This is a genomic window from Amycolatopsis regifaucium (assembly GCF_001613935.1).
GTDB classification, from domain to species: Bacteria; Actinomycetota; Actinomycetes; order Mycobacteriales; family Pseudonocardiaceae; genus Amycolatopsis; species Amycolatopsis regifaucium.
The window spans coordinates 112,071-302,967 of sequence record NZ_LQCI01000018.1 but is presented as its reverse complement, the minus strand read 5'-3'; the positions used below and the strand labels follow the sequence as shown (position 1 = coordinate 302,967).

Here is a 190,897-nt window from a genome sequence, read left to right as displayed (position 1 = left end):
ACTGTCCTAAATAGAGCATGTTGCGACGACCGCATGAATCCGCCGCCCCTTCGCTACCTTCAGGGTAGGCAAGGAGGCCTTCACGGGCCCGACGAGCGACCCCACGTAGGGCCGTACACAGAGAAATCAATCGGACGCGCGATCGCCAGAAGATGTCTCTTGTGGACGCTGAAACCGTCCAGCGGTTTTTGTCGGTGCTCCGGTGCACAGTGTCGATCACCGAAATTCGACGACTGGAGGAGTGCCGATGTGCTGGCATTGCGACAACCCCGGCAAGACACGCGATGACTACCTCACCGAGGAGGTCCGTCCGCTGATCCGGAAGTACGGCTGGATGGTGCAGACCGTCGAGCGCGGCTACGCCCAACCCGGCTTCGGGTACACGGTCGGGCTCACCGACGCCGGGATTCCGGAACTCGTCGTCACGGGGCTGAGAGAGCGAAGATCCGGACAGCTGCTGAACTATTTCGCTCAGCGGATGGTCCGGTCGGGCCCGCCGGAACCCGGTGAGGTGCTGCCGGCGGAGGTCGGCTGGCCGGCGTTCGAGGTCGTCTCGCTCAGTTCGCCGTCGGCGCACCTGCTCACCGCCGTCCTCCTGTACGGCCCCGATTTCCGTGCTCTGCAACTGGTGTACGAGGACGAGCACGGAAACTGGCCGTGGGACCGGGAATTCCGCGGTGGGACAGGCGGGCAGCCGGTGCTGGGAGCGCGCGGCCGTGGCTGAATCCCTAGGGCACCGCGGGAGCTTCGCCTTCCCGCAGGCTGGTCCCCGGCGCCAGCCGCTGGACGGCGTCCTCCATATGGGCTTCCAGCAGCGAAAGCGCGGTCTCCTCGTCACCGGCTCGCAGGGCCTCGATGATCCGGGTGTGTTCGGTGACCCGTTCTTCGACCCGCTGATAGGTCCCCTGCAGCGCGGTGAGGCACATCCGCGTCTCGATCAGCAGGGTGCGCGCCATCCGCGCGAGCCGCTTGCTGCCGGAGGCCGCGATCAGTGCTTCGTGGAAGCGGAGGTCGGCCCAGGAGAGCGCGGTCGGGTCGTCGTCGCCGGCGGCGACGGCCATGGCGCTCACGGCCTGTTCGAGTTCGGCGGCGACCTTCTCCCGGTCGCCGCGCAGCGCCCGCAGCATCGCGGCGCGTTCGATGGCCGAGCGCGCCGAGTAGATGTCGTAGACGTCGCCGGGTTCGAGGTCGATCACGAACAGGCCGCGGTGGCGTTCGCTGCGCAGGAGCCCTTCGGAGACGAGATGCTGCATCGCCTCCCTCAACGGCCCTCGCGAGACCTGGAAACGGGAGGCCAGCTCGGTCTCGCCGAGCTGGGTGCCGGGCGGGAGAGCGCCGGTCATGATCGCGTCCCGCAACTGGCGCGCGATGATCCCGGCGGTCGATTCCCGGCTGACCGGCTCGATATCCGGCAAGGACATGGTTCAGTTGCCTCTCTGCCCGAACAGCGCGCCCAGCGTGCGGACGAGCGGGGATTTCCCGGTGAGCCGCAGGCCCTCCCAGACGGTGACCTGATTGGCGGTCAGCACCGGCTTGCCGAGGCGCGTTTCGAGCGTGTTGATCTCACCAAGGGTGCGCATGGCGGTGTCGGGGACGAGCAGGGCGTCCGCGTCCGGGTGGTCGCGGCTCACCGCGAGTTCGACCACGGCCTCCGGGCTGAGTCCGCCGACTTCGGCGGCGGTGTCGATGTCCGCGCTGCCCATCGAGATCACTTCGATCCCGCCGGCGTCGAGGAAGTCGACGAACAAGCGGGCGATGTCGTCCGGGTAGCTGGCGGCGACCGCGACCCGCCGGACGCCGAGCGCTTGAGCGGCGTGGACGAAGGCGAAGGAGGTGCTCGACGCCGGGACACCCGCGACGGCGGCCAGTCGGTCGGCCTGGTCCCTGGCGCCTTCCCAGCCGTAGACGAAGCTGCCGCTGGTGCACGCCCACACCACCGCGTCCGGTTCGTGCTTGGCCAATAGCGCGGCACCATCGGCGAGACGGCTTTCGCTGCCCAGGTCCAGGAGTTCTGGCACGGCGTGCAGATCGGTCCCGTAGATGTGCTCGACCGGCAGCTTGATCCCGGCCATGTCCCCGCCGAGGAGCTGTTCCGCGAGTGGGTAGTCGTCTTCGGCGGCGTGATCGGGATAGATGAACCCGATCGTGGTCGTCTCGGACGGTGGCTCGGGTGGGGTGAGCGGCGTGATGGGCACGGGACCTCCGGAGGCAGATTGTCGACAATCGTAGGGGAAGAGGTCAATCGACCTCGCGGAGCCACTTGCCGGGCCCGACGATCGGCAGGTTCATCCGCCGGAGACAGGCCCACATCGTGAGCTGGTTCGCGGTGAGGACGGGTTTGCCGAGCGCGCTTTCGAGCGGCTCGATCAGATCGTAGGTGGGGAGGTTGGTGCAGCTGACGAAAATGGCGTCCGCGTCGGCGTGGTCGGCGGCGAGGATGCGTTCGGCGATGGTGCGGTAGCTGACCTTCCAGATGCCGCCCCCCAGGCCGAGGTGATCGCTCGAGACGGTGTGCACATCGAGTTCGTCCAGGAAGTCGTGCAGCTTCCCGGTCAGGTCGCCGTCATAGGGCGTCAGTACTGAGACCCGGTGGAGGTCGAGCTGGTGCAGGACCTCGGCCAGTGCTCCGGAGGTGGTGACGGCGTCCGGAGCGCCCGCGTCGCAGATCGCCTTGGTCAGGGACCGTTCGTAGTCCACACCGTTGACGAAACTGCCGGAGGTGCACAGATACGCGACGACTTCGGGCTCGACGTGGAGTACGTCCCTCGTGGCGGCGGCGAGGTGTCTGCTGTCGCTGACGAGCTGGGCCATCTCCATGCTGACGGGCACGGGCTCATAGGGCGTCCGTGCCAGATGGAGGGAGACCTCCATGGGCACCCAGCGCCACAGCTCGCGTTCCAGGGCCAGGTCGAAGGGAGCGATCACGCCGATGCCGCGTTGCGCCAAGGGCCCTTCGAACTCCAGTAAGTCGAAATCCAAGTCTCAGCCTCCGGAAACTTCTGCAGTCACAGTCCGGCGCTCCGGGGGTCGCTCCTCGGATTGTTGACAATCATACGAGCCACTTTTACGGTGTCAACGTGATCGCCTCGGAGACCCCAGTGCTGGCGGTGCTCTGCGGAGACGCGCGCCCACCGGACATGCGCGCTATCGAAGCCGGAGCGGTGGTTCGTTACACCGACGAGGCCGGGTTGGCTGATGCGTTATCCGGAGCGGACGCGCTCTTCGTCTACGACTTCCTTTCGACGGCGGTTCCCGGAGCGTGGCATGCGGCCGACAGGCTGCGCTGGCTGCACATCGCCAGTGCGGGCGTCGACCCTGTGCTCTTCCCCGGGCTGCAGGAGAGCGACGTCGTGCTCACCAATTCGCGTGGTGTGTTCGACGGAGCGATCGCCGAGTACGTCCTCGGCGTCATCCTCGGTTTCGCCAAGGATTTCGTCCGGTCGTGGGAGCTGCAGCGGCGGAAGGAGTGGCGGCACCGGGAGACTGAACGGATCGACGGCCGCCGGGTGCTGGTGGTCGGTACCGGGCCCATCGGCCGGTCGATCGCCCGGCTGTTGCGGGCGGCCGGGATGTCGGTGGCCGGCGTCGGACGCCGTGCTCGTGCGGGTGATCCCGACTTCGGGGACGTGTACGCGTCCTCGGAGCTGACGCGCCACCTTCCCGAGGCGGACTACGTCGTCGCGGTCGCGCCCCTGACCGAGCAGACGAAAGGCATGTTCGAAGCCGAAACCTTCGCCGCGATGAAGCCCGGCGCACGGTTCGTCAACGTCGGCCGCGGTGAACTGGTCGTCACCGCCGACCTGGTCGGCGCGCTGCGGGACGGGCCGCTCGGCGGTGCGGCGCTCGACGTCTTCGACACCGAGCCGCTGCCTCCTGAAAGTCCTTTGTGGACCATGGAGAACGTGCTGATCTCGCCGCATATGTCGGGCGACTTCGTCGGCTGGCGTAATACTCTGGTAGAGGTGTTCGCGGACAACTTCCGTCGCTGGCGCGCGGGGGAGCCACTGCGCAACGTCGTGGACAAGCGGCTCGGATACGTGCCGTCGGAGACGCTTCGCCAAGGTTAGGGGCCGGATGAACGACACCAAGTCGACCGCGAGCGAGCTGGTCGCCGCGTATGCCACCGGAGAACTGTCGCCGGTCGAGGCCACGCAGAACGCGTTGCGCGCCATCGAAGAACGTGACGGCGATACCAACGCCTTCTGCCTGGTCGACGCCGATCGCGCACTCGAACAGGCGAAAGCGTCCGAGGTCCGCTGGCGCGACGGCAATCCGATCGGCTGGCTCGACGGTGTCCCGGCTTCGATCAAGGACATGTTCCTGACGCAGGGCTGGCCGACGCTGCGCGGGTCGCGGTGCATCGACCCCGACCAGCCGTGGGACGTCGACAGCCCGGTCACCGCGCGCCTGCGCGAGAACGGCCTGGTACTGCTGGGAAAGACCACGACACCGGAACTCGCGTGGAAAGGCGTCACCGACAACACGCTGACCGGGATCACCCGCAATCCGGTCGACCTGTCGAAGACGGCGGGCGGATCCAGTGGCGGGAGCGCCGCGGCCGTCGCGGCGGGCATGGGTGACCTCTCCGTCGGCACCGACGGCGGTGGCTCGATCCGGATTCCGGCGTCGTTCTGCGGAATCGTCGGCCTCAAACCGACACACGGCCGGATTCCGCTGTTCCCGGCGAGCCCGTTCGGCCCGCTGTCACACGCCGGTCCGATGGCGCGTTCGGTGGACGACACCGCGCTGCTGCTCGACGTCCTCTCGATGCCCGACTACCGCGACCCGGCCGCGCTCGCTCCGCCCGTCTCGACTTTCCGCGAAGCCGTCCGCCGGGACGTGCGCGGGCTGATCGCCGCCTATTCGCCGACGCTCGGTTTCGTCGACGTCGACCCGGAGGTCGCGGAGATCGTCAAGTCGGCGGTCCAGTCGCTGGGCGACGCGGGCCTGCACATCGAAGAGGCCGATCCCGGCTTCAGCGACCCGAAACCCGCCTTCGACATCCTGTGGTCGACCGGCGCGGCCAAATGGCTGGACACCTTCCCCGCCGGTTCGGAGACCAAGGTCGACCCGGGGTTGCGGAAGGTGTGGGAGTTGGGCAAGACCTTCTCGGCGAGCGACTACCTCGGTGCCAACGCCGAGCGGGCCGCACTGGGCATCCTGATGGGCGAGTTCCACACGCGTTACGACGTGCTGATCACGCCGACCGTCCCGATCCCCGCCTTCGAGGCCGGACACGAGGTGCCGCCGGGCAGTGGACTGAGCGGCTGGCCGGACTGGACGCCGTTCACCTACCCGTTCAACATGACCCAGCAGCCCGCCATCAGCGTTCCGGCGGGCCGTACCTCCAGCGGTCTCCCGGTCGGCCTGCAGATCGTCGGTCCCCGGCACTCCGACGACCTGGTGCTCGCGGTCGCGAAGCTTCTCGAGGAGGTCCGTCCCTGGCCGTGACCTGTGGAAAGGGAGCAAGGGACCTTTGCTATCGCTCGCGAGGGCGTGCGGTCAGGGCCGGGCCACGTGGGTCTTGCGGACCAGGCCCCGCACCTGCCCGCTGCACAGGGCGAGGCAGGTGGCGGCCACGACCAGCGCGGCGCACGCGAGCAACGTCGTGCCGATCCCGAAGTGCTGCGCCGCCGGTCCCGCCGCCATCTGCCCCAGCGGCAGGGCGATGAAGGAACCGAGCATGTCGTAGGAGTAGACGCGCGCGAGTTTGTCCTCGGGCACGTTCTCCTGCAGCGAGACGTCCCACGCCACCACGAACTGCTCGATCGCCAGGCCGGAAACGAACATGGCCGCCAGCAGCAGCGGCAGCAAGGGCGCCTGGCCGAGCAGGATCAAGGGCGGAGCCTCGAAAAGGATCACCGCGACTCCGACGAACAACGCGCGCCGGGGTTGCCAGCGGGCGACGAGGACGCCGCCGACCAGCGAGCCGATCGTCTGTGCCGCGAGGGCGAATCCCCAGCCGGAGCGGCCGAAGGTGTTGTCGGCGACGACGGGGCCCAGCACCGCGATCCCGCCGGCAATGACGGCGTTCACCACCATGAACTGGACGACCACGACCCATACCCAGGTCCGTGACCGGAACTCGCGCCAGCCTTCGGCGAGTTCCGCCAGTGGGCGGCTGCCGGGGATCCGTTCCCGGCGGTTGAGCCGGATCCGCCGGTAGGACAGGGCCGAGCCCAGGAACAACAGCGCGTTCCCGCCGAGTGCCCAGCCGGGGCCGACCGCGGTGACCAGGAGGCCACCGAGTCCGGCGCCGGCGATCCGGCCGGAGTTCGAGAGCAGCCTGCCCAGCGCGTTGGCCGGTGCCAGTAGTTCGACGGGCACCGTCAACGGCGTGAGTGACGCCGACGCGGGCGCGGAGATCGCGGCCACCGCGCCGTTGACCACGCTCAGCGCGACCAGCAACGGGACGGAAGCGAATCCACAAAGGACACTCGCCGCGATGGTCGCCTGGGTCAGCGTCGCGGCGAGTTCGGTGCCCTGCAGGATCACCGATCGCGGTAGCCTGTCCGCCAGTACCCCGCCGAACAGCAGCAACAGCACGCTCGCCACCGACCGCGCGCCGACGACGATGCCGATGTCGACGGCCGAACCGGTCAGGTCGATCACCGCGAACGCCAGTGCGAGCGGGGCGACGGCGTTGCCGAACTCGCCGAACGTACGGCCGCCGATCAGCCAGCGGAAGTTGTGGTGGCGCAGGGGCTCGCGCAGTGAGGTCACGATGGCGTCATCTCGAACATCGCGACCGTCACGCTGACCGGGATCGTGCCGCGAGTCCGGGGCGGCCGTGTGGCCGTGTGCAGGAGCCTGCTGGAGTTCACGCGCGTGCCCGAGCGCTTTTTCCCAGGCTTCGCGGTCGGCCCACATTTCCGCGTCGGTCGTCGAACCGCGTGCCGGACTCCGGATCGTGCCGGTAGCGTTTCGCGAGCCCTCCCCGGATCCGGACCTCCTCGGCGACGTCCAGCAGTCCGGCCTCGTGCAGTCGCCGCAAGTGGTAGCTGACGTTCGCCTGTGTCTCGCCGAGTTCGCGGGCGGCTTCGGCCGCGCTCATCGCGGCACCGGTCAAAAGCGACAGAATGCGCAGCCGTACGGGATGGGCGAGGACGCGAAGTCCTTCGAGGGTCGGCGAATCCGGCATGGGGACGAGTATCAACCGTCGGGACATCCACCGGCAAACAGTTGGTTGGGGGTTTCGTTGGCCGGGAGATCCGGTGCGGTGCACCGACGTCTGTGCTGTGCTGGAAACATGCGTACGACGACATTGGGCAGGAGCGGTCTCGAGGTGTCGAGGATCGCCTTCGGCACCTGGCAGCTGGGCGGGGACTGGGGTTCGTTCGACGAGGACGCGGCGATCGCCGCCATCCGCCACGCCCGCGAACTCGGGGTCGACTTCTTCGACACCGCCCAGGCCTACGGTTTCGGGAAATCCGAGGCGCTGCTCGGGAAGGCGTTGCGTGAGGAACTCAAACGCGACCGCGACAACATCGTCATCGCCACGAAGGGCGGTATCAAGCCGCGATCCGAACGGCCACGCGACTCCCGGCGCGAGTGGCTGACGCGGGGAATCGAGGACAGCCTCCGCTTCCTCGCCGTCGACCACATCGACCTCTACCAGATCCATTGGCCCGATTCCGACGCGCCCGCCGAGGAGACCGCGGGGATCCTCCAGGAGTTCGTCGACGCGGGGAAGATCCGGCACATCGGCGTTTCGAACCACGACGCCGAGCAGCTCGCCGCCTTCGGCAAGACCCGTCCGGTGGAAACCCTGCAGCCGCCGTACCACCTGTTCCGCCGTGACATCGAGACCGATCCGCTGCCCTACGCGCGGGAGAACGACATCGGCGTGCTCGTCTACAGCCCGCTGGGCAGTGGCCTGCTCACCGGCTCCTTCACCCCGGAGACGACGTTCGAGAAGACCGACTGGCGTTCGCGCTCCTCGGCGTTCACCGGAGAGAACTTCCGGCGTAATCTCGCCGTCGTCGACAGGCTCAAGGAATTCGCCGCGGACAACGGGATCTCGGTCAGTCAGCTCGCGATCGCGTGGGCACTCGCCCAGCCGGGTGTGCACGTCGCGATCGTGGGCGCGCGCAAGGCGGCCAACATCGAAGCCAGTCTCGCCGCGGCCGATGTCGACCTGACCGCGGACGACCTCGCGGAGATCGACCGGCTCACCGCCGACGCCGTCCCCGTGTCGGGCGCGAGTCCGGAAGGCATCTCCTAGAGCTTGAACTCCGTACCGTCCAAGGGAAGCGAGGCGCCGCCGTCCAGTACGGCGGCGTGCTCCGGTGAGGACGGGTCGACGACGGGGTTCGTGTTGTTCAGATGCGTATAGGCCCAGCGCGGTCCGGGCCGGAGTTTCGCGAGACTGCCGGTGATCGGCAGATGCCCCATCGCCAGTTGCGCGCCGTCCCCGACCTTGGCCTCGGTGGCCCCTGACATCTCGTCCGGCGCGTAGAAGGTGCCGTCCAGCAGTACCAGCCCCGCGTCGCGAGTGAAGTCGTCGAACCCTTCCGGCCAGCTCTTCAGGCATGGCGCGTACACGAAGACACCGCCGGTCCGGACGTCCTCGACCCGGTACGCCACCACCCATGGACCGTCCTCTGTGGACAACCGTGCGTACTTCGGTCGTTTGTCACTCACCGGAAGCACGCTCACCCGGAGCCCGTCGATGGCGATCCCCGACGTCGGCAGCCAGTCCCAGCCGCCGTAGCCGTCGATGATCGACCGCGCGGGGAATTGCTCGGAGAGTGCGCGAAGTGCCGCGTCCGGTGCCCACACCGGAAGTCCGCCGGCTTCCCGCAACATGAGCAGGCCGAGCGAATGATCGAGTTCGGCGTCGGTGAGCAGCGCCCCGCGCAGTGGGATCTCCCGCGGCCCCGGCCCGGCACGGAGCGGCGGCGTGGCGAGGATCTGGGCGCGAATGTCCGGAGACGCGTTGAGCAGGTACCAGGCCTTGCCGTCCGCGCTCACCGCGACACAGTCCTGCGTCCGGTGCGGTGCGTCCGAAGTGCACAGTGCGCAGGCGCAGTTCCATTGCGGGAAACCGCCACCCGCCGCGGTGCCGAGCAGGATCACTCTCATCGGGGCGCCCGCATGACCAGTTCGTCCGTGCGAGGCGGCGTGGCGAGGATGAGATCGACGACGTCGCGATGCGGCGAACGAGAGCACACCGGGTCCGTCGCGGCGGCGTCACCGGTGAGCTGGAACGCCTGGCACCGGCAGCCGCCGAAGTCGATCGAGCGCCGTTCGCAGGTCCCGCAGGTCTCCGGCATCCAGTCCTCGCCGCGGTAAGCGTTGAAGGAACTGGATTCGTACCAGATCCGGGCCAGCGGCATGGTCCGCACGTTGTCGAGTTCCAGTGTCTCGATCGCGGTCGACGCCGGACACGGCAGCACGTTCCCGTCGGGCGCCACAGTCAGCTGCCGCGCGCCCCAGCCGTACATGCAAGGCTTCGGGTACTGCTCGTAGTAGTCGGCGACGACGTAGATGATCTCCATGCTGCCGCGCAGCCGTTCGGTGGCCGCGCGCACGATCGGTTCGGCATCGTCGAGCTGGCGCCTGGTCGGCATCAGGGCGTCGCGGTTTCGCAGTGCCCAGCCGTAGTACTGCGTGTTGGCCAGTTCGAGCCGGTCCGCGCCCATTTTCTCGGCCAGTTCGATGATCCCGGCCAGCTGGTCGTGGTTCTGCCGGTGCAGGACGACGTTCACCGAAAGCGGCAGACCCGCCTTCTTGATCAGTTCGGCGACGACCAGTTTCCGGTCGTGGGCCCGCGCCCCGGCGAGCCGGTTCGCGCGCTCGGCTGTCGCGCCTTGGACGGACAGCTGGATGTGCGCGATACCGCGTTCGACGAGATCGTCCAATCTGGACTCGGTGAGCCCGAGGCCGGACGTCACCAGGTTGACGTAACAACCCAGTTTCGTGGCGTGCTCGACCAGGATGGGCAAGTCCGGCCGGGCGAGTGGCTCGCCGCCGGACATGTGCACCTGGAGTACGCCGAGCTCCCGGGCCTGCGTGAGCACGGACAGCCATTCCTCTGTGGACAGTTCGTCTTCGCGGGCGAGCAGTTCGACCGGATTCGAGCAGTACGGGCAATGCAGCGGGCAGCGATGGGTCAGTTCAGCCAGCATCCCCAGCGGCGGCGCGGCGGTGGCGGTGTTCAGGTCCATTCGACGATCCGCCGATCTCCCAGCCGGGACAGGACGTCCAGGATCTCTTCCTCACGGACACCGGAATAGCGCTCGCGCAGCGCGGCCGCGATCGCGGCGACGTCCGCCTCGCCGTCGCAAAGCCCGAGCACGGCGGCCGCCGTCGGATTCGGGACGAGCACACCTTCAGGGAAGAGCAGAACGTGCGTTTCCCTGGTCTGGTCGTAGCTCAGCCGGACCCCGCGCCGCAGCCGCGGCACGGAGCCGGTCGTGATGGTGGTCATCGCTACTCCTTGGCCGCGGCGCGCTCGATGGCGTCGAGCATGGACCAGAGTACGTCGGTCTTGAACGACAGCGCGGCGATCGCCTTCTCCTGTTGCTCACGGGTGACCGCATGCCGCACGACGATGTCGAGCGTGCCTTTGCCTTCGCCGGAGACCTTGTCGATGCGATTGGTGAAGTAGGCGAGGTCTTCCTTGGCGATCCACGGGTAGTTCGCCAGCATGTCGGCGACCCGCCGTTGCATGAGATGGCCGGCGAACATTTCGGTCAGCCCGGAAGCGACCGCTTCGAGCCAAGGTTTCGTGCGCGCGAAAGTCACGTAGGCGTCGACGGCGAAGCGCACGCCCGGTACGACGTGTCGCTGATCGAGAACCTCTTCGCGGTCGAGTCCCACAGCGGTGCACAACCGGAGCCATCGCTCGGTTCCGCCTTCTCCGGTTCTCGCCCCGTCGTGATAGACGATGCGGTCCAGCCATTCGCGGCGGATTTCCGGCAGCGGGCAGTTGCTGATGATCGCCGCGTCCTTCTGCGGGAGGACGCACTGGTAATACCAGCGGTTCGCGGCCCAGATCTTCAGTTCGTCCTCAGACAGGTCGCCGCGGTGCATCCGCTCGTGGAACGGGTGCGTGCCCCAATAACGGTGCGAAAGCCCGCGCAAGGCCGCGATGAAATCCGACGACGACATGAGGGACACCGTGCTGCCTCCAACGGCCGGCTGATCGGGACGGCGGCGCGGTGGTGGGGGGCGGCCCCCACCACCGGATGCGAAATCAGTCCTCCATGCGGGCCGCGTAAGCGGTGACCTCCATGGGGGTTTCGTACTCGACGAAGTCGGGCGTGGTCCATACCTCGATGGTTTCGATCATTTCCGCTCCTAACGTCCACATGGGATCGAACAGGGCCGAGCCCCGTCACCTTAGAAGCGGGCCGCCGATTCTGACCAGACGTAAGAGCCAAGTTCCGGGCGGGTTTTGTAAAGTTGCCTACCTATGGGGGATGGAGTTGTCCCGCCGGTCACGCTCGGCGCACACAACGGTTAACGGAAAGCGCTTGCCTTAGCCCGTCCAGTGGTGTCCGTTTCATCCTGTGGTGTGTTTGTATCCAACTCGACGGGGGCACCCGACCCTCCGTCATCCGCCGCCATCCGGGCTCCAGGGGTGTAGCTGAAGGAGGCGTCCCATGTCCTCATGTCGTACTCTCGCCGCCACGTTCGCCGCCATGACGGCCGCCGCGGTCGTCGCCGTTCCGGCCGCGACGGCGGCCGAAGCGCCGTCCGTCCAGGCGATCAGACAGCTCGCGAGCGGGCTCAACCAGGCCTGGTCGATCGATTTCCTGCCTGACGGCACCGGCCTCTTCACCCAGAAGGACGCCAAGACGATCAGCAAGATCGACAAGGCGGGCAAGGTCACCACGGTACAGACCATTCCCGGGGTGAGCGTCACGGCGGAGGCCGGCCTGCTCGGCATCGCGGTCTCGCCTCAGTACGCCACCGACCAGACGGTCTTCATCTATTACACGACCAGTTCCGACAACCGCATCGCCAAGCTGAAGCTGGGGCAGACGCCGACACCGATCGTCACCGGCATCCCGCGCGGTTCGCAGTACCACCACGGCGGCCGGATCCGGTTCGGTCCGGACGGGTACCTCTACGCGGGCACCGGCGACGGTCAGAACGGCGCCAACGCGCAGAACAAGAACTCCCTCGGCGGCAAGGTCCTGCGGGTGACCACCGACGGCGCGCCCGCGCCGGGCAACCCGTTCAACAGCCGCGTCTACTCCTACGGCCACCGCAACGTCCAGGGGCTGACCTGGGTGAACGGCCAGCTGTACAACTCCGACATCGGCGCGAACAAGCTCGACGAGCTGAACAAGATCGAGCCCGGCAAGAACTACGGCTGGCCCACCTGCGAAGGCCCGTGCAACACGGCGGGGATGACCAACCCGGTCAAGGCCTGGCCGACGTCCTCGGCGACGCCGAGCGGGCTCGCGGCCTACAAGGGCTCGCTGTACCTGGCCTCGCTCAAGGGCGGTACCTACAAGCTCGACCTCAACGGCAACGGCGGCAAGCTCTGGACCAACCTCGGCCGCACGCGTGACGAGGTCGCGGGTCCCGACGGCCAGCTGTACACGATCACGCCGAGCGCCATCTACGTCTCCGACGGCAGCTAGCCCCTGGGCATTTCGTCCTCTGAATGCGGTAGTTCAGTGTCGAACTACCGCATTCAGAGGACTAAACGCGGGGTACGGCGACCGCGTGTTCCAGCTCGGCGAGCGCGGTGTCGAGATGGGTCAGGATGCGCTGCAGATGCGGGACGCTCCGGCGGCAGCCGGTGATGCCGAAGTCGAGGTCGTCCCCGTTGCTGGTCAGCGTGATGTTCAGCGCCTGCCCGTCGAGCAGTACCGACGCCGGGTAGATGCCGTCGAGTGAGGCGCCGTTCCAGTACATCTGCTTGCGCGGCCCCGGCACGTTGGAGATCACCAGGTTGAACGGCGGTTTCGTGTTGTTCACGAAACCCGGGATCGGGGACACGCCGAGCTGGGCGACGTTGAGCCCCGACAGCAGCAGCGTCTGCAGCGGCGTCAGTTCCGAGAAGAGCTTCTTCCCGTTGCGCATCGACGCGTTGATCGCCGCGAGCCGTGCGGCCGGATCGGTCAGATGGGTGGCGAGGTTGCACAGCAACGCGCCGATGTTGTTGCCCGCCGCGTCGCCACTGTCCTTACGCCGCAAGGACACCGGGACCATCGCGGTCAGCGGCGCGTCGGGAAGCGCGTTCTGTTCGATCAGGTAGTCGCGCAGCGCGCCCGAGCACATCGCGAGGACGACGTCGTTGCGCGACACCCCGGCCGCGGTGGCGATCTTGCGCACCCTGTCCAGCGACCACGACTGCGCCGCGAACCGCCGGGCACCGCCGATCGGGACGTTGAACATCGTCTTCGGCGCCTGCGACGGCAGCGTCAGGGTGTGCTCCTGGAACGCCTCGCGCGCCACCTTCACCGCGGCGGGCGCGATGCCGGCGAGCTGGTTGAACGTCTTGCCGACGGTCCGGAACATCGAGGGGGACGCCTTGCCGTTGCGGCTCCCGCCGGGTTTGGGCCGGGACCCCCACGGCGGCGGGCAGTCGAGGTCGAACGGGTCGTCCGACAGCGTGCCCTGCAGATGCCGCAGTGCCGAAACACCGTCCATCAGCGCGTGGTGGATCTTGCTGTAGATCGCGAACCGGCCGTCTTGCAGACCCTCCACCAGGTGGATCTCCCAGAGCGGGCGGTGCCGGTCGAGCAGGGTGCTGTGCCAGCGCCCGGTCAGCTCCAGCAGTTCGCGGATCCGGCCGGGCTGGGGCAGTGCCGAATGGCGGAAGTGGTAATCGAGCTCGAGATCGGTGTCGGTCGACCAGGCGAGGTGACCCGCGGTGTTGACCGGCCGGGCGGGACGGCGCCGGAACACCGGGCGCATGTTGTCGGAATCGAGCAGTTTCCGCCGGATGTCACGGAGATAGTCGTCCCCGGCGTCCTCGGGTTTCTTGAACAGTTGCAGTCCGCCGACGTGCATCGGATGTTCGCGCGTCTCCACAAGAAGGAACATCGAGTCGGTCACGGGCATCAACGGCATCGTGGGACCACCTTCCGCGCGGCGGCGTGCGGGCACGCCGGGTGCGAGAGTCTACGCACACCGCAACCACCATCTCACGCTTTAGGGTGGCTTACATGACGATCCCGACCGATCCGGAGACGGGCGAGTTCCGCCGATCCGCCAACCATTTCGACGCGCGCATCACCGCCGACGGCCGCGACGGCTGGCCGGTCGAGGCGGGAAGATACCGCTTGGTGGTGAGCCGGGCGTGCCCCTGGGCGAGCCGCGGGCTGGTCGTCCGGCGGCTCCTCGGCCTCGAATCCGCGCTGAGTGTGGCCGTCGCCGACCCGATCCAGGACGACAAGAGCTGGCGGTTCACCCTTGATCCCGGTGGCCGGGACCCGGTACTGGGCATCAAATACCTGGCTGAGGCCTATCACGCCGCCGACCCGCACTACCTGGACGGGATCAGCGTTCCGGCCATTGTGGACATTCCGAGTGGACGGCTGGTGACGAACGACTATCCGCGGATCACCTTGGATCTTTCCACCGAATGGACCAGTCTGCACCGCTCCGGCGCGCCGGAGTTGTATCCCGAGCGGCTGCGCGACGAGATCGACGCCGTCAACGCGGGCGTCTACGCCGATGTCAACGCCGCCGTCTATCAGGCCGGTTTCGCGACCAGGCAATCCGCGTACGAAGACGCGTACCATCGCCTCTTCACCATGCTGGACGTGCTTTCCGAACGACTCGAAAGGCAGCGTTACCTCGTCGGCGACACGATCACCGAAGCGGACATCCGGCTGTTCACCACGCTCGTCCGGTTCGATCCGGTCTATCACGGGCATTTCAAGTGCAACCGGAACAAACTGGCCGAAATGCCGGTGTTGTGGGCCTACGCCCGCGACCTCTTCCAAACGCCGGGCTTCGGTGACACCGTCGACTTCGACCACATCAAGCGGCACTACTACGCGGTGCACGAGCAGGTGAACCCGACGCGGATCGTCCCACTGGGACCGGAGCTGTCCGGCTGGACGACCCCGCATCACCGGGAGCAGCTGGGCGGGCGCCCGTTCGGCGACGGCACGCCGCCCGGACCGCCGCCCGAGGACGAACGGATCGAGGCCAAGGATGGAGCCACTTCCTGAACGCACCGACGTCGTCGTGATCGGCGGCGGCATCATCGGGGTCGCCTGCGCGTACCGGCTCGCCGCCGCCGGGGTCTCGGTGCTCGTGCTCGAACGCGACAGCCTGGGCGCGGGTTCCACGGCGAAGGCGGCGGGCGGGATCCGGTCGTCGTTCACGACCAGGGTCAACATCGAGATCGGGCTACGCGGCTTGGCCGAGTACGCCTCCTTCGCCGAGACGTACGGGACCGAGATCGACTTCCGCCGCGACGGTTACCTGTACCTGATCACCGATCCCGCGGACCTGCCCGGATTCGAGCGCTGTGTCGGCCTGCAGAATTCCTACGGCGTCCGCAGCAGGCTCGTCGAACCGGCCGAAGCGCGGCGGTTCTCCCCGCTGATCGACACCGAAGGCGTGGTCGCGGCGCTGTGGTCGCCTGAGGACGCGAAGGCCACGCCAGACTCCGCGGTCCAGGGGTACGCGCGGGCGGCCCGCGGCCACGGTGCCGTACTCAGGACCGGCGTGGAGGTGGTCGGGATCGAACGCGACGGCGACGAGATCACCGGGGTCCGGACCAGTGACGGTCTCGTGCGGACGAACGCCGTGGTCTGCGCGGCGGGCGCCTGGTCGGGGCGGGTGGGCGAGTTCGCCGGCGTCGAGCTTCCGGTCCGGCCGTTCCGGCGGCAGGTCGTGTTCACCGGACCGGTCATGGACCTGCCCGAGTCCGTACCGCTGACCATCGAGATGCCGTCGGCGTTCTACTTCCACCGCGAGGGCCTCGGCCTGGCGATGTCCTTCTGCGACGGTGACGGCGACCCCGGCTTCGACACCCGGTACCAGCCGGGTGACTGGCTGCCGAAGCTCGCCGAGATCGCCGCGCGCCGGGTGCCCGGCGTCGTCGACGCGGGGATCCGCAGCGGCTGGGCGGGCCTGTACGAAGTCACGCCTGACCGCAACCAGATCGTGGGTGAAAGCGTCCAGGTGTCGCGGTTCTTCTACGCGACGGGGTTTTCGGGGCACGGTTTCCAGATGGGCCCGGCCGTGGGGGAGCTCGTACGGGACCTCTACCTGGGGAGGGCCCCGAGTATCGACATCACCGAGCTCGACGTCCGGCGCTTCGCCGACGACCGGGCCGTGACGAGGGAGCACAACATTGTCTGAGGGAATCGTCGAGGTCACCACCGAGGCGGAGCTGCGCGAGATCCTGCCGCCGCCGCTGGAGCGGACCGCGGACAAGGCGCGGCCGAAGCTGCACGAGATGGACCGGCGATGGCTGGCGGAGTCGCCGTTCGTGCTGATCGCGACGTCGGCGGCGGACGGCACGTGCGACGTCTCGCCGAAGGGCGACCCGGCCGGGTTCACGCTGGTACTGGACGACACGCGGATCGCGATCCCGGAGCGCCCCGGCAACCGCCGCGCCGACGGCTTCCGCAACGTGCTGTCGAATCCGCACGTCGGGCTGATCTACCTCATCCCCGGCCGAGGGGACACGCTGCGGATCAACGGTCGCGCGCGGCTCGTGCGCGAGGCGCCGTTCTTCGATGACCTGATCGTGCAGGGCAATCGACCGAAGCTCGCGCTGGTCGTCGACATCGACGAGATTTTCCACCACTGTCAGAAGGCCTTCATGCGGTCGAAGCTGTGGGAGCCCGAGACGTGGACGCCGGACGCGATGCCGTCCCGTGCGGCCATCTCGAAGACGTTCGAGCGCCCGGAGGACAGTATCGCCGAGCTGGAGGCCTATTACGCTCCCGCCGCCTACTCGTCCGGTTTGTACTGACGCCGGATGTCCGCGAAGGACTCCTTCCCTACCCTCAGAGCAGGAAAGGAGTCCTTCACTACGTCGTTGGCGTGACCTCGGCGAGGCAGCGCGCGCTACGGCATGGCCCACGCGCCCGAGGTTCACTTCGTGCGGCCACCTAGATGGTTGCTGGATCGTTGAACGATCTGGCACTATCGGCGAGGTGCCTTCACCCACCGGAGCCCAGCATCTCGCCGACGCGCTGACCGCTCTGGGGACCGAAGTCGTCTTCGGTCTCCCCGGGGTGCACAACCTGCCGTTATGGGAGGCGCTGGCCGACACGGACATCCGGCTCGTCGGGGTCCGGCACGAGCAGACGGCCGGGTACGCGGCCGACGGTTACGCCCGCGCGACCGGGAAACTCGGCGTCGCGCTGGTGACCACCGGGCCCGGCGCGGCGAACACGCTCGCCGCCGTCGGCGAGGCGATGGCCTCCGCGGCGCCGATCCTGGTCATCGCGACCGACATCCCGTCCACGCTGCGGCGTCCCGGCGTGGTCCGCGGCGTCCTGCACGAGACGTCGGATCAGCAGGCGATGTTCGCGCCGGTCACGAAGGCGGGGTTCACCGTCCAGAGCGCCGACCAGGTCGCCGCCACCCTCCACCGCGCGGCCCGGCTCGCGCTTCAGCCGCAGAGCGGGCCGGTCTACGTCGGCATCCCGACCGACTTCCTGTCGCAGCGGACACCGGCCCGCCGCCCGCCGCGATCGCACGCGCGACCGCCCGAGATCCCGGATCTCACCGAAGCGGAGGCGTTGCTGGCCACCGCGGAGCGGCCGCTGATCTGGGCGGGCGGCGGCGCGTTGCGGGCCGAGGCCGGTGAGGTGATCGGCAAACTCGCCGAACGGCTGGCCGCGCCGGTGCTCACGACGTTCGGCGCTCGCGGGCTCCTGTCGGTCGATCATCCCTGTCTCGCCCCGAACCCGGTGCACGCGCCCGAGGTCGGCGCCCTGTGGGACGAGGCGGACGTCGTCCTCGCGATCGGCACCGATTTCGACGGGCTGATGACGCAGAACTGGGCGATGCCGAAGCCGAAGAAGCTCATCGCGATCAACGTCGACCCCGACGACGCGGCCAAGAACTACCAGCCGGACATCACGTTGGTCGGCGACGCCCGCGCGCTCACCGAGGCGCTGAAAGTCGAGGAACGGCCCGGTATCGCGGCCCTCGTCGGCAGGCTCGCGAAAGTCTCCGCGCGGATCCGGCGGCGGATCAAGGAAGAGGAGCCGCAGGCCGCGGATCTTCTGTCCACTTTGGACGAGGTGTTGCCGCAGGATGCCGTCGTGGTCGCGGACATGTGCGTGGCCGGATACTGGATCGGCGGGTTCCACCGCGTCCGTGCTCCACGCAAGCTCGCCTATCCGATGGGCTGGGGCACGCTCGGCTACGGTTTCCCGGCCGCGCTCGGTGCCGGGGTGGCGGGTGCCGGGCGCGCCATCTGTGTCAGCGGGGACGGCGGTTTCCTGTTCGCCTGTGGTGATCTCGCCACGCTGGCGCAGGAACAGTTGCCGGTCACCGTGATCATCGTCGACGACGGTGGCTACGGGATGCTCCGCTACGACCAGGACAGGGCCGGGCTGCCGCGACGCGGCGTCGACTGGGACAGCCCCGATTTCGTCGGTCTCGCCCGGTCGTTCGGGGTCCACGCGGACCGCGTCTCCGGGTTCGGGCGCGCGTTCCGGCGGCTGCTCGGTGAGTTCGTCGAGTCCGACGAGCCGAACGTGCTGGTCGTCCGGGCGAAGATGGCGCCGCCGCTCAACACGTCTCCTCGCTGGTATCGCAAGGAATCTTCGTGACCGGGCTCCGTGTCGGCGTGGACATCGGCGGGACGTTCACCGATCTCTGCGTGCTCGACGAGTCCGGTGTCATCGCCGTCGGCAAGGTGCTGACGACGCACGACGAACCCGCCCGTGCGGTCGAAGAGGGACTGAAGAAGACACTCGCCGACGCCGGGCTGGACGCGGTCGGCGTCGAACAGCTCGTGCACGGCACCACACTCGTCACGAACGCGCTGATCGAACGCAAGGGATCGCGTACCGCGCTGCTGGCGACCGCCGGTTTCCGTGACGTGCTGGAGATGCGGCGCGAACATCGGTACGAGCTGTACGACCTGCTCATCGAACTCCCCGCCCCGCTGGTCCCGCGACACCTGCGGTTCGACGTCCCCGAGCGGATCCTCGCCGACGGAACCGTCCACACTGGACTCGATGAGGAGCGTGTCGCCCGCCTCGGCCGCGAACTCGACGCCCGCGGGATCGACGCGGTGGCGATCTGCTTCCTGCACGCCTTCACCAACCCCGCGCACGAACGACGCGCGGCCGAGGTGCTCCACGACGTCGCACCGCGATTGCGGATCGCGCTGTCCAGCGAGGTCGTCCCGGAGATCCGCGAGTTCGAACGCGCGTCCACCACGGTCGCGAACGTCTACGTCCAGGATCTCACCGAGCGCTATCTTCGCGACCTGGAACGGCGTCTGCACGACGCGGGGGTGCGGCCGTCACCGCACATCATGCTGTCCAACGGCGGGATCGCGACCGTCGACACCGCCGCGCGCTACCCGATCCGCATCCTGGAATCCGGTCCCGCCGGCGGTGCGCTCGCCGCGTCCGCCATCGGTGCGGCGGCCGGTGTCGAGGATCTGCTGGCCTTCGACATGGGTGGCACGACGGCGAAGTTGTGCCTGATCTCCGGCGGCGCGCCGCTGGTGACGCACGAGTTCGAAGTGGACCGGAAGTACCGGTTGCTGCCGGGTTCCGGGCTGCCGGTCAAGGTCCCGGTCACCGACATGATCGAGATCGGTGTCGGCGGCGGCTCGATCGCCCGGATCGACGCGCTCGGCCTGCTCACTGTCGGCCCGGATTCGGCAGGCTCCGAACCCGGCCCGGTCTGCTACGGGCGAGGCGGCACAAAGCCCACCGTGACCGACGCCGACCTCGTGCTCGGCTACCTGGATCCCGCGTATTTCCTCGGCGGCGGGATGACTCTGGACGCCGAGGCCGCGCGCGAAGCCATCCGGTCGAAGATCGCCGGACCGCTCGGCGTCAGCGTCGAAGAAGCCGCCTGGGGTATTCACGCCAGCGTCAACGAGGACATGGCGAACGCGGCTCGCGTGCACGCCGTCGAACGAGGCAAGGATCCGGCGAAACTGCCGATGTTCACGTTCGGTGGTGCCGGACCGGTGCACGGCGTCGGCGTGGCGCGAGCGCTCGGTGCGCCGGAAGTCGTCGCGCCACCGGCGGCCGGAGTGCTGAGCGCGGCGGGTTTCCTCACCGCGCCACTGGCTTTCGATTTCGTACGCACGGCGCGTGCGGCGGTCCTCGATCTCTCTTGGGAACAAGTGGAAGCACTGTTCGCCGAGATGGAGGCCGAGGGCGCGGAACTGCTGGAGAAGTCCGGTGTGGACGGTGCGAAGGTGACGCATCGACGGGTCGCCGAGATGCGGTATTCCGGGCAGGGCTATGAAATCCGCGTACCGGTCGAGGACGGGGACTGGCCGGAGTCCCTGATCGACGCGTTCACCGAGACCTACCGGAAGCTGTATCGGCGGACCGGCCCGGACGTCGCGATCGAGGTGCTCAGCTGGCGGGTCGTCTCCACCGGCCCGGCACCCGAAGTCACCTTGAAACTCGCGGGCACGGTGGCCGAAGGCAATGCGCGCAAAGGCAGTCGTCCGGCATACTTTCCCACCAACGGCGGCTTTGTCGACACGGCGGTGTTCGACCGGTACCGGCTCAAGCCCGGTGACAGCGTGGAGGGGCCGGCCATCGTCGAAGAGCGAGAGTCCACTGTGGTCGTTCCGCCCGGTGCTCGATGCGTGGTGGGCGAGGACGCCAGTCTGGTGGTGACGGTATGAGCGTCGACCCGATTCTCGTGGGGGTGCTGGGAAACCGGCTGCATTCGATCCTGGCCGAACAGCAGAACGCGCTCGTCAACACGGCGTTCTCCTCGGTGGTGCGGGAGTCACTCGACCTCGCCTGCGCGGTGTTCGACTCACGCGGCGAGATGATCGGACAGTCCGTGGGCGGGACCCCCGGACACACCAACGCGATGGCGACCGGGATGCACCACTTCGTCGCCGCCTGCCCACCGGGGACGCTGGAGCCGGGCGACGTCCTGCTCACCAACGATCCATGGCAGACCGCCGGGCAGCTCAACGACATCACCGTGGCCACGCCGGTGTTCCTGCGTGGACGGCTGGTCGCCTGGTTCGCTTCCTGTTGCCACGCCCCGGATATCGGCGGGCGGCTGGTGTCGGCCGAGGCCAACGAGGTCTTCGAAGAGGGCCTGCGTCTGCCGATCATGAAATTCCTCCGCGCGGGCGAGGTCAACGCGGATCTCGAAGCGGTGATCCGGGCGAACGTGCGTACCCCGGAGGAGACCATCGGCGACCTGTACGCGCAGATCACCGGGAACGAGGTCGGCGCCGCGAGTTTGGTGCGGCTGCTGGAGGAATTCGCTCTCGATTCGCTCGACGACGTCGCCGCGGAGATCATGAACCGCTCCGAGCGGGCACTGCGCGACGCGCTGGCGAAATTGCCGGATGGGACGTATACCAGCGAACTGGTGACCGACGGCTTCGACGACGAAGAGATCGTCCTCAAGGTCACCGTGACCATCGACGGCGAAGACATCCACCTCGACTTCGGTGGATCGTCGCCACAGAGCCGTCGCGGGATCAACGTCGTCCTCAACTACACCCGGGCGTACGCCTCGTTCGCGGTCAAGGCGGCGATTTCCCCGGAAGTGCCGCACAACGCGGGTTCGTTCCGGCCGGTGCACGTCACCGCGCCGGCGGGGTCGGTGCTCAACTGCGCTCCGCCCGCTCCGGTGGCGTCCCGGCATCTGCTCGGGCATTTCCTGCCGTCCCTGCTGATCACCGCACTGCACGAAGCGTTGCCCGGTAACGCCTTGGCGCACAGCGCGGACGCGGTGTGGATGACCATCTGGCGCGGCGCCGACTCGTCGGGCGAAGAGTTCATGCTCAACGTCTTCCAGACCGGCGGCATCGGCGCACGGGCCACCAAGGACGGACTGAACACCACCGGTTTCCCGAGCGGCCTGCGGTCCACGCCGACGGAGATCATCGAGACGATGGCACCGCTGATCCAGCGTGAACGCGTGCTGCGCCCCGACTCCGGCGGCGCCGGACGGTGGCGCGGCGGCCTCGGCCAGTGCACGTCGATGGCCGCCCGCGGTGACCTCTCCTGGAGTGTCAACGGAAACGTCGACCGGGTGCTTCGACCGGCGTCCGGAGTGGACTCGGGACAGGATGGGGCCGCGGGCCGGTTCGGGCTCTCCGGTGGAGCCGACCTGCCGTCGAAGAGCCGGGTGAACTTGCGGCCGGACGACGCCGTGGACGTGATCCTGCCCGGCGGCGGTGGGTACGGCGACCCACTCGAACGGGAGCCGGAGGCCGTGCTCGCCGACGTCGTCGACGGTTACGTCTCCGTGGAAGCCGCGCGCGAACTGTACGGCGTCGAAGTCACCTATCACGGAGATCCCGAGGCGCTCGTGCGCCTTCCGGAGGACTACACAGCGGTTTCGTCGAGAGGGAGGAAATGAGCATGGGCCGGCTGGCAGGCAAGGTCGCGGTCGTCTTCGGCGGGGCGAGGGGAATCGGCCTCGCCACCGTGAAGGAGTTCGTCGCCGAAGGCGCGACCGTGTTCTCCAGCGACCTTCGCGAACTCGCCGAGCCCGTCGAAGGCGTCCGGCATTCCCTTGTGGACGCCACCGACGAGGAACAGGTCGACGAATTCGTCCGCGGCGTGCTCGCCGAGGCGGGCCGGATCGACGTGCTGTTCAACAACGTCGGCAGCCATCTCGGGAAGTCCCTGACCGACACCACGCTCGCCGAATTCGACAACATCTTCGCGGTGAACGTCCGCGCCGCGTTCCTCGGCACGCGAGCGGTGCTGCCGCGGATGATCGAGCAGAAGGCGGGCAGCATCATCACGACGTCCTCCAACGGCGGTGTGATGGGCCGCCCCGGCGACCCGGTGTACAACGCCACCAAACACGCGCTGGTCGGCATGATGAAATCGATCGCCGTCGCGCACGCGCATCAGGGGATCCGCGCGAACACGATCAACCCGGGCGCCATCGACACCGACATGCTGCGCGGAACCCTTGCCTCGCCGGAGGATTTCGAGGCGAAACAACACCAGTTGACCGCGAGTACCCCGGCCGCGCGGGTCGGCGAGGCGTGGGAGGTCGCGAAGGCCGTGGTCTTCCTGGCGAGCGACGAGTCCCGGTTCATCAACGGTGTCGCGCTCCCGATCGACGGCGCCAAGGCCGCCGGGGCCATGCCCGGCAACCGGTACAGCCTCGACTTCGAACTCGGTGTCAGGTAACGCCATGCCCACTCCTGCCGCCGAGGAGGCGCTGGCTCGCGACCGGCCCCTGCTCGAACGGAGCGGGACGGCGGAACGGGTCGCCGAGATCCTGCGCCAGCGGATCACCGAAGGTGTCTTCCCGCCGGGGTCGAGGCTTTCCGAGCCGTCGATCAGCGCCGCGCTCGGCATCTCGCGCAACACTTTGCGCGAGTCGTTCCAGCTGCTGGCCCACGAACGGCTCGCGGTGCACGAACTCAACCGCGGCGTGTTCGTGCGGGAGTTGAGCGCGCAGGACATCTCCGATCTCTACGTCATGCGACGGGTCACTGAATGCGGTGCGCTGCGCCGCGCGGCCGAACTGTCCACTGTGGATCTTTCCGGCGTCGTGGACGCGGTACGGCAAGGCCGTGCCGCGGCGGCCGAAGGTGATTGGCAGGCCGTCGGGACCGCGAGCATCGCGTTCCATCAGGCGCTCGGGGATCTGGCCGGTAGCGAGCGGATCAGCACGACGATGCGTCAGGTGCTCGCGGAGACGCGGCTGTTCTTCGTGCTGGCGGAGAACACGCGGGCGTTCTTCGAGCCTTTCCTGGATCGGCACGAGCGGATCGTGCGTGATCTGGAAAGGGGCCGGTTCGGGCCGGCCGAGACGGCGCTGGAGAAGTATCTGCGGGACGCGGAGAAGCAGCTGCTGGCCGCTTACGACCGCCGGTGACAGACCGGACAGGTTCGCGGCGCGAAGTGTGCACGATGGAGTGTTCGCGTCCCGGCCGGATCCGGGTGAGGATGGGAGCACGAACACAAGGAGGAAGACATGGTGGCGTCGGCAGCCGCGCACAATCCGCTGTGGCACCCTTTCGCGGACATGGGAGCGGTCGACGGCGACCGGCTGGTCATCACCCGCGGTGAGGGTTCCTACGTCTGGGACGACGAGGGGAAGCGGTACTTCGACGCGACCGCGTCGCTCTGGTACGCGAACTTCGGGCACGGCCGCGAGGAGATCGCCCGCGCCGTCGCGGACCAGTTGCGGACGCTCGATTCGTACAACCTGTTCGGCTACAACGCCAACGAACCAGCGCTGAAACTCGCCGAACGGGTTTCCGCGCTGGCGCCGGAACCGGGGTCGAAGGTGTTCTTCGGTTCGGGAGGCGGCGACGTCATCGACACCGCGGTCAAGATCGCCCGGTCGTCTTTCGCGCACACCGGGCGGCCGGAGAAGGTGCACGTCATCGGGCGGACGCAGGGGTACCACGGCACCCACGGTTTCGGCACGGCCGTCGGCGGTATCGCCGCCAACGCGGCGGGCTTCGGGCCACTGCCGGGTGACATCTCGCACGTGCCGTACGACAGCGCCGAAGCACTCGAAGCCGAGATCCAGCGGGTCGGTCCGGAGCGGGTCGCGGCCTTCTTCTGCGAACCGGTGATCGGCGCGGGCGGGGTCCTGCTGCCGCCGGAGGGGTACATCGAGTCGGTCGCCGGAATCTGCCGCAAGCACGGCGTGCTGTTCGTCGCGGACTGCGTGATCGCCGCTTTCGGGCGGCTGGGGACCTGGTTCGGGATCGACCGGTGGGCCGTGAAACCGGACATGATCACGACCGCCAAGGGCATCACCGGCGGGACGATCCCGCTGGGCGCGCTGATCGTCGCGCCGTGGGTGGCGGAGCCGTTCTTCACCGGCAAGCCGGGCGCGCCGGTGCTGCGGCACGGTGCGACGTATGCGGGGCATCCGGTCGCCTGCGCCGCTGGGAACGCGACGCTGGACATCTACGAGCGTGACGGGCTCATCCCACGCGGCCGGGAACTGGAGAAACCGCTGGCGGACGCGCTGTCCGGACTGGCGTCGCATCCGCTGGTGGCGGAGGTGCGGGCCGGGCTGGGTTTCCTCGCCGCGGTGGAACTGAAAAGTGACTTCCTCTCCTCCGACGCCGGTGCGCCGAACCGGCTGCAGCGGACGGCGCGGGAGGAGGGTGTCCTCGTGCGGAACCTGGCGAAGGGGATCGCGGTGTCGCCGCCGTTGATCGCGGGGGAGGCCGAACTGGACCTGCTCGCGTCGGCTCTGCCGAGGGCTTTGGACCGGCTGGTTTAGCCTCGGCCGAGACGCAATGAAGGGGCCTTTCATCGCAAATTTTGCAATGAAAGGCCCCTTCATGTCACGTCCGCCCCGGCCCGCTCAGGTCCTTGCGTGTGCAAGTACCGCAACCAGAGGACGAAACGCGGAGGCGCGATGGTACGGCCTCACCTGGAGGTCATCCGCCACACCGGCACATTGACGACCCGCCCCGACAGTTCGGGGAACTCGTGCGCGCCGACCACGGTGAACCGCCACTTGTCGACCCCGCCACCGATGATCTCGGCATAGCGCCGGGCGCCGTCCGCGTTCGCGAAGCGGACCTGCTGACCATTGGTGAGATGGGTGATTTTGACCGCCATCCGTGCCTCCTCTGCTCCGGTGCCGGCCCACGGAGCTTCCCCCTCCGGGGCCGGCGCGCACAGTAGAACACACGTTCGATGAATGCGGCCAATCGAGTCCCCCGCCCGGGGTAGCCACGGGTCGGCGCCCGGCCGCCCCTCCCGGCCGTTCGCCAGGTCGAACAAGTGGGTCCGTCATCGCCGCATGGTCACCCTCGGCCAAGCGTTCAGCCCACGGGCGATTTCCTGGGCGCGGATGGCTCGCAGCCCCTCGGTGAGGTCCTGTTCGCCGAGTGTCACGAAGCCGAGGCGGGAGTAGTACGGCGCGTTCCATGGCACCTCGGCGTACGTCGTCAGCGTCAGTCCCGCCAGGCCTTTCCGTGCCGCCCAGTCCGCGGCGTGTTCGATTAGCCGCCGTCCGAGGCCCTGCCGCGCATGGTCCGGATGGACGGACACCTGCTCGATATGGCCGTGGCCATCGACGACCTCGGCGAGGAGATACGCCACCGGACCGCCGCCGTCGTCGCAGACCCAGGCCCGGCCGTCGTTCTGGTAGGCCGCGAGATCCGCGAGCGAAGGCGGGTCGTCGTCGGCGATCGCGGCCATGCCGAGCGCGCGGAACGGTTCGCCCGCGGCCCGTTCGATGTCCTGGAGCACGGGCAGGTCTTCGACGACGGCGAGTCGGATCACGGATCGAGTTCTACCCCGCCGCCGGCATCGGGCGCGCGCGAATTACCGCCGCGTCAGAGGGAAAACGACGCGACGGCCTGATGGATCCTGCCCGCGTACGACTGGAGCGCGACGATGGCGGCGCGTTTCGCGTCGTCGCCGATCCGGGTGGCCGGGGCGGCGAGGCTCAGCACCGCGGGCCGGTGCCCGGCGCTCGGGATCGGCACCGAACACGACCAGACGCCGTCGTCCAGCTCCCCCCAGCTGACCGCGTACCGGTGGACGCCGGCGCGTTTGACCTCTTCCCGCACCCTCGGACCGCGCCGCTCAGTGATCGCTGAAAGCCGCCTCTCCCGTTCGCCTTCCGGCAACATGGCGAGCAACATCTTGCCCGACGCGCCCGCGCCGAGCGGAACGGAATGACCGGGCTGGAAGGTGAACCGCATCGCGCGTTCGCATTCGACCCGGTCCGCGCAGACCGCCGAATCGCCGAAATGCTGGAACAGCAGGACCGTCTCGCCCAGTTCGCGCGCCGCCTCTTCCATCACCGGCCGCGCCAGCCGCGCGAGGTCGTTGGCGAGCTGTGCGGCGCGGGCGAGCGGCATCACCTGGCTCGTCACGTGATAGCGCCCGGTCTTGCCCTCCTCCAGAAGCTGGAGTTCCTTCAGCAGCGCGACATAGCGGTACGTCGTCGCGACCGGGGTGCCGATCCTCGCGGCGAGTTCGGCGACGCTCGCGTCACAGCGGCGTTCGGAGAACGAAAGCAACAGTTGCAGGACCTTGCGTGAACTGCTGGCGCCGGGAGTGCGTTTCGGGGGAGTGGTGGCGTCCAGGGATCGTGCGGCAGTCGTCATCTCGACCTCTCGCCGGGGCAATCACGAAGAGTCAAGAAAGTAGCACATTGTGTGAATTGCGGACCAGGGTCTTTGGTCCATGAACAAGCGGACTTCTTGCTAGGTTCGCACCATGGAAAAACCATTGGACGGCAAGATCGCCTTGGTCGCCGGCGCGACGCGCGGGGCGGGGCGGGGAATAGCGGTCCGATTGGGGGAGGCCGGTGCGACCGTTTACGTGACCGGTCGCAGTACCGCTTCCCGGAGATCGGAAATGAACCGGCCGGAGACGATCGAGGAGACCGCGGCGCTCGTGGACGAAGCGGGCGGGCGTGGGATCGCGGTCGGGGTGGACCATTTGGCGGCGGCCGAAGTCCGTGAGCTGGTGGCCAGGATCGAGGCCGAGCAGGGCGCGCTGCACATCCTGGTCAACGACATCTACGGCGCACCCATCGAATGGAACAAAACGGTCTGGGAGTCCACTTTGGACACTGGACTGCGGACCTTGCGGCTCGCCATCGACACCCACGCCATCACCAGTCATTTCGCGCTTCCGCTCATGATCAGGGAACCGGGCGCGCTGGTCGTCGAGGTCAACGACGGGACCACCGAGTACAACTCGGCTAACTACCGGGTTTCGTTCTTCTACGACCTCGCCAAAACCGCGGTGAACCGGATGGCGTTCGCGCTCGGCCACGAAGTGGAACCGTACGGCGGTACCGCGGTGGCGGTCACGCCTGGTTGGTTGCGTTCCGAGGCGATGCTCGACGCTTATCAGGTCACCGAAGAGAATTGGCGGGACGCCACGAAGGTGCAACCGCATTTCGCCATTTCTGAAAGCCCGGCGTTCGTCGGCCGGGCGGTCGCGGCGCTGGCCGGTGACCCGGAGGTGGCCCGCTGGAACGGGAAATCGGTCTCCAGCGGCGAATTGGCGAAGGAATACGGATTCACCGACCTCGACGGCAGCCGTCCCGACTGCTGGCGCTATCTCGTCGAGGTCCAGGATCCGGGCAAGCCGGCGGACGTCACCGGCTATCGCTAGCCGTGCGCCGCAGGAACGGCGTGAGCAAGCCTGGTGCCGCCTGCTCCGCCATCGCCAGTCCGGCCGATTCGCCGACGTCGACCACCTGATAGCCGCCGCTGCCCGCCGCGATCGGGGCGGTCACGGTGATCAACCCGCCGCGGCGTTGGAAGAACGAGCGGCTGACGACGATCCCCGTGACTCCTTCACGCCGGATCGCCACCGTCGCCCGCGCCAGTGAACCGGAGCGGCTGACCAGATACCGCCCGACGATCGCGTGGCCGAGATTGCGGTAGCGGTCCCAGCCGACGAGCGCGGCGAACGGGACAAGGCCGAGCGCGACCTGCCACATCCAGTCCGGCAGGAAATCGATCCACGCCAGGCCGGCCAGCGCCGCCGCGAGGATCAGCACGCCGCCGACGGCCCGGGTGAGCCGCCGGGTCAGGGCGCGCCGCGGATGCCGGTTCAGCGGCACGGTCGCCGGGTCGAAGTTCTCCCGCAGCACCTCCGCCGCGACCTCGTGGACCCGTCCGACCGGCGCGGGCGGCAGCAGGAGACCGCCGCCCTTGTCCTCGCCCTTGCCCTCGCGCAGCCCGCCCGCGATCGCGGTGAGCCGCGCCCCGCCCGCGATCCGCAGCGGCAACGGTTCCTTCACCTCGACGCCGCGAAGACGGTCCTCTTCGATGGACACCGAACGCGTGGTGATCAGCCCGCGCCGGACGTGCAGGGTGCCCTCCGGCTCCCGGGTGAGCTTGAAGTTCCAGAACGAGAGGACGTAGCCACCCACGGACAGCAGCGAGACGACGACCAGCAGGACGACCGCCGCGATGACGACGATCAGCCAGACCGCGGTGTCGGCCAGCCCGTCCAGGAGGTTCCGCAGCGGGCCGACGTTCTCCGGGGCGATGTTCAGCTGATGCGCGAAATGCCAGACCGTGGCGAACACCGCGCCCACCACGGCCAGCCCGGACAGGGTGAACGGCGCGTACCGAAGCCATTTCCGGTCCACCTCCGCCACGACCTGCTCCGGCGGTGGCGCGGACTCGGATTCGGTGACGACTTCCTTGCGGTGCAGGAGGACCGTGCGCAGCCGGTGCGCTTCGGTCGCGCTGACGGCATCGAGCACCAGTTGGTCACCGCCCGCGCCCTGACCGGGCGAATGCCGCCCGGTGCCGATCCGTACGGCACTGAGGGAGAACAGGCGGTGCTTCGGTTCCGAGGTGACGTCCACCGTGCGCACGCGGTCCAGCGGGATCGCGCGATGTTTGCGCAGCAGCAGGCCCGTCGTCCATTCCACCTGGCCGTCGGCCACGCGATACCGCGACGTGAGGACGTGCGAGATCCCGACCAGCACGGTCACCGCGGTGATGCCGAGGCCGATCCACTCCCAGCCGTTGCCCCGGCCGAGCAGCACCGTCCCGATCAGCACCGGCAGCGATTTGACGACGTCGAGCACCGGCCGGATCAACAGCATCCGGCGGTCGAGACGATGCCACTGCTCCAGCTCGGCTTCCGGGGCCACGTCGACGGTCATGTCGCGTCACCAGGGGTGGCTTGAGTGGTCTTCGTGAGCTCGGCGGCCAACGCCAGCGCTTCGGTGTGGTCGAGACCGGCGATCTTCACCGGACCCGCGGCCGACGCCGTGGTCACGGTGATCTTCGCCAGCCGGAACAGCTGCTCGACCGGGTCGCGTTCGATGTCGACGGTCTGGATCCGCGAGATCGGCGCGATCCGCCAGTCCTGTTTGAGCCAGCCTTCCTGGGTGTACACGGCCTCGCCGGTGACCTCCCAGCGGTGGATCCGGTACCGCCACTGCGGCATGACCAGCAGATGCAGCGGGGCGAGCACGCACGAGATCGCCCAGGTCACCGTGAGCCACGTCGGCGGGTCGTCACTCGTGAGCACGAACACCGCTTGGACGCCGATGAGCACCGCCCAGCCGACCGCGGCCCACACGGTCCAGTACCCGATGGCGCGACGGCTGACCCGGTTCGCGGGCGGGCGCAGGGTGAGCCGTTCGGGCGGTGCCGTCTCCTCTGTCACCACTCCAGCCTGCACCACCGCCGTGTGGTCCGCCCACGACAACTGTCACGCCCGGATAGGATCTCGGCCACCAACGGCGGAATGGATGCCCCCTATCGGGGCGTTGCCACCCATAGACGGTTGTAACCACGAAAGCTGGAGGATCTGGTGGCGCTGGACCCGGAAGACCTGTACGAGGTGGACTCGGACGTCCCTGACCTCGGCGGGGCCGTGCTCCTGCACTACTTCGACGGTTTCATGGACGCGGGTTCGGCCGGCAAGCTCGTCGCCGAGCACCTCCTGAACTCCTCCGAGCACCGCGTGATCGCGCGCTTCGACGTCGATCGCCTCATCGACTACCGCTCGCGGCGCCCGCTGATGACCTACGCCATCGACCGCTGGGAGGCCTACGACGCCCCCGAACTGGTCGTCCACCTGCTGCACGACGCCGACGGAGTGCCGTTCCTGCTGCTCACCGGCCCGGAACCGGACCACGACTGGGAGCGGTTCTGCGCGGCGGTGCGCGGGCTGGTGGAGCGCTGGGACGTCCGGCTCACCACCGGTTTCCACGGCATCCCGATGGGCGCGCCGCACACCCGCCCGCTCGGGGTGACCGCGCACGCGACCCGCGACGAACTGGTCGGCGAGCACCGTCCGCTGCCCAACCGGATGCAGGTGCCGGGCAGCGTCGCCGCGTTGCTGGAGTTCCGCTTCGGCGAGTGGGGGCACGACGCCGCCGGGTTCGCCGCGCACGTGCCGCACTACCTGGCGGAGTCGACGTACCCGAGCGCGGCGCTGCACCTGCTCGAAGCGGTCGCCCGGGCGACCGGGCTGAACCTGCCGGACGAGGCCCTGCGGGAGGCCTCGCGCGAGGCGGACGCCGAGATCGACCGCCAGGTCGCCGAGTCGGAGAAGGTCGCCGACGTGGTGCGGGCGCTGGAGCGGCAGTACGACACCTTCATGGAGGCGTCCGGCAAGGAGAGCCTGCTCGCGGAGTCGGTCGAGCACATGCCGACCGCGGAGGAGCTGGGCACCCAGTTCGAACGCTTCCTCGCCGAGCAGCAGAACGGTGGCGACACGCCCGAGCGGTAGCGCGTCAGGTCAGTGGTCGATGGCGACCATCGCCCGCGAGTGTGCCGGCCGTTCGATCTCGTCGATCAGCGCGACCGCGAGATCCGCGTAGGAAAACGGCCCCGCGTCCTCCGCGCGCGGCAGCACCCGGTGGTCCCCGGTGCGGTATTCGCCCGTGCGATCGGCGTGTTCGTCGATCATCGCGGGCGGCGGCGCGATGACCACCCAGTCCAGTCCGTCGCCGGACGTACGGAGGACCTCCAGTTCCGCCGTGTGCCCGAGGGAGAACTCGCGGTGCGCGGCCGGCCAGTCCGGCTGGTCGTGGAACGCGACACCCGGGGCGATCTCCAGCGCCGATCCGACGCCGACGACGACCAGTCTCGCGACCCCCGCCCGGCCGAGGCCGTCGATCAGCGCGTGCGCGGCGGCCGGGTAGTACACCTGGGACGGGAGATCCGCGCGGTAGATGGAACTGATCGCGGCGTCGTGCCCGGCGGCGGCCTTGGCGACGTCGTCCGCGACCGTGACGTCGGCGGCGACCAGGGTGACGTTGTCCCCGGCGAGATCCGCGTGGCGGCGGGGCTCCCGGACGGCGGCGGTCACCTGGTGCCCGCGGCTCACGGCTTCGGCGACGGCACGGCGTCCTCCACGTCCGCCTGCCCCGAAGATGACGATCCTGCTCATGGTGCTCCTTTTCCGCGCCGGACCTCGAACACCGGCGGCGAACGCGATGGTAGGGGCGGACCCCTCGGTTACCGCAACGAAACCGGCTCCGGTGGCGCTGAAGTCGTCGTCGATTTCCTGCCTGTGGACGGCGATCTGTACAGCTCGGCGAAGACCGTGCTCGACCTGGCCGGTCCGCGACCGCGACCGGGCGGCATCGTGCATTTCCTAGCCGGCAGCGTCACGAATACAAGGCATGACTGGACTACGTCGTACCTACGCCGACAACCAGGTCACCTACGCCGAGCGGGTGAGACTTGCGGGCCACTTGGGGGGAGGCGGCGGTAACGAATGTCCGTTCCTGGGCGACTGATCGTTGTCCGCACCGATCGGCGCGACGCCCCCGACCGGAATAGTGAGAACCGATGAAGCTTCGAAAAGCCTCACTGCTGTCTCTGGTGGCCGCTGTGGCCGCGATCATGCTCGTTGCGCCGTCCTCCGCCCTCGCGGCCCCGCCGACCAGCGCGGTGGAGGTCTCCCCGACCACTGTCCAACGTGGACAGACATTCACCGTTTCGCAGACCGTCTACAACGCCGACGCGACGTCGACCATCGAAGGTGGCAAGGCGACGCTCTACGGCAAGGAATCCCCGCTGCCCGGAATCGTCGACCTGGTGTCCTGCCCCGGGGCGTTCGCCTGCGACATGCTCGGCGGGAGTATCCGCGGCGGGGTCGGCACCGTGACGCCCGGTCAGAGCAAGACCGTGCTGTTCACCTTCCGGGTCAAGGAGGACGCGCCGCTGGGCGGCGTCACCCTGCAGCACCAGTTCGTCGGTGACAACTACAGTTTCGAGATCCTCGACGGTCCCGTGCTGACCATCACCGACGTCCCGAGCACCGCGAACCTCGGGGTCACGCTGACCGCGTCCCCGCGCGGAATACTGACATCGTCGGTCGAGTTCACGGTCAAGGTCACGAACGCGGGCCCGGCGACGGCGTCCGGGATCCGGGTGGCTTCGACCCTCGGCAACGGGTTGCGCTTCACCGGCTCGTCCACCTGCTCGAACCCGGGTGGCACGAAGGTCGTCAATTGCGACTTCTCTTCGCTCGCGGTCGGAGCCGGTGCTACGGCGAAGTTCACGGTGGCGGCCGGGCTGCTGACCCTCGGGCCGGTCAAGACGACCGCGAAGATCGTGCAGAGTTCCGTCACCGACCCGAACACGGCCGACAACACCGCGTCGGCGACCTGCACCGCGGTCACCGGGCTTCTGCTCAGCTGCTAGACCGGTCGTGAGTGGCGATTCGGGTCACCTGCGGTCTTGCTCGCGTGCAGTACATGATGGCCCCCTTCCTTGCGCTAGGCGCAGTGAAGGGGGCCTTCATGTACTGGGGAAGGTGTGGAGGTCGAGTTTCCCGCCCCGCCGTGGTGACTGGTGGTGCTGCTGAGGCCGGCATTGGCTTTCGCGGGCCTGCCCGAGCGTGGTGGTTCCGCGCGCATCATCGCCTGGTCTCACACCTTGATCAACGGAAGATCCGGGACACTCAACGTCCCGAATCCTCCGTTGATCAAGCTCGTGCCGATCACGCACTACCCTCAAGGAGGCTTCACGGCCAGGCGGCCGAATCGCCACTCACGACTCGCGCAGTCGGGCGGCGCGGCCGTGGAGGTACCGCTGGTGCGGCAGGCCGGTCGCCCGTCGCGCGGCCTCCACATAGGACTCGACGGCCTCGGCGCCCTCACCGGCCATTTCCAGCAGATGCGCTCTCGCGGCGTGGAACCGGTGGTCGCCGGAGATCCGGTCGTCGAGCTTTTCCAGCGCGGCCAGCCCTTCTCGCGCACCTCGGGCCATCCCGACGGCGACGGCGTGGTTCAACGACACCACGGGATTGTCGGACAGCCGCAGCAGAAGCTCGTACAGGGCCTCGATCTGCGGCCAATCAGTCTCCTCGGCACGCGGTGCCTCGTCGTGCAGCGCGGCGATCGCCGCCTGGATCTGGAACTGCCCGGTCGGCCCGTGCGGCAGCGCTTCTGACAACAGCGCGACCCCCTCGGCGATGTACTCGCTGTTCCAGCGGCTTCGGTCCTGTTCGGACATCGGGACCGGCGTTCCGTCCGGAGCCGTCCTCGCCGGACGGCGGGCGTCGGTGAGCAGCATCAGCGCGAGCAGTCCGGTGACCTCGCTGTCGTCGGGCAAGAGCCGGTGGACGATCCTGGCCAGCCTGATGGCTTCGGCGGAAAGCTCGCTTCGCACCAGGTCCGGGCCCGATGTGCTGGCATAGCCCTCATTGAAGATGAGGTACAGCACGTGGAGCACCGCGTCGAGCCGCGCCGCGCGGTCGGCCTCCGGCGGCATGCCGAACGGGACACCGCTGGTCTTGATGCCGGTCTTCGCACGGCTGATCCGCCGGGTCATCGTCGACTCCGGGACCAGGAACGCCCGCGCGATCTCCGCCGTGGTGAGGCCTCCGACCGCCCGCAGGGTCAGCGCGATCTGCGACGCCGGGGACAGCGACGGGTGGCAGCACAGGAACAGCAGGATGAGCGTGTCGTCGCTGTCGGCCGCCAGTCGGTCCGCGGCGGGGGCGAGATGTTCTTCCGGTAACGTCCACTGGACGACGGTGTCTTCGCGACGGCGCCGCGCCTGCTCGGCGCGGAGGAGATCCGTCAGCCGTCGCGAGGCGACGGTGATGAGCCATGCCCGCGGATTGTCCGGCAGCCCTTCGCCCGGCCATTGCGCCGCGGCCGCGAGCAGCGCTTCCTGCGTCGCGTCCTCTGCCAGGTCGAAGTGCCCGTAGCGGCGGACGAGGGCGCCGAGGACCTGCGGCGACAGCTCACGCAGCAGGCCCTCGAGGCCACTGTCCGGCACTAGAGCTCCAGTTCTTCGAAGCTGTCGGCGCACGGCCGGATGTCGACGTACCAGTCGCGGCCGAGGTCGGTGCCTTCCGGATACGGGGTTTTCGCCAGCTTGGCCGCGATCTCGGTCGCGCGGTCGTAGCTCGCGCAGTCGACGGTCGTGTAGCCGACGAGGACCTCCTGCGTCTCGGCATACGGTCCGTCGGTCACCACGGGCGCGCCGTCGCGCAGGGAGATCCGGCGGGCGTGCGCCGGCTGGGAGAGGCCCTGCGCGTCGACGAACTCGCCGGACTCGACCAGGTCGTTGTTCCAGTTGCCCATGAACTCGTGCAGGGCCGTGATGTCGTCGGCGCTCCAGCTGCCGCTGATGCTGTTCAGGTCCTTCTGCGACCCCATCATCATGATCATGTACTTCATGGCTTGCTCCTCTCGGCGGACACCGCCTCGGTGCCCTTCTGCCGGAGACGTCGGAGCCGCCGGACCGGACCGGACATCGGTCCGCGACTTTTCCGGGAGCATTCTCCCTCAGCCACGGTCAGCCGGCCGGGGCCGCTTCCGCCACCTCGGTCGCCCGCGTCGCCAACCGTCGCGCCGCCGGTGAGAACACCGCCAGCAGCAACGCACCGGCCGCGGCACCGGCGGCGGCGAAGATCGGCACCGCCGGGTCGGTCTCGTAGAGCGCGGTGCCCAGCAGCGGTCCCACGATGAACGTCGCCCCGGTCGTGGCGTTGACCAGGCCGGCGACCGAACCCTGCTGTTCCGGCCCGACCATCAGCGTCGGCGCGGCGGCGAAACCGGGCAGCGCCAGGCCGAGGCCGAGCGAGAGGACGGCGAACGCGGCGGTGATCGACCACAGCTGACCGGCGAGCGCGAGCAGGACGAACCCGGCGACGGCGATCGGCGCGCCGGCCCGCATCAGCCGGACGGCAGGCCAGGCGAGCTTCGGGACCACGGCGCCCTGCACGGCCACGAGGACCAGACCCGCCGCGAACAGCGCGACACCGACCGAGCCCGCGGTCTCCTCCGCCGCGAGACGCAGCCGGTCCGCGATGAGGAAGCCGGTGATCACCTGGACCAGCCCCAGCGACAGGTAGAGCAGGAAACCGATCGCGAAGAACGGCCAGAGCCGGGCCTCCCACGGCTTCACCCCGGCCGCGCGTGGCCCGGCGGGGCGCACGTGCGGCGTACGGCTGGCCGTCGCGAACACCCAGATCGCGAGCAACGCGGTCAGCGCCGGGGCCAGATAGAGCGGCAGGGTCAGCGAAACGACGGCGAGCGCGCCGCCCAAGGCCGGTCCGAGGACGAGCGAGATCCCTTGTACCGCGCCGACGAGGCCGACGGCCTTGGTCCGATCGGCCTCGTCGGACGTCGCCGCGCTGGCCGCGGCGAGTGCCGCGACCGGAAGCGCCGCGATCCCCGCGCCGAACAACAGGCTGCGGGTCGCCAGCATCACGGCGAGCACCGAGGACGACGACAGGACCTCCGCGAGGCCGAGTGCCGAAGCCACGGCGAAACCGGTCAGCCCGAGGGTGGCCAGCACCAGCCCGGCGAGCAGCACCTTCCGGACGCCGACGCGGTCCAGCGCCCGTCCCCAGAGCGTGCTGGCGATGGTCAGCGCGATCGCCGCCGTGGTGATGACCAGCCCCAGCTGGCTTTCCGTGAGCTCCAACCGCCGCGAGAGCGGCGCCAGGATCGGTGTGATCAGTTGCTGTGCCGAAAAAACCACCAACACCGCAAGCAGCAGTGGCGCCATGGTCTTGCGCACGGACTCCCCCTTAACTAATCGCGTCGCAGATCACTGACGCACCTCACTCATTCGACTATGAAAACCGTTATCGTTACTCTAACGTGGGATGGGGTTGAGGGGAAGCGGTCACCGCGGGTATGGGAGGAGCACGATGTCTGGGGGAGTGGACGCGAGAACGGGTGATGTCTGGCTGCACCGGTGGAGACCGCGGCCGCGGGCCGGAGCGCGGTTGGTGTGCTTCCCGCACGCCGGCGGTTCCGCCGCGTTCTTCGCGCCGTGGAGCACGAAGCTCCCGGCGGAGATCGACGTCGCCGCGGTGCGGTATCCGGGCCGTGCGGACAGGTTCGCCGAACCGCCGCTGACGTCGATGCCGGCGATGGTCACCGAGATCGCCGGCGCGCTCGAACCATTGGCCGATCGGCCCACTGTCCTTTTCGGACACAGTCTCGGCGCGATCGTCGCCTACGAGGTGGCCAGGGAACTCACCCGTCGTGACGTGCCGCCCGCGCGGCTGGTCGTCTCCGGACGCCGTGCGCCCGCCGACGAGCCCGGTGGCACGAAACATCTTTTGCCCGATGACGAGCTGGTCGGTGAACTGCTTCGCCTCGGCGGAACGGAACCCGGACTGCTGGCGAGCGAGGACGCCCGTTCGGTGTTCCTGCCCGCCATCCGCGCCGACTTCCGGCTCGCCGAGAACTACCGGCGGCTCCCCGGACGCGAGCCGTCCTGTCCGCTCACCGTGATCGTCGGCGACGAGGACACGGAGGTCGACGTCCGCCGCGCCGGACGCTGGGCCGAGCACGCCGTCGCCGGGTTCTCCGCGCATGTCCTGCCCGGCGGCCACTTCTACCTGATACCGCAGGAGAAGGCCGTGCTCGCCCTCCTGGTCGAGGCCTGCACCACTCCCGCGGCCGCCTGACCTTCGTTCTCTGACAAGGAGTTCCCGTGTTGTCGCGATACCGCTATGCCGAGCGGCGGATCCCGCTCGCCGCCGACGCCGCCACCACGCTCGCCGCGCTGGCGCGTGACCGGTCCGGCGACCAGGTCGGCTATGAGAACCGAGGGACGGTTTCCTGGGCCGAGGACCCGTGGGCGAGGGTCGAACTGCACGTCGGAGGGGCCCGGCTGATCGCCGATGACCGCGAAACCGAGTTCGCCGGAAAGCCGCTCGACGTCGTGGGCGAGGCGCTCGCCGCGGCCGGGATCGCGGACTGGCGGGCCTATGGCTGGGCGGGTTTCGAACTCGCGCACGCCCTGCACGACACCGCTTCGGCCGCAGGGCCGTTGGCCTGCCTCATGATCCCGCGCAAGGAAATCCGGCTCGACGGCAAGAGCGCGTTGCTCCGGGCGGCCACCGAGTCCGAAGTGGACGAACTCGCGGAGCGGCTGGCCGTCGCCACCGTTCCCGAACCGGCGGAGGACGATCGGGTCGTGGTCGATCTCGACCATGACGCGGCCGCGTATCGCGCCATGGTCGCCGCCGCGGTGGGCGACATCCGCGCGGGAAAACTCGACAAGGTGATCCTGTCCCGGGTGGTCCCGGTCGACGGCGAACTCGACCTCGCGGCCACGTATTCCGCGGGACGACGTGGCAACGATCCCGCGCGGTCTTACCTGCTGCGGCTCGGCGGGTGGGAGGCGGCGGGCTTCAGTCCGGAGATCGTCGCGCACGTGACCGCGGACGGCCGGGCGAGGACCCAGCCGCTGGCCGGGACCAGGGCGCTCGACGGCGACGCGCTCGACGTCGCCCGTCGTGCGGAGCTGTACCGCGATTCCAAGGAAGTCTTCGAGCACGCCATCTCGGTGCGGTTGGCCTCGGCCGAACTGGCCGAGGTGTGCGATCCGGATTCGGTGCGGGTCAGCGAATTCATGTCGGTCCGCGAACGCGGCAGTGTTCAGCATCTCGGCTCGGACGTGGTGGGTGAGCTGGCTTCGGGCAAGACGGCCTGGGACGCGCTGACCGCGTTGTTCCCGGCGGTCACCGCCTCCGGGATCCCGAAGGCGGCGGCGTGCGAAGTCATCGGCCGTCTCGAATCCGGACCGCGCGGGCTCTACAGCGGCGCTGTCCTGACCGCCGACGCCGACGGTTCGCTCGACGCGGCTCTGGTACTGCGCAGCGTCTTCCGGTACGAGGGTCGCACCTGGTTGCGGGCGGGTGCGGGCATCGTCGCACAGTCCACTCCGGACAGGGAACTCGAAGAAACCCTCGAGAAACTGCGCAGTGTCTCCCGGTTCCTGGTGCCAGCGCTCGCCACGGCGGCACTCGCGTGACCCGCCGCAAGGTCGTGGTGGCGGGTACCGCGTTCGGGCGGATCTATCTCGACGCCGTCCGAGCGGATCCGGAATCCTTCGAGCTGGAGGGCATTCTCGCGAGCGGGAGCGCTTACTCCGCCGAATGCGCGCGCCGGTACGGGGTGCCGCTGTACACCTCGGCGGACGAGGTGCCGGACGTCGACATCGTCTGCGTCGTCGTCCGCTCCGGAGCGCTGGGCGGCGACGGCTCCGAGCTGGCGCAGACCTTTCTGCGCCGGGGAATCCCGGTGTTGCAGGAACATCCGGTGCACGCCGGGGAGATCGCCGACTGTCTGCGCGCCGCCCGTGCCGGTGACGTCGCGTACTCGGTCAACACCCTGTACCCACGGCTGCGTCCGGTGCGGCGGTTCCTGGCCGCGGCGCGGGCGCTGCGCGAGCGGCAGGAGATCGCCTTCATCGACGCCGCCTGCAACAGCCAGGTCGCCTACCCGCTGCTCGACGTGCTCGGCCGCATCGCGGGCGGGCTGCGGCCATGGGCCTTCGGCGCGGTCCAGCCGTTCCCGTTCGCCGATCTCGCCGCGCCGCAACCCTTCCAGGCACTGCACGCCGTCGTCGGGGGAATCCCGGTGACCCTGCGCGTGCAGAACCAGGTCGACCCGGAAGACGCGGACAACCACTCCTTCCTGCTGCACCGGATTTCGCTCGGTGCCGAAGGCGGCGTGCTCACCCTCGCCGACACCCATGGACCCGTCCTGTGGAATCCGAGGTTGCACGCCGGACGCGACGAGACCGGACGACTGGTGATGGCCGGGCCCGGGACCGAACGTCTCGGCGTCACGACCACGGTGCCGCTGGGCGACGAGGAACCCGGCACCTACCACGACGTCTTCGCCGATCTCTGGCCGGACGCGGTCGCCGAAAGCCTGCGGGAGTTGTGCCGGGACATCGACGAACCGTCGCGCCGCGCCGCGGCCGGGCAATGGGCACTCGGTGTCTCGACCGCCTGGCGCGATCTCACCGCGGCGATCGGGTTGCCCGAGTTGATCGACCCCGGTGTCCCGGCCGAGATCGCCCTGGCTGATTTGTCCACAAAGGAGTGTTGATGGCCCGCTGCAGTCATGTGCTGTTGAAGGTCGACGACCTGCACCAGGCCGTTCGCGATTTCCGTGACCTGGGGTTCGTCGTCGACTACGCCAGCGCGGAGGAAAAGGCCAAGCACGCGCACATCTGGTTCGAAGACGGGCCGATCATCGAACTGCTGACCACACCGCCGGGCGCGCACCGGCTGAAGTGGCCGATCGAGTTCGCCTTCGGCCGCGGCTCGGGGGTACGGATGACCCGCTGGGCACTCGCGAACGAAGGGTTCTGCGACGTCGCCGTGCTGATCGACGAGCCGGATCTCGCCGGTCCGCTGAAGACGTTGCGGGCGGAGGGGATCCAGACGGGCCGGGCGGTGCGCTGGACCCGCACGAAGCCGGACGGCGAACAGACCAGGTTCCAGTTCGCCTACCCCCGGGCACCTCGGCTGCCGTTCCTGGTGAGTCCCTACGACCCGCCGCAGTATCCGCCGAAGGTCGAGCATCCGAACGGCGCGAAGAGCCTGCGCACCGTCGTGATCGACGTCGCCGCGGCCGACCGCCCGGCTTTCGACCGGATCACCGGCGGCGATCCGGCGTTCGCCGTCACCGAAGGCGTCGTCACGCGGGTCCGCGCGGTCGAACTCGAAGGGCTGTCCGGTCCGCTCGATCCCGCTTTGCTGCACGGCGCCGAAATCCACTGATCCACCCCCCCAGAACACCAGGAGTACGACCATGCCCTTCACCCGCCGCGACCTTTTCCGGACGGCCGGAGTCGCCGGAGCCGGATTTCTGCTGGCCGCCTGTGGCGCCTCCGGCCCGGTGAGTGCTCCCATCGCCGGGGCAGGTACCTCGGCCGCCCGGCGTGGCGGAGTGCTGAAGGCCGTGTTCACCGGTGGTGGCGCGGGGGAGAGCCTCGACCCCTATACCGGCGGATCACCGATCGACTTCGTCCGCCACGACATCCTCTTCGACTCACTGTTCACTTTGGACAAGGCCGAGGTCGTGCCGGGGCTCGCGTTGGCGGCCGAGCCCACGGCGGACGGCCGTGCGTTCGTGCTGCGGCTGCGGGCGGGAGTCCGCTGGCACGACGGGTCGGCGTTCACCGCGCAGGACGTCGCCTACAGCTTCCGGTACATGTCCGCGCCGGAGCGGGCCTATCCGAGCCAGTTGGCGTCCTTTGTGGACTCGGCGGCGGTACGGGTACGGGATCCGCTGACCCTGGAAGTGCCCACCAAGCAGGCACTCGGTGACCCGGCGCTGTTCCTCGCCGCCTTCCCGGCGAAGATCGTCAAGGACGGCGCGACGTCGTTCACCGCGGCCACCGCCGTCGGCACCGGCGCCTATCGCGTGACGGCGTTCGAGGCAGGCCGGGAAGCGCGTCTCGCCAGGTTCGACGGCTACTGGGGCGGTGCCGCACCGGCGGACGAACTGGTGCTGCTGAGCCTCACCGATCCGCAGGCCAAGGTGAACACCGTCGTCACCGGCCAGGCCGACTTCGCCGGGGACATTCCGTTCACCACGGCCAAAGCCGGAGTCGCGAGCGCCGATCTCGAGATCCGCACGGCCGGGGACGACCACCGCACCGCGTTCGGGTTCGTGCTCAACCCCACGCTCGAACCGTTCGACGATCCCCGCGTCCGTAAGGCGGTCCGGCTGGCGATCGACCGGCAGGCGCTGGTCGACACCATCCTGCTCGGCTACGGGACGGTGGGCAACGACCTGCTCTGCGCGGGCGCCAAGTACTTCGCCGCCAAGGAACCGCTCGCCCGCGACCTCGACAAGGCACGCGCGCTTGTCCGCGAGGCCGGGGCGGAGGGCGCGGAAGTGACCATCCGGACGGCGGAGTACGAGATCGGTTACAACGCCTCAACCCAGCTGCTCGCCGAGCAACTGAAGGCGATCGGGCTCGTGGTGAAGCCGCAGATCGTCGGCCCGGCCGAGTTCTTCCGGCCCGAGGCGGTGGCCGCCGCGCACGGTGTCTCGTTCTCCAGTGGCGCCGTCCCGCTCGCGGTGATGTACGGCAGGCTCGCCGGGTTCCCCGGCCTCGCGTTCCCCGACGAGCGGTTCAAGGCGGCGTTCGGCACGGGAATCGCCAGTACGGACGAGGGCACACGCGCCAAGGCGTGGGCCGAGGTCCAGGACGTGATGTACGACCGCGGCAACACGGTCATCTGGGGACAGGCGGATGTGCTGAGCCTCGCGCGCGAATCCGTCGCCGGGATCACCGTGCGGGACCAGGCCAAGTACCCGTACCTGGGGAAGGCCGGTATGGCGTGAGCAGGTTCGCGCGCGAACTCCTGACCCGGCTCGGCATGCTGGCGGCGTTGTCGATCCTGGTGTTCGCCGGGGTGGATCTCCTGCCCGGTGACCCGGTCACGAGCAGGCTCGGGATTTCCGCGACCCCGGAACGAGCCGCGGCGTTACGCGCCCAGCTCGGCCTCGACCGCCCGCTGCCGGCCCGGTACGCCGAGTGGGTTTCCGGCCTGTTCAGCGGAAATCTCGGGCTGTCGACGACCGGCAGGCCGGTGACAGAGCTGCTTTCGGACCGCGTCGGCAACTCCGCGTTGCTCGCCGGGCTGGCCGTCCTGCTGCTGGCGCCGCTGTCGCTGGGACTCGGGTTGTGGGCGGCTTGGCGACGCGGCCGGGTCGCGGACAAGACGATCTCGACGGGGTCGCTGCTGATGGTGTCCGTTCCGGAGTTCGTCGTGGCGGGTGGGCTGGTGCTGCTGTTCGCGGTGACGCTGCGGTGGTTCCCAGCGGTGTCCCTGCTGCCCGCCGGCGCGAGCCCGCTCGCGTACCCCGAAGTGCTCGTGCTCCCGGTGGCGAGCCTGGTGCTGGTCGGCTCCGCCTACGCGGTCCGCGTGATCCGCGGTGCCGCGGCGCAAACGCTTGCGGGTCCGCAGGCGGAATTCCTGCGGCTCAACGGGGTGCGCTGGCCGGTGCTGGCCCGGCGGCTCGTCGTCCCGGCGGTACTGCCGGTCGCGGTCCAGGTCTGGCTCGTCACCGGCGTCGCGCTCGTCGGCGGGGCCGTGCTGGTGGAGAAGGTGTTCGGGTACCCGGGAATCGGTGAACTGCTCGTGTCCTCGGTGCAGACCGGTGACCTGCCGGTGGTGCAGGCCGTCGTCCTCGTCCTGGGCGCGCTGATGCTGCTGGCGCTGCTGCTCGCCGACCTCGCCGTCGTCCTGCTGACGCCCCGCCTGCGGACAGGAGGAGCGCGATGATCCGTCGTGTTCTCCTCGCGGCGGGGATCCTGCTGCTCGGGATCGTCCTTTTCGGACCGGAGCTGACCCCGCATTCCGCGACCGCGCCGGTCGCCCCGCCCTACTCGCCGCCGGGCACCGGTGGGCTCTTCGGCACCGACCACCTCGGCCGTGACGTGCTGTCCCGCGTGCTCCACGGCGGCAGGCCACTCCTGCTGACGAGCTTCGTGTCCGCGCTCGCGGGCGCGGGTCTGGGTGCCGCGATCGGCCTGTCCACCGCGCCGGCCCGCCGCCGCTGGGTGGAGCCGGTGCTCATGCGGTCGCTCGACACGCTCGCCGCCGTCCCGCCGATCCTGCTGTCGCTGCTGGTACTGACCGCCGTGCCGAACCGCGCCGGGCTGATCCTCGCGGTCGCGCTGGTGAGCATCCCGCTGTCGGCCAGGGTCGCGCGGGCGGCCGCCGAACAGGTCCGCGGCCGGGCACACGTCGAAGCCGCGATCGCCAGGGGCGAGCGGTGGACCTGGTTGCTGGGCCGCGAAATCCTGCCGCTGGTGGCGGGTCCGCTGGCCGCCGACCTTGGCGTCCGGTTCGTCACCGCCGTCTACCTCGTCGCGGCGGCGGGGTTCCTCGGCCTCAGCACCTCCGATTCGGATTGGGGATTGCTCATCGTGGAGGCCCTGCCGGGCGCCGCGCTGCAACCGTGGGCGCTGCTCGTCCCGGTCGCCGGGATCGCGATCCTGGCCGTGGCCGCCAACCGGACCGCGGAGCGACTGACATGAGCCTGGTACACATCTCCGGTCTCCGGTTGTCCGCGGGGGACACCGAGATCCTCGCCGGTGTCGACCTGACGATCGCCGAGGGCGAGGCCGTCGCGCTGGCCGGACCATCGGGCGCGGGCAAGACGTCGTTGGCGCTGGCGGTGCTCGGGCACCAGCGGCCCGGTGTCCGGCGGACCGCCGGAACGGTCGAGGTCACCGGCCCGGTCGGCTACCTGGGGCAAGACCCGGGTTCGCTGCTGAACCCGTACGCGCGGGTCGCGTCGATCCTGCGGACCGCCGCCGGGCGCCGGGTGCCGCGCGCATTCGCCGACACCCTGCTGGACCGGGTCGCGCTGCCCGCGAGCCTCGCGCGCCGCTACCCGCACCAGCTTTCCGGCGGGCAGCAGCAACGGGTCGCGCTGGCCGTCGCGCTGGCGCGTTCGCCCCGGCTGCTGGTGCTGGACGAACCGACGACGGCGCTGGACCTGTTGGCCAAGGCGGAGGTGCTCGCCGAGATCGGACGGCTGCGGGCGGAGGGTGTCTCGCTGCTGTGGATCACGCACGACCTGGCGACGGTGCGGGAACTGGTGGACCGGGTCCTGGTGCTCGACGAGGGTCGGGTTTCGGGTCCGGAGAGTGCAATGAAAGGCCCCTTCATAGCAAATTTCGCAATGAAAGCGTCCTTCATCTCACGCGGGGAGGGGGCCAGCGCCGAGAAAGCACTCAGGGCCGACAAGCTCACCGCAGGATACCGCGGAACCCCCGTCCTCACCGGCGTCGACCTCACCGTCGCCCGAGGCGAGTGCCTGGCCGTCCTCGGCGTCTCCGGAGCGGGAAAAAGCACCCTCGCCCGCTGCCTCGCCGGACTTCACCGCCCCGGCACCGGAACCGTCACTCTCCACGAAGACCCCCTCAAGCCCGACGTCCGCGACCGCACGACCAAGGAAAGGGCCGCGATCGCCCTCGTGGCCCAAAACCCGGCCGAGGCGCTGCACCCGCGCCAGGACGTCCGCACCGCCCTCGTCCGCCCGATGCGGCTGCTGCGCGGAGTCAAGTCCCGCGAGGAGCAGGACGCCAAGGTCGCCGAACTGCTCGAAGCGGTCGGCCTCGACTCCACGATGGACAAAAGGTTGCCCGGTGAACTCTCCGGTGGGCAACGGCAGCGTGTCGCGCTGGCCAGAGCGTTGGCCGCGGAACCGGAAGTCCTCATCTGCGACGAGGTCACCTCCGCGCTCGACGCCGAGACCCAAGCGGAAGTCCTCACCTTGCTGAACGAACTCCGCGCCCGGCTCGGCCTCGCGGTCGTCCTGATCACGCACGACGCCGGTGTCGCGGTGTCCACTTCGGACCGTTTGCTGGTGTTGCACGCGGGCCGTTCCGTGCTCACCGCCCCGACCGCCGGACTGGTGCCCGAAGGAGCTGATCCGGACCGCGTGATCACCCGCCTGCTGACCGACCCGTCCCGAACCGAACAAGGAGCTTCGCTGGTATGACCGAGCAGATCATCGACGAGCTGCGCGCATTGGGCGTCCGGTTGTGGGCCGAGGCCGGGCAGCTGAAGTTCCGCGCCCCGCGCGGTGTCCTGAGCGACGCGCACAAGGCGGCCCTCAAAGCGAACAAGGCCACGATCCTCGCCCTTCTCCAAACCGACGAGAAGGCCATCACCCACGACGCGGAAGCCCGCCACGAGCCGTTCCCGCTCACCGACGTCCAGACCGCGTACCTCCTCGGCAGGCAGGATTCCTTCGGTTACGGCGGGGTCGCGTGCCACGGCTACCTCGAAGTCGCTTACCCCGCACTGGATCACCAGCGGGTCGAGGACGCGTGGAACGTCCTCATCGCCCGGCACGACATGCTCCGGGCGGTCGTCGAACCCGACGGCTACCAGCACGTCCTGCCCGAGGTCCCGCGGTTCCGCGTCGAGTACTCGGAGGATCCGCTCGCGGTCCGCGCGGAACTGGGCCACCGCGTCTACGAGACCACTCGCTGGCCGCTTTTCGATCTGCACGTCACCCCCGGCACGCTGCACATCTCCATGGATTCGCTGATCGCGGACTGGGCGAGCGCCGGGATCCTGCTCGGCGAACTCGACACGCTCCTCGCCGACCCGCACGCGGAGCTGCCGCCGCTCGAAGTCACCTTCCGCGACCATTTGCTGGCGGAGCGGGCCTTGCGTGACACCGACCGGTACCGCCGCGACCGCGACTACTGGCAGGCCCGCGTCGACGATCTGCCCGCCTCGCCCGACCTCCCGAGGAAACCGGGAGAGAGCGCCGGTCCGGTCCGGTTCGACCGGCACCACACCCGGCTCGACGCCTTGACCTGGACGACATTGTGCGAACGGGCGAAGCAGTACGGTCTCACGCCGTCGAACGTCGTCCTCGCCGCCTACACCGACGTGCTCCGCCGCTGGTCACGCCGTCCTCGGTTCGGCCTCAACCTGACCCTGCTCAACCGGCGGCCGTCGCATCCGCAGGTCGGGATGCTCGTCGGCGACTTCACCTCGGTGACCCTGCTCGCGGTGGAAAACATGGCGGGGCAGGCTTTTCACGAACGCGCCCGCGGACTCGCCGAGCAGCTGTTCACCGATCTGGACCACCGGCTGTTCTCCGGGGTCGAGGTGGTGCGGGAGATCGCCCGCCGCCGCGGTCGCGAGGCCGCGCTGATGCCGGTCGTGTTCACCAGCGGCATCGGGCTCGGTTCGAGTGACCGGCCCGCCGGATACGGCATCACCCAGACGCCGCAGGTGTTCCTCGACTGCCAGGTGACCGACGACGCCGGCGGGATCGCGATCAGCTGGGACGTCCGGCAGGGGATCTTCCCGGACGGTCTGGTCGCCGACATGTTCGCCGCGTTCGAAACCCTCCTGCGCGACCTCGCCGCGACCGGCGACGGCTGGGAAGGCACTGGTCCGGTCCCGCTGCCGCAATGGCAGGTCGCCGAGCGCGCGGTGGTGAACGACACCGCGGCACCGCTGCCCGAGGCGTTGCTGCACGCGGAGTTCTTCGCCCGGGCCGCCCGCGAGCCCGGGGCGACCGCGATCACCGGCCCGGCCGGGACCCTGACCTACGGAGAACTCGCCCGCCAGGCGGGTGCGGTCGCGGCGGCGTTGCGCGGCAAGGAACTGGACCGTGTCGCCGTGGTGATGGACAAGGGACCGGAGCAGCTCGCCGCCGTACTCGGCATCCTGCTGGCGGGCGGTGCCTACCTGCCGGTGGACACCACACAACCCGCGCTGCGCCGGGAAAAGGTCCTTGCGTCAGCCGGTGTCCGCGTGGTGCTCGGTCAATCGTGGGTCGCCCGTCCGGAGGGCGTCGAGGTCATCGACGTCGACACACTCGTGCCCGCCGACGAGATCCCCGTCGCGCCCCCGGGTGATCCGGACACGCTGGCGTACGTGATCTACACCTCCGGTTCGACCGGCGAGCCGAAGGGCGTGATGATCACGCACCGCGCGGCGCTGAACACCATCGAGGACATCAACCGCCGCTTCGGGATCACCGGCGAGGACCGCGTGCTCGGACTCGCGCACCTCGGGTTCGACCTCTCGGTGTATGACATCTTCGGCACGCTGTCGGTCGGCGCGAGCCTCGTCCTGCCGGAGGCGGGACGACCCGGTGACCCGTCGCATTGGGCGCGGCTGGTCGCGGACCACGGCGTCACGGTGTGGAATTCGGTGCCCGCCCAGCTGCAGATGCTGGCCGGCTATCTCGAATCCGAGCCGCTGGCGATCCCGAGCCTGCGCCTGGCGCTGTCGTCCGGTGACTGGATCCCGGTCACGCTGCCCGCGCAGCTGGCGAAGCTGGCGAACGCCGAACTGGTCAGCCTTGGCGGCGCGACCGAAGCGGCGATCTGGTCCATCTTCCACCCCATCGATCGGGTCGATCCGCGGTGGGCGAGCATTCCGTACGGAAGGCCGCTGGCCAATCAGGGCTTCCGCATTCTCGGCAAGTCCTATCAGGACTGTCCCGTGTGGACCGCTGGTGACCTGTACATCACCGGGGCCGGTCTCGCGCTCGGCTACTTCGGGGACGAAGAACTGACCGCTTCGAGGTTCTTCACGCACGAGGGGATTCGCCTCTATCGCACCGGCGACCTCGGCCGGTACCTGCCCGGTGGCGAGATCGAATTCCTGGGCCGCGAAGACGATCAGGTCAAGCTGCGTGGACATCGGATCGAACTCGGCGAGGTCGAGGCCGCGCTGCTTTCCCACGAGGACGTCGGCGCCGCCGCCGTCGTGCTCACCGGCGAGCGGCACGGTGAACGCGCGCTGCTCGGTTTCGCCGAACCGGCCCGACGGTCCGAAATGGATGAGATCCCGCCCCGGCTGGCCGAAACGGTGCGCAAGTTCGCCGACCGTCAGGTGGTCGGAATCGGTGAAGATCACATCACCGAGCACGTCGCGAAGCTGCACGAGGCCGCGCTGCTGTCCATGCTCGGCGCGCTGACCGAACGCGGCGCGTTCGAGAACCCGCAAGACGCCGACGGCGTACTGGAAACGGCGAGGATCCACGAACAGCACCACTGGCTGGTCCGCCGCTGGCTCACTCTCCTCGCCGACGCGGGGAAACTCGCCTTCGACGGTCGCTACACCCGGGTCGCCGACGCCGGTTCCGAGCTGGTCGCCGAAGCCTGGCGCCAGGTCGAACAGGGGTTGGCGACGCCGGAGTTCGTGCGCTACCACGAACTCCACGTCGAGCATGTCCACGCCCTGCTGGACGGCGACCAGAACCCGTTCGAGCTGCTGTTCCCCGAGGGAAGGCTGGACACCGCACGGGCGATCTACCGCGACGACACGATCACCCGCTACCTCAACCACGGCGCCGCCGCGCTGCTGAACCGGCTCGCGGCGGCGAGCGACCGGCCGCTGCGGATCCTGGAAGCGGGCGCGGGTACCGGCGCGACGACGTCGGCGGTTCTGCCGATGCTCGAAGGCTTCGACGTCGATTACCTCTTCACCGACCTCACCCCGTTCTTCCTCACCCCGGCCCGCGAGGAGTTCCCCCGTGCCCGGTTCGGTCTTTTCGACCTCGACCAGGAATTCCGGGCGCAGGGCTACGCGCCGAACTCGTTCGACGTCGTCCTCTGCGCGGGAGTCCTGAACAGCACCCGCGACCCGGCCTCCGCGATCGCCGCGGCGACCGAACTCCTCGCGCCGGGCGGCTGGCTCGTGTTCACCGAACCGACGGCGGAACACCCGCATATCCTGCTGACCCAGGGGTTCATGATGGAACCCGCCGGGGGCGATCACCGCACGGGTGCGACCCCGCTCCTGTCCACTGAGGACTGGCTGGGGCTGGTCGACGCCGACGTCGTCCTCCCCGCCGACGGTCATCCGCAAGCCGCGCAGGGGATGCGGTTGTTCGCGACCCGCGTCAAGACCGACCGGCGGCACGTCACCGCCGACGACCTCACCGCGTTCCTCGCCGAACGCCTCCCCGCGCATATGGTGCCCGCGCACGTCCAGGTGATCGACGAACTGCCGCTCACCGGCAACGGCAAGGTGGATCGCAGGACACTCGCCGGATGGAGGCCGATCCTGGCCGACGACGACCTCGCCGCCGAGGACGGGCCGCCGGACGAACTCGAGGGCAGGCTCACCGCGTTGTGGGCGACGGCGCTCGGCCTGCCGCGGATCGGCCGCGACGACAACTTCTACGACCGAGGTGCCGATTCACTCGTGCTCGCCAGGGTCGCCGGGCGGCTGCGCGAGGAGATCCCGGAGGCGGGGCCGTTCACCTACGACACGCTGCTGCGCCAGATGCTCAACGAGCCGACGGTGTCCGCGCTGGCCAGAGCCCTGCGTACACAGCCGTTGTCCACACCTGTGGAAGATTCCGACAGGTCGGGTAACGCGCTCCTGATCTCCTTCGGTGGCGGGGAAGAGGGGCCGGCGCGGGTGCTGTTCCACGCGGCGCTCGGCACACTCGACTACTTCCAGTCGCTCGGGAAGGCCTTGGCGGCGCAGGAACTCGGGCCGGTGATCGGCGTGGCCGTCGCCGATCAGGAGGCCTACTGCGAGATCGACCCGAAACAGCTGATCGGCCGGGTCGCCGACGACTACGCCGACCGCCTTCTCGCGGCGGGGCACACACGGTTCCAGCTGATCGGCTACTGCCTCGGCGGCCTGCTGGCCACCGAGGTCGCCCGCAGGCTGCTGGAACGCGGCGTGCCCGTCGACGACCTGACCCTCGTCGACAGCATCCCGATGTTCCTGGAAACCGGGGAAGAACTGGCGTTCGAGGCGATCTTCGTCCCGAACCTCGACCTCGATCCGGTCACCGCCGTCTTCGGGTCCGATGTGGACAGTGCGGACGTCTACCGGGCGATCGAGAAGCTCATGACCGACCACGACCGGAACGTCCCCGCCGGGGCGATGGGCGCGCTCACCGGCGACCCCGGCCTGGAAGCGGTCGCGGCGGCCGTCCGGCGGCGGCACGAGCTGGACCAGGAGACCCGGCTGGCGCAATACGCCGAAGCGGCGTCGAAACAGGCCGGGATCCCGGTCGACCCCGAACTGGTTCCCGCGCTGTTCCGCGTCTGCCGCCACAGCATGCGCGCGGCCAGGTACGACCCCGAGCCGTACGTCGGCGACATGACCTTCCTGCGGGCGACCGAACAGCAGTCGTTCGGCGTCACCGCCGGGGTCGGACATCTCGCGGCGCCGTTCTGGGAGAAGACCTGTCTCGGCGAGTTCACCGTGCTCGACGTGCCAGGCAACCACTTCAGCGTCATCGAACCGCCGAACGTCGACGTCGTCGTCGCGCATCTCGGTGCCGCCATCACCTCGGGAGTGACCGCGTGAGCCCACTGAAGGAACTGCGGAAGCCCGTCGCCGGGTTGACCCGGCTCGGGGTGATCGTCGGTGCCGTCGGTTCGCTGACCACGCTCGTCCCGTTCGCCGGGCTTGCCGAATTCGGGCGGATCCTCCTGGAAGAGGCCCCGGCCGACACCGGGCGGCTCACCACGGTCGCGGTCGTCATCGTGGCGGCGCTGATCACCGGAGCGCTGCTGAACATGCTCGCGCTGGGGCTGACCCACGTCGCCGACGCGCGGCTGCAGGCACTCCTGCGGCGTCGCATGGTGGACCGGCTCGGCGCGGTCCCGCTCGGCTGGTACACCGACGTCACCTCCGGGCAGGTGCGCAAGGCCGCGCAGGACGACGTCGAGGAGCTGCACCATCTCGTGGCGCACCACGACGTCGAGATGACCGGCGCGATCGTGCTGCCGCTCGGCGGGGTCGCCTACCTGTGCTGGCTGGACTGGCGGCTCGCGCTGCTCGCGATCGTCACGCTGCCCGTCTACCTGTTCGCCTACGCCTCGATGATGCGCGGGTTCGCCGACAAGATGCGGCAGCTCGACTCGGGTTTCGCGAAGGTGAGCGCGGCGATCGTCGAGTTCGTGCACGGCATCACCGTGGTCAAGGCGTTCGGCCAGGCGGGGCGCGCACATCGCGGCTACCGGCGGGCCGTCGTCGACTACGGCGAGCGTTACGCCGGCTGGGTCCGCCCGATCCTCAAACTCGAAGCGCTGACGTCGCTGGCGCTTTCGGCGCCGGTGATCGCGTTGGTGAGCCTGGCGGGCGGGACCTGGTTCGTCTCCGAGGGTTGGGTGAGCCCGGTCGACGTCCTCGCCGAGGTGCTGGTGGCGATGATCATCCCGTCCACTTTGCTCACGCTCAACAGCGGGTTCACCGCCCAGCGCAAGGCGGAGGCGGCCGCGGAACGGATCACTACCCTGCTGGACACCCCGGTGTTGCCGGTCGAGGAGAAACCCGAGGAGCCGGAGGGACATCTGGTCGAGTTCGACCACGTTTCGTTCGGCTACAACGAAGGCGAGACAGTGCTGGCGGACGTCAGCCTGATCTGCCACCCCGGCACGGTGACCGCGCTGGTCGGCAGCTCGGGCGCGGGGAAGTCGACGCTCGCGAAACTGGTTCCCCGGTTCTACGACGTCACCGGCGGAGCGGTGCGGCTGGGCGGGGTCGACGTCCGGAAGATCGCGCCGGAAGTGCTGTACCGCAAGGTCGGGTTCGTCCTGCAGGACGTCCAGCTGCTGCATGGCAGCGTCGCCGACAACGTGCGGCTCGGCCGTCCACAAGCGACGGACGCCGAAGTCGAAGCCGCCGCCGAAGCGGCCCGGATCCACGACAGGATCCTCGCGCTGCCCCGGGGTTACGACTCGGTGGTCGGGGAGGACGCGGTGTTCTCCGGCGGTGAGGCACAGCGGATCTCGATCGCGCGGGCCTTGCTCGCCGACACCCCGGTGCTCGTGCTCGACGAGGCGACCGCCTACGCCGACGCGGAATCCGAGGCGCGGATCCAGCAGGCGTTGTCCACCCTCGCCCGCGGCCGCACGGTGCTGGTGATCGCGCACCGGCTGGCCACCATCGCCGGAGCCGACCGGATCGCCGTGCTCGACGGCGGGAAGATCGCCGAATCCGGCACCCACGAAGAACTACTGACCGCCGACGGGCGCTACGCCCGGATGTGGCACGCGCACGCCGGTGCCGAGGAGGGCGTCCGATGATCAGGGACCTGCAGGCGATCATGGGGCCGGAGCATCGCCGCTCGCTGCGCGTCTACTTCGCGTGGCTGGCCGGGTATGCCGTGCTGCAAGGGCTCGCGATGGCCTCGCTCGTGCCGGTGCTCCAGGCGCTGCTGGGCGGTACCCCCGCCGACGCGTGGAGCAGGCTGCTGGTGACAGCGGTGATCGTCGTCTTCGCCTGTGTCGCGCACTACCAGCAGGCGATGAAGGGGTTCGCCCTGTCGCTGGTCACGCTGACCAGCCTGCACACCAGGCTCGGCGATCACGTCGCGAGCCTGCCGCTCGGCTGGTTCTCCTCGGAGAAGGTCGGCAGGCTTTCCCGCAGTGCCACCGGCGGCACGCTGATGGTCACCAGTGTCACCGCGCATCTGCTGACGCCGGTCGCCACCGGGATCGTGACTCCGGCGACCGTCGCGGTCGCGATGTTCTTCTTCGACTGGCGACTCGCCGTGGCCACGATCCTGTGCGCGCCGGTGTTGTACGTCGTCCACCGCTGGGCGGCGTCCTCGGTCGGCCGGTCCGAGGAGCGGACCGACGCGGCGAGCAGCGTGGCCAGCAGCCGGGTCGTGGAGTTCGCCCGAACGCAACAGGCGTTGCGTGCCTTCGGCCGGACGGCCAACGGCTACGCCCCGCTCGACGACGCCATCGAAACGCAGCGCAAGGAGTGGGGCGGCATGCTCGCCAGGACCGCGCCCCGGCTGCTCGCGAGCGGCCTCGCCGCGCAACTGGCGTTCGCCGCACTGATCGCGGTCGGGGTGTCGCTCGCCGCGACCGGATCCATCGATCCGGTGGTGCTGGTGGCGTTGCTCGCGCTGGCGGCCCGCTTCACCGGTCCGCTCGGCGAACTCGCCGGGCAGAGCGGGATGCTGCGCATGGCCGCCAACGATCTGCGCCGTCTTGCCGCGATCTTCGACGAGAAACCGTTGGCGGAACCGGCGGAATCCCGGCCGGGCGCCGTACCCGGCGAGGTCGCGCTGCGGGGGGTGACCTTCGGCTACCGGCCGGGTGAGCCGGTCTTGCGTGACGTCTCGTTGCGCATCCCGCCGGGCACGATGACCGCGATCGTCGGCGCCTCCGGTTCGGGCAAGACCACCATCACGCGGCTGGTCATGCGGTTCTTCGACGTCGACGAAGGCGTGGTCTCGGTCGGCGGCGCGGACGTCCGTGACCTGTCCACTGTGGATCTGATGGCGCAGCTGTCCGTGGTGATGCAGGACGTCTACCTTTTCGACGACACCCTGGAGGCGAACATCCGGCTCGGCAGGCCGGACGCCTCCGACGAGGACGTGCGCGAAGCGGCGACACTCGCCGGGGTCGACGAGATCGTCGAACGACTGCCCCGTGGCTGGCAGAGCAAGGTCGGTGAAGGCGGTACTTCGCTGTCCGGTGGTGAACGTCAGCGGGTCTCGATCGCCAGGGCCCTGCTCAAGAACGCGCCGATCGTGCTGCTCGACGAGGCGACCGCGGCGCTCGACCCGGAGAACGAGCGGTTCGTCCAGAACGCGCTGCGTTCGTTGAAGGACCGGTCGACGTCGCTGGTCATCGCGCACAAGCTGCCCACGGTGATGGCGGCCGACCAGATCGTCGTGCTCGACGGCGGGAGGATCGCCGAAGCCGGGACACACGAAGAACTCCTGGCGGCGAACGGCCGGTACACGAGCTTCTGGCGGGAACGCCGGGACGCGCAGGGCTGGCGTCTGGTGGGCGGCGCGTGATCGGGGTACTGGGCGCGACCGGCGACGTCGGCCGGCACGCGGCCGGCTTCCTGGAGCGGCTCGGGATCGGCCCGGTGCGCTCTGGTGGATCCGCCGCGGCGGACTTCCGGGACCCGGTGTCGCTGGACCGCTTCGCCTCCGGATGCGAGGTGCTGGTCAACTGCGCCGGGCCGGCGCACGCCATCGGTGACAGCGTCGCCGAGGCGGCCCGCCGGGCAGGTGCGCACTACGTCGGCGCGTCCGGGGACAACCCAGTGCGAGTCCACGATGGACGTACGGCGTTGTTGTCCGCCGGCCTCCAGCCGGGGCTCACCGCGGTGCTACCCCGCTGGCTGGCCCGTGACGCCGAAGTCCACACCCTCAAGGTCTGGCTCGGCGTGTCCGACCTGTTCAGCCGGTCGGCCGCCGAGGACTACCTGCACGCGGCCGCCGCCGGTCACGGCGAGGCCTTGGCGGCCTGGCGTGGGGAACGGCGGTCGAAGGCGCTGACCCGGGAAACCGGGGTCACGCTGCCGTTCTTCCCGGAGCCGGTGGCCCTGTTGCCCTACCTCGCGCCCGAGTCCGAACGGCTCGCGCGAGCGCTCCGGGTCACCCATGGCGACTGGTACACGGTGCTGTCCGGCGAGCACGTCGGCCGGGCCTTCGACCGGGTCCACGGCCTCGGCCGTGAGGAAGCGGTGGCGGCCTTGTGCCGGGCGAGCCGTCTCGACCTTGCCGGACGTGAGCCGCGTGTGGTGCTGATCGCCGAAGCCGACGGCCGCACCGCCGTACTCCAGGCGAAGGGGAACGGCGCGGTGACCGGTGCCGTCGTCGCGCTGGCCGTGTCCGCACTCGAACGCGGCGAAGTGCCACCCGGCTCCTATTTCGCGGGTGAGGTCTTGAATCCGAAGTCCCTTGTGGACGGTCTGGCAGGGCTGGGCGTCGCGGGCAGCCGCGTCTTCGACCTCCCGCTGAGCCGTCTCGTGCTGGAAGAAGAGGGCGCGCTGTGAACGGCGAAGACATCCCCAAGGCCTTGCGGGTGCTCGAGGAGAGCAGCCTGCGGGCGATGGCCGCGGCGCTGCCCGTGTGCGTTCCGGCTCCCCGGCACGAATGGCTGGCCGAACGCTGGCGTGCGGCACTGGCGGCCGAAGCCACGTCGACCGAAGCCGTCGAGCCCGGCCCCGAATTCGAAGAGGCCTATGCCGCGCTGGGTTTCCCGCCCGCGATGGCCGCGCTGCACCGGGTGACGCTGGACAGGCTGCCGGATCTGGTGGCCGACCGGGTGACGCTGCCCGGCCTGTTCGACGTCGCCGCACTGGCGGCCTACCAGGACAACGTGTTCACCCGGTATCTCAACGGGGTCGCCGCGGACGTGCTCAGCGGCAGCCGCGACGTTCTCGAACTCGGCGGCGGGGAAGGCTTCGCCACCGCGGCGCTTCTTCCGGTCGTGAAGGGGAAGTACCTGTTCACCGACGTGTCCCGCGTGTTCACCGTCGCCGCGGCCGAGCGGTACCGCGGCCGCGCCGGGTTCACCACGGCGGTACTCGACATGGACCAGGACTTCGGCGCGCAGGGCGTCACGGCGGCGACCGCGGTGTTCGCGGGGAACGCGTTGCACAACGCGGCGCACCTCGGCCGGACCCTGCGCCGGATCCGCGGGGTGCTCGAACCCGGCGGCAAGCTGGTGTTCACCGAGTCGAGCCACGAAAATCACGCGCTCCTGACGTCCATGGCGTTCCTGCTGTCCGCCCCGGGGGGAAAGCTCAGGCCGGGGACGGCCGATCGCCGTGGTGGTGCGCCGTTCCTCGACGAATCCGGCTGGCGGGCCGAACTCGCGGCGGCCGGGTTCACCTTGGAAACGGTCTTGCCGGAACCGGATTCCCCGCTCGCCGTAGCCGGGCAACGCCTGTTCGTCGCTGTGGCCACCGACGAGATCCCGCCCGACTGGAGTCCCGCGAAGGTACTCGCGCACCTCGAACGCACGGGTGCCGAGCACGCCGTACTGCCCGCGTCCACGCTTCGGGAGCTGCCGGATCATCCAGCCGCGCTGCTCGCGGACCTGCCGCGACTACGCCGGATCGAGAGCACCGGCTGGCTCACCGACACGGAAGCCGATGCCGTGCGGGAGACGTTCGGCGTCGAGGTCGTCCGGCATACGGCACCAGAAGTGCGGGTCGACGTCGCCGCGGCCGGTGCCGCCGCCGATCGGGCGTTGGCGCATATCGATCTTCCCGCGGCCGTCGACGCCGTCCAGGATTTCGGCCGGACGGCGCTGCTGTCGATGCTCAACGTGCTCCGCCCGGTCCTGGGGCGGCCGGAAGACGAGATCCTGGCCGGCACCACCGGTCATCGACGACTGCTCAAACGCTGGCTCGACGTCCTGAAGGCCGAGGGCCTGCTGACCGAGGACCACCAGCCGGTGCCGGATCCGGCCGAATACTCGGATGAGGCGCTGGAAAGCGCCTGGCAGCGGGCTCGTCGGGCGTGGCTGGACACCGTCGGCTCGGCGGGCACCGTCGACTACGCCATGGCCAACGCGCGGAAGCTGCCCGAGCTGCTTGCCGGGCGTGAACAGGCGGTCAACCTCCTGTTCCCCGAGGGCCGGACAGATCTCGCCGCGGCGCTTTACCGCGAGAACGTGACCGGCCGCTACCAGCACCACGCGGTCAGCGCGCTGGCCGCCGGGATCGCCGCCGGACGGCGGGTGCGGATCCTCGAGGTCGGCGCGGGCACCGGTGCCACCACCGACCACGTGCTCCCGGCGCTGGACGACGTCGAGTACGTGTACACCGACGTCTCGGCCTACTTCCTGGACCAGGCGAAAGAGCGGCTGGGCGGTGACCCGCGTGTCCACTTCGGACGGTTTGACATCGACGCGCCGATCGCGGAGCAGGGCTTCTCGCCGGAGTCGTTCGACGTCGTCATCGGCGGCGGTGTGCTCAACGCCGCCCAGGACACCGACGCCTCCGTCGCCCGGCTTACCGAACTCCTCGTGCCGGGTGGCTGGCTGCTGCTCACCGAACCGACCGTCGAAGAGTTCTGGGTCCTGACGTCGCAAGCGTTCCTGATGACCGACGCCGCCGACGACCGCGCGGAGAACCGCGCCAGCTTCCTCACCCTGGCGCAATGGAACGCCGTGCTCGACCGCGCCGGGCTCGTCCGCGCGGAGGGTCTGCCCGCTGCCGGACATCCGCTCGAAGTGCTGGGTCACCGCGTATTCGCCGCGCGCAAGCCACGACTCCCCGCCTGAAAGGAACCCACCATGGAAGGTTTCACCGGCTGGCCCGCCGAATTCGCCGACCGCTACCGAGCGAAGGGGTACTGGCAAGGCCGTCTGCTCGGCTCGATCCTCACCGACGGCGCCGCGAAGTGGCCGGACCGCGTCGCACTCGTCGACGGTGATCGCAAGTGGACTTATCGACAATTGGCCGCGTGGGCGGGGCAAGTGGCGAGCGGGCTCCACACCAGGGGAATCGGCCGGGGTGACCGGGTCCTGGTCCACCTGCCGAACTTCGCCGAATTCGTGGCGCTGGTCTTCGGCCTGTTCCGCGTCGGCGCCGTTCCCGTGCTGGCCCTTCCCCCACACCGGGAGAACGAGATCACGCATCTGGCGGACCTCTCCGAAGCGGTCGCCTATGTCGCGCCGGACGTCCACGGCGGCTTCGACCATCGCCCGCTCGCGCGGAAGCTGACCGGCGTCGAGCACGTGTTCATCGTCGGAGAGCCGCAGGAGTTCACGGCGTTTCAGGAGCTGGCTCTGGAGGCCACTGTGGACACTCCGGAACCGGAACCCGGGGATGTCGCGGTCCTCCTGCTGTCGGGTGGAACCACCGGGCTGCCCAAGCTGATCCCGCGCACCCACGACGACTACCACTACAACCTGCGCGCCAGTGCCGAAGCGGCCGGATTCGATGGCGAGACCCGGTATTTGGCCGCGTTGCCCGCCGCACACAACTTCGCCTTCGCCTGCCCCGGCGTCCTCGGCACACTCTGGTCGGGCGGCACGGTGGTACTGACCGCGACGGCCGATCCCGAGACGTCGTTCGGGTTGATCGAGCGCGAGAAGATCACCGCTACCGCGCTCGTACCGCCACTGGTGCTGGTCTGGCTGGACACGGTGGAGGAAAGCCACGCGGAGCTGAGCAGTCTGCGGCTGGTGCAGGCGGGCGGGGCGCGGCTCAAGGACGAGGCCGCGCGCCGGGTCCGCACTGGCCTGGGTTGTGTGCTCCAGCAGGTGTACGGGATGGCCGAGGGCCTGCTCAACTACACCGGTCTCGACGATCCCGAAGAGCTGATCACCGGCACCCAGGGTCGTCCGCTCAGCCCGGACGACGAGGTCCGCGTGGTCGATCGCGACGGGAACCCGGTCGCCGACGGCGAGGCCGGGGAGCTGCTGGTCCGCGGCCCGTACACGATCCGCGGCTACTACCGGGCCGCCGAGCACAACGAGAAGTCGTTCACCGAGGACGGTTTCTACCGGTCCGGCGACCTCGTCCGGCGGCTGCCCGGCGGCGAACTCGTCGTCGAGGGGCGCGTGAAGGACGTGATCAACCGCGGCGGCGACAAGGTCCCGGTCGAGGAGGTCGAGAACCTGCTGCTGACCCACCCCGGTGTGCACGACGTCGCGATCGTCGGCGTCCCCGACGACGTGATGGGCGAACGCACGTGCGCCTTCGTCATCCCCAAGGGCACACCGCCCACCAGGCGCGACCTTGTCGCACATCTGACCGGACTCGGCGTGGCCGCGTTCAAGATCCCCGACAAGGTCCGTGTCGTGGAGTCCTTCCCCCGCACCGGCCTCGGCAAGGTCGATCGCGGCGCGCTCGGGCAGGAGATCCGCTCATGACGGCGTACGACTATCCCTTCAACTCCTTCATCGGCCTCGAACTCGCGGACGGTTACGCCGACGCCCGCGAACGGCCGGGACTGACCAGGGTGAAACCGCCACTCGGCGAACCCGCTTGGCTGGTGACCCGGTACGAGGAGGCCAAGCAGGTCCTCGCCGACCGTCGCTTCAGCCGGGCGGAGGCGCATCGGCGTGACGCGCCGCGCGCGTTGTCCCGTGTTCCCGGCGGGATCGTGACCATGGACCCGCCGGAGCTGACGAGGATTCGCGGGCTGGCGGTGAAGACGTTCACCCCGCAGCGCGTCGAACGGTTGCGGCCGCACGTCCGGCGGCTGGCGCACGAACTGATCGACCTGATGGTGGACGTCGGCGCGCCCGCGGATCTGGTCAGGGACTTCTCCCTGCCCATCCCGATCGCGGTGATCTGCGAACTGCTCGGGGTACCGGCGTGCGAGCACGAACGGTTCCGGTTGTGGAACGACGCCCTGCTCGCCACCGATCTCCCGCCGGCGGAGGCGCGACGCAATCTCGATGAGCTGGCGGGCTACTTCACGCGGCTCATCGTGCGGCGCCGGGAAGAACCGGCCGAGGATCTGATCTCGGCGCTGGTCGAGGCGTGCGACGCCGACGACGAACTGTCCGAAAAGGACCTCATCCTGCTCTGTGTCGCGTTGCTCGTCGCCGGATACGAGGCGACGGCGTCGCAGATCCCGAACTTCCTCCATGTCCTGTTTCGGAACCCGGAGCAGCTCGCGCGGCTGCGCGCCGATCCGGAGCTGATCCCGAACGCGGTGGAGGAGCTGCTCAGGTTCGTCCCGCTGGCGTCGAGCGCGATGTTCGCGCACTACCCGTCCGAGGACGTCGAAGTGGGGGGAACGGTGGTCCGCCAGGGAGAACCGGTGCTCGTGTCGATCGGCGCGGCCAATCGGGACGCCGCGCGCTTCGCCGGACCGGAAGAACTCGACCTGGACCGGAACGCCCAAGGACATCTGGCCTTCGGCTACGGGATCCACCACTGCGTCGGCGCGCCACTCGGCCGGATCGAACTGCAGGAAGCCTTGCACGCCTTGCTGACCCGCCTGCCCGGGCTCCGGCAGGCCGGCAAGATCGAATGGAAGACCGCGACGTTCTTCCGCGGGCCGCTGACCATGCCCGTCACCTGGTGAGAAAGGACTTTTCCTTGGCTGTCGAAGAGCTGCGCGGGCAGGTCGCCGAACTGCTCGAACTGGACGAGATCGGCGCCGATGACAACCTGATCGAGCTGGGAATGGACTCGATCACGATGATGCGGCTGGCCGGGGGCTGGCGGAAGGCCGGAAGGAACGTCAAGTTCGCCGACCTGGTGACCACGCCGACCCTCTCGGCGTGGGAAAAACTCCTCGCCGACGAGACTCCCGAACCCGAATCCGCGCAGAAGTCCATTGTGGATGAGTCGGGTACTTTCCCGCTGGCGCTGATGCAGCACGCCTACTGGGTCGGCCGGGAGCCGGGGCAGCGACTCGGCGGGGTCGCGGCGCACTTCTACCACGAGTTCGACGGTGTCGGCGTCGAGCCGGGCAGGCTGGAACCGGCGGTACGCGCCGTGCTCGCGCGGCACGGGATGCTGCGGGTGGTGATCAACGACGACGGCACCCAGCGCATCGCCGAACCGGGTGGCTGGCCGGGCCTGCGAGTCCACGACTTCCGCGAGGCCACCGACCTCTCCGGGCTGGACGATCTTCGCGATCGGCTGTCGCACCGGCGGCTGGACATCGGCTCGGGCGAGGTCTTCGACGTCCAGTTGTCGCTGCTGCCGGAAGGCCGCACACGTACGCACGTCAACCTCGACATGGTCGCGGCCGACGCGCTGAGCCTGCGGGTTCTGCTCGCCGACCTGGCCCGTGCCTACCGGGGCGAGCCGTTGCCGCCGCTGGAGTACAGCTACCCGCGTTACCTGGCCGAACGCCGCCGGGCGGGCGCCGGAGCGGGGTACTGGCAGGACCGGCTGCCGACCATGCCCGGCGCCCCGCAGTTGCCGGTCGCCGGACAGCTCGGGGAGACCGCCCGGGTGACCCGTCACCACCGGAAGCTCACCGCGGACGACGTCCGGACGCTGGAGAACGGCGCCCGGCGGCACGGGCTGACCACCGCAATGGCGCTGGCCGCGGTGTTCGCCGAGACCTTGACGGCGTGGAGCGCCGAGCCGCGGTTCCTGCTCAACCTGCCGCTGTTCGACCGCGATCCGCTGCACCCGGACGTCGACGCGCTCGTCGGCGACTTCACCTCGTCGGTCCTGCTGGAATGGGACGGCAGCGTGCCGGGCACCTTCGCCGAACGCGCGCGCCGGTTGCAGGACCGGTTCCACACCGACGTCGCCTACACCGGGTACTCCGGCGTCGAGGTGTTGCGCGATCTTTCACGTGCGCACGGGGAACAGGTGCTCGCGCCAGTGGTCTACACGAGCGCGCTCGGGCTGGGCGAGTTGTTCTCCCGTGAAGTCCGAGAGTGTTTCGGTGACGCCGTCTGGATCATCTCGCAGGGCCCGCAGGTGTGGCTCGACGCGCAGGTCACCGAACTCGACGGCGGTCTGCTGGTGAACTGGGACGTCCGCGAGGACGCGTTCGTCCCCGGGGTGCCGCAGGCGATGTTCGACGCCTACGGCCGGTTGCTCGACCGGCTGCTCGCCGGGTCCGAGGCCTGGTCGGCGCTGGTTCCGTCGTTGCTGCCATCGTCGCAGACCGAGGTGCGCGCGGTCGCCAACGACACCACGGTCGAGCGGCCGGCGCATACGCTGCACGAACCTTTCTTCGCCTTGGCGGCCGAACGTCCCGACGCACCGGCGTTGCTGTGGGAGACCGACGGAGCAATGAGCTATGGCGAGCTTTCCGCGCGGGCGCTGGAGGTCGCGGGGTCTCTGCGTTCGTGCGGAGTCGAGGCAGGTGACCTCGTGGCGGTGTCGTTGCCGAAGGGGCCGGAGCAGGTCGTCGCGGTGCTCGGCGTACTCGCCGCGGGTTGCGCGTATGCGCCGATCGGTGTCGACCAGCCGCCCGCGCGCCGGAAACGCATTCTCTCCTCGGCGGGCGTCCGGTTCGTGCTCGATTCGCTCCCGTCGGCCAGGGCACCTTTCGCGAGACCGGAGTCCGGGACCGGACTCGCGTACGTCATCTACACCTCCGGCTCGACCGGGGAGCCGAAGGGGGTCGAGATCTCGCATCGCGCCGCGGTGAACACCATCGACGACCTCAACGCCCGCTTCGAAATCGGCGCGGAGGATCGCACGCTGGCGTTGTCCGCGCTGGAATTCGACCTCTCCGTGTACGACATCTTCGGTCCGCTGTCGGTGGGTGGCGCGGTGATCTGCCCGCGCGACACCGGCCGCCGGGACGCGACCGTCTGGGCCGAGCTGGCCCGGCGGCATCGCGCGACGGTGCTCAACTGCGTTCCCGCGCTACTGGACATGCTGATGCTGGTGAGCGACGAGTTGCCGCTGCGAGTGGTGCTGCTCGGCGGAGACCGCGTCACCACGGATCTTCCCGGCAGGCTCGCCGCCCGCGCCCCGGGCTGCCGGTTCGCCGGCCTCGGCGGGACGACGGAGACCGCGATCCACTCGACGGTGCTCGAAGTCGAGGCCGTCGATCCACAGTGGACTTGCGTGCCGTACGGGACACCGCTGGACAACGTCGTCTGCCGGGTGGTGGACGGTCTCGGCCGGGACAGGCCGGACTGGGTCCCCGGCGAGTTGTGGATCGGCGGCGCCGGTGTCGCACTCGGCTACCGGGGTGATCCGGACCGCACGGCGGATCGCTTCGTCGAGGTCGACGGCACACGCTGGTATCGCACGGGCGACCTCGCCCGGTACCTGCCGGACGGCACGCTGGACTTCCTCGGCCGCGCCGATCATCAGGTCAAGCTTCGCGGCCACCGGATCGAGTTGGGCGAGATCGAAGCCGCGGTGACCGAACACCCCGAAGCGTCCCAAGCCGTCGCCGTCGTGACCGAGGACGGGCGGCTGGCCGTCGCGGTGGTCGGCGCGACGGAAGGGCTCACGGACTTCCTCCCGCGACGGCTGCCCATGCCGATGCTGCCGGACGTCGTCGTCGCGCTCGACGCCTTTCCGCTGACCGCCAACGGAAAGATCGACCGCACGGCATTGCGGCGGATGCTGGCCGAGCACCGTGACGAGCGTTCGGTCACGGCGCCGGAAGGCGAGATCGAACGACTGGTCGCCGCCGCGTGGGCCGAAATCCTGCCCGTGTCCGAGATCGGCCGTGAGCACGATTTCTTTGTGCTGGGCGGGGATTCGCTACTGGCCACGCGGTTGATCGGCAGACTTCGGTCCGAAGGGCTGACCGGAGTCTCGCTGAGCGCGTTGTTCGCCGCCCCGGTCCTCGCGGACTTCGCGGCGTCCCTTCAACTCGACAAGTCTGTTGTGGACAGAGGGGTGCTGGTCGCGGACCCGGAGAACCGGCACGAACCGTTCCCGCCGACGCCGGTGCAGCGCGCCTACTGGCTCGGCCGGGACAGCGGGTTCACCCTCGGCGGAATCGGCTGTCACTTCTATCGTGAGTACGACGTCGACGATCTCGACGTTTCGCGGCTGGAGATCGCGCTCGACAAGCTGATCCGGCGGCACGAGATGCTCCGCGCGGTCTTCGACGAGCGCGGCGACCAGCGGATCCTGGCGGAAGTGCCGTGGCTGCCGGTGGAAGTGACCGACGAGCCGCCCGAGGCACTGCGGGAGTCGTTGTCGCACCAGGTGTTCGACCCGTCTTCCTGGCCGCTGTTCACGGTTCGCGGGGTGCGGCGAGGTGCCCGGACCAGGCTCGCGATCGGCATGGACAACCTGGTGCTCGACGCGTTGAGCATTCTGACCTTCTACGCCGAACTCTCCGCCCTGTACGAGAATCCGGACGTCGAGCTCCCGCCTGTCGACATGTCGTTCCGCGACTACGTTCTCTCCACACCGCCGCCGTCCGAGGCCGCGGAACGGTATTGGAGCGAGCGGCTGCCGACCCTGCCGCCCGCGCCGCGGCTGCCGCTGGCCAAGGAACCGGCCGAGGTCGGCGTTCCGCGCTTCAGCCGTCGCGCCGCCGTCATCGAGGCAGGCCGGTGGACGAGGATCACCGACCTGGCGCGGGAGCACGGCGTGACGCCGTCCGCGGTACTGCTGAGCGCGTTCTCCGAGGTGGTCGGCCGCTGGAGCGCCCGCGCCGACCTCACCCTGAACCTCACGCTGTTCGACCGCCGCGCGGTGCATCCGGACATCGGCCGGGTGATGGGCGACTTCACGTCGCTGCTGCTCGTCGGCTACCGGCCCGAACGCGGCGACGGCTGGCTGGATCGCGTCCGGCGGGTGCAGGAGGAACTGTGGGCGGCGCTGGACCACCGCGACGTCTCGGCCGTGCACCTGCGGCGGGAACTCGCGCGGACCACGGGGGAACCCGAGGTCGTCATGCCGGTGGTGTTCACGAGCGCGCTCGGCTTCGCCACCGCCGATGCCGACGGGTTGTTCGCCGACCAGGTCTGGGGTGTCTCACAGACGCCACAGGTGTGGCTCGACCATCAGGTCACCGAGGTCGACGGCGGAATCGCGATCAACTGGGACGCCGTCGACGAACTGTTCCCGCCGGGGCTGCTCGACGCGATGTTCGAGGCCTACCTGAAGCTCATCGACCTGCTGGTGACCGAGGACTGGCGTGCCCCGGTGGCGGATCTGCTGCCCGCCGCGCAGGCGTCGGTGCGGGAGGCGGTCAACGCCACGGAAGGTCCGCTGCCGGCTCGCGCGCTGCACGCGGACTTCTTCCGGCTCGCGGCTTCGGACCCCGGCCGGGTGGCGCTGGTGGGGAGCCTGACGTACGGCGAACTCGCCGACCGCGCCCTGCGGATGGCGTCCGCGCTGATGTCTCAGGGGGCGAAACCCGGCGACCGGATCGCGGTCGTCCTGCCGAAGGGCCCGGAGCAGGTCGTCGCCGTTCTCGGCGTGCTCGCCGCGGGCTGCGCGTACGTGCCGGTCGGCGTCGACCAGCCGCCCGCGAGGCGCAACCGCATCCTGAAACTGGCGGGCGCGCGGCTGGCGATCACCGACGACACCTCCCGGGCGGGCACGGCCGTCGCCGTCGTGCCGGCGGCCGCGATGTCCTTCGCGCCGCTCACCACCCCGGCGATCCCCGATCCGGACGAGCTGGCCTATGTGATCTTCACGTCGGGCTCGACCGGTGAGCCGAAGGGGGTCGAGATCACCCATCGGGCGGCATTGAACACCATCGACGACATCAACGCGCGCTTCGACGTCGGCCGGGACGATCGGGTGCTCGCGGTGTCCGCGCTGGACTTCGATCTGTCGGTGTACGACGTTTTCGGCCTGCTTTCGGCGGGTGGCGCCCTTGTCACGATCGATGAGGACGCTCGCCGCGACGCGCGGCGCTGGCACGAGCTGGTGACCGAGCACGGGGTGACGATCTGGAACACCGTGCCCGCGCTACTGGACATGTTGCTGGTCGTGGCGCCTTCGGTCCCTTCGCTGCGGCTCGTGCTGGTCTCCGGTGACTGGGTCGGTCTCGATCTGCCCGGCCGGGCGGGCCACCTCCGGTTCGTCGCGTTGGGCGGGGCGACCGAGGCGTCGATCTGGTCGAACTTCACCGAGGTGACCGAGGTCGATCCGGACTGGCGGTCCATCCCGTACGGGAAGCCGTTGCGCAACCAGGCTTTCCGCGTGGTCGACGACCTCGGCCGCGACTGCCCGGACTGGGTACCCGGCGAACTGTGGATCGGCGGCGCCGGAGTCGCCCGCGGCTACCGCGGCGCCCCGGACCTGACCGCCGACCGGTTCGTCGAGGTCGGCGGCGCGCGCTGGTACCGGACCGGCGACCTCGGCCGATACTGGCCAGACGGCACCCTGGAGTTCCTGGGACGGCGGGATCAGCAGGTGAAGATCCGCGGCTACCGCATCGAACTGGGCGAGGTCGAGGCCGCGCTGCTCGAAGTCCCCGGCGTCACGCAGGCCGTCGCCGCCGTCCATGGCACGGGCGCGGACCGGCGACTGGTCGCGGCGATCACCGGCGAGTCCGGCGTGGACGGTGCGCTCGCCGACGCAGCCACCCGGCTGCCCGCGCACATGGTCCCGGACCGGCTCGTGGTGGTGGACCGGATCCCGTTGAGTGCCAACGGGAAACTCGACCGGGCGGCAGTCGCTTCGCTGGCGGCACCGGCTCCTGTCGAGGCCACGGAGGGGCCGAGAGGGGAGTGGGAGCTGACCGTGGCGGCGCTGTGGCGGGAACTGCTGGACGTGGAGACCGTCGGACGGCGGCAGAACTTCTTCACGCTCGGCGGGGACAGCCTGCGCGCGACCCGGATGCTGGAGACGCTGCGGCAGCGCTACGACGTCGTGCTGCCGCTGCGTTCGCTGTTCGCGGCGCCGACGGTGGAGGGCGTCGCTCGGGAGCTGGCGGCTCTGGTGCCGGAGGAGTCCGAGGAGGGGAGCCTCTGACTCTTCCGGCACCTGTCTGACGATTCTCCTTGTTCAGTTCTTCTTCACCTCCTCGGCGAGCATCACGAGAATGCCGCTGGGACCGCGGAGGTAAGTGAGCTTGTAGATGTCCTCATAGTTGGCGACGCCGCGAAGCGGATGGCATCCGTGTTTCGCGGCTACCTCAAGGGCCTTGTCGATGTCGTCGACCGAGAAAGCGACGCGGTGCATGCCGATCTCGTGGGGGCGAGTGGGCTCCGTGTCGATCGCTTGGGGGTGGATGTACTCGAAGAGCTCCAGGCGGCCGTGCCCGTCCGGCGTCTGGAGCATCGCGATTTTGGCGTGGTTGCCGTCAAGGCCGACGGCGGTGTCGGTCCACTCGCCACTGACCGTGTCGCGGCCGATGACCGTGAGACCGAGGTCGGTGAAGAAGGAGATGGCTGCTTCGAGGTCGTGAACGGTGACGCCGACGTTCTCGAGTTTGATGGGCATGGGTGGCATGTTAGCGAGCCGGTCCGACAATTTCCGGTGGCGAGCCGCGCGATCGGGAGCCACGGCCGGGCCGCCCTGCCAGTAGGCAGGTCGGTCGCGGCGCAGAGGCGATTAAGTGTCCACAAAGGACTCCCGGTCGGCTTGCCGCGTGAAGGTCCCCTTCACACCTTTGCCAGTACATGATGGCCCCCTTCCTTGCGTTAGGCGCAAGGAAGGGGGCCATCATGTACTTCATGCGAGGGGTCGGTTCTAGGCCGAATCGTCACCCTCGGCAAAGGCATCGCCGTGGCGAAACCAGGCCCGCCGACAGTCGTGCACGCAGCGTGGCGAACCACCCTCCCGTGATCACTCCACGAGAAAGGTCGAGACACCGGGAACCGAGGACCACCTCTCGACGACTTGTGGGGCTGAATCATGCGGCCGGGCGAGCGGAGAGAGATGCACTGGTACGAGGACGACGACCTGTGGGTCGGCTTCGCGGACGTGATGTTCCCGGCCAGCCGGGCGGAAGAGGCCGAGCGCCTGACGGCCACGTCGCCGCTGCTCAAGGTCACCGGCGGCACGAAGGTGCTCGATCTGGCCTGCGGTCCGGCGATCCACGTCGTACCGCTGGCGAGGAAGGGCGCCGACGTGACCGGTGTCGACCTCAGCCCGGCCATGCTCGAACGCGCGCGCGAGGCCTGCGAAGCCGCGGGAGTCGCCGCGAAGCTGATCCAGGCCGACATGCGCGAGTACGTCGAGCCGGGCGCGTACGACCTGATCATCAACATGTACACGTCGTTCGGCTACTTCACCGAACCCGGCGACAACCTCACGGTGCTGCGCAACGCCTTCACCAGTCTCGCGCCCGGCGGCAGGCTCTTGATCGACGTGCTCGGCAAGGAGGTGCTGGCCGGTTGGGTCGGGCGCCCCCAAGCGGTGGACATCGACGGCGGGACGGTGTTCATGCGCGACACGATTCTCGACGACTGGACCCGCCTCAGGACCGACTGGACGCTGGTCCGCGGCGGCGAAGCCAAGCAGGCGTCGATCCTGTCCTTCCTCTACAGCGCCGCGGAACTGAAAGCGCTGTTCGAGGCGGCGGGTTTCACCGGCGTCGAGTGCTTCGGTGACTTCGACGGCTCGCCGTACGACGACCGCGCGCGCCGCCTGATCGTGCGTGGTGAACGTGCCGGCTGAGCCTCTTCGCCTCTTCGCGGAGCCCGACGACGTGACCGTCCGTCCGCTCCGGCTCACGGGTCCGGTGATCCTGCTGTCGGCGGCGCTCCTGCTTTCCCTGATCGCGGGCATCGCGCTCGGCCCGACCACCGTCGCCCTCCCGGATGTGCTGCGCTTCCTGGGGAAGGCGATCGCCGGCGGCACCATTTCCGGTGACGAGGTCACCGGGTACTCGATCGTCTGGCAGGTCCGCACCCCGCGCGTGCTGCTCGCGGCCGTGGTCGGCGCGGGACTCGCGGTGGTCGGGGTCGCGGTACAGGCGCTGGTGCGCAACGCCCTCGCCGACCCGTTCGTCCTCGGGATCTCCTCCGGCGCTTCGGTCGGTGCCGCCGCGGTCGTGGTGTTCGGCCTGTTCGCCGGGCTCGGCGTGCTGGCGCTGTCGACGGCGGCGTTCCTCGGAGCACTGGGCGCGACCGCGCTGGTCTACCTCGCCGCGCGCGGCAAATTCGGCCTGACGCCGTTGCGTCTCGTGCTCACCGGGGTCGCGCTCACCTACGCCTTCCAGGCGGTGATGAGCGTGCTCGTCTACCTTTCGCCGAACGGTCAGGCCGCGCAAACCGTGCTGTTCTGGCTGCTCGGCAGCCTCGGCGCGGCGACCTGGGCGTCCTTGCCGCTGGCCGCGCTGGGGGTGGCCGTCGCGATCGTGGTCCTGCTGCGTTACGGCACCGCGCTCGACGTCCTGTCCATGGGTGACGAGACCGCGATGAGCCTCGGCACCGACGCGGCCGCGGTGCGCCGATGGCTCTTCCTGCTCACCGCGATCGTCACCGGGTTGCTGGTGGCGGTGAGCGGATCGATCGGGTTCGTCGGCCTGGTCCTGCCGCATGTGGTGCGGATGGTCGCCGGTTCGGGGCACCGCCGCGTGCTCGCGCTCGCGCCGCTGGTGGGCGCGGTCTTCCTGGTGTGGGTCGATCTGCTGGCCCGCACCCTCGTCGCGCCGGAGGAACTGCCGCTCGGCGTGATCACCGCGCTGATCGGCGTCCCGGTCTTCCTCGTGGTGATGCGGCGCCGCGGCTACGCGTTCGGGGGCCGCTGATGTTGTCGCTGCGTAGCCTGTCGGTCGAGGTCGCCGGGTCGACGTTGATCCGCGCGCTGAACCTGGACGTCGGCGCGGGCGAGGTCGTGGGCCTGCTCGGACCCAACGGCAGCGGCAAGTCGACCGTGTTGCGCTGTGTCTACCGGGCCTTGACGCCGTCCGGCGGCGCGGTCCTGCTCGACGGAGCCGACCTCGCGGAGCAGGGCCTGCGCGACACCGCCCGCCGGATCGCCGCGCTCACCCAGGACAGCCGCGCGGACCTGGACTTCACCGTCGAGGAGGTCGTCGCGCTCGGCCGGTCGCCGCATCAGCGCGGCAATCTGCGGCTCTCGGCCCGCGAACGCGCGTTGTGCCGGGAAGCGTTGCGGCGCCTGGACATCACCCACCTCGCCCAGCGCAGCGTGCTGACGCTTTCGGGCGGCGAGCGTCAGCGAACCCTGGTGGCGAGGGCGCTCGTGCAGGAACCCGAGATGCTGGTCCTCGACGAGCCGACCAACCATCTCGACGTCCGCCACCAGGTGGAACTGCTGAAGTTCCTGCGCGATTGCGGGCTCACCGTGCTCGTCGCGCTGCACGACCTGAACCTCGCCGCCGCCGTCTGTCACCGGATCGCGTTATTGCATGACGGCTCCCTCGCCGCCTGCGGTACCCCGGCCGAAGTGCTCACGCCCGAAACGGTCCGCGCGGTGTTCGGCGTCGAGGTCACCCAGGTGACCCATCCCGTGACCGGTGCGCTCCAGCTGCTTTACGACCTTCCCGCCGAAGAAACCGAGGGGATCTCACGATGAAGCCGTCCAGGGTGACCGCGCTCTTCGCCGCGGCACTGCTTTTGACCGCCTGCGGTGCCCAGGTCGAGGCCGGGCCGGCCGCGGCCGCGCAGGCCGCGGTGACCAACTGCGGCGCGCAGGTCACCTTCCCGGCGCCGCAGCGTCCGGTGGCCTACGACGTCTCCGGTGCCGAGAAGATGTTCGCGCTCGGGCTCGCCGGCCGGATGCGGGGTTACGTCATGAACTCGCTCGGCGACCCGTCGATCGCCGGATCGCCGTGGAAGGACGACTACGGGCGGGTCGAACGGCTCGGCACCTCGCGGATCACACGCGAGATCCTCGTCAACGCCAAGGCGGACTGGGTGATCGCGGGCTGGAATTCGGGGTTCAGCGAAGAACGCGGGATCACCCCGAAGCTGCTCGACCAGGTCGGGATCCGCAGCTATCTGCACACCGAGAGCTGTTGGGAATACCCGGCCGCGAGGGCCGAGGTGACCCCGCTCGAAGCGCTCTACACCGATCTGCGCAACCTCGGCGACATCTTCGGCGTACGGCAGCGGGCCGACGAACTGGTAGCGGAACTCAAGGGCCGCTTCGACAAGGTCCGCGCCGGAGCGCCGAAGACGCCGCCCGCCAAGGTGTTCGTTTATGACTCCGGCACTGACCAGCCTTTCACCTCCGGGAAACACGCCGCTCCCAACGACATCATCGACGCGGCGGGCGGCACGAACGTCTTCCGCGAACTCGCGGACGGGTGGGGCAGCGTCGGCTGGGAAGCGGTGGTGAAGGCCGAGCCCGAGGTGATCGTCGTGGTGGACTACGCCGATCAGCCGGCCCAGGACAAGATCGCCTTCATCAAATCCGCGCCCCAGTTGAAGAACACGCCGGCAGTGCGGGACAACCGGTTCCACGTCATCTCCTACGGCGACCTCGTGAGCGGCCCGCGCAACGCGCGAGGCGCCGAGTCGCTGGCCGCCTATCTGCGGTCGATCGGCCGGTGAACGTGATGCCCGTCGAGACGGCACCGCTGATCCACGAGCACGTCACGGACGCGATCAAGACCCCGGCACTGATCCGGCTCACACCCAACCTCGTACTTCTCCGGTTCGAAACCCTCAAGGTCTACGCGGCCCTCGGCGCGGTCCGCTCGCTGCTCGCCGACGGAACCGTCCGAAAAGGACAGACGCTGATCGACAGTTCCAGCGGGATCTACGCGCTCGCGCTGGCGATGGCCTGTCACCGCCACGGTCTGCGCTGCCATATCGTCGCGTCCACCACCGTCGATCTCACCATGCGTGCCCAGCTGGAGATCCTGGGCGCGACCGTGGACCAGATGCCGCCGTCGGAGGATCTCCGGCTCGACCAGCGCCGCCGCGTCGCGCGCGTGCACGAACTGCTGGAGCGCCATCCGGACATGCATTGGATGCGTCAGTACCACGATCCCGTGCATTACCTGGGTTACGGCGAGGTCGCCGGACTCGTCGCCCGCGCGTTGCCGTCCGGGCCGCTGGCCGTCGTCGGCAGCGTCGGCACCGGCGCCTCGACCGGCGGGATCGCGCGGTCGCTGCGGGAACGCGATCCGGACGTCCGCCTGACCGGGGTCCAGCCGTTCGGCAGCGTCACCTTCGGCAGCGAACGGTTCACCGATCCGGACGCGATCATCGCCGGTATCGGTTCGGCCATCCCGTTCGACAACGTCGATCACGAACTGTACGACCGGATCCATTGGCTGGACTTCGTGCACGCGATGGCCGCGACCATCGGCCTGATGCGGGAACACGCCGTATTCGCCGGGCTCTCCACCGGTGCGGCGTATCTCGTCGCGGGCTGGGAGGCCGCCCGGGAGCCGGGCCGCACGCATGTCGTGATCGGCGCCGACACCGGACATCGTTACACGGCAAGGGTCTTCGCCCGGCATCGCGAGGCACTCGACCCAGCGGGGCTCGCGCCGCGCGAAATCGCGTCACTGGACGACCTGGCACCTCCGTGGTCGGCGATGGACTGGTGCCGCCGCCGATTCGGCATCCCCACACAGCCGCTCTACGGGAAGGAGCGGGCGTCATGAGTGTCGTCCTGTTGGAAGCCCTCACCTTCGGCCTCGGCAGGCTGGCCGACGCGGCGGCGGAAGCCGGGCGGAAGCTGGTGCTGTTCACCGGAAACCGGGACATCTACCGCTACGAACTCGGCACGCTCGCGCCGGGCAGGGTCGAGGTCGTCGACATCGACACCACCGACATCGCCGCCTGCGAGGCCGCGTTGCGTGCCATCCCGGATCTCGCCGGGATCATCAACTCGACCGACACCTGGGCACTGCCGGGCGCGGAACTCACCGCCCGGCTCGGCCTGCCCGGTCCCGACGCGGCGGCCGTCCGCGTGCTGCGGGACAAGGGCGCGGTGCGCGATCTGCTGTACGAGCACGGTCTCACCCGCGGCCGTCCGGTGCCGGTCATGGTCGCGGAAGAACTCGGATTTCCCTTGGTGGTCAAGGATTCGTCGGGGACGTCGTCACGCGGAGTGTGGCTCGTCCGCGACGCGGACGAACTCGCGCTAGCCAGGCTGGAAGCGAAGGACACACCGCTCAAGGGGCATCTGATCGCCGAGCCCTATTTCGCCGGACCGCTGTACAGCGCGGAAACCGTCACGTGGCAAGGACGGACCAGGCTGCTCGGGATCCTGTCCCGTCAGTTGTCGCCGGAACCCGTGCGCCGCGAGGAGGCCGCCGCGTTCCCGGTGGCCTTCCCGCACGCCGAGCAGGCCGGACTGGCCGACTGGATCGGCCAGGTGCTCAAGGCCGCCGGACACGGGCAGGGTTTCGCGCACACCGAATTCGTCCTCACCGCCGACGGGCCGGAGGTCGTCGAGATCAACATCCGGATCGGCGGGGCGATGCTCGGTGAGGCGTTGTGCCGGTCCCTGGGCACCAACGTCTATTCCGCGATGATCTCCATGGCGCTGGGTGAGGAACCCGCGTTGCTCACCCAAAACTTCGGCGACGGACCGGGTATCGGGTTCGTTCTGGCGTACCCGGCGTCGGAAGGCGTGCTGAAGGGCTGGGCCGGGCTCGACCGATTGTCAAGCCTGCCCGGCGCGCCGGAGTGGTATCCGACGGCGAGCCCCGGCGACGAGATCCGGCACCTCACGGATCAGCGATCCTGCACCGGGATCGTGCTGGCCGAGGGGCCGACGGCGGAACTCGCGCTGCATCGCGCACTCGCCGCGGCCGGCGGGATCACGCCGGTGATCGAGCCCTTCCCCGGTTCTTGAGAGAAGCATTCGAGGTATAAGGCGAAGGTGTCGGGCGTGGTGTGCGGTCAGCTCGCTTTCACTACCGTCTGAGCTGACCACACACCCTTCACGCCGCCACTGACGTTGCGAAAGCTTCTTTCGCAACCCGCCACGTTCGCTTTCCCCCATAGAACTATCCATCTGGAGGGACTATGGGCGCCGCGGCGGCCGGTGGAGATCCGGCGAACGCCGGGCGGCCGATGGTGATGCCGCCCGGGTTCACCCCGCCCGGCTGAGTTCAGGCGGGAACGCACTTCTTGGCGGCCGCGGCGGCCGCCGCCAGTCCCGGCGTCTCGAGCTTGAGCGTGGGCAGCAGGTCCAGGCTTTCCGAGAGCGGCTTCTGGGTAGCGTTCATCGCCTGGATCGCCGCGTCCATGGCCGCTTGGTTCCCGGACTTCTCCAGTCGCTGCTTCCCGGCGGCCGCCGCGTCCCTCGCCGCGGTGAATCGGTCCACAAGGGACTTTCTCACCGCGTCGCCGTCGGGAATCGGTGACGGCGGCAGCGCGATCAGCTCGTCGACGGCCTTGCCCGCGAATCCGGCGCGGATCCCGAGCTCTTCCTTCAGCGAGGCGCGGGTCACCTCGGTGCCCGACCGCTGTTCGGTCGCGTAGTCGTTGCTGGTCTTCAGGTAGCCGTACACCGCGCCGCACACCCCGTCGAGCCACGCGACGGTCTTGGTGTCCGGCGCGGCGAGCGACGCCGGTCCCGAGACCGCAGCCGAGGACGGTGGCATGACGGTGACCGTGGCCGGTGCCGGTGGCGGCTCCCCGGCACAGGCCGCCGTCGCGAACAGGGCTCCCGCCAGGGAAACAAGCAGCAGTTTCGTCTTCATCGAATCTCCCCTCTCGCGTGAACACGTCCCGGAGGGGCTGGAGGTTGCCCGGCCGTTCAGTCGCAATTTCCCATGAGCCGCGCCAGCTCTTCACGGCCCAGTGGCGGCTCCGGCAACGGGCTCGCGGCGGAACCGCGCATCCCGTCGAACAGCAGGGCGAGATGACGGCGCCAGACCTCCGGCCGGACGGCCGCGGTCGCCTCCACGGTGCGCGCGATCCCCCAGGTCACGAAGGCCAGGTCCTCGAGGGTGAAGTCGGGGCGCAGTGCCCCGCTCGCCTTGGCGCGCTCGACGACGCGGGTCATCAGCTCATACCCGCGTTCGTGATCGCCGGTCTGTGGCGGCCGGGTGGAAGCCAGCTCGTTGTAGCCGCGATCGGCGGCCTGCAGTTCGCAGATCCGTTCCACGAAGGACGTCAACCCGGCCCACGCGTCGTCGAGGCCGAGCGCGTGTTCGGCGATGCTCACGACGGTCTCGGTCCGGTCGGCGAACACGGCGCTCACCAGATCCGCGCGCTGGGGGAAGTGGTTGTACAGCGTGCCGATGCTGACCCCGGCGGTCTTGGCGATCTCTTCGAGCGCGACGTCGAGGCCGCGCACCGCGTAGAGCCCCCTGGCGGCCTCGATCAGCAGATCCCGGTTGCGTTGGGCGTCCTTCCGCAGGGGTTTGGGCATTTCGGCATCCTAGCCAAGTTGAAGGTGGTCTCAAGTTACGTGTACCTTCGAAGAAGTTGAGGGCGCCCTCAACTTGATGCTTCTGGGAGGACACATGACCAAGACGCTCGCGATCTTCGGCGCCGGACCGGCGCTGGGGCTCTCGCTCGCCCGCCGCTTCGGCCGCGAGGGTTTCCGCGTCGCCCTCGTCGCGCGGACCACCGAAAACCTCGACGCGCTCGTCGCCGAACTCGGTCGTGACGGCATCGAAGCGAGCGGGTTCGTCGCCGACGTCTACGAACCCGCTCAGATCGCGACCGCCGTCGCCGCCATCGGCCGGATCGACGCGGTCGCCTTCAACCCCGGCGGCGGGAACATGGGCGAGGGCATCGCGTCGGTGCTCGACGTCGATCCCGGCAACCTGCGGCTGATCCTCGACCGGTTCGTGGTGTCCGCCGTGGCGCTGGTGCGGGCCGTACTGCCGGAAATGACCGAGCGCGGCGACGGCGCGATCCTGTTCACCGCGGGGCAATCCGGGCTTCACCCGGCGCCGTTCCTCGGCAACGCGGGAATGGCGCAAGCCGCGCTGCGGAACTACTTCCACAACCTGAACTCGGTGCTCACCGAGAAGGGCGTTTACGTGGGAGCCGTCAATGTCGGCGCGTTGATCGAGGGCAGCGTTCCACATCGGACGCTGACGGCGGGCCCGCTGGATTTCGAACCGGAGGTGATCCACCCGGACGTCTTCGCCGACGCCTTCTGGAAGCTCTACGCCACCCGCGAGGCTCCCGAAGCGCTGGTCGGCTCGTTCGGGAGGTAGTCGGCCGCCGCCTACCGGTTCACTCTTCGCCCTCGGGCGGCTTTTCGTTCGCGGCCGGAGGGATGTTCTTCGTCAGCTCGACGATGGTCTTCCCGGCCATGCCCGACGCGCCGTAAGTCGGGTCACTGAGCACCTTGACGGTCTTCTCGAGAGCGTCCGCGACCTTGGGGTACTTCCTGTGCAGGTCGCCGATCGGGAAGGCGTTCCAGTAGTCGAATTTCTTCAGAACGGCTTCTCGGTCTTCTTTGGACAGTTTCTCCAGCGACTTCGTCAGCTTCTCGCGCACGACCCTGAGGGGCATGTCGCTGAGCTTCTCCGGCTTGCCGGCCGGTGGAACCTCGGGCTTCCCGCCGTCCGGAGTGCCGTCGGCCGGTTTGCCGGGCGGCCCTTCGATCGGCTTCTTGCCGCCGGGCATCGGGTGCGCGCCGGGGTGGGGCTTGGGTTTCGGCTGGGGCAGCTTGACCTTGCCGCCACCGAGCGTCAGCTTGACGACGTCGTCGGCCGCCCCGCGCGTCTTGGCGAGAATCTTGATCATCTCGCCGAGCCTCTTGGCGCAGTCGGCGATGGCCTTGGCGATCTTGGCGATCGCCACGCCGACCGTGGTCATGATGGAGGTGATCGCCGCGATGATCGAACCGCCGAAGGTGACGGGCGCGAGCGCCACCGCCACGATCGCGGCCTTGAGGATGCCCGCCAAGGTCATGGCGATGATGTCGCGGACGATCCCGCGGACGGCGCCGATGACGGCACCGGCGATCCCCATCTGCTTGCCGGCGAGATTCAGGTACTCCGACAGCGTGTCGATCTGTGCGGTGACGCCCTCCATGTCGGAGCGGAAGCGGTCGGCGGCCTCGCCGTCCCACTTCTCCATGAACCTCTTGGTGGCGGCCGCGTGGTCGTCCGACCATTCCTTCACGGCCTTGCCCTCGTTGTAGATCGCCGTCTTGGCCGCCTCGATGCCCTTCGGGTCACCCAGCAGGAAGTCCAGCGGCCAGCGGAAGATGACGATGTGCTCGATCAGCCAGCCGATCCCGGCGGTGAGCAACGACCCGATCGGATCGACGACCATGCCGAGGATTTCGATCGCCATCCCGGCCGAGGCCAGGCCGACGCTGAGTTGGTCGCCGGAGTCGACGGCTTTTTTCAGCGCGAACGCCGAATCGAAGAAGCCCGCTCCCGCGGTGTCGCCACTGCCCGCGAGGAAGTTGTTCTTCTCGTCCTTGAAGTCTTCGGCCTTGGTGCCGCTGCCGTTCCCGAAGTCGCCCCGGTGGTACTCGTCGCTCACTTGACCTTCACCTCCTCGATGCCGTCGCCCGCCGCGTTGATCAGCTTCTCCGTTTCCGCTTCGTTGGCGTCGTACTTCTTCGCGGCCTCGCGCATCCTGTCGGAGAACTCCTTCACGTTTTCCGAATACTTGTTCAGCTGGTCCCGCGCCTTCCCGCAGTGCATGCTCGCGCCGGCGCCGTAGATCTGGCCGCCGAAGATGCCGAAGATGCCGGGGTCCGCCACGCAGCTGCCCACCATGTCGGCGCTCTTCCGCAGCGCGTCCTCGAGCTTGTCGAGGTGACTGGCGAACTCCGCCATGGCCTCTGTGTCGACACCGAATCCGCTCACCAGGGGCTCATCTCATCGTCGTCGGGGGTGGCAGGCCGCCGCGGCCGGGACGCCGGGGGGTGCGGCGGCTGTACGGGACGGCCCGGGTGTGGTGGCGGCGGGAAGCCCGACGGCGGCGGGGGCCGGTACCCGGCCGGTGGCGGCGGCGTCCGGTACCCGGCCTGCGAACGTGGGTCCTCGTCGTGTGCCTCCGGGGCCCATTTGTTCTGTTCGGGGTTCTCCGGGGCGCCTTCTTCTTCCTCCACCTTCGGCAGGAAGGTGCGGACCAACCGAGCGGCTTCGTCCTCGCCGTTGATCTCGGTGTACGACTCCGTGACCTTCTCGACGGTCTGGCGCTGCGCCTGCCGCACCGTCTGCATGACGAGCGAGGAGAGCCGGGCCGGTCCCAGCGAGGTCGCCCGGTTGCCGAACTCGATGGCGCTGAGCGAGCCGTTGGCCTCGACGGTCACCTTCACCGAACCGTCGGGGGATTGGACCGTGGCCGCCGAGGCGGTGAACGCCGCGGTCAGGGCCTTGGCTTTCTCCTCGAGTTTCTTGGCCTCTCGCTCCAGAAGGAGAGCGAAGTCCTCACCTGCGTCGAAATTGGGTTGCATGCGTCGCCTTGGCTCGGTTCGGATCGGGCACGAAGGATGGGGGTTCGTGAGCGGTCGGCACTTGCTCGTCGAAGCCGCCGCGGAACACCCAGCTTCCACTTCGGGAAGGTAGACCAGCCGGTTCCGGTCCGCAGCGAACCCCTGCCAAACTTTCGCGATCGGCCGCAAGCTGGTTCGCTCCGTATCGGTACCACCGGGTGTGGACCCGGACAACCCCGGTGATCAGGGACTGCCCGAAAGGTCCTCCGGGAGCGGCCGATCAGGCCGAAGGCGCGGAAAGGCGGCGTGATGGGAACCGAACCGGTTGTGCGGAACGCCCGACGCGACGACGTCATGGCCATCTGTCGGTTCGGAGAGGAGCACGTCCGGGCCCACTACACGCCGTTGATCGGCGCGGAAGCCGCGGACAAGCAGGTCCGGATGTGGTGGCACGAGACGAACATCGGCGGGGCGGTGGCCCGCGGTGCGGTCGTGGTCGCCGAGGACGGTGCGCGACTGGTCGGCGTCGGGCAGCGCGGACGCGACGGCGACGCCCACGTGATCTACAAGCTTTACGTGCACCCTGAGTGTCGTGGCGCCGGGCTGGGTCCGCGGCTGCTCGACGCTCTCATCGGGCAGCTGCCGCCGGACGCCGAGCGGCTGTACATCGAGCATTTCGTGGCCAACGAGCGCGCGGGCGCCTTTTATGAGCGCGAGGGCTTCACGGTGGAGCGAATCGAACCGAGTTCCACGCCGGACCCCGGTCTCGGCGTGGTCTGGCGCGCCCGGAACCTCCGCTAGCGGAGCGCCACGACGACGTCAGCCACTGTGACCACGCCGCGTCGGCCTTGGCCGACTGTCCACTTTTTGTCATTTTTTTGGACAATTTCGCTTTTTTGGCAACTTATTTTTCTGGCGCTACGGCATTCTGCCTGCTTATGATCGAGCGCGTGTCCGATTACAAGTACGACGTGTTCATCAGTTACAGTCGGCACGGAAGTGCGCCGAAATGGCTGCTCAACCACTTCTATCCGAAGCTTGAGGAATACCTCATCGATGAGGTTTATCCGAGTCCGAAAATTTTCATTGACAAGGGCATGTCTCGAGGCGTGGCCTGGTCTCCGGAGTTGAAGTCCGCCCTGCGATACAGCAAGATCATGATCGCCGTGCTGTCCGCGCCCTACTTCGGTTCGAACTGGTGTATGGCCGAATGGGGGAGTATGGCGGCCCGCGAGAAAATGCTCGGACTGGCCAGTGACGATCGCCCGCAGGGGCTGATCTATCCCGTTCGCTACTCGGACTCGGTCCATTTCGAAAACGAAGGCCGCCTGCGGTCATGGTGGGACTTCAAGGGACTCGATGGCGCGGACAGGGCGTTTCACGGGAGCAAGGACTGGCACGCGTTCCAGTTGAAGGTCCGGGATTGTGCCCGGGACCTCGCTGAACTGCTGCGGCAGGTGCCTCCCTGGCAGCCCGACTGGCCCATCATCAAAGAGCCGAACCCCGTGCTGGTCCCGCCGCCACCCATGCCGAGGTTCGACCCATGACCAGTACCGGCACAGTGGTCACGTTCTATTCCTACAAGGGCGGCGTGGGGCGCAGTTTCACGTTGGCCAACGTCGCGGTGCTTTTGGCCCGGTGGGGTTACCGGGTACTGGCCATCGACTGGGATCTGGAAGCACCCGGCCTTCAGCACTACTTCGGCCCGTTGCTGCGCCGTCGGCCGAAAGGCGGGGTCATCGATCTCGCGTACGACTTCCTCAACGGTGCCAAAGGGCCGTCGGCTCACGCGGTCCGCCTCAACATCGAGGGCGGTCATCTCGCGCTGCTCGCCGCGGGCCGGGAGGACGACGACTATTCGCGGCGGGTCCAAGGCATCAACTGGGAAGACCTGTACGCGCAGGGTTTCGCCGACTTCCTGGAGCGGTGCCGGGCCAAGTGGACCGGTGACTACGACTTCGTCCTGATCGACAGCCGTACCGGGATCTCGGACATCGCCGGGATCTGTACCGCCCATCTGCCGGACCGTCTCGTGGTGGTGTTCACCGCCAACCAGCAGAGCATCGACGGCGTGGTCCGGATCGCGAAACAGGCGAACGCCGCGCGGGACCGGCTGCCCTATGACCGCCCGCCGCACTTCGTGCTCCCGATCCTCTCCCGGCTGGACAACCGGGTGGAGTACGAGCGAGCCGAGTTTTGGCGGCGGCAGGCCGCTGAATCGACGGCAGTCCTGTTCGGCAACTGGCTCGATAAAAACGTGACGCAGCAACTGATGCTGCGTCACACGACCGTGCCCTACGTCTCCTACTGGAGCTTTGGCGAGCAACTACCGGTCCACGAGGAGAAGACGCCTTCGTCGGACCAGGTTTCGTTCGCCCTGGAGACTGTGGCCGCGATCATCGCGCAGCAGTTCGACCGCACCGACCTGCTCGCGGACAACCGGGACGCCTACGTCGCGGTGGCACGAACGCACCAGCAGTCGTACAGCCTGGATCTGTTGGTGTCGGTGCCCAGACTGGAATCGCGCGTCGCCGACGAGCTGATCAGGACCATGGCGGCACTCGGACTCCGGGTGGACCGGTCACAGTCCGGCGATCTGGAGTTCGAGCAAAGCAGCTTCCCGGCAAAGCACCTGTGTCTCGTCGTGGACGGCACGCTGAGCCGTTGGCAGGCCGTGGAGGCGGAGCGGTTTCTCCGGCAGACCCTGGACGCCGACGGTGATCGGCAGTTGTTCTGCGTGCTCACCAGCCGGACCGATCCCGAGGCCCTGCCGCCGTTCCTCCTCAACCTGCGTCTCTTCCGGCTGGGCGAGAAGTTGCTGCCGCTCCAGGTGGCCCGACAGCTGCACGCCATCGTCACCGAAGAACCACCAGGTCATGACGGATCTGACCTCGCCACGCTCGAAGACGTCGCCGCCGTACTGCGCACCGTCCCGGCCGAGGTGTCACATGCCGGTCGCTGGGCGCTCATCGAGCAGACCGTCGATGACCTGGCGGTCGCACTGCAGAACGACGATCTGAGATTGCTCAAAGACCTGACGGTGGATCTGGCCCAGCTGAACCAGGTGCGCTCGACCGGTGATCGCGTCACGGCTTCCGACGGTCTGCATGCCCGGATCGCTGACCTGCTCGATCGGGTCGACCGTCGGATCAGAGTTTCGACCAAGTGAGGGAGAGGGAATGCCGGAGAAGTATGAACCCTATGCGCGCGCGGCTTTGTTCGTGCTGATGCTCAACCACGGGGAATTGACCAATCCCGACCTCAAGAACAAGCACGGGGTCGACCTCAAGCCCGTCGGCAGGGCGAAGTTGATCAAGGCGGGCTTGCTGGTGACCGAGACCGCCAAGCGGCCCTACGTACACCGGATCACGCCGGCCGGAAAGGACTGGTGCGAGCGGGCACTCGCCGACCTCGAACCTCCGGAGCGGTCCGGCGGTCTCGTCCGGATCGGCTTCGAATTCCTGCGGCACCTCGCCCGTCACGCACGGAAGCACGGCATCTCGATCGCCGACCTGATCTCCGGAGACGAGACTCTCGAAGAGCTGATCCGCCGCGTTTACCACGAGCTCGCCCCCAGGCCTTCGGCGCAGGTTCGCTTGGCGCATCTTCGTCCCAAGCTTGATGGCGCGGAGCGGGAAGAGGTGGATCAGACCCTGTTCGCCATGACGAAGACCGGTCTCGTCCACCTCTCCCCGGATTCCGACCGGCGGAATCTCACCGACGCCGACCGTGCCGCGGCCATCCGAATCGGCACCGAGGACAAACACTTCGTGGCGATCGAGGAATTATGACCGAGGACCAGCAACAGCAAGCGCTCGCCGCGGTCCGGTTCAACTCCGCCGAGACCCCGGACGATGTCTGGGGTGATTCGCCGTTCCACGTCGAGGGTCTGCACACGCGCGTCGAAGCCCGGATCCGTGCGAGCGTGGCCGACGCCAAGAACAGCCGGGGGTCGAGCCCCATCGGGCTCACGATGACAGGGCAGAAAGGTGCCGGTAAGACCCACCTGCTCGGTGGGGTCCGGCGAACTGTCCAGGATGAGGCGGGCTACTTCTTCCTGATCGAAATCACGACCGGACCCGCGTTCTGGGATGATGTCGTGCGGTCCATGCGCAGCGAACTGTTGCGCAAGGGAGCCGATTCCCGGCTACAGCTGAACAACCTGCTGCGGCGGCTGTGTGCCTTGGCGAAACCGTCAGAGCCGGTGGTGAACGCGGTGCTGGGGCGCACGCGGATCACCACAGATGCCCTCAACGGGTTCCTGGGCGCGCTGCGACCGGTCGACGCACAGGTCGCCGTGGAGTGTGCCGACACCATTCGCGCGCTGGTTTTATACGGGGCGGCCGATATCGACCTGGCCGACATCGGCAAGGACTACCTGTCCGGCGCGGCGGACGACGACACCAAGAGGAAGGCTCGCCGGGCGTGGGGCCTGCCTGTCGAGGCGAAGCCGTCTCTCGAGCTGGCCGCGGAGATATCCCGGGTACTCGCGCTTACCGGCCCGAGCGTGGCCGCGATAGACCAGCTCGACTCGCTGATCAACAAGGCGACCGACGAACCTCCGGTGGAAAAAAGCGAACTGTCGCTCATCGCGGACGGCTTGATCCAGTTGCGGCAGCGGGCGCGGCGAACGGTCACCATCGTCGCCTGCTTGCCGACCACCTGGGAACAACTGTGTGGTGCGGCCACCGATTCGTTCGACGATCGCTTCACAGACACGCCGCAACTCGGGGTCATCACGAATCCGGAACTCGCGCGGACACTGGTCGAGAAGTGGCTGGGCGTGATCTACCGGGGCATCGACTTCACTCCACCGCATCCGGCCTGGCCCGTGGCCGCGGCGACGTTCGCCGAGCCTTGGCCGGGTTACACCCCGCGACAGCTACTCCGGCGCATCCAGACACACGCCGAAGCGTGCCTTCACAGCGGGATTCGAGAACTCACTTCGTTCGAGGCAGAGCCACGTGAAGCCGTCGACAAGGAACCGCCGCCACCGGCGGAGCCCGGCATGGAACCGGACTACTTCGCCGACTTCGACCGCCGGTTCGCCGAACTGCGCGAGAGCACCGACGTCGACACCATCTTGAACTATCACACCGAAGACGAGGTGATGCCGGACCTGATGCAGGCCGCGTTGCGGTGCTGGATCACCGAAGTCGGGAACGACGACCGCGCATGGGAGACCGAGCCGCCGGATGGCGGCCGGAACCTGCACGTCGGGCTACTGCGGGTGCTGGACGAGGAAACGGACGTCAAGGAACGGTGGATGTTCCGCGTGTTCGGACCGAACCAGCACGGTAACCGGGTGCTGCGGCGGATGCGGGACGCGAGGAAGGCGGCCGGGATCGGCGACGGCGTACGCAACCGGCACCTGGTGCTGGTCCACCATGGCCTCGGCGGTTGGACCGGCGCCGTGACGACCAGGGAACTCAAACAGGTCGAGCGCAATGGAGGCCTCCGGGTCGAGATCAGTAAGGACGACGTCAAGACGTTCCGGGCTCTGAGTCAGCTGCTCACCCAGCAGAGCTACCGGCTGTTGAACTGGCTCGTCGCCAGGAAGCCGGCCAGCCGGACGAGCTTGCTGAGGAAGCTCTTGCCCGATCATGGCCAGCCACGCGGCAACCAGCGGGAAACCCGCCCGCCGCCGTCGCCGTCGAGACCTGCGAACGAGGACGAAATCACCTTGGGCGCGGATCATGAGATCCACATCGAACTCGAGTCCCTCCGCAAGCACGCAGTCATCTTCGCCGGTTCCGGTTCCGGCAAGACCGTGCTGCTGCGCCGGATTGTCGAGGAATGCGCCCTACGGGGGGTTTCGGCCATCGTGCTCGATCCGAACAACGACCTCGCCCGGCTCGGGGACGCGTGGCCGGACCCGCCGGATGACTGGGGGCCTGGCGATGCGGAGAGCGCTGCCGAGTACATCGCCGACACCGAGGTGATCGTCTGGACTCCGGGACGTTCCAGCGGGCGGCCGCTCAGTTTCCACCCATTGCCGGACTTCGCCGGGGTACGTGACGATGCCGACGAGTTCACCGCCGCTGTCGAGGCCGCCGTCGCGCGGCTGGTGCCGTATGCCAGGGTCGCCGGTGGCACGAAGGCCGCGGTTCGCGGGAAGGCCGTGCTGAGGGAGGCCCTGACGCATTACGCGCGGAAGGAGTCACGCAGCTTGTCCGGCTTTGTCGACGTCCTCGCGGAGCTGCCGGAGGGCGTCAGCAGGCTCAGCACCGCCACCAAGATGGCGGCGGACCTCGCCGAGACCCTGAGGGCGGCCATGGTCAACGATCCGCTGCTCGGTGGCACCGGTACGCCGGTCGATCCGGCGGCCTTGCTCACCCCGGCGCCCGGCAGGCGGGCGCGGATCTCGGTGATCAGTTTCATCGGCCTGCCGTCGGAAGCGCAGCGTCAGGGGTTCGTCAGCCAGCTCCAGCTGGAAGTTTTCGCCTGGATCAAGCGCAATCCGGCGGGAGACCGGCCGTTGGGTGGGTTGTTCGTGATGGACGAAGCGCAGACGATCGCGCCTTCCGGGGCTTGGACGGCGAGCACTCAGAGCACGATCATGCTCGCCTCGCAGGCCCGAAAGTACGGGCTCGGTCTTCTGCTCGCGACCCAAGCGCCGAAGGGGTTGCACAACCAGATCACCGGCAACGCCACGACGCAGTTCTTCGGCCGGTTGAACAGTCCGGCTCAGGTGGCGGCCGCGAAGGACATGGCGCGGGCCAAGGGAAGCGCCGTCGGGGATATTTCGCAGCTCGAACGTGGGCAGTTCTACGTCACCGGAGAGACGTTCGGCTTCCGGCGCTTGCGGGCGCCGCTCTGCTTGAGTTATCACCCGCCGAGCCCACTGCGGCTGGAAGAGGTGCTCGACAGGGCCCGCGACGCCCGCTGACCCGAAGGCCGCGTCCCGAAACGGGACGCGGCCTTCGCGCTGCTCAACCGGCGGTGGCCGTCAGCACGGTGTCGATCCGCTGCCAGAGTGCGGTGAACAACTCCTCCCTCGTCAGCGTCCGGGGTTCGGTGCGGTCGCGGCCGAATACCGACTGGTCGTGCAGTTCGAGCTTGGCCGCGCCGGTGTCGGTGTCGTAGATCGGGCGCGCCCAGCCGTTCGTGCAAGCACTCGCGGCGTCATGCAAGCCGACGACGAAGTTCAGCGTTTCGTCGCCGCCGATGCCGCCACGTTGGACGTCCAGCGCGTAGACGATGTCGCCCGCGCGCTCGATCCGCAGGCCGATCCGCTCGTCACCGTGATGCGTGGTGCCCGCGAACCCGCGGCTTCGCAGCCTCGGGATGGCCGCGGCGAACTGCTCGCCCAGGTAGCGCAGGGCCGCGTCCTGTTCGACGTACCGGCTGAAGGTGACCGGCACCGCCGCGGGCGGTGCGATCTCCCGTGCCCGGGTCACCACGTCGGCGAGCCTGCCGCGCTCCCATCCGGCGGCCTCCGCCCGCTCTACCCGGCCTGCCAGTTCCTCGATCAAGTGGTCGCCGTCGCGCAGGTAGGACACGTGCGGATGCAGTAACTCCGGCGGCACGACGACGTCGTCGGCCAGTACCGGGAGCACGTGCCGGTCGCCGGTCGCGACCGCGCGCAGCATGGCCGTGGTGAAGTCGTCCAGGGCCGAGATGACCGGGACGAAGAACCGGACGTGGACGTCGGGGAGATCGCCCGCGCTCTTGCGGGCCCACCACTCGTGGGTTCGCTCGGGATCGTGCAGCACGGTCAGACCCCGCTGCCGGCTCGCGTCCTCCAGTTCGTGCGTACCTGACTGCCGGTCTTCGGCGAACGATATCGCCAGGTCATAGCTCGGGATCTCTTCCACAGGCGCGCCTTTCTGCTCGTCACCGGCTTGCCGCCGGTCTCCTTGGTCGGATCGGCGCAGCATCGACGTGGCGTGTGGACCAGATGTGCACAAGGTGTGGATGCCGGTGTCCCGTTGCCCGCCGGTTTCGGTCAACGGTCAACTCCTTGTCGGCGCATCCTGGATCACGAATCCTGATTGCAGGGCGCCGGAATTACGGAAAGCGCTCAAATCAATCACCTTTCCTTGGAGGATTCGTCATGTACAAGAAGCTGGCCGAATACGGTGCTCCCGTCCTCGCGATCTGCGCCGTCCTGGCGCTGCCGATGCTCGGTTCCACCGCCGCGTACGCCGGTGACGACGGCGAAACCCCGCCGTCCAGCACTGTCACGTCGGTGCCGACGACCGCGGGCTCCGACGGCAATCCCTGGCACGGATGAGCTCGGCGCGCCGGGCCGGCGCACGTCGGCCCGGCAATTGCGCCGCCTCCGCCGGAATGATGTACTCGAAACTCGGAATGGAGGTCGGCGTGGCCGAAACATTCGGTGCCTTGTTGCGGGAACAACGGAATGCCGCCGGCATCTCGATGGGTCAACTCGCGAAGCTGGTCAACTACAGCAAGAGCTACCTGAGCAAAATCGAGAACGATCTCAAACCCCCGAACGCGACGCTCGCTCGTATCTGCGACGGCGTCTTGGACGCCGGCGGCACCTTGATCGAGTCGGCGCGCTCCGCCCGCGAGGGCGCCCTCGGGCGCCGTCAAGTCCTTGCCGGTGCGGGAGCGGTGCTCGGCGTCGTCCTGGCAGGCGGGTCACGCCCGATCCTCGACGAGGGCGTGGTCAACGGCCTGCGGACGTCGTTCGAGCAACTGCGGGGGCTCGGTATGCAGACCAGCCCGACGGTGGTCCTCGAACCGCTCGTCACCCAGACGCACACGGTCCACACGCTCGCCCTCGGGAACCCCGAACCCGTCCGATCCCGGCTACTGCTGCTCGCCGCCCGCATGGCGGAGTACGTCGGATGGCTGAGTCAGGAAGCCGGGAGTGAACCGGACGCGCTGTCGTGGACACGGCACGCCGCGGAATTGGCCAGGGCAGGCGGTGACCAAGAGATCGCGAGTTACGCGTTCGTCCGTGAAGCAGGACTGGCTCTGTACCGCCAAGACCCGGTCAGCACGATCGACCTCGCCCGGCAGGCCCAGCGGCTGGACCGGCCCGGAACGCGGACGTTCGGTCTCGCGGCCCGGCGGGAAGCCCAAGGACACGCGCTGGCCGGTGACCAGGACGCGTTCGAGCGCGCGCTGGATCGGGCGGGTGAAACGTGGTTCGCGCACACCGCCGATTACCCCGCGCTCGGTTCGACCGTGTCGAATCCGCTGGCGCTCGCTCGCGGTTGGTCACTGGCCGACCTGGGCCAGGCCGGTGCGGCGGCGGCCATCTTGGACGTCGAGGTCCCGAAGGTGCCGTTGGCCAACCGCCGGTCGCGGGCCCGATTCGGGGTACGCCGGTCACTCGCCCACGCGCTGAACGGGGAAATCGACGAGAGTTGCCGGACGTTGCCCGAGACGCTCGATGACGCGGCGCGCGTCGATTCGGCGACGGTGCGGACCGACCTGCGGGAGCTGTCCAGGTGCCTGAGCCGGTGGCGCGGGCACCACACGGTCCGGGAGGTTTACCCGGAACTGAGCCGGGTGTTACACCGGCGCTGAGCAGGCGCACCCGAGCAGCGCGCGGGCATCCCGGGTTTCACCGGCCTCCGGCAGCCCGAGCGCGGCGAACTCGCTTTCCGCCGCGGCCCAGTGGGAGAGGGCACCCTCGTGGTCGCCCATCGCGTGCCGGGTCTTGGCGATCCCGTGGTGAGCCCGGGCACGATACGCTCGATTTCCGTTGCCGTCGGCCAAATCCAGTGCCGCTTTGCAGGCCGTCAGCGCCTCGTGTCGCGCACCGCGGGCGAGCGCGGTGGCGCCACGGTCGAGGTAGAGCTGGGTCAACAGGTCCGCGTCCGGCACGTCCGCCGCCACTACCCGCGCCTCTTCGTGGTAGCGCACCGCTTCGGTGAGCCGGCCGCGCTGCCGGTGCACGTTGCCGATGTTGTTCAACGCGTAGGCCTCGACGCAACGGTCGCCCACTTCGGCCGCGTGCCCGTGCGCGCCGGTGTAACTGGTCAGCGCCTCGGAGAGCAGTCCGAGTTTCTCCTGCACGGATCCGAGGTTGTTCAGGGCGTGCGCCACCCCTTGGACGTGACCGATCTCGGTCAGCATCCGGGCCGAGGACTCGTGCTGGCGCAGTGCGACGTCGAGGTCCCCGCGATATTCGTTGAGATAGCCGAGCATGCTCAACGCGTGTGCTTCGCCGCGCGGGTCGTCGGTCTGCTCGTATTTGGCCAGTGCGGCGGTGAGGTGCGCCATGGCCTGGTCATGTCGGCCGAGCTCCATCGTGGGGATGGCGAGGGCGCACAACGTCGCCGCTTCGCCGCGCACGTCACCGAGGCGCCGCCACTTCGGCAGCGCTTTCGAGGCCAGCTCCATCGCTTCCGCGTGCTGCCCGCGCCGGTCGCGCGCGATGGCCAGCCGGAGCAGTACGTGCGCCTGCCCGTAATCGTTTCCCGCTTCCGTGGACACGGTCCGCCAAGCGAGTTCGAGTGTGTCGATCCAGTCCTCGAACTGGTTCGCCGTGTTGAAGTAGCGCCACAGCAGTACGGCCGATCGCCAGGTGTGTTCGGGCAGACCGTTCGTGGCCGCGTAACGGATCGCGGCGACGAGGTTGTCCCGTTCGACGGCGATCCACCGCAAGCCGGCTTCCGCGTCGGCGAATTCGGGTGCCTCCAGGCCGGTGTGGTCCACCGAGGGCAGCTGTGCGCGGTCGAACGGGTAGGCGGTGCCGACCGCCGCCGCCAGTGTCACCAGGTAGAAGTCGAGCAACCGCGCCAACGCGGTCGCGCGGTCCGGCTGCTGCTCGCCTGCCGCGAACTCCTTGAGCGGATCCAGCATCCGGTACCGCTCCAGTGCGGTTTCCTCCAGGAGGCTCACTTCGTGCAGGTCGTCGAGTAGCTGCCGTGCCTCACCGACTTCGCACCCGGCGAGCGCCGCACCACCGGCGACGCCGACGTCGGGACCGGGAAGGTGGCCGAGTAGGCGTAACAGAGCGCGTTGCCGTTCGCCGAGCTGCCGATAGGACGTCCGGATCGCGGCCGTGCCGTCGGCCTCGCCCCACGGCCCGTTGTCCTCGAGCAGGCTCAGCAGATGCTCCAGCGGCCACCGGTCGTGCCGCCGGAACATCGCGGCGGTCACCCGGATAGGCATCGGCAGACAGCCGCACCGGGCGACTACCGCGGCGACTCCGGCCGCGCGGCCACGCAGCCGGGCCGGACCGACCAGCGCGTGGAACAGTTCGGCTGCTTCGTCCGGCGACAGCGGGGCGAGCCGGACGGGCTCGCCCGAGTCAGCGTCTCCCATCCGTCGGCTGGTGACCACGGCAAGGCAACCGTCCGCCTCCGGCAACAGCGGCCGTACCTGCTCCGGCGTCGCCGCGTTGTCCAAGACCACCAGGGTGCGCGTGCCGTACAGCGTCGTCTGGTAGAGCGTGACCTTCCGGCCGACCGTGGCCGGAATCTGCTCGACGGGCACACCCAGTTCGATCAGCAGCTCGGTGAGCGCCTCCGACACGCTCGTGGCGGGGAGGCCTGGCGTGAAGCCGTTCAGGCGGGCCACGAGCTGCCCGTCGGGAAACCGGGAACGAAGCCGGTGTGCGGCTTCGACGGCCAGACCGGTCTTGCCCACGCCCGGCGCCCCACTGATCCAGACCGCCCGGGTGCCGGACGCCGCGGCCTTCTCGATTGCCGCCAGCTCGGCGGCGCGGCCGGTGAACTCACCGGGCCGGGACGGCAGCGAGCTCGGCGGTTCACCTTGCTCCGCCCGTGCGGCGAGATTCCGCAACACAGTGCCCGGTTCGACGCCGTGCTCGGCGAGCGCGGCGCGGGTGGTGCGGAAGACGCGTAGCGCCGCCATCCGGTCGCCCCCGGCGAGTAGCGCGCGCATGAGAAGCTCGGCGTGCTTTTGGTCCGCCGGATCGGAGTGGACCAGTGGCCGCAGCCGATCGCGGGCCGAGCGGTGGTCGCCAGTGGTCAGTTCCAGCTCGGCAAGGTCGCCGATGGTGTCGGTGCGGCTTTCATCGGGCAAGAGCACCTCTGTACCGCCCACCCGGTCGATGTCGATGTCCTCGAGGAAGCGCCCGCGCCACAGTCCCACGGCCTCCCGCAGCAATTCGATGGCCCGGCGTGGATCGCTGGCCCGCACCTGTCCGGCTTCGGCGCGTAGCCGCTCGAACCGAACGGTGTCCAGCCGGTCTTCGTCGAGTCGCAGGAGGTAACCGGTGGCAGTCGTCTCGATGCTGACGTCACCGGAGTCCGGCAGCACGCCGCGCAACCGTTTTATGTAGGAGCGCACCAGATTCGGCCGGGTTTCCCGGCCGGCCCAGACAATCTGGGCGAGCCGGGAGGGGGATACCGGTCGGTTGGCGTGCAGGAGAAGCACGACGAGGACGAATCGCTGCTGCTGGTCCCCCAGTGAGACGGGTGCGCCGTCGTGCCACGCCTCCAGCGGGCCGAGCATCCGAAACTCCATTTGGCCTCCCGGATGCACCTTGGTGGGTGCAATCGCCCTCGCGCAATCGCCCTTCCGGGTTCGGTCGATGTGCTTTTCTTCCACGTTCGATGCACACCTGTCGGACAAACTCCGCCGATCGACTTGGGACGTGAAGGAGTGACTGGGTGGAGTCCGATGTGTTGCCGTGTTATGTGGCTTGTGATGTCTCGCTTTCGATGACCGACCATCTCGATGCGCTGAACGCCGGATTGCGTGAATTCCGTGGGGGAATCCACGCCGATTCGTCGGTCGCCGAGCGGGTGCTCTGCTGTGTGGTGTGCTTCGCGGAGACGGCGTACGAGTTGCAACCGCTCTATCTGATGGACGACCTCGCCCCACTGCCGGAACGGGGTGAGTCCGTGGGAACTGGTTTTGGGCCCGCGTTCCTCTTTTTGCGGGAGACCATCGCCGGTGACCTACGCGCCCTCGAGGCCCACCGGCTGAGGGTGCACCGTCCGCTGATGTTCTTCCTGTCCGACGGGTGCGCGACCGACCCGACGACCTGGCCTGCCGCGTTCGCCGAGTTGACGGACCCGGCCTGGGCGAGCCGGCCGCGGGTAGTGGCTTTCGGAGTGGGCGATGCCGACGAGGACACCCTCGGCCGGATCGGTACGTTCCGCACGTTCTTGGCCCGTGACGGCGTAAGGCTGGGCCCCGCGCTGATCGCGTCGGTGATGCGGGCGCTGCCCGATGCTGACCGTGCCCGGAGCGTGCACGATCTGTCCACTTCCCGTCCACACACCGCTCGCACCATGTCCCGAAACGAGAAGGGGGCAGGACTATGAGCGGGCGGGTGGAGCTGATCCAGGAGTTGAAGTCGCTCCGCAAAGGGCGTGGTCTGCTCGCGGGCAGGATCGAGGAGCGGGTCGGTCCGACCTTGCGATCCGCTTGCGCGGTAGTGGATGGTGACGGGCTCACCGCCATCCGTAACAAGGTCACGGCCCGGCTGGTGGAGTTGGCGGAGCAACTGCCGGATGACCTCCGCCTGGCGGCGCTGGCGGCGTTCGCGATCTACGCGGACGCGGACCAGCCACTTTACAAGGATCGCCTCCGGTGGACGGCGACAAGGGTGGACCGCGAACCGCGTACAGTGCGCCGCCGAGTGGACGAGGCGATCATGATGCTCGCCGACCTGGCCTCGGCAGGCGACGAAAGCGGCGAGCGAACGGCCGGCTGGCACACGAGGGATCTGAACGTGGCGGTGGTCCTGGGCGGCCCGCGTCCGGAGGTGTTCGAGCGTCACCGCGTCACCGCCGGCCAGGACGGCCTGCGTGAGCTGGACCTGTCGACCTCGGTCCCACCCGATGAAGCAACGCTCTTCCACGGCGGCACACTGACCACCACCCGTCACGGGGGCGTCCGCCTGGCGTTGCCGAAACCGTTGTCCCAAGGAGAGTCCCACGAGTTCGCCATGCTGTTCCGCCCGCGCCGGCTGAGTGGGCAACTGACATACGTCCCAAGCAGGATGTGCGAGCGATTCGACCTCAGAATCCGCTTTGGCGAAGCGCCCGAGGCGGTTTTCAAGCTTGACGGGGTGTTCCAGGAGGAACTTGCCGGTCGCCGCCGTCGTGGTGAACGTTGCCAGCCAAACCCGACGGACGAGGTACACCTCCGCTTCGGCATGCTCACCCCGGGCTTGGCCTACGGAGCATGCTGGGACTGGTCGTGACGGTCCCGGAATTCCCGCTAGCGAAGATTCCGGGCGAAGGCCCCGTCGAGCCAGCGATCGACCTGACGCCGGCCACGCAGGCGGACGATGGCGAGGTCCGGAAACGGTTCTCCCGGATGACCTTGTGCACGCGAGCCCGCATGATCGGGTGGTAACGCCAAGTGAGTTTGACGATGTGGCCGGGATCGGTGAAGAACGTGCGCAACGGACCCTCGACGTTGCCACCGGCGATCTTCGAGCCCCGCCCGACCCGACGTTTCAGCGTCCGGACGATGACGCGCGTCATGGTCATGATTCGTGGGTGATCGAGCCAGACGAGCGCGTCCAGTCGTTCGGTCATCCGGTCCCTGACCTCTTCGCCCTGCCATTCGATGGCCCACTCGTCACCGTCGAGGAACTTGAGGACATCGGTCTGCCAGGTCTCCCGCACCGTCCGATTCGGTCCGCGGAAGAAGGATTCGAACTCCACGAACGGCAACCCCATGCGCTCGCACAGGGTTCGCGCCAGCGTCGACTTCCCCGATCCGGCGGGACCCACCCCTTCCCCGTCGGCAGCTCCAGGCCGCCGCCCAATCGGTCAGCGGCACGGATCGGCTTCGGCCGCGGTCTTGAGGTCCTTCAACCAGATTTCGAGGCCTTGGCCGAGCATCTCGGTGGAGTTGGGCACGTCCTTGTCGACCTGCGGACCGGTGTGGCTCTCTTCGGTGCGGACGATGACGCCGCCGGGAACCTTGACGAAGTTCCAGACGTGCACGCCGTCGATACGCATTCCGCCGGGACCGTCGAGCGGGCCGGTCCAGCGGATGCACTTGCCGGATTGGAGTTGCCGCACGGTGGAGACGATGACGACGTCGCCGGGCGGGTAGGGGGTGCCGGGCGGGACGGGAATGGTCCACTGGAACTGGGAGTGCTTGCGCAGCGGGCCGTGGTCCAGGCGTTTCATGGTGATGGGGATGACCGGGTGCTGCCAGGACGGCCACGCTTCCACGTCGGTCTGCAGATTCCAGATGGTGCGCAGCGGCGCCTTGATGAACGTCTCGGTCCGGTAGTGCACCTTGGCGGCCGGGTCGATGCCTTTGCCTTGGCAGGTAAGCGAAGCCGGTCTGCTGTCGTGAGCTGGAGCGGCCTGCGCGGGCGCCGTGGTGCCGAGGATTCCGGCGAGGGCCAGCGGTACGGCGAGCAGTGCGGCGCGGGCTCCGGCCCGGCGACGAGAGGTCGTGAAACGTTTACAGGACATGGCGGGCTCCTCCGGCTGGTTAGTGCATCTAACTACAGTTAGAAGCTATAGCTAACCGGTCGTACTTGTCAACCGGGGAAGGGTCGGCCGCCCTGTCCTGAGGGTGCTTCCGGCGTGCCCCTGCGTCGATGAAGGAATTGGGACACTCAACGTCCCAATTCCTTCATCGACGGCCTTCACCCGGTTCGCCGCTTGCGCCCCGAGGCTTCAGTTGACGTTGGCCGAGAACGAGTTCACCGCGAGGCCGACTCCGCCGCTCCATGGCTCGAATCCGGCCTGAACGCTGGTCAAATACCAGGAGCGGTCGACGCGGGTGCGAGAGTCGACGTCGTTCACGAAGTCCATGACGTTGAACGACCAGCTCGCGATCGAGGACTGGGCGACGTAGGAGACCACGTCGTTCCCGCCGTTGTTGCCTTGCCACACTTCCCAGCCCCGGCCGCCGATGCTCGTGGTGCCGACCCGGCCGCCGATCGGTTGCACGCCGCCGGTGCGGTTGAACCAGATCATCAGCTCCATCTGGTTGACCCCCGTCGGCTTGGCGGTCGGGTCCAGCCAGATGTCGTAGGAGGCGTTGAACGTAGAACCGCCGACGTAGGTGTAGGAGATCGACGACGGCGCGTTGCCGATCCTGCTCAGCTGCCGTGGCAGGTTCGTGCCGGGTGAGCAGTTCCCGTAGTGACAGCCAAGGTAGATCGCCGGATACGACAACGGCGCTCCGCCGCTGGTGGAGCCCTGCTGGGTCTGGATCCGGAACCCGCTGCCGGTGACGTTGATGCACTGTGTCGCGCTGCTGCCCCACCGGTTGTTCATGACGACGTACCGGCCGCCGATGGTGGTCGATCCGTACTGGTCGCAGATGAGTGTGTCCGCGTGGGCGGGCGGCGGTGTGTCGACGGCCGGTGCCACGAGCCCGGTCGTGACCAGTGCCAATGCGGACAGGGCGTGCTTCAGTTTCACGTGCCGCCTCCACCTCGTTGTGCGGGGAACGCGCTCTGGGAGCGCTCTCATGTCAGGCCGCTTTCGATGAAAGCACATCAAGACCCGCGAGCAAAGAGTTCGGCCGCTTCTCGGTTCCTTGCCGGGATACCGCAGGGAAACCCTTCCGGCATCTCCAGTTTTGTCTACGCGTCTCCAGCGCGCTTCGCTCAGGTTCGAGAGGCCGTTGCGAACGCGGTCGCAGAACCGATCAATTCAGCCCGCGGACAGGGGAGAGGACAGTGTTATGGCTTGATTGGAGCCGGCATTCGACTCGGTCGGAAGTGTGCCCTCGGCAGGATTCGAACCTGCGACACCTGCCTCCGGAGGGCAGTGCTCTATCCCCTGAGCTACGAGGGCGTTGCCGCCTGAGCGACTTCGAAAGCTTAGCGCACCCCGTCCGGGCTCCTTCCGCGAGGTGGTCGTTAACCGTGGGGATGGTCCACAAGACGGCCCCGCTGCCCCCGTTCGGCGGGGTCCAGTGGCGTGAGGAAGACGCTGACCAGGTGATCCAAGGGTCGCGCGCCACGCACTGGACGGAACCGGCCACTGTGGACGATTGGTCGCAGGGTGTCCGCGGGAGCTGTGCCGGTACTGGGCCAGGATTGCGACTTCGGTCTGGCGGACCGGGTTCGGTGGTCGAGTTCCTCGGCGTGCTCGGGCCGCTGTGCTCGCCAAGCTTGACCCCGAACGGCTGATCCGACGGCGGCCGAGAAGCAGGCGATCGACGATCTTCGTCGGCTGGCTGAGGGGTTCTTCCGGCCGCTCGGTAGCGGTGCGTGTCGGTTCCAGGTTTCGGGAAGGCCCTCCTGGGGGATGGCTTCCTTGTGCGGCTTAAGACAGGGTGAACTTAGGCTCACCTGTATTGCACATATGCGCATGTGACAATATATTCGGCCTGTCGACTTCACGAGAGGCGGAGCAATGGGTCACGGGCACGGGCATGGAACGGCCTCGCCGTCGAGCGCGTCAGGCCGCTACCTCAAGAGCCTGACGATCGCCCTGTTCATCGGCGCCGGCTTCATGGTCATGGAGTTCGTCGTCGGGTTCGCCACCGGCTCGCTCGCACTGATCTCCGACGCCGCGCACATGTTCACCGACGTCCTCGGGGTCGGGATGGCGCTGGCGGCGATCATGCTCGCCCGGCGCAGCGGTCCGACCCACACCCGCACGTTCGGGTTCTACCGGGCCGAGGTGCTCGCGGCGCTGGGTAACGCGATCCTGTTGTTCGGCGTCGCGGGCTACGTCCTGTTCGAGGCCGTCGGCCGGATGAGCGACCCGCCCGCCGTGCCCGGGCTGCCCGTGCTGCTCGCGGCCGCCGCGGGTCTCGTCGCGAACATCGTCTCGTTCCTGGTCCTGCGCAAGGGCGCCGAGGAGAGCATCAACGTCCGGGGCGCGTATCTCGAGGTCCTCGCCGACCTGATCGGTTCCGTCGGCGTGCTGCTGAGCGGCGCGATCACGCTGCTGACCGGGTGGCGCTACGCCGACCCGATCATCGGTGTCGCGATCGGCTTGTTCGTCCTGCCCCGCACCTATGCCCTCGCCCGCCGCGCGCTGCGGATCCTGTTCCAGCACGCGCCGAAGGGCGTCGACGTCGCCGGGATCCAGACCGAACTGGGCGCGCTGAAGGGCGTCGAGGACGTCCACGACCTGCACGTCTGGACGCTGACTTCGGGGATGGAGGTCGCTTCGGCGCATCTCACCATCGCGCCGAGCGTCGAGCAGTCCACGGTGTTGACCGAGGCGCAGAACCTCCTGGCGAACCGCTACTCGATCGAGCACGCGACGCTGCAGATCGAAGTACCCCAATGCGCGCGACGCTGCCGAGAACTTTCCTGGTAACCCGCCCCTGCCTAGAACGCATTTCGTCCTCTAAACGCGGTAGTTGGCAACACGAACTACCGCGTTTAGAGGACGAAATGCGTGAGGGGGAGAGCGTCAGTCGGGGAGGGGGGCGGCGCCGCGCTCCTGAAGCAGCCCCTTCATCAGGGTGACTTCGGCGCCCTGCGAGACCAGCATGCTCTGCGTCAGCGACTTCACGTCCGGCACGGAGGTGTGGTCGTGGCCGTACTGCGCCATCGCCGTCCCGCCCATATGGTGCCGAAGCATCAGCTGCAGGAAGAAGACGTCCATCTCCTTGCCGGTCAGCGACCGCAGTTTGGCCAGTTCGGCCGACGTCGCCATCCCCGGCATCGGCGCGCCGTTCGACGGCTTCATCCCGGCGCCCCCGTGTCCGGCGTGGCCGGACATCGGTTCGGTCATCCAGGTCATGTAGGCGCCGGTCGTCTGCTCCGGCCGGCCCCACAGGCCCAGCCAGCCCTTCATCCGGCCGACCTGGCCGGTCTGCGTGCGCTCGATGTCGAACGCGAGGGTCTTGATCGCCGGATCGGTCGTGTGGTCCCGCGCCCAGCCCGCCATGGTGACGGCCTGGAGGTGGTGCACCGACATGTCCTGCGCGAAGCCGACCTCGACCGAGCCCGCCCCCGGGGTGGTGGGCGCGGGGTCGGCGTCGATCAGCCTGGTCGTCAGTGCCCCGAGGCCGAAGCCGAGGATCAGCATGACGACCAGGGCGGCCCCGACTACCAGCCATCGGCTCTTGGTCGACCGCGAAGTGTCGTCCGGTTCGTCGACGTACTGGGGTTCGGGGTCCATCTGGCTCATTACTTGGTCGCGGGCGCCGAAGGCAGGCTGGCGGGCGGCTGCGAGGGCTGGCCGGCGCCGGGCTGGCCGTCCTGCTGCGTTCCCGCGGTGCCCTTGTAGTCCATCGGCTTCGCGTCCGGCCCCGGCGGGGTCGGGTCGAAGTCGCCCGGCTCGATCTGCGCGTCGCAGGTGGCGTCACGCTCGGGGTACGCCCCGTACGGGTTGGTGCGCAGCGCGGCGATGAACTGGTCGATCCGCTCGTCGGAGGCGGAGTCCAGCTTCAACTGGTGGCCCCAGGACTGCACGGAAATCGGCTTGTCCAGGTTCGGGTACGGCGACATCACGGTGTACGGCTTGCCCTCGACGCGCACCTTCAGCAGGTCGAGCGCCTCGCCGGAGATCTGGGCCGGGTTGTAGGCGATCCAGACCGCGCCGTGCTCGAGACCGTGGACCATGTTCTCGTTGCGGACGGCCTTTTCGTAGACGACGCCGTTGCACGCGGCCCAGGCCTGGTCGTGCGGGCCGCCGTAGGGCGGGGTCTTGTCGTAGGCGACGCGCTCGGCGGCCGTGACGTGCACGGAGCCTTCGTACTTCGTGGTGGTCACGCCGTTGATCCGCTTGGAGGGATCCGGGTCCTGCTGCGAAGGCGCGAAGGCGGCCGCGGCTTCTTCGCGGGTCTTCTGCTCGCGCTTCGGCGCCGAGGCGACCATGTAGTAGGTGACCACCGAGGCCGCCAGGGCGACGATCGCGACGACCGCGATGATCGTGCCCCAGGGCGTGCCCTTCTTGGACACGACGGAACTGCGGGCTGCCTTCATGGCGTTCTTCGGCGCGCCCTTTTTTCTGGTTGTCCCGTTAGCCATGGCTCCTGCGTTCTCCAAAGGGGGTGGTCCCTGCGCGGGCCAGTGTAGAGACCGCGCGTCTGATCACCGTGAACGCACCGCTTGATCACCGGCTTGGCTCACACCTTCCGGCGGTCGCTGCGAGGCCCGGACCTGCTGACACCTAGAATTCCGCGAGTGACTCCCGCAGCTCTCGCCGAACTGGTCCGTAACTCCGCCGTGCAGGTTCTCACCGCGCGCGGCCTCGACGATTCCGTGCTGCCGGAGAAGGTGACGATCGAGCGTCCCCGCAACCCCGAGCACGGCGACTACGCGACCAACCTGGCGCTGCAGGTGGCCAAGAAGGCGGGCATGAAGCCCCGGGACTTCGCCGACGCGCTGGCCGAGGCGCTCGCGGCCGCGGACGGTATCGACTCGGCCGAGGTCGCCGGGCCGGGCTTCCTCAACCTGCGGCTCGCCGCCGACGCGCAGGGCCAGATCGTCCAGCAGGTCCTCGACGCCGGCGAGAAGTACGGCCTCGGTGACGCGATGGCCGGGGTCAAGATCAACCTCGAGTTCGTCTCGGCGAACCCGACCGGCCCGATCCACCTCGGCGGCACCCGCTGGGCCGCGGTCGGCGACGCGCTGGGCCGCGTGCTGTCCGCGCAGGGCGCCCTGGTCACCCGCGAGTACTACTTCAACGACCACGGCGCGCAGATCGACCGTTTCGTCCGCTCCCTGATCGCGGCCGCCAAGGGCGAGCCCGCCCCGGAGGACGGCTACGCGGGCGGCTACATCAACGACATCGCCGCCGAGGTCATCCGCCAGGAACCGAGCGCGCTGTCGCTGCCGGACGACGAACGCGCCGAGACGTTCCGCCGGGTCGGCATCGAGCTGATGTTCACCGAGATCAAGCAGAGCCTGCACGATTTCGGCACCGACTTCGACGTCTACTTCCACGAGAACTCGCTGCACGAGTCCGGCGCCGTCTCGTCGTCGGTCCAGCGGCTGAAGGACTCCGGGAACCTCTACTTCGAAGACGGCGCCTGGTGGCTCAAGTCCAAGGAGCACGGCGACGACAAGGACCGCGTCGTCATCAAGAAGGACGGCAACCCGGCCTACATCGCCGGTGACCTCGCCTACTTCCAGGACAAGCGCAAACGCGGCTTCGACCTCTGCATCTACATGCTCGGCGCGGACCACCACGGCTATATCGCCCGCCTCAAGGCCGCCGCGGCCGCCTTCGGTGACGACCCGGCCGTGGTCGAGGTCCTGATCGGCCAGATGGTCAACCTGGTCTCCGACGGCAAGCCGGTCCGGATGAGCAAGCGCGCGGGCACCGTGATCACCATGGAGGACCTGGTCGGCACCGTCGGGGTGGACGCGGCCCGCTACGAGCTGATCCGGTATTCGGTCGATTCCACTTTGGACATCGACCTCGACCTGCTGCGCAAGCATTCGAACGACAACCCGGTCTACTACGTCCAGTACGCCCACGCGCGGCTGGCCTCCTTGCAGCGCAACGCTTCCGACCTCGGGCTCAAATTCGATGGCGACGTGGACTTCGGTCTGCTTACGCTGCCGGCCGAGGGCGATCTGATCCGCACGATCGGCGAATTCCCGACCGTCCTCCGCCGAGCGGCGCAGCTGCGCGAACCGCACCGCGTCGCCCGGTACCTCGAAGAACTCGCCGGCGCCTATCACAAGTGGAACGCCGTCGGCCGGGTTCTCCCGAAGGGCGACGAGGAGACCACCCCCCTCACGTTTTCCCGGCTCGCGCTCTGTGAGGCGACCCGCCAGGTGCTGGCGAACGGCCTCACCGTGCTCGGTGTCTCTGCTCCGGAACGGATGTAATCGATGGCTCACCCCGCCGGCCCCCGCCACGCCGACGTCTACCCGCACGCCGACGCCTCGGGTTTCCCGCCTTCGACACCGGAGGAACTCGACAGGCTGTACCCGAAAGTCTGGCCCCGCAACACTTTTCGCGGCGGCGACGGTGTCGTGCGCATCGCGGGCGTCGACGTCCGCGAACTCGCCGAGAAGTACGGCACGCCGCTGTTCGTGGTCGACGAGGCCGACTTCAAGTCCCGTTGCGCCGACTACGCCGAAGCCTTCGACGACCCGGCGCTCGTGCACTACGCGTCCAAGGCGTTCCTGTCCATCGAGATCGCCCGCTGGGTGGCCGAGCAGGGACTGAGCCTGGACGTCTGCAGCGGCGGCGAACTCGCCGTGGCGCAGCGCGCGAACTTCCCGGCCGAGCGGATCACCTTCCACGGCAACAACAAATCGGTCGCGGAACTCGAAGCCGCCGTCGAGGCCGGTGTCGGCACGGTCGTGGTCGACTCCTATTACGAGATCGCGCGGCTCGCCGATGTCGCCGCCCGGCACGACATCGTCCAGAACGTGCTGATCCGGGTCACGGTCGGCGTCGAAGCGCACACCCACGAATTCATCGCGACCGCGCACGAGGACCAGAAGTTCGGTTTCTCGCTGGCTTCCGGCGACGCGGCCGAGGCCGTGCGCCGGGTGCTCAACGCGCCGTCGCTCAAGCTGATCGGCCTGCACAGCCACATCGGTTCGCAGATCTTCGACGCCGACGGTTTCGAGGTGGCGGCCCGCCGCGTGGTCGGCCTGCTGGCCGAACTCGCCAAGGAGCACGGCACCGATCTGCTCGACCAGCTGGCGATCGTCGACCTCGGCGGCGGTTTCGGTATCGCCTACACCGACAAGGACAACCCGCCGCCGCCCGCGCAGATGATCACGCAGATCCGCGAGATCGTCCGCAAGGAATGCGAGTACGCGGGCCTTCCGGTGCCGAAGATCGCCGGGGAACCGGGCCGCGCCATCGCCGGTCCCGGCACGATCACCCTGTACGAGGTCGGCACCATCAAGGACGTCTCGCTCGGCGACAAGGCCGCCCGGCGCTACGTCAGCGTGGACGGCGGGATGAGCGACAACATCCGCACCGCGCTCTACGACGCGGTGTACGACTGCCGTCTCGTTTCCCGCTCCGCCGACGACGACGGGGACGGCCAGGCCGCCGCCGCGCTGTCCCGGGTCGTGGGAAAACACTGTGAGTCCGGCGACATCGTCGTCCGGGACTGCTGGCTCCCCGACACTCTTGCTCCCGGCGACCTGCTCGCCGTGGCGGCCACCGGGGCGTACTGCTACTCGATGGCCAGCGGCTACAACCGGCAGCCGCGGCCCGCGGTGGTGGCCGTGCGCAACGGCGGCGCCCGGGTGCTGCTGCGGCGGGAGACGACGGACGACATGCTGCGCCTGGAGGTCTAGCAAGTGTCTACTGTGGACGGACGTGTGATCAGGGTCGCCCTGCTCGGTTGCGGGACGGTCGGTGGCGAGGTCGTCCGGCTGCTCACCGAGCAGGCCGACGAGCTCGCCGCCAGGGCCGGCGCCCGGGTGGAGCTGGCGGGTATCGCGGTCCGGCGCCCCGACAAGCACCCCGAGCTGCCGCCGGAACTGGTGACCTCCGACGTGACGAAGCTCGTCACCTCCGGCGAGGTCGACGTCGTCGTCGAACTGGTCGGCGGGATCGAACCGGTGCGGCAGTGGCTGCTCGACGCGCTCAAGGCCGGGAAATCCGTTGTCACGGCGAACAAGGCGCTGATGGCCGAACATTCCGCGGAATTGTTCGAGGCCGCAGACGCGTCCGGCGTGGATTTGTACTTCGAAGCGGCCGTGGCCGGGGCGATCCCGCTGCTGCGCCCGCTGCGCGAATCGCTGGCCGGTGACCGCATCACCCGCGTGATGGGCATCGTCAACGGCACCACCAACTTCATCCTCTCCGCGATGGACTCCACCGGCGCGGGCTACGCGGAAACGCTCGAAGAGGCCAGCAGGCTCGGATACGCCGAGGCGGACCCGACGGCCGACGTCGACGGCTACGACGCCGCCTCCAAGGCCGCGATCCTCGCCTCGCTCGCGTTCCACACCAGGGTCACCGCCTCCGACGTGCACCGCGAGGGCATCGCCGACGTCACCGCGTCGGACCTCGCCGCGGCGAAGGTGCTGGGCCGCACGGTGAAACTGCTCGCCATCTGCGAACGCGTCACCTCCGACGACGGCACCGAATCCGTTTCGGCGCGCGTGCATCCGGTGATGATCCCGCGTGACCACCAGCTCGCCGGGGTCGGCGGCGCGTACAACGCCGTCTACGTCGAGGCCGACGCCGCCGGTGAGCTGATGTTCTACGGTCAGGGCGCCGGTGGCGCGCCGACCGCGAGTGCCGTGCTCGGCGACCTCGTCGCGGTGGCTCGGAACCGGGTCGTCGGCGGCCGTGGCCCGCGCGAATCCGCGCACGCCGCGCTCCCGGTCAGGCCGATGGGCCAGACGCCGACGCGATACCACGTCAGTCTCGACGTCGCCGATCGAGCGGGCGTGCTCGCTCAGGTGGCGCAGGCGTTCGCCGGGCACGGGGTCAGCATCGCCGCGGTGCGGCAGCGGGACGCCAACGACACGGCCAGCCTGGTCGTCGTCACCCATCTGGCGCCGGACGCGGCATTGCGGTCCACTGTGGACGACATTGCCGAACTCGATGTGGTGAACCAGGTCGTCAGTGTGATGCGGGTGGAAGGCGAAGACCAGTGATTCCCCAACCATGGCCAGGAATCATCCAGGCCTACCCGGACCGGATCCCGGTCCCGTCCGGCGCGAAGGTGATCACCCTCGGCGAAGGCAACACCCCGTTGCTGCCCGCGCCGCACCTTTCGGAACTCACCGGCTGCGAGGTCTTCCTCAAGGTCGAAGGGGTGAACCCGACCGGGTCGTTCAAGGACCGCGGGATGACCGTCGCCATCACGCACGCGCTCGCCAGCGGGCTGCAGGCGGTCATCTGCGCCTCCACCGGCAACACCTCGGCGTCGGCCGCGGCCTACGCGGCGCGTGCCGGGCTCACCTGCGCGGTGCTGGTCCCGCAGGGCAAGATCGCGATGGGCAAGCTCGCCCAGGCGGTCGTGCACGGCGCGCGGATCCTGCAGGTGGACGGCAACTTCGACGACTGCCTCGAACTCGCGCGCAAGACCGCGATCGACTATCCGGTGACGCTGGTCAACTCGGTCAACCCAGTGCGCATCGCCGGCCAGAAGTCGGCCGCGTTCGAAATCTGCGACGCGCTCGGCCGGGCGCCCGACATCCACTGCCTCCCGGTCGGTAACGCGGGGAACATCACCGCTTACTGGGCGGGATATTCCGAGTACGCCGGGGACGGTGTGGTGAAGAACACGCCGCGGATGTTCGGCTTCCAGGCGGCCGGTGCCGCGCCGCTCGTGCACGGCGAACCGGTGGCCGATCCGGACACGATCGCGACCGCGATCCGCATCGGCAGCCCGGCGTCGTGGGACGCCGCGGTGAAGGCGAAGAACGCCTCCGCCGGGCTCTTCGAGGCCGTCACCGACGGGAAGATCCTGGAGGCGTACCGGCTGCTCGCCCGCAAGGAGGGCGTGTTCGTCGAGCCGGCCTCGGCGACCAGCGTCGCGGGCCTGCTCGCCACGGCCGCCGACGGCCGCCTGCCGAAGGGCTCGGTCGTCGTGTGCACCGTCACCGGGCACGGCCTCAAGGATCCGGCCACGGCGCTGGAGGGCAACGTCGAGGTCGAGCCGCTCGCCGTCGACCCGACGGCCGTCGCCGCCGCGCTGGACCTGCGATGACGCTGATCGAGGTCAAGGTCCCGGCGTCGTCGGCGAACCTCGGCCCGGGCTTCGACACGCTGGGGCTGGCGCTGGCGCTGTACGACAGGGTCGAACTCCGGATCGCCGACGCCGGGCTCAAGATCGAAGTGATCGACGATGGCGCCGGCGGCGTGGACGACGTCCCGACCGACGAAACGCACCTGGTCGTGCGGGCCTTCCGGCGTGGTTGCGAACAGCTCGGCCTCCGGCCGCCCGGCCTGCACCTGCGGTGCTTCAACGCCATCCCGCACGCCCGCGGCCTCGGCTCGTCGGCGGCCGCCGTCGTCACCGGGGTCGTGGCCGCGTATGCGCTGGCCGAGAAGGCTTTGGACGACGACGCGCTGCAGTTGGCGGCCGCGTTCGAGGGACACGCCGACAACGCCGCGGCGAGCCTGCTGGGCGGCTTCGTGGTCGCCTGGCAGGAGGGTGAACGGTTCCGCGCCGAACGGCTCCAGCCGCATCACGACATCCGGCCCGTGGTGGCGATCCCGGCGTCGCGCTCCTCGACGGACGCGACGCGCGGGCTGCTGCCCGACCGGGTCCCGCACGCCGACGCGGCGTTCACGGCGGGCCGCGCGGCACTCGCGGTCCACGCGCTCACCGCACGCCCGGACCTGTTGCTCTCCGCGACCGAAGATCGGCTCCATCAGCGGTACCGCGCGTCCGCGTACCCGGCGAGCAGCGAACTGGTGCGCGCGCTGCGGGCCGAAGGGGTGGCCGCGGCCATCTCCGGCGCCGGTCCGACCGTGCTCGCGCTGACCGCCGACGGAATACTCCCCGCCGCTGTCGACGTTACATCTTTCGACGTCACCGAGCTGCCGATCGATCCGGGCGGCGTTCAGGTTGCGGCTCAGTAAAGCCTCGGTCACGTGCAGGAGCGCCAGCCCGCCACGCGGGGGGTGGTTGTTGCACCCGGCGGTGGCGCGGTCTACCCTCGGGGGCGTTCGATCACCGTGCGTTTCCGCACCCGGTGCCGGTCCAGGTGACCAGTGACATCCCTGGCCCGCATCCTTCGTTGATCCGCCAGTTCCGTACTCCGTCTGGCAAGCGGGAGTGGCGGATGGACGCAGGCGGGTTCCCGGTTCCGGCGGTGCCGAATTCCGCTTCCTCCGTTTGGAGGACGCAAACCCCTGTGCTGGAGGCCTTCTAGCTGTGTTCAACACGGCCGAGGAGCTGATCGCCCGTATTGGGGGCCAGATACGCCGTTTCGCAATCGGACGCGAACGGCGGTCCGCTGATCCACCTGGAGGCGTGGATCGGTCAGGAAGGACATTTGTGAGCAACACCGATCTTTTGAGCGACGTCGAAGGTGGCGCCGCCGAGTCGAACGGCGTCGTCGCTCCCAAGCGCACGGTCGGCGGATTGACCGGCAAGACCGTCGCCGAACTGCGCTCGATCGCTGGGGACCTTGGCATCGGCGAGACCACGGGTATGCGTAAAGGCGACCTGATCGCGGCCATCCGCGAGCGTCAGGGCAAGACCAAGCGCAAGTCCCCCGCCGCGGCGAGCGAAACGCTTCCGCTCGAGGGGATCGATGCACCACGAAAGGCTCCGAAGGCCGAAGCGCCCAAGGCGGCCCCGAAGCAGGAGGCCCCCAAGGCCGAAGCGCCGAAGGCGGAAGCCGCCCCGGCCGAAGCCCCGCGCGTCGAAAAGGCGGAGAAGGTCTCGGAGAACGGCTCCGCGCCGGCCGCCGAGCGGCCCGCGCAGCAGGAGACCGGTCAGCAGGACGGTCAGCCGCAGCAGGAAGAGGGCGGCCGCAGCCGTCGTCGTCGCGGTTCCAACCGCGCCGCGGGTTCCCCCGAGCAGGGTGGTCAGCCGCGTGAACGCGGTGAACAGCGTGAGCGTGGCGAGCAGCGTGAGCGCGGGGACCGCAACGAGCGCGGCGACCGTGGTGAGCGTGGTGACCGCAACGACCGCAATGAGCGTGGCGACCGGGGTGAGCAGGGCGGCAACCGTCAGGGCAACCGCGACGGCAACCGGGAGAACCGGGGCCAGCGCAACCAGCAGGGCGGCCAGGACAACAGCCAGCGCCAGGGCCAGGGCCAGCAGAGCGACGACGACGAGGAAGGCGGCCGTCGCGGCCGTCGCTTCCGCGACCGTCGCCGCCGGGGTTCCGGCGGTGGCCGTGAACAGGGCGGTTCGCCCGACACCGAGATCCGCGAGGACGACGTCCTGCTGCCCGTCGCGGGCATCCTGGACGTGCTCGACAACTACGCGTTCGTGCGTACCTCGGGCTACCTCGCCGGGCCGAACGACGTGTACGTCTCGCTTTCGCTGGTCCGCAAGTACGGCCTGCGCCGCGGTGACGCCATCACCGGTGTCGTGCGCCAGCCGCGTGACGGCGAGCAGCAGCGGCAGAAGTTCAACCCGCTGGTGCGCGTCGACTCGATCAACGGACTGGAGCCGGACGAGGCCAAGCGCCGCCCCGACTTCACGAAGCTGACCCCGCTGTACCCGAACGAGCGGCTGCGCCTCGAGACCGAGTCGCACAAGCTCACCACCCGCGTCATCGACCTGGTGATGCCGGTCGGCAAGGGACAGCGTGCGCTGATCGTGTCGCCGCCGAAGGCCGGTAAGACCACGATCATGCAGGACATCGCGAACGCGATCTCCACGAACAACCCCGAGTGCCACCTGATGGTCGTCCTCGTCGACGAGCGTCCGGAAGAGGTCACCGACATGCAGCGGTCGGTGAAGGGAGAGGTCATCGCCTCGACCTTCGACCGTCCGCCGTCCGACCACACGTCGGTCGCGGAGCTGTCGATCGAACGGGCGAAGCGCCTGGTCGAAATGGGCCACGACGTCGTCGTGCTGCTCGACTCGATCACCCGCCTCGGCCGTGCGTACAACCTCGCGGCCCCGGCTTCCGGCCGGATCCTCTCCGGTGGTGTCGACTCGACCGCGCTCTTCCCGCCGAAGCGTTTCCTCGGCGCGGCGCGCAACATCGAGAACGGCGGCTCGCTCACGATCTTCGCCACGGCGATGGTCGAGACCGGGTCCACCGGTGACACGGTCATCTTCGAGGAGTTCAAGGGCACCGGTAACGCGGAGCTCAAGCTCGACCGGAAGATCGCCGAGCGCCGGGTGTTCCCCGCGGTGGACGTCAACCCGTCCGGTACCCGCAAGGAAGACCTGCTGCTCTCGCCGGACGAGCTCGCGGTCACCCACAAGCTGCACCGGGTGCTGCACGCGCTGGACTCGCAGCAGGCCATAGACCTGCTCATCTCGCGACTGCGCAAGACGAAGACCAACATCGAGTTCCTCATGCAGGTCTCGAAGACGGCCCTCGGCTCGAACGACGACGACTGATCTTTTCGATCTGGTAAGTACATGAAGGCCCCCTTCCTTGCGCCAGGCGCAAGGAAGGGGGCCTTCATGTACTTGAGGCTCAGCGGTGCGGAACCGCGGCAGGAGTCCAGCCGCGGTAGTTGTTGAAGTAGTGCACGCTCGAAGCGTGGCCGATCTTGCCGCCGATGCTGGAGGCGTAGATCCCGCCGGAGCCGTCCGCGATGCCGACGTGGCCCCACTGGCTGATGTTCCAGTAGACGAAGGCGCCCTTCGGCGGCGTCCCGGTCGTGTGCTTCGGGCTCGCGCCGTTCCAGTGCGCGTTGGCCGAGGCCCAGACGCCGGTGGTGCCGTAGGCGTTCTCGACGGCCTTCTCGCAGAGGCCCTGGTACGCGGTGGAGCCGGCGTGGTTCTTGAACCACTGGACGGCGCCGGCGGGCGTGCCGTCCCCGGCGCCCTGGATCGAGAGGTCGCCCTCGGGCACCGTGGTGAAGGTGCCGGCCGCCGGGTTGATGTCGGCCGCGCTGATGGTGGCGCCCGCATCGTGAGTGGCCGGAGCGGCTCCGGCCACCGGGGCCATGGCGAGAGCCGCGATGGCCAGCGCGGCGACGGACGCCGGCTTCGCCACCTTGGCAAGGATGGTGCGCATGAGCAGTACCTCCTGTTGAGGAATTACCAACATGAGGACCTTCGCGTGATCAAGTACAAATTTCGTACAACTCGATGTCGATAGTTGATGACTCAACGTGTTGGAATATGGCGGGGGAGGGGTGCGTTAACCTCACTGCCAGCGCATCTGGCAAAATCATCCGCTGAAGTCCGGCACCGGTTCACCCCACACTGGGGACCCGGGGCCAACGAGAGAGGACACCATGAAGAGCGGTATTCACCCCGAGTACGTTGTCACGCACGTGAACTGTGACTGCGGCAACGAATTCACCACGCGCAGCACCAAGACCTCCGGCAACCTCCACGTCGAGATCTGCTCGAACTGCCACCCGTTCTACACCGGCAAGCAGAAGCTCATGGACACCGGCGGCCGCGTCGCGCGCTTCGAGGCTCGCTACGGCAAGCGCAAGAAGGCCGAAGACGCCAAGTAGCTTGAACGACGGCGCCTACCCGCATGTCCGGGTAGGCGCCGTTTTTCATGGTTTCGCAGGCGTTCGCCTTGTCCGACGGCCGTAGAGAGGTGGAGTGGTGGATTCGAGTTCGCTGAAGGGTCTGCTCGAGGAGCACGCCCAGCTGGAGAAGCAGCTGGCCGACCCGTCCGTGCACGCCGACCAGGCGAGGGCACGCAAGCTCGGCCGCCGCTACGCGGAGCTGAGCCCGGTCGTGAAGACGATCCGCGAGCTCGACGCCGCCCGCGAAGACCTCGAAGCGGCGAAGGAACTCGCCTCGGAAGACGCTGCCTTCGCGGCCGAGGCCGAGGAGATCACCGCCAAGATCCCCGCTCTCGAGGCCAGGCTCTCCGAACTTCTCGTGCCGCGCGACCCGTACGACGGTTCCGACGTGGTCATGGAGATCAAATCGGGTGAAGGCGGCGAGGAGTCGGCGCTGTTCGCCGGCGACCTGCTGCGCATGTACCTGCGCTACGCCGAGCGTCACGGCTGGAAAGCCGAGGTCCTCGACTCGGTCGACTCGGACCTCGGGGGTTTCAAGGACGTCACCGTGTCCATCAAGAGCCGCTCGGCCGACGTCGACGGCGTCTGGGCCCGGCTGAAGTTCGAGGGCGGGGTGCACCGCGTGCAGCGCGTGCCCGCCACCGAATCGCAGGGCCGCATCCACACCTCCGCGTCCGGCGTGCTCATCTACCCCGAACCCGAGGACGTCGAGGTCGAGATCGACCCGAACGACCTGCGTATCGACGTCTACCGTTCGTCCGGCCCGGGTGGCCAGAGCGTGAACACGACCGACTCGGCGGTGCGCATCACGCATCTCCCGACCGGGGTGGTCGTCTCGTGCCAGAACGAGAAGTCGCAGATCCAGAACCGGGCCCGCGCCCTGCAGGTGCTGCAGGCCCGGCTGCAGGCGATCGCCGAGGAGGAGGCCGCCGCGAAGGCGTCGGACGCGCGCCGCTCGCAGGTCCGCACCGTTGACCGCTCCGAGCGGATCCGCACCTACAACTTCGCCGAGAACCGCATCGCCGACCACCGGGTGAACTACAAGGCCTACAACCTGGACCAGGTCCTCGACGGCGACCTCGACAACGTCCTGGACGCGCTCATCACCGCGGACCGCGAAGAACGACTCGCCGCCCACGGCGGCTGAGGTCGCTAGCCGGGTTCGGTGTGGAACGGGTCGTCTTCCAGGCCGGTGTGCACGGCCCGGACGGACATGCCCACGCCGGAGAGCTGACCGTTCACTTCGTTCGTGACCCGGCTCAGGGCTTCTTCACCGCTTTCTCCGGCTATGGCCGGGAATGCCGACAACAGCACCGCTTCGCAGGGGCCCGCGGCCGTCGTGATCCTGACCAGTGAAGCCGCGAGGTCCGTCGCGGGTCCGTCGCACAGGCGCACCGCGGCGCGCAAGTCGCCGGTGGGGACATAAAGGTGCACTCGTGAGATGACATCGGTCGCCGCGCGCGGGGTGAAGTCGTGCCGGGGAACGTACGTCGGTTCTCGGGGATCGGTACCGCCGACGGTCGCCATGAGCGAATAGAGGGTGAAGTCGTCGGCTTGCGTTTCGAAGGCGGTATAGCTTCCGTAAAGCCCTGTTCGCGGTGTCCCGTGGATTTCGAAGAATTCCGCGTTCAGTCCGAAATGGAACATCGCGGGCAGCGCGGCCCGGTGCAGGGTGTCGGTGAGTTCCTCGCCGTCCGCGGGCGGAGTGCGATAGCCGACGGAGAGCGTGTAGCCCGTCCAGCCGCCCGCCGGATCCGCCCGGCAGATCTCCAGTTCGGTGGCCTCGAACTCGTCGATGAGGCGTTCACCGACGGCCGTGGCCGCCGCGTAATCGTCCGTTTCGATATTCACGGACACCAGCGTGACGACCACTGTTTCCCGGAGATCCATGACTATTTCGCGGGCCCTTCGGCGACAACAGGTGCGTTCAGCCTACCGGTGGTGCGCGTGCCGGGACTTCGCACACGCGGTTTCGCCGGGAACCTCGCTTTGTCCTTGTCGCCGAATCCGGTCATCCGGACGTTGGGCATCCGCGCCGGTCCAGTACGGTTGCCGGGTACTGAATCGGCGGATTCGCGCAGAGCCGGGGACCGCACCTTGCCGGACATTCTTTAGTGGGGGCCTCTTTGCTGACTGAGGTTGTCGGGAGCGAGGCGGCGAAGTCTCCTCCTGTCGAACGAAGGCGATGGCCGCGTGCGGTCGTGATCGTCGGCGGGATCTTCCTGCTGAGCGCCGCCGTCGTCGCCAGGATCGGCCGGTTCGGGTTCAACCCGAGCGACCAGGGCTTCATCCTGGCGCAGAGCTGGCGTGTTCTCCACGGTGAGATTCCCCAGGTGGACGTCATGGCGCCGCGTCCCTTCGGGTCGGCATACCTGCATCTGGTGGACTATCTCGTTCCGGCGCCGCTGATGATCGGGTCCAGCTGGGTGATGATGGTCCAGCTGACCGTCTCGACCTTCGCGCTCGTCGCCTTCATGACCGGGACATCGCCGCTGGACTGGGGCCCGCTTCGGCTCGGTTTCGTCTTCGCCGCGGCGCTGATCAGCCTGAACACCTACCCGACGATGGCGTGGCATACCGTCGACGGCGTCTTCCTGGTCGCCGTCGGTCTGTGGCTGCTCGACGCGGGCCTGCGCTCCGGTACGAGGTGGCAGCGCTGGCTCGGACTGTTCTGCCTGGGATTCGCGGTCATCGTCAAGCAGAGCTTCATGTTCGCCGTTCCGGTGGGGCTGCTGATCCTGTTCTTCCACCCGGCGCGACGGTCGCAGGACGGTGGCCGCTGGCGCCGGATGGTCGTCGACGTCCTCGTGCTCGGTTCGGCGCCGTTGCTGTACTTCGGCATGATCACGCTCGCCGGCGGGCTGCCCTCGGCGATCGCTCAGCTGACCGGGAGCACCGGGGCGTGGGGAGAAGGGCTCTTCCAGTTCTGGACGGCGGATCTCGGCGGGCTGCGCGCCGACCCGCGGACCTATGTGCTGCCGGTCCTCGTGGGCATGGTGGTACTCGGGGTCGCCTGGTCGCTGCGCGCTCGGCTGGGCATCCCCGGGCTGGCGCTGCGCCTCGTGACAGCGGCCTGCGTGGTGGCGGTGGTCGTGTTCGTGCTGATCGACGGCGCTTTCGCGCATGCCGGTGCCTGGCAGCTCAAACTGCTCTGGATCTTCGCCGCCGCCGCCGTGCTGGACGCGGTGATCCGCAGACGGCTGCCGTGGCAGTACCTGCTCGTCGCGCTGCTGGGGTGGATGGCCAGCCTGTCCTGGGGTTATCCGCTGCCGGGATTGATCACCGGTGCTCTCGTGCTCGGCACGCTGGAGGTGGTGGCTCTGGCGGTACGCGATGAGCTGCCGAAGATCCGGGGAATCGCCGGCGGCGCGATCGGCGCGATCGTGCTGGGCCTCGTCGCGGTGCAGGTCGTCGCGGCACATGACAAGGCGCCGTACGCCGACCGGCCGCAGGGCGAGCTGACCCGCGCTCTCGGGGACGTGGTACCGACGATGCGCGGGGTACGAACGAACCCCAGTGTCCACACCTACGTCGCGCAGATCCGCGAGTGCATCGACCGCTATCCGGCCTCACGGGTGGCTGTCCTGCCCGACAACGCGTTCGTCGCGCCCGTGTTCGGGGTGCGGAATCCCTTGCCGATGGACTGGCCCGTCCCGATCGAGATGACCGGAGACGCTCCACTGAGGATGGTCGAGGCGGCGGAACGCCTCAATGGGGAAGGCGACTACCTCATTCTCTTCCAAACCGTCCTGACGGCTTCGCTGATCGATGCCAATCCCGTTCCCGCCGCCGTGGCCCCCGACGCGCACACCTTCGACTACACCCCTGTGGTGGAGCGAGTGCGTCAGACGCTGAACGGAGCCAGGGTCGGCTGCGGGAGTTTCGTCGGCTTCTGGGCGCCTCGCCGCTGAGCTCCCCGGTGGTTCAGCCCGGCGACCGGGGCTGAACCACCGCGGTGGGTTCGGGTGTTCCCTGCCGGAAGACGACCTTCTTGTACAACACGTAGTTCCACACCATGCCCACCGCGATCGCGCCCAGTTTCGGGATGAACACGTTGATTCCGGGGAACAGCTTGGTGACCGCGAAGATCACCGCGGCGTGCACGACCCACAGGCCGAACGCGGTCACGGCGAAGAACAGGATGGCCTGGCGGCGAATATCGCCGTCCTTCGCGCGGAAAGTGAAGTTCCGGTTGAGTGTGAAGCTCAGGAGCATGCCCGCCGTGGTCGAGATGAAGTTCGCGACGAAAATCGGGACGCCGAGTGTCGCCAGCAAGGCGTATCCGAGCGCGTCGATCGCCGTGTTGAGGATCCCGACGACGCCGAAGCGCACCTGGGTGCCGTTGATCGGCTTCACCGTGCGGTGTTTCCGGCCTCGGCGGACGCGAGATCGAGCGAGCCGGTGCGGACCGACGCGACGCCGTAGAGCGGCCGGTTCTGTACCTGTGAGTACGTCCGGCCGATGTAGCTGCCGAGCACGCCGAGCATGATGATCTGGATACCACCGAGGAAGAACATCGCGGCGGTGATGAAGGCCCAGCCCGGAACGGCGGTGGCGGGTGCGAAGAGCTTGACGCCGAGCACGTAGAGGATGCCGAGGAAGCTGAGCAGCGAGATCAGGTACCCGAGCCGGCTGATCATCCGCAGCGGCGCGACGGAGAAGCCGAGTATGCCGTCCGCGGCGAAGCGGAGCATCTTCCGCAGGGGATACCCGGTCACGCCCGCGTGCCGCTTGTCGCGGTCGAACAGGACGGCTGTCTGCTTGAAGCCGATGTAGCTGACCAGCCCGCGCAGGAATCGATCCCGTTCGCGGTACTTCCGCAGCTCGTCGACGACCTTGCGGTCGATCAGCCGGAAGTCGCCGGTGTTGCGGGGGATGTCGACCGACGCCACCTTCCGGAGCAACCAGTAGAAGGCGCCGGCGGTGAGCCTCTTGAACACCGAATCCTGGCGCGAGCGACGCTGCGCGTAGACGACGTCGAAGCCCTCTTCCCACTTCTCGATCAGCTCCAGCGCCACCCGCGGGGGGTCCTGCATGTCGCTGTCCATGATGATCGCGGCATCCGCGTCCACCAGGTCGAGCCCGGCGGTGACCGCCAGCTGGTGGCCGAAGTTGCGGGAAAGCTCGATCACGGTGACCCGGTCGTCGCGCTCGCTCAGCGCGGTGAGCAGATCCATCGAGTGATCGCTGCTGCCGTCGTCGATGTAGATGAAGCTGAAGTCGTATTCGTCGGCGAGCGGCGTGATCGTCTCCGCCACCGTGCGGTGGAGAAGTTCGATGTTCTCTTCCTCGTTGTAGATGGGGAAGATGAACGCGATCCGGCGTCTGTTGTGATCCGCGGGCACGGAATACCCCCTGCGACGTTTTTCGAGACAAGGCGGCGAGTGGGTCTCACGGCCAGAACGGAGCTGATTCTAGAAGACCGGCGGAAGGTCATTTCCCTCGGCCCGTGACTGCTCAGCCCGCCCAGTGGCCCGCCGTGAAACGGATGAAGATCGCGCCGCAGATCAACGAATTGAGGTACACCGTCGCGTAAACCACGCCGCGCAGTTTCGGCCGCCGTTCGGCCAAGAGCACCAAGGCGAGGTACATGACCAGACAGGGGAGCAGGTACCGGTGCACCGAGACGACGTTGTTGTTGATCGTCAGCATCACGAGTGAGGCGATCCCGAACAGCGCCAGCGGCAGGCCGTCCGACCGCAATGCGACGAAGAAGTAGACGGAAGCCGCGAAGAGCAGGACCAGGCCGAGGGTCGGCAGCACGTGGCTCATCAGCGTCCACGCCGTCATCGGACTGTGTCCGAGAAGGGCGCTCGCGGTGACCTTCAGTTCCGTCAGCGCCGTGGCGAGGATGTTCGGGTTGAACTTGTGGTACGACCAGGTGCTGGCACTTTCGAGCGCGGTGAAGCTCGCGGTCGCGCTGCCGGTCTGGAGCTTCATGTACAGCATGTGCGCGCCGAGGCCGAGATAGGCGACCGGGAACAAGAGGATCTTCCAGGACAGCAGGCCGCGCGGCTTCCAGTCGACGGAGCGCCAGAATTCGAGGAAGCACAGCCCGATGAACACCGCGGCCGTGATACGCGACGCGGTGAGCGGGATCAGGCACAGTCCCATCCACAGCCATTGGCGCCGTAACGCGAACAGGTAAGCCCAGAAGCCGAGGGCGCAGAACACCGCCTCGCTGTAGAACGAGTGCAGGAAGAAGGCGGCGGGCGCGGTCAGGAAAGCGGCGACCACCAGCCAGTGCGAGCGAGTGGCGGTGAGGAAGAACCGGGAGATCTTGAGCAGGGCGACGCAGGCCAGCCAGGTGGCGATCAGGTTGACGATGAACCCGGCCGCGAGCAGGCCGAGAGTGCCGAAACTGAGGGTCTTGACCAGCCATACGCAGATCGGGAACACCGGGTAGAACGCGCGTACCGGCACGAAGCTGCCCGTGTACGCGTGTTCGGCGATCTCACCGTAGTTGCCGGCGTCCCAGCGGTAGGTGTGGGAGAGCGGGCTCAACGTCGAGCCGATACCGGTTTTGGGAATGCCCTCACTCGCCGGGGTGGACGGGCCGAACAGCCAGGCCACAGCGGTCAGTGCGACGTTGAACGCCAGGACGGCCAGAAGGACTTTGCCGTAGTCGCCGGCCAGCCACCCGGATACCTTTTCGCGGCCGGTTCTTCGATCGATCGAGTCCTCGGGAGTTGTGGAGACACCCCCGGTGATGATGCCGGTCATGGCTGAATTACTACAGGGGTTGACCCCGCCCCGCTCAACGGGGTACCGGTACCCCGTTGAGCGGGAAGAAATGGGCCGGGGCGGATTCGCCGAACCGGACGGCGATCAGTTGCCGCCCTCGCTCGGCGTGGTGGCGAGGAACTTCTGGATCACGCCGAGCCATTCGTCGCGGGCCTCCACGCCGATACCGTGCCCCGCCTCGATCTCGACCAGTTCGGCGCCGGGGATCCCGGCCGCGAGTTCGCGGGAATGGGCGGGCGGGGCGAGGCCGTCTTGCGTCGTGGCGATGACCAGCGCCGGTACCGAGATCCCCGCGAGTTCGGCGCGGGTGTCGACGCTCGCGACCAGTCCGACGTGCTCGGGGCTGCCCGCCGGGATGAACTCGGCGAGTCCGTCGATGGCGGCTTCGAGTTCGGCCGGGGTGAGGGCGTTCAGGTACGTCTCGCCGGTGGCGGCGAAGGTGAGGAACTTCGCCAGCAGCCCGCGGTCGCCGTCGAGCAGCTCACGCCAGATGTCGACGGCCAGCAGCAGCCGGTTGTCCGGCTTCGTGAACCCCGCGGTCAGGATCAGTCCGGTGACCCGCTCCGGATGCCGGGTCGCGATGCGCACGGCGACGCCGGTGCCCAGGGAGTACCCGAGGATCGCGAAGCGCTCCAGCCCGGCGTCGACGGCGATGGCGACGAGTTCGTCGGCGACGGTGTCGAGGTCCAGCGGGCCGGTGGCGCGCGGGGTGGCTCCGGCGCCGGGGTAGTCGGGCCCGACGACGGTGTGGGTACGGGCGAGTTCGTCGATGATGCCGCCGAAGTTGCCCTCGACGCTGCCGCCGCCACCGTGGGCGAGCAACAGGCCAGGACCGGAACCGCGGACGAGGTGGGCGAAATGATTCGTCATGCCGCCGACGTTAGGTACTGACATCGATGTGAAGGTCAATCGCGGATGATGGGGGTCACATGCTGATCGGCGAGCTCGCCCGGCGGACCGGCGTGAGTCACCGGCTGCTGCGCTATTACGAGGAACAGGGGTTGCTGGTCTCCCGGCGCGACGGCAACGGCTACCGCACGTTCGACGACGACGCGGTCACCACCGTCCGGCAGATCCGCGCGTTGCTCGCGGCCGGGCTGAGCACCCAGGTCATCGCCAGGATGCTGCCGTGCGCGAACGGCGAACTCCCGGAACTGGACCTGTGCCCGACGGTGGTGGCGGAGATCCGCCGCGAACTGGCCGAGATGGACGACCGGATCGACACGCTCCGGCGGCGACGGGGGACACTGGCCGGATATCTCGTCGTCGACGCATAGAGGAGCAGCGTGGAAGCCCTGGCCAGATTCGGGTTCGAACTGGGTGTGCTCAAGCGGATCCGGCGGGCCGGGTGGTGGCAGGCGGGGGTCCGCGATCCCGAATCGGTCGCCGAGCACACGACCCGGGTCGCGCAACTGGCCGGGCTGCTGGCGGCCGAGGGCGGTGCCGACCCCGCGCGGGCGGCGTACCTCGCGCTCTGGCACGACACGCAGGAGACACGGACAGGCGACCTCCCGCACACGATCAAGGGCTTCGTCGAGAAGCCGGACCCGCGGGCGATCACGGCCGCGCAGACGTCGGCGCTTCCCGGCGCCGCTCGGGACTCGGTGCGCGAAGCCGTCGATGAGTACGAAACCGCGGAGAGCCCGGAGGCGCTGTACGCGCGCGACGCGGACAAGCTCGAGATGCTGCTCCAGGCCGTCGAGTACCGCGATATCGGCGTACGGAACGTCGACGAGTGGATCGCTTCGGCGACGAAGAGCCTCCAGACGGACCTCGCGCGGCGAGTGGCCGAAGCGGCGCTGACGTTGTCGTCGCTCTCGTGGCGGGTGCGCTGAAGGGAATCGATACCCTGAGCCCGCGTGTATCGCCCCCGGCACGCATGCCTTGTGTGTCAGGCTTGACTCTGTGAAGGAACACCAGTGAACCGGCAGCCGTTGCGCCTCGCCATCATGGAAGCGACCCGGATTCTCACCGAGGCCGGGGTGGCGTCACCGCGCTCGGACGCGGAGATCATCGCCTCCCATGTCCTCGGCGTCGAACGCGGCCGCCTCCCGATGGTGCCGCTGGTGGACCCGCCGGTCATCGACGCGATCGGCCAGCTGGTGAACCAGCGCGCCAAACGGATCCCGCTGCAGTACCTCACCGGCTGGGCCGCGCTCGGCGACATCACGGTCAATGTCGGCGCCGGGGTGTTCGTCCCCCGCCCGGAGACCGAACTGCTCCTCGAATGGGGCCTCAAGCTGCTGCACGGGCGCGAGTACCCGGTGGTGGTCGATCTGTGCACCGGTTCCGGCGCGCTGGCGCTGGCCGTGCAGCACGCGCGCCCGGACGCCGTCGTCTACGCCGTCGACATCGACGCACAGGCGCTCGCCTGGGCCCGGCACAACGCCGACGTCCACGCCGACGCGGGGGACACGCCCATCCGGCTGTACTCCGGCGACGTCGCGGACAGCACGATGTTCGCCGAGCTCGACGGGCTCGTCGACCTCGTCCTGTGCAACCCGCCGTATGTGCCGGAAGGCACGCCCGTGCCGGCGGAGGTCGCCGAGCACGACCCGCCGCGGGCGGTGTTCGCGGAGGAGAGCGGGCTGGCCGTGATCCGGCACGCGATCGCCGCGGCCGCGCGGTTGCTGCGGCCCACCGGCGGGATGGCGATCGAGCACGACGACACGCACGGCTCCGCCGTCCCGGCGCTGGTGCGCGCGCGTCGGGTGCTGACCGACGTACAGGGCCACCTCGACCTCGCCGGACGGCCGCGGTTCGTCACCGCTTTGCGCGTCTCCTGACGTCTTCCTCGCGTTTCGTCCTCTGGATGCGGTAGTTGCGCGTGCAACTACCGCACCCAGAGGACGAAACGCGGGAGAGCCGGGCCGGGTAGTTAGCGGGACTCACGACTTCCGGCGGTGCCCAGGGCAAAGGCCACCTCCTAACGTCGGACAAGGCCGCCTGATCGGCGGTCCGACTGGGAGGTGTACCCCGATGCGATCGTCTCTCCGACGAGCCCCACTCAGAACACTCGCCGTCCTCGCCACCGTCGTACTGCTGCCGGGTCTGGTCGCGCAGCCCGCGTCCGCCGCCGCGCCGGTGCAAGGCTGGCCCGCCCCGATCGACGGGTCGACCTGGGAGAACCAGGACCACATGACGTGGGACGACTACCGCAAGCCGCCCGGCACCAACTGGGCCGATCCCGCGCTGAAGCCGACCAAACGGATGTTCAAGGGCGCCGTGGTCCTCGCGGACTACCCGGACCAGGAATTCGCCGTCACGCAGGCCCCGCATTCGACGGTGTTCGGCAACCCCGGCCCCGCCGCCAGCAACATCCCCCGCGCGAACGTCGCCAAGTTCTATCAGGACTTCCTCAACAAGCCGCAGACGCTCAACCGCGGCCACACGATCAACGAGTACTGGATGGAGGACTCCGGCGGCAGGCTGGGCGTCGAACTGACCGCGTTCGGCCCGTACCGGCTGCCGGGCAAGTCCTTCGAATACGGCATGGAGTTCCAGCCCGACGCCTGTCCGCCGGGTGCGAACTGCAAGCGTGACCTGCGCACCGACGCGGGTGCGGCGTGGCGCGCGGACGTGGGTGACGTCGCCAAGCAGTTCGACTTCATCTTCTACCTTTCCGCCGGTCAGGACGAGAGCGCGACCTGGCAGGAATTCGGCGTGATGAAATTCGGCGAGCCGGGCAACGTGCCCGACGAATTCGGCCCCGGTGTCGCGGGCATGCCGAACGCCGCGGCCACCCGCTACGTTCCGTGGACCTCGTGGAAATCGGCGGCGAGCATCTGGCCGAACGCGGTCACCGGCTCGTCGACCCAGGCGGAAAGCTCGGGTCAGGCGGTTTACGCGCACGAATTCAGCCACATTCTCGGTATCGGCGACAACTACAACAACCCGTTCGGCAATCCGCCGTCCCGCGCCTACACCGGACCGTGGGAAATGATGTCCCGCGGCACCTTCAACGGCCCTGGCGGACCGCACACCCGCTGGCAGATCCCGGCGACGCAGGGCGGTTCGATGGGGGCGCATCACATGCTGCGCACCAAGATGAAGCTCGACATCGTCGATCCCGAAGACGTACTCAAGCTCGACCGTGACCAGCTCGCGAAGTCCGGCCCGGTTTCGGCGCGGATCACGGCGCGTTCGGTACTGCCTGGGCAGGGCGCCTACACCGGGATCAACATCGCGCTCACCGGCGGGGACCGTTCGCCGAAATGCGATCGCTCGAAGGACCCGTTCTGCGACGGCGGCGGATACGACAATTACACCGTCGAGGTCGTCGACCGGATGGGCAGCGATTCCTTCGCCCCCGATTCCGGCGTCATCATCGCGAAGACCAAGAACCAGGACAACGCCCCGTTCGAATGGATCGTCGACGCGAATCCGGCCGACATCGGCATGACCGACTACAAGAAGCCGGACGGCACCGCGGTGCCGATCACCATCGGCGACTACCGCCAGCTCAACGACGCCGCGTTCAAGGCGGGCACCGGTTCGGCGAGCAAGTACGAGTACACCGACGAGGCGAACCGGCTTAAGTTCCTGGTCTCGGACGTCGAACGCGACCGCAAGGGCGTTCTGTCCTACGTGGTCACGGTGGCCTCGCTCGACGGAGCCGGCACACAGGCCAGGGGTGTTTCGCTGTGGCCGTCGGCCCCGGCGTTCGCCAAGCAGGGGCTCGCGAGCTGCTCGTTCCCGGTGTTCAACACGGGCGACGCGAAGGGCGCGGCCGCACCTTTCGACACCGACACCTACCGTCTGAGCGCGTCGACCAGCGCGAAGGGCTGGGAGGTCCGGCTGCCGAACGAGCTGTCCACCGTCCCGTTCGGCGGGCGGTCGTCGGCGACGGCGCACGCCAAACGGGCCGCGGGCGGTGACCACGTCGCGCACATCAAGCTGACCGCGACGTCGATCGCCGACCCCGGCAAGACGGCGACGTCGTTCTGCACCGCTTTCGCCTTCTGACCCAGCGCGGCTCGTGAGTGAGAAGTGTCGTTGGCGGGGCCTGCGCCTTTGCCGGCGTCCAGTACATGATGGCCCCCTTCCTTGCGTCTAGCGCAAGGAAGGGGGCCATCATGTACTGGAGAAGGTGTGAAGGTCGGGTTGCTCGGCTGAACCGAGGGCAAGGAGGCCTTTACGCGCCGCCGTAGGCAGCTAGAACACCCTTGGCTAGAACGACACTCACCATTCACGACCAACGCGAGGCGTTCGGTGCAGGGCTGACCCGTGCGAAGGTTCCGACCGTCATCACCCCGCACGAGTCCGCAGCGCTAGGCTCAGGCGCCATGAGCGCGGTGTACGACTGCAGCAAGCGTGAAACGCGGGCCGACGGGCTCGCCGCGGCGGCGAGCGCGGTGCGCTCCAGCCGCCTCGTCGTCCTTCCGACCGACACGGTCTACGGCATCGGCGCGGACGCCTTCGACGGCGGCGCCGTCCAGTCCCTCCTGCGGGCCAAGAACCGCGGCCCGGACATGCCGGTCGGCGTCCTCGTCGGCTCCTGGTCCACTGTGGACGGACTGGTGCTCGGTACCCCGCCGCAGGCCCGCGCGCTCATGGAGGCCTTCTGGCCGGGCGACCTCTCCATCGTCCTGCCGCACGCGCCGAGCCTGCAGTGGGATCTGGGCCAGTCACGCGGAACGGTGATGTTGCGCATGCCGCTGCACCCGGTCGCGCTGGAGCTGCTGCGTGACGTCGGCCCGATGGCGGTCTCCAGCGCCAACGTCTCCGGTCAGCCGCCCGCCTCCACCGCGCAGGAAGCGGTCGACCAGCTCGGTGACAGTGTCGCGGTGTACCTCGACGGCGGATCCACCGGCGCGCCCGTTCCGTCCACGATGGTCGATCTCACCGGCGACGAACCGGTCATCCTGCGGGAGGGCGCGGTCAGCCGCGCCGCGGTCGCGGAAGTACTGGGTGTGCCCGCGGAGTCACTCGCCTGATCCACCGGGTGTCAGTACCGTTGGCCGCCGTATCCCTCCAGCGCGGTAGCGTGTTCGAGTGACTTGGACCTCGGCGGCGTAACGCACCATGCCTCCTACGCAAGGCCTCCCGATCCGGGAATACCTCCTCGTCGCCCTCACCGCGGCGGCCGTTACCTTCCTGCTCACCGGTGTGGTGCGCCGGGTCGCCATCCGGATCGGGGCGATCGCCAACCCGCGGGCCCGTGACGTCCACGTCACCCCGATCCCGCGGATGGGCGGGATCGGCATCTTCCTCGGCGTCGCCGCCGCGATGGGGCTCGCGCACCAGCTGCCCGCGTTGAGCCGGGGCTTCGACTTCTCCTTCGACTCGCTGGGTGTCCTGCTCGCCGCCGGGGTGATCTCCCTGATCGGCGCGCTCGACGACCGGTTCGAACTGGACGCCTGGACGAAACTGGCAGGCCAGGTCATGTGCGCCGGGATCCTGGTGATCTTCGGGGTGCAGTGGGTGTCGTTCTGGGTGCCGTGGGGTGGTGGCGGCGATTCCTTCGGCCAGGTGCTGGTGCTGGACAAGAACCAGGGCGCGCTGCTCACCGTGGTGCTGGTGGTCGTCATGGTCAACGCGATGAACTTCGTCGACGGCCTCGACGGGCTCGCCGGCGGCCTCGGTTTCATCGCCGCCGCGGCTACGTGCTCGTTCTCCCTCGGCCTGCTCGACTCGTCGGGTGGCGATGTCGGCGCGTACCCGCCCGCCCTCATCGCGGCCACGCTCGCCGGGGCCTGTCTCGGCTTCCTGCCCTACAACTTCCAGCCCGCGAAGATCTTCATGGGCGACTCGGGCTCGATGATGATCGGGCTCATGCTGGCCGGTGCGACGACGTCCGCGTCGGGCCGCGTGCCTTACCCGCAGTTCAGCGGTAAGGACGCGCTCGCGCTGCTCTCGCCGCTCGTCGTGGTCGCCGCGGTGCTGTTCGTGCCGCTGCTCGACCTGATCATGGCGGTCGTCCGCCGTACCCGTCGCGGTGAGAGCCCGTTCGCCGCGGACAAGATGCACCTCCACCACCGCCTGCTGGAGATCGGCCATTCGCAGCGCCGCGCGGTGCTGCTCATCTATCTGTGGGCGGGCCTGCTCGCGTTCGGCGCGGTTTCGGTGACGTTGTTCGACAGTGCCGCGGTCTTCTGGATCGTCGGATTCGGCTTCCTGCTGGCGACCTTGGTGTCGGTCATCCCGAGGCTGCGTTCGCGGAACCGGACTGCCTGAACCCCGAAACCGGCACGGGCCTACACTGGCGGGCTGAGACGACCAGGGAGCTTTCTGTGAGCGAGACCGAGAAGACCGTCGAGGGGGAGGAGAACCCCCACGCCAAGGTGGTTCTGCAGGCGGCCAACGCGATGACGAAGGCGTCACTGCTCATCACCCCGCCCGCGGTCCTCGTGTGCATCGTGCTGTTCACCGTCCTCAATGGAATGCCCGGACTCGTGGGTTCGGTCATCGGTGGCGTGCTCGCCATCCTGTCTTCGCTCGCGACGCTGGGCATGATGCGCTTCAGCGCGGGCATGGACCCGATGTTCGTGATGGTGATCGCTCTCGGTGGTTACGTCCTCAAGATCCTCGTCCTGTTCGGCGCGCTGACCCTCTTGCGAGGGGTCGCCTGGCTGCACCCGATGTCGCTCGGTGTCACCATGATCGTGGCCATCCTGCTGGCCGCGGGCGCGGAGTTCGCGGCCTTCCGCAAGACCAAGATCCCGACGATCATCCCCGCTTCCCGCTGATCCCGGGACCGAGGTCCTGACCTGGGACGGGACCTAGGTCCTCGGCCGATCGGGGCCAATGTAGTACGCCTGTACGGCGCGGGCGAACCTGCTGATATGGTCCGCGTATGGGCGGCGGCCTCGGCTGCCGGCTCCCGATGACGAACCCCGAACAGCAGTGTGGCGACGGTGTTGAAGCGTCCCCTCTTACCCGCTGGTAGGCGTCTGTCTCCCGGGAGCACTGCATCGAGAATCCTCGTGTGCGGAACGTGAAACCGTGTTCAGCGCATCGTGGGGTGGCCGCCTCCGACGGCCCGATACGTGTCGGGTACGTTAAGTCCAGATCGTGACGATTCCCCCGGCGGAGTGAACGCCGGCCGGGAGAACCGGAAGGAGCCCAGTGGGCGCGCTGGTACTAGCCGGGGGTGCGGAGTTCACGCCGCCTGGCGTCAAAGACTTCAACCTACCGCCGTTGTTCGGCTCCGGCTATTGGTTGAGCTTCACCAAGCCGATGTTGCTGGTGGTCATCTCCCTGATCATCATCGTCACCTACTTCATGGTGTCTTCGCGCCGGTTGAAGGTCGTCCCGGGTAAGGGACAGTTCATCGCCGAATCGCTCTACAACTTCGGCCGCAACAACATCGCGCGGGAACAGATCGGCTCTGCCGACTTCAAGCCGTTCATTCCGCTCGTACTCGGCCTCTTCAGCTTCGTGCTGGTGAACAACCTGTTCGGGATCATCCCGTTCTTCCAGTTCCCGACCATGGCGCGAATCGGCTTCCCGGTCGCTCTCGCGTTCCTTGTCGTTTACCCGGTGTACCACTACGTCGGGTTCAAGCGCCACGGCTTCAAGGGTTACCTCAAGAAGGAACTGGCACCGTCGGGCATTCCCGGATTCGTTCTGCCGCTGTACTCCACCATCGAGTTCGCGCAGAAGTTCTTCATCGCGCCGGCCACGCTGGCCATCCGGGTCTTCGCGGCGATGTTCGCCGGGCACCTCATCATCATGGTCTTCACGCTCGGCGGGAGTTTCCTGCTGACCGAGGGCGAAGGCATCGTGAAGGTCGCGTCGCCGGTGGCGTTCCTGTTCGCCATCGCGATGACGTTCCTGGAGGCCTTCATCCAGATCCTGCAGGCGTACATCTTCGCGCTGCTGTCCGCAGGGTACATCGGCGCCGCGCTGGCGTCGGAGCACTGAGAACACCAAAAGCCCCCGATCCGCGTGAGTCGCGCGGACCGAGTTTGAAGGGAAACGCACGTGAGCAACATCGTTCTTGCGCAGGCTGCCGAGGCCGCTGGCAACATCAACCCGGGTCTCGCCGCCATCGGTTACGGCCTCGGCGCCATCGGCCCCGGTATCGGTGTGGGTCTGATCTTCGCCGCGGTCATCAACGGCACCGCCCGTCAGCCGGAGGCGCAGGGCAAGCTTCAGGGCATCGCCTTCTCGACCTTCGTGCTGACCGAGGTGCTCGCGCTGATCGGTATCGTCATCTACTTCCTCGCCTCCGGCGCCTGAGTTCTTCCGACTCATCTCGCTTTAAGGAGACGTTGTGCTGAAGACCGAATTGGTGTTGGCCGCCGAAGAAGCGCCCAACCCGATCCTGCCGCACATTCCCGAGCTCATCCTCGGATTCGTCGCCTTCCTTCTGCTGCTGTTCGTTCTGAAGAAGTACGTCGTCCCCCGTTTCGAGGCGACCTACGAAGAGCGGACCAAGCTGATCGAGGGTGGCATCGAGCGGGCCGAGAAGGCGCAGGCCGAAGCCGAAGAGAACCTTGCGCAGTACAAGGCGCAGCTGGCGGAAGCCCGTTCCGAGGCCGCGAAGATCCGCGACGACGCCCGGCTCGAAGCCGAGCAGATCAAGGCGGAGCTGCGGGCCGAGGCGGAGTCCGAGTCCCAGCGCATCGTCGCCCAGGGCCAGGCTCAGCTGCAGGCCCAGAAGGCGCAGATCATCGCCGAGCTGCGCGCCGAACTCGGCCGTAACTCCGTCGAGCTGGCCAGCCGCATCGTCGGCGAGTCGCTCGCGGACGACGCGCGCCGTCACGGCACCGTGGACCGGTTCCTCGCCGAGCTGGAGACCACCGGTGCCTCCAACGGAGCGGGAAAGTAGACCAGAATGACGCTGCATGCTGCGAGCCGTGAAGCGCTCGACCTCGCCGAGAATCGTCTCGGCGAGGTACTGGCCGCCGCGGGCACCGACCCGGCGACGGTCGGCGACGAGCTGCTTTCGGTCGTCGCCCTGCTGGACCGGGAGATCGGCCTGCGCCGGGCCGTCGCCGACGGTTCGGCCACGCCCGAAGCCCGGATCGGCCTCGTTCGCGGGATCCTCGCGGGCAAGGTTTCCGAGCCGGCCCTGCAGGTGCTCGACTCCGTGGCCGGCAGCCGCTGGTCGAGCCCGCGAGAACTGACCGACGGGCTCGAGGCCCTCGGCCGCTCAGCGCTGCTCACCAGTGCGGAGAAGTCCGGGAACATCGACGCTGTCGAAGACCAGCTGTTCCGGGTCACCCGTATCGTTGCGGGTGCGCCGGAGCTCGAAAGGGCACTGTCCGACCTGACCGCCCCAGCGGAGGCGAAGCGGACTCTCGTCCGCAACCTGTTCGCCGACAAGGTGGACGTGGTCACCGAGACCCTCGTCGAGCAGGTCGTCCTGCGCGCCAAGGGCCGTGGGGTCGCCAACGCCCTCGAGCGGTTGGTCCAGCTGGCCGCGGCACGCCGTGAACGCTCGGTCGCCCAGGTGACCAGCGCGAGCGCGCTGTCCGACGAGCAGCAGGCTCGGCTGAGCGAGAAGCTCAACGCCCTTTACGGGCGGCAGCTCGCGCTGCACGTCGAGGTCGACCCGTCACTGGGCGGCGGACTCGTCGTCCGCGTCGGCGACGAGGTCATCGACGGCAGCACCGCGGGGCGCATCGACGCCCTGCGTCGCCGGTTGGCTGGCTGACCCACAACAACGACTTTGCACACTGGCACGAACGAAGCGAGAGCGGGATTGAAATGGCGGAGCTGACGATCTCCTCGGATGAGATCCGTAGCGCGATCGAGAACTACGTCTCGAGTTACGCCCCGGACGTGAGCCGGGAAGAAGTCGGCGTCGTCGTCGACGCCGGTGACGGTATCGCCCACATCGAGGGTCTTCCCTCGGCGATGGCCAACGAGCTGCTCGAGTTCCCCGGCGGGGTCCTCGGCGTGGCGCTGAACCTGGACGCGCGCTCCATCGGTGCCGCGATCCTCGGTGACTTCGAGACCGTCGTCGAAGGCCAGGAAGTCAAGCGGACCGGTCAGGTCCTCTCGGTTCCGGTCGGCGAGGGTTACCTCGGCCGGGTCGTGAACCCGTTGGGCGCCCCGATCGACGGCCTCGGCGAGATCGAGACCACCGACCGCCGCCCGCTGGAGGTCAAGGCCGCTTCGGTGGTCGAGCGCCAGCCGGTGTCGGAGCCGCTGCAGACCGGTATCACCGCGATCGACGCGATGACCCCGATCGGCCGTGGCCAGCGTCAGCTGATCATCGGTGACCGCAAGACCGGTAAGACGGCCGTCGCGGTGGACACGATCATCAACCAGAAGGCCAACTGGGAGACCGGCGACCCGAAGAAGCAGGTTCGCTGCATCTACGTCGCGGTCGGCCAGAAGGGCTCCACGATCGCCGCGGTCAAGAAGTCCCTCGAGGACGCCGGCGCGATGGAGTACACCACCATCGTCGCGGCCCCCGCGTCGGACTCCGCCGGCTTCAAGTGGATCGCGCCGTACACCGGTTCGGCCATCGGCCAGCACTGGATGTACGAGGGCAAGCACGTCCTCATCGTGTTCGACGACCTGACCAAGCAGGCCGACGCCTACCGCGCGATCTCGCTGCTGCTGCGTCGCCCGCCGGGCCGTGAAGCCTTCCCCGGCGATGTCTTCTACTTGCACTCCCGCCTCCTCGAGCGGTGCGCCAAGCTCTCGGACGAGCTGGGCGCGGGCTCGCTGACCGGTCTCCCGATCATCGAGACCAAGGCGAACGACGTGTCGGCCTACATCCCGACCAACGTCATCTCGATCACCGACGGTCAGTGCTTCTTCCAGTCGGACCTGTTCAACGCCGGCCAGCGTCCGGCCATCGACGTGGGTATCTCGGTTTCCCGCGTGGGTGGTGCCGCGCAGGTGAAGGCGATGAAGTCGGTTTCGGGTTCGCTCCGTATCGACCTGTCGCAGTACCGCGAGCTGGAGGCCTTCGCGGCTTTCGCCTCGGACCTCGACGACGCGTCGAAGGCGCAGCTCGAGCGCGGTGCGCGCCTGTACGAGGTGCTGAAGCAGCCCCAGTACTCCCCGATCCCGGTCGAGGAGCAGGTCGTCACGGTTTACCTCGGCACGAACGGGCACTACGACACGGTCCCGACCGAGGACGTGCGCCGCTTCAACCACGAGTTCATCGAATCCGCCCGTCGTAAGCACGGCGAGCTCCTCAAGGACATCCGCGAGTCGGGCAAGTTCTCCGACGAGACCGCCGCCGGGCTGGTCGACGCGGTGAACGAGTTCAAGAAGGAGTTCACCACCGCCGAGGGCAAGAGCCTCGTAGAGGTCTCCGACGCGATGGACGCCGAGAAGGTCGGGCAGGAGACCGTCAAGGTCAACAAGCCCGCACCGAAGAAGTGAGCTGATAGCTCATGGCCGCACAACTCCGAGAACTCCGGTCGCGTATCAAGGCGACCAAGTCCATCGGCAAGATCACCAAGGCGATGGAGCTCATCGCCACCGCGCGCATCACCAAGGCGCGGGCGAAGGTCGCGGCGTCCCGGCCCTACTCGGACGAGATCACGAACGTGCTCTCGGCCCTGGCCGGCGCCTCGGCCAACCTCGACCACCCGTTGCTGGTCGAGCGCCCGAACCCGAAGCGCGCGGCGGTCCTCGTGATCACCAGCGACAAGGGTCAGTGCGGTGGGTACAACTCCAACGTGCTGAAGGCGACCGAGGAGCTCCTCACGCTGCTGCGTGAGCAGGGCAAGGAGCCGGTGCTGTACGTCACCGGCAACAAGGGCCTGAGCTACTACCGGTTCCGCGGCCGCGAGGTGACCGAAAGCTGGACGGGTTTCTCCGACCAGCCCGGTTACGTCAACGCCGCGGAGGCCGGTGAGCTCATCGTCGAGTCGTTCCTGAACGGCGCCGACGACGAGGCGGGCAACGCCGACGGCATCCTGGGTGTCGACGAGATCCACGTCGTCTACACCGAGTTCGTCTCGATGCTCACCCAGCGTCCGACCGCCAAGCGCGTCGCGCCGCTGGAGGTCGAGTACACCGAGGGCGAAGAGGAGAAGCCCGAGAGCCTGCTCCCGAGCTACGAGTTCGAGCCCAGTGCCGAGAAGCTGCTCGGCGCGTTGCTGCCGAAGTACATCAACACGCGGATCTTCGCGGCGATGCTCGAGTCGGCCGCGTCCGAACTCGCCGCCCGCCGCACCGCGATGAAGGCGGCGTCGGACAACGCGAACGAACTGGTGAACACGTTGACGCGGGAGGCGAACCAGGCCCGCCAGGCGCAGATCACCCAGGAGATCTCCGAAATCGTCGGTGGGGCGAACGCTCTCACCGCAGCAGGAAGTGATGACTGATGACCAGTACTGAAGCCCGTGCCAAGGGGCGCATCGTCTCGGTGACCGGCCCGGTCGTCGACGTCGAATTCCCGCGCGGTTCCGTTCCCGACCAGTTCAACGCGCTCAAGGTCGAAATCGAGTTCGAGCAGCTCCGCAAGACGGTGACGCTCGAGGTCGCCAGCCACCTCGGTGACAACCTCGTCCGCACCATCTCGCTCCAGCCGCAGGACGGCCTCGTCCGTGGCGCCGAGGTCACCGACACCGGCGGCCCCATCACGGTGCCGGTCGGCGACAAGGTCAAGGGCCACGTCTACAACGCGCTCGGCGAGTGCCTCGACGAGCCCGGTTACGGCGACGACCTCGAGCGCTGGGGCATCCACCGTAACCCGCCTTCCTTCGACCAGCTCGAAGGCAAGACGAAGATGCTGGAGACCGGCCTCAAGGTCGTCGACCTGCTGACCCCGTACGTCGAGGGTGGCAAGATCGGCCTGTTCGGCGGTGCCGGCGTCGGCAAGACGGTGCTCATCAAGGAGATGATCACCCGTGTCGCCCGGAACTTCGGTGGTACCTCGGTGTTCGCCGGTGTCGGTGAGCGCACCCGTGAGGGCAACGACCTCTTCCTGGAGATGTCCGAGGACGGCGTCATCAACGACACCGCCCTCGTCTTCGGTCAGATGGACGAGCCGCCGGGCACCCGTATGCGGGTCGCGCTGTCCGCGCTGACCATGGCGGAGTACTTCCGCGATGTGCAGAACCAGGACGTGCTGCTCTTCATCGACAACATCTTCCGGTTCACCCAGGCCGGTTCCGAGGTGTCGACCCTGCTGGGCCGCATGCCTTCGGCCGTGGGTTACCAGCCGACGCTGGCCGACGAGATGGGTCAGCTCCAGGAGCGGATCACCTCGACCCGTGGTCGTTCGATCACCTCGATGCAGGCGATCTACGTCCCCGCGGACGACTACACCGACCCGGCCCCGGCGACGACGTTCGCCCACCTGGACGCCACCACGGAGCTTTCGCGTGGCGTGTTCCAGAAGGGCATCTTCCCGGCGGTGGACCCGCTGGCGTCGACGTCGACCATTCTCGACCCGGCCATCGTCGGTGAGGACCACTACCGCGTGGCCTCCGAGGTCATCCGGATCCTGCAGAAGTACAAGGAGCTGCAGGACATCATCGCGATCCTCGGTATGGACGAGCTCTCGGAAGAGGACAAGCTCACCGTTCAGCGCGCGCGCCGCATCGAGCGGTTCCTGTCGCAGAACATGCTGGTCGCCGAGGCGTTCACGCAGATCCCGGGCTCGACGGTGCCGCTGGCGGAGACCATCGAGTCGTTCGACCGCATCACCAAGGGCGACTTCGACCACTACCCGGAGCAGGCGTTCCTGGGTATCGGTGGCCTCGAAGACCTCGAGAAGAAGTACAAGGAAATCACCAAGAAGTGATGTTCCGATGAGCGGCGGGATCAGTGTCTACTGTGGACGCTGGTCCCGCCGTTCGCATAGTTGGAACTTTGACTATTAGACTCGGTGGCAGCACCTGAGGTGAAGGGAAGCTACGTGGCTGAGATTTCTGTCGAGCTGGTAGCCGTCGAGCGCCGTCTCTGGTCCGGTACCGCCACGTTCGTGGTGGCGCAGACCACCGAGGGCGAGATCGGCATCATGGCCGGTCACGAGCCTGTACTCGGGCAGCTCGTCGAGGGTGGCGTCGTCAAGGTGACCACCACGGACGGCGAGACCGTGACCGCCGCGGTGCACGGCGGTTTCCTGTCGGTCACCGCGACCGGCGTGAGCATCCTCGCCGAGAGCGCGGAGCTTTCGGACGAGATCGACGTCGACGCGGCCAAGAGGGCGCTGAGCGGCGAAGACGAGCAAGAGCGGGCTAGGGCGACCGCCCAGCTCCGCGCGGCCGGTCAGTCAGTCTGACCGGGCGAAGGACAGGGGCCGGGCCGTGGAAATCGCCGTGGGTGTTCTCGGGGCCCTGACCATCCTGGCCGTGCTCGCGGCCTGGTATTCGTTGCGATGGGTCCGGATGCGCCGCGGTGGCGGCGTGAGCGTCGCGCTGCGGTGGCGTCCGGACGAGGCGCGGTCCAGCTGGCATCTGGGGCTGGGCCGCTACGAGGGCGAGCAGTTCGTCTGGTTCCGCGTCTGGAGCCTGCGGACCGGCCCTGACCGCGTGTTCGAGCGCGTGAGCATGGAGGTAGCGGACAGGCGCGACCCGTCCGGTACCGAGGCGTACGCCGTCCCCGAAGGTTCGATCGTCCTGCGGTGTGAGTCCGCCACGCAGGAGGCGATCGAGATCGCGATGGGCCCCGGCGCTCTCACCGGCTTCCTCTCCTGGCTTGAGTCGGCCCCGCCCGGACGTCGGCTTCCGCGCGCTTCCTGAATCGGTTCCGCCGAGACGTCGTATGCTCGCGGCGTGACCATCGTCGACATCCCCGGTTCGAAGTCGATCACCGCCCGAGGCCTGTTCCTCGCGGCCGCCGCGCCCGGCACGACGGTGCTGAGCAGGCCACTGCGCTCGGACGACTCCGAGGGCTTCGCCGAGGGGCTGCTCAAGCTCGGCTACCAGGTCACCCGCTCCGATGAGGAGTGGACCATCGAGGGCCGTCCCGAAGGCCCCGCCGTCGACAGCGCCGACGTCTTCTGCCGCGACGGCGCCACCACCGCGCGTTTTCTCCCCGCGCTGGCCGCCGCCGGCCACGGGACCTTCCGGTTCGACGCTTCCGAGCAGATGCGTGCCCGCCCGCTGGGGCCGCTCACCGACGCGCTGCTCGAACTGGGGGTTGATCTCACCTTCGAAGGCTCGCCAGGACACCATCCGCTGGCGGTACGGGCCGCCGGGATCAGGGGCGGGGCGCTCACGCTGGACGCGGGGCTGTCGTCACAGTTCCTGACCGCGTTGCTGCTGGTCGGCCCGCTGACCGCAGAGGGACTGCGGATCACCGTGACCGACCTCGTTTCGGTGCCGTATGTCGAGATCACCATCGCGATGATGCGGCGTTTCGGCGTCGAGGTCGTCCGGGACGGTGACACGTTCGTCGTGCCGCCCACGCCGTATCGGGCCTGCCGCTACGAGATCGAGCCCGACGCTTCGACGTCGAGCTACTTCTTCGCCGCCGCCGCGCTGACCGGGCGTTCCGTGACGATTCCGGGACTGGGCGCGGGCGCGTTGCAAGGGGATCTTCAGTTCGTCGAGGTCCTGCGGCAGATGGGCGCGGACGTCGAGGTGGGTTCGGACGCGGTCACCGTGACCGGAACGGGCGGGTTGCGCGGAGTCACGGTGAACATGCGCGACATCTCCGACACCGTGCCGACGCTCGCGGCCATCGCGCCGTTCGCGGACGGGCCGATGCGGATCGAGGACGTCTACAACACCCGGATCAAGGAATGCGACCGGCTGGCCGCCTGCGAGGAGAACCTGCGCGCGATGGGCGTCGCGGTCGAAACGGGGCGGGACTGGATCGAGATCCAGCCGGGCGCGCCGACGGGGACGCTCGTGAAGTGCCGCCGGGATCACCGGATCGCGATGGCGTTCAGCGTCACGGGGCTGCGTACCGCGGGGATCACACTGGACGATCCGGGTTGCGTGAAGAAGACGTTCCCCGGCTTCCATGACGCCCTCGCCACACTCCGGGCTTCCTGGGGCCTTTAGACCTGGTCTCGAAACTCGGCGTGTCGCTAGGCGACCAACGGCCCGCCCCTGGCTCCGCACCGCCTGCCTGTGGACCCGGCCCGACGGACCGGAGGCCTGTCAGGGAGACTGGGGGCCAGTGCCCGCCCTCTCGACCTGGAGTCTTTGATGCCGCAAGGGACCGTCCGTTGGTTCGACGCCGAACGGGGTTTCGGCTTCCTCGCGCCCGAGGACGGCTCGCCGGACGTGTTCGTGCACGCCTCCGAGATCGTCGGGGACGGCGGCGCGAAAGTGCTCCGCGAGGGTCAGGCCGTCGTGTTCGAGGTCGGCGAGAACGACCGCGGGCCCCAGGCGCTGAGCGTTCGCGTCACCGCCGATGCGGCCACCGGCAGCGCCGTGGGCCTGCTCGGCACCGTCAACTGGTACGAGCCGGGCAAGGGGTACGGCTTCGCGTCGCCGGACGGCGGCGGCGCCGATATCTTCGTGCACAGCTCCGCCATCGTGACCGGCGGCGTGGTCACCGAGGGGCAGCGGGTGGCCTTCCTGATCGTCGAAGGCGAGCGCGGCCCGCAGGCCGGGCACGTGATCCCGCTGGGAGCAGGGGCCGGCTCACCCGCTGCGGCTGGTATCGCGGACGGTGCCGACGGCACGGTGGCCTGGTACGACGAGGACAAGGGCTTCGGCTTCATCAACCCCGACTCCGGCGCCGGGGACGTCTTCGTTCACGCCCGGGCCCTGGCCGAGGGGCTGACGTGGCTCGCGGAGGGCGACCGCGTCGCCTACGAGGTGGCTAGTGGAGACAAGGGCCCGCAGGCCCGCGACGTGCACCTGGTCCGGGGCGCCGAGCCCCAGACGGCGCCGCAGCGGTCGGCGCCTGCCGCGGCCGCAGGGCCGGCGGCGCGGGACGTGCCCGTACGAGGCGGGGAGGGTGTTGTCGCGCGCTACGACGACGACCGCGGCTTCGGCTTCATCACCCCGGACGCAGGCGGCGACGATCTCTTCGTCCACGTGTCCGTGATCATGGGGTCGGAGCCGCTGCAGAAGGGTGACCGGGTCCGGTACGCGGTGCGTCAGAGCGACCGGGGCCCGCAGGCCGACCGCATCGAACGCCTCTGAAGAGGCGGCCCTACCGAGGGCCGCCTGTCGGTGTGCCCGGAACCGCATCCGAGCTGCTCGGGTAGGTCTCGCCAGCGGCAGCCGGTGTCGAGCACGAACAAAATCCCCTCTAGCGCGGCACGGTCATCGACCCGGGGCCGCCCACCCGGACCGCGCGGCGCTGGTCGGGACGGGATCAGGGGTTCGATCAGCTCCCACAACCGGTCTTCGACCCGCCGCTGCTGCGTCGTCTTCGCCACGACTGCCCACGATCGACGACCAGGACCGGCAGGTTACGCAGTGACACACCCTTGAGTTTTGAGACCAGGTCTTAGTCCGCTAAATGCACCGAAGAAACATGGGATCATCACGAAGCGGCATTTCTACCGGGTTCCCGACGTGATACCCGTCTATTCTCGGCTTATGACTCAGAGCGAGGACGCGAACCGCTGGAGCCACCTTCCCGAGCCCGTGTCCCTGGAGGACACGATCACGATGAAGGCGATCGACCCGGGCAAGGACGGCACACCCGAAGTCGACCTCGAGCGCTATTGGGCAGCACAGGAACAGGGCCGATTGTGAGCTGAAGGACGCTTTCCCCGCAGCCGATGCGGGGAAAGCGTCCTTCACCGCTTCTTACGCGGAGAAAGTCCGCTTCAGCTCGCGCCGCCGGGCTGCCACAGGATGTCGCCGTCCGGGTTCGCCAGCCGGGACAGGATGAACAGCAGATCCGAAAGCCGGTTCAGGTACTTGATCGCCAGCTGGTTCGTCGTGGCCTGCTCGGCCTCGTACAGCGCCCAGCCGGAGCGCTCGGCCCGCCGGGCGACCGTGCGGGCCTGATGCAGGAAGGCCGCGCCCGGGGTGCCACCCGGCAGGATGAACGACGTCAGCTTCGGCACGCGCTCGTTGAATTCGTCGCACCAGCCTTCGAGCCGCTCGATGTACCGCTCGGTGATGCGCAGCGGTTCGTACGGCGGGTTCTCCACGATCGGCGCGCACAGATCCGCGCCGACGTCGAAGAGATCGTTCTGCAGCGCACGCAGGACCTCGGCGATCTCCGCCGTCAGACCGCCCATCGCGAGGGCGAGCCCGATGACGGAATTGGCTTCGTCGACATCGGCGTACGCGGCCAGCCGCGGCGACGTCTTCGGCACCCGTGAGCCGTCGCCGAGCGCCGTGGTTCCGTTGTCGCCGACCTTCGTGTACACGCGGTTGATGCGAACGACCATGAAACCGACTCTACCGGCCCGGCGTAAGGCAAATCGGGACGAGAGGGCATGATTGGCGCCCATGAGTGAGCACTTCGACGTGCACGGCGGAGCACGGCTGGTCGGCGAGGTCGACGTGGTCGGGGCGAAGAACAGTGTCCTGAAATTGATGGCCGCGGCCCTGCTGGCCGAGGGCACCACCACCATCACGAACTGCCCCCAGATCCTGGACGTCCCGCTGATGGGCGACGTCCTCCGCAGTGTGGGTTGCGACGTCGTCATCGACGGTGACACCGCGAAGATCACCACCCCCGCCGAGCTGTCGCACCGCGCCGATTCGGCCGCGATGGGCAAGCTGCGCGCGTCCGTCTGCGTATTGGGGCCGTTGGTCGGCAGGCTCAAGCAGGCCGTCGTGGCGCTACCGGGTGGTGACGCGATCGGCTCGCGGCCGCTGGACATGCACCAGAACGGCCTCCGCAAGCTGGGCGCCACCAGCACCATCGAGCACGGCTGCGTCGTGGCGAAGGCCGACGGCCTGCGGGGCGCGCAGATCTGGCTGGACTTCCCGAGTGTCGGCGCCACCGAGAACATCCTGATGGCCGCCGTCCTCGCCGAGGGCACCACGGTCATCGACAACGCCGCGCGCGAGCCCGAGATCGTCGACATCTGCACGATGCTCACCGACATGGGCGCGAAGATCGAGGGCGCGGGCACCTCGACCCTCACCGTCGAGGGCGTCGAGAAGCTGAACCCGACCGAGCACCGCGTGATCGGCGACCGGATCGTCGGCGCGACGTGGGCGTTCGCCGCCGCGATGACCCGGGGCGACCTGACCGTCCGCGGCGTCAACCCGCACCACCTGGACCTGGTCCTCGACAAGCTCCGCCTGGCGGGCGCCGAGGTCGAGACGTTCGACGGCAAAGGCTTCCGGATCGTTCAGCCCGAGCGGCCGAAGGCGGTCGACTGGGTGACGCTGCCGTACCCCGGCTTCGCGACCGACCTGCAGCCGTTCGCGGTGGCGCTCTCGGCGGTGGCCGACGGGACGTCGATGATCACCGAGAACATCTACGAGGCTCGGTTCCGGTTCATCGAGGAGATGATGCGGCTCTCCGGCGACGCGCGCACCGACGGGCACCACGCCGTCGTCCGTGGCGTGGAGCGGCTTTCCAGCGCGCCGGTGTGGGCGTCGGACATCCGGGCGGGCGCCGGGCTGGTGCTCGCCGGGCTGTGCGCCGACGGCGTCACCGAGGTCTGGGACGTCTTCCACATCGACCGCGGCTACCCGCATTTCGTGGAGAACCTCAACCGGCTCGGCGCCCGCATCGAGCGCGTCGCGGGGGAACCCGAGCGAGCATGACTCAACGCGCGTTCTGACCCCTATTCAGCACTCACGACTTCCGGCGGAACCGCGCGAAGTGACCAAAGAGGACACTTTCGAGGTGCTTGCGGCTCAGCCGTGGGCCTCTACGCCCGAGTCGCGATCAGGGCAGGGCGACGAACGCCGCGAGGAAGTCCCGCGACGTCGGCGAGTCCAGCCGGTAGGTGACGTTGGTGGCGTAGCAGGGGCCGTCACCGGTGATGGTCGTCGACACGAGGACGCGCTCGCCGCCGATGGTGGCGAAGTTCGGCCCGCCCGAATCGCCGTAGCAGGCGCCGCCGTTGCCCTGGGGCGCCGTCATCGCGAGCCGCACCCACGTGTTGTTCAGCGCGTTGAAGGTGACGGGCGCCTTCATCCGGACGCCACCGCCAGGGTGAGTGTGCCCGCCAGGGCCGTTCACGGCTTCCTGCGTGCCGTAGCCCGCGACCACGAACGGCGTCGAGTTCAGGCCCTGCGGACCGAGTGCGTCGAGCTGGCCCATTCGGGGCAGCTTGGCGGGGGTGAAGGTCCAGTGTGCGGCGACCTGTTCGGCAGGCAGCTGGACGACGGCGATGTCGTGCGAGTCGGCGGAGTTGCCGGGATAGCCGGGCTCGCTGTGCGCGACACCCGCCACGGCGACGGCCTTCGCGATCGCGGTCGGGTTGCCTGGGTACTTCTTCGCGGCCGCGTCCAAGCCCGCCTGTACGTCCTGGTCGAGCGAGACGTAGAACCGCACGTCGGACGGCCAGTCGGTGGTGCAGTGCGCGGCGGTGAGGAACGTGTCGGCGTCGACCATGGTGCCGGAGCACACCCAGTCGACCCGGTCGGGCGTCGCCGGGTCGCCGTCGTTGTCCCAGGTGGCGATGAGCGCGCCGACTTCCGTGCGTTCCGGTGCCGGGGTGGCGTGGTAGGAGTTGATGGCGGGCGCGGCGTTGGCGCCGCCCAGTAGCAGGGCGGCGGCCAGCGCCGCGACGGTGGCGGCGGGGGTGAACCTCACGAACGGCCTCCTCGGCTGAGTGCTTCCGGAGACGGCATTCAACGTGGTGGACGGCCCGAAAGTCAGCCGCCGAAAGTAGTCACGCGTCCCGGCGCCGCCGGGTTCCCGCGAACACCGCGGCACCGCCCGCGGTCAGCAAGCCCAGCCCGGTCAGCAGCGCGGGTTCGAACTCGAAACCGGTCTTGGCCAGCGAAGGAGAGCTCGCGACGGCGACGTCGGCGCGGGGTGCGGCGGCCGCGGCGACGGGGGCCGCCACCGGCACGACAGCGGGAACGACGACCTCGGCGCGCGGTCCCCCGGGTGGGGGAGTCTCGACCGGCGGGTTCGTGGCGGGCGGTGTCCGGTCCGGTACGCAGGCGGTATGCGCCGGGTTGCCGCGGCCGACACCGTGGTTGCGGTCGCATTCGTAGCCCGCGTTGGCGTCCGAGCCGCCGGGCAGCTGGCCGCGCGGGTTCTTGTTGTCCGCCTTGCCGACGCAGCCCGCGCAAGGCTTCCCGACGGCTTCGCCACCGCCGTTGCCGTTGGCGGACGGCGATCCGTCCCGCGTGGAGTCGTACGGCCCGTGCTTGTTCGCGCCGTGCCCGGAGAAGTCCGCTTTGGACGGCGGCTGCGGTTTGGTGGTGTCCTGAGCGTGACCGGGCGGGGTGCCGCCGTTGCCGTGCTCGACGGCGTCGGCCACGCCCGCGCCGAAAAGAACGAGGGAGAAGGCGGCTCCGGCGATAACGCCGTAGGTCTTCTTGTTCATCGAAGCCTCCTAAGTCGCGCCCATTGCGACATATGGAGTATCGCGTGAACGACCGTAGGGGTTACTCGAACACGAGCGCGGCGCCGAAACCGACCAGCGCGGTGCCGGTGACGCCGTCGAGCGCGCGGCGGACCTTGCGGCGTTCCAGCCAGGTCCGCACCCGGTGCACGAAGAACAGCAGCACCATCAGCCAGATGAAGCCCAGTACCGCGACGGTGTAGGCGAGCAGCAGCGCGTGCCACGCGGACGTCGTCGCGGGGTCGAGGAACTGCGGGAGGACCGACAGATACAGGACGAGGACCTTCGGATTGGTGATGTTGGAGACGAAACCTTCGCGGAAGCGGCGGAATCCGCCCGCCCGTTGGTGTTTCACCGCCTCGACGCCGGAGTAGTCACCCCGCCACGCGCCGCGCAGCGCCTGGAAACCGAGGAAGACCAGGTAGGCCGCGCCGAGCCACTTGAGCGTCACGAACACGGGCTGCGACTGCGCGATCACGACCCCGAGGCCGAGTGCGGCGGCGGTGCCCTGGACGACGTTGCCCACGAAGATGCCGGCTGTGGCGAGGAATCCCCCGTGGCTGCCGCCGGACAGCGAATTCTTGAGCATCACCATCGTGTCCGGGCCGGGGGCGAGGACGATCAGGACGACGATGAGCAAATAGCTGCTGTACGAACTCCAGGTCACAGTGGCACACGCTAGACGCCGCGCGCGGACGAGTCTCGCGGATTTCGGTCACAGTGCCCGGCGAGGTGGCGGGGCGTTCTTCCCCCGGACGATGCAGCGAGAGACCGACGATCGGACACTGTCACCCGGGAGAGTCGCGGGTAGTGTGCCTTGGCATGCATGAGGGGCAGATCGACCTCCTGCCGGGCGAACGGGTCATCTGGGCCGGGCACCCGGTGCGCAGGCCCCTCTTCAACCCCGGTGACTACTTCAACGTCCCGTTCGGTTTGCTCTGGCTGGGCGGCGTCACCGTGTTCTTCTTCCACCACCACGAAACGGCGTTCCTTGTGATCGCCTGGTCGGTGCTCACCGTGGCGGGCGTCTTCCATCTCGCCGGCAGGCCGCTCATCCGCTATCTCCGGCTCGCCTCGACAACTTACGCGGTGACGGACGGCCGGGTCCTCGCGACCAGTTCCCTGGTGCGCCGCAAGGACGAGTCCGCGTCGCTGGCGGAGTTGGACGACCCCGTCGTCACACCGGGACCCGGCAAGACCGGGACGATCACGTTCGGCAGGCTCGGCGTGCTGGCGTGGGCGTCGGCGAATTACGGCACCGGCCACGGCAAGGGCAGGCAGGCGCCGGTCATCCTGGTGGGGGTCAGCGAGGTCGGCAAGGTGCGCGAGAAGCTGGCGAAGGCCGTCGAAGAGGCGCGGCAGCGCAACAAGCCGCCAGAGGTCCACGCCGTCGGAGAATGACCCGACTGTGTTCGATTCAGCCACCGAGAATGACTCGACTGTGTTCGATACAACTGCGCGGCCGATGTTACCGGCCGGTACACTCGGTGGGTCGTCCAGCGCCGGAGGTGCACCGTGCCCTATCCCACGGACCGTGAACGGGACCGACCCTGGGTGATGCGGACCTACGCCGGTCACTCGTCCGCGGCCGCGTCCAACGAGCTTTACCGACGCAACCTCGCCAAGGGACAGACGGGTCTCTCGGTCGCCTTCGATCTGCCGACGCAGACCGGTTACGACCCGGATCACCAGCTCTCCAAGGGTGAGGTCGGCAAGGTCGGCGTCCCGATCTCGCATCTCGGGGACATGCGGCGCCTGTTCGACGGCATCCCGCTCGCCGAGGCCAACACGTCGATGACGATCAACGCGCCCGCCATGTGGCTGCTGGCGCTCTACGTCTCCGTGGCGCGCGAGCAGGCCGAAGCCGAGGGCCGCGACGTGGACGAGGTGCTGGCCAAGCTCACCGGCACCACCCAGAACGACATCATCAAGGAATACCTCTCCCGCGGCACCTACATCTTCCCGCCGGGCCCGAGCCTCCGCCTGATCACCGACATGATCGCGTGGACGGTGCACCACGTGCCGAAGTGGAACCCGATCAACATCTGCAGCTACCACCTGCAGGAAGCCGGTGCGACGCCGACGCAAGAGGTCGCGTACGCGCTGTGCACCGCCATCGCCGTCCTCGACGCCGTCCGGGATTCCGGCCAGGTCGAAGAGGCCGACATGGCCAAGGTGGTCGCGCGGATCTCCTTCTTCGTCAACGCCGGGGTGCGGTTCGTCGAAGAGATGTCGAAGATGCGCGCCTTCACCGCGCTCTGGGACGAGATCACCCGTGATCGTTACGGCGTAACGGATCCGAAGGCGCGGCGGCTGCGCTACGGCGTCCAGGTCAACTCGCTGGGACTCACCGAGGCTCAGCCGGAGAACAACGTCCAGCGCATCGTGCTGGAAATGCTCGCGGTCTCGCTTTCCCGCGGCGCCAGGGCTCGCGCGATCCAGCTGCCCGCCTGGAACGAGGCGCTCGGCCTGCCCCGGCCGTGGGACCAGCAGTGGGCGTTGCGGATGCAGCAGGTGCTGGCCTTCGAAACTGACCTCCTGGAATACGAGGACATCTTCGACGGCTCGCACGTCATCCAGGCCAAGGTCGACGAGATCATGGCGGGCGCACGGGAGGAGATCGCGCGGGTGCGGGATCTCGGCGGCGCGGTCGCGGCCGTCGAGAGCGGCTACATGAAGTCGCAACTCGTCGCCTCGCTCGCCGAGTACCGGCGCGGTATGGAGAACGGCGAGCGGATCCTGGTCGGGGTCAACAAATTCGACACCACCGAGCCGTCGCCACTGCAGGCCGAAGGTGCCAAGGCGATCGAAACGATCGACCCGGCCGTCGAGAAGCAGGCCGTCAGCGCGATCGAGGAATGGCGGGCGCGCCGCGACAACGCGGCCGTCGAGTCTTCGCTGGAGAAGCTGAAGGCCGTCGCGAAAACTTCGGAGAATCTGTTCGAGGCCACGATCGACTGCGCCCGCGCCGGCGTCACCACCGGTGAATGGTCGGGGGCGCTGCGCGAGGTGTTCGGCGAATACCGCGCTCCCACCGGGGTTTCCGCGTCCGCGGCGGCGGGCGAGGGCAACGAGGAGATCCGCCGCGTGCGTGACCGGGTCAAGGCGACGAGCACCGAGATCGGCGAGCGGCTGCGGATCCTGGTCGGCAAACCCGGTCTCGACGGGCATTCCAACGGCGCCGAGCAGGTGGCCGTGCGGGCGCGTGACGTCGGTTTCGAGGTGGTGTACCAGGGGATCCGGCTCACCCCGGAACAGATCGTCGCGGCCGCCGTCCAGGAGGGCGTGCACGTGGTCGGGCTTTCGGTGCTCTCGGGTTCGCATCTCGAGGTCGTGCCGCAGGTCGTGGACGGGCTGCGAGCCGCGGGCGCGGGCGACATCCCGGTCATCGTCGGCGGCATCATCCCGCCCGACGACGAGAAACTCCTTCTGGAGCGCGGGATCGCGCGGGTCTTCACGCCCAAGGACTACGAACTCACCGACATCATGGACGGAATTGTCGGATTGGTGCGTGAGCGCCACGGTCTGAGCACCTAAAGTCACCGTAAATCTCGGTACCGTAACGGCGGATGGTGAGTGAGCCGCTCACGCTGCCCGGACAAAGGTACCCACCTACGTTTCGATTAAACCGATTGATCGAAACGAGGTGCCGCTATGGTGCACGGCGAGTGGTCGAGGCGGGAGTTCTTCCGGCGGTCCGCGGTCCTGGGGGCGGTGACGATCGGCGGTCCGGTGCTGTTGGCGGCGTGCACGTCGACGTCTTCCGGAGACGCGTTACAGGCGGCCAAGAGCGCGAAGAAGATCAAGATCGGAATCGCGAACGAAGCGCCTTACGGCTTCACCGATCAGAGTGGCAAGGTGACCGGCGAGGCGCCCGAAGTCGCCCGCGCCGTCTTCAAGGCCATGGGTATCGACAACGTCGAAGCCGAAGCGGTCTCCTTCGACCAGCTGATCCCCGCGCTCAACGCCAGGAAGTACGACGTCGTCGCGGCCGGGATGAACATCAAAAAGGAACGGTGCGACGCCGCGGCCTTCTCGATCCCCGACTACTCGGCGCTGACCGCTTTGCTGGTGCCGAAGGGAAACCCGCAGCAGGTCATGAAGTTCGAGGACATCGCCGCGAAGAAGGTCAAGGTCGCCGTGCTCTCGGCCGCTGTCGAGAAGGGCTACGCCATCGATTCCGGTGTCGCCGAAGACCAGATCGTCACGCTCGATTCGCAGGACAACATGCTCCGCGCGGTCACCGACGGCCGGGTCTACTGCGCCGCGCTCACCGACATCTCCCTCAAGGACGTGCTGAGCAAGAGTCCTGGCGCGGCAGCCGAAGTAACCCCCGGCTTCGATCCGATGAAGGACGGCAAGCCGGTGATCTCCGCCGGCGCCTTCGTCTTCCGCAAGGACGACAACCCCTTGCGCGAGGCGTTCAACGCCGAGCTCAAGAAACTGCACGACAGCGGCGAATGGACCAAGATCGTGACGCCGTTCGGTTTCTCGGCGGACAACCTGCCGAAGGCCGACGTCACCACCGAAAAACTCTGCGCGGTGTGACGGGGCTGACGTCATGTCGTCGTCGGTATCGCATATCATCACGACTGTCCTCAGTGGACTTACAGCGACCGTCACCGCCGCGCTCGGCGGTATCGCGCTCACCGTGGTGCTCTCCCTTCTCGCCGGGCTCGCGCTGAGATCGCCGTCCCGGACGGTGCGGGGGATTTCCCGCGGCTACGTCGAGATCTTCCGTGGCACCTCGGAAGTCGTCCAGTTGTTCTGGCTGTACTTCGTGCTTCCGGTACTGGTCGGCCTGCAACTGGTCCCGCTGTTCGCGGGGATCCTGGTGCTGGGGCTCAACCACGGGGCCTACGGCGCGGAAATCGTCCGAGGCGCGGTGAACTCGGTCCCACGCGCGCAGTTCGAAGGCGCCATCGCGCTCAACCTGACCCCCGCCCAGCGGATGCGGCGGGTGATCCTGCCGCAGGCGTTCGCGGAAATGCTGCCGCCGTTCAACAATCTCTTCATCCAGTTGCTGAAGAGCACCGCGCTGCTGTCGTTCATCGGCGTTCCGGAGATGGCGCGCCAAGGTGAATTGCTGCGGCCGGTGTTCAGCGCCGAAATCGGCTGGATCTACGGCACGGAACTCGTGCTCTATCTGCTGCTCGCGCTCATGATCACCAGTGGGATGCGGCTGCTGGAACGGATCGCGGCGCGGCGCCTCGGCCGGGCTCCGGCCAAGATGACGGCCACCGCGGGGGGTGTGTGATGGACTGGAGCTGGGAAGCGGCCTTCGATTCGATTCCGCTGCTGCTGGAAGGACTTCTCGTCACCGTCGAGATCACCCTGCTCGCCTCCGTCGTCGCCTACGCGCTCGGCCTGGTTTTCGCGCTGCTCCGCCGGACGGGGATTCCCGTGCTGTCACAGGCGGTCCGGCTGTTCATCGAGTTCGTCCGCAGCACCCCGTTACTGATCCAGGTGTTCGCGATCTTCTATGTCGTGCCACCGTTGACGGGGTTCACGATGTCGCCGTTCGTCACCGGGGTGGTGGCACTCGGCGTGCATTACGCGACTTACGCCGCCGAGGTCTACCGTGCCGGGATCGAAGCCGTCCCGAAAGGACAGTGGGAGGCCGCGACCGCGCTGAATCTGCCGAGGACGCGCATGTGGACCGCGGTCGTGCTGCCGCAAGCCGTCCCGCGGGTGCTGCCCGCGCTCGGCAACTACACGATCTCGATGTTCAAGGAAACCCCCTTGCTGCTGGCGATCGGCGTCGTCGACGTCCTGGCGAGGGCGAAGGAGGTCGGTGCCGACACGTTCCGTGTCGTCGAGCCCTACACCCTGGCCGGGGTGCTGTTCCTGCTGGTGAGCCTGCCGGCTTCGATTCTGGTGAGAAGGTTGGAGCGACGTGCCGCCCACAGTTGATTCCCCGATGATCCGGTTCTCGCAGGTGGTCAAGTCCTACGGCGACCACGTGGTGCTGCGGGACCTCGATTTCACCGTCGCGCCAGGGGAGTTCGTCTCGCTGATCGGGCCGAGCGGGTCCGGGAAGACGACCATCCTGCGGTTGCTGATGACCTTGGAGCGGGTCGACGGCGGCACCATCGAGGTCTGCGGCGACTACCTCAGTCACATGAAGCGGGGCGAGAAACTGGTGCCCGCCGACGAGAAGTACCTGCGGGCCGTGCGCAAGCGGATCGGCATGGTGTTCCAGCAGTTCAACCTGTTCCCCACCATGAACGTGTTGCGCAACATCACCGAGGCGCCGATCCACTCGCTCGGCGTTCCCCGGGACGAGGCCGAGGCACGAGCCGTCGAACTGCTGGAAATGGTGGGGCTCACGGACAAGAAGGACGCGCACCCCACGCGGCTTTCCGGTGGCCAGCAGCAGCGCGTCGCGATCGCCCGCGCGCTCGCGATGCGGCCGGACGTGCTGCTGCTGGACGAGGTCACCTCGGCGCTGGACCCGGAACTGGTCGCGGACGTCCTGCGCGTACTGCGCGAGATCGCCGCGTCGACCGACATCACGATCCTCTGCGTCACGCACGAAATGCAGTTCGCGCGGGACGTTTCGGATCGGGTGATGATGTTCGACCAGGGGCAGGTGCTGGAGGACGCCACGCCGGAGAAGCTGTTCAACGACCCCGATCACGATCGGACGCGGCGGTTCCTCAAGGCCGTGATCGACCGCGCCTGAGGGAGCCGCGGGAAGGCGTCGGTACGAGCCCTGGACCCGTATCGCCGGACGTTCCGGTCGGTTACCGTCGAAGCATGGCCGAGTACGAGCACATCCTCGTGAAGCGGGACGGCGACACCGTCACCGTCACCATGAACCGCGCCGCGCGGCGAAACTCGCTGTCGGCGGACCACCTCGCCGAACTGCTCGCGGCGTTCCGCGAGACCGGGCAGACCGACGCCACCGGCATCGTCCTGGCCGGCGCCGGGCCGGTGTTCTCCGCGGGACACGACTTCGGCGACGTCGCCGCGCGCGACCTGACGGCCGTGCGCGAGCTGCTGCGGCTGTGCACGGACCTGATGGGGACGATGCAGTCGGTGCCGCAGGTCGTCGTCGCGCGGGTGCACGGCCTCGCGACCGCCGCCGGCTGCCAGCTGGTGGCCTCGTGCGACCTAGCCGTCGCCGCCGAATCCGCCGGGTTCGCCCTGCCGGGTGGCAAGGGCGGCTGGTTCTGCCACACCCCCGCGGTACCGGTGGCTCGCTCGATCGGGCGGAAACGGCTGATGGAACTGGCGCTCACCGGCGACGTCGTCGACGCGGCGACCGCGCTGGACTGGGGCCTGGTGAACCGCGTCGTCCCGGACGACTCGCTGGACGAAGCCGTCGCTTCGCTGTTGGAGCGTGCGACGCGGGGCAGCCGGGCGAGCAAGGCGATGGGGAAGCAGACGCTCTACGCACAGTTGGACCGGCCCGAGGCGGACGCCTACGCGCTGGCGCTGGAAGTGATGGCGTCGGCGTCGCAGCTGCCCGGTGCGCGTGAGGGCATGGCGGCGTTCCTGGAGAAGCGCTCCCCGGTCTGGCCGGATTGAGGCCCCTCAAGTGAGATGAAGGACGCTTTCATAGCAAATTTCGCAATGAAAGCGTCCTTCATCTCACGCGCGTGAGCGGCATCAGGAGCGTTCGCGCAGCAGCAGGAGCGTGTAAGCGGCCAGCGTCTGCGCGTCGGTGATGTCACCCGAAGCGATCATCTTTTCGAACTCGTCGCGATCGAACCACGCCGTACGCATGTCCTGCTCCTCGATCTCGCGCTGGGCTTCACCTTGCGTGAGGTCCGTGGCGAGGAACACGCGACCGCGCTGGCTCGATATCCCGGACGCGAGGTCGGTGTGGCCGAGATCGACCATCGACCCGGCGATCAGGCCGGTCTCCTCGCGCAGTTCGCGAGCGGCGAGTTCGGGCGCCGGGACGTCGGCGCGGTCGGGTGCGGTGCCCATGGGGAACTCCCAGCGCCGCCGGCCCAGCGGGTAGCGGAACTGCTCGACCAGGTGAAATCGGGCGCCGTCGAACGGGATCACCACGGCGCAGGTGGGTTTGTCGACGACGGCGTAGATCCCCTCGGAACCATCGGGCCGCCTGATGGCGTCTTCGCGCACGGTCATCCAGTTGTTCCGGTACACCTCACGCGAGCTGACACGCTGAATGGGGTCCATGCGACCAGTATGGCGACGCTTGTCCTACCCTCGCGGGGTGCGCCTAGTGATCGCTCGTTGCCAGGTCGACTACGCCGGCCGTCTGACCGCCCATCTGCCGATGGCCACGCGGCTGCTGCTCGTGAAGGCCGACGGGTCGGTGTCCGTGCACTCGGACGACCGTGCCTACAAGCCGCTGAACTGGATGAGCCCGCCGTGCTGGCTGATCGAGGACGGCAAGCTGTGGATCGTCGAGAACAAGCAGGGGGAGAAGCTCGTCATCACGATCGACGAGATCTTCCACGACCACGCCCAGGAACTCGGCGCGGAGCCGGGGCTGCAGAAGGACGGCGTCGAGGCGCACCTGCAGGAACTGCTCGCCGAGCACATCAAGACCCTCGGTGAGGGCTACACGCTGGTCCGGCGGGAGTTCCCGACCGCGATCGGGCCGGTCGACATCATGGCGCGTGACGCCGACGGCGCCAGCGTCGCCGTGGAGATCAAGCGACGCGGAGAGATCGACGGTGTCGAGCAGCTGACGCGGTACCTCGAACTGCTCAACCGCGACCCGCTGCTGGCGCCGGTGCAGGGCGTCTTCGCGGCGCAGATCATCAAGCCCCAGGCGCGAGTGCTGGCCGAGGACCGGGGGATCCGGTGCCTCACGCTGGACTACGACGCGCTGCGCGGTATCGAGTCGGACGAGTTCCGCCTCTTCTGACGCCCCCGACCGTCGCATTTAGTCCTCTGGATGCGGTAGTTGCGCGCGCAAGTACCGCATCCAGAGGACTAAATGCGTGGCGTGCGGAGCGTTGAAAGGCCGATATCCAATCGAGTCCTTGAATCGGTATCTGCATTCTTTCCGGTGCCTCGGAATGCCCGAAACGGCGCGGGAAATTAACGAACTCGAATCGGCTCGCAAAAGAACCAGCTATTTCTGAGTCATTCGGGTGAACCCCGGAATCCTCGGTCTCGCGCTGTGTCACACTCGATTTCCGCGAGGGGAACCGCCGAAAACTCGGTGGTCGCGGGTGCAGGGGTGATGGACATGGCTGATTCCGGCAAGCGCGTCGATCTGGTGCTGGAAGGCGGCGGCGTCAAAGGCATCGGGTTGCTGGGCGCGGTGCTCGAGTTGCACGAAGCCGGCTACTCGTTCCCCCGGATCGCCGGGACGAGCGCGGGCGCGATCGTCGCGACCCTGGTCGCCGCTTATCAGAAAGCCGGGAAGGATCTCGGCGAACTCGAAGCGGTGATGAACGACATGGACTGCCGCCGCTTCCAGGATCAGTCCCTGCTCGACAAGGTCACCGGCCCGATCGACGACGGCGTCGATCTGGTCCTGCACGAGGGGATGCACACCGGTGACTATCTCGCCGAATGGCTCACGCCGTTGCTGGACGACGCCGGCGTGCGCACTTTCGGCGATCTCGCCATCGACGATCCCGAAGGTACTTTGCTTTCGTACCAACGGTATTCCCTCGTCGTCCACGTCAGCGACCTGACCCGCCGCGTGCTCGTGCGGTTGCCTTGGGATTATTCTCAGTACGGCCGCGATCCCGGCGCGGAAAAGATCGTCGACGCCGTCCGCGCCTCGATGTCCATTCCGTTCTACTTCCGGCCGGTGCACTTCGACGTCCGCCCCGGGGGCGCGGTCACCTGGGTCGACGGCGGCCTGCTGTCGAACTTCCCGATCACCGTCTTCGACCGGACCGACTCGAAGCCCGCGCGCTGGCCGACCTGGGGCGTGAAGCTTTCCGGGGAACCGGTCGGCGGCCGGGACAAACCGGTGAAGAGTGCGTTGCGGATCGCCATCAGTTCACTCGAAACCCTGATGTCGGACTGGAATCGTTACCGCTTGCACGAGGAAGGTGTGAACCGGCGGACGGTGTACGTCGATACGACCGGTGTTTCCGCCGTCGACTTCGGGCTCGGCGAAGAGGAGAAGAAGCGCCTCTTCGAAAGCGGGCGGGAGGCCGCGCGGCGGTTTCTGGAAAAGATCGTGCCGCAATGAACTCGCCGGCGCCATTCCGGTGGGATGAGGGATAGGAGGATCCCATGCGTTATCGCCCGATCGGCAGCGAACCGGCGGATGATCGCCTCGGCCGGTTCATCCCGGACGACTGGCGTCACGTCGAGCGCTATCCGCTGACCGCGCTGGCCACCGAGGACCGGCCCACCCGGTCACCGGTCGTCATCGGTGTCAACTGGTACAAGGAATTCGACGTCCCGGAAAAGGACGAGAAGTCCGGCGAGTTCTTCGTCGCGAAGGGCGGCGCGAAATCGCTCACCCGGATCCGCGGCGGGCACTGCGTCTGCCTCGAACCCGGCGAATCGACCGACGGCGAGACCCAGTACGCCTTCTACGACCAGGGCAGAGAGGGTGCCTGCGTCGGCTTCGGCTGGTCGCGCTGCATGACGATGTTCAACAACGAGCTCTACGCCGCGCGCTGGCTGTGGGATCAGGCGAAGATGCGCGACGAATGGGACGAGACCAACCCCGGTGACAACAACGGCACCTCGTGCCGCGCCGCCGCCGAGGTCCTTCTCGAACTGGGTCATGTCCCGTGGTCGGAGACCTACGCCGACGACGACCACGTCAAGCGGGCCGCCTACACGCCCGACGTGAAGAACGGCATCCAGGCCTTCCGCTGGGCGAAGACCGTCGACGAGGTGCACGAGGTACTGGGCAACCCGCGCGCCGACGAACTCGGCGCGGTCCCGTTCCTCAACTCGTGGGGCTCGAGCTACCCGCACCGCACGTACCTGCCGGACGACGTCCTCGCCCGGTTGATCAAGGAGGACGGCGAAGTCGGCCTGCCGACGGACCGGTAAACCCCCACCGGTCGCGGGAAGGGCCGTTCCAGGCGGAAGCCGGAGCGGCCCTTTCTTGCTCCGCAGGACAGGAATTGTCAAAAAGCTGCCCGTTCGGACACTTCCGGCCCGACCTCGCCCACCCGCGCTGCCGTTGCTGAATCCATGCAGTATGGTCCGCGATTGACGCGTTACCGGCGTTTCTCGTGGACATTTTCACTATGGAGGTGGGTCGGTTGCACGTGCTGGCCGATGCGAACCTGCGGCTGGACGCAAGTCCTATCGACTACGTCCTGCTCGCCTTCTATTTCGCACTGGTACTCGGCATCGGGTACATGGCGCGAAGGTCGGTTTCGAGCAGCCTGGACTTCTTCCTCTCCGGCCGCTCACTGCCCGCTTGGGTCACCGGCCTCGCCTTCATCTCGGCGAACCTCGGTGCGGTCGAGATCATGGGCATGTCGGCCAACGGCGTGCTCTACGGCCTGCCGACCGTCCATTACTTCTGGATCGGCGCGATCCCGGCGATGCTGTTCCTCGGCATCGTGATGATGCCGTTCTATTACGGCTCGAAGGTCCGTAGTGTCCCCGAGTTCATGCTCCGCCGGTTCGGCAAACCCGCGCACCTGGTCAACGGCATCAGCTTCGCGAGCGCGCAGATCCTCATCGCGGGCGCGAACCTGTTCCTGCTCGCGAGCGTGGTGAATCTCCTGCTCGGCTGGCCGCTGTGGGTGTCGATCATCGTCGCGGCCGCGGTCGTGCTCTCCTACACCGCGCTCGGCGGCCTGTCCGCCGCGATCTACAACGAGGTCCTGCAGTTCTTCGTGATCGTCGCGGCGCTGCTGCCGCTGACCATCGTCGGCCTGGTGAAGGTCGGCGGCTGGCAGGGCCTGGTCGACAAGGTCACCGCGAGCCCCGGCGGCGAGGCGCAGCTCCACTCGTGGCCCGGTGACAACCTCACCGGCTTCGGCAACAGCTTCCTTTCAATCCTCGGTCTCGTGTTCGGCCTCGGTTTCGTGCTGTCCTTCGGCTACTGGACGACGAACTTCGTCGAGGTCCAGCGCGCCATGGCGTCGAAGAGCATGTCGGCCGCGCGGCGGACGCCGATCATCGGCGCGTTCCCGAAGATGCTGGTGCCGTTCATCGTGATCATCCCCGGCATGATCGCCGCGGTCACCGTGTCCGAGTACGTCCAGGACAAGCAGGTCCTGCTCGAAGGCGGCGACGCGCCCAGCGGGGTCACCGCGAACAACGCGATCCTGCTGCTGATGCGCGACCTGCTGCCCAACGGCATGCTCGGGGTCGCGCTCGCCGGTCTGCTCGCGTCCTTCATGGCCGGTATGGCCGCGAACCTGAGTTCCTTCAACACCGTGTTCACCTACGACATCTGGCAGTCGTACGTGAAGAAGAACGAGTCGGACGGCTATTACCTCCGCCTCGGCCGCATGGTCACCGCGATCGGCACCGTGCTCGCGATCGGCACCGCGTTCATCGCGTCGAATTCCGGGAACATCCTGACCTATCTGCAGGACCTGTTCTCCTTCTTCAACGCGCCGCTGTTCGCCACCTTCATCCTCGGCATGTTCTGGAAGCGGATGACGCCGACGGCGGGCTGGGTCGGCCTGGTGTCCGGTACCGCGTCCGCGATCACCGTGTGGCTGCTGTCGCAGGCCGGGGTCCTCGGGCTCACCGGGCAGGGCATCAGCTTCGTGGCGGCCGGTACGGCGTTCGTCGTCGACATCGCGGTCAGCGTCGGTGTCTCGCTCGCGACCACGCCGAAGCCGGAAGCCCAGCTGGTCGGCCTCGTCTACTCCCTCACGCCGAAGGAGTCGCTGAAGCACGACGAAACCGGCGACGACGCGGGCTGGTACCGCAAGCCGGGCCTGCTCGCCGGCATCGTGCTGATCCTGACCATCGCGCTCAACATCATCTTCTAGGAGGCCGGAGATGGCTGCTTCCCAAGCTCCCAAGAAGGCCGGCGTCTTCGACATCCGGCTGATCATCGCCCTGCTCATCGGCGGCTACGGCCTGGTGCTCACGATCATGGGCATTTGGTTCACCACCGCCGAGGAGTTGGCCAAGGCCGCCGACGTCAACATCAACCTGTGGGCGGGCATCGGCATGCTGGTGGCCGCGGCCCTGTTCATGCTGTGGGCGAAGCTGCGGCCCATCGTGGTGCCGTCCACCCCGGAAACCGGCGAGGTCGGCGAATAGCCGGGTTGTCCGGACAGCGGCGAGGCGGTCCGGCTACCGTGCACGTCGTGCTGCTCAACGCTCGACGTCGCCGGATCGCGTCCGCGCTGGCCCTGGTCGCCGTGCTCGGCGCGCTGCCTGCCTGCGGACAGAACCTCGGCAAGTCCAACTTCGCCCGTACCACCGTCGCCGTCGAAGCCGGTTCCGGCGGTGACGTGCCGAGCGGGGACATCAACGATCCGGCGGTCACCCCCGCCGTGATGCGCACGATCGACCCGTGCCCGCTGGTGGGCAAGGAGGCCTTGAGCAGCCTCGGCACGCCGGAGGACCCGCGGCCGTCGTCGACCTCGTTCGGCTCGTGCCGGACGAGGGTGACCGACGCCGGTGGCAAGCAGCTCTCGGTCGGCGTCGAGATCGGCGCGTCGACCTATGTCTCCAGCCAAGGCGTGACGGTGACGACGGTCGAGGGCCTTCCGCAGGTGGAGCGGAAGAGCAAGGACGGCAAGAGCTGCGACGTCGGCATCATGACGCTGCGCAAGCCGGAGCGCGGGGTCGGCATCTCGGTCACCTACGACGGCGGCGACCCGTGCGCGGCCGCTCGCGCCGTGGCCGCGAAGGCCGTGAAGAGCCTGCACTCGTCGCCCGCGAAGTATCCCTCCAGCCCGGGCACGTTGACGGCCGTCGATCCGTGCACCGCCGCCGACCCCGCCGTGCTCGGTGAAGTCGTGCCGCATGGCGCCACCATGCTGACCAGCTTCCACAGCTGCGACTGGACCCCGGGCTCCAACCCGCGGATCTCCATCGGTTTCCGCACCGGCCTGCCGCCCGAGGAGCGCGACGGGACCAAGAAGGTCGAGATCGACGGCGTCGCCGTCTACCAGAAGGTCGGCAGCGGCAGCAGCGCCGAGTGCAAGATCGAGTGGCAGCACAAGGCGTGGGTCGACGAAGATGTCGAGATCGTCGGCGTGATCTACAAGAACTACGACGAGAAGAAGGACGAAGCGGCCTCCTGCGAGAAGGCCGCCAAGGTCGCCAAATCGGTGCTTTCCAAGCTGCCGAAGCCCTAGCCGGGGGCCTGACCCTGGCGGCATCCGGCCGCGGGCGGTAGGAAGGGGACACCTCACCCGCCGACGTGTCGGAGGCCACCTTGAAGAAGATCATCAACGACCCGAAGACGGTGGTCGCGGAATCCTTGCGCGGACTCGCCGCGGCGCACGCGGACGTCCTGCGCGTGGAGGACGATCCCGCGATCGTGGTGCGGGTGGACGCACCCGTGGCGGGCAGGGTCGCGGTGATCTCGGGCGGCGGTTCCGGGCACGAACCCCTGCACGGCGGCTTCGTCGGGCACGGCATGCTGACGGCCGCCGTGCCCGGCGCGGTGTTCACCTCGCCGACGCCGGACGCGGTCGAGGCCGCGGTCAAGGCCACCACCGGGGACGCGGGCGCCCTGCTGATCGTGAAGAACTACACCGGGGACGTGCTCAACTTCGAGACCGCCGCGGAACTCGCCGCCGCCGAGGGGCTGGACGTGCGCAGCGTGGTCATCGACGACGACGTCGCGGTCAAGGACTCGACCTACACCGCCGGCCGCCGCGGTGTCGGCGGCACGGTGCTGCTGGAGAAGATCACCGGCGCCGCCGCCGAACGCGGCGACTCGCTCGACGCGGTGGAGGCCTTGGCGCGCAAGGTGATCGGCCAGGTCCGCTCGATCGGTGCCGCGCTCACCGCGCCGACCGTGCCGCACGCGGCCGAGCCGAGTTTCGACCTCGCCGAAGACGAGATCGAGTTCGGCATCGGGATCCACGGCGAACCCGGTATCGAGCGGACGGCCGTGGTGACGGCCGACGAACTCGTCGCGCGCATGGTCGAAGCGGTGGTGACGGATCTGCCGTTCGCCGAGGGCGACAAGGTCCTGCTGTTCACGAACTCGATGGGTGGCACGCCGCTGGTCGAGCTGTATCTGGCGCACGGCATCGCCGAGCGGCTGCTGGCCGAGCGTGGGATCGTGGTCGAACGGCGCCTGGTGGGGCCGTACATCACCAGTCTCGAGATGCAGGGGATGAGCCTGACTTTGCTGAAACTGGACGACGAGCTGACCGAGTTGTGGGACGCGCCGGTGAACACCCCGGCACTGAGGTGGGGAGTCTGAGATGAGGGGTGCACAAGGTGAGACCTGCACCGCCGAGACGCTCGCCGCCGCCTTGCGGGCGGCGGCCGCGGTGATCGCCGAGCATCGTGTCGAGCTGATCGACCTCGACCGTGCCATCGGTGACGCCGACCACGGCGAGAACATGGACCGGGGGTTCACCGCGATCGTGTCCGCTTTGGACACCGCGACACCCGAAACCCCGGCCGCGGTCGCGAAACTCGCCGCCACGACGTTGATCTCGAAGGTCGGTGGGGCCGCGGGCCCGCTGTACGGCACGGCTTTTCTGCGCGCGTCGGCCAAGCTGGGTGACGCGGCCGAAGTGGACGGCCGGCTGCTCGTCGAGGCGCTGCGCGCGGCGCTCGAAGGAGTGCAGGCGCGTGGCAAGGCCGTCGGGGGCGACGCGACCATGGTCGACGCGCTGATTCCCGCCGTGTCCGCCGCCGAGGAGGCCGGGGATGCGGAGATCGCGACGATCCTGACCGCGGCGGCCGACGCCGCCGACAAGGGCGCGGAGTCCACTGTGGACCTCGTGCCGCGTAAGGGACGCGCGTCCTACCTCGGCGAGCGCGCGAAGGGGCATATGGATCCCGGCGCCCGCTCGACGGCGCTGCTGCTGCGTGCCTTCGCGGAGGCCGCCAAGTGAGCGTCGGAATCGTGCTGGTCTCCCACAGCGCCAAACTCGCCGAAGGGCTCGCGGAACTCGCCGCGCAGATGGCGCCGGACGTCACCATCACGGCGGCGGGCGGGCTGGCCGAAGGCGGGATCGGGACGGATTACGACGAGGTCGTCGCGGCGACGCAGCGCGCCGACTCGGGTGCGGGCGTCGTCCTGCTCTACGACCTCGGCAGTGCGCAGATGACCGCGGAACTGGCGGTCGAATCGCTCGCCGACCCCTCGGCGGCGGTCGTCGTGGACGCGCCGCTCGTCGAGGGCGCGATCGCGGCCGCCGTCGCGGCCCAGGGCGGCGCGGACCGCAAGGCCGTCGCCGAAGCCGCCGCGTCGGCCGGAGCCCCGCCGGATCTGGCGTTCGACAGCGGGGCGCAGGACGGCGAGCGCAGTGTCGAACTCACGCTGCGGAACGACGTCGGGCTGCACGCGCGGCCCGCCGCGGTACTGGTCCGGAGCATCGCGGGGCTGGACGCCGAGGTCACCGTGCGGCTCGGCGAGGAGACCGCGGACGCCAACAGTGTGCTCGCGTTGATGGCCCTCGGCGCACGTCAGGGCGACCGGATCGAGGTCCGCGCGCGGGGAGCGCAGGCCGAAGAAGCGCTCGCCAAGGTCAAAGACCTCGTCGACCAGAACTTCGGCGAGTGAGCTGAGGGTCTCGTGCGGTGGGGGAAAGCCTCCGCCGGATCTCGTCCGCGAGTGACACTTACTCGATCAGGAGGGTGACAGCCGCTGCTTTCCGCGCCCCGGCATGACACGATCGGAAAAACTACCAGCGAGTAACCTCCGGAGGCCGGTTGTGGCGCGGGAAATCTCGAGTGTGGGAGTCATCGGTCTCGGCACCATGGGTGCCGGGATCGCCGAGGTGCTCGCGCGAAGCGGGGTGTCCGTGGTCGCGGTGGAGATCGACGACGACGGGGTGAACCGGGGCCGGGGTCATCTGGAGCATTCGACCGAACGGGCGGTGTCCGGCGGCAAGCTCGACGCCGAGGGCCGGGGCGCGCTGCTGGACCGGATCCGGTACACGACGTCGCTGTCCGAACTGTCCGATGTGGACTTGGTGATCGAGGCGATCCCGGAGAACCTCGAAGCCAAAACCGACGTGTTCGCGGCGCTGGACAAGATCACCGGCCCGGACACGATTTTCGTGTCCAACACCTCCTCGCTGTCGATCACCGAGATCGGGGTGCACACCGCGCGGCCGGGCAAGGTCGTCGGGATGCACTTCTTCAACCCGGCGCCGATCCTCAAACTGGTCGAGATCGTCCGCACCGTGGTCACCGAGCCCGACGTCGTCACCGACGTCGTCGCGTTCGCCGAACGGCTCGGCAAGACACCGGTGGTGATCGGCGACCGCGCCGGGTTCATCGCGAACGCCCTGCTCTTCGGGTATCTCAACCACGCCGTGCGGATGTACGAGCAGCGCTACGCCACGCGTGAGGATCTCGACGCGGCGATGCGGTTCGGTTGCGGATATCCCATGGGGCCCTTGGCTTTGCTCGATCTCATCGGGTTGGATACCGCGTACGAGATCCTCGACACGATGTACCACCAGTCGCGCAACCGGCTCCACGCGCCGGCGCCGCTGCTGAAGCAGATGATCACCGCGGGGCTGCTCGGCCGGAAGACGGGGCAGGGTTTCTACACCTATGACGAACCCGATTCGCCGACGGTGACCGACGTGGTCGCGGCGTCCACAGTGGACACTGTAGTGCCACGAGAGGTGCGCAAGGTCGGCGTCGTCGGAACCGGGACCATGGCGACCGGGATCGTCGAGGTGTTCGCGAAACGCGGTTACGAGGTGATCCTGCGGGCGCGAAGCGCCGAGAAGGCCGCGGTGTCGGTCGCGCGGGTGAAGAAGTCTCTGGACAAGGCGGTCGTCAAGGGCAAACTGTCCGAAGAGGACGCCGCCGCCGCGCTCGGCCGCATCTCGCCCGCCGTGGACTTCGACGAATTGGCCGACGTCGACCTCGTCGTCGAGGCCGTGGCCGAGGATCTGGCCGTCAAGCAGGCCGTCTTCGCCGCGCTCGACGACGTCGTGAAGCCGGGCGCGGTGTTGGCGACGACCACCTCGTCGTTGCCGGTGATCGAATGCGCGGCCGCCACCTCGCGGCCGTCGGACGTGGTCGGCGTGCACTTCTTCAATCCGGCTCCGGTGATGAAACTCGTCGAGGTCGTCTCGACGATCGCCACCGCGCCGGACGTCGTCGCGACCGTGGACGCCGTTTGCGCGGCGGTGGGCAAGCACCCCGTGCACTGCGGCGACCGGGCCGGGTTCATCGTCAACGCGCTGCTGTTCCCGTATCTCAACGACGCGGTGAAGATGCTCGAGGCCCACTACGCCGAGGCCGACGACATCGACACCGCGATGAAGGTGGGCTGCGGACTGCCGATGGGCCCGTTCGAACTGCTCGACGTCGTCGGGCTGGACGTCTCGCTGGCGATCCAGCGGACGCTGTTCAACGAGTTCCGGGAAGAGGGCTTCGCGCCCGCGCCGCTGCTGGAGCACCTCGTGACGGCGGGGCGGCTCGGCCGGAAGACGGGGAAGGGCTTCAAGGACTACTCGGTCAGGTAGTGGTGACCGGCGGTAACTTGAGCGGTATGCCGGTTTCCTCGGGGGTCAGGAAGCGGATCAGGGAATTCCTCGATCCGGACGACGAGCTCCAGTACGTGTTCCCCGCCGACATCGTCGGCAGTACCAATCCCAGCGTGTTCTTCGCGGTGACCCGCAAGTCGATCACGATCATGACGACCGGATATCTGAGCCGGAAGTCGCCGAAAAGCGTCGTCTCGGCGACGCCGCGCAACCAGCGGATCGGGCCGGTCGAGACGTCGACCGGCCCGTGGTTCAAGTTCAATGGAGTCGACTATGAGATCGACGACGAGTACGTCTCGGTCGTACGCGCCGCCGACGCGGAGATCAGGCGGGACGCGGCAAAACCTGAAGATCCGCTGCCGGACCTCTAAGCTCCCCGGGGTGCGTCAGCTGACTTACGACGGGGTGCCCATCCCCGGCCTCAACGATCTGGTCCGGACCGCGATCCGCCTGCACCCCGCGCCGGGCGAACCCCGCCCGGACGAGAGCCATCTCGGCGGCCCGTTGCACTGGCCGTCGGACGAACCGTGGCCGGAGTGCCCGGTGACCTGGCCGCCCGATCCGGACGCGTCCGACGACGCCTGGAAAAGCGGGCATCCGCTCGACGGTTCGGTCCCGGTGATGGTCAGCGCGGCGCAGCTCTTCCGCGACGACTTCCCGGAGCTGCACTTCCCGGAGGGCGCCGACGTCCTGCAGATCCTGTTCTGCCCGCTGGAGCACGACAGCCCGCATCACCAGGGGCCCGCGGTCCGGCTGGTGTGGCGCGATTCCGGCGAGGTGGGGGACATCGCGGATCCGCCACCGGCCCCCGAAGGCGCCGAGGCCGGATTCCTGCCGCGGCCGTGTGTGTTCGAGCCGTGCTCGATCGACGAGCTGCCGCGGCTCTGCGACTTCCCGGCCGAGACCCGTGCCGCGCTCGGCATCCCCGAAGGCGCGGGCGACGATCCGGACGGCTGGCCGGAGCTGGGGCAGTACTCGAAGATCGGCGGCTGGACGGCCTGGGCCGCCAACGATCGCGCTGACCTGGGCTGCCGTGAATGCGGCGCGGACCTGCGGCAGACGATCGCACTGGCCACGGAGGAGCACGAGGTCGGCTGCGGCTGCGAGGTCACCGAAGACGGACCGGCCGGCTGGTCCTTCGGGGCGCAGGGGGTGCTGAACGTCTTCACCTGCCCGGCCGACGTCACGCATCCGTTCAAGGTCCGCATCGACTGACCGGTGGCCGGCTCAGCCGGGCGGGAGCAAAGGTCCCCCGCTCCAGTGCTGGAAGACCAGATTCGTGTGCACCCGGGCGACCTCGTCGCGGGCGGTCAGCTCGTCGAGCACGAGCCGCTGCAGTTCGGTCGCGGAAGCGGTGGCGACGTGCGCGAGGAAATCGTCCGGTCCGGTCAGGTGGTAGACGGCGCGGACCTCGGGCAGGGCGAGCAGATGCTCGACGAACGAGTCCACCAGCGCCCGCCGGTGCGGGCGGACCTGGACGAACAGGAGCGCCTCCAGCGGGCGGCCGAGTTTGGCGGCGTCCACCTCCGCGCGCTGGCCGATGATCACGCCGGTCTCGCGAAGCCGGTTGACCCGGTCGAGGCAGGTCGAGGGCGCGATGCCGACCGCGGCGGCCAGATCCTTGTTCGAGATCCGGGCGTCGTTCTGCAGCAGCCGCAGAATCCGCAGGTCCACCGTACTCAGTTCGACAGAATCCGACATCAGCGAATGATATCCGAGGATGTTGCTTCCGATCCGGAGAAAATCGCACCATCTGGAGATGACCGCAACGCTGCGCACCCGAGCCGTCCACGCCGGCCGTGACGATCTCACGGACCTCGGCGTCCACGCCGCCCCGCTCGACCTGTCCACGACCTACCCGTCGCGCGACAGCGTCGAAGAGGCAAGCCGCATCGACGAATTCGCCTCCACGGGCGCACTGTCGGGCCTGCCGGTCTACGGACGGCTGAGCAACCCGACCGTTGAACGATTCGAGAAGGCGCTGGCCGAACTCGAAGGTTTCGACGACGCCGTCGCGTTCGCCACCGGCATGGCCGCGGTGTCGGCTTCGCTGCTCGTGGCCGTCGCGCGGGGCAAGCGGCACATCGTCGCCGTCCGCCCGGTTTACGGCTGCACCGACCACATGCTCACGTCCGGTCTGCTCGGCACCGAGGTGACCTGGGCCGATCCGGAAGAGGTCGCCTCGGCGCTGCGCCCCGACACCGGTCTGGTGTTGCTCGAAACACCCGCGAACCCGACCCTGCGCGAGGTCGACATCGCGGAGATCGTGCGGGCCGCGGGCGAGGTTCCGGTCCTGGTCGACAACACCTTCGCGACACCCGTGCTCCAGCGCCCGGGACGGCACGGCGCCCGGTTCGTCCTGCACAGCGCGACCAAATTCCTCGGTGGCCACGGCGACGTCATGGGTGGCGTGATCGCGTGCGGCGCCGAAGACGCCGGGATGCTGCGGCAGATCCGCTTCGCCACCGGCGGCGTGCTGCACCCGCTGGCCGGATACATGCTGCTTCGCGGCCTCTCGACCCTTCCGCTGCGGGTCAACGCCGCGTCCGCGACGGCCGCCGAACTCGTCGAGCGGCTGCGCGGGCACGCCAACGTCGGCGCGGTGCACTATCCGAGTCTCGGCGGTCCGCTGATCGCGTTCGAGGTCGACGGCGACCCGCACGCGCTCATCGGCGCGGTCCGGCTGATCACCCCGGCCGTCAGCCTCGGCAGTGTGGACTCGCTCATCCAGCATCCCGCGTCGATCAGCCACCGGATCGTCGCCGAGGACGACCGGCGCGGTGCGGGCGTCACCGACCGGCTCATCCGGATGTCGGTGGGACTGGAGGACGTCGAGGATCTGTGGCACGACCTCGACCAGGCGCTCAAGGCTTGCTGAGCGAGATCGTGGTCACGAGGATGTCGACAAATCGCCCCGCGTGGCTAACCTGGTCGGGTGAAAGATCTGGTTTCGTCCTGGGTGGAATCTTCGGCTCGTAGCACGCTTTCGCGGCTCCACGAGCAGATCGGCGTCGCCGGACTAGCCGCTGCGGCGGCCCTTCCCGGGCTGTCGGCCGTCTTCGATCAGCACTCCGCCGCGGTGCGGGACATCCTCGCGGCGGGAGTCGAAAGTTCGGCGGCTGTCGCCGGGGTGGTGCTTCTCGCGGGGTACACGCGAGGCCTGCTCGACGAGGCCAGGACCAAAGGCTGGACGTTTCGCGCTCCGGCCGATCTGACGGCCTGGAACACCAGCGACTGGCTGACCGCTCGCCTGGTCGGCGTGTGTTCGCTGGCCGCCACGATGGACGACCGGCGACCGCGGCCGACGGGGAACGGATAGGGCGGCCGGACACCCTATCCGTTCCCGATTCAGGTCAGCGGTACTCCGGCGGAGGGGGCATTGACCCACCGGGCGGCCGCTGGCCGGGATCCTGGTGCGGAGGCACCTGGCCCTGGCTCGTCGGGAACTGCTGATGCGGAGTGGGCGCACCGCCACCGGTCTGCGTTCCGCCACCGGCCTGCTGCGTCCTGGTCGGATCGGCGGCGTGGTGCCCGGCCGACACCGGCTGGTGGACGGTGGTCTGCTCGGTCGGGACGTCACCCGAACGGCGGGCGTCTTCCCGCCCTCGCTGGTAGGCCTCGGCCTGCGCCTTCGCGGCGGGGATCTCCGCCTCGGCCCGGCCGAGCCACGTCTCCCAGCGCTGCTGCATCGGCTTGATCAGACCACCGCCGACACCGACGACGGCGATCCCGCCGATCGTGGCGAGCACGGTGATCAGCACCGGCAGCGTGACCGCGGTGGCCACCCCGATCTGGTTCAGCGCGGCGATCGCGCCGAGGCCCCAGATGAACACCGAGGCGATGGTGGCGAGCACCTTGCCGTAGGAAACGCCGCTCAGCGCGTTGCCGACCAGGTCCTTGACCGCCTTGGCGATCGCACCGGCGATCACCACGATGATGATCGCGACGATGGCGCGCGGCAGCCAGGCGACGATCTCGTTGAGCAGCGAGCTCACCGGGTTCGGGCCGAACACGCCGAACGCGAACTGCAGGGCGATCAGCAGGATGGCGTAGTAGACGATCTTGCTGATGATGTTCGACGCGTCGAACTGGCTTCGCGCCATCATCTGTTTGAAGCCGCCTCGGTCGATGAGGCGGTTGAACCCGACCTTTTCGAGCACCATGCTCACGGCTTTGGCGAGCGCCTTGGCGATCAGCCAGCCGATGAACAGGATGACCAGGAACGCGAGCAGTTTGGGGACGAAGGTGGCGACCGAACTCCAGGCGCTGGACACGCCTTGACCGAAATCGACGGCCGCCAGTGCTGATGTGGCCACTGGACTTGCTCCCTTCCACCACTGGAGGCTCCAGACTGGTGGAAGGGGGGTACCCGATGACTACTTCGTCACACGTGCACCCACCCGATCGGGTGGGTCAGCCGCAGCAGCCGCCTCCGCAGCAGCCACCGCCCCCACCTGCGGGAACAGCGGCCGGACCGGCCGCCGATCCGGTCAGCGCGACGGTCGTCAGCAGTTTGACGGTGTCCTCGTGGCCCTCCGGGCACGGCGCGGGCGCGCCGGACTCGCTCATCGGCCGCAGCAGTTCGAAGGTCCCGGCGCATTCGCGGCAGCGGTAGGCGTAAGTCGGCATACCCGCATTATCCATCTCCGTTCGCCATCCGGGATGGCAAGCTGTCCGGGTGGAGCTGCCTGTCGCGGCGCAAGTGCCGCATCTCGGCCAAGTCGTCCCGTCCGTCCTTTCCGCCCTCGGCGCCGCCGAGTTCGCCGACTCGCTGAGCCTCGCCGAGGCGTCCAGCGCGTGTGTCCTGCTCATCGACGGTCTCGGCTGGGAACTGCTCGCCGAGCACGCCGCCGACGCGCCCGTGCTCACGCAGCTGGCGAAGTCACCGCTGCGGGTCGGCTTCCCGTCGACGACCGCGGCCGGGCTCGGCGCGATCGGCACGGGGCTGGCCTCGGGGGAGCACGGGCTGATCGGCTACAGCTTCGAGGTTCCGGGCGCGGGCGTGCTGAACGCCTTGCGCTGGACCAGCCACGAGGACGGCGGTGACCTCCGGGGGAAGCTGCCACCGCGCGAGGTACAGCCCCTGCCGACGACGTTCGAGCGCGCGGCGGCCGCGGGCATCACCACCAGCGTGGTCTCCTCGGCGAAGTTCGCCGACACCGCGCTCACCCGCGCGACCCAGTCCGGCGCCCGGTACGTCGGCGTCCACGCGCTCGGCGACCTGGCCGCCTGCATCCTGCAGTGCCTCCAGACGCGGCCGGCGTTCTGCTGGGGCTATCACAGCGAACTCGACATGCTCGGCCATGTCTACGGGCCGGGTTCTTCGCCATGGCGGATGCAGCTGCGGCACGTCGACAGGCTGGTCGAGTCGATCGTGGACGGGTTGCCGTCCGGTGCGCTCCTCGCGGTCGTGGCCGATCACGGCATGGTGACCGTCGAGGGTGCGCTCGACATCGACGACACGCCCGCGCTGCTCGGTGGCGTGCGGGCGATCGGGGGCGAGGTCCGGGCGCGGCACGTCTACAGCGAGCCGGGTGCCGAGGGCGACGTGCTCGCGGCCTGGCGCGAGGTGATCGACGACCGGGCATGGGTCCTTTCGCGCGACGAGGCGGTCGAGGCTGGCTGGTTCGGGCCGGTTTCCGAGCGTGTCCGGCCGCGGATCGGCGACGTCGTCGCCGCGTCGAAGGGACGCTTCGGCCTCGTGCGGGAACTGGCCGAGGCCGTCGAGTCCTCTTTGGTCGGACAGCACGGCTCCCTGACCCCGGCCGAACAGCTCGTCCCTCTGGTCCTCGCGCGCGGCTGACCCCCGCGTTTCGTCCTCTGAACGCGTTCCTTGCGCGGGCAACTACCGCGTTTAGAGGACGAAACGCGTCACGTGGGCTTGCGCGCGGAGAACTTCACGCTTCGCTTCGGGACGTGATCGACCTGGATGTCGGTGAACCCGGCGCCGGTGAGCCGGGGCCAGACGGAAACCGGGTCCAGCGCGTTCAGGGTGTCGCCGAGGTGGAGGAGGCGGAACGGCGCGTTCGTCAGGCTGTCGATCGCGCGCAGGACACCGCCGGGGCGAAGGACGCGGAACGCTTCGGCGAAGATCGCGTCTTGCGACGCGGTCGTCGGCACGTGATGCAGCATCGTGAAGCACACGACAGCCGAGAACTCGCCGTCCTCGAAGGGCATCGCGGCGCCGTCTCCCTGGACGATCCGCACGCGGCCGTCGAACTCCCGATTGAGGAGCTCCGCCGACGTCTCGTCGATCTCGATGGCGGTGAGCCGGGGGACGAGCCGGGCGAGCGCCCGGGTGGTGGCGCCGTAACCGGGGCCGATCTCGAGTACCGAGTCGCCGAGGTCGAAACCGGCGACGTTGCCCGGCATCTCAGCGGCGACGGCTTTCGCCCACCACGCGGAACTGCAGAGTTTGCGGTGCACCAGGTTCATCGGCATGAATCCGAAGCTAGCCGTGACCGATAGGCGATAGGCTGCCAACCGATGTCGAAAATCGGACTCCTGCCCCCGATGTCGACGGCGATGGTGCTCGGCGAGATGGATCTGCCCGCCGGCACCTGGTTCCCGTGGCACGAGCACGACGGCCACCAGCTCGCCTGGGCGGCGCGGGGAATCCTGAGCGTGAACGTCGGCGAGCAGTATTGGGTGCTGCCGCCGACCAGGGCGTTGTGGATCCCGGCAGGGGTCCGGCACCGCACGGGCGCCACCGCTCGCACGGTGCTGCGGGGAATCTACGCCGCGCCGGAGCGGTGCCCGGTGCACTGGCCGTCGCCGACCCTCGTCGCCGTCCGGCCGTTGCTGCGGGAACTGCTGGAACATCTCGGCTCGGCCGACCTCGGCGACGACGCGCGCCGCCGGGCCGAAGCCGTCGCTTTCGACCTGCTCGAAGCGGTCGGCGTCGTGCCGATCAGCGTGCCGATGCCGTCCGACGAGCGCGCGCTGACCGTCGCCCGGGCGGTGATCGCCGATCCGGCCGACCGGCGCGGCCTGACGGAGCTCGCCCGTGACGCGGGCGCGAGTGAACGGACGCTCGCGCGGCTGTTCCTCACCGAGTGCCGGACGACGTTCGGCGCGTGGCGGGTGCAGGCCAGGCTGCGCGCTTCACTGCCGCTGCTGGCCGAGGGCATGCCGCTGACCGCGGTCTCCCGCCGGATCGGCTACTCCTCGCCGAGCGCGTTCGTCGTCGCCTTCCGGCGGGCTGTCGGTGTGACGCCGGGCGCCTACTTCGGCGGCTGAGCCAGGGTTCCGGATACCGTTTCGGCGTGCCTCGACGTAACCGGCCCGATCGCGGTGGACGCCCAGACCTCGGCGCGTCGACCGGCTGGGCGCGCTCCGAGTCGGCCAAGGACGGCGAATGGCTCGTCCGCACCGTGCCCGGCGCGCAAGCCACCAAGGACTACCGCTGTCCCGGCTGCGACCACGAGATCCGGCCGGGGACCCCGCATCTGGTCGTCTGGCCGGCCGACGACACCGGCGGGGTCGCCGACCGCCGCCATTGGCACAAGCCCTGTTGGGACGCGCGGGCCCGGCGCCGCCCCGGCCGCTGGTGATCAGCGCCTACCGGCGGAGCGGACGCGGGTTCGCCGACAGCGCTCAGCGTCGTAGGTGCAGTGACGGCGCTCCCTCGAATTCCTCCTCCGTGTGGATCTTGAACCCGAGCCGCTCGGCGACCCGGATCGACGGTTCGTTGGCGACCATGATGTTGGCGATCACCGGGACCTCCGGGATCTCCCGTTCCGCCCATTCGACGACGGCGGCCGCCATCTCCGTCGCGTAGCCCTTGCCCCAGGCGAACGGCCAGAAGCGGTACGCGAGGTTCAGCACGCGCTCGCCGTTCCATTCGTGATAGCGGACGCCGCCGAAGCCGACGATCACCTCCGGATCGTCCAAAGCGGACACCGCGAGATAGCCGAACCCGTGCTCGTCCCATTGCTTCATCCAGGCGTCGTACAGTTCCCGCGCGCCCTCGACGGTGTGCGGTACGACGTTGAACTTGTTCGTCTCCGGATCGGCCTGCAGCGCGACGATGTTCTCGCGGTCCGCCTCGCGCAGCCGCCGCAACAGCAGCCTTTCCGTTTTGATCTCTGTCAGCACACCTCCGACGGTAGCGCCGGGGTGCGACAGAATTATCGCCATGACGGATCTCCCGCTGGTACTGCTGCACGCCTTCCCGGTCGACGCCCGCATGTGGGACGCGGTGCGCGCGCCGCTCTCGGAGCGCCTCCGGCTGATCACCCCCGACCAGCGCGGCCTCGGCCGCAGCCCGTTGCCGGAAACCGACCGGGAACCGAGCCTGGACGACGCCGCCCGCGACGTCGTGGCGCTGCTCGATCGGCTCGAACTCGACAAGGTCGTGCTCGGTGGCTGTTCGATGGGCGGCTATCTGACGATGGCGGTGCTGCGTGCCGCTCCGGAACGCGTGGGCGGGCTCGTGTTCATCGACACGAAGGCGACGGCCGACACACCCGAGGCCGCGCAGGCCCGGCACGACCTCGCGGCCCGGGTCGAGGCGGAAGGTGCCGGCCGGCTCGCCGAAACCGTCACGCCGGGCCTGCTCGCCGAGAAGACCCGCGCGGACCGTCCGGAAGTCGCGGAACGGCTTCGTGCACTGATCGCCACGCAGCCGCCGTCCGGGATCGCGTGGGCGGCGCGCGCGATGGCGGCGCGGCCCGATTCGGTGGAAACCCTGCGATGGGCGGACGTGCCGGCGCTGGTCGTGGTCGGCGAAGAGGACGGCCTGACCCCGCCGGACGCGGCGAACACCCTGGTGGAGACGCTGCCGGACGCGACACTGGTGGTCTTGCCGGAGGCCGGACATCTGACGCCGCTGGAGGATCCGGCCGGAGTCGTCGAAGCGATCTTGGGCTGGTACCCCGCATAAAGCGTTTCCCTCGCCCCTTCAAAGGTATAGCGGACAGGGGGACTTGCGGCAAGTCCCCATTCCCGGTGCACAATTCGGCCTTCACGTTTTTGCCGAAGGGGGATTCCCATGCGCGTACTCCTGTCCACGATCGGGACAAGGGGCGAGGTGCAACCGCTGGTGGCGTTGGCGACGCGGTTGCGGGAACTCGGCCAGGACGTCCGGCTCTGCGCGCCGCCGGATTTCCGTGAATGGGCCGAAAGACTCGGGATCTCGTTCGTGCCGCTCGGACCTGAGCTGCGGTCGACCGCGAAACCGGATTCCGCGATGACCAAGGCGATGGCTTCGCCCGAGGGACGGCGCGCGATGGCCGAGGCCATGGTCGTGAACCAGTTCGAGACCATGCCGGAGGCGGCCGAGGGTTGTGACGTCGTCGTCGGGGGAATGGCCTTGAACATCGCCGCCCATTCGGTGGCCGAATGGAAAGGGATTCCTTATTTCTTCACCGCTTATTGCCCGATAACGCTGCCTTCGCTGCACCATCGTCCGCCCGCTTTCCCGGGATGGGCACCGAAGAATCCCGACGCCGCCAATCCCGTCTTGTGGGCCGACGACGCGGAGCGGTGGAACGAGCAATGGGGCGGGGTGCTCGACGCGCGGCGGAAAGTGCTCGGCCTGCCGCCGGTCGACGACGTCCGCGGGCATGTCTTCACCGAGGAGCCGTGGCTGGCCGCCGATTCGGTGCTGGCTCCGTGGCGGGGACCGTCGGCGCTGGACGTGCACCAGACCGGTGCCTGGATCCTGCCGGACCACCGTCCGTTGTCCCCGGAACTGGAGGCGTTCCTCGACGCCGGGGAACCGCCGGTCTACTTCGGATTCGGGAGCATCCGCGCGCCGGAAGAGATCGCGAAGGCGATGATCGGCGCGGCGAGGGCGCACGGACGGCGGGTGATCGTGTTCCGCGGCTGGACCGGGCTGTCGCTGATCGACGACGAACCCGACTGCCTCGCCATCGGAGAGGTCAATCAGCAGGCGCTCTTCCCAAGGGTCGCGGCGGTCGTGCAGCACGGCGGTGCCGGCACGACCACGGCGGCCACCAGGGCGGGGGTGCCGCAGGTGCTCGTTCCGCGGATGTTCGACCAGCCCTATTTCGCGCAGCGCGTCCGCGACCTCGGGATCGGGACTTCGATCACCGGGGAGCCGAGCGCGGAGTCGCTGACCCTCGCGCTCTCCGAGGTGCTGCGGCCGGAGGTGGCCGAGCGAGCGCGCCAGGTCGGTGGTGAGGTGCGGGTCGACGGGGCCGACGTCGCGGCGCGCTCACTGATGGCGGCCGTCTAGCCCCCTCCCGCATTTAGTCCTCTAAACGCGGTGGTTGGTAGCGCGAACTACCGCATCCAGAGGACTAGATGCGCTGGAGGTAGCGCTCCAGAGCCGCCTCGGCCTCCCCGCGCCGCTCGGGGAAGCGCTGGGCGATCACGAACCGCCAGGGAACCTCGAACAACCGGCGCAACGCGAGGAAGGGCTCAAGCGACGAAGGCGCGACGTCGGCCGGGTACGCGGAGAGAGCCGAAGCGCCGAGGTCCGCGTAGAGGACGGCGAGGTCCCAGCCGAGCGGTCCGCGCCAGGTGTCCTCGAAGTCGAGCCAGCACGGTCCGGCCGCTGTCGCGATCACGTTCCCCCGATGGGCGTCACCGTGCAGCGGCCGGGGCTCGTCCGCCGGAAGGACCGCCGCGACCCGTTCGAGTTCTTTGCGCAGCCGGGGCGCCGCGTCGCCCATCGAGGGACCATGCCGGTCGAGCAAGACCCGGAGGTCATGGACCGGCCCGAGTTCGGGCAGCCCGCCGGGATAGTCGGCGAGCGCGGCGTGCACCCGGGCGAGCGACGTCGCCACCTCCCGTGGCGACAGGGTGTCTCCCGGCTCATGGTGCGTGTAGTGCCAGAGGGTGACCGGAAGGCCGTTCGCGAAATGCGGTCCGGCCGGGGGATCCGTGGTCGGTGAGACGACGAGCACATCACGTTCCGTGAGGTGCTTCGACAGTGCGACGTCCCGCGCCAGCCACTCCGCCGGATCCGGCCGTGCGAAGCGGGTCGTACCCGGCACCCTCGCCACCACAGGACCCAGTCTCACCAGCACGTTCGACTTGAAATGCAGGACGCCGGGATCGCCGGTCGGCAAGCCGAATCGGTCACCCACCGCGATCGCCGCGGCGACCCCCGCCCGCGTGTGTTCGTCGGCCACGGCGCGATCTTGCCAGCCGGTGCGCGCGACTGTCGGTAGTGAGGGCTACGATCCCCACTAGCCGCCGGAATGGGTCTCGAGCCCCGGCCGACGGCAGAACATTGACCACCACAAGGTTTGAGTGTTGGAGGCAGGAGTGACGGCCGTAGCCCCCAAGCCGATCGCCACGCGCCCGTATCCCGCGCGGGAGTCGGTCAAGGGTTCGTACCTGCTGCGGTTGTTCCGCACGACGGACCACAAGCAAATCGGCATCATGTATCTGGTCACGTCGTTCGCCTTCTTCATGGTGGGCGGCGCGATGGCGATGCTGATCCGCTCCGAGCTGGCGCGTCCCGGGCAGCAGTTCCTTTCGCAGGAGCAGTACAACCAGCTGTTCACGATGCACGGCACGATCATGCTGCTGCTGTACGCGACGCCGATCCTCTTCGGATTCGCGAACTTCGTGCTGCCGCTGCAGATCGGTTCGCCCGACGTCGCCTTCCCGCGGCTGAACGCGTTCTCGTACTGGCTGTACCTCTTCGGCGGCCTGATCGTGATGTCCGGCTTCCTGACCCCGGGTGGCGCCGCCGACTTCGGCTGGTTCGCCTACACCCCGCTGTCGGACGCCATCCACTCGCCCGGCGTCGGCGCCGACCTGTGGATCTCCGGTCTGGTCGTGTCCGGTCTCGGCACCATCCTCGGTGGCGTCAACATGATCACCACGGTGGTCTGCCTGCGCGCCCCCGGTATGACGATGTACCGGATGCCGATCTTCACCTGGAACATCCTGGTCACCAGCATCCTGATCCTGCTGGCGTTCCCGATCCTGACCGCGGCCCTGATGGGCCTGCTGGCGGACCGGCATCTCGGGGCACATGTGTTCGACCCCGCGAACGGCGGCGTGATCCTCTGGCAGCACCTGTTCTGGTTCTTCGGCCATCCAGAGGTCTATATCGTCGCCCTGCCGTTCTTCGGGATCGTGTCGGAGATCTTCCCGGTCTTCAGCCGCAAGCCGATCTTCGGTTACAAGGGCCTGGTCTGGGCGACGCTGGCGATCGCCGCGCTGTCGGTGGCGGTGTGGGCGCACCACATGTACGCGACCGGCGCCGTGCTGCTGCCCTTCTTCTCCTTCATGACCTTCCTGATCGCGGTCCCGACCGGCGTGAAGTTCTTCAACTGGATCGGCACGATGTGGAAGGGCCAGCTGTCCTTCGAGACGCCGATGATCTTCTCGATGGGCTTCATCGTCACGTTCCTCTTCGGCGGTCTGACCGGCATCATGCTGGCCGCGCCGGCGATCGACTTCCACGTGTCCGACAGCTACTTCGTCGTCGCGCACTTCCACTACGTGCTCTACGGCACGATCGTGTTCGCCACCTTCGCCGGGATCTACTTCTGGTTCCCGAAGATCACCGGCCGCATGATGGACGAGAAGCTCGGCAAGTGGCACTTCTGGACCACGTTCATCGGCTTCCACGCCACGTTCCTGGTGCAGCACTGGCTGGGCGCCGAAGGCATGCCGCGGCGGTACGCGGACTACCTGCAGTCCGACGGCTTCACCACGCTGAACACGATCTCCACGATCGGCGCGTACATCCTCGGTGCCTCGACGCTGCCGTTCATCTGGAACGTCTTCAAGAGCTACCGGTACGGCGAGATCGTCACGGTGGACGACCCGTGGGGCTACGGCAACTCGCTCGAATGGGCGACGTCCTGCCCGCCGCCGCGGCACAACTTCACCGAGCTGCCGCGGATCCGTTCCGAGCGCCCGGCGTTCGAACTGCACTACCCGCACATGGTCGAGCGCATGCACAAGGAGGGTGAGATCGGCTTCTTCGGACAGCAGAAGGCCAACACCCACCGCGCGCCGTCCCAGGTGCTCACCGAGGCGGCCATCCCGGGTGACCACTCCAAGGACAACGCCAGCGAGCGATGACCCGATAAGCGGAAATGGCGCGTGCCCTGCCTCACATCGAGGTACGGCACGCGCCTTTTTCATGTCCTGTTGAGAGAGACTGAGCCCGTGACGCAGACACCAGTTCTCATCACCACCACCGGCCCCGACAAGCCGGGGGTGTCCTCGGTCCTGTTCGCGGTGCTGTCCCGCCACGACGTCGACATCCTCGACGTCGAGCAGGTGGTCATCCGCGGTCAGCTGGTGCTCGGCGTGCTCGCCGGGGTGTACCGCGACCCCGAAGGCCTGCAGGAATACGTCGAGCAGGCGATGGCTTCGGTCGGGATGCAGGTCGAGGTGAAGATCGGCTCGGCCATCGGCGCGGACCCGTTCGCGAGCGGCCAGAAGGACTCCACGCATGTGCTGCTGATGCTAGGCCGTCCGGTGACCGCGCGGGCGTTCTCCGACGTCGCGCGCCGCCTCGCCGCGCTGGACGTCAACATCGACTCGATCCGCAGCGTCGCCGACTACCCGGTCACCGGGCTGGAGTTGTACGCCTCGCTCGCCCAGGACACGCCGGAAGCCGACGCGGCCTTGCGGACCGCGCTGGCCGACGCCGCCGTGGAGGCCGGGATCGACATCTCGGTCGAGCGGGCCGGACTCGCCCGCCGGGCCAAGCGGCTGGTCGTCTTCGACGTCGATTCCACGCTCATCCAGGGCGAGGTCATCGAGATGCTCGGCGCGCACGCCGGCGTCGAACCCCAGGTCCGCGAAATCACCGAAGCCGCGATGCGCGGTGAGCTGAACTTCGGCGAGTCGCTGGAGCGCCGGGTCGCGCTGCTGGAAGGCCTCCCGGAGACGGTCCTCGACGAGGTCGCCGCGTCGATCGAGCTCACCCCCGGCGCGCGCACGACCATCCGCACGCTGAAGCGGATGGGCTTCCGCTGCGGCGTCGTTTCCGGCGGATTCACCAAGATCATCCAGTCCCTGGTCGACGATCTCGGCCTCGACTTCGCCGCCGCGAACGAACTCGAAGTGGTCGACGGCAAGCTCACCGGCCGGGTGGTCGGGGAGATCGTCGACCGCGCGGGCAAGGCGACGGCGTTGCGCCGATTCGCCGAGGAGTACGAGATCTCGCTGCAGCAGTGCGTCGCGGTCGGTGACGGGGCGAACGACATCGACATGCTCTCGGTCGCCGGGATGGGTGTCGCCTTCAACGCGAAGCCCGCGCTGCGCGAGGTCGCCGACACCGCGCTTTCGCACCCGTACCTCGACGCCGTGCTGTTCCTGCTCGGGGTCACGAGGGCCGAGATCGAAGCGGCCGACGCGGCCGACGGTCTCGAGCTTTCCAGGCCATGAGCGAGCTTGCGAGCGAATCATTCAACACAGGGCCGCTCATGCGACGCAAAGCGACCCACTACGAGGAGTAGGCATGAGCGTCCTGGAGCCGCTGGCGGCGCGCTACGCGTACTGGCTCGGTCTCCCCGCGGAAAGCACGGTGGACACCTCCGACGAGGATCCCGCCGAAGTCCGCGCCATGCCGGTGATCCTGCGGATGGAACGCGCCGAACCGCCGTCCCGGACCGCGTTGCTGGAAGCCGCCGCGGCGGCCGCGATCGCGGTCTGTCTCGACGAGCGCGCCGAACCCGAAGGCGAATGGCACGAGCCGCTCAAGGCGTGGGTCGACGGCCGGATCCGCAAGGTAGCCCGTCGCGCGCGGGGCGCGCACTGGCAAGCCGTCCAGGAACTGCCGGGCATCACGATCGAGGTCGACGGCGCCGAGGCGCGGGCGTTGCTGCCCGGCCGGGTCACCGACGCCCCGAAAGAGGTCTCGCGGCTGCAGATCTCCGGCAGCGAACTCCCGGCCGACGAGCCGGGACCCGCGCCGGAGGGGGTCCCGCGGTTGCTGCTGAACCCCGAGGTCTCGATGACCGTGGGCAAGGGCGCCGCCCAGGTCGGGCACGCGACGATGATCCTGGCCTCGCTGCTGGACGAAGCCGAACGAGCCGCTTGGGCCGAGACCGGGTTCCGGTGCTCGGTGCGGACGCCGCCGGTCGCGGTCTGGAAGGCGCTGTGCCCGATCGAGGATCCGGAGGGTTCTTGGCGGCGCGACGGTGTCGTCGCGGTCAGGGACGCGGGTTTCACCGAGGTGGACCCGGGGACGGTCACCGTCATCGCACAGCGCGGGTAGGCCCGCGTAGGGTTCCCGCATGTCTTTTCCTTTCGGCACGGAACTTCCGGATCGGAAGATCCGAGAACTGGTAGAGGCCGCCGTCACCTCTCCCGCCCTCGTTGCGGCGCGGAAACTGGCCGAATGGGTCGGGGCCGGCCGTTCGCTCACCACCCGAAATGTGCTGAAACCCGCTGAGGCGGTCGAAGTGTGCGACCTGCTGGGGATCGAGTTGGCCTCGCGTAAACCACGCAGCGCGATGGACATCGACGAACTGATGCTGGTGTGGTCGACGGCCTTGGCGGCCAGGTTCCTCGAAATCAGCTCGGGCAAAGTGAGGGCGGGCAAGGCACTCGAGCTGTGGGTGGCAGAGAAGCCGGATCCCGTGCTGACCATCTGGGCGGCTTGTACGACGGAATGCCTGGGGCTGGCCGGTGACACCGCGGTGGATCTGGAGCATGTCGCCGTCCTGGCGGAGCTTCACGAACGCGACGGCTCCGCGTCGCTCAGCGACTTGGGCGAAGCCATCATGGAGATGGAGGGGAGTGCTCCGATCTGCGACTGCCCCGACTGCGTGGCGGAGGAGATATGGCCCCCCGAGAGCGTGGTGGAGACACTGGCTGAGTTCGGCATCGCCGTCCTCCGGGGCGACAGTGCCGAGCTGACGCCCCTTGGCCGCTGGTACACGGATTTCCTGTTCCGGCACAGCGCTCCCGCTGCCGAAGTGGACGCGGCGACGCTGCTTGACGGGGTGGCACACCTGCCGCCGAAGATCGGCGTGATGATGGCCCGGCCTTGGCTGTCCGCCCGTACTCCGGTCGTCGCCGCCCGCGAACTACTCGCCGCCGGGGAAAACGCGTCCGGGCAACTGCGGGTCATCGCCCTCGCCTTGGCCGGACAATGTGGTCCGGAAGCCGACGCCGCATGGCGTGAGTGGGCGGCCAAGGACGGATTCGGCGCTTATGCCCGCGTCTGGCTGGCCGAGGAGGCCGGTACCGATCCGGCCGAAGACGACGACGCGTGGATCACCGTCGACACGCTCGCCGCCACACTGGACGCGATCCCTCCAGAGATACCGGCCTACGTGCTCACCGGCATCCTGCGGGTGCAGGCGGGCAGCGAACTGGCCGAAGTCCTGCCGTTGCTGGAACGCAGTGGCCATCCGGCCGCCCCTCACCTGATGTCGCTGCTCGGCGCGGGTCAGTCGATGCCGGTGGTTTCACGCGTGCCCTCGGCCTTGCCCGCGGGCACCCGATACGGGATCAAGGTCCAACTCCGTGGTGTGACGAAACCGCCGGTGTGGCGGCGCATCGAGGTGCCCGCCGACCTCGATCTCGGCGAGTTCCACGGCGTCATCCAGCGCGCCATGGGCTGGGATGACTCCCACATGCACGTTTTCGACGACGGCCGGAGCGAGTACGGGCTCCCGGATCCCGGACTCGGTCATCGGAACGAGCGGGACGTCCGCCTCTCCCACGTCCTGGTCGAGGTCGGTGATCGGCTCGGGTATACCTACGACTTCGGCGACGACTGGGAGCACCAGATCACGCTGGAGAAGATCCTTCCCCCGGCTCCCGGGGTCACCGGCGCGCTCTGCACCGGGGGCAAGGGTGCGTGCCCGCCCGAAGACTGTGGTGGTGTGGGGGGATACGAGCGGTTGAAGGAGATCCTGGCCGATCCGGACGCCGAGGAGCACGACGACATGCTCGAATGGCTGGGCTTGGACTCGGGCGACGAGTTCGACCCCCAGGGTTTCTCCGCCGCGGATGTCAATCGGGCTCTCAGTCGTTCCGTATGAAAGGAAAGCCGTGTCCTTGGAAGTCCAGCGTGACGGCGAGCATCGCTTCGTCGGCCGCAACGAACGTGGTGCCGAAGTCCGGATCGGGCGCAAAGGTGCCGAGGGCGCCTTCTCCCCGGCCGAGCTGCTGCAGATCGCGGCGGCGGGCTGCTCGGCCGTCACCGCCGAGAACCTCATCACGCGCCGGATCGGGGAGGACTCGACCTTCCGGGTCAGTGTGACCGCGGATCGGCGTGAAGACGCTTCAGAACTCGACGGCGTCCACGTCGCCTTCGACGTCGACGTGTCCTCGCTCAGCGGGGAGGACCGGGAGGCGCTCGCGGCGGCGGTGGACCGCGCGATCGAGCGGCTGTGCACGGTGAGCCGGACGCTGAAGAAGGGCATCTCCGTGACCGAAAGCTTCCCGGTCGAGTAGGTCCACCCTCGCGCGCAATGAAGGGGCCTTTCATCGCAAAATTTGCGATGAAAGGCCCCTTCATTGCACTTGGGGCTAGTGTTTGGCGGCGTGGCCTTCCGCGCTCCAGACCACGTACGCCTCGTCGGCGTCAGTGGTCATGGCCTCGATGAACTTCTCGTTGTCGAAGCCGGGCAGCGTCTGAAGACGCTCGATCAGCGCGTCGGCGGCCGGGTCGCCGCTGGGGATCGCAGTGCCCTTCCCATCGGTGCCGGCGAGCATGAAGAAGACATCTTCTTTCCACGGGCCTTCAGGGATCACTCTGACCACCACCGCGGACAGCTCCGACCACGTGACGGCTTCCTCGCTGCCGTCCGCGAGCTGACGCCGCACTCCGGTGTCATCGACGCTGACGGTCCGGGATTGTGCGTTGGGCGACTCCTGGGACAACCGGTTCTCCCTGTCTTCGGCGTTCAGTTAACGGTACTCGGCCGTGTCCCAGACCACTCAGGCCGGGGCGGCGGCGTCGAGGCGGCGCAGCGCGTCGCGGGCGACCTTCGGGTCCATGGTCGGCCAGAACGGCGGCAGCGAGGCACGCAGGAATCCGCCGTAGCGGGCCGTGGCCAGCCGCGAGTCCAGGATCGCCACGACGCCGCGGTCGGTGACCGAGCGGTGCAGCCGCCCGGTGCCCTGCGCGAGCAGCAGCGCGGCGTGTGTGGCGGCGACAGTGAGGAAACCGTTGCCGCCTCTGGCTTCCACGGCTCGCTGCCGCGCGGACGAGACCGGATCGTCCGGACGCGGGAAGGGGATCCGGTCGACCACGACGAGCTGCAGCGACGGACCGGGCACGTCGACGCCCTGCCACAGCGACAGCGTGCCGAACAGACAGGTGCGCGCGTCCTCGGAGAACTTCTGCACCAGCAGGCCGGTGGAATCGTCGCCCTGGCAGAGAATCGGCAGGTCGAGCCGCTCCCGCATCTCCTCGGTCGCCTGTTTCGCCGCGCGCATCGAGGAGAACAGGCCGAGCGTGCGTCCGCCCGCGGCCTCGATCAGCTCGGCAAGCTCGTCCATGGTGGAGGGCTGCAGCCCGTCCCTGCCGGGCGGCGGCAGGTGTTTGGCCAGATAGAGGATGCCGTTGCGTTTGTGGTCGAACGGCGAGCCGACGTCGAGACCGGTCCACTTCGGGCCATCGAGGTCGTCGCTGTCGGCCGGAGCGGCCTTGTCGGTCGCCGCGCCCGCGGCCTTCTCGACCCTGGCCCCGCCGGGTGGGAGCCCCCATTGCCTGGCCATGGTGTCGAACGTGCCACCCAGGGTCAGGGTCGCCGACGTGAGCACCGTCGTGTGCTGGTTGAACACGCGTTCACGCAGCAGTCCCGCCACGCCGAGCGGCGCGACCTTCAGCGCGGGCGGACGCGGGTTCGTGGAGAACCGGTCGCCGGTCAGCCAGACGACGTCGCGTTGCTGTGCCTTGTCGTCGTCGAAGGCTTCCAGCAGCCGGACCGCGGTGTCGTGGACCTCTTCGAGCAGCGACCGTGCCAGTTTGCGGGCCGTGGCCTCGTCGACCTCTTCCTTCCTGTCCTTGCCGAGCGCGGTGAGGCAGCGCTGCGCGGCGTCACGGACCGCGGGGATCGCGCCGGTGAGCGCCTGCGGCAGCGAGTCCATCCGGCCGGACGGCAGGTCATCGAGGATCAGGGCCAGCCCGTCGCTCGCCTCCAGCAACTGGTCCGCGACTTCCTCGTCGACCAGCTTCCCGCAGCGCCGGGCGGCGGCGGACACCATGCCGCTCGTCAGTTCGCCGGTCGCCACGGATGTCACACGGTCGACCAGGTCGTGTGCCTCGTCGATGATCACCAGGTCGTGCTCGGGGAGCACCTGGTAGCCCTGCAGCGCGTCGATCGCCAGCAGCGCATGGTTGGTGACGACGACGTCGGCCTTGCCCGCCTCGGCACGGGACCGTTCCGCGAAACAGTCGGTGCCGATGGGACAGCGTGAGGCGCCAAGGCATTCCTTGGCCGTGACGGACACCTGGCGCCACGCCTGATCCGAGACACCGGGGACCAGTTCGTCGCGGTCGCCGGTTTCGGTGTCGGACGACCATTCCCGCAGCCGCGTGACCTCCTTGCCCAGCCGGGAGACCGCGAACGGGTCGAACAACTGCTGGTCCTCCGGCTCGTCCGGCGCGCCGGAATCGAGCCGGTGAAGGCAGAGATAGTTGCGACGGCCCTTGAGGATCGCGAAGGTGGGTTCACGGCCGAGGGGCTTCTTCAGCGCCTTCGCCAGCCGAGGAAGGTCACGGTCGACCAGCTGGCGCTGCAGCGCGATGGTGGCCGTGGAGACCACGACCGTGGCCTCCTTCTCGACCGCGTGCCGGATCGCGGGAACGAGGTAGGCCAACGACTTCCCGGTACCGGTGCCCGCCTGGACGGCCAGGTGCTCGCCGGTGCGGATGGCGCGGCCGACGGCGTCCGCCATCCGGACCTGGCCCTCGCGCTCGGCACCACCCACGGACTCGACCGCGTGGGTCAGGAGTTCGAGGACGCCGGGGAAATCAGCACGGTTGGGCACGGGACAAGACGATAGCCGGGACCACCGTCAAGATCGTCCGCACGGTGTTATGAACGGGACTTTCATGGCAAATTTCGCCAGGAAAGTCCCGTTCATAACACGCGGGACGGCGGTGAAAGGGCCGGTCACGCGTCCTTGCGGAAGCGGGAAATCAGTGCCCAGGTGCCCGGAAGCAGGGCCGCCGCGACGGCGATCTTCAGCGCGTCACCGACGAGGAACGGGACGACGCCGTGCTGCAGCGCGGTCGACAGGCCGGAGCCGGTCGAGGCCATCAGCCACGGCACGCCGAAGGAGTAGATGACGAGGTTGCCGAGCACCATCGTGCCCGCCATGCGCAGGGGCGTGCGGTCACCGCCGCGGCCGGCGAGCGCGCCCACCAGGGCTCCGGCGAACACGAACCCGACGATGTAGCCCGCGCTGGGGCCGAACAGACCCGACGAGCCACTCTGGAACCAGCCGACACCGGCGGCGCCGACGGCGAGGTACAGCGCCATCGACAGCGCGCCGCGCTTCCAGCCGAGCGCCGCGCCGACCAGGAGGGCGGCGAACGTCTGGCCGGTCATCGGCACCGGAGAGCCCGGCACCGGGATGACGATCTGTGCGGCCGCGCCGGTGAGGGCGGCACCACCGGCGACCAGGATCGCGTCGCGGACGAGGGCGCCGGGAACGAGGTCGGCGAGGACCGGACGGTGGCCGGCCACGGACAGCGAAGACACTCAGACCTCCTATGAGTACACGAATGTGAACCGAGGTTAACGTCAGAAGACGGGTCGCGGACCGAATGTCGGCCACCTCACGGTCCGGCTCGGTCCACTCGACCGGGTGGTGTGGTCCTGCGCCGGTCAGGCTCTTGCTGGAAGCTGCCAGTCATGAAGAAGACCAGGACGGCGGGAAGGCTGCTCTCGGTGACCATGCTGACCGGGGCGCTGGTGGCGGGAGGCACGGCGGCGTCGGCCGAACCGGGACCCGCGTGGGCGTCGGCGTCGGTCGGGTCGGTCGACGTGGAGATCGGCGACGAACACGTCGTCACCGGCGAGATGGCGCCGTGCGACGTCGACGGGCCCCTAACCGCGCACACCGCCGGCGGGCTCATCGGCGACTTCGCCCGGTTCACCGGCGGCGACTCGAACTGCGGCCGAACCGGCGCGGTGGCGGTCGGGGAGGCGTCCGGGCGGCGGTTCGAGACCACCCTGCTCAAACGCTACGGCGGACCGGTGCTCACGGTCCGCACGTTCCTGGCGAAGTGCAGCACCACCAAGGACGGCAGCCTCGGCTACGTCGAGTTCGGCGACGTCACCGGGTTCACGCTGCCGGAGACCATCCCGCAGAACTACCGCCTGACCATCGCCGGCGGCAAGGGCGGGACGGCGCTGGCCTCGCTCACGGTCAACGAGACCGTCACGCCGAAGCCGCCCGACGGGAGCCTGGTGACGCACATGCTGCACATCAAGCTGTTCCCGCAGGGCGGACCGGCGAAGGGTGACATCTACCTCGGCACCGCGCGCTGCGACCCGTACGGCAAGAAACCCACCCCTTAGCACCCGGCGAGGACCCCGCATTTCGTCCTCTGAACGCGGTACTTGCGTGTGCAAGGACCGCAACTAGAGGACGAAATGCACAAGGGGGGTCAGGCGCGTGAGACGTACTTGGCGGCCGCGGCGACGAACTCGCTCGCCCGGGTCGCGAGGTCCGTCAGCGACCCGCTGGAGGTGAGCGCGTCGCCCAGCAGCGGTGTCGCGGCCGCGACGGCGATCGAACCCGACTCGAGGTACTTCGCGACGTCGGCGAGGTGGACGCCACCGGTCGGCACCAGCGGGATGTCCGGCATCGGCGCCCGGATCGCCCGCAGGTAGGCGATCCCGCCGACGGCGGCGACCGGGAACACCTTCACCGCGGCCGCGCCGAGGCGCCACGCCTGGTCGATCTCGGTCGGGGTCAGCGCGCCGCAGATCACCGGCAGCCCGCGTTCGTGCGCGCGCTCCAGCACCAGCGGGTTCACCGTCGGCGTGACCAGGAACGTCGCGCCCGCGTCCGCCGCGATGTCCACATCGGACACTTCTCGGACGCTCCCGGCGCCGACGTGCGCGTCGTCGCCGAGTTTCTTGCGGATGGCCGCGATGGCGTCCGTGGCGCCCGGCGTGGTCAACGCCGCTTCGAGCACCCGGACGCCCGCCGCGTGCAGCACCGTGGCGGCGTCGGCGAAGCGGCTCGCGTCGGCCGCTCGCAGAATCGCGACGAGCCGGTTTTCGATCAAGGTGTCCTGAAGGTGGTGCTGGATCATGCGGAGGGAACCGGCGCCTTTCCGGTGTAGGTCACGCCTGCCTCGTCGAAGTCCTTGAGCGCGGCGTCGACCGTCGGCTGCGAACCGCCGACGGTGAGATCCAGCAGCACCCGGACGGTGAAGCCCGCCTTCGCCGCGTCGAGCGCTGTGGCGCGTACGCAGAAGTCGGTCGCGATGCCGACGACGTCGACCTCGGTGACGTCGTGCTCCTTCAGCCAAGCTTCGAGCGTCTTGCCGTCGCGCGCGTTGCCCTCGAAACCCGAGTACGCGGCGGTGTACTCGCCCTTGGAGAAGACTTCGGCGATCGGGACGACGTCGAGCGCGGGGTGGAACGACGCGCCGGAGGTGCCCGCGACGCAGTGCCGCGGCCAGCTGTCCTTGAAGTCCGGCGTCTCGCTGAAGTGGTCGCCCGGGTCGATGTGGTAGTCACGGGTGGCGACGACGTGCGCGTAGCCGCCCTCGGCGGCCAGCTTCGAAATCCCTTCGGCGGCCGCGGCGCCGCCCGGCAGGCCGAGCGACCCGCCTTCGCAGAAGTCGTTCTGCACATCGACCACGATCAGGGCGGTCCCCATGTGTTGCTCCTGAACTCTCTTTAGACGAATACGGTCGGGATGGCCGGCTCCCCGTGCGAGAGCTTGAGGCCCTCCCACGGCAGGCTCACCAGCGCACGCCGAAGCCGCTGGCGCGCGTCGTCCAGCGTGGGCAGATCATCCACCGTCCGGCCGTCCCGGACCAGCGGAATCTGCAATTCGTGGTCGTTCGGTTCCCGTTCCGGTACCGCCGAGGCGGCGGTCCAGATCACCTCTTCGACGGCGGTGCCGGTGTCGCGGTGCCGTCGCAGCGCGGACTTCCGCCCGCCGCGGGACTCCTTGTGCGCGCTGCGCTTGGCCACCGGCTTGCCGTCGACCTCGACGAGCTTGTAGACCATGCCCGCGGTCGGCGCGCCGGAACCGGTGACGACCGAGGTGCCGACGCCGTACGCGTCGACCGGTTCCGCCCGCAGTGCCGCGATGGCGTGTTCGTCGAGGTCGCCGGACACCACGATGCGGGTGTCCTTGGCGCCGAGGGAGTCCAGCTGCTCGCGGGCCTTGCGGGCCAGCGGACCCACGTCACCGGAGTCGATGCGGATCGCGCCGAGCTCGGTCCCGGCCACCCGGACGGCTGTTTCGATCCCCTTGGTGATGTCGTAGGTGTCCACCAGGAGTGTGGTGTCGGTGCCCATCTTGTCCACCTGCGCGCGGAAGGCGGCCTCTTCGCTGTCGTGCAGCAACATGAACGCGTGCGCGACGGTGCCCCGCGTGGGGATCCCGTAGCGCCGACCGGCCTCGAGGTTGGAGGTCGTGGCGAAACCGGCGAGGTACGCGGCCCGCGCGGCGGCGACGGCGGCGTACTCGTGGGTGCGGCGGCCGCCCATCTCGATGATCGGCCTGCCGTGCGCGGCGCCGGACATCCGCGCCGCCGCGGACGCGATCGCGCTGTCGTGGTTGAGGATCGAGAGGATCAGCGTCTCCAGGACGACGGCCTCGCCGAACGAGCCGGTGACGGTCAGGATCGGGGAGCCGGGGAAGTAGAGCTCGCCCTCGGCGTAGCCGTCGATGTTGCCGGAGAAGGAGTAGTCCGCGAGCCACGAAAGGGTGGCGTCGTCGACGACGGCCGTGGCCTCGAGCTGGCTCAGCTCGGCTTCGGTGAACCGGAAGTCCGCGATCGAGTCGAGGACCCGCCCCGTGCCCGCGACGACGCCGTAGCGGCGGCCGTCGGGCAGACGACGTGCGAAGACCTCGAAGACGCACGGCCGGTCCGCGGTCCCGTCGGAGAGCGCGCTGGCCAGCATGGTCAGCTCGTAGTGGTCGGTGAGCAGCGCGGTGCTGGCGCCAGTGGCCGCCTCGGGGAAACCCATGGTGTCAGCCTATTCACCCACACGGCCGGACCTGCCAACCCATACCGGGTCGGGCCCGTGACACCATGGAGTGCATGTCCACGCCTGTCGCATCCGAGCAGACGCAGGTTGATCCACAGGGAGTAGAAGTCGTCTCTGAGGACAAGCCCTGGCGGACGGTCGTCTGGAACGATCCGGTGAACCTCATGTCGTACGTGACGTACGTGTTCCAGAAGCTGTTCGGTTACAGCCGGGACCACGCCACGAAGCTGATGCTCGACGTACACCAGAAGGGCAAGGCGATCGTGTCCTCCGGTTCGAAGGAGAAGGTGGAGACCGACGTCGCGAAACTGCACGCGGCCGGCCTCTGGGCGACGATGGAACAGCCGTCGTGAACGGATGGCGCCGTAAAGGCGAGACCATCGTCGCCGGGTTCGAGCAGCAGGAGGCCGCGGTACTGCGCGGTCTGGTCAGCCAGCTGGAGGACATGCTCACCGCGCGCGCCGAAGAGGCGCCGCAGGACGAGCTGGCCGAGCTGACCGGGATCCGCACGGGTCCGACGGAGTCGCCGGACGATCCCGTGCTCTCGCGCCTGTTGCCGGACTTCCACAAGCTGGACCCGGACAACCCGACGCGCGAGGACATCGACTCGGCCGCCGCGATGCGCTCGATCCACGAGCCGGATCTGCTGGACAAGAAGGTCGGCGTCGCCAAGATCGTGCTGGACACGCTGCCGAGGGACGGCGGGAACGTGCGGCTGACCTTCGAACAGGCCGACGCGTGGCTGGGCGCGCTCAACGACGTCCGGCTCGCGCTGGGGACCGCGCTCGACGTCACCGAGGACATGCCGGACGAGCTGCCCGAGGACGACCCCCGCGCGCCGCATCTGGGTGTGTATCACTGGCTGACCTGGGTGCAGGAAACCCTCATCCAGTCGCTGACCTCATGATCACCGACGTTCCGGGGGTGCTGATCGGGCACCACGAGCGGGTCGGTGACGGCTGGTCGACCGGGACGACGGTCGTACTGGTCCCCGGCGGTGCCGTCGGGGCCGTCGACCAGCGCGGCGGCGCGCCCGGTACCCGCGAGACCAATCTGCTGGAGCCGGAGAACCTGGTCCAGCACGTGAACGCGATCTGCCTGTCCGGTGGGAGCGCGTACGGCCTGGCCGCGGCGGACGGCGTCATGCGCTGGCTCGCCGAGCGAAACCTGGGGATCCCGGTCGGGACGCGGCCGCACGAAGTGGTGCCGATCGTGCCCGCCGCGGTGTTGTTTGACCTGCCGCGCAGTGAGTGGGGCAACCGTCCTGACGCGTCGTTCGGCTACGCGGCCTGTGAAGCCGCGGCGGCCGGTCCTGTGCCGTTGGGCACGGTGGGCGCCGGCGCGGGTGCGAAAGCAGGATCACTCAAAGGTGGGATCGGGACGGCCTCGGAGCGCGTCGGGGAGTTCACGGTCGGCGTCGTGGCCGCGGTGAACGCCGCCGGTGAGGCGGTCGACCTCTCGACCGGCCGCGCGTTCGCGGCGGATCACGAGGTCGATGGCGAGTTCGGCGTCCGCTGGCCGGACCGGCCCGGCGACGTCGAGGCGAAGGCGACCGGACTGAACACGACCATCGGCGTGGTCGCGGTCGACGCGGCGTTGTCCAAAGCGGAGGCCCGGCGGCTCGCGGTGGCCGCGCAGGACGGTCTCGCCAGGGCCGTGCGGCCGGCGCACACGATGTTCGACGGCGACACGGTGTTCGCCCTGGCCACCGGCGACCGGGAACTTCCCGGTGGTGCGTGCCCCGTCGCGGTGACGGCACGTGCGGCGGTGCTGGACACGCTGTGCTCGGCGGCCGCGCGGGTGTTCGGCCGGGCGATGGTGCACGGAGTGCTGAACGCCACTTCGGCGGGCGGCATGCGCGCTTATCGCGACGTCTGGCCCGAAGCCTTCGCCTGATCTCCGCGTTTCGTCCTCTGGATGCGGTAGTTGCGTGTGCAAGGACCGCATCCAGAGGACGAAACGCGGGGATCGAGTGGCGGCGATCTCAGAGTGTGGACCGGTCCTTTCCAGCACCTAAGATGTGCGATGTGCTCCGGATCCGCCGTGAACTCGTCGACGAGATCGTCGCCCATGCCCGTCGTGACCATCCCGATGAGGCGTGCGGGGTGATCGCCGGTCCCGAGGGATCGGACAGCCCCGAGCGATACATCCCCATGCTGAACGCGGCGCGCTCGCCGACGTTCTACGAATTCGACTCGGGCGATCTGCTCAAGCTCTACCGCGAGATGGACGCCAACGACGAGGTCCCGGTGGTCATCTACCACTCGCACACCGCGACCGACGCCTATCCGTCCCGCACCGATGTCTCGTACGCCTCGGAACCCGACGCGCACTATGTGCTCGTTTCCACCAAGGACCCCGATTCGCACCAGTTCCGGTCGTACCGGATCGTGGACGGGGAGATCACCGAGGAGCCCGTCGAGATCATCGGCTGAACCGGGCCCGGGAATAACCCGGCCCGACCAGAACGTCTGCGTAGCAGAGAACCCACCGGAGGTAGAAACCATGGCCGTGACCGTGTCCATCCCGACCATCCTGCGTACGCACACCGGCGGCGAGAAGTCCGTCGAGGCGACCGGCAAGACCGTGCTCGAGGTGATCGACGACATCGAGTCCCGCCACGGCGGCCTCAAGGCCCGTCTGGTCAAGGAAGAGAAGCTGCACCGCTTCGTCAACGTCTATGTGAACGACGAGGACGTCCGCTTCTCCGGTGGTCTCGAGGCCGAGGTCAAGGACGGCGACACCCTGACCATCCTGCCCGCCGTGGCCGGAGGCTGATCCATGGCTCGCTTCGAGTCGCTGCTCGACACGCTCGGCGGCACCCCGCTGGTCGGCCTGCCCCGGCTTTCGCCCACCCATGACGTGCGGTTGTGGGCGAAGCTGGAGGACCGCAACCCGACCGGTTCGATCAAGGATCGCCCCGCGCTGGCGATGATCGAGGCCGCCGAGCGTGAAGGCACCCTCCGGCGTGGCTCCACGATCTTGGAGCCGACGTCGGGCAACACCGGGATCGCGCTCGCCATGGCCGCGAAGCTCAAGGGCTACGGCCTGGTGTGCGTCATGCCGGAGAACACCTCCACCGAACGCAAGCAGCTGTTGCAGGCGTACGGCGCGCGGATCGTCTACTCGCCGGCCGCGGGCGGCTCCAACGAGGCCGTGCGCCGGGCGAAGGAACTGGCCGAGGCCAACCCGGACTGGGTGATGCTCTACCAGTACGGCAACCCGGCGAACGCCGACGCGCACTATCGCGGCACCGGGCCCGAACTGCTCAAGGACCTGCCGACGCTGACGCATTTCGTCGGCGGCCTCGGCACCACCGGGACCCTGGTCGGTGTCGGGCGCTACCTGCACGAGACGAAACCGGACGTGCAGATCATCGCGGCCGAACCGCGCTATGGCGAGCTGGTGTACGGCCTGCGGAACCTCGATGAGGGTTTCGTCCCGGAGCTTTACGACGCGAGCGTGCTGAACGGCCGCTTCTCCGTCGGCGCTTACGACGCGCTTCGCCGGACACGTGAGCTGCTGGAGCACGAAGGCATCTTCGCGGGCATTTCGACCGGTGCCGTGCTGCACGCGGCCCTGGCGGTCGCCGAGAAGGCCGCCGCTTCGGGGAAGCCCGCCGACGTCGCCTTCGTGGTCGCGGACGCCGGGTGGAAGTACCTCTCGACGGGCGCCTACTCCGGCTCGCTCGACGAAGCGGCCGAAAGGCTTGACGGGCAGCTCTGGGCCTGACTCCACATGCAATGAAGGGGCCTTTCATCGCAAATTTTGCAATGAAAGGCCCCTTCATTGCACGCGCGGCGCTGGCACGATGGCGAGCATGAAGACCATCGGGTTGCTGGGCGGGATGAGCTGGGAATCGTCGGCCGAGTACTACCGGCTGGTCAACGCGCGCGTCCGTGAGCTTCGCGGCGGCTATCACTCCGCGCACACCGTGCTCTACTCCGTGGACTTCGCCGAAATCGAGGCGATGCAGGCCGAAGGCCGCTGGGACGACGCCGGACGCGAACTGAACCGTGCCGCCCTCGCTCTCGAAGCCGCCGGAGCGGACTTCGTCGTCCTCTGCACCAACACGATGCACAAGGTCGCCGGGCAGCTCACCGACGGCCTCGGCGTCCCGCTGCTGCACCTCGCCGACACCACGGCCGCCGCGATCAAGGCCGAGAAGGTGCACCGAGTCGGGCTCCTGGGCACCGGGTTCACCATGGCCCAGCCGTTCTACCGCGAACGCCTTGCCGCGCACGGCCTCGACGTGCTCGTCCCGGACGAGGCCGACCGCGAGACCGTGCACCGGATCATCTACGGCGAACTCGTCCACGGCGTCGTCACCGCCGAATCGCGCGAGCGGTACCGCGAGGTCATCGCGCGGATCGTCGACGCGGGCGCGGAGGGCGTGATCTACGGGTGCACCGAGATCGAACTGCTCGTCGGCCCGGAAGACAGTCCGGTGCCCACCTTCCCCACCACCAGGCTGCACGCCGAAGCGGCCGTGGACTACGCGCTCGGCGAGACCGCGCTCCCTTCCGCTCCGGCGAGGTGACGCTCGTGCTGGGAGACGGCCTGCCGCCACAGCCTGTCGCGTTCCTCATCGGTGAACACGCGACGCGGTATCCCGAAGACGTCCTCGATCGCCGTCCACCACTCGGCCGGTGATTCCAGCACCGTCTTGCCGCCCGGCAGCCGGGAGAGCGTCAGCGCGCGCAACGTATCGAGGCTTTCGGCGGCCCGCCGCTGCAGGACGACCGTGCGGACGAACCCGGAGGTCTCGGACGTGGACAGTTCGACGTGTTTCTCGGCGAAGTCCTGCATCACGGCCGTCTCGGGCGCGAAATCCATGCCGACGAAACTGCCCTGCGGATCGTGGTCGAACCGCCAGCCGCCCGGCGTGATCTCCGAGGGCCGCATGCGGAACACCAGCGGCCCCTGCTTGTACTCGCCTTCACGCAGCGGGAGCGGCTCGTGGATGCCGTCGCCGAGCCCCACGTCCACCATCCAGCCGACTTCGGGCGTCTCCGGCAGCCCGGTCACCGTCAACGCCAGGTGGTTGAGGTGGATCCCGGCCGTCTCGCCATGGCCCTGCACCCCGCCCGGATGCCGGGTGACCTGGTAGCCCAGCGCCAGGAGCAGCGCCGAGAGCGCGCCGTTGAGGTGATAGCAGTAACCGCCCCGCCCGGCGGCGATCCGGCCGAACGACACCGCCGGATCCAGCGACGTGACCCGGCCAAGCTGGACTTCGAGATCCTCGTACGGCACCCGCTCCACATGGGCCTTGTGCAGCCGGAAGAGCGCGTCGAGGCTCGGCGGCTCGTGCTCGAGGCCGAGTCGCGCGAGGTAAGCGGGCACGTCGACGTGCTCGGAAGAAAGTGACCCCATGCCGACGACCGTAGCGGCACCCACCGACAAATCAGGGTTCTCACCGAGGCGACCTCGTCCGTTCCGGTCGTAGCCTGGGGAGGTGACCACTTTGCCTCCCCAGCCGGTCCCGGCGAGCGAGTCGTCCGGTACGGATCCGGCCAAACGCGTCCTGCCGCCGAGCCCGAAGGCGGCCGCGATCGTGGCGCTGGCCTTCACCGTGCTGCTCTACCTGGTCGAGCTGGTCGACGTCGTGCTGCCCGCCGACCTCGACCAGGGTGGCATCCTCGCCCGCGACGTCTCCGGGCTCGACGGCGTGCTGTGGGCGCCGTTGCTGCACGCGGGCTGGGGGCATCTGTTCTCCAACACCGTCCCGGTCCTGGTGTTCGCCTTCCTCGCGATGGCGTCGGGGATCGGCAGGTGGGTGCTGGTGACCGCGATCATCTGGGTGCTCTCCGGCCTGGGGGTCTGGCTGATCGCGCCGGACGACACGGTGACCGTGGGCGCCTCCGGCGTCGCTTTCGGCTGGCTGGCGTTCTTGCTGGTCAGGGGCATCTTCAACCGGGCCGCCGGCCAAATCCTGGTGGCCGTGCTGCTGCTGGGGATCTGGAGCGGAATGCTCTGGGGACTGCTTCCGGGTGATCCGGGCGTCTCGTGGCAGGGGCACCTGTTCGGCGCGCTGTCCGGGGTCTTCGCGGCCTGGGTGGTGGCGAGGATGGACAAGACCCGAGCCCGGAAGACGGTCGCGGGCGGTCCCGGTAGCCTCGCCGTGTGACCAAGCCGAGCGCCGACGCCCCGATCGGCGTCTTCGATTCCGGAGTGGGCGGGCTCACCGTCGCCAGGTCGATCCTGGAACAGCTGCCCGGTGAGCAGTTGCGCTACGTCGGCGACACCGCCCGTAACCCGTACGGTCCCCTTCCCATCGCGACGGCACGCCAGTACGCGCTGGAAACGCTGGACGACATCGTCGACGGCGGGGTGAAGGCACTGGTCATCGCCTGCAACACCGCCTCCGCCGCCTGCCTTCGCGACGCGAGGGAGCGCTACGACGTTCCCGTGATCGAGGTCGTTCTTCCGGCGGCGCGACGGGCCGTCTCCGCCACGCGCTCCGGCCGGATCGGCGTGATCGGCACCGAGGGCACTGTCCGGTCCCGTGCCTACGACGACGCCTTCACCGCCGCCCAAGACGTCGAGATCACCAGCGTCGCCTGCCCTCGGTTCGTGGACTTCGTCGAACGCGGGATCACCACCGGCCGCCAGGTGCTCGGGCTCGCACAGGGCTATCTCGAACCCTTGCTCGATGCCCAGGTCGACACCCTGGTCATGGGCTGCACGCACTACCCGCTGCTGTCCGGGGTCCTGCAGATCGTCATGGGCCAGGACGTCACACTGGTGTCGAGTGCCGAAGAGACCGCGCGGGACCTCGTGCGCGTCCTCACCGAGAACGACCTCCTCGCCGAACGCGACACCCCGCCGCGGCACGAGTTCGTCGCCACCGGATCCGCCGAGCCGTTCACCAGACTCGCTCAGCGGTTCATGGGTTTCGCTCCGGGTGTGCTGGCTCCCACCAGCGCCTAAAAAAGCCGATTCCGCGCTTAAGGTGTCACAGTGCGTCTCACGATCCTCGGCTGCTGCGGCAGCATCCCCGGGCCCAACGCCGCCGCGTCCGGCTATCTGATCGAGGCGGACGGGTTCGTCCTGGGCCTGGAACTCGGCAACGGGACGCTCGCGCGGCTGCAGGCCCTGCGCGACCCGTTCGATCTGGACGCGCTGATCCTTTCGCATCTGCACCCCGATCACTGCGCCGACGTCAGCGCACTGACCGTCATGCGGCGCTACCACCCGGCCCTGCCGTATCCCGAAAGGCCGCGCCGGCTGCCGGTCTACGGGCCGTCTGACGTGCACGAGCGGCTCTCGTACGCCTACGCGGCGAACGAGGAGGAGCGGGCGACCACCGATCTCTCCGACGTCTACGCCTTCAACGCCCTGCGAACCGAGCCCATGGGGATCGGACCGTTCGAAGTCACCGCCGTCCCGGTCGACCACCCGACGCCGGCGTTCGGCCTGCGGGTCACCCATGGCGGCCGGACACTCGCCTACACCGGCGACACGGGCATCTGCGACGCCCTGACCGAACTCGCCGACGGCGTCGACGTCCTGCTTTCCGAGGCGTCCTGGACCGACTCGCCCACCCGGCCCCCCGGCGTCCACCTGTCCGGTAAGGAAGCGGGGGAACTCGGCCGCAAGGCGGGGGTGGGGCGCCTGCTGCTCACCCATGTCGCGCCCTGGACCGACCGCGCCGCCGTCCTCGCCGAGGCGGCCATCGCGTTCCCCGCGGCCGAGCTGGTCGAGCAGGGCGCCGTCTACGAGGTCTGACGCGGGGTTCTAGAGTGACGGCCGTGGCGAGAAAAGACGGCAGGAACGACGACCAGCTTCGCGACATCAAGATCACCCGAGGCTTCCAGCGGTGGCCCGCGGGCTCGGTGTTGATCGAGTTCGGCGACACCCGGGTGCTGTGCGCGGCGAGCGTCACGGAAGGCGTCCCCCGCTGGCGGGCCGGTTCCGGCCTCGGCTGGGTCACCGCCGAGTACGCGATGCTGCCGTCGGCGACCAACACCCGCAGCGACCGCGAGTCCATCAAGGGCCGCGTCGGCGGCCGCACCCACGAGATCTCCCGGCTGATCGGCCGTTCCCTGCGTGCCTGCATCGACCTGGCGGCGCTGGGGGAGAACACGATCGTCATCGACTGCGACGTCATCCAGGCCGACGGCGGTACCCGCACGGCCGCGGTGACCGGCGGTTACGTCGCGCTCGCCGACGCCGTCACCTGGCTCGGCGCGGCAGGTCGCCTCGCCGACCCGCAGCCGCTTTCGTCCTCGGTCGCGGCGGTCAGCGTGGGCGTCGTCGACGGCCGCGTACGCCTCGACCTGCCGTATGAGGAGGATTCGCGCGCGGAGGTCGACATGAACGTCGTCGCCACCGACGCCGGCACGCTGATCGAGGTGCAGGGCACCGGTGAGGGTGCCACCTTCGCGCGGTCCACTTTGGACACGATGCTGGACATGGCGCTCGCGGGCTGCGAGGAGCTGACCCGCCTGCAGACCGAGGCGCTCGCGCTGCCGTACCCCGGTGAACTGCCCGAGCCGCGTACGGACAAGAAGAAGGGTGCGAAGTGACCAAGCTGCTCCTTGCCACCCGCAACGCGAAGAAGCTCGGCGAGCTCCGGCGCATCCTGGTGGCGGAGGGGATCGAAGGCGTCGAGGTCGTCGGTCTCGCCGACGTCCCGGAATTCCCCGAAGCGCCCGAGACCGCGCCCGACTTCGAGGGCAACGCGCTCGCGAAGGCGCGGGACGCGGCCGCCGCGACCGGTCTCCCGGCCATCGCCGACGACTCGGGGATCGCCGTCGACGCGCTCAACGGCATGCCCGGTGTGCTGTCCGCCCGCTGGTCCGGCAAGCACGGCGACGACGAGGCGAACCTGGACCTCGTGCTGGCGCAGCTGTCCGACACCCCCGACGAGCGGATGGGCGCGGCCTTCGTCTGCGCGGCGGCGCTGGTCGTCCCCGGTGGTGACGAGACCGTGGTGCGCGGGGAATGGCGGGGCTCACTGATCCGGGAACGCCGTGGTGCCAACGGATTCGGTTATGACCCGATCTTCGTGCCGGAAGGGGAGACGCGGACTTCCGCGGAGCTGGCACCGTCCGAAAAGGACGCGGCTTCGCACCGGGGGAAGGCGTTGCGGGCGTTGGCGGGAGAACTGCGGAAGCTGGCCGGCTGAGTCTCGTGAGTGGTGATGACGGTTCTGACCGAGGTCGTTTCAGGTCACACCTCCCCCAGTACATGATGGCCCCCTTCCTTGCGCCTGGCGCAAGGAAGGGGGCCATCATGTACTTCACGCGAGCAACACCGCAGGTGACGAGTAGGTACCTAAGAGAGGGTTCGCCCTGATCGTCATCACCCCCGCACGAGGCTTACGCCAGGGAGAGGTCCCGCAGCAGCTTCGCGACGTGCCCCGTCGCGCGCACGTTGTACTGCGCCACGGCGATCTTGCCGTCCGCGTCGACGACGAAGGTCGAGCGGATGACGCCCTCGTAGACCTTGCCGTAGTTCTTCTTCTCGCCGAAGGCGCTGTACGCCTTGAGGACCGTCTTCTCCGTGTCGGAGAGCAGCGGGAAGGTCAGCTTTTCCGCCTCGACGAACTTCGCGAGCTTCGCGGGCTTGTCCGGTGAGATGCCGAGTACCTGATAGCCGGCGTCGTTGAGCTGCGCGAGGCTGTCACGGAAGTCGCAGGCCTGCTTCGTGCAGCCCGGCGTTCCCGCGTTCGGGTAGAAGTACACGACGACCGACTTGCCGTGGAAGTCGCTGAGCGAGACGTCGTTGCCCTCGTGATCGGGGAGGGTGAAATCGGGCGCGGTGTCGCCGGGGGAGAGTCGCTGCTCGGTCATGACGCACACGGTAGCGAACCGGAGGCGTCAGACCTTCCCGCAGTAGGTCGCCGCGACCGGCTCCGCGGGGTTCGGCCGGACCTGCAGGCGCAGCCTCACCGGCTTGTCCGGAACGGCGAACGCCAGGTTGAGGTGTACCGACCGGCCGGGTGCCACGTCCTTGCCCGCGTCCGCGATGCCGTTGTAGCCCTGCACCGCGTCGACGACCTGTTTGACCGACGAGCTTTCGCCGTCGACCTCACCTGTCACGGACAGCCCGGAGAGCCGGTAGACCCCGTCGCCGGCGTTGGTCACGTCGATGCCGAACGCCACCGCGCGCGGGCTCTGCGGGTACGCCGACGTGCTGGGGCGGAACGACTTCGGCGCGGACACGGAGATGGTGACCCCGGTCGCGAACCGGTGCGGGGCACCGAAGGCGAGGTCGCGTTCCGCGCGCGTCGCGGCCGGCCCCTGCGCCGGGGCGTCCGCGCCGAGGGCGGCGGCCCCTTTTTCCGGTGCCGGAACCCCGCACGCGGTCGCCAGCAGCAACGAGCAGGCGGCGATCAAGAGCTTCGGGGTGCGCGGGGGCGCCATGTGCGGTTACTCCAGTCGGCGGGTCGGATGGGCCGTTCGAGGTAGGTATTAGTGCCGAAGAGTCCAGAGTGACGGTCTTCGTCAGCTGAGAGGAGCGGATCCGCCGGGTTGAGGCGCACCTGGTGTACACCCGTGGCCGTTCCGTGATCGGAAAGGTACGGCTAGTGACAGTCGTCACCTCGATGGCACATCGGCCACGCTCAAACGGCGAAGGCGAAGAACAGGATGAAGATCGCCAGACCGGACACCCAGGCCACGATCAGCCAGCCGAAATCGCGCATCGGGTCGACGGCGCGGCTCTCCTCGCCGGGGACGTAGACACCGCGCTCTTCGAACCAGTCCACCCACCGGGTCAGCCAACGAATGGGGCTTCGTGACGCCATGGCTGTCACAGTACGGGCACGGGTGAACCCGGTCGGCTGGGGAGGCACCGCCCAAAAGGGCGAATCGGACGTACCAGTTGTCGCCCGCTAGGCCCTTTTGTCCATCGCATTCGCCCGTCAGGCTGTAACAATGGCGCTGGGAATAGATGTCTACAGCCGCTTTCAGACTGTTACTGACTGGCAAGCCGTCAAGAGGCACGGCGTGACTTTCGTGTTCGTCAAGCTCACGGACGGCGGTGGTCTCCCGAATGGGGGGCGTAATACCGGCGACGCCTTGGTGGCCGGAGCGAGGACTGCGGGTATTCCGGTAGGTGGTTACCATTTCGCTCAGGCGAGTCCGTCGCCTGAGGCACAGGCCGACTTGTTCATCGCGCAGGTCCGACGGCTAGGGGCGACCGGCTGCGTCCCGATGCTCGACCTCGAAGACAACCCGCCGGGTTCGAGCGCGCCGAACATCCCGGACGGGCGCAAGCGGGACTTCTCGATCAGATTCTGCAACCGCGTGGCGGAGCACGGTTTCCGGCCGGGTATCTACCTGAACAACTCACTCGCGAAAATGCTGCGGCCGGATCGCTTCGGCGTGCCCGACCTGGTGATCTGGATCGCGCGCTACGGCGCCAAACCCGACGCCGCCGCGGGCCGCTACGACGTGCATCAGTACTCGGACGCCGGCCAGATCCCCGGTATCCGCGCGAGCAGTGTCGACCTCAACGAGTCCTACACGAACGCCCACTTGACCGGCGGCGGCGGCGCCGCCCCGAAACGGAAGGCGACGACGGAACTCATGGAACGAAGGACCATTCCGGCAAGCCCGAACGTCACATCCGTGCGGTTGCTGCTCTCCGGCAGCGAGACGGCCGCGATCATCGTCCGTCCCCGCGTCGACGGCGACGGCGTCACCGACGCGCCCGTTTGGCAGGGCAATATCTACGCCTGGGGCAGCGACAAGGTCGG

183 protein-coding genes, 1 tRNA gene and 2 pseudogenes (1 of these 186 running past the window's edge) are annotated in these 190,897 nt (G+C 68.6%); 124 read left to right on the top strand and 62 right to left on the bottom strand.

Annotation, left to right across the window (positions count from 1 at the left end; all coding sequences use genetic code 11):
* The first annotated feature begins 247 nt into the window (after nt 1–247).
* Nucleotides 248–724 carry a DUF4262 domain-containing protein gene (locus AVL48_RS21070; RefSeq protein ID WP_061982369.1) on the top strand — a complete coding sequence of 159 codons (477 nt, stop codon included), beginning with the start codon at nt 248–250 and terminating at the stop codon, nt 722–724.
* Between the two features lie 4 nt (nt 725–728).
* Here the strand turns inward: AVL48_RS21070 and AVL48_RS21065 are convergent, their stop codons facing one another.
* Genes AVL48_RS21065 through AVL48_RS21055 form a run of 3 tightly spaced genes read right to left on the bottom strand, consistent with a single transcriptional unit; the run spans nt 729 to nt 2,979 of the window.
* Entirely contained in the window at nt 729–1,421 is a 693-nt protein-coding gene (locus AVL48_RS21065; RefSeq protein ID WP_061982368.1) for a GntR family transcriptional regulator, read from the bottom strand.
* A 3-nt stretch (nt 1,422–1,424) separates the two neighbouring features.
* On the bottom strand, nt 1,425–2,195 hold the full coding sequence (locus AVL48_RS21060; protein WP_061982367.1) for a maleate cis-trans isomerase family protein: 771 nt from the start codon (nt 2,193–2,195) through the stop codon (nt 1,425–1,427).
* 43 nt (nt 2,196–2,238) lie between these two features.
* Entirely contained in the window at nt 2,239–2,979 is a 741-nt protein-coding gene (locus AVL48_RS21055; protein WP_061982366.1) for a maleate cis-trans isomerase family protein, read from the bottom strand.
* Nucleotides 2,980–3,077: 98 nt separating this feature from the next.
* Here AVL48_RS21055 and AVL48_RS21050 point away from each other — a divergent pair, with 98 nt between their 5' ends.
* Both AVL48_RS21050 and AVL48_RS21045 read left to right on the top strand, forming a co-directional pair.
* Nucleotides 3,078–4,067 carry a D-2-hydroxyacid dehydrogenase gene (locus AVL48_RS21050; RefSeq protein ID WP_082857710.1) on the top strand — a complete coding sequence of 330 codons (990 nt, stop codon included), beginning with the start codon at nt 3,078–3,080 and terminating at the stop codon, nt 4,065–4,067.
* A 7-nt stretch (nt 4,068–4,074) separates the two neighbouring features.
* Nucleotides 4,075–5,451, top strand: coding sequence for an amidase (locus AVL48_RS21045; protein WP_061982365.1), 1,377 nt, complete (start codon nt 4,075–4,077; stop codon nt 5,449–5,451).
* A gap of 51 nt (nt 5,452–5,502) precedes the next feature.
* Here AVL48_RS21045 and AVL48_RS21040 read toward each other — a convergent pair whose 3' ends face one another.
* Both AVL48_RS21040 and AVL48_RS21035 read right to left on the bottom strand, forming a co-directional pair.
* Nucleotides 5,503–6,723 carry an MFS transporter gene (locus AVL48_RS21040; RefSeq protein WP_143104718.1) on the bottom strand — a complete coding sequence of 407 codons (1,221 nt, stop codon included), beginning with the start codon at nt 6,721–6,723 and terminating at the stop codon, nt 5,503–5,505.
* Nucleotides 6,720–7,141 (bottom strand): annotated as a pseudogene (locus AVL48_RS21035) (helix-turn-helix domain-containing protein). Before AVL48_RS21035 ends, AVL48_RS21040 begins: the two are co-directional and overlap by 4 nt.
* A gap of 108 nt (nt 7,142–7,249) precedes the next feature.
* Between AVL48_RS21035 and AVL48_RS21030 the strand changes: the two are divergent.
* On the top strand, nt 7,250–8,224 hold the full coding sequence (locus AVL48_RS21030) for an aldo/keto reductase (protein ID WP_061982363.1): 975 nt from the start codon (nt 7,250–7,252) through the stop codon (nt 8,222–8,224).
* On the opposite strand, the gene pqqB is transcribed toward AVL48_RS21030, so the two are convergent.
* The 5 genes from pqqB to pqqA form a co-directional block, all read right to left on the bottom strand.
* Nucleotides 8,221–9,084: a pyrroloquinoline quinone biosynthesis protein PqqB gene (pqqB, locus tag AVL48_RS21025; protein WP_061982362.1), complete on the bottom strand. Its 864-nt coding sequence runs from the start codon at nt 9,082–9,084 to the stop codon at nt 8,221–8,223. The genes AVL48_RS21030 and pqqB overlap by 4 nt on opposite strands.
* Entirely contained in the window at nt 9,081–10,169 is a 1,089-nt protein-coding gene (gene pqqE, locus AVL48_RS21020; RefSeq protein WP_061982361.1) for a pyrroloquinoline quinone biosynthesis protein PqqE, read from the bottom strand. Before pqqE ends, pqqB begins: the two co-directional genes overlap by 4 nt.
* Nucleotides 10,160–10,432 (bottom strand): pyrroloquinoline quinone biosynthesis peptide chaperone PqqD, encoded by a 273-nt coding sequence (gene pqqD / locus AVL48_RS21015; RefSeq protein ID WP_061982360.1) that lies wholly within the window; start codon nt 10,430–10,432, stop codon nt 10,160–10,162. Before pqqD ends, pqqE begins: the two co-directional genes overlap by 10 nt.
* A 2-nt stretch (nt 10,433–10,434) precedes the next feature.
* Nucleotides 10,435–11,115: a pyrroloquinoline-quinone synthase PqqC gene (gene pqqC, locus AVL48_RS21010; RefSeq protein ID WP_061982359.1), complete on the bottom strand. Its 681-nt coding sequence runs from the start codon at nt 11,113–11,115 to the stop codon at nt 10,435–10,437.
* 85 nt (nt 11,116–11,200) lie between these two features.
* The gene (gene pqqA / locus AVL48_RS21005; RefSeq protein WP_007033797.1) at nt 11,201–11,296 is read right to left on the bottom strand and encodes a pyrroloquinoline quinone precursor peptide PqqA; all 96 of its coding nucleotides are present in this window, start codon (nt 11,294–11,296) and stop codon (nt 11,201–11,203) included.
* 313 nt (nt 11,297–11,609) lie between these two features.
* Between pqqA and AVL48_RS21000 the strand changes: the two genes are divergently transcribed.
* Nucleotides 11,610–12,599, top strand: a complete 990-nt coding sequence (locus AVL48_RS21000) for a PQQ-dependent sugar dehydrogenase (protein WP_061982358.1) — start codon at nt 11,610–11,612, stop codon at nt 12,597–12,599.
* Nucleotides 12,600–12,660: 61 nt separating this feature from the next.
* Here AVL48_RS21000 and AVL48_RS20995 read toward each other — a convergent pair whose 3' ends face one another.
* Nucleotides 12,661–14,037 carry a WS/DGAT/MGAT family O-acyltransferase gene (locus tag AVL48_RS20995; protein ID WP_061982357.1) on the bottom strand — a complete coding sequence of 459 codons (1,377 nt, stop codon included), beginning with the start codon at nt 14,035–14,037 and terminating at the stop codon, nt 12,661–12,663.
* Nucleotides 14,038–14,132: 95 nt separating this feature from the next.
* On the opposite strand from AVL48_RS20995, the gene AVL48_RS20990 reads away from it, so the two are divergent.
* The 9 genes from AVL48_RS20990 (at nt 14,133) to AVL48_RS20950 (ending at nt 25,341) form a co-directional block, all read left to right on the top strand.
* A complete protein-coding gene (locus AVL48_RS20990) occupies nt 14,133–15,146 on the top strand; it encodes a glutathione S-transferase family protein (protein WP_061982356.1) in 1,014 nt (337 codons plus the stop codon).
* Entirely contained in the window at nt 15,130–16,287 is a 1,158-nt protein-coding gene (locus AVL48_RS20985; protein WP_061982355.1) for an NAD(P)/FAD-dependent oxidoreductase, read from the top strand. Before AVL48_RS20990 ends, AVL48_RS20985 begins: the two co-directional genes overlap by 17 nt.
* A complete protein-coding gene (locus AVL48_RS20980; protein ID WP_061982354.1) occupies nt 16,280–16,906 on the top strand; it encodes a pyridoxamine 5'-phosphate oxidase family protein in 627 nt (208 codons plus the stop codon). Before AVL48_RS20985 ends, AVL48_RS20980 begins: the two co-directional genes overlap by 8 nt.
* A gap of 184 nt (nt 16,907–17,090) precedes the next feature.
* Nucleotides 17,091–18,722, top strand: coding sequence for a thiamine pyrophosphate-binding protein (locus AVL48_RS20975; protein ID WP_061982353.1), 1,632 nt, complete (start codon nt 17,091–17,093; stop codon nt 18,720–18,722).
* Complete coding sequence (locus AVL48_RS20970; protein WP_061982352.1) at nt 18,719–20,779, top strand: hydantoinase/oxoprolinase family protein; 2,061 nt, start codon at nt 18,719–18,721, stop codon at nt 20,777–20,779. Before AVL48_RS20975 ends, AVL48_RS20970 begins: the two co-directional genes overlap by 4 nt.
* Nucleotides 20,776–22,488: a hydantoinase B/oxoprolinase family protein gene (locus AVL48_RS20965; protein ID WP_061982351.1), complete on the top strand. Its 1,713-nt coding sequence runs from the start codon at nt 20,776–20,778 to the stop codon at nt 22,486–22,488. The genes AVL48_RS20970 and AVL48_RS20965 overlap by 4 nt, the downstream gene beginning before the upstream one ends.
* A 2-nt stretch (nt 22,489–22,490) precedes the next feature.
* Entirely contained in the window at nt 22,491–23,276 is a 786-nt protein-coding gene (locus AVL48_RS20960; protein ID WP_061982350.1) for an SDR family NAD(P)-dependent oxidoreductase, read from the top strand.
* Between the two features lie 4 nt (nt 23,277–23,280).
* The gene (locus tag AVL48_RS20955) at nt 23,281–23,970 is read left to right on the top strand and encodes a GntR family transcriptional regulator (RefSeq protein WP_061982349.1); all 690 of its coding nucleotides are present in this window, start codon (nt 23,281–23,283) and stop codon (nt 23,968–23,970) included.
* Nucleotides 23,971–24,069: 99 nt separating this feature from the next.
* Nucleotides 24,070–25,341, top strand: coding sequence for an aminotransferase family protein (locus tag AVL48_RS20950; protein WP_061982348.1), 1,272 nt, complete (start codon nt 24,070–24,072; stop codon nt 25,339–25,341).
* Nucleotides 25,342–25,490: 149 nt separating this feature from the next.
* On the opposite strand, the gene AVL48_RS20945 is transcribed toward AVL48_RS20950, so the two are convergent.
* From AVL48_RS20945 to AVL48_RS20935, 3 genes are all read right to left on the bottom strand, one after another.
* Nucleotides 25,491–25,685 carry a hypothetical protein gene (locus tag AVL48_RS20945; RefSeq protein WP_061982347.1) on the bottom strand — a complete coding sequence of 65 codons (195 nt, stop codon included), beginning with the start codon at nt 25,683–25,685 and terminating at the stop codon, nt 25,491–25,493.
* A 174-nt stretch (nt 25,686–25,859) separates the two neighbouring features.
* A complete protein-coding gene (locus AVL48_RS20940; protein WP_061982346.1) occupies nt 25,860–26,354 on the bottom strand; it encodes a GNAT family N-acetyltransferase in 495 nt (164 codons plus the stop codon).
* Between the two features lie 53 nt (nt 26,355–26,407).
* A complete protein-coding gene (locus AVL48_RS20935) occupies nt 26,408–27,187 on the bottom strand; it encodes an IclR family transcriptional regulator (protein ID WP_061982345.1) in 780 nt (259 codons plus the stop codon).
* 112 nt (nt 27,188–27,299) lie between these two features.
* Between AVL48_RS20935 and AVL48_RS20930 the strand changes: the two genes are divergently transcribed.
* The gene (locus tag AVL48_RS20930; protein ID WP_061982344.1) at nt 27,300–28,208 is read left to right on the top strand and encodes an SDR family oxidoreductase; all 909 of its coding nucleotides are present in this window, start codon (nt 27,300–27,302) and stop codon (nt 28,206–28,208) included.
* Here the strand turns inward: AVL48_RS20930 and AVL48_RS20925 are convergent.
* Both AVL48_RS20925 and AVL48_RS20920 read right to left on the bottom strand, forming a co-directional pair.
* The gene (locus AVL48_RS20925; protein WP_061982343.1) at nt 28,192–29,721 is read right to left on the bottom strand and encodes a PH domain-containing protein; all 1,530 of its coding nucleotides are present in this window, start codon (nt 29,719–29,721) and stop codon (nt 28,192–28,194) included. The two genes, AVL48_RS20930 and AVL48_RS20925, sit on opposite strands and share 17 nt — an antisense overlap.
* On the bottom strand, nt 29,718–30,272 hold the full coding sequence (locus AVL48_RS20920; protein ID WP_061982342.1) for a PH domain-containing protein: 555 nt from the start codon (nt 30,270–30,272) through the stop codon (nt 29,718–29,720). Before AVL48_RS20920 ends, AVL48_RS20925 begins: the two co-directional genes overlap by 4 nt.
* A 105-nt stretch (nt 30,273–30,377) precedes the next feature.
* Here AVL48_RS20920 and AVL48_RS20915 point away from each other — a divergent pair, with 105 nt between their 5' ends.
* Nucleotides 30,378–31,301, top strand: a complete 924-nt coding sequence (locus AVL48_RS20915) for a proteasome assembly chaperone family protein (RefSeq protein WP_061982341.1) — start codon at nt 30,378–30,380, stop codon at nt 31,299–31,301.
* A 9-nt stretch (nt 31,302–31,310) separates the two neighbouring features.
* Here the strand turns inward: AVL48_RS20915 and AVL48_RS20910 are convergent, their stop codons facing one another.
* On the bottom strand, nt 31,311–31,964 hold the full coding sequence (locus tag AVL48_RS20910; protein ID WP_082857714.1) for an NAD(P)-dependent oxidoreductase: 654 nt from the start codon (nt 31,962–31,964) through the stop codon (nt 31,311–31,313).
* A gap of 404 nt (nt 31,965–32,368) precedes the next feature.
* Between AVL48_RS20910 and AVL48_RS20905 the strand changes: the two genes are divergently transcribed.
* Nucleotides 32,369–33,226, top strand: a complete 858-nt coding sequence (locus AVL48_RS20905; protein WP_082857709.1) for a DUF11 domain-containing protein — start codon at nt 32,369–32,371, stop codon at nt 33,224–33,226.
* Between the two features lie 348 nt (nt 33,227–33,574).
* On the opposite strand, the gene AVL48_RS20900 is transcribed toward AVL48_RS20905, so the two are convergent.
* From AVL48_RS20900 to AVL48_RS20890, 3 genes are all read right to left on the bottom strand, one after another.
* A complete protein-coding gene (locus AVL48_RS20900; RefSeq protein WP_061982339.1) occupies nt 33,575–34,810 on the bottom strand; it encodes an RNA polymerase sigma factor in 1,236 nt (411 codons plus the stop codon).
* Complete coding sequence (locus AVL48_RS20895; RefSeq protein WP_061982338.1) at nt 34,810–35,214, bottom strand: YciI family protein; 405 nt, start codon at nt 35,212–35,214, stop codon at nt 34,810–34,812. Before AVL48_RS20895 ends, AVL48_RS20900 begins: the two co-directional genes overlap by 1 nt.
* Before the next feature lie 118 nt (nt 35,215–35,332).
* Complete coding sequence (locus tag AVL48_RS20890; RefSeq protein ID WP_061982337.1) at nt 35,333–36,562, bottom strand: MFS transporter; 1,230 nt, start codon at nt 36,560–36,562, stop codon at nt 35,333–35,335.
* Between the two features lie 133 nt (nt 36,563–36,695).
* Between AVL48_RS20890 and AVL48_RS20885 the strand changes: the two genes are divergently transcribed.
* Genes AVL48_RS20885 through AVL48_RS20810 form a run of 16 tightly spaced genes read left to right on the top strand, consistent with a single transcriptional unit; the run spans nt 36,696 to nt 66,386 of the window.
* Nucleotides 36,696–37,463, top strand: coding sequence for a thioesterase II family protein (locus tag AVL48_RS20885; RefSeq protein ID WP_061982336.1), 768 nt, complete (start codon nt 36,696–36,698; stop codon nt 37,461–37,463).
* A 26-nt stretch (nt 37,464–37,489) separates the two neighbouring features.
* The gene (locus AVL48_RS20880; protein WP_074038196.1) at nt 37,490–38,815 is read left to right on the top strand and encodes a salicylate synthase; all 1,326 of its coding nucleotides are present in this window, start codon (nt 37,490–37,492) and stop codon (nt 38,813–38,815) included.
* Entirely contained in the window at nt 38,812–39,900 is a 1,089-nt protein-coding gene (locus tag AVL48_RS20875; RefSeq protein ID WP_061982335.1) for a Gfo/Idh/MocA family oxidoreductase, read from the top strand. Before AVL48_RS20880 ends, AVL48_RS20875 begins: the two co-directional genes overlap by 4 nt.
* Nucleotides 39,900–40,577, top strand: coding sequence for a VOC family protein (locus AVL48_RS20870; RefSeq protein ID WP_061982334.1), 678 nt, complete (start codon nt 39,900–39,902; stop codon nt 40,575–40,577). The genes AVL48_RS20875 and AVL48_RS20870 overlap by 1 nt, the downstream gene beginning before the upstream one ends.
* Before the next feature lie 31 nt (nt 40,578–40,608).
* Nucleotides 40,609–42,153, top strand: coding sequence for an ABC transporter substrate-binding protein (locus tag AVL48_RS20865; protein ID WP_061982333.1), 1,545 nt, complete (start codon nt 40,609–40,611; stop codon nt 42,151–42,153).
* On the top strand, nt 42,150–43,097 hold the full coding sequence (locus AVL48_RS20860) for an ABC transporter permease (protein ID WP_244162474.1): 948 nt from the start codon (nt 42,150–42,152) through the stop codon (nt 43,095–43,097). Before AVL48_RS20865 ends, AVL48_RS20860 begins: the two co-directional genes overlap by 4 nt.
* Nucleotides 43,094–43,855 carry an ABC transporter permease gene (locus AVL48_RS20855; protein ID WP_061982332.1) on the top strand — a complete coding sequence of 254 codons (762 nt, stop codon included), beginning with the start codon at nt 43,094–43,096 and terminating at the stop codon, nt 43,853–43,855. The genes AVL48_RS20860 and AVL48_RS20855 overlap by 4 nt, the downstream gene beginning before the upstream one ends.
* The gene (locus AVL48_RS20850; RefSeq protein ID WP_061982331.1) at nt 43,852–45,327 is read left to right on the top strand and encodes an ABC transporter ATP-binding protein; all 1,476 of its coding nucleotides are present in this window, start codon (nt 43,852–43,854) and stop codon (nt 45,325–45,327) included. Before AVL48_RS20855 ends, AVL48_RS20850 begins: the two co-directional genes overlap by 4 nt.
* Entirely contained in the window at nt 45,324–50,639 is a 5,316-nt protein-coding gene (locus tag AVL48_RS20845; RefSeq protein ID WP_061982330.1) for a non-ribosomal peptide synthetase, read from the top strand. Before AVL48_RS20850 ends, AVL48_RS20845 begins: the two co-directional genes overlap by 4 nt.
* Nucleotides 50,636–52,363 carry an ABC transporter ATP-binding protein gene (locus tag AVL48_RS20840; RefSeq protein WP_061982329.1) on the top strand — a complete coding sequence of 576 codons (1,728 nt, stop codon included), beginning with the start codon at nt 50,636–50,638 and terminating at the stop codon, nt 52,361–52,363. Before AVL48_RS20845 ends, AVL48_RS20840 begins: the two co-directional genes overlap by 4 nt.
* Nucleotides 52,360–54,096 (top strand): ABC transporter ATP-binding protein, encoded by a 1,737-nt coding sequence (locus AVL48_RS20835; protein ID WP_061982328.1) that lies wholly within the window; start codon nt 52,360–52,362, stop codon nt 54,094–54,096. The genes AVL48_RS20840 and AVL48_RS20835 overlap by 4 nt, the downstream gene beginning before the upstream one ends.
* On the top strand, nt 54,093–55,085 hold the full coding sequence (locus AVL48_RS20830; RefSeq protein WP_063816526.1) for a saccharopine dehydrogenase family protein: 993 nt from the start codon (nt 54,093–54,095) through the stop codon (nt 55,083–55,085). The genes AVL48_RS20835 and AVL48_RS20830 overlap by 4 nt, the downstream gene beginning before the upstream one ends.
* Nucleotides 55,082–57,325, top strand: coding sequence for a class I SAM-dependent methyltransferase (locus tag AVL48_RS20825; protein WP_061982327.1), 2,244 nt, complete (start codon nt 55,082–55,084; stop codon nt 57,323–57,325). Before AVL48_RS20830 ends, AVL48_RS20825 begins: the two co-directional genes overlap by 4 nt.
* A 12-nt stretch (nt 57,326–57,337) precedes the next feature.
* On the top strand, nt 57,338–58,921 hold the full coding sequence (locus tag AVL48_RS20820) for a (2,3-dihydroxybenzoyl)adenylate synthase (protein WP_061982326.1): 1,584 nt from the start codon (nt 57,338–57,340) through the stop codon (nt 58,919–58,921).
* Nucleotides 58,918–60,087, top strand: coding sequence for a cytochrome P450 (locus tag AVL48_RS20815; protein ID WP_061982325.1), 1,170 nt, complete (start codon nt 58,918–58,920; stop codon nt 60,085–60,087). Before AVL48_RS20820 ends, AVL48_RS20815 begins: the two co-directional genes overlap by 4 nt.
* A gap of 14 nt (nt 60,088–60,101) precedes the next feature.
* Nucleotides 60,102–66,386 carry a non-ribosomal peptide synthetase gene (locus AVL48_RS20810; protein WP_244162475.1) on the top strand — a complete coding sequence of 2,095 codons (6,285 nt, stop codon included), beginning with the start codon at nt 60,102–60,104 and terminating at the stop codon, nt 66,384–66,386.
* Nucleotides 66,387–66,419: 33 nt separating this feature from the next.
* Here AVL48_RS20810 and AVL48_RS20805 read toward each other — a convergent pair whose 3' ends face one another.
* Nucleotides 66,420–66,857: a VOC family protein gene (locus AVL48_RS20805; RefSeq protein ID WP_061982324.1), complete on the bottom strand. Its 438-nt coding sequence runs from the start codon at nt 66,855–66,857 to the stop codon at nt 66,420–66,422.
* Between the two features lie 438 nt (nt 66,858–67,295).
* On the opposite strand from AVL48_RS20805, the gene AVL48_RS20800 reads away from it, so the two are divergent.
* From AVL48_RS20800 to AVL48_RS20775, 6 genes are read left to right on the top strand one after another with little or no spacing between them, the layout of a single operon-like run.
* The gene (locus AVL48_RS20800) at nt 67,296–68,036 is read left to right on the top strand and encodes a class I SAM-dependent methyltransferase (protein ID WP_061982323.1); all 741 of its coding nucleotides are present in this window, start codon (nt 67,296–67,298) and stop codon (nt 68,034–68,036) included.
* The gene (locus AVL48_RS20795; RefSeq protein WP_082857707.1) at nt 68,017–69,111 is read left to right on the top strand and encodes a FecCD family ABC transporter permease; all 1,095 of its coding nucleotides are present in this window, start codon (nt 68,017–68,019) and stop codon (nt 69,109–69,111) included. Before AVL48_RS20800 ends, AVL48_RS20795 begins: the two co-directional genes overlap by 20 nt.
* Nucleotides 69,111–69,899, top strand: coding sequence for an ABC transporter ATP-binding protein (locus AVL48_RS20790; protein WP_082857706.1), 789 nt, complete (start codon nt 69,111–69,113; stop codon nt 69,897–69,899). Before AVL48_RS20795 ends, AVL48_RS20790 begins: the two co-directional genes overlap by 1 nt.
* Nucleotides 69,896–70,879: an ABC transporter substrate-binding protein gene (locus tag AVL48_RS20785; protein ID WP_061982322.1), complete on the top strand. Its 984-nt coding sequence runs from the start codon at nt 69,896–69,898 to the stop codon at nt 70,877–70,879. The genes AVL48_RS20790 and AVL48_RS20785 overlap by 4 nt, the downstream gene beginning before the upstream one ends.
* Nucleotides 70,880–70,884: 5 nt before the next feature.
* The gene (locus tag AVL48_RS20780) at nt 70,885–71,943 is read left to right on the top strand and encodes a cysteine synthase family protein (protein WP_061982412.1); all 1,059 of its coding nucleotides are present in this window, start codon (nt 70,885–70,887) and stop codon (nt 71,941–71,943) included.
* On the top strand, nt 71,940–73,142 hold the full coding sequence (locus tag AVL48_RS20775; protein ID WP_061982321.1) for an ATP-grasp domain-containing protein: 1,203 nt from the start codon (nt 71,940–71,942) through the stop codon (nt 73,140–73,142). The genes AVL48_RS20780 and AVL48_RS20775 overlap by 4 nt, the downstream gene beginning before the upstream one ends.
* A 259-nt stretch (nt 73,143–73,401) precedes the next feature.
* On the opposite strand, the gene AVL48_RS20770 is transcribed toward AVL48_RS20775, so the two are convergent.
* The gene (locus AVL48_RS20770; RefSeq protein ID WP_061982320.1) at nt 73,402–73,995 is read right to left on the bottom strand and encodes a hypothetical protein; all 594 of its coding nucleotides are present in this window, start codon (nt 73,993–73,995) and stop codon (nt 73,402–73,404) included.
* Between the two features lie 56 nt (nt 73,996–74,051).
* Nucleotides 74,052–74,669 carry a TetR/AcrR family transcriptional regulator gene (locus AVL48_RS20765; RefSeq protein ID WP_061982319.1) on the bottom strand — a complete coding sequence of 206 codons (618 nt, stop codon included), beginning with the start codon at nt 74,667–74,669 and terminating at the stop codon, nt 74,052–74,054.
* Nucleotides 74,670–74,763: 94 nt separating this feature from the next.
* On the opposite strand from AVL48_RS20765, the gene AVL48_RS20760 reads away from it, so the two are divergent.
* Entirely contained in the window at nt 74,764–75,468 is a 705-nt protein-coding gene (locus tag AVL48_RS20760; protein WP_061982318.1) for an SDR family NAD(P)-dependent oxidoreductase, read from the top strand.
* Nucleotides 75,469–75,487: 19 nt separating this feature from the next.
* Here the strand turns inward: AVL48_RS20760 and AVL48_RS20755 are convergent, their stop codons facing one another.
* Genes AVL48_RS20755 through AVL48_RS20745 form a run of 3 tightly spaced genes read right to left on the bottom strand, consistent with a single transcriptional unit; the run spans nt 75,488 to nt 77,675 of the window.
* Entirely contained in the window at nt 75,488–76,753 is a 1,266-nt protein-coding gene (locus AVL48_RS20755; RefSeq protein ID WP_061982317.1) for a type 1 periplasmic-binding domain-containing protein, read from the bottom strand.
* Nucleotides 76,750–77,082 carry a type VII secretion target gene (locus AVL48_RS20750; protein WP_341865674.1) on the bottom strand — a complete coding sequence of 111 codons (333 nt, stop codon included), beginning with the start codon at nt 77,080–77,082 and terminating at the stop codon, nt 76,750–76,752. Before AVL48_RS20750 ends, AVL48_RS20755 begins: the two co-directional genes overlap by 4 nt.
* Nucleotides 77,079–77,675 (bottom strand): YbaB/EbfC family nucleoid-associated protein, encoded by a 597-nt coding sequence (locus AVL48_RS20745; RefSeq protein ID WP_061982315.1) that lies wholly within the window; start codon nt 77,673–77,675, stop codon nt 77,079–77,081. The genes AVL48_RS20750 and AVL48_RS20745 overlap by 4 nt, the downstream gene beginning before the upstream one ends.
* Nucleotides 77,676–77,963: 288 nt before the next feature.
* Here AVL48_RS20745 and AVL48_RS20740 point away from each other — a divergent pair, with 288 nt between their 5' ends.
* From AVL48_RS20740 to AVL48_RS20720, 5 genes are all read left to right on the top strand, one after another.
* A complete protein-coding gene (locus AVL48_RS20740; RefSeq protein ID WP_061982314.1) occupies nt 77,964–78,455 on the top strand; it encodes a GNAT family N-acetyltransferase in 492 nt (163 codons plus the stop codon).
* A 149-nt stretch (nt 78,456–78,604) separates the two neighbouring features.
* Nucleotides 78,605–79,201: a toll/interleukin-1 receptor domain-containing protein gene (locus tag AVL48_RS20735; protein WP_061982411.1), complete on the top strand. Its 597-nt coding sequence runs from the start codon at nt 78,605–78,607 to the stop codon at nt 79,199–79,201.
* On the top strand, nt 79,198–80,823 hold the full coding sequence (locus AVL48_RS20730; protein ID WP_143104721.1) for a ParA family protein: 1,626 nt from the start codon (nt 79,198–79,200) through the stop codon (nt 80,821–80,823). Before AVL48_RS20735 ends, AVL48_RS20730 begins: the two co-directional genes overlap by 4 nt.
* 10 nt (nt 80,824–80,833) lie before the next feature.
* Nucleotides 80,834–81,445 carry a hypothetical protein gene (locus AVL48_RS20725; RefSeq protein ID WP_061982312.1) on the top strand — a complete coding sequence of 204 codons (612 nt, stop codon included), beginning with the start codon at nt 80,834–80,836 and terminating at the stop codon, nt 81,443–81,445.
* The gene (locus AVL48_RS20720) at nt 81,442–84,543 is read left to right on the top strand and encodes an ATP-binding protein (protein WP_061982311.1); all 3,102 of its coding nucleotides are present in this window, start codon (nt 81,442–81,444) and stop codon (nt 84,541–84,543) included. Before AVL48_RS20725 ends, AVL48_RS20720 begins: the two co-directional genes overlap by 4 nt.
* 43 nt (nt 84,544–84,586) lie before the next feature.
* Here AVL48_RS20720 and AVL48_RS20715 read toward each other — a convergent pair whose 3' ends face one another.
* Nucleotides 84,587–85,606, bottom strand: a complete 1,020-nt coding sequence (locus tag AVL48_RS20715; protein WP_244162476.1) for a hypothetical protein — start codon at nt 85,604–85,606, stop codon at nt 84,587–84,589.
* Nucleotides 85,607–85,710: 104 nt separating this feature from the next.
* Here AVL48_RS20715 and AVL48_RS20710 point away from each other — a divergent pair, with 104 nt between their 5' ends.
* Together AVL48_RS20710 and AVL48_RS20705 are read left to right on the top strand one after the other, a co-directional pair.
* Entirely contained in the window at nt 85,711–85,890 is a 180-nt protein-coding gene (locus tag AVL48_RS20710) for a hypothetical protein (RefSeq protein ID WP_061982309.1), read from the top strand.
* An 89-nt stretch (nt 85,891–85,979) separates the two neighbouring features.
* The gene (locus tag AVL48_RS20705) at nt 85,980–87,158 is read left to right on the top strand and encodes a helix-turn-helix domain-containing protein (RefSeq protein ID WP_061982410.1); all 1,179 of its coding nucleotides are present in this window, start codon (nt 85,980–85,982) and stop codon (nt 87,156–87,158) included.
* Here AVL48_RS20705 and AVL48_RS20700 read toward each other — a convergent pair.
* Entirely contained in the window at nt 87,144–90,071 is a 2,928-nt protein-coding gene (locus AVL48_RS20700; RefSeq protein WP_244162477.1) for an AfsR/SARP family transcriptional regulator, read from the bottom strand. The genes AVL48_RS20705 and AVL48_RS20700 overlap by 15 nt on opposite strands.
* A 146-nt stretch (nt 90,072–90,217) precedes the next feature.
* Between AVL48_RS20700 and AVL48_RS20695 the strand changes: the two genes are divergently transcribed.
* Nucleotides 90,218–90,877, top strand: coding sequence for a vWA domain-containing protein (locus AVL48_RS20695; RefSeq protein ID WP_063816525.1), 660 nt, complete (start codon nt 90,218–90,220; stop codon nt 90,875–90,877).
* Between the two features lie 8 nt (nt 90,878–90,885).
* On the top strand, nt 90,886–91,761 hold the full coding sequence (locus AVL48_RS20690; RefSeq protein ID WP_143104722.1) for a hypothetical protein: 876 nt from the start codon (nt 90,886–90,888) through the stop codon (nt 91,759–91,761).
* Here AVL48_RS20690 and AVL48_RS20685 read toward each other — a convergent pair.
* The 4 genes from AVL48_RS20685 to AVL48_RS20670 form a co-directional block, all read right to left on the bottom strand.
* Nucleotides 91,718–92,230, bottom strand: a complete 513-nt coding sequence (locus AVL48_RS20685; RefSeq protein ID WP_244162492.1) for an adenylate kinase — start codon at nt 92,228–92,230, stop codon at nt 91,718–91,720. The genes AVL48_RS20690 and AVL48_RS20685 overlap by 44 nt on opposite strands.
* Before the next feature lie 108 nt (nt 92,231–92,338).
* Nucleotides 92,339–92,998 (bottom strand): SRPBCC family protein, encoded by a 660-nt coding sequence (locus tag AVL48_RS20680; protein ID WP_061982307.1) that lies wholly within the window; start codon nt 92,996–92,998, stop codon nt 92,339–92,341.
* 207 nt (nt 92,999–93,205) lie between these two features.
* Nucleotides 93,206–93,958, bottom strand: a complete 753-nt coding sequence (locus AVL48_RS20675) for a GH12 family glycosyl hydrolase domain-containing protein (RefSeq protein WP_244162478.1) — start codon at nt 93,956–93,958, stop codon at nt 93,206–93,208.
* A gap of 305 nt (nt 93,959–94,263) precedes the next feature.
* Nucleotides 94,264–94,336 (bottom strand) — tRNA-Arg (locus AVL48_RS20670).
* Nucleotides 94,337–94,900: 564 nt separating this feature from the next.
* Here AVL48_RS20670 and AVL48_RS20665 point away from each other — a divergent pair.
* Entirely contained in the window at nt 94,901–95,818 is a 918-nt protein-coding gene (locus tag AVL48_RS20665) for a cation diffusion facilitator family transporter (protein ID WP_061982306.1), read from the top strand.
* Nucleotides 95,819–95,914: 96 nt separating this feature from the next.
* Here AVL48_RS20665 and AVL48_RS20660 read toward each other — a convergent pair whose 3' ends face one another.
* Both AVL48_RS20660 and AVL48_RS20655 read right to left on the bottom strand, forming a co-directional pair.
* Nucleotides 95,915–96,628 (bottom strand): DUF305 domain-containing protein, encoded by a 714-nt coding sequence (locus tag AVL48_RS20660; RefSeq protein WP_061982407.1) that lies wholly within the window; start codon nt 96,626–96,628, stop codon nt 95,915–95,917.
* Between the two features lie 8 nt (nt 96,629–96,636).
* Entirely contained in the window at nt 96,637–97,434 is a 798-nt protein-coding gene (locus AVL48_RS20655; protein ID WP_061982305.1) for a thioredoxin-like domain-containing protein, read from the bottom strand.
* 201 nt (nt 97,435–97,635) lie between these two features.
* On the opposite strand from AVL48_RS20655, the gene argS reads away from it, so the two are divergent.
* The 6 genes from argS (at nt 97,636) to rho (ending at nt 106,430) form a co-directional block, all read left to right on the top strand.
* Complete coding sequence (argS, locus tag AVL48_RS20650; RefSeq protein ID WP_061982304.1) at nt 97,636–99,291, top strand: arginine--tRNA ligase; 1,656 nt, start codon at nt 97,636–97,638, stop codon at nt 99,289–99,291.
* Between the two features lie 3 nt (nt 99,292–99,294).
* A complete protein-coding gene (gene lysA, locus AVL48_RS20645) occupies nt 99,295–100,728 on the top strand; it encodes a diaminopimelate decarboxylase (RefSeq protein ID WP_061982303.1) in 1,434 nt (477 codons plus the stop codon).
* Between the two features lie 3 nt (nt 100,729–100,731).
* Nucleotides 100,732–102,042: a homoserine dehydrogenase gene (locus AVL48_RS20640; protein WP_061982302.1), complete on the top strand. Its 1,311-nt coding sequence runs from the start codon at nt 100,732–100,734 to the stop codon at nt 102,040–102,042.
* On the top strand, nt 102,039–103,100 hold the full coding sequence (gene thrC, locus AVL48_RS20635; RefSeq protein WP_061982301.1) for a threonine synthase: 1,062 nt from the start codon (nt 102,039–102,041) through the stop codon (nt 103,098–103,100). The genes AVL48_RS20640 and thrC overlap by 4 nt, the downstream gene beginning before the upstream one ends.
* Nucleotides 103,097–103,978 (top strand): homoserine kinase, encoded by an 882-nt coding sequence (gene thrB, locus AVL48_RS20630; RefSeq protein WP_061982300.1) that lies wholly within the window; start codon nt 103,097–103,099, stop codon nt 103,976–103,978. The genes thrC and thrB overlap by 4 nt, the downstream gene beginning before the upstream one ends.
* A 418-nt stretch (nt 103,979–104,396) precedes the next feature.
* Nucleotides 104,397–106,430 (top strand): transcription termination factor Rho, encoded by a 2,034-nt coding sequence (gene rho, locus AVL48_RS20625; protein WP_061982299.1) that lies wholly within the window; start codon nt 104,397–104,399, stop codon nt 106,428–106,430.
* Between the two features lie 79 nt (nt 106,431–106,509).
* Here the strand turns inward: rho and AVL48_RS20620 are convergent, their stop codons facing one another.
* The gene (locus AVL48_RS20620) at nt 106,510–107,055 is read right to left on the bottom strand and encodes a hypothetical protein (RefSeq protein ID WP_061982298.1); all 546 of its coding nucleotides are present in this window, start codon (nt 107,053–107,055) and stop codon (nt 106,510–106,512) included.
* A 223-nt stretch (nt 107,056–107,278) separates the two neighbouring features.
* On the opposite strand from AVL48_RS20620, the gene rpmE reads away from it, so the two are divergent.
* Together rpmE and prfA are read left to right on the top strand one after the other, a co-directional pair.
* A complete protein-coding gene (rpmE, locus tag AVL48_RS20615; protein ID WP_007028345.1) occupies nt 107,279–107,506 on the top strand; it encodes a 50S ribosomal protein L31 in 228 nt (75 codons plus the stop codon).
* A 97-nt stretch (nt 107,507–107,603) separates the two neighbouring features.
* Nucleotides 107,604–108,674 (top strand): peptide chain release factor 1, encoded by a 1,071-nt coding sequence (gene prfA / locus AVL48_RS20610; protein ID WP_061982297.1) that lies wholly within the window; start codon nt 107,604–107,606, stop codon nt 108,672–108,674.
* A 5-nt stretch (nt 108,675–108,679) separates the two neighbouring features.
* Here the strand turns inward: prfA and AVL48_RS20605 are convergent, their stop codons facing one another.
* Nucleotides 108,680–109,378, bottom strand: a complete 699-nt coding sequence (locus AVL48_RS20605; RefSeq protein WP_244162479.1) for a hypothetical protein — start codon at nt 109,376–109,378, stop codon at nt 108,680–108,682.
* A 350-nt stretch (nt 109,379–109,728) separates the two neighbouring features.
* Here AVL48_RS20605 and AVL48_RS20595 point away from each other — a divergent pair, with 350 nt between their 5' ends.
* On the top strand, nt 109,729–111,438 hold the full coding sequence (locus AVL48_RS20595; RefSeq protein WP_082857705.1) for a hypothetical protein: 1,710 nt from the start codon (nt 109,729–109,731) through the stop codon (nt 111,436–111,438).
* Nucleotides 111,439–111,451: 13 nt separating this feature from the next.
* On the opposite strand, the gene AVL48_RS20590 is transcribed toward AVL48_RS20595, so the two are convergent.
* From AVL48_RS20590 to AVL48_RS20575, 4 genes are all read right to left on the bottom strand, one after another.
* A complete protein-coding gene (locus AVL48_RS20590; RefSeq protein WP_061982295.1) occupies nt 111,452–111,883 on the bottom strand; it encodes a GtrA family protein in 432 nt (143 codons plus the stop codon).
* Nucleotides 111,880–112,872 carry a glycosyltransferase family 2 protein gene (locus AVL48_RS20585; protein WP_061982294.1) on the bottom strand — a complete coding sequence of 331 codons (993 nt, stop codon included), beginning with the start codon at nt 112,870–112,872 and terminating at the stop codon, nt 111,880–111,882. Before AVL48_RS20585 ends, AVL48_RS20590 begins: the two co-directional genes overlap by 4 nt.
* 112 nt (nt 112,873–112,984) lie before the next feature.
* Nucleotides 112,985–114,250 carry a mannosyltransferase family protein gene (locus tag AVL48_RS20580; protein WP_143104724.1) on the bottom strand — a complete coding sequence of 422 codons (1,266 nt, stop codon included), beginning with the start codon at nt 114,248–114,250 and terminating at the stop codon, nt 112,985–112,987.
* A gap of 105 nt (nt 114,251–114,355) precedes the next feature.
* Nucleotides 114,356–115,141: an alpha/beta fold hydrolase gene (locus tag AVL48_RS20575; protein WP_061982293.1), complete on the bottom strand. Its 786-nt coding sequence runs from the start codon at nt 115,139–115,141 to the stop codon at nt 114,356–114,358.
* Nucleotides 115,142–115,200: 59 nt separating this feature from the next.
* Between AVL48_RS20575 and AVL48_RS20570 the strand changes: the two genes are divergently transcribed.
* The 18 genes from AVL48_RS20570 to AVL48_RS40725 all read left to right on the top strand — a co-directional run bounded on the left by AVL48_RS20570 (nt 115,201) and on the right by AVL48_RS40725 (nt 132,243).
* Nucleotides 115,201–115,548, top strand: a complete 348-nt coding sequence (locus AVL48_RS20570; RefSeq protein ID WP_061982292.1) for a MerR family transcriptional regulator — start codon at nt 115,201–115,203, stop codon at nt 115,546–115,548.
* A 9-nt stretch (nt 115,549–115,557) separates the two neighbouring features.
* Entirely contained in the window at nt 115,558–116,106 is a 549-nt protein-coding gene (locus tag AVL48_RS20565) for an HD domain-containing protein (protein WP_061982291.1), read from the top strand.
* A gap of 84 nt (nt 116,107–116,190) precedes the next feature.
* The gene (prmC, locus tag AVL48_RS20560) at nt 116,191–117,057 is read left to right on the top strand and encodes a peptide chain release factor N(5)-glutamine methyltransferase (RefSeq protein ID WP_061982290.1); all 867 of its coding nucleotides are present in this window, start codon (nt 116,191–116,193) and stop codon (nt 117,055–117,057) included.
* Between the two features lie 193 nt (nt 117,058–117,250).
* Nucleotides 117,251–119,236, top strand: a complete 1,986-nt coding sequence (locus AVL48_RS20555) for a M6 family metalloprotease domain-containing protein (protein ID WP_061982289.1) — start codon at nt 117,251–117,253, stop codon at nt 119,234–119,236.
* Between the two features lie 320 nt (nt 119,237–119,556).
* Entirely contained in the window at nt 119,557–120,207 is a 651-nt protein-coding gene (locus AVL48_RS20550) for an L-threonylcarbamoyladenylate synthase (RefSeq protein WP_061982288.1), read from the top strand.
* An 88-nt stretch (nt 120,208–120,295) separates the two neighbouring features.
* The gene (locus AVL48_RS20545; RefSeq protein WP_061982287.1) at nt 120,296–121,447 is read left to right on the top strand and encodes a glycosyltransferase family 4 protein; all 1,152 of its coding nucleotides are present in this window, start codon (nt 120,296–120,298) and stop codon (nt 121,445–121,447) included.
* A 56-nt stretch (nt 121,448–121,503) separates the two neighbouring features.
* Entirely contained in the window at nt 121,504–121,959 is a 456-nt protein-coding gene (locus AVL48_RS20540) for a Cg1360 family ATP-synthase-associated protein (RefSeq protein ID WP_061982286.1), read from the top strand.
* A 379-nt stretch (nt 121,960–122,338) separates the two neighbouring features.
* Nucleotides 122,339–123,136 carry a F0F1 ATP synthase subunit A gene (gene atpB, locus AVL48_RS20535; protein ID WP_061982285.1) on the top strand — a complete coding sequence of 266 codons (798 nt, stop codon included), beginning with the start codon at nt 122,339–122,341 and terminating at the stop codon, nt 123,134–123,136.
* A gap of 60 nt (nt 123,137–123,196) precedes the next feature.
* Nucleotides 123,197–123,454 carry an ATP synthase subunit c family protein gene (locus AVL48_RS20530; protein ID WP_061982284.1) on the top strand — a complete coding sequence of 86 codons (258 nt, stop codon included), beginning with the start codon at nt 123,197–123,199 and terminating at the stop codon, nt 123,452–123,454.
* Nucleotides 123,455–123,488: 34 nt separating this feature from the next.
* Nucleotides 123,489–124,046, top strand: a complete 558-nt coding sequence (locus AVL48_RS20525; RefSeq protein WP_061982283.1) for a F0F1 ATP synthase subunit B — start codon at nt 123,489–123,491, stop codon at nt 124,044–124,046.
* Nucleotides 124,047–124,052: 6 nt separating this feature from the next.
* Nucleotides 124,053–124,874 (top strand): F0F1 ATP synthase subunit delta, encoded by an 822-nt coding sequence (locus tag AVL48_RS20520; protein WP_061982282.1) that lies wholly within the window; start codon nt 124,053–124,055, stop codon nt 124,872–124,874.
* A 53-nt stretch (nt 124,875–124,927) separates the two neighbouring features.
* Nucleotides 124,928–126,565 (top strand): F0F1 ATP synthase subunit alpha, encoded by a 1,638-nt coding sequence (gene atpA / locus AVL48_RS20515; protein ID WP_061982281.1) that lies wholly within the window; start codon nt 124,928–124,930, stop codon nt 126,563–126,565.
* 11 nt (nt 126,566–126,576) lie between these two features.
* Complete coding sequence (locus AVL48_RS20510) at nt 126,577–127,515, top strand: F0F1 ATP synthase subunit gamma (RefSeq protein WP_061982280.1); 939 nt, start codon at nt 126,577–126,579, stop codon at nt 127,513–127,515.
* Nucleotides 127,515–128,939: a F0F1 ATP synthase subunit beta gene (gene atpD, locus AVL48_RS20505; RefSeq protein ID WP_061982279.1), complete on the top strand. Its 1,425-nt coding sequence runs from the start codon at nt 127,515–127,517 to the stop codon at nt 128,937–128,939. The genes AVL48_RS20510 and atpD overlap by 1 nt, the downstream gene beginning before the upstream one ends.
* Before the next feature lie 114 nt (nt 128,940–129,053).
* The gene (locus tag AVL48_RS20500; protein ID WP_061982404.1) at nt 129,054–129,419 is read left to right on the top strand and encodes a F0F1 ATP synthase subunit epsilon; all 366 of its coding nucleotides are present in this window, start codon (nt 129,054–129,056) and stop codon (nt 129,417–129,419) included.
* Between the two features lie 25 nt (nt 129,420–129,444).
* Nucleotides 129,445–129,879, top strand: a complete 435-nt coding sequence (locus AVL48_RS20495; protein WP_061982278.1) for a DUF2550 domain-containing protein — start codon at nt 129,445–129,447, stop codon at nt 129,877–129,879.
* A 33-nt stretch (nt 129,880–129,912) separates the two neighbouring features.
* Nucleotides 129,913–131,148: a 3-phosphoshikimate 1-carboxyvinyltransferase gene (gene aroA, locus AVL48_RS20490; protein WP_061982277.1), complete on the top strand. Its 1,236-nt coding sequence runs from the start codon at nt 129,913–129,915 to the stop codon at nt 131,146–131,148.
* 147 nt (nt 131,149–131,295) lie between these two features.
* The gene (locus AVL48_RS40725; RefSeq protein ID WP_061982276.1) at nt 131,296–132,243 is read left to right on the top strand and encodes a cold-shock protein; all 948 of its coding nucleotides are present in this window, start codon (nt 131,296–131,298) and stop codon (nt 132,241–132,243) included.
* Nucleotides 132,244–132,272: 29 nt separating this feature from the next.
* Here the strand turns inward: AVL48_RS40725 and AVL48_RS38425 are convergent.
* Nucleotides 132,273–132,443, bottom strand: a pseudogene (locus tag AVL48_RS38425) (transposase); the annotation flags it as partial.
* A 202-nt stretch (nt 132,444–132,645) separates the two neighbouring features.
* Between AVL48_RS38425 and AVL48_RS40145 the strand changes: the two are divergent.
* The gene (locus tag AVL48_RS40145) at nt 132,646–132,804 is read left to right on the top strand and encodes a hypothetical protein (RefSeq protein ID WP_244162480.1); all 159 of its coding nucleotides are present in this window, start codon (nt 132,646–132,648) and stop codon (nt 132,802–132,804) included.
* 74 nt (nt 132,805–132,878) lie between these two features.
* On the opposite strand, the gene AVL48_RS20475 is transcribed toward AVL48_RS40145, so the two are convergent.
* The gene (locus AVL48_RS20475; RefSeq protein ID WP_061982274.1) at nt 132,879–133,451 is read right to left on the bottom strand and encodes a cob(I)yrinic acid a,c-diamide adenosyltransferase; all 573 of its coding nucleotides are present in this window, start codon (nt 133,449–133,451) and stop codon (nt 132,879–132,881) included.
* Nucleotides 133,452–133,512: 61 nt separating this feature from the next.
* On the opposite strand from AVL48_RS20475, the gene murA reads away from it, so the two are divergent.
* A complete protein-coding gene (gene murA, locus AVL48_RS20470; RefSeq protein ID WP_061982273.1) occupies nt 133,513–134,787 on the top strand; it encodes a UDP-N-acetylglucosamine 1-carboxyvinyltransferase in 1,275 nt (424 codons plus the stop codon).
* Between the two features lie 124 nt (nt 134,788–134,911).
* Here the strand turns inward: murA and AVL48_RS20465 are convergent, their stop codons facing one another.
* The 3 genes from AVL48_RS20465 to AVL48_RS20455 all read right to left on the bottom strand — a co-directional run bounded on the left by AVL48_RS20465 (nt 134,912) and on the right by AVL48_RS20455 (nt 137,214).
* A complete protein-coding gene (locus AVL48_RS20465; RefSeq protein WP_061982272.1) occupies nt 134,912–135,784 on the bottom strand; it encodes a trypsin-like serine protease in 873 nt (290 codons plus the stop codon).
* A gap of 79 nt (nt 135,785–135,863) precedes the next feature.
* A complete protein-coding gene (locus AVL48_RS20460) occupies nt 135,864–136,529 on the bottom strand; it encodes an LPXTG cell wall anchor domain-containing protein (protein ID WP_244162481.1) in 666 nt (221 codons plus the stop codon).
* A 61-nt stretch (nt 136,530–136,590) separates the two neighbouring features.
* A complete protein-coding gene (locus tag AVL48_RS20455) occupies nt 136,591–137,214 on the bottom strand; it encodes a LysE family translocator (RefSeq protein WP_061982271.1) in 624 nt (207 codons plus the stop codon).
* Nucleotides 137,215–137,369: 155 nt separating this feature from the next.
* Here AVL48_RS20455 and AVL48_RS20450 point away from each other — a divergent pair, with 155 nt between their 5' ends.
* The 7 genes from AVL48_RS20450 to AVL48_RS20420 all read left to right on the top strand — a co-directional run bounded on the left by AVL48_RS20450 (nt 137,370) and on the right by AVL48_RS20420 (nt 144,080).
* Entirely contained in the window at nt 137,370–137,948 is a 579-nt protein-coding gene (locus tag AVL48_RS20450; protein ID WP_061982270.1) for a hypothetical protein, read from the top strand.
* 114 nt (nt 137,949–138,062) lie between these two features.
* Nucleotides 138,063–140,084 carry a protein meaA gene (locus AVL48_RS20445; protein WP_074038197.1) on the top strand — a complete coding sequence of 674 codons (2,022 nt, stop codon included), beginning with the start codon at nt 138,063–138,065 and terminating at the stop codon, nt 140,082–140,084.
* A gap of 117 nt (nt 140,085–140,201) precedes the next feature.
* Nucleotides 140,202–141,095 (top strand): ectoine/hydroxyectoine ABC transporter substrate-binding protein EhuB, encoded by an 894-nt coding sequence (gene ehuB / locus AVL48_RS20440; RefSeq protein ID WP_061982269.1) that lies wholly within the window; start codon nt 140,202–140,204, stop codon nt 141,093–141,095.
* Between the two features lie 13 nt (nt 141,096–141,108).
* A complete protein-coding gene (gene ehuC / locus AVL48_RS20435) occupies nt 141,109–141,804 on the top strand; it encodes an ectoine/hydroxyectoine ABC transporter permease subunit EhuC (RefSeq protein WP_061982268.1) in 696 nt (231 codons plus the stop codon).
* Nucleotides 141,804–142,460 (top strand): ectoine/hydroxyectoine ABC transporter permease subunit EhuD, encoded by a 657-nt coding sequence (ehuD, locus tag AVL48_RS20430; RefSeq protein ID WP_061982267.1) that lies wholly within the window; start codon nt 141,804–141,806, stop codon nt 142,458–142,460. The genes ehuC and ehuD overlap by 1 nt, the downstream gene beginning before the upstream one ends.
* 7 nt (nt 142,461–142,467) lie before the next feature.
* Nucleotides 142,468–143,232, top strand: a complete 765-nt coding sequence (ehuA, locus tag AVL48_RS20425; RefSeq protein WP_061982266.1) for an ectoine/hydroxyectoine ABC transporter ATP-binding protein EhuA — start codon at nt 142,468–142,470, stop codon at nt 143,230–143,232.
* A 74-nt stretch (nt 143,233–143,306) separates the two neighbouring features.
* Nucleotides 143,307–144,080, top strand: coding sequence for an enoyl-CoA hydratase-related protein (locus tag AVL48_RS20420; RefSeq protein ID WP_061982265.1), 774 nt, complete (start codon nt 143,307–143,309; stop codon nt 144,078–144,080).
* A gap of 81 nt (nt 144,081–144,161) precedes the next feature.
* Here AVL48_RS20420 and AVL48_RS20415 read toward each other — a convergent pair whose 3' ends face one another.
* On the bottom strand, nt 144,162–144,701 hold the full coding sequence (locus AVL48_RS20415; protein WP_061982264.1) for an NUDIX domain-containing protein: 540 nt from the start codon (nt 144,699–144,701) through the stop codon (nt 144,162–144,164).
* Between the two features lie 37 nt (nt 144,702–144,738).
* Here AVL48_RS20415 and nucS point away from each other — a divergent pair, with 37 nt between their 5' ends.
* The 12 genes from nucS to AVL48_RS20355 all read left to right on the top strand — a co-directional run bounded on the left by nucS (nt 144,739) and on the right by AVL48_RS20355 (nt 156,304).
* A complete protein-coding gene (gene nucS, locus AVL48_RS20410; RefSeq protein ID WP_044852472.1) occupies nt 144,739–145,398 on the top strand; it encodes an endonuclease NucS in 660 nt (219 codons plus the stop codon).
* A gap of 327 nt (nt 145,399–145,725) precedes the next feature.
* On the top strand, nt 145,726–146,688 hold the full coding sequence (locus AVL48_RS20405) for a patatin-like phospholipase family protein (RefSeq protein WP_061982402.1): 963 nt from the start codon (nt 145,726–145,728) through the stop codon (nt 146,686–146,688).
* A 44-nt stretch (nt 146,689–146,732) separates the two neighbouring features.
* Nucleotides 146,733–147,509 carry a hypothetical protein gene (locus AVL48_RS20400; RefSeq protein ID WP_061982263.1) on the top strand — a complete coding sequence of 259 codons (777 nt, stop codon included), beginning with the start codon at nt 146,733–146,735 and terminating at the stop codon, nt 147,507–147,509.
* 215 nt (nt 147,510–147,724) lie between these two features.
* The gene (locus AVL48_RS20395) at nt 147,725–149,422 is read left to right on the top strand and encodes a sodium:solute symporter family protein (protein WP_061982401.1); all 1,698 of its coding nucleotides are present in this window, start codon (nt 147,725–147,727) and stop codon (nt 149,420–149,422) included.
* A gap of 10 nt (nt 149,423–149,432) precedes the next feature.
* A complete protein-coding gene (locus tag AVL48_RS20390) occupies nt 149,433–149,699 on the top strand; it encodes a hypothetical protein (protein ID WP_061982262.1) in 267 nt (88 codons plus the stop codon).
* A gap of 47 nt (nt 149,700–149,746) precedes the next feature.
* Complete coding sequence (locus AVL48_RS20385; protein ID WP_244162482.1) at nt 149,747–150,745, top strand: DUF3558 domain-containing protein; 999 nt, start codon at nt 149,747–149,749, stop codon at nt 150,743–150,745.
* An 80-nt stretch (nt 150,746–150,825) separates the two neighbouring features.
* A complete protein-coding gene (gene dhaK, locus AVL48_RS20380; protein WP_061982400.1) occupies nt 150,826–151,827 on the top strand; it encodes a dihydroxyacetone kinase subunit DhaK in 1,002 nt (333 codons plus the stop codon).
* A gap of 1 nt (nt 151,828) precedes the next feature.
* Nucleotides 151,829–152,470, top strand: a complete 642-nt coding sequence (dhaL, locus tag AVL48_RS20375; protein WP_061982260.1) for a dihydroxyacetone kinase subunit DhaL — start codon at nt 151,829–151,831, stop codon at nt 152,468–152,470.
* Complete coding sequence (gene dhaM, locus AVL48_RS20370; protein WP_061982259.1) at nt 152,467–153,141, top strand: dihydroxyacetone kinase phosphoryl donor subunit DhaM; 675 nt, start codon at nt 152,467–152,469, stop codon at nt 153,139–153,141. Before dhaL ends, dhaM begins: the two co-directional genes overlap by 4 nt.
* A 151-nt stretch (nt 153,142–153,292) precedes the next feature.
* On the top strand, nt 153,293–155,068 hold the full coding sequence (locus AVL48_RS20365) for a 3-hydroxyacyl-CoA dehydrogenase family protein (protein ID WP_061982258.1): 1,776 nt from the start codon (nt 153,293–153,295) through the stop codon (nt 155,066–155,068).
* A gap of 26 nt (nt 155,069–155,094) precedes the next feature.
* Entirely contained in the window at nt 155,095–155,460 is a 366-nt protein-coding gene (locus tag AVL48_RS20360; RefSeq protein WP_061982399.1) for a hypothetical protein, read from the top strand.
* 10 nt (nt 155,461–155,470) lie between these two features.
* Nucleotides 155,471–156,304 (top strand): YwqG family protein, encoded by an 834-nt coding sequence (locus AVL48_RS20355; RefSeq protein ID WP_061982257.1) that lies wholly within the window; start codon nt 155,471–155,473, stop codon nt 156,302–156,304.
* Between the two features lie 12 nt (nt 156,305–156,316).
* Here the strand turns inward: AVL48_RS20355 and AVL48_RS20350 are convergent, their stop codons facing one another.
* Nucleotides 156,317–156,790 carry an Lrp/AsnC family transcriptional regulator gene (locus AVL48_RS20350; protein ID WP_061982398.1) on the bottom strand — a complete coding sequence of 158 codons (474 nt, stop codon included), beginning with the start codon at nt 156,788–156,790 and terminating at the stop codon, nt 156,317–156,319.
* 58 nt (nt 156,791–156,848) lie between these two features.
* Between AVL48_RS20350 and AVL48_RS20345 the strand changes: the two genes are divergently transcribed.
* Nucleotides 156,849–157,967: a trans-sulfuration enzyme family protein gene (locus AVL48_RS20345; protein WP_061982256.1), complete on the top strand. Its 1,119-nt coding sequence runs from the start codon at nt 156,849–156,851 to the stop codon at nt 157,965–157,967.
* A 57-nt stretch (nt 157,968–158,024) separates the two neighbouring features.
* A complete protein-coding gene (locus tag AVL48_RS20340) occupies nt 158,025–158,408 on the top strand; it encodes a DUF6401 family natural product biosynthesis protein (protein WP_061982255.1) in 384 nt (127 codons plus the stop codon).
* A 34-nt stretch (nt 158,409–158,442) separates the two neighbouring features.
* Here the strand turns inward: AVL48_RS20340 and AVL48_RS20335 are convergent, their stop codons facing one another.
* Complete coding sequence (locus tag AVL48_RS20335) at nt 158,443–159,405, bottom strand: mechanosensitive ion channel family protein (protein ID WP_061982254.1); 963 nt, start codon at nt 159,403–159,405, stop codon at nt 158,443–158,445.
* Between the two features lie 97 nt (nt 159,406–159,502).
* Nucleotides 159,503–159,718, bottom strand: coding sequence for an FmdB family zinc ribbon protein (locus AVL48_RS20330; RefSeq protein ID WP_061982253.1), 216 nt, complete (start codon nt 159,716–159,718; stop codon nt 159,503–159,505).
* Nucleotides 159,719–159,767: 49 nt separating this feature from the next.
* On the opposite strand from AVL48_RS20330, the gene AVL48_RS20325 reads away from it, so the two are divergent.
* Nucleotides 159,768–160,892: an alkaline phosphatase family protein gene (locus AVL48_RS20325; RefSeq protein WP_061982252.1), complete on the top strand. Its 1,125-nt coding sequence runs from the start codon at nt 159,768–159,770 to the stop codon at nt 160,890–160,892.
* Between the two features lie 68 nt (nt 160,893–160,960).
* Here AVL48_RS20325 and AVL48_RS20320 read toward each other — a convergent pair whose 3' ends face one another.
* A complete protein-coding gene (locus tag AVL48_RS20320) occupies nt 160,961–161,524 on the bottom strand; it encodes a class I SAM-dependent methyltransferase (protein ID WP_082857712.1) in 564 nt (187 codons plus the stop codon).
* A gap of 51 nt (nt 161,525–161,575) precedes the next feature.
* Between AVL48_RS20320 and AVL48_RS20315 the strand changes: the two genes are divergently transcribed.
* Nucleotides 161,576–162,328, top strand: a complete 753-nt coding sequence (locus AVL48_RS20315; protein WP_143104725.1) for an AraC family transcriptional regulator — start codon at nt 161,576–161,578, stop codon at nt 162,326–162,328.
* 26 nt (nt 162,329–162,354) lie between these two features.
* Nucleotides 162,355–162,642 (top strand): hypothetical protein, encoded by a 288-nt coding sequence (locus tag AVL48_RS20310; protein ID WP_061982250.1) that lies wholly within the window; start codon nt 162,355–162,357, stop codon nt 162,640–162,642.
* A gap of 43 nt (nt 162,643–162,685) precedes the next feature.
* Here the strand turns inward: AVL48_RS20310 and AVL48_RS20305 are convergent, their stop codons facing one another.
* Nucleotides 162,686–163,186, bottom strand: a complete 501-nt coding sequence (locus AVL48_RS20305; protein ID WP_082857703.1) for a GNAT family N-acetyltransferase — start codon at nt 163,184–163,186, stop codon at nt 162,686–162,688.
* 40 nt (nt 163,187–163,226) lie between these two features.
* On the opposite strand from AVL48_RS20305, the gene AVL48_RS20300 reads away from it, so the two are divergent.
* Nucleotides 163,227–163,973 carry an alpha/beta fold hydrolase gene (locus tag AVL48_RS20300; protein WP_061982248.1) on the top strand — a complete coding sequence of 249 codons (747 nt, stop codon included), beginning with the start codon at nt 163,227–163,229 and terminating at the stop codon, nt 163,971–163,973.
* Nucleotides 163,974–164,081: 108 nt separating this feature from the next.
* Nucleotides 164,082–165,290, top strand: coding sequence for a glycosyltransferase (locus AVL48_RS20295; RefSeq protein ID WP_061982247.1), 1,209 nt, complete (start codon nt 164,082–164,084; stop codon nt 165,288–165,290).
* A gap of 64 nt (nt 165,291–165,354) precedes the next feature.
* Here the strand turns inward: AVL48_RS20295 and AVL48_RS20290 are convergent, their stop codons facing one another.
* Entirely contained in the window at nt 165,355–166,191 is an 837-nt protein-coding gene (locus AVL48_RS20290) for a phosphotransferase (protein ID WP_061982246.1), read from the bottom strand.
* A 136-nt stretch (nt 166,192–166,327) separates the two neighbouring features.
* Between AVL48_RS20290 and ctaD the strand changes: the two genes are divergently transcribed.
* From ctaD to AVL48_RS20265, 5 genes are all read left to right on the top strand, one after another.
* Complete coding sequence (gene ctaD / locus AVL48_RS20285) at nt 166,328–168,106, top strand: aa3-type cytochrome oxidase subunit I (protein ID WP_061982245.1); 1,779 nt, start codon at nt 166,328–166,330, stop codon at nt 168,104–168,106.
* Nucleotides 168,107–168,193: 87 nt separating this feature from the next.
* Nucleotides 168,194–169,423 (top strand): phosphoserine phosphatase SerB, encoded by a 1,230-nt coding sequence (gene serB, locus AVL48_RS20280; protein WP_061982244.1) that lies wholly within the window; start codon nt 168,194–168,196, stop codon nt 169,421–169,423.
* A gap of 73 nt (nt 169,424–169,496) precedes the next feature.
* On the top strand, nt 169,497–170,255 hold the full coding sequence (locus AVL48_RS20275; RefSeq protein ID WP_061982243.1) for a peptidyl-tRNA hydrolase: 759 nt from the start codon (nt 169,497–169,499) through the stop codon (nt 170,253–170,255).
* A gap of 19 nt (nt 170,256–170,274) precedes the next feature.
* The gene (locus tag AVL48_RS39830) at nt 170,275–172,032 is read left to right on the top strand and encodes a plasmid pRiA4b ORF-3 family protein (protein ID WP_208616236.1); all 1,758 of its coding nucleotides are present in this window, start codon (nt 170,275–170,277) and stop codon (nt 172,030–172,032) included.
* Nucleotides 172,033–172,042: 10 nt separating this feature from the next.
* Nucleotides 172,043–172,447, top strand: coding sequence for an OsmC family protein (locus AVL48_RS20265; protein ID WP_061982242.1), 405 nt, complete (start codon nt 172,043–172,045; stop codon nt 172,445–172,447).
* 75 nt (nt 172,448–172,522) lie between these two features.
* On the opposite strand, the gene AVL48_RS20260 is transcribed toward AVL48_RS20265, so the two are convergent.
* The 3 genes from AVL48_RS20260 to AVL48_RS20250 form a co-directional block, all read right to left on the bottom strand.
* Nucleotides 172,523–172,876 (bottom strand): hypothetical protein, encoded by a 354-nt coding sequence (locus tag AVL48_RS20260; protein ID WP_061982241.1) that lies wholly within the window; start codon nt 172,874–172,876, stop codon nt 172,523–172,525.
* A gap of 57 nt (nt 172,877–172,933) precedes the next feature.
* Entirely contained in the window at nt 172,934–174,991 is a 2,058-nt protein-coding gene (locus AVL48_RS20255) for an ATP-dependent DNA helicase (protein WP_061982240.1), read from the bottom strand.
* A gap of 125 nt (nt 174,992–175,116) precedes the next feature.
* A complete protein-coding gene (locus tag AVL48_RS20250; protein WP_061982239.1) occupies nt 175,117–175,707 on the bottom strand; it encodes a biotin transporter BioY in 591 nt (196 codons plus the stop codon).
* A gap of 153 nt (nt 175,708–175,860) precedes the next feature.
* Here AVL48_RS20250 and AVL48_RS20245 point away from each other — a divergent pair, with 153 nt between their 5' ends.
* Nucleotides 175,861–176,529 (top strand): hypothetical protein, encoded by a 669-nt coding sequence (locus tag AVL48_RS20245; protein ID WP_082857702.1) that lies wholly within the window; start codon nt 175,861–175,863, stop codon nt 176,527–176,529.
* A gap of 89 nt (nt 176,530–176,618) precedes the next feature.
* On the opposite strand, the gene AVL48_RS20240 is transcribed toward AVL48_RS20245, so the two are convergent.
* Genes AVL48_RS20240 through AVL48_RS20230 form a run of 3 tightly spaced genes read right to left on the bottom strand, consistent with a single transcriptional unit; the run spans nt 176,619 to nt 179,169 of the window.
* Nucleotides 176,619–177,272: a bifunctional 4-hydroxy-2-oxoglutarate aldolase/2-dehydro-3-deoxy-phosphogluconate aldolase gene (locus AVL48_RS20240; RefSeq protein ID WP_061982238.1), complete on the bottom strand. Its 654-nt coding sequence runs from the start codon at nt 177,270–177,272 to the stop codon at nt 176,619–176,621.
* The gene (locus tag AVL48_RS20235; protein WP_061982237.1) at nt 177,269–177,844 is read right to left on the bottom strand and encodes a nicotinamidase; all 576 of its coding nucleotides are present in this window, start codon (nt 177,842–177,844) and stop codon (nt 177,269–177,271) included. The genes AVL48_RS20240 and AVL48_RS20235 overlap by 4 nt, the downstream gene beginning before the upstream one ends.
* A 20-nt stretch (nt 177,845–177,864) precedes the next feature.
* A complete protein-coding gene (locus tag AVL48_RS20230) occupies nt 177,865–179,169 on the bottom strand; it encodes a nicotinate phosphoribosyltransferase (protein ID WP_061982236.1) in 1,305 nt (434 codons plus the stop codon).
* Between the two features lie 74 nt (nt 179,170–179,243).
* Between AVL48_RS20230 and clpS the strand changes: the two genes are divergently transcribed.
* The 7 genes from clpS to AVL48_RS20195 all read left to right on the top strand — a co-directional run bounded on the left by clpS (nt 179,244) and on the right by AVL48_RS20195 (nt 183,730).
* A complete protein-coding gene (gene clpS / locus AVL48_RS20225) occupies nt 179,244–179,543 on the top strand; it encodes an ATP-dependent Clp protease adapter ClpS (protein ID WP_005165655.1) in 300 nt (99 codons plus the stop codon).
* Nucleotides 179,540–180,097: a DUF2017 domain-containing protein gene (locus AVL48_RS20220; RefSeq protein WP_037320714.1), complete on the top strand. Its 558-nt coding sequence runs from the start codon at nt 179,540–179,542 to the stop codon at nt 180,095–180,097. The genes clpS and AVL48_RS20220 overlap by 4 nt, the downstream gene beginning before the upstream one ends.
* Nucleotides 180,094–181,086: a P1 family peptidase gene (locus AVL48_RS20215; protein ID WP_061982235.1), complete on the top strand. Its 993-nt coding sequence runs from the start codon at nt 180,094–180,096 to the stop codon at nt 181,084–181,086. Before AVL48_RS20220 ends, AVL48_RS20215 begins: the two co-directional genes overlap by 4 nt.
* 131 nt (nt 181,087–181,217) lie before the next feature.
* Nucleotides 181,218–181,625: a M67 family metallopeptidase gene (locus tag AVL48_RS20210; protein ID WP_007028263.1), complete on the top strand. Its 408-nt coding sequence runs from the start codon at nt 181,218–181,220 to the stop codon at nt 181,623–181,625.
* Between the two features lie 70 nt (nt 181,626–181,695).
* Nucleotides 181,696–181,968, top strand: a complete 273-nt coding sequence (locus AVL48_RS20205; RefSeq protein ID WP_005165659.1) for a MoaD/ThiS family protein — start codon at nt 181,696–181,698, stop codon at nt 181,966–181,968.
* Nucleotides 181,969–181,971: 3 nt separating this feature from the next.
* Nucleotides 181,972–182,922: a PLP-dependent cysteine synthase family protein gene (locus tag AVL48_RS20200; protein ID WP_061982233.1), complete on the top strand. Its 951-nt coding sequence runs from the start codon at nt 181,972–181,974 to the stop codon at nt 182,920–182,922.
* An 88-nt stretch (nt 182,923–183,010) separates the two neighbouring features.
* Nucleotides 183,011–183,730, top strand: a complete 720-nt coding sequence (locus AVL48_RS20195; RefSeq protein ID WP_061982394.1) for an aspartate/glutamate racemase family protein — start codon at nt 183,011–183,013, stop codon at nt 183,728–183,730.
* On the opposite strand, the gene AVL48_RS20190 is transcribed toward AVL48_RS20195, so the two are convergent.
* Complete coding sequence (locus AVL48_RS20190) at nt 183,685–184,563, bottom strand: arylamine N-acetyltransferase family protein (RefSeq protein ID WP_061982232.1); 879 nt, start codon at nt 184,561–184,563, stop codon at nt 183,685–183,687. The two genes, AVL48_RS20195 and AVL48_RS20190, sit on opposite strands and share 46 nt — an antisense overlap.
* 82 nt (nt 184,564–184,645) lie before the next feature.
* On the opposite strand from AVL48_RS20190, the gene AVL48_RS20185 reads away from it, so the two are divergent.
* Genes AVL48_RS20185 through rdgB form a run of 5 tightly spaced genes read left to right on the top strand, consistent with a single transcriptional unit; the run spans nt 184,646 to nt 188,320 of the window.
* Entirely contained in the window at nt 184,646–185,317 is a 672-nt protein-coding gene (locus AVL48_RS20185; RefSeq protein WP_061982231.1) for a rhomboid family intramembrane serine protease, read from the top strand.
* The gene (gene murI, locus AVL48_RS20180) at nt 185,314–186,120 is read left to right on the top strand and encodes a glutamate racemase (RefSeq protein ID WP_061982230.1); all 807 of its coding nucleotides are present in this window, start codon (nt 185,314–185,316) and stop codon (nt 186,118–186,120) included. Before AVL48_RS20185 ends, murI begins: the two co-directional genes overlap by 4 nt.
* 30 nt (nt 186,121–186,150) lie before the next feature.
* Complete coding sequence (locus tag AVL48_RS20175; RefSeq protein WP_061982229.1) at nt 186,151–186,918, top strand: MBL fold metallo-hydrolase; 768 nt, start codon at nt 186,151–186,153, stop codon at nt 186,916–186,918.
* A 23-nt stretch (nt 186,919–186,941) separates the two neighbouring features.
* Nucleotides 186,942–187,718: a ribonuclease PH gene (rph, locus tag AVL48_RS20170; RefSeq protein WP_044852815.1), complete on the top strand. Its 777-nt coding sequence runs from the start codon at nt 186,942–186,944 to the stop codon at nt 187,716–187,718.
* A complete protein-coding gene (rdgB, locus tag AVL48_RS20165) occupies nt 187,715–188,320 on the top strand; it encodes an RdgB/HAM1 family non-canonical purine NTP pyrophosphatase (protein WP_061982228.1) in 606 nt (201 codons plus the stop codon). The genes rph and rdgB overlap by 4 nt, the downstream gene beginning before the upstream one ends.
* A 193-nt stretch (nt 188,321–188,513) precedes the next feature.
* Here rdgB and bcp read toward each other — a convergent pair whose 3' ends face one another.
* The 3 genes from bcp to AVL48_RS20150 form a co-directional block, all read right to left on the bottom strand.
* Nucleotides 188,514–188,987 (bottom strand): thioredoxin-dependent thiol peroxidase, encoded by a 474-nt coding sequence (gene bcp, locus AVL48_RS20160; protein WP_061982227.1) that lies wholly within the window; start codon nt 188,985–188,987, stop codon nt 188,514–188,516.
* Between the two features lie 27 nt (nt 188,988–189,014).
* Nucleotides 189,015–189,560, bottom strand: coding sequence for a hypothetical protein (locus tag AVL48_RS20155; protein ID WP_061982226.1), 546 nt, complete (start codon nt 189,558–189,560; stop codon nt 189,015–189,017).
* A 200-nt stretch (nt 189,561–189,760) separates the two neighbouring features.
* A complete protein-coding gene (locus tag AVL48_RS20150) occupies nt 189,761–189,943 on the bottom strand; it encodes a hypothetical protein (RefSeq protein ID WP_061982225.1) in 183 nt (60 codons plus the stop codon).
* A 97-nt stretch (nt 189,944–190,040) separates the two neighbouring features.
* Between AVL48_RS20150 and AVL48_RS20145 the strand changes: the two genes are divergently transcribed.
* Nucleotides 190,041–190,897: the 5' portion of a glycoside hydrolase family 25 protein gene (locus tag AVL48_RS20145; RefSeq protein ID WP_244162483.1), read on the top strand. Its footprint extends 139 nt past the window's final position; only the first 857 of its 996 coding nucleotides appear in the window; it begins with the start codon at nt 190,041–190,043; its stop codon lies off the right edge, out of view.

Excerpts from the sequence above, each read along its gene's own strand:
- AVL48_RS20230 (WP_061982236.1), bottom strand. The coding sequence starts at position 179,169 with ATGGGTTTCCCCGAGGCGGCCACTGGCGCCAGCACCGCGCTGCTCACC.
- AVL48_RS20990 (WP_061982356.1), top strand. The coding sequence starts at position 14,133 with ATGACGATCCCGACCGATCCGGAGACGGGCGAGTTCCGCCGATCCGCC.
- AVL48_RS21045 (WP_061982365.1), top strand. The coding sequence starts at position 4,075 with ATGAACGACACCAAGTCGACCGCGAGCGAGCTGGTCGCCGCGTATGCC.
- AVL48_RS20555 (WP_061982289.1), top strand. The coding sequence starts at position 117,251 with ATGCGATCGTCTCTCCGACGAGCCCCACTCAGAACACTCGCCGTCCTC.
- AVL48_RS20785 (WP_061982322.1), top strand. The coding sequence starts at position 69,896 with ATGAAGCCGTCCAGGGTGACCGCGCTCTTCGCCGCGGCACTGCTTTTG.
- AVL48_RS20570 (WP_061982292.1), top strand. The coding sequence starts at position 115,201 with ATGCTGATCGGCGAGCTCGCCCGGCGGACCGGCGTGAGTCACCGGCTG.
- AVL48_RS20720 (WP_061982311.1), top strand. The coding sequence starts at position 81,442 with ATGACCGAGGACCAGCAACAGCAAGCGCTCGCCGCGGTCCGGTTCAAC.
- AVL48_RS20460 (WP_244162481.1), bottom strand. The coding sequence starts at position 136,529 with ATGAACAAGAAGACCTACGGCGTTATCGCCGGAGCCGCCTTCTCCCTC.
- AVL48_RS20935 (WP_061982345.1), bottom strand. The coding sequence starts at position 27,187 with ATGACGACTGCCGCACGATCCCTGGACGCCACCACTCCCCCGAAACGC.
- rpmE (WP_007028345.1), top strand. The coding sequence starts at position 107,279 with ATGAAGAGCGGTATTCACCCCGAGTACGTTGTCACGCACGTGAACTGT.
- AVL48_RS20895 (WP_061982338.1), bottom strand. The coding sequence starts at position 35,214 with ATGAAGTACATGATCATGATGATGGGGTCGCAGAAGGACCTGAACAGC.
- AVL48_RS20965 (WP_061982351.1), top strand. The coding sequence starts at position 20,776 with ATGAGCGTCGACCCGATTCTCGTGGGGGTGCTGGGAAACCGGCTGCAT.
- AVL48_RS20660 (WP_061982407.1), bottom strand. The coding sequence starts at position 96,628 with ATGGACCCCGAACCCCAGTACGTCGACGAACCGGACGACACTTCGCGG.
- ehuC (WP_061982268.1), top strand. The coding sequence starts at position 141,109 with ATGTCGTCGTCGGTATCGCATATCATCACGACTGTCCTCAGTGGACTT.
- AVL48_RS20215 (WP_061982235.1), top strand. The coding sequence starts at position 180,094 with ATGATCACCGACGTTCCGGGGGTGCTGATCGGGCACCACGAGCGGGTC.
- AVL48_RS20680 (WP_061982307.1), bottom strand. The coding sequence starts at position 92,998 with ATGTCCTGTAAACGTTTCACGACCTCTCGTCGCCGGGCCGGAGCCCGC.
- AVL48_RS20780 (WP_061982412.1), top strand. The coding sequence starts at position 70,885 with ATGCCCGTCGAGACGGCACCGCTGATCCACGAGCACGTCACGGACGCG.
- AVL48_RS20390 (WP_061982262.1), top strand. The coding sequence starts at position 149,433 with ATGGCTGCTTCCCAAGCTCCCAAGAAGGCCGGCGTCTTCGACATCCGG.
- AVL48_RS20450 (WP_061982270.1), top strand. The coding sequence starts at position 137,370 with ATGCATGAGGGGCAGATCGACCTCCTGCCGGGCGAACGGGTCATCTGG.
- AVL48_RS20190 (WP_061982232.1), bottom strand. The coding sequence starts at position 184,563 with ATGGGGTCACTTTCTTCCGAGCACGTCGACGTGCCCGCTTACCTCGCG.
- AVL48_RS20240 (WP_061982238.1), bottom strand. The coding sequence starts at position 177,272 with ATGATCCAGCACCACCTTCAGGACACCTTGATCGAAAACCGGCTCGTC.
- AVL48_RS20855 (WP_061982332.1), top strand. The coding sequence starts at position 43,094 with ATGATCCGTCGTGTTCTCCTCGCGGCGGGGATCCTGCTGCTCGGGATC.
- murA (WP_061982273.1), top strand. The coding sequence starts at position 133,513 with ATGAGTGAGCACTTCGACGTGCACGGCGGAGCACGGCTGGTCGGCGAG.
- AVL48_RS20345 (WP_061982256.1), top strand. The coding sequence starts at position 156,849 with ATGACCGCAACGCTGCGCACCCGAGCCGTCCACGCCGGCCGTGACGAT.
- AVL48_RS20845 (WP_061982330.1), top strand. The coding sequence starts at position 45,324 with ATGACCGAGCAGATCATCGACGAGCTGCGCGCATTGGGCGTCCGGTTG.
- AVL48_RS20700 (WP_244162477.1), bottom strand. The coding sequence starts at position 90,071 with ATGGAGTTTCGGATGCTCGGCCCGCTGGAGGCGTGGCACGACGGCGCA.
- AVL48_RS20655 (WP_061982305.1), bottom strand. The coding sequence starts at position 97,434 with ATGAAGGCAGCCCGCAGTTCCGTCGTGTCCAAGAAGGGCACGCCCTGG.
- AVL48_RS20415 (WP_061982264.1), bottom strand. The coding sequence starts at position 144,701 with ATGGACCCCATTCAGCGTGTCAGCTCGCGTGAGGTGTACCGGAACAAC.
- AVL48_RS20275 (WP_061982243.1), top strand. The coding sequence starts at position 169,497 with ATGAGCGTCCTGGAGCCGCTGGCGGCGCGCTACGCGTACTGGCTCGGT.
- pqqD (WP_061982360.1), bottom strand. The coding sequence starts at position 10,432 with ATGACCACCATCACGACCGGCTCCGTGCCGCGGCTGCGGCGCGGGGTC.
- lysA (WP_061982303.1), top strand. The coding sequence starts at position 99,295 with ATGGCTCACCCCGCCGGCCCCCGCCACGCCGACGTCTACCCGCACGCC.
- bcp (WP_061982227.1), bottom strand. The coding sequence starts at position 188,987 with ATGACCGAGCAGCGACTCTCCCCCGGCGACACCGCGCCCGATTTCACC.
- AVL48_RS20665 (WP_061982306.1), top strand. The coding sequence starts at position 94,901 with ATGGGTCACGGGCACGGGCATGGAACGGCCTCGCCGTCGAGCGCGTCA.
- AVL48_RS20520 (WP_061982282.1), top strand. The coding sequence starts at position 124,053 with ATGACGCTGCATGCTGCGAGCCGTGAAGCGCTCGACCTCGCCGAGAAT.
- AVL48_RS20745 (WP_061982315.1), bottom strand. The coding sequence starts at position 77,675 with ATGCAACCCAATTTCGACGCAGGTGAGGACTTCGCTCTCCTTCTGGAG.
- AVL48_RS20905 (WP_082857709.1), top strand. The coding sequence starts at position 32,369 with ATGAAGCTTCGAAAAGCCTCACTGCTGTCTCTGGTGGCCGCTGTGGCC.
- AVL48_RS20475 (WP_061982274.1), bottom strand. The coding sequence starts at position 133,451 with ATGGTCGTTCGCATCAACCGCGTGTACACGAAGGTCGGCGACAACGGA.
- AVL48_RS20765 (WP_061982319.1), bottom strand. The coding sequence starts at position 74,669 with ATGCCCAAACCCCTGCGGAAGGACGCCCAACGCAACCGGGATCTGCTG.
- pqqC (WP_061982359.1), bottom strand. The coding sequence starts at position 11,115 with ATGTCGTCGTCGGATTTCATCGCGGCCTTGCGCGGGCTTTCGCACCGT.
- AVL48_RS20150 (WP_061982225.1), bottom strand. The coding sequence starts at position 189,943 with ATGGCGTCACGAAGCCCCATTCGTTGGCTGACCCGGTGGGTGGACTGG.
- thrB (WP_061982300.1), top strand. The coding sequence starts at position 103,097 with ATGACGCTGATCGAGGTCAAGGTCCCGGCGTCGTCGGCGAACCTCGGC.
- AVL48_RS40145 (WP_244162480.1), top strand. The coding sequence starts at position 132,646 with ATGACTCAGAGCGAGGACGCGAACCGCTGGAGCCACCTTCCCGAGCCC.
- AVL48_RS20730 (WP_143104721.1), top strand. The coding sequence starts at position 79,198 with ATGACCAGTACCGGCACAGTGGTCACGTTCTATTCCTACAAGGGCGGC.
- AVL48_RS20805 (WP_061982324.1), bottom strand. The coding sequence starts at position 66,857 with ATGCCCATCAAACTCGAGAACGTCGGCGTCACCGTTCACGACCTCGAA.
- AVL48_RS20295 (WP_061982247.1), top strand. The coding sequence starts at position 164,082 with ATGCGCGTACTCCTGTCCACGATCGGGACAAGGGGCGAGGTGCAACCG.
- AVL48_RS20760 (WP_061982318.1), top strand. The coding sequence starts at position 74,764 with ATGACCAAGACGCTCGCGATCTTCGGCGCCGGACCGGCGCTGGGGCTC.
- AVL48_RS20740 (WP_061982314.1), top strand. The coding sequence starts at position 77,964 with ATGGGAACCGAACCGGTTGTGCGGAACGCCCGACGCGACGACGTCATG.
- AVL48_RS20850 (WP_061982331.1), top strand. The coding sequence starts at position 43,852 with ATGAGCCTGGTACACATCTCCGGTCTCCGGTTGTCCGCGGGGGACACC.
- AVL48_RS21070 (WP_061982369.1), top strand. The coding sequence starts at position 248 with ATGTGCTGGCATTGCGACAACCCCGGCAAGACACGCGATGACTACCTC.
- AVL48_RS20360 (WP_061982399.1), top strand. The coding sequence starts at position 155,095 with ATGCCGGTTTCCTCGGGGGTCAGGAAGCGGATCAGGGAATTCCTCGAT.
- AVL48_RS20995 (WP_061982357.1), bottom strand. The coding sequence starts at position 14,037 with ATGCCGTTGATGCCCGTGACCGACTCGATGTTCCTTCTTGTGGAGACG.
- AVL48_RS39830 (WP_208616236.1), top strand. The coding sequence starts at position 170,275 with ATGTCTTTTCCTTTCGGCACGGAACTTCCGGATCGGAAGATCCGAGAA.
- AVL48_RS20245 (WP_082857702.1), top strand. The coding sequence starts at position 175,861 with ATGAAGAAGACCAGGACGGCGGGAAGGCTGCTCTCGGTGACCATGCTG.
- AVL48_RS20235 (WP_061982237.1), bottom strand. The coding sequence starts at position 177,844 with ATGGGGACCGCCCTGATCGTGGTCGATGTGCAGAACGACTTCTGCGAA.
- AVL48_RS20930 (WP_061982344.1), top strand. The coding sequence starts at position 27,300 with ATGGAAAAACCATTGGACGGCAAGATCGCCTTGGTCGCCGGCGCGACG.
- AVL48_RS20580 (WP_143104724.1), bottom strand. The coding sequence starts at position 114,250 with ATGACCGGCATCATCACCGGGGGTGTCTCCACAACTCCCGAGGACTCG.
- AVL48_RS20550 (WP_061982288.1), top strand. The coding sequence starts at position 119,557 with ATGAGCGCGGTGTACGACTGCAGCAAGCGTGAAACGCGGGCCGACGGG.
- ehuB (WP_061982269.1), top strand. The coding sequence starts at position 140,202 with ATGGTGCACGGCGAGTGGTCGAGGCGGGAGTTCTTCCGGCGGTCCGCG.
- AVL48_RS20350 (WP_061982398.1), bottom strand. The coding sequence starts at position 156,790 with ATGTCGGATTCTGTCGAACTGAGTACGGTGGACCTGCGGATTCTGCGG.
- AVL48_RS20870 (WP_061982334.1), top strand. The coding sequence starts at position 39,900 with ATGGCCCGCTGCAGTCATGTGCTGTTGAAGGTCGACGACCTGCACCAG.
- AVL48_RS20950 (WP_061982348.1), top strand. The coding sequence starts at position 24,070 with ATGGTGGCGTCGGCAGCCGCGCACAATCCGCTGTGGCACCCTTTCGCG.
- AVL48_RS20320 (WP_082857712.1), bottom strand. The coding sequence starts at position 161,524 with ATGAACCTGGTGCACCGCAAACTCTGCAGTTCCGCGTGGTGGGCGAAA.
- AVL48_RS20800 (WP_061982323.1), top strand. The coding sequence starts at position 67,296 with ATGCACTGGTACGAGGACGACGACCTGTGGGTCGGCTTCGCGGACGTG.
- AVL48_RS20545 (WP_061982287.1), top strand. The coding sequence starts at position 120,296 with ATGCCTCCTACGCAAGGCCTCCCGATCCGGGAATACCTCCTCGTCGCC.
- AVL48_RS40725 (WP_061982276.1), top strand. The coding sequence starts at position 131,296 with ATGCCGCAAGGGACCGTCCGTTGGTTCGACGCCGAACGGGGTTTCGGC.
- atpA (WP_061982281.1), top strand. The coding sequence starts at position 124,928 with ATGGCGGAGCTGACGATCTCCTCGGATGAGATCCGTAGCGCGATCGAG.
- AVL48_RS20725 (WP_061982312.1), top strand. The coding sequence starts at position 80,834 with ATGCCGGAGAAGTATGAACCCTATGCGCGCGCGGCTTTGTTCGTGCTG.
- AVL48_RS20420 (WP_061982265.1), top strand. The coding sequence starts at position 143,307 with ATGGCCGAGTACGAGCACATCCTCGTGAAGCGGGACGGCGACACCGTC.
- AVL48_RS20885 (WP_061982336.1), top strand. The coding sequence starts at position 36,696 with ATGTCTGGGGGAGTGGACGCGAGAACGGGTGATGTCTGGCTGCACCGG.
- AVL48_RS20770 (WP_061982320.1), bottom strand. The coding sequence starts at position 73,995 with ATGAAGACGAAACTGCTGCTTGTTTCCCTGGCGGGAGCCCTGTTCGCG.
- AVL48_RS20405 (WP_061982402.1), top strand. The coding sequence starts at position 145,726 with ATGGCTGATTCCGGCAAGCGCGTCGATCTGGTGCTGGAAGGCGGCGGC.
- AVL48_RS20865 (WP_061982333.1), top strand. The coding sequence starts at position 40,609 with ATGCCCTTCACCCGCCGCGACCTTTTCCGGACGGCCGGAGTCGCCGGA.
- pqqE (WP_061982361.1), bottom strand. The coding sequence starts at position 10,169 with ATGGACCTGAACACCGCCACCGCCGCGCCGCCGCTGGGGATGCTGGCT.
- AVL48_RS20300 (WP_061982248.1), top strand. The coding sequence starts at position 163,227 with ATGACGGATCTCCCGCTGGTACTGCTGCACGCCTTCCCGGTCGACGCC.
- AVL48_RS20710 (WP_061982309.1), top strand. The coding sequence starts at position 85,711 with ATGTACAAGAAGCTGGCCGAATACGGTGCTCCCGTCCTCGCGATCTGC.
- AVL48_RS20820 (WP_061982326.1), top strand. The coding sequence starts at position 57,338 with ATGGAAGGTTTCACCGGCTGGCCCGCCGAATTCGCCGACCGCTACCGA.
- AVL48_RS20910 (WP_082857714.1), bottom strand. The coding sequence starts at position 31,964 with ATGAGCAGGATCGTCATCTTCGGGGCAGGCGGACGTGGAGGACGCCGT.
- dhaL (WP_061982260.1), top strand. The coding sequence starts at position 151,829 with ATGAGGGGTGCACAAGGTGAGACCTGCACCGCCGAGACGCTCGCCGCC.
- AVL48_RS20315 (WP_143104725.1), top strand. The coding sequence starts at position 161,576 with ATGTCGAAAATCGGACTCCTGCCCCCGATGTCGACGGCGATGGTGCTC.
- AVL48_RS20815 (WP_061982325.1), top strand. The coding sequence starts at position 58,918 with ATGACGGCGTACGACTATCCCTTCAACTCCTTCATCGGCCTCGAACTC.
- AVL48_RS20575 (WP_061982293.1), bottom strand. The coding sequence starts at position 115,141 with ATGACGAATCATTTCGCCCACCTCGTCCGCGGTTCCGGTCCTGGCCTG.
- ehuA (WP_061982266.1), top strand. The coding sequence starts at position 142,468 with ATGATCCGGTTCTCGCAGGTGGTCAAGTCCTACGGCGACCACGTGGTG.
- AVL48_RS20955 (WP_061982349.1), top strand. The coding sequence starts at position 23,281 with ATGCCCACTCCTGCCGCCGAGGAGGCGCTGGCTCGCGACCGGCCCCTG.
- clpS (WP_005165655.1), top strand. The coding sequence starts at position 179,244 with ATGTCCACGCCTGTCGCATCCGAGCAGACGCAGGTTGATCCACAGGGA.
- ehuD (WP_061982267.1), top strand. The coding sequence starts at position 141,804 with ATGGACTGGAGCTGGGAAGCGGCCTTCGATTCGATTCCGCTGCTGCTG.
- AVL48_RS20620 (WP_061982298.1), bottom strand. The coding sequence starts at position 107,055 with ATGCGCACCATCCTTGCCAAGGTGGCGAAGCCGGCGTCCGTCGCCGCG.
- AVL48_RS20775 (WP_061982321.1), top strand. The coding sequence starts at position 71,940 with ATGAGTGTCGTCCTGTTGGAAGCCCTCACCTTCGGCCTCGGCAGGCTG.
- AVL48_RS20195 (WP_061982394.1), top strand. The coding sequence starts at position 183,011 with ATGAAGACCATCGGGTTGCTGGGCGGGATGAGCTGGGAATCGTCGGCC.
- pqqA (WP_007033797.1), bottom strand. The coding sequence starts at position 11,296 with ATGATCGAAACCATCGAGGTATGGACCACGCCCGACTTCGTCGAGTAC.
- AVL48_RS20960 (WP_061982350.1), top strand. The coding sequence starts at position 22,491 with ATGGGCCGGCTGGCAGGCAAGGTCGCGGTCGTCTTCGGCGGGGCGAGG.
- AVL48_RS20155 (WP_061982226.1), bottom strand. The coding sequence starts at position 189,560 with ATGGCGCCCCCGCGCACCCCGAAGCTCTTGATCGCCGCCTGCTCGTTG.
- atpD (WP_061982279.1), top strand. The coding sequence starts at position 127,515 with ATGACCAGTACTGAAGCCCGTGCCAAGGGGCGCATCGTCTCGGTGACC.
- AVL48_RS21000 (WP_061982358.1), top strand. The coding sequence starts at position 11,610 with ATGTCCTCATGTCGTACTCTCGCCGCCACGTTCGCCGCCATGACGGCC.
- AVL48_RS20835 (WP_061982328.1), top strand. The coding sequence starts at position 52,360 with ATGATCAGGGACCTGCAGGCGATCATGGGGCCGGAGCATCGCCGCTCG.
- AVL48_RS20400 (WP_061982263.1), top strand. The coding sequence starts at position 146,733 with ATGCGTTATCGCCCGATCGGCAGCGAACCGGCGGATGATCGCCTCGGC.
- AVL48_RS20510 (WP_061982280.1), top strand. The coding sequence starts at position 126,577 with ATGGCCGCACAACTCCGAGAACTCCGGTCGCGTATCAAGGCGACCAAG.
- AVL48_RS20985 (WP_061982355.1), top strand. The coding sequence starts at position 15,130 with ATGGAGCCACTTCCTGAACGCACCGACGTCGTCGTGATCGGCGGCGGC.
- AVL48_RS20790 (WP_082857706.1), top strand. The coding sequence starts at position 69,111 with ATGTTGTCGCTGCGTAGCCTGTCGGTCGAGGTCGCCGGGTCGACGTTG.
- AVL48_RS20925 (WP_061982343.1), bottom strand. The coding sequence starts at position 29,721 with ATGACCGTCGACGTGGCCCCGGAAGCCGAGCTGGAGCAGTGGCATCGT.
- AVL48_RS20205 (WP_005165659.1), top strand. The coding sequence starts at position 181,696 with ATGGCCGTGACCGTGTCCATCCCGACCATCCTGCGTACGCACACCGGC.
- pqqB (WP_061982362.1), bottom strand. The coding sequence starts at position 9,084 with ATGAGAGTGATCCTGCTCGGCACCGCGGCGGGTGGCGGTTTCCCGCAA.
- AVL48_RS20200 (WP_061982233.1), top strand. The coding sequence starts at position 181,972 with ATGGCTCGCTTCGAGTCGCTGCTCGACACGCTCGGCGGCACCCCGCTG.
- AVL48_RS21030 (WP_061982363.1), top strand. The coding sequence starts at position 7,250 with ATGCGTACGACGACATTGGGCAGGAGCGGTCTCGAGGTGTCGAGGATC.
- AVL48_RS21065 (WP_061982368.1), bottom strand. The coding sequence starts at position 1,421 with ATGTCCTTGCCGGATATCGAGCCGGTCAGCCGGGAATCGACCGCCGGG.
- AVL48_RS20330 (WP_061982253.1), bottom strand. The coding sequence starts at position 159,718 with ATGCCGACTTACGCCTACCGCTGCCGCGAATGCGCCGGGACCTTCGAA.
- AVL48_RS20945 (WP_061982347.1), bottom strand. The coding sequence starts at position 25,685 with ATGGCGGTCAAAATCACCCATCTCACCAATGGTCAGCAGGTCCGCTTC.